The organism is Luteibacter sp. CQ10, assembly GCF_040900725.1.
In the GTDB taxonomy this organism is placed as follows: Bacteria; Pseudomonadota; Gammaproteobacteria; order Xanthomonadales; family Rhodanobacteraceae; genus Luteibacter.
In genome coordinates this window covers 342,232-571,777 of the sequence record NZ_JAEUYM010000002.1, presented here as the reverse complement: position 1 = coordinate 571,777, position 229,546 = coordinate 342,232, and the positions used below count along the sequence as shown (strand labels likewise).

The window sequence follows — 229,546 nt, the reverse complement described above, 5'->3', positions numbered from 1 at the left end:
ACGACGGTGGACACCACGAAGGCCACGCCGAGTCCGGCCCAGTCCTCTCCCGCCGCGCCGCCATGGCTGAACGTCTTCAGCAGTTCGTAGCCGGTGGCCGCGTACATGGTGGGAATACCCACGAGGAAGGCGAATTCCGTCGCCGCCGCGCGGTTGTTGGTGCCGGCGAGCATGGCGACGAAGATCGTCGACGCCGACCGCGAGGTACCCGGGAAAATACCCGCCACCATCTGCGCGAGGCCGACGAGGATCGCCACGCGCCACGTGATGGCGGTGCGTTCGGGATGCTTCCCGGCGAGCTTTTCGGCCGCCATCATCCACACGCCGCCGATGATCAGCGCCCAGGCGATCGGGGTGATCGTCTCGGGCAGCTTGAAGCCGAGCTTGGTCGCGATCAGGCCGAGCACCGCGGTGATGAGGAAGGCCACGGCCAGCTTGGCGACGTAGTCGCGCGTTTCCGGGCGGCGCCAGTTCAGCACGAAGCTCCACAGCGTGCGCCAATAGATGAAGGTGACCGCCAGGATCGCACCCGCCTGGATCGCGACGTTGAACAGGTCCGATCGCGCGCCGAGCCAGCGCTCGGCGATCAACAGGTGGCCGGTGCTGGAGATGGGAAGGAACTCGGTGATGCCCTCGACGATGCCGAGCAGGATGGCGCTGATGAAGTCGTTCACGTGACTGGCTTTTTCGTTGGGGACGACGCCATAGCTTAGCGGCTTGCCGTCACATCGTGCCCACGCGATGCCTGCAAATGTGCACGGCGCCCACTTCGCACGAACTTGCAGACCGACATGGCGTTGCTTCCGTTCCGCATCCGTCGCCCGCGCGGCGGCCCTTGCCTGATCGCCCTCGCGGCGGCGTTCTCGCTCGCCGCCTGCGCACCGCCCGTACGGCCGCCCGCCTTCGTGCCACGCGAGGAGGTGCCGCTGGCCGGTCTTCCCACGGGCCGGGCCGGTTGGCCGCCGACCGAATGGTGGCGCCGCTACGGCGACGACCAGCTCGACCGCGTGATCGCGCTCGCCATGCGCGGCTCGCCGAACATGGAACAGGCCGAGGCCCGCTATCGAGCCGCCTTGCGCGCCGTGGATTCGGCGAAGGCCGAACTCAACCCGCAGGTGCGCGGGTTGCTGAGCGGCAACCACGGCTACAACGACGTCACGCTGCGTGGACAGGCGCCCGGCGCCACCGGTAGTGCTCAGGGATTCCAGCTCAGCCCGGGCAGCAGCTGGAGCAACAGCGGTGCCGCCGGCGCGCTGGCGACGTGGGATCTCGACCTGTGGGGCAAGCAGAAGGACGCCGTGGCCGCCGCGGTGGGACAGGCGCGCGCCGCCGAGGCCGAGCGCGCATCGGCGGCGACCTCGCTTCAATACAACGTGAGCAACACCTATTTCGACTGGCAGGCCCAGCAGGCCCGCCTCGCCGTGGCCCGGCACGCGGTACGCAGCGCGGAGGATTATCGCGAGCTGGTGCAACTGCGCGTGCATGGCGGCCTGGACGACCCCACCGCCCTCGACCAGGCCGATGCCCAGCTCGCCCAACAGCGCGGAGCCATCGCCCAACTCGAGGGTGCGGCGCGGCTTGACCTGGTGCAGCTCGCCGCCCTGGCGGGCGTCTCGCTGAACGAGCTCGGCGAGCTCGCCCCACGGTCGTTGCCCACGGCCGACACCGAGCTTCCGTCCGATGCGCGGCTGGGCCTCATCGCGCGCCGCCCCGACATCGCGGCGGCGCGCTGGCAGATCGAGGCCTCGGCGAAGAACATCGACCAGGCGCGCAAGGCGTACTACCCCGACGTGAGCCTCACCGCGCTCGGCGCGTACCTGCGGACCTATCCGGACCTGGGCTCGGGCACGCGTACCGACCTGACGCTGGGCGGGATCGGTCCGTCCATCCAGTTGCCGATCTTCAGCGGTGGGCGTCTGCGCGCGCAGTATGAAGGCGCGCAGGCACAACTGGACACCGCGGTGGCCCAATACGATGGCGCCGTGGTGCAGGCGGCGGGTGAGGTCGCCCAAGGCGTGGAAACCCTGCGCATGCTCGATGCGCGCGGCGTGCAGCAGGATCGCCAGCTCGAAGCCGCGCGTGCACAGCAGCGCCGTGCGGGCGACCGCCGCTCCAAGGGCCTCATCGACGACCGCGACTGGCTGCGTGCCGACATGCAGGTAGACCAGCAGCGCGACGCGCGCCTTCAGATCGACAGCCAGACGCTGTCGGCCAACCTTTCCCTGATCCATGCACTGGGTGGCGGCTACCGCGCCGACGACCTGCCCGATCTTCCGGCCGCGGCGGCCGGCAAGGAATCCACGCGATGACCACCGAGAACGACGAACCGCGCGACGAAGGCACGAACGCACCGCTGCCCTACAAGTACCGCTACAAGTATCTGCACAAGTACGGCGACGAGAGCGATCCCGAGCGTGACGACAAGGACGACGACAAGGACGAGAACAAGGACGGCGACGACGGGAAGGACGGCGACGACGGGAAGGACGGCGAAAACAAGGATGGCGACAAGAAGGACGGCGACAAGAAAGAGGACAAGGACGATCCGAAAGCCAAGCGCAAGAAGATCATCGTCCTGTCCATCATCGCCGCCGTCTTCCTGCTCGCCGGCCTGACCTGGCTGCTGCTTTACATCTTCGTGTTCACGCAGCGCGAGAAGACCGACGACGCCTACGTCAAGGGCGACATGGTGACGATCTCCTCGCGCGTGGCCGGCACCGTGGTCGAAGTGGCGGTGGAGGAAACCGAGCGCGTGCACGCGGGACAGGTGCTGGTGCGCCTGGACCCGGTCGACGCGAAGGTGGCGCTGATGAACGCCGAGGGCCAGCTCGCGCAGGCCGTGCGCGAGGCGCAGGCGCGCCAGCAGCAAGCCAACCAGGCCGATGCCGCCATTCCGCAGCGTCGCGCGCAGTACGAACAGGCCCGCGACGAATACAACCGTCGACACCCGCTGCTCGAGCGCCGCGCGGTCTCCGCCGAGGAAGTGGACACCGGCAAACGCCAGATGCAGCAGGCCTATGCGGCCTTACAGGCGGCCGAACGCGAAGCCGCCGCCGCGCACGCGCAGGTGGACGGTACCTCGGTGGAGAACTTCCCCGCCGTGATCCAGGCCCGTTCGCAATTCCGCAACGCATGGGTAAACAGCGGACGCAACGCCATCGTCTCGCCCATCGAAGGTTACGCCGCACGACGCCAGGTGCAGGTGGGCCAGCGCATCCAGCCGGGGCAGGACCTGCTCACCGTGGTGCCGCTACAAGACCTCTGGGTGGACGCCAACTTCAAGGAAACCCAGCTGGAGCACATCCGCATCGGCCAGCCGGTGAAAATCACCACGGACATGTATTCCGACTTCGAATACCACGGCAAGGTCGTGGGCCTGAACGCCGGTACCGGCAGCGCGTTCTCGTTGCTCCCGGCCGAAAACGCCACCGGCAACTGGATCAAGGTGGTGCAGCGACTGCCCGTGCGCGTGGCGATCGACGCGGAAGACCTGCGCAAGCATCCGCTGCGGGTGGGCCTGTCCACCTACGTCACGGTGGACACGCACGATCGCGACGGCAAGGTGCTGGCCGAGACGCCGCGCAGCAAGCCGCTGGCGAGCACCAACGTCTACGAGCAGGAAATGGGCGAAGCCGACGAGCGCGCGCAGGAGATCATCCGCGAGAACACGGTCGCCGTGCCCACCCCGGTTCCGGCCAAGCGCGGCTGACGCATGGCCGGCGCGAAAGGCCAGGGCGCTACGCCGCCCCCGATGCATGGCGGGCAGCTCGCGCTGCTCACGGCGGGCGTGGCGTTGGCGACGTTCATGGAAGTGCTCGACATTTCCATCGTCAACGTCTCGGTGCGTACCATCGCCGGCAACCTCGGCGTCAGCAGCAACGAAGGCACCATGGCGATCAGCGCCTACTCCATGGCGAGCGCCGTGATGCAGCCGCTGACGGGTTGGGTGGCGAAACGATTCGGTGAGGTGCGCACCTTCAGCGTGTCGGTGTTGCTGTTCGTGATCTTCTCGGCGATGTGCGGACTGTCGCAGAGCATGCCGATGCTGATCGTGTTCCGCCTCCTGCAGGGCGCGGTCTCCGGCCCCATGGTGCCGTTGTCGCAGACGCTGCTGCTCAATAACTACCCGCCCGCGCGGCGGCCGATCGCGCTGGCGCTATGGGCGATGACGGTGGTGGTCGCACCCGTGTTCGGCCCCATCCTCGGCGGCTGGATCACGGACAACTACCACTGGTCGTGGATCTTCTTCATCAACATCCCCGTCGGCCTGTTCGCGCTCATCATCACCATCACGCTGCTGCGTGGCCGCGAATCGAAGGTGGTGAAGATTCCCGTCGACGCGGTCGGCCTGTTCCTGCTGGCGGTCGGCGTGGGCTGCCTGCAATTCATGCTCGACAACGGCAACGACGACGACTGGTTCAGCTCCAACCTCATCACGGTGCTGGCGATCGTGGCGCTGGTGTGCCTCACCTTCCTCGTGGCCTGGGAGCTGATGCACAAGAACCCGGTGGTGGAACTGCGCCTGCTGGGCAAACGCAACTTCCTCGTCGGCGTGTTGTGCCTGTCGTTGGGCATGTTCGCCTTCTTCGGCGGCACGGTGGTGATGCCGCAATGGGTGCAGGAGGTGCTCGGCTACAACGCCACCTGGGCGGGCTTCGTGGTCGCGCCCATCGGGCTATTGGCGATCTTCATGTCGCCCCTCGTCGGCGCGTTCCAGAGCCGCTTCGACCTGCGCGTGCTCAACACCGTGGGCTTCGCGATCTTCGCCGCGGCGTCCTTCTGGATGTCCACGCTGAGCACGAACGCTCCTTACCACGAACTGGCCGAGCCCCGTTTCATGATGGGCGCGGGCGTGGCGTTGTTCTTCGTGCCGGTGAACCAGATCATTCTCTCGGGCATTCCCGACGAGCAGGTGGCGAGCGCCTCGGGCCTGTCGAACTTCTTCCGAACCCTGGCGGGCAGCATCGCCACGGCGGTGAGCACCACGATGTACTCGCATCGCACCACGTTCCACCATGCGGTACTGACCGAGCACGTCGTATCCGGGGACCGCACGACGATGGAGTACCTCGATCGTTTCCAGGCGGGCGGTATTCAAGGCCCGGTGGCCAACGCCGCCTTGAACCGCATCGTGGACATGCAGGCGGCGACGTTGGCGGTGAACGATGTCTTCTGGATCTTCGGGCTGATGTTCGGACTGGCGATGATCGCCATCTGGTTTGCGAAGCCGCCGTTTGCGTCGGGCGGCACACCTGCGCACTGAAGTCTGCGGTAGGCAGCTTCTTGATCATCGCGCGCGTTACCTCTCCGGAAGCTCTTTTATGTTGTCGGAGATTGGTTGCGAAGGATCAAGTCCCTTTAGCAGGTCGGCGCTTGGTATTTTCTCAATGATACGTTCACTTCCCCCCGGTGCTTGCCCAGTCTGCGGCGGCACATAGCGCTCTTGCCCATAACTCGGTTTCGCATAGGCTCGCTCCGAGTCGGATACGGTTTCCTTTCGTGCAAGTATGTCCGGCAAGGCGGCTTGCAGCTTCTTGATATCCCGAACTTCCAGTTCGCTTGCCAGCTTGAGGACGTCTTCGTATGCGGTAGCCATGAGATCGACACTCCTTTGTGTGAGTCACCGGAATACGCTTCTCGACACAAAGCATCCATAGGATCAACGAAGTAGGCTGAAATCCGATCTCGTGGCTTATTCAGACCCCAAGGGCGTTCCATGCCATTTCCGCATGGAAGATGCCGGTACGGACGTGCCGCGGGAGCCGGCTTCATCGGCTCCCGCGGAAAACGTCACGCCTCGGAGAAGTCCAGCGTCTCGGTCAAATCGCCCGGTGCAGGCCCACCCGCCGCGACCATCGCGTCCTCGCGCATCTTCAAACCGGGCAGCTTTTCCAGCTTGAACCGCCGCGTGAGGAAACGCGCGATCGAACCGGTGTCGTACACCGTGTGCTCCACGTGCCCCTTCTTCGCGAACGGCGATACCACCAGCGCCGGAATGCGCGTGCCCGGCCCCCAGCGATCGCCCTTGGGCGGCGCCACGTGATCCCACCAGCCGCCGTTCTCGTCGAAGGTGACGATCACCAGCATGTTCTTCCACTGCGGGCTCTTGCGCAGTTCGTGCACGATGGCACCGATGTGGCGGTCGCCCGCTTCCACGTCGGAATAGCCGGCGTGCATGTTGAGGTCGCCCTGCGGCTTGTAGAACGTGACCGTGGGCAGCTTGCCCGCCGCCACGTCGGCGAGGAAATGGTTCGTCTTTGCCGTCTCGCCGAGACCGCCGTCGCGCAGATGGCGCTTGCGCGCTTCGGTGCCGGGCGCGAGCCCCTCGAAATAATTCAGCGGCTGGTGATGCGCCTGGAAGTTCGGCGTGGACGGAAAGCTGCCGTCGTCGCTGTCGCCATGCCCGTCGAGCGCGGCCTGGAAGCCGCCGGCGTACCAGGCCCAGTCCACGTTCTTCGCCGAGAGCATGTCGCCGATGTGCTTGTGCTTCTGCGGCACGAGGTTGTTCGGGCTGCTCATGTCGGCCAGCAGGGGATGCTTGCGGTCGACGTTGAAGCCCGGCGAATACGGCGGGCCCATCGTACCCACCGCGAAGAAGTCCGGCGTGAGCGTGGCATGGTGGGCGAACTTCGGCTTGCCCTGCATCGCGCTGGCCGGGGACTCGTCGGACAGCTTCAGGCGGGGATCGTCTGCCTTGCCGCTCTGGGTGACGGCGATGCTGAACTGCGCAGGGCTCTTGTCCGCGTCCGGATAGATCGGCGGCTGTGCGGCCACGAGGTACTGGTGGTTGAGGAACGAGCCGCCGAAGGCGCCCATGAAAAAGCGGTCGCACAGCGTGAACTGCTCGGCCAGGCGCCACAGGCGCAGGTGCACCGGCGTCTCGGCGTAATGGCCCATCACCAGCGCGCCGCTGTCGCCCCAGGCAACGAAGCCGTCGTTCTTGCCGCCGTTGATCTGCGCCTGGTTGTTGTAGAAGGCGTGCACGAGGTCGCGCGTGATCACGCCGTGCGGCAGAGGCGTGCCGTCGGGCATGCGCAGCGCCCACGGCGCGTTGGGCAGGCCCGTCAGGTCCTTCTCGGCCACCTTGTACGTGCGGTGGGCCACGCTCTGCTCATGCGGCACCATGCCGCCCCAGATGGGAGGCAACGTATCGAAGGGCTTGCCGTCGCGGTCGATCTGCCGCGTGCGTTCCGGCGGCAGCGACGACAGCGGTTCCTTCACGCCGGGGAAGTCGCCGAACAGATTGTTGAAGCTGCGATTCTCGGCGTAGATCACCACCACGTGGTCGATATGCTTTTCGAGCAGGGCGTCGAGCTCGGCTCCGGCCGGGGCGGTCGATGCGGCCTTGCCCGCGGCACCGGCCACCTCGTTCACGCCACCCAGCGCGAGCAGGGCGCCGGTGGAGGCCATGCCGCCCAGCAGGCGGCGGCGCCCGGCGTCGGGCGTGTCGTCTTCGTGTTTTTTCGTCATCGGTCGAAACTTGGGGAAGAGGTAGCGGCCGCCGGCCGCCGGATGATTTACGGACCGTAGACAAAAACCATGTCGGGCTGATGGCGTCAACCCTTTCCGATTGGTGCATACGCTGCCGAATTGCACCGATATGGTGCAATTCGGCAATCCGTTCGGGGCCGGTCTATGATGCCTGGGCTCGGCCCAGGGCGCCCCGTCGATGGCGGAGCCGCTGGCACAGCGATTGCTAAACGCATTCCGCCCCCTACCCAATTCGAGGTCCGTATGTCCGCCGCTTCCAAAGTGCTGAACCTCATCCAGGAAGAGAACATCGAGTTCGTCGACCTGCGCTTCGCCGACATGCTCGGCAAGCACCACCACGTGACCTTCCCGGCCCACGCCATCGATGAGGGCACCTTCGAAGACGGCAAGATGTTCGACGGCTCGTCGATCCCCGGCTGGAAGGGCATCAACGAATCGGACATGGTGCTCCTGCCCGATCCGGAAACCGCGCACCTGGATCCGTTCAGCGCCCACAAGCAGCTGATCCTGCATTGCGACGTGCTCGAGCCGAGCACCATGCAGGCCTACGGCCGCGACCCGCGCTCGATCGCCAAGCGCGCCGAGGCGTTCCTGAAGTCCACCGGCATCGCCGACACGGCGTTCTTCGGTCCGGAGCCCGAGTTCTTCATCTTCGACTCGATCCGCTGGCAGAACGACATGGGCCGCGTGTTCTACGAGATCAACTCCGAAGAGGCCGCCTGGTCGTCGCGCTACAAGTACGACGGCACCAACACCGGCCATCGCCCGGGCGTGAAGGGCGGTTACTTCCCGGTGAGCCCGGTGGACAGCCTGGGCGACCTGCGCGCCGACATGTGCAAGGTGCTCGAATCGCTGGGCCAGGTGGTGGAAGTGCACCACCACGAAGTGGCCAACGCCGGCCAGTGCGAGATCGGCACCCGTTTCAACACGCTGGTGAGGAAGGCCGACGAACTGATGACGATGAAGTACGTCATCAAGAACGTGGCCCACCAGCAGGGCAAGACCGTCACCTTCATGCCCAAGCCGATCGTCGGCGACAACGGCTCGGGCATGCACGTGCACCAGTCGCTGTCGAAGAACGGCGAAAACCTCTTCGCGGGCGACCTCTACGGCGGCCTGTCGCAGACGGCGCTGTGGTACATCGGCGGCATCTTCAAGCATGCCAAGGCCATCAACGCCTTCGCCAACTCCACCACCAACAGCTACAAGCGCCTCGTGCCGGGCTTCGAAGCGCCGGTGATGCTCGCCTACTCGGCGCGCAACCGTTCGGCGTCGTGCCGCATCCCGTACGTGTCCAGCCCGAAGGGCCGTCGCATCGAAATCCGTTTCCCGGACCCGATGCAGTCGGGCTATCTCACCTTCACGGTGCTCATGATGGCCGGTCTCGACGGCATCCTGAACAAGATCGACCCGGGTGCGCCGGCCGACAAGGATCTCTACGACCTGCCGCCGGAAGAAGAGAAGAACATCCCGCAGGTCTGCGCCAGCCTCGACGAGGCACTGAGCGCGCTCGACAAGGATCGCGAATTCCTCAAGGCGGGCGGCGTGTTCACCGACGACTTCATCGACGGCTACATCGCGCTGAAGATGCAGGAAGTCACGCGTTACCGCGCGAGCACCCACCCGCTCGAGTTCCAGATGTACTACGCGATCTGATCGCTTGCTCGAATGAGAACGAAGGGGCGCTCCGGCGCCCCTTTTGTTTTTGCGTGGTTTCCTGCCAGGGGTGAGTTCCCTACGGAAGGGTGGGAGGATTCAGTTCATTCGCCAGCGGCTGTGCCGCGAGAACCGGCTCACGTCGACATGGATGACCTCGTGCGTTTCCTGCCGGATGGATAACTAGAGTTCGTCGTGAGGTGGCGACGTCGGCTTCGGCGGCGTGCCTATCGGCACCGGATCGACGATGGGTCGCGGCGTGCCGGGCAATGCATCGAAAGGGTTGTCGACGACGCTGTCGCAGGCGAACACCCGGGAAGACGCCGTGGGCATCGCACCGGTGAGGAGATAACGGGCGGCCGCGCGCTCGATGCAGGGCGAGACGGTGAAGTTGAACACGCCATGCAGCGTGGAACTCCGTACCAGCAGCATGCGTGCGTTGGGGAAGCCGTGAACGATCGACGTCGCGCCGGGCAGGGGCGTGGTCACGTCCTTGTCGGACTGGATCAGCAGGAAGGGCTCGGCGCGCTTCAGCGGCGAGAGGTCCGGCACGCGCGAGGTAGGCCCGCCCCACTGGGAGCAGATGGCTTCCTCGAAGATATCCGATCCATTGGCATGGAGATCGGTCGCCGCGATGCGTTTCGCGGCTTCGCGTATGTCCCGTTCGCTGCGATCCCAGCGTTGATCGTTGCAGGACGTGATGGTGCGAACCGAGTCGCCCGACGATCCCTCGCGCGGGAAGGCGCCGACGGGCGGCTTCACGTAAAGCACCTCGGACAACAGGCTCGCGTCCCAGCGCATGCGGCTGTCGATGAGCGGGTCGTTGCTGAAGCGCGCTCGTTGGACGAGCCGGCGCATGAGTTCATGGGACGGCCGCGGCTCCTGCCGCCACCACTGGGCAACCCGTAGCGCGGTAGCGAGTTTCGCGGGGGTATCGATATTCCGCACCCAGCGTTCGCGCGGGAGGTCGGGGAAGTCATCGATCTCGCGGGCGATGGTGTCACGGTCGCCGACGAGCCCGTGGCGAGCGAGATCGTTGAAGAGCGGCGTCACGACGTCGTCCTGAAACGCCCTGCGTCGCGCCTGTCGGGCCAGGGCGAGCGCCCCGGCGTAACCGTGGGTGAAATCCATGCTCGAGTCGAGAAGGAGACGGCCGATGCGTTGCGGATAGATGGACGCGTACCACGCTCCGACCATCCCGCCGTAGGAAATGCCGTAGAAATGGATCGTGTCGTCGCCCAGCATGTCCCGCACGAAGTCCATGTCGTGCACGTGCTGCTCGGTGTTGATGAACGGCTCGCGCGATTGAGCCATGCAGGCCGCGGCCGTGGCGCGCGCCTCGTCCATCATGCGCGCCCAGTTTTCGTCGTCCAGGTGCGTGGGAAGGAAGGCGAACCGGTGCGGCAGGGGCGGTACGCACGTGAGCGGCTCGCTGCCGACGAGCCCACGCGGAATGACGGCGACCAGGTCGAAACGTTCCGCCAGGCGACGCTTGTCGCCATCGACCGGGTCGGTGAGGCGGGCACTGCTCCAACGCTCGGCGAGGTTGCGCAGCAGTTTGCCCGGATGGGCGCCCGGACCACCGGGATGGAAGAAGATGGCGCCCTCGCGGGCGAAGGGCAGTGCGGCCCGGATACGGATCACGCCGACGCTCATCGAGCGACCGTCGGGCTGGACGTGATCGTACGGCGCGTTCACCGTGGCGCATTGAAGGCGGTCGCCGAGCGTGGAGGATGGCGTTCCCGTCCAGCCGGCCGGGCATGGCCCCCAGGCGAGCGCGGGTACGGGCGCTGCGGAGGCGGCGGAAGCGGCGGCGAGCGCGAAGACGAATCCGGCGATCCTTCGCATGTTCAACGGCGTGGCTCCTTGCATGGCGTCGGTGGATCAGAGTTCGTCGTGCGGGGCTGGGGCCGGTCGATCGGCCGGCACAGGCGCGGTCGTCGGCGGACGGGATGGGCCCGGCAACGCGTGGATCGGGTGGATGAAACGATCGTCACAGGCGAGGACGCGCGACGAGGTGGCGGGCAGTTCGCCCGTCAGCAGGTAATGGGATGCCGTCCGCTCGATGCAGGACGACGTGGTGAAATTGAACAGCGCATGCTGCGCGGAATCTTTCACCAGCAGCATGTGCGCGTTCGCGAAGCGGTCGAGGATGAACGATGCGCCCTGCAGGGGCGTCACGCTGTCTTTCTCCGATTGCAGGAGCAGGAAAGGCGCGGCGCGTTCCAGGACGGCCAGATCCGGCTGGCGTGCGCTGGCGCCTCCCCAGCGTGAGCAAGTCACTTCCTCTAGGGTCTCCAGGCCGGTGAACGCGACATAACGCGTGGCATCGCTCAAGGCGGTCCAGCGGATGTCGCTCTCGTCGCGAAGCCACGGCACGTCGTTGCAGGCCGTGATCACCCGCACCGAATCGCCTTCGGGTCCCAGCACGAAACCAGGCCGCGTCGGCGGCGGGGTGTAGAGCGCGGCGACCGCCTGGATGGCCTCCCAGCGGATGCGCCGGTGAAGCGACGGGTCCGGGCTGAACGTCGCCGCTTCGAGGAGGCGGGACATGCCGGACACCGTCTCCTGCGGATGGTCGCGCCACCACTTGGTGACGCGAAGGGCCGCCGCCAGACGAACGGGATCGGTCAATCGACCCGCCCATTTCTCGCGGAGCGTATCCGGAAGACCGGCGATCGCGTATTCGACCGCATCGGCATCGTTGCCCAGGCCGAAACGCGAGGGATCATCCAGTAGCGGACCGACGGTGTCGTTCACGAAGGACGCCTGCCGCGCCGCCAGGGACATGCGCACGGCCGCTCGGTAGTCGTGCGTGAAATCCATGCTCGAATCGAGCAGCAGGCGGCCGGCATGCGCGGGATACATCGACGCGTACCATGCGGCCACCCTGCCACCGTAGGAAATGCCATAGATATGGATGCGGTCATCGCCGAGCGCCCGTCGCACCCAGTCCATGTCGTGCGCATGTTGTTCGGTATTGACGTAGCGCGCCTGGTAAGGCGCGGAACAGGCGTCGGCGATCGCCTGGCCTTCTTCCATGACGAGGCGCCAGTTCGCGTCGTCCAGGTGGGTGGGAAGGTACGCGAAGCGGGGCGGCAGTCCCGTGACACAGCGGATCGCGCCGGCACCGCGCAGGCCACGCGGCACGACGGCGATGAGGTCGAAGCGCTCGGCCAGGCGTCGTTTGTCGCCGTGGGCCGGGTCGTCGGCATCCGTCGTCGACCAGCTTTCGGCCAGCGAGCGAAGCAGTTTTCCCGAAAGTGCGCCCGGTCCTCCGCGATTGAAGGCGATGACGCCTTCGCGCTCCGCGGCGTGGGCGGCACGTATGCGGACGACTTCCACGTCGATGGTGCGGCCATCGGGTGCGACATGGTCCAGTGGTGCGTTCATGACGCCGCACTGGAGGCGGTCGCCGAGCACGCCGGACGGGGTGCCGACGAGGCTTTCCTCGCACGGTCCCCAGCGGATGTCGGGAGCCTGGGAGGCGATGGACGGTGAAGAAAGCGCCAGCGCGCACAGCGTGCCCGCGATGGTGGTATGCCTGAAGCGACGGAACATGCACGGACCCATGTGGTGAAGCAGGGCAGGCATGCTATGTGGGCTCGCCCTCGTCACCTATCGGGGCGAGCCCTCGGCGGAAACGCCGTTTTGCCGGGATGCGCGTAGGCGTGCGCCGGCACGCGGCTACTGCATGTGCCATCCATGGCTCACGAGCAACGATTGCCCGGTGAGCGCGTTCGATCCGAAGCCGGCGAGGAAGAGCGCGGTGTCGGCGATGTCCTCGAGCGTGGTGAACTCCGCATCGACCGTGTCGCGCAGCATCACGTCGCGCACGACCTGCGCTTCGGGGATGCCCAGTTCCCTGGCCTGCTCGGGAATCTGCTTTTCCACCAGGGGCGTGCGCACGAAGCCGGGGCAGATGACGTTCGCGCGGATGCGATGCTCCGCGCCTTCCTTCGCGATGACGCGTGCGAGGCCGAGCAGTCCGTGCTTCGCCGCGACATACGGCGCCTTGAACTTGGATGCGACGTGCGAATGCGCGGAACCCATGAGGATGATCGACCCGCCGCGACCCGCGGCCATCATCTGGCGCATCGCCGCGCGCGAGGTGAGGAATGCGCCATCCATGTGGATGGCCAGCATGCGCTTCCAGTCGGCGAACGAGAGATCGACCAGCGGCGAGATGATCTGTATGCCCGCGTTGCTTACCAGGATGTCGACGGGGCCTCGTTCGCGCTCGACGCGCGCGAAACCCTCGTCCACGTGGGATTCGTCGGCGACATCCATGGCGATGCCCAGCGCGCCGTTCCCCAGGGCATCCGCGGTGTCACGGGCCTTGTCCGCGGCGATGTCCGCGACGACGACGTTCGCGCCGGCGTTGGCGTAGGCCTCGGCGATGGCGCGGCCGATGCCGCTGGCCGCGCCGGTAACGAGGGCGATCTTGCCTTTGAGGTCGTGCATGGGGGGGGGCTCCGATGAGGAAAAGCCCTCATACGGTAGCGCGAAGACCGTCCGCTCGGTGCCTACCGCAAAGCGTCCGGTGTCAGCCCTCGGCTTCCAGCACGAAGGAGGCGGGCTCGCCCTGCGCGGACGACGCCGCGATCCACACGTCGAATCGACCCGGCTCGGCCTCGAACGTGCGGCCATCCACGTGCGTGAAGGCCAGGTCCGCTCGCGTGAGCTCGAACACCACGTCCTCGGCGGCGCCCGGCGCGAGCAGGATCTTGCGGAACGCCTTCAGTTCGCGCACCGGCCGTACGCGGCTGGCGACGCGATCGTGCACGTAGAGCTGCACGGTTTCCTCGCCGGCCACCGCGCCGGTGTTCATCACCGTGGCACTGACCACGATGGTTTCGTTCCAGCGCACGCTCGCCTTCACCGTCGGTGCCGTGTAGGCGAACGTGGTGTAGCTCAGTCCATGGCCGAAGGGATACAGCGCCTCGAAGGTCACCTCGCGATAGCGCGCCTTGAACGCCGGCGGCTGGTCGGCCAATTCGGGGCGGCCCGTGCGCGGGTGGTTGTAGAAGAACGGCTGCTGGCCCGGATCCTGCGGGAAGCTCACCGGCAGGCGCGCGGAAGGGTTGTAGTCGCCGAAGACGACGTCGGCGATGGCCGGCCCGGTCTGCGTGCCGAGGAACCAGGTGACGAGGATGGCATGGGCCTCGCGAACGGCACCCTGGAGCGCGAGCGCGCGCCCGTTCTTCAACAGCACCACCACCGGCGTGCCCGTGGCGATCACGGCCTCCGCCAGCGCCTGCTGCGCGGCGGGCACCACGATCTGCGTGCGCGCCTGCGCTTCGCCGGAATAGTTCTGCGGTTCGCCGATGGCCAGCAGCACCACCTCGGCGCGGCGTGCCGCGGCCACCGCGGCGTCGATGCCACCTTCCAGCGGGGCTTCGATGCCCGAGCCGTCCACCACCTCGAGGGAAGCGTCACCGGCGAGCGCGTCGCGGATGCCGGCTTCGATGTCGACGTAACGGGTCTTGTCGCCGAACAGCGTCCAGCAACCCTCGATGTTGTCGCGGTCGCGCGCGAACGGTCCGATCAACGCGATCCGCGCATGCTTGCGCAACGGCAACGTCCCGTCGTTCTTCAGCATCACGATGGAGCGGCGCGCGGCATCGCGGGCCAGCGCCGTATGCGCGGGGAGGGTGGATACGTCGGACTCGGCCTTCGGATCGAGCGATCGGTAGGGATCGTCGAGCAGGCCGATGGCCTGTTTCACGCAAAGCACCCGGCGCACGCCCTCGTCGAGTACATCCATGGGCACGTCGCCCTTTTCCACGAGGTCGGCCAGGTGCGCGCCGTAGAACCCGCTCTGCATGCTCATGTCCACGCCGGCGACGAAGGCCAGCCGCGTCGCATCGCGTTCGTCTTCGGCGAAGCCGTGTGCGATGAGCTCCATGTCGGCGGTGTAATCGGAGACGACGAAACCACGGAAGCCCCACTCGTCACGCAGGATGCCGGTCATCAGCTCGCGGTTGGCCGAGGCCGGTACGCCGTTGATGTCGTTGAAGGCGCTCATGATCGTCAACGCGCCCGCGTCGATGGCGGCCTTGAACGGCGGCAGGTGCACGTCGCGCAAGGTCTGCGGGGCGATGTCCACCGTGTTGTATTCCATGCCGCCGGCCACCGCGCCGTAGGCGGCGAAATGCTTCGGCGTGGCCAGCAGGGAATCGCGCGCGGTGAGGTCGTCGCCCTGGAAACCGCGCACGCGCGCCGCGGCGAACGCGGCGCCCAGCACCACGTCTTCACCGGCGCCTTCGGCGACGCGGCCCCAGCGTTGGTCGCGGGCGATATCCATCGCCGGCGCGAAGGTCCAGTGCACGCCCGCGGCCGTCGCCTCCACGGCGGTGGCCCGCGCCGTGCGTTCGGCGAGGCCCGGCTCGAAGCTGGCCGCCTCGCCCAGGGGGATCGGAAAGACCGTGCGCATGCCGTGGATCACGTCGGAGCCGAACAGCAACGGGATACCGAGCCGGCTCTCTTCGACCGCCACGCGTTGCGCCTCCCGGCCTTCCGCCGCGCCGACGCCGTTGAACAGCGCGCCGACCCTGCCCGCGCGGATCTGGTCGAGCACCTCGGCCGCACCGCGCGCATTCACCTCGGGATTGATGTCGGGGGCGAAGGGGCGAACGGCATCGGCGAACACACCGAGCTGGCCGACCTTCTCCTCGAGGGTCATGCGGTCGATCAGGGCTTCGATGCGGGGATGTCGGTTCATGGCGGTCATTTGGGGACGGTAGGGCGGGCCGGCAGCGGGCTAGCATACCGGCACGGGCCCGGCGAGTGGGCACGTAAATGCCGTTACTCGTAAACGATTACGTCGTTGGGCGCCATCGTCTTCACGGCGGTGAACGCTTAAAGGGAGGCTTGCTCCACCACGGCGACCACGGTTCGCCACATGTCGCAGTCGCCGTCGCTGAGCATATCGACGAGGTAGGCCACCAGCGCGATGCTGGCGAAACCCCTGCGCATGGCTCCCACCGCCGTTCCCATCGCGGCCGCCTTGCGTCCGAGGAAGCGTCCCGCGCGCTCCAGGAAGCCGAGGCGCCGGGCGATGCGATGCACTTCCCGGGCCACCTGCGGTTCGACGTTGAGGGCTTCCCCGCGGATCAGGTCGCCCAAGGCATCCGTGCGGCCGGTGAAATAGGGCCCCACGCCCGTGGTGAAAAGCACCCAGTCGCGGGCCTGGGCTTGGGCGAGGGTCATGATCTCGCTGGGATCTTCCTCGAAGTCGATGAACCCCACGCCCCGTTCGTCCACCGTGATGTTGCGGGCGAAAGCCTGGCCAAGGTACCCGCCATGGCGGTGCAGTTCGCCGATGGCCCGCGCCGTCTGCCTGACGAGGATGTCCGCGTCGTTGGCGCTCTTCAGGCGCTTGAGCCGATGGGCAAGCGTTGGCCCCATGTCGCTGAGGATGAGGCTGCGCGGACCCTCGCCGAGCACGCGTGGCACCGGAGCGCCGCATGCGCGCAGTGCCTCGATGCGGCGCAGTTCGATTTCCTTGGCTTTCTCGCCGGCATGCCGTGGCGGGGAGCGCAGCGCGGCGAGGTCGAGACGTGCCGCCAGGCCATTCCACACACGGACCATGGCCGGGCGGATCAAGGTGTCGGGGTCGTAGCGCTTCAGCCAGGCGATGCGGCCGCCCAATGAAAATTTCTGAACCATGGGGAGAATCTCCATACGTGCCGGGCCGCGTTGCATGGATGCCCTGCGCGATCCGAAAAAACACCGCGACGTTCCCAGGGCCGCGTTCCATCCCCTTAAGCTCATTATAAGCTTAGTTTTTGCTTAATAAAATCGATTCAATCCTTGCGTGAGCACTTGTGAGGAATTCGTTAGTTCCAACGCATCGTCAAGCGTTTCCGGCAAACGCGCCATACCTTTCTTGCCTTCCCCGCGCAGACACGACAATCGTCCCGTGCGGGCGCAGCATCCCAAAAAATAAGCGGCGCCTGGCCCCCAGCAGCGAGGTCGAACCGTGTCCGTGGAGTCAACCAGCGCGATCGTCCAGATGCGCGGCATCGGCAAGGTGTTTCGGGCCGGCGCCATGGAAAACAACGTACTGACGGATATCCACTTGGACATCCGTTCCGGTGAATTCATCTCCATCGCCGGTCCATCGGGGTGCGGAAAAACCACGTTGCTGTCCCTCATGGGGCTGCTCGACACGCCGAGCCATGGCGAACTCCGGGTGGCGGGCCATTCGGTGACCCACCTGGGACGCAAGGAGCGGGCGATACTGCGCAACCGGCACATCGGCTTCGTTTTCCAGTCGTTCAACCTCATCGACGACCTCACCGTGGCCGATAACGTGGCCTTGCCGCTGACCTTCCGAACGGGCGTGCGGCGAAACGAACGGGCCGAGCGGGCAGCGGATGCGCTCAGCAACGTGGGCATGGCGCATTGCAGGAATCTGTACCCTGGGCAGTTGTCCGGCGGCCAGCAGCAGCGGGTGGCGGTGGCGCGCGCCCTCGTCGGCGACCCGGCCATCCTCCTGGCCGACGAACCCACGGGCAACCTCGACCTGCGCCACGGCGAAATCGTCATGGCGTTGCTCAGCCGCCTACACGGATCGGGCCGCACCATCTGCATGGTGACCCACGACGAGCGTTTCGGATTCGTGGCCGACCGCCTCATTCACATGCTCGATGGACAGGTGGTGGACGAGAGCACTTACCTGCAGCTCAAGCACGAAGCGGAATGCGGCCTCGACGAACGACGCACGATGGAATCGTCTCGTTGATGGCCGCCATGCGCGAACTGTTCCGCGTTCGGCGGGGTGCGATGCGTCGAGCCGGCTCGCTGGCCCTGGCCTCGCTGAACCTTGCGCTCGGCGTGGCGGCGACCGTGGGAGCGTTCGCCCTGGTCGACAGCCTGATCCTGCATCGGCCGCCGTTTCCCGATCACGACCGCGTCGTGCTCTATGGCGAACGGCCCCCCAACGGACAGGTGCGCTACGCCTCGCCGATGCTATACCAGGACGTGGGCCAGCCCGACACGGTCGAATCGCGTGGAATCGCGCGCACGCCCGAATCGGTGAACGTAAGCGCGAACGGCACCGTCTCCCTGGCGACGGCACAGCGAGTGGATGCAGGATTCCTGCCCACGCTGGGGGTTCGCCCGGCGCTGGGCGAAGGGCTGTCGGGACGAGGCGACGAGGTGCTCCTTTCCCATGGTTTCTGGGTGCGCCGATGGCATGCGGACCCGCATGCCATCGGCAAGACACTCATCGTCAATGGCCGGCCCACCCCGATCCGAGGCGTTCTCCCGGAGAATTACCGGCTTTTTACCGAAGTGGACCTGTTCCTGCCGCTCGACCTCGCCCGGCATGTCGGTGACAACGCCGCAAACATGACGGCGGTGGCCCGGCTCAAGCCTGGCGTGGATGCCTCGGTCTTCTCGCGAAAGGTCTTTGACGTCACTCGTGCGAACGCGGCCACGCTCCGGGTCGGTCCGACGCGGCTGCCGCTGCATGGCGCCACGCCCCTGGACGCCCAGGTGACGGGCGAAGCCAAGCCGCCGTTATTGCTGTTTTTCGCGTGCTCCTGCGCCGTGCTGGCCATCGCGGGGCTGAATCTGTCGAACCTGCTGCTGGTGCGCGCCGTCGCGCGGTCGCGCGAGGTCGCGGTGCGCGTCGCCCTGGGCGCGCACGGCTGGCGGCCGTGGCTTCCCGCGATCGGCGAAACCTTGCTGATCGCCCTTCTCGCGACGTTGGTGGGTGTACCCCTGGGACGGATCGTGGCGAACGTGTTCGGCGGCTTCGTTCCCGACGAATGGCTGATTTCCCCGCAAGCCATTCAGTTCGATTGGCATAGCTGCCTGTTCGGTATCGCCGTCACCGCGCTCACGGTAGGCATCGCCGTCGTCGCCGGATTGCCGCATGGCAACTTCGAAGGGTTGCCACGTGGCCGGATTCTTCCCATGCGCCGGTTCGTGGGTGGCTACGCCGGACGCGGGACGCGTTGGGGAACGAACGTATTGCAGACGGCGCTGGCCGTCGTGCTGCTCCTGCTTAGCGTGACCGCGACGGTAAGGCTGTGGGCGCTCGGTCGCGTGCCGATGGGTTTCGATGTCGACGCTGCGCAGGCATTCGAGATCAAGGCCGATAGCACGCAGTTTCCCCGCGTGGGCGACGTGGCCACGCTGTTCGATGCGATTGCGGCAAAATTGTCGGGCATTCCCGGCATCGATGCCGTCGGCGTGTCGAACCACTTGCCGGCCAGCGGAAGCTTCGTCATGCCCTTCGCCGCGCCGGACGGTTCGGTGCGCTACGTGCAATACGCGCTCGCCACGCCTGGGGCGTTGCAGGCCATGGGGCTGCATCTGCGATCGGGGCGCTATCTCGACGCCACCGACACCGGTGGGACGCCGCGCGTCGCCGTGGTAAACGAGGCCTACATGAAGGCCTTCGCGGTCAAAGGTGTGGGCGACACCGTCGTGCCTGCGTCGAAACTTTCGCCGAACGCACCGCTGCGCATCGTCGGCGTGGTGGGCGATACCCGCCACGCGGGTCCGGCGCAGCCCCCGGAACCGACCGTTTTCATCCCCCTGGCCCAGGCATGGGAGAGTTCGTTCGATTTCATTCGTCGATACTTGCCTACGTACATCGTTGTGCGCGGAACCGCCGCCGAGAGCCTGGGCACCAACGAAGTGTACGAGGCGGTCCACGGCGTCGCGCCCTACGTCGCGGTCGCGGCGGGGCGGACCCTGCGAGCCGATGTGAACGCGGTAATCGCCGGCTACCGGAGGGATGCGGTGGTTTCCGTCACCTTCGCGCTCCTCGCCTTGCTTCTGGCATGCACGGGGTTGTACTCGAGCCAGTCCGTGGAGGTCATGCTGAGGCGTCACGACTTCGCGTTGCGCTGCGCGCTGGGCGCCACGCCCATGGACCTCGCGGGCGTGGTCGTATCCCGCAACGTGCGCACGACCATGGTGGGCGCGACCCTGGGCCTGGGCGTTTCGCTGCTGGCGCATCAGGGTGTCTTTGGCACCTCGTACGCGTTGGAGGGCAAGATCGACATGGCGGTGGCCGCTTCGGCCTGCGCGGCGATGCTGCTTGCGGCCGTCGCCGCCAGCGGTCCACCCGCCTTGCGTGCGGCGCGAATCGACGCCATACATGTCATAAGGGAAGGATGAAGCGATGGATACCCTCTTCCGGCCCGCCGAAGGAGTTGCCATGAATCGCCCGGACACGCGACCACCCGTTCTCGTCGTCGACGACCATCCTGACGTACGCCTGGCGATGCGCGTGCTGCTGCGCACGGAGAACATCCCGTCGCTCGAGGTGGACTCGCCCGGCGCGGCGCTGGACGCCGTATCGCGAAGCGAGTTCTCGTGCGCGGTGCTCGACCTCAATTACAGTGCGGACACCACCTCGGGCAACGAAGGCCTCGCGCTGGTGGGACGATTGCGCGAAGAAGTGCCCGAGCTGCCCCTGGTCGTCATGACGGCATGGGGAAGCATCGACCTGGCCGTGAAGGCGATGCGCCTGGGCGCCGCCGACTTCATCGAAAAGCCATGGAGCAATGCGCGCATGATGCACACCGTGCGCGCCCAGCTGGCGCTGCGCGAGATGCGCGAGGAAAACCTGCGGCTGCGCCGCGAAGCGTCGCTGTCGCGGGAGTCGTCGGACGTGCTGAGGATCTGCGAATCCTCTTCGATGCGGCGCGTGGTCGAGTTGGTCTCGCGGGTCGCCAGGACCCATGCGAACGTACTCCTCCTGGGCGAAAACGGCACCGGCAAGTCACTTTTCGCACGTGAGCTGCACGCGCTCTCGCCACGCGTGGAGGAGCCGCTCATCCGCGTGGACATGGGAAGCCTTCCCGAATCCCGCTTCGTCGACGAAATGCTGGGCGAAGAGCGCCCTTTGCCCAGGCCCGGGCGGTTCGAACTGGCCCATCGCGGTACGCTCATCCTCGAGGAAGTGGGCAACATCGCCCTGTCCAACCAGGTGAAGCTGCTGCGTGTGATCGAAGAGGGCGAGCTGGAACGGAGCGGGTCCACCCGTACCCGCCGTGTGGACGTGCGGGTTATTTCCACCAGCAATGCCGACCTGGAAGCGGCCATACGCGCGAGCCGCTTTCGCCGCGATTTGCTCTATCGCCTCAACGCCATGCAGGTTCGGTTGCCGCCCCTGCGCGAGCGCGTCGAAGACATCGTTCCGTTGGCCCGGCATTTCCTGCTTCGCGAATGCCGCCGGCTAGGTCGCGATGCGATGGTATTCGCGCCGTCCGCCGAACGCTCCATGCGGACGTACGCCTGGCCAGGCAACGTGCGAGAGCTGGAGCATGCCGTCGAACGCGCGATGCTGCTGGCTACGGGCAAGGAACTCGATGCCGCCGACCTGGCGCTGAGCCGCTCGACCGACATACCGCTGGTGCTCGACAGCCTCACCTTGCCGGATGCGGAAGAAATGCTGATCCGCAACGCGCTCGAGCGAAACGACCACAACCTCCAACGTGCCGCCGAGGCCTTGGGCATTTCACGCCAGGCGCTCTACCGTCGCCTGGACAAGCATCGTTCGAAGAGCCATTCCGAACAGGTGGATTAGGAACGGGGCCCGGGCCATGAAGGCTTTCCTGACGCAATCCGACTCGTGGGCCGATCCGGTGCGGATGCGCCAACGTGCCATCCTCTGGGCGTTCGGCTTCGCCTGGCCGGGCCTTCTGGCGATCGTGCTGCTGCTCACCCTGGAACGTCTTCCGGTGAACGCGCGGGTAGCGATCGGCGTGGGCGGCGTCGCGGGCATGGCCCTGATGGGCTGGTGGCTCGGCAAGCGCCTGCTGTTCACGCTGGAAACCGCGCTCGCCTTACTGACCTCGTTGCGTGAGGGCGACTACGGCCTTCGTGGGCACGAGCCCAGCGGGGGCGGCCCCCTGCGGGGACTGGTTTGCCAAGTGAACCTGCTGTCCGACGAACTGCGTATCGGTCGACGCAAGCGCACCGAGGCGTCGCATCTGTTGGGCAAGTTGCTCGTGTCGCTCAACAGCGCCGTCTTCGTCGTGGACGACGAGAGGCGCCTGCGACTGATCAATCCCGCCGGGCGACGCCTCATGGGCGCCGACCGCACGGGGGTCATCGGACGACCCGCGACCGAACTGGGGATGGATCCCTTGATGGCGGCCACGGACGACACGATCCTGCACCAGCCGTTCCAGGCCGTCGCCGGACGATGGGCCGTGCGGCGGTCGGCCTGGCACAGCGACGGGCGGGAACACACGCTCATCATGCTCCACGACCTCAGCGTGGCCTTGAGCGAGGAGGAGCGCCGCGCTTGGCAACGCCTGCTGCGGGTGCTGAGCCATGAATTGAACAACTCGCTGACACCGATCGGTTCGCTCTCGGGAAGCCTGTCGACCATGCTCGACGTGGATGCCCAGGACACGAAGGAGGTGCTTCGCGAAGGCCTCGATGCCATCGGGCGACGCGCCGAATCGCTGGCCCGGTTTCTTTCCGGCTACGGTCGCCTGGCCGGGTTGCCGCCACTGCAGCGACGGGTTTTCCGTCTGGACGAATCGCTCCTGCGCCTGGTGCGCCTGGAGGATCGTCGGCCGATCCGGGTACTGGGACGCACGCCGGTGACGATCTGCGGTGACGAAGACCAACTCGGCCAGGCGTTCATCAACCTCATGCGCAATGCGGTGGAGGCGACGCTGAAGATCGGCGGTGACGTACGCCTGAACTGGTGGGTGGAGATCGCCGACATCGTGGTGCGCATCGAGGACGACGGCGTCGGCCTGCCCGCGAGCGATGGCCTCTTCGTGCCGTTCTTCACTACCAAGCCCGAGGGTTCCGGCATCGGACTGAGCCTGACCCGGTTGATCGTGGAGGCCCACGGGGGCCGGGTGCACCTCGCCTCGGGCGCCACGGGGCGCGGGGCCGTCGCCACCGTGCACCTGCCGCGTGGCAGCCTGGATCGTCCGTCCACGGACAACGGTGTCCGCATCCGGACGACGACATGACCGGAATCGATGCGTGACCGAAAAAAAGCCGTGCAACACGGTATTTTCCGGCAAATGAGGGGTCGCGTCCGTTGCGGCGTCCCGGTGCCGATTCCAGAATCGCGCCGCACTCCGCACTCCCGCGGGGTGCACGGTCATCACGGAAGGATAGGGACATGAACCATGTACTTGGCTTGCAATTGCTGCAACAGGACACGGAAGCGGGTGCGATCACGGACGTCACCAACCCCAGTGCGTGCAGTCTGACGAGTTGCTGTTTCGGCAACGTCGACGCGTTCAACGAGTGAGTCGGGCATGTCCTGACGAAACGTGACCGGGCGAAGGTCCCCTGCGCAGAGTCGCGGTGGATGTCGCCGCAGAAATCAAGGGAGACGAAGGTGTGTGGAGCGACGTCCGGGTCGCTCCACACACTGGGTTCTGTTGAAACGGCAAAGGGACGGCGCGTCATGGAACCTCGAATGGATCTGCTTCCGTACACGGGCGTGGACCGTGACTTTTTCGATACCCATGGCAGCCGCCCCATCGATGAGGGCGACTTCGTCGACGCCGTCCGCCGCATCGTGCGCAGGCACGACAGTCACAAACAAAGATGCCGAAGCTGGAACCTCGAGCGCAGCGGGATCTGGGTGCAGTGCATGCCTTCCGACGCCGCGTTGCCCATGCAGGGTTGGAAGATCCACGTGTCGTCGGTCGTCGCCACCGCGCGGATCGTGCTGTCGATCGCCGCGGCGGTGCTCGTCGAAAACGGCGTCGCATTCAAGTTCGCCGCTGACGCGGCCATGCTCGGGCACGTCAACGGCAAGCGCTGGCCGCGCGGTGGATCCGGCAAATTCATGACGATCTATCCGCGCGATACGGATCAATTCAGGCGCGTGCTGGAGGACCTGCATGCATCCCTTTCGGGCTACGTGGGGCCCTATGTACTGACCGATCGTCGCTACCGCGATTCCCACGTGTTGTACTACCGCTACGGCGGTATCCGTGGCGAACCGAGCATCGGTATCGACGGACGGGCGCAATGGATGCTGGTACGCCCTGACGGTTCCCGCGAAATCGACTCGCGGCAGCCGGGCTTTCGCCTGCCAGAATGGCTGCGCGATCCGTTCCCGTCCGACGGCGAGGGAACGGCGGGTCCCGTGTCGATCGGTGGTGGCCGGTTTCGCATGCACCGCGCGTTGTCGTTTTCGTCGGCCGGCGGCATCTACCTCGCCGACGACCTGGACGAGGGGCGGCGGGTGATCGTCAAGGAAGCGCGCCCCTACATCGGTGGCGCCGATGCCGCCACGGGAACGTTGCGCAAGGAGTTCCGCCTTCTTCGCCTCCTGGCTCCCATGGGCGTCGCCCCTCGACCCGTGGCGCATTTCCGGGAGTGGGAACATACCTTTCTCGTCGAGGAGTACCTCGAGGGCGAAACGTTGCGCCGCTGGCTTGGGCGCCGATACCCGTGGCTGAAGACCCGCGCTACCCGTGCCGATGTCGCGGTGTTCCTGGGCGACCTGTGCAAGGTATTCACGAACCTGGCAACCGTCATCGATCGCGTGCATGGAATCGGCGTCTCGCTGGGCGACCTCTCATTCCACAACTGCATCGTCGACGGCGAGGGCGGGGTGCGAATCATCGACCTGGAAGCTTGCGCCGAAGACGGCCTCGACGTGTCGCCCGATCTGCTCACGCCGGGCTTCGCCCCCGCCGTGCCGCGACGAAGAGATCATGCGGCAGCGTGTGCCGACGACCACTACGCGTTCGGTGCCAACCTGCTCGCGGCGATGATGCCGGTCAACGCGATGCTGCCGCTGGACCGCGGCGCCGCGCTGCGTTTCACGTCGCGAATGGTGAGGGACATGGGTTATCCCGCGGAGATCGCCGATGCGATCGTCGGCCTGCTTGCCGACGATCCCAAGCGCCGGCCGCGTCCGCTGGATGCGATGGCGCGGATCAGGGGTGCCGTCGAACACCTCGACGGCGGCAATCCGCCGGTTCCCCATCGCGGGATGCCCCATCCGCTCGCCTGCGATCCTTCCGCGGAACTGTTTCGCTTCATCGAGGATCGCGCCGCCCATGCCAGGCCCGACCGTTACGTGCCGGCGGGCGCCGAAATCTTCCAGACGCATCCGTGGGGCGTGGCCCACGGCGCCTCGGGCGTCCTGCACGCCTTCCTGAGGGGACGGCGCACGCCGCCGTCCGGACTCGTCGACTACGTGCTCGACGGCACGCGGAGTTCGCGCTCGCGAGGCGTGGACCTGGCCAACGGTGACAGTGGCATCGCCTGGGTGCTTTACGACGCGGGGCAGGGCGACACCGCCACGGCACTGCTGCGACGATCGTCGGATACGCCCATCGAATGGAGTGCCCATGGGCTGCATGCGGGTCAGTCCGGGTGGGGGCTGGCGCGGCTGAAGGCGTGGTACGAAACGGCAGACGGCGTCTTTCTTCGCGAAGCCATCATGGCGGGCGACGCGTTGCTTGCCGCCGCGGTCGACGACGACCATGGCCTGCACTGGCCGGAGAACGATGCGAAGCCGGTGGGCTTGGCCCATGGCGCATCGGGTGTCGCGCTGTTTCTGCTGCACCTGCACCTGGTCACGGGTGAAACACGCTTCATCGTCGGGGCGCGGCGCGCGTTGGCTTACGACTTCGCGCAGCGATGCCTCAATGTCGACGGCGACCCGACCTGGCCGCTGCAGGTCGGACACGGCACCGTCACGCCGTACCTTCGTCACGGCACGGCGGGCGTAGTCGCGGTGGCCGCGCGCATGCTGGCCGCCACTGGCGACCCCGGCTACCGCGATATGGTGATGGCGGCCGAGGCTGACCTGTTCCGCCCGCATGCCGTTTGCCCCGGGCGACAGGACGGACTGGCGGGTATCGGCGAAACCCTGCTCGACCTGGCCGCCTATCTACCCGACCGTGCGGCGATCTATCGACGCGAGGCCCATCGCGTGGCGAGCGGTATCGAGCCTTTCCTGGTGCGACGCCAGGGTGGACTGGCCGTGCCGGGCAGGGAACTGGTTCGCCTCAGTTGCGACTTCGCCACCGGCAGCGCGGGCGTCGCCGCCTTCTTCGATCGCCTGTGGCGCGGCGGTGCGGCGTCGTTCATGCTCGACGAGCACATGCCGTCGGTGGCGCATGCGTCCACCGAAGCGGCGTGACATCGCTCGCGCGACCTAGAGCCTGAACTTCGCCTCCGCCAGGAAGGTGCGCGACGGATACGGGTAATAGACGTAATAGCGGCGATCGGTGAGGTTGTCGACGCCCACGCCCAGTTCCAGGTGGTCGCTCGCCTTCCAGGTCACCTTCGCGTCGAAGGTGAGGAAGTCGCTCGCGCCGCCGAAGGTGTCCGGATCGATGTCGCTATGGTCCAGCGTGTTGTACTGGCGCCCCGAGTAACGCCCGGCCAGGCTCAGCGTCGTGCGCGCGTCGGCGTGGAGCGTCGCCACCACGTTGGCCCGCCAGCGCGGGATGCGATAGAACTGCTTGCCCACCGATGCCGGGTTGCGCGGGTTGCTCACGGTGGTGGCCTGCGTATAGGCGGCATTGGCCGTGAGGTCGAGCCACGACCAGGCCACGCCGGTGCCGTCGTAGCTGGCCTCCGCGCCGCGAGTGCGCACCAGCGCCACGTTCTGCACGCGGGTGACGTTGGGAAACACGGTGACGTCGGTCTGGCTGAACAGGGTGTTGCGCGTATCGCTGCGGAACACGGTGAAGCGCGTGACACCGTTGCCGCGATACCACTCGGCGGACAACTCCCGCGAGAGGTCGTTTTCCGGTTTCAGGTTCGGATCGTTGTTGATGAGCGAGATGCCGTTGAAGGTGCCCTGGAACAGTTCGCTCACCGTGGGGAAGCGGTAGGCCCGGGCGCCCGACAGCCGCAGGGTGAGTTCGTCGCTAGCCGCGTACGCCAGCGACAGCTTGGGCGAGGTATGCGATTCCTTGCGTTGCGGGTAGCCGGTGCGAGCGGCCGCGGTGGCCCGCCATCCGCCGAAGGCCCGCCATTGCTCGTAGCGCGCTCCGGCGGTGAGGCGCCAGCGTTCGTCGAGCTGCCAGGCGTCCTGCAGGTAGACGGCCTGCGTCTGCGTACTGCCGCCGTTGCCGCCCGTGAAGCCGCCCGCGGCACCGTCGCGCCAGTCGTCCAGCGCAAGGTTCGCGTTGCGCAGGCGATAGCCGTCAAAGTGGTAGCCGAAGCTCACGGCATGGGTGTTCGCGCCGCCGCTATCGGGGGTGCGGCTGGCGCGCAGGTCGAAGGTGCGCCAGCGGCTGCCGTCGCCTGCGGTGAGCAGGCCGGGGCCATCGTCGTCGAACGCGGAAGCGACGCGGTCGCGATTGCGGTCCATGTCGAAATACGACGCATCGCCCGCCACGTTCCAGCCGCTGTCCCGGTGGGTCCCCAGCGAGATGCCGTAGAGTTCGTTGCGACTCTGGCGGGTGCTCGGCGCGAAGAAGTTGGCCGGCAGCACGTAGCGGCGGCCGTCGATCGTCACCGGCCCCGAATACACCGTCCGTCCGGCGGCGTCGCGCAGGAAACTCTCCGTGCGATGGGAAAGATCCTGTTTCCAGTAGCCTGCCGTCACGCCGCCGGTAAGGTCCGGCGTGATGTCATAGGTGAGTCGCAGGTGCGCCTCGTCCTGGCTCGTCGCTTCCTGGCCCTCGCTGTTGATGCCCAACACTTCGCGCGGCAGGCCGTTGGGGCCGGTATCGCCGATGGCGCCGCTCACGACGGGCGCGGCGCCCGTCGCCGTCGAGCGGTTCTGCGTGGCGTACACCAGCGGCTGGCCGTTGGATTGCAGGTGCGACACGCCGACCAGGAACGCGAACCTGCCGCTGCGGTCGCCCAGCGTGGCGCTCTGGCGGCTGCCGCCATAGTCGCGGGCCACGCCATAGGTATCCACGTGCTGGGTGAAGCCCTGCACGTCGGCGGTGACTTCGAGCTTGTCGGGCATGCGCGTGGTCATCAGCACGGTGGCGCCGATGGCGTTGCCTGGATAGAGCGCCGAATAGGCGCCGTAGATCACCTCGACGCGGGCGAGGTTCTCGGGAAAGGCCATCGACCAGCGCGGCGGATTGGCCCAGTTGTTGCCCAGCAGGTTGGAAAGCAGCATGCCGTCGAGGTAGACGAGGCCGCGCGCGCTCTGCTGGTTGCTGGTGCCGCGCACGGAGAACGTCGCGTTCTCGTCGCCGATGAAGCGCTTGCGGATGCCGAAGGCGGGCAGGTACTTCAGCGCATCTTCGGTATTGACGACGTTGAGGCGGTCGAGTTGTTCGGCCGTGACCGTTTCGACGGCCGATGGCATGTCAGGGTCGACGGCGCTGGCTTGCCGGGCGGCGGAGACGCGCACCTCGCGCAGCGCGGTGGCGTGTTGCGGATCGTCGGCGGCGTGCGCCGACAGGGTGCCCGCGCCGAGGGCGCAGGCGATGGCGCGCGCAAGCGCGCGGCCATCGGGCGAAAGGATGGGCATGGCTAAGGGTCCGTGTCGTTGTCGGATCGAAGGCGATCAGGATCGAACGACGTCGGGTGGGCCACGCGAGGGGGGAAGGAGAAATGCCACGCGATGGAAACCGCGCGTGACGGGGCGGAGCGACGGCGGCGGCGCCACCACGAAGGCCACGCCATGCACGAAGAACGTACCGCCGAGGGTCGGCGTGCTGGCGAAGAGCGTGCAATACCCGCAGGCCTCGTCGCCTTCGTCGTGCCGACCGCCGCCGTGATGATGGTGTTCGTGCCCGGCGGCGACGTGACCGCACATCGCGGTCAACTCGGGAAAGACGCAGGCCTCGGCGGTACGCGAGATCGTGGGCGCGAGCACGGCGATCCAGACGGCGAATGCCGCCATCCACGACCACCAGCGATGTCCGGCCACGCGACGCACGTCGACGTCCCCTCTTCACGACCCTGGACCAGGGTCCAGGGATGATGGCATGGCGCGGCGTGAACGCGATGCGACACGGTGTCGCGTCGCTCGTCGCGCCGGCGCAGGCCGGTGCCTAAGGTTGCGTGGAGCGCGATATAGTTTCGTCACTTTCATTCTGGACTCTCCCCATGCGGCTGCGCCCCCTCGTCGCGCTCCTCCTGCTGTCCGTGCCCACGCTGGCGAGCGCCGACGACCTCGTGGTGTCCGCCGCCGCCAGCCTCACCGACGCATTCCATGCGATGGGCAAGGCCTTCGAGGCGAAGCATCCGGGGACCCACGTGGTGCTCAATGTCGCCGCCTCCGACGTGCTGCTGCGGCAGATCGCCAACGGTGCGCCGGCCGACGTGTTCGCGTCGGCCGACGAGGAGGCCATGGACAAGGCCGTGGCGGCGAAAGCCGTGGAGGCCGCCACGCGCGAGGACTTCGCCCGCAACGCGCTGGTGCTGATCGTGCCGAAGGAGGGCCGCGGCCCCATCGGCAAGGTGGACGATCTCAAGGACGCTTCGGTCAGGCGCGTGGCCTACGGCGACCCCGCGTCGGTGCCGGCGGGACGCTACACCCGGGCCGCGCTGGAAAAGCTCGGCCTGTGGGAGGCGGTGTTGGCCAAGGGCGTGCTGGCGCAGAACGTGCGACAGGGCCTCGACTACGTGGCGCGCGGCGAGGTGGACGCCGGCTTCGTTTTCGCCACCGACGCCGCCGTCGCAAAAGATAAGGTCACGGTCGCCGCCACCGTACCCACGCCTACGCCTATCCGCTATCCCATCGCGGTGGTCGCGGGATCGAAGCAGGCCGGCGAGGCGAAGGCGTTCCAGGCGTTCGTGCGTTCTCCCGAGGGCACGGCGATCCTCCGTGGCTTCGGCTTCGGCGAGCCCTGAGGCCACGTGGACGGCATCTGGGAACCGCTGCTCCTGTCGCTCAAGGTCGCCGGTTGGGCGACGGCGATCAACCTCGTGCTGGGCACGGCGGTGGCCTGGGGGCTGTCGCGATGGCGATCGCCCGCACGCGAGCTGGTCGATTCCATCCTCACCTTGCCGTTGGTGCTGCCGCCGACGGTGATGGGTTACTACCTGCTCGTGCTGTTCGGTCGGCGCGGAACGTTCGGCTCATGGCTCGACGGCCTGGGCATCCATCTGGTGTTCACCTGGCAGGGGGCGGTCGTCGCTTCCACGCTGGTGGCGTTTCCACTGGTGCAGAAAGCCGCCCGTGCGGCCTTCGAGGCGGTGGACCCGCAAATGGAAAGCGCTGCTCGCGTGCTCGGCCTTCGCGAGGCGGCGGTGTTCTTTCGCGTGTCGTTGCCTTTGGCCGCGCGCGGGATCACCGCGGGCGCCTTGCTCGCCTTCGCGCGCGCCATGGGTGAATTCGGCGCCACCTTGATGATCGCGGGCAACCTGCCGGGACGCACGCAGACGCTTTCCGTGGCGATCTACGCGGCCGTGCAGGCGGGCGACGATGCCGGCGCGGCGACGATGGTGGCGGTGACGTCGGCGACGTGCGTGGCCGCCCTGCTGCTGGCTGGATGGCTGGCGCCGCAACACGCGAAGAGGCCGCGCGCATGAGCGTCGACGTCGACATCCGCCTGGCGCTCGGCGACGCGGGCAAGCGCTTCGAACTGGACGTGGCGTTCACCTCGTCGCATCGGCGCATCGTGCTCTACGGCCCGTCGGGGGCTGGCAAGAGCGTTGCGCTGCGCACCATCGCGGGCCTGCTCAAACCCGATGCCGGCCACGTGCGCGTGGACGGTCGCACGCTTTTCGACACCGGCATCGACGTGCCGCCGCGCGATCGCGGCGTGGCCTACGTTTTCCAGGACTACGCGCTCTTTCCGCACCTGACGGTGGCCCAGAACGTCGGCTTCGCCATCGCGCGCGGTTGGATCAACCCTCGGCGTCATGCACGAAACGATCGCGTGGCGCACTGGCTTGACCTGTTCGAGCTGGGCGCCGTCGCCGACCATTACCCGGCGCAGGTATCCGGCGGCCAACGCCAGCGCACCGCGTTGGCCCGCGCGCTGATCGCCGAGCCTCGCATCGTTCTGCTCGACGAACCGTTTTCCGCGCTCGATCCCGCGTTGCGCGGTCGCATGCGCGACGAACTGCGTGCGCTCCAGGCGAGGCTCGACCTCCAGCTCATGGTGATCACGCACGATCCGGCCGACGTCGAGGCGCTCGACGGGCACACCATCGGGATTCGCGACGGGCGGGTCGAGAGCCGAGGGTGACTTGTGGCGGAAGGGATCGCGGGGGATCATGCCCGCCTTCGACCTTCCCACGAGCGACGCGGTGACCCCGACGCACGACAACACGACCGGCAAGCCGCTGGCGAGCCGCGCGGCGAAATACGCCTTCACCCTCGCCTTCGTGGGCGTCGCGGTGTTCCTGCTGCATCGCTATATCGAGCGCATGGCCTGGCACGACGTGCGCGACGCCATCGACCGCATCCCGCGCTGGCACGTGATCGCCTCGGTCGCCAGCACGCTCGTCAGCTGGAGCTGCCTGGCCATCTACGACGCGATGGCCGTGGAGACGGTGGTGCCGGGCAAGGTGTCGCTGAAGATGAAGATCTTCTCCGGTTTCGTGGTGCACGCCATCACCAACGCCCTGGGCTTCCACGCCATCACGGGTACCGCGGTGCGCTACCGGATGCTCTCGCGGCTGGGCCTGAGCACGCCCGACGTCGCCCGCGTGGTGGGCCTGGTGGGCTTCGCCGTCGGCATGGGTTTCGCCGCGACGATCTGCCTGGCGCTCATGCTCGAACCGTCCATCGCCAATGGCTGGGGTCGCTGGCTGGGCACGGCGATCATCGTGCTCTTCGTGTTTTTGCTGCGCTGGCTGGCCGGCATGCACGACGAACTGCGGATATGGAAGTTCACCACGCCGGTGCCGTCCGCCCGCTCGGCGGGTGCGCAGATGGCGCTGGGCGTGGTCGAGATGACCGGCGCGACCGCGGCCATGTACTTCCTGGTGCCCCCGGACATCGCCGGTCACTTCCTCGACTTCGCGCCGATCTACGTGGGCGCCATCATCGCCGGCATCATCAGCAACACGCCCGGCGGCATCGGTGCCTTCGAGGCGCTGACGCTCGCCGCCTTCCCGCAGGAGCAACGCGCTCAGGTGCTTGCCGCGCTGCTGGCCTACCGCGTCATCTACGGCCTCGGTCCCGCCTTGTTGTCGTCGCTGGCGCTGTGCATCTTCGAGCTCGCGCGGCGCCGGAGCGCGGCATGAGATTCTCGGCACGTCTTGCGATCGTCTTCGCCGTCCTGCTGCTGGCCGCCTGTGCCACGCCGCATGCGCGCCGCACCGACGTGCTGTTCTGGAACCAGGGCGAGCGGGAAGTGGCTTTCCGCGCCATGGAAACACGCTACGCGAGCAACGTGGTGCGGCATGGCACGGCGCACCCCCTGCCGCCGGGCGAGCCGTTGCGGCCGCGTTTCGACGACGGCCTCTCGCTCGACGACTACATGCGCGAACACCACGTGGCCGGCATCATGGTGTTGCAGGACGGCCGCGTCCGGCTCGAGCGCTATGGCCTGGGCGCCACGCCGGACACGCGCTGGACCTCCTTCTCCGTCGCCAAGTCGTTTACCTCGACGCTGGTCGGTGCCGCCTTGCGCGACGGCAGCATTCACGGTCTCGACGACAAGGTGACGCGCTATATCCCCGAGCTGGCCACGGGCGCCTATCGCGACGTGACGGTGCGCCAGTTGCTCACGATGACCTCGGGCGTACGCTGGAACGAGGATTACGCCGATCCGCGCTCCGACGTGGCACGCATGTACGAAGGCGAGCGCCAGCCGGGCGTGCCCCTGCTCGTGACCTACATGTCGAAACTGCCGCGCGAATTCGCGCCGGGCGAGCATTGGGTCTACAAGACCGGCGAGACCGACCTGGTCGGCATCCTCGTCGAGCGCGCCACCGGACGCACGCTGGCCGATTACCTTTCCGACACGGTCTGGAAGCCGTACGGCATGGCCGCGGACGCGCGCTGGCTGAAGGATGACGTCGACGGCACCGAAGCGGGCGGCTCGGGCGTCTCCGCCACGTTGGCCGACTATGCCCGCATGGGCCAGTTCCTCCTCGATGGCGGCGTGGCGGCCGGCCGGCCCGTGCTGGCCGATGGCTGGATCGAGGACGCCACGCGGCGACACGCCGACATCGGCGTGCCGGGCCGAGGCTACGGCTACCAATGGTGGACCTACGACGACGGCTCCTATGCCGGCATCGGCATCTTCGGCCAGCTGCTGCACGTCGACCCGAAGCGCCACCTGGTGATCGTGCAGCTCGCCGCGTGGCCCGTGGCCACCGACGACGCGCAGGCGAAGGATCGCGCGGCTTTCGTCCAAGCCGTGATCCGGGCGCTGGGGGAGTAGACTAGGCCATCCCCGCCGTCCCGCACCCGCTCATGGAACTCTCCTGGAACGACCTCACCTGCACGCCTGACAAGGCGGCCATCGAAGCCCTCGCCGACGCGTGGCGCTGGCGCATCGGCGACGCGTTCACGCCGCTGGTGTTCACCGCCCTCGGCGACATGTTCTACGAAGCCGACGAAGGCGGCGTGTACTGGCTCAACACCGGCACCGCCGAGGTGGAGCGCGTGGCCGACGACGTCGACGACTTCAACGCCCGCCTGCGCGAGGACGTGGCCGAGGACTGGCTGCTGCCGCCCCTGATCGAGGCGCTGATCGAGGCCGGAAAAACCCGCGAAGCCGGCGAGTGCTACACGTACGTCACGTTGCCGATCTTCGCCGAGGGCGAATACGCCGTCGACAACCTCAATCCGGTGTCGGCACGCGAGCACTTCGAGCTGACCGGATCGATCCTGCAGCAACTGCAGGACGTGCCGGATGGCACGAAGGTGAACATCGACGTGACGCACTGACCGAAATCGCGCATCGCCCAGAGCGCCGCATCGTTCACCGCCGCTCGCGAAACGAGCTCACGTCGTTCCTGCGCACGCAGGAACCCACGGCGGCGCGTTCGGACGAGCGTCGCCTTTCAGGCGATCAGGCACGCATCCGCCCGGTGCGTCAGCAGGGTCTTCTCCCGCTCGTTGCGCGTCATCGAGGCGGCACGCAGAAAGGCCTCCCGCGCATCGCCCAGCCGCCCCAGTCGGTAAAGCAGATCCCCCTGCACGCTGGGCAGGAGGTGGTAGTCCTTCAAAACCGGGTCGTCGAGCAACGACTCCACGATGACGAGTGCCGACGAAGGACCGTCCGCCATCGACACGGCGACCGCGCGATTGAGTTCCACCACGGGGGATGGCATGACTTCCACGAGTTCGGCATAGAGCGCGGCGATGCGCGGCCAATCGGTGTCGTCCGCCCGCGCGGCCCTTGCATGGCACGCGGCGATGGCCGCCTGCAGGGCATAGGGCCCGCGCGCGCCACCGAGGCGCTCCGCGCGTTCGAGCGCCTTCAGGCCACGGCCGATCAGCAGGCGATCCCAGCGACCGCGATCCTGGTCGAGCAACAGCACGGGTTCGCCGTCGCTGCCGGTGCGCGCGCCGGTACGCGACGCCTGGATCTCCATCAGCGCGACGAGGCCGTGGACTTCCGGTTCGCCGGGCATCAGTTCCGCCAGCACGCGGCCGAGCCGCAAGGCCTCGTCGCAGAGGGCCGGACGCATCCAGTCGCCGCCGGCGGTCGCCGCGTAGCCCTCGTTGAACACGAGGTACACCACGCGCAGCACGGCAGAGAGCCGTTCACCCAGCGCGTCGCCGCGCGGCACCTCATAAGCGACCGCCGAATCGGCCAGGCTGCGCTTGGCCCGCACGATGCGCTGGGCCACGGTCGCCTCGGGCACGAGGAAGGCGCGGGCGATCTCGTCGGTGGACAGCCCGCCGAGCAGCCGAAGCGTGAGGGCCACCCGCGCTTCGATCGAAATCACCGGATGGCAGGCGGTGAAGATCAATCGCAGCATGTCGTCGCCGATATCGTCGTCGAGTGCGTCGATCAGGGCGTCGTCGGCGGATTCAAGGAGGCCTTCCATGTCCTGGCCCAAGGCCTCGAGCTTGCGCCCGGCCATGCGTTCGCGGCGAATGCGATCCACCGCGCGATGCTTCGCCGTCTGCGTGAGCCAGGCACCGGGGTTCTTCGGCACGCCTTCGCCGGGCCAGCGTTCGAGTGCGGCCACCAGGGCATCCTGCGCCAGCTCCTCGGCGAGGTCGATGTCGCGCACCATCCGGGCGATGGTGGCGACGATGCGTGGCGACTCGATCTTCCAGATCGCGTCGATGGCGCGGTGGGTATCGTGCGTCGTCATAGGCCACGCATGACAGCATTCGCCGTCATGCGTGGCAAGCCGCATCGCGTCATGGCGGCATGAGTTCTTCCATGCGGTACAGCTCGCGGATTTCCAGGCGGGCATCGTCCCCGTCGGGGAACGGGTAGGTCTTCGCCCAGGCGATGACGTCGTCGAGGGTATCCACCCGAAGGACCCAGAAGCCCGCGACCATTTCCTTGATCTCGGCGAACGGGCCGTCGACGACCGTCGCGTGGCCTTTGGAAAAACTCACGCGCTTCGCGTGCCGGCTGGACGACAGGCCCTGGCCGCCGATGAGGAAGCCGGCCTCCTGTCCCGCACGGTTGGCTTCGGCCATGCGGCCGAGGATGTCGGGGCCGGGGTTCCAGTCGGTTTCGCTGCGCTCGTTCGCCTTGAGCATCACGACGTAACGCGGCGTCTCGTCATTGCCCTCGGCGATGTCGTTGAAACAGCTCAACCCGCCGGGGCAACCGATCGGCCGGATCTCCACGGTCGCTTCGCCGTGCGCGTCTTCGGCAGGCCATCCCCTCACCCAATCGACGGCCTCGTCGATCGAGGCGGCCTCGATGATGCTGAAGCCGGCCACCAACTCCCGGGCTTCGGCGAACGGACCATCGACGACGATGGCCTCGCGTCCCGGCCCGAAACGAACGCGCACGCCGTCGCGGCTGGGCTTGAGCCCCTCGCCGGCGAGGAAGCGCCCTTCCGCCGCCAATACGTCCACGTGGTCGGCCATCGCCTCGATGAGTTCGCGATGGGGCGCCACGCCGGCCTCGCTGTCGGGATCCGCTTTACGGACGATCAGGAACTGCATGGTTCAGGGCCTCTTGGATCCGTCATCGACGTTGATCATCCAGGACACGCCGAAGCGGTCATCGAACATGGCGAAGCCTTTCGACCAGAAGGTTTCCTGGAAGGGCATCTCCACCTTGCCGCCCCTGGACAAGGCCTCGAACACCTTCTTGCCTTGCTCCACCTCGGTGAAGTTGAGGTTGATCTTGAAGCCCTGCACCGTGCCGTCTTCCATGCCGTCCGATCCCATGATCGACTGGCCGTCGATCTCGAGGTTCACGTGCATCACCTTGTCGCCCATGGCGGCGAGTTGCTCGGGCGACGGTCCGCACCCTTCTCCGCCCGTGCTTTCGTGGCCTTCCTGTGGAGGCATGTCCTTGAAGTGGTGCAGTTCGACGATCTTTCCGCCGAGCACCTCCTCATAGAACCGGAAGGCCTGTTCGCAGTTTTTCGGAAAAATGTAAGGCTGGATCTTCATGTCCGTCTCCTTCGTCGATGGTGGGCTTAGCGGCGTGAAGCGATGTCGGCACGCAGGCGCTCTTCCTGCTCGCGGGCCTCGGGCGTGAATTCGGTGCCGAAGTCCTCGGCTTCGAAGACCTGGCGGATCTCGATCTCGCTGGTGCCGTCCTCGAACGGGTTGGGGCAACGCTTGACCCACTCGATGCACTCGTCGAGCGAGCGTGTCTGGAACAGCCAGAAGCCGGCGATCAGTTCGCGGGTTTCGGCGAAGGGGCCGTCGATCACCTCCCGACGATCGCCCGAGAAGCGGATCCGCGCTCCCTTGGCGCTGGGTTGCAGGCCTTCCCCGGCCAGCATCACCCCGGCCTTGACCAGCTCCTCGTTGTAGTTGCCCATCGCCGTGAGCAAGGCCTCGCTGGGCATGTCGCCGGCTTCGGAGGATCGGGTGGCACGTACCATCACCATGAAACGCATGGGGTTTCTCCTTTGTTGCGGGCCGGGACGTTCCCTGCCTTCATGGGTACGTCGATTGTGCGCCGCGTGAATCGACACGGGCGAACATCTTTTTCGCCGTGCATCTTGGGCTGGTTTTCCGGGTCATTTCCATGGCCATGTCAGGTGCCTCCAAAACGCCCGAACGGTGGCGGGGCTGTGTCAGAATCGGTCACGGCCGCGACGGGAGACGCGGCCAGACTATGAAATACGGGGACCTCACACGACCGCCGCCACCACCTCCGCGGAGGGCGCCGCCGTGTGCCGGTCCCGGCCACCAACCCTTAAGGATCGGAAGGGAACCATGGACCTGCTGCGTTTCATCCTCATGCTGCCCGTGCGCCTCGTGCGCGGATTGTTCTGGCTGCTCGGCCGGCTACTCCGGCCCATCGTCGGCGGCATGGCGTGGTCGGCTCCCGCGTGGGTGCCCGCGACGGGACGAGTCGCGCGCCACCATCCCCTCAAATTCGCAGGCACCGTCGCGGGCGTGCTGGTGCTCGCGGCCGCGGCCTGGTTCGGCTGGCACTGGTGGCAGAACCGGCCGCGACCCGTGGAGCCCAACCGCGTCACGTTCGAGGCGCCTGCGCCGGAAGTGACCGACTACTCGCGTACGCCGGCGGTCATCCATCCCCTGACCATCACCTTTTCGGCCTCGGCGGCCCGGCTGGAGTCGCTGGGCAAGCCGGTGACCGACGGGATCGCCATGGACCCGAAGCTGGCGGGCCAGTGGACCTGGGAAAACGACCGCACGTTGAAGTTCGTGCCGGCGAACGACTGGCCGGTGGGTCGAAAGATCGACATCCGCTTCGACACGGCGAAGATGTTCGCGCCCCACGTGCTGATGGCCGACGACCACCTGGCCGTCGCCACCGCGCCGTTCACGGCGAAGCTGGTCAACGGTGAGTTCTATCAGGACCCGCAGGACCCCACCCGCAAGAAGACGATCATGCAGATCGGCTTCAACTATCCGGTGGATGCCGCCCAGTTCGAAAAGCGCGTGGCCCTCGACCTGCGCGGCCACGACGAAAAGCACGGCTCGCCGCTTCGCTTCAGCGTCACCTACGACGAGCATCGCCTCAACGCGTTCATCCATTCCCAGCCCCTGCAACTGCCCCGAGACGACGGGGCGGTGGGCCTGAAGCTCGACGACGGCGTAGTCAGCAGCCGCGGCGGTGACGGCACGGACAAGCCGCTGGAAACCGCGGTGAAGGTGCCCGGCCTCTACAGCCTCACCCTCGACGAGATGTCGGCCACTCTGGTCGACAATGAGCGCTACGAGCCCGAGCAGGTCGTGGTGATGAACTTCGGCGGCGCCGTGAGCGACGCTGCGCTGGCGAAACACGTGCACGCGTGGATCGTGCCGCCCGGCGACAAGTATGCGGGCGTCGAGAACATCGGCGACGCCGACCTGAAGACGTTCACCGTCGTGAAGCCGGAGATGGTGCCCACCGAGAACGACTGGGCGCAGGCGCAGAGCTTCCGCTACCACGCGCAGCCGGGCCAGCGCATCTACGTGCGCGTGGACAAGGGCATCACCTCGTTCGGCGGCTACGTGATGGCCAAGGCGCGCGCCGAAATCCTCACCGTGCCGGATTACCCGCGCCTGCTCCGCTTCATGGCCGACGGTTCGCTGCTGTCGCTCTCCGGCGACAAGCGCATCTCGGTGGTGTCGCGCAACATGCCCGGCATGCGCATGGAAGTCGGTCGCGTGCTGCCCGACCAGCTGCAGCATCTGGTCACGCTCAACAACGGCTCCTATACGAAGCCGGAAATGTACGGCTTTTCGGCCGACCATATCGTCGACCGTTTCGTGAAGAAGGTGTCCTTCCCCGACGAAGGACCGGGCAGGGCGCATTACGAGGGCATGGACCTCGGCCCCTACCTCGCCAGCGGCAAGCGCGGCGTGTTCCTGCTGAAGCTTTCCGGTTACGACGCCAAGGCGGAGCGGGACGCGCGCGAGCGCAGGCAGAAGGCGGCTCGCGAAGCCGCGGCCCGCGAGGCGGGTGGCGACCCCGACGCCGCGGCGGCCGCCGTGGCCGATACCGACGACGACAACGGGTACGTACCCTACGATTTCCCGAAGGACGAGCGGCTCGTGGTCATCACCGACCTGGGCGTGATCGCCAAGCGTTCGGCCGACGGCAGCCAGGATATCTTCGTGCAGTCGATCCGTTCGGGCTCCCCGGTGGGCGGCGCCTCGGTCGCGGTGATCGCGAAGAACGGCAGCACCCTGTTCACCCAGACCACGGGTGCCGATGGCCGCGCGCACTTCACCGATCTGAAAGGCTTCACGCAGGAGAAGGCACCCGCGATGTACGTGGTGCGCCAGGGCGAGGATCTCTCCTTCCTCCCGGTGAGCGCCTACGACCGCACGCTCGATTTCTCCCGTTTCGACATCGGCGGCGAGCCGAACGCGCACAGCCAGGGCCAGCTGTCGGGCTACCTCTTTTCCGACCGGGGCATCTACCGGCCGGGCGACCTGTTCCATATCGGCATGATCGTGCGCGCCAACAGCTGGACGCGCAGCGTGGCGGGCATGCCGCTGATCGCCGAAGTGGTGGACCCGCGCGGTACCACGGTGAGCCAGCGCAACGTGTCGATGGATACGGCGGGGTTCGCCGAACTGGACCACACCACGGCCGAGACCTCGCCCACCGGCAACTGGACGGTCAATCTCTACATCGCCCGCGACGGCAAGCCGTACTCGCAGATCGGCAGCACCACGGTGCAGGTGAAGGAGTTCCAGCCCGATCGCATGAAGGTGTCGGCGAAGCTTTCCACCGCCGTGGCCGAGGGCTGGGTGAAGCCGGACGACCTCAAGGCGCTGGTCGACGCGCAGAACCTGTTCGGCACGCCGGCGGCGGACCGTCGCGTGGAAGGCTTGCTCACCCTGCGGCCGGCCTTCCCGTCGTTCCCGAGCTATCGCGACTACCACTTCTACGACATCCGCCGCGCGAAGGAAGGTTTCGAGGAAAAGCTCGCCGACGCGAAGACCGACGATAAGGGCCATGCGGAGTTCAAGCTCGACCTGTCGAAGTACGCCGACGCCACCTACCAGCTCTATTTCCTCGCCAAGGCCTACGAGGCCGAGGGCGGCCGCAGCGTGGCCGCCGCCACGCAGGGCATGGTCTCGTCCAACGCATGGCTGGTGGGATACAAGGCCGTGGACAACCTGGACTACGTGAGCCGTGACGCCGTTCGCAAGGTGAATCTCGTCGCCATCGATCCCAGCGCCAAGCGCATCGATCTCGGTGGCCTCAAGCAGGCCATCGTCGAGACGCGTTACGTGTCGGTGCTCACCAAGCAGGACTCGGGTGTCTACAAGTACGAGTCGAAGGCTCGCGAAACCACGCTGTCGGAAACGCCGCTGACCATCCCGGCCTCGGGCACGGACGTAGCCCTTCCGACGGACAAGCCAGGCAATTTCGCCCTCGTGGTGAAGAACGCGGACGGCAAGGAGGTCAATCGCGTGGCCTGGTCGGTGGCGGGCGAGGGCAACGTCTCGCGTTCGCTCGAGCGCAACGCGGAACTCCAGCTCTCGTTGTCGAAGAAAGACTATGCGCCGGGCGAGACCGTGGACGTGGCCATTCGAGCGCCTTACGCCGGTAGCGGCCTCATCACCATCGAGCGCGACAAGGTCTACGCGCACGCCTGGTTCCACGCCGACACCACCAGCTCGGTGCAGCACATCAGCGTGCCCGCCGACTTCGAGGGCAACGGTTACATCAACGTGCAGTACGTGCGCGACCCGTCGTCGGACGAGATATTCATGAGCCCGCTCTCGTTCGGCGTGGTGCCCTTCTCGGTCAACATGGACGCCCGCCGCAACGCCATCGCGGTGGAATCGCCGTCGCTGGTGAAACCCGGCGAAACGGTCACCTTCCACGTCACGTCGCCGACGCCCACCCGCGCGGTGGTGTTCGCGGTGGACGAAGGCATCCTGCAGGTGGCCCGCTACAAGCTGGGCGATCCGCTGCAGTATTTCTTCCGCAAGCGGATGCTCGAGGTAACCACGTCGCAGATCCTCGACCTCATCATTCCCGACTTCCAGAAGCTGATGTCGATGGCCGCGCCCGGCGGCGATGCCGACGGGGCCATCGGGCGGCAGCTCAATCCGTTCCGTCGCAAGCGCGACAAGCCGGTGGCCTACTGGTCGGGCATCGTCGACGTGGACGGCTCGCGCGACCTCACCTACACCGTGCCCGACTACTTCAACGGCAAGCTCCGGGTGATGGCCGTAAGCGTATCGCCGGACAAGATCGGCACGTTCGAAGGCGCCACCACGGTGCGCGGCGATTTCGTTCTCTCGCCGAACGTGCCCACCACGCTCGCCCCCGGCGACGAGGCCGAGATCAGCGTCGGTGTGGCCAACAACCTCACCGGCCTGGGCGGCAAGGCGATACCGGTCGCGGTGAACCTCGCCGTCGGTCCCCAACTGCAGGTGGTGGGCGATGCCTCGAAAACCCTGAGCCTGGGCGAGATGCGCGAAGGCGTGGCCGTCTTCCGCGTGCGCGCCACGGACACGCTGGGTTCGGGCCACCTGGGCTTCACTGCGAGCGCCGGCGGAAAATCGGCGAAGCAGGGCATCGACCTGTCGATACGCCCGGCGTCGCCGATGCGCACCGAGCTGGCGTTCGGGCGCATCGATGCGCACGCTCGTGGTGACGTCACCGGTTTGCGCGACATGCACGAGGAATACGCCCGTCGCGACGCGGCGTTCTCCAGCGTGCCGGTCGTGCTGGCGCGCGGCCTGGCCGCTTACCTCGTCGATTTCCCTCACTACTGCACCGAACAGGTGATCAGCGCGGCGATGCCCGCGCTCATCCTCGGCCAGCGTCCCGAATTCGGTGACGTGAAGCCCGCGCGGATGATCGGGGACGACACGCCACCCGCCGACCCGGTAGCGGCCCTGTTCGACGTACTGCACGCACGACAGAACGGGCAGGGCGGTTTCGGCCTGTGGACCGCGACGCCTGACACGAATATCTTCGCCACCGATTACGCGGTGCACTATCTCGTCGAAGCGGCCGATCGTGGCGTGGCCGTGCCGCGGGACATGCTCGCCTCGGCGAACAACGCCCTGAAGCAGATCGCCGCCGACGACAGCGACGACTCGCTCGCGGGCATGCGCCAGCGTGCCTATGCGATCTACCTGCTGACCCGCCAGGGCAATGTCACCACCAACGACCTGGCTTCGTTGCAGCGTCGACTGCAGGAAGCGCATGCGAAGGCGTGGAAGGACGACCTCGCCGCGGCCTGGCTTGCCGCGTCGTATCAGCTCTTGCACCAGGAAAAGCTGGCCGCGCAGCTCATCGCCGGTCCGCGGCAGCTGCTGGTGCGCAAGCCCACCGACGAAGCCTACGCGTACGCGTCCTACTACGACCCGGTGACCCGCGACGCCTCGGTGCTCTACCTGCTGGCGAAGCACTTCCCCGAGCAGGCGCGTTCGCTGCCGCCGGAGATCGTGGACAACCTCGTGCGGCCGCTCGGCAAGGGCCACTACAACACCTTGTCGTCCGGCATGATCATCCTTGCGCTCGATGCCTGGGCGAAGGACGCCGGCGGCGACGTCGGCAAGCTGTCGATTGGCGCGGTGGACGCCACCGGCCGCGTCACGCCCGCCGGCACCGTGAAGGGTTCGCTGGTGGATGCGCATTGGAAGGCGGGTACCCAGCGTTTGCGACTGGTCAACGACGCGGACGTGGCGGCGTGGTATGCGGTCTCGCAGGCGGGCTTCGACCGGAAGCCCTCCACGGTGACGCGCAAGGACGGGCTGGAGATCACGCGCAGTTACACCGATGCCAAGGGCAAGGCCATCGATACGCTGGCCACGGGCGACGAGGTCGACGTGCACGTACGCATCCGCTCGACGACCCATGAAGGCGTAAGCGATGTCGCCATCGTCGATCTGTTGCCCGGTGGCTTCGAACCGGTGCTGGATACATCACCGACCGCCGACGCGGAACCCGCGACGCAGGCCGAGCCGGAAGAGGCGCCGGGCGACGCGTCGATGGAAGGCGAGGGCGACGAAGGCGGCGATGCGGACGACGCGCCGGCCTGGCACTCGCCCATCGGCAATCCCGAATCCACATGGAAGCCGGACTACGCCGACGTTCGCGAGGACCGCGTGGTGGTCTACGGCTACGCGGATCCCGACGTGAAGGAGTTCGTCTATCGCATCAAGGCCACGAACGCGGGCACGTTCGTCATCCCGCCCGTCTTCGCCGAGTCGCTCTACGACCGCGGCGTGCAGGCGATGGCGCCCGGCGGTGGCAGCTTGAAGGTGGAACGCAAACCTTAACGATTCGCTACGTCCCATCCCGGACAGGGTCCGCGATGGGACGTAGCGATGAATCCGCCGATGAGACAGATCCTCCGCACCCACTGGCACAATTTCCTTGCCGCGCTGCTGCTCATCGGTGCCGTGCTCGTCGGCTTTCGCCTGTGGCCGCATGACCCGTTGCGCGCCTGGTTTCCCTCATCGACGGCGATCTACGACGCTGACGGCCATCTGCTCCGGCTCACCCTCGCCAGCGACGACCGCTATCGCCTCTGGGTGCCGCTGGAAGATATCTCGCCTTCGCTCGTCGACGGCGTGCTGCTGCATGAAGACCGCTGGTTTCGATGGCATCCCGGCGTGTCGGCCTGGGGCCTGCTACGCGGCGCGTGGGTCACCTATATGCGCCACGGCAGTCCGCAGGGCGGGTCGACGATCACGATGCAGCTGGCCCGCCTGATCTGGCGCCTGGACACGCGCCATCCCGCGGGCAAGTTGATACAGGCGGCGCGCGCCGTGCAGTTGGAGCTCCTGTATTCCAAGCACGACATCCTCGAGGCCTATCTCAACGCCGCGCCCTACGGCCGCAACGTCGAGGGTGTGGGCGCGGCGAGCCTCGCCTACTTCGGCAAGCCGCCGTCCCGGCTCAGCCTGCCCGAAGCCTTGACGCTCGCGGTGATCCCCCAGGAACCCGCGCGTGGCGTGCCGGGACGCATCAACGGCAGCACGGTGATCGCCGCCAACCTGAAGGCCTCGCGCGACCGGCTGTTCGAACGCTGGGCGGCAGGGCACCCCGTCGACGAATCCGCCAGGCCGCTCTTCGACCTGCCGCTGCGTTTGCGTTCGTTGTCGCGCCTGCCGTTCGAAGCGCCGCATTTCGTCGAACAGGTGCTGGCCGAACGCCGGCTCGACGGCGGCGACGACATGCGCGTGACGACCACGCTCGACCTCGGCCTGCAGCGCAGCCTCGAACGTCAGGTGCGCCAGTACGTGGAGCACGCCGGCGACCGAGGCATCCGCAATGCCGCCGCCCTGCTCATCGATACGCGCGACATGGGCGTGAAGGCGATGGTCGGTTCGGCGGATTACTTCGATGCGTCGATCTTCGGCCAGGTCAACGGTACGCTGGCGAAACGATCGCCCGGCTCCACCCTGAAGCCCTTCATCTACGCCCTCGGTTTCGACCAGGGCCTGTTGCATCCGGAAACCGTCTTGCGCGACGTGCCGTCCGCTTTCGGGCCCTATACGCCGGAGAATTTCGACGGACATTTCCTCGGGCCCGTCACCGCGACGCAGGCCCTCGTACGCAGCCGCAACATCCCCGCGGTACAGGTGGCCTCGCGACTAGGGCATCCCAACCTCTATGAGTTCCTTCGCGACGCCGGCATCTCGCGCATGGCGAGCGAGCAGCATTACGGTCTCGCGCTGGTACTGGGGGGCGGCGAAGTCACCATGCAGGAGCTGGGCGGTCTGTACGCGATGCTGGCCAACCGTGGCGAATGGCGTCCGTTGCGCATGCTTGCCGACGCGCCCCGTACGAAGGGCACGCGCCTGCTGAGCGAAGAGGCGGCCTTCATGGTGATGGACATGCTGCGGCAGAACCCGCGTCCGGACGACGTGGTGGCCGCGCAGCCGTCGCGACTGCCGCTGTACTGGAAGACGGGAACCTCGTGGAGCTTTCGCGATGCGTGGACGGCGGGGAGTTTCGGTCCTTACGTGCTGGTGGTGTGGGTCGGCAATTTCGACGGGTCGGGCAACCCGGCCTTCATCGGCGTGGAAGCCGCCGCACCGCTCTTTTTTCGCATCGCCGATGCACTTCGCGCCGAACGGCCGGGGCTGGTCGAGCCCGTGCGACGCAACCCGCCGAACCTGCGCCGCGTGCCCATCTGCATCGCCAGCGGTGATTTGCCCAATGCATGGTGCCCCCAGGTGGGCAGCACGTGGTTCATTCCCGGCAAGTCACCCATTCGCGTAAGCACCGTGCACCGACCGGTCGTCGTCGACACGCATACGGGCAAGCCGGCCTGTCCTCCCTATGATCCGTCGCGCACGCGCACCGAGGTGTACGAGTACTGGCCATCCGACCTGGCGCGCGTCTTCGCGCAGGCCGGCATGCCGCGCCGCGCGCCGCCGCCGTTGCCCGATTGCCAGGGCGGCGGGCAGGTGGCGGGCGATCCCCCGAGCATCACCTCCCCGCTGAAGGGCAGCACCTACCAGATTCGCGTATCGCGACTGGGCAGCGAGAAGATCGCCTTCTCCGCGACCAGCGACGCGAGTGCCCGTATGCTCTACTGGTTCGTGGACGATGCCTATCTCGGCAGCGCGGCTCCCGGGCAAGCGTTGATGTGGGCGCCCGATCGCAGCGGGCGCTTCCTGATCCGCGCGGTGGACGATCGTGGGCGTCGCGATTCGCGCGAGTTGCGGGTCGGCGTGATGGAATAAGGCAAGTCGTGCGCATATTCGGCAGGTGCCATTCAGTGGCGTCTGCCGAGGGTCGATAAGGAAGGCCGGCATCGGTTCAGAGGGATTCCCACATGGCTCACGCGCTTCTCAAGGGTATCCGTTCCCTTTTTCCGGGCACGGCGGACGATGTCCGCGGCAAGCTCGATGCGATCAATCGCACCCAGGCGGTGATCGAATTCGCACTCGACGGCACCATCGTTGCCGCCAATCGGAACTTCCTCGATGCCATGGGCTACGAGGAGGGCGACATCCTCGGCCATCATCACCGTGTCTTCGTCGATCCGCAGGAAGCGGCATCGGCGGAATACGCCGCGTTCTGGGAGCGTTTGCGCACGGGGCGGCCCGACGTGGGCCTCTATCGACGCCTGGGCGCCGGAGGGCGCGAGGTGTGGATCCAGGCCAGCTACAACCCGGTACTCGACCGCTGGGGCCGTCCGGTCAAGGTGGTGAAGTTCGCCACCGACGTCACCGAGCAGCGCCTGCGTACCGCCGACATGGAGGGCCGCCTGGCGGCCATCGACAAGGCACAGGCCGTGGTGAGCTTCACGCTCGACGGTATCATCCTCGAGGCCAACGACAATTTCCTCGCCACCATGGGCTACGCCCGTGAGGACGTGGTCGGCCAGCACCACCGCATGTTCGTGGATGCCGCGGATCGTGAAAGTTCGGAATACCGCCACTTCTGGGAGAAGCTCGGGCGTGGCGAATACGACGCGTCGCTCTATCGACGGGTGGATAGCCGCGGCCGTGAAGTGTGGATCCAGGGCACCTATAACCCGATATTCGACATGGCGGGCCGACCGTTCAAGGTGGTGAAGTACGCTACCGACGTCACGGCGCAGACGCGGGCCACGCGCACCCTTCACACCTCGCTCGCCGAGCTCGCCGACACCGTGCCGGCCATCGCCGAACAGGCGAGGATCACCAATGCCCTGGCGACCGAGGCCAGCCGCTCGGCGAGCGACGGCAGCGCGATGGTGGATGCGGTGATCGCTACGATGTCCGCCATCCAGGATGGCGCACGCGACATCGCCGAGATCGTCGGCCTGATCGATTCCATCGCTTTCCAGACCAATATCCTCGCCCTCAACGCCGCCATCGAGGCCGCCCGTTCGGGAGGCCAGGGACGCGGCTTCGCCGTGGTAGCGCATGAAGTGCGCATGTTGTCGCAACGCAGTTCGGAGTCGGCCCGGGACATCCGCGAGCTCATCGAGCGTACGCTGGAGCGGGTGCGGGAGGGCAACGAACGCAGCGGCGAAGCCGGCGAAGCCATGCGCGCCATCCTGACCTGCGTGTCGTCGCTGTTCGATCGGGTATCCGACGTGGCTCGCGCCACCCAGTTCCAGGCCGGCGGCATCGACACCGTGCGCAGGGCAGTGGCGGAGCTGGCCTGAGCGACGTATCGTCGGGCCGATTCCGACCGGAGCCAGCGCCATGCCCAGCACCGTCATTCCCTGCCTGCGATACCGCGACGCCCTCGGCGCCATCGATTTTCTCTGCAAGGCGTTCGGTTTCGAAAGGCACGCCGTTTACGTCAATGAGAACGACGGGCGCCTCGTCGATCATGCGCAGCTCACCTACGGGGACGGCATGGTCATGCTGGGTTCGGTGCGTGACGATACGCCATTCGCCCGGCACATGGTGCAGCCCGATGAAGTCATGGGCCGCGAAACGCAATGCGCCTGCGTGACGGTGAGGGGCGACTTGCGGACGCACTACGAGCGCGCGAGGAACGCGGGTGCCGTCATCGTCGACGACTACGAAGAAAAGGACTACGGCGGTGCGGGCTATTCGGCGCGCGACCCGGAAGGCCACCTTTGGTACTTCGGAACCTACGATCCCTGGACTATCGCCTGACGGCGGCCTCGTGACGGTACATGTAGGCCGACGGAAGGAACCGGCGCAAGACATGACGACAACGAAGCGATCACGGTCCCGGTTCGCGAGGTGGTGGTGGGCTCTGGTATACCTGTGCGCCCACCCCCCACGGAGCCTCCGATGTCCTCGTTCGCCACCTATCCCAGCCTGCTCGACCGTACCGTGCTCATCACCGGCGGTGCCAGCGGCATCGGCGAATCCTTCGTCGCGCACTTCGCCGCGCAGGGCGCGAAGGTGGCCTTCCTCGACATCGCCGAGGATGCCGGCACGGCCCTGGCTGCACGCCTGGCCGATAGCCGCCACGCCCCCCTGTTCATCCGTTGCGACCTGACCGACGTGGATGCCCTGCGCGATGCGGTGGCACGGGTGCGCGACGCGTTCGGCCCGGTCGGGGTGCTGGTCAACAACGCGGCCAACGACGTGCGCCATGAGATCGCCGACACCAGCGTGGACGATTTCGATCGCAGCATCGCCACCAACCTGCGCCACCAATACTTCGCGACCCAGGCGGTCATGCCCGACATGCGCCTGGCGGGGGAGGGTTCCATCATCTGCCTGGGGTCGACCGGCTGGATGAAGAAAAACGCCGGATACCCGATGTACGCCACCGCGAAGGCGGCCATCGTCGGCTTCGTATACGGCATGGCACGTGAGCTCGGTCACGACCGCATCCGCATCAATTGCCTGGTGCCGGGCTGGGTCATCACCGACAAACAGCGCGAACTGTGGCTGGACGACGAGGGCGAAGCCGAAATCCGCCGGGTGCAGTGCCTTCCCGGTCATCTCATGCCGGAGGATCTTGCGAGGATGGCGCTGTTTCTTGCCGCCGACGACAGCCGCATGTGCACGGGACAGAACTTCATCGTGGACGGCGGCTGGGTCTGAACGATCACGGCGGACAGACACGGCCGCGACGGGATCCATACATCACGCGGCATCCAATGCCATGAATCCTTTCCTTCTCCAAGGGTTCACGACTTATGGACGTCGCCATCAAACAACAGGCCGAGGCCGCCCACCCCAAGGCGGCCGTGGTCACCACGTGCATACTCGCCGCACTGGCCGGCCTCATGTTCGGGTTGGACATCGGCGTCATCTCGGGCGCGCAGCAGTTCATCCAGGCCGAATTCAAGATCGACGATCACATGATCGAATGGATCGTCAGTGCGATGATGGCCGGTGCGGCCGTCGGTGCGCTGGGTGCCGGCTGGATGTCCGCCTCGCTGGGTCGCAAGCGGTCGCTCCTTCTGGGCGGCGTGCTGTTCATCGCGGGATCGTTGTTCTGTGCCTCGGCATGGAGCCCCGAGATCCTCATCGTCGCGCGCTTCATCCTGGGCCTCGCGATCGGCATCGCCACCTTCACCGCACCGCTCTATCTCGCCGAAGTCGCGCCCGAGCGCATCCGTGGTGCGATGATCTCCACCTACCAGTTGATGATCACCACCGGCATCCTGCTGGCCTTCCTCTCCGATACCGCGTTCAGCGCGTCGGGCAATTGGCGCTGGATGCTGGGCATCATCGCCGCCCCGGGCGTGCTTTTCCTCGTAGGCCTTTTCTTTCTCCCCGACAGTCCGCGTTGGCTCCTTCTGAAAGGGAGGCGCGAGGATGCGCAGATCGTGCTGGCGAAGCTTCGCGGTGACCAGGGCGTGGTGGAAAAAGAAGTGGCCGACATCGAGGAGCAGCTGAAGACGCCCCAGCACGGGTGGAGCATGTTCCGCGAAAACCCCAACTTCCGCCGGTCCGTAGGCCTTGGCGTGTTATTGCAGGCCATGCAGCAGTTCACGGGCATGAACGTGGTGATGTACTACGCGCCGCGCATCTTCAAGGACATGGGGTACGACACCCATGCGCAGATGTGGTTCACCGCCGCTGTGGGACTTACCAACGTGCTGGCCACCCTCATCGCGTTCGGCCTGGTGGATCGCCTCGGACGGAAGCCCATCCTGTACGCGGGTTTCGCCATCATGGCCGTTGGCCTGGGCGTGGTCGGCACGATGATGGGCATGGGTATCCATTCGCGGGGTGAGCAATTCTTTACCGTGGGGATGTTGCTGCTCTTCATCGTCGGATTCGCCATGTCGGCCGGTCCGCTCATCTGGACCCTGTGTTCCGAGGTGCAGCCGCTGAAGGGACGTGACTTCGGCATCGCCTGCTCGACCTTCACCAACTGGGTGACCAACATGATCGTGGGCGCCACGTTCCTCAGCCTGCTCAGCGGCTTCGGCAATGCACAGACGTTCTGGCTATATGCCGCGCTCAACGCCGTGTTCATCATCTTCACGTTCTGGCTCGTGCCGGAAACCAAGGGCGTGACGCTGGAGCAGATCGAACGCAACTTGATGAAGGGCAAGCCGCTGCGTCAGATCGGCCGGTGAAACGCCATGTGCGCGCATAGCACATTCGACTAGGCGTATGTCTGAGAAAAACGGTGAAACATCCGTTTCAACGCGTCGGCGAATCGGCAAAAAAACCTGATTTTTGAGAATCTTTCTATATGTAACCCTGTTTGATTCCGACAAACTTTCCACGTGGTTGCGGTACGCCTACGCACCGTCACCACGTGGGGCCGCGTCACGCCGTCCCGTTGCCGGGGCAAGCCGGCTCGGCCAGTCGAAATCAGTACAAGGTCAATTGGATGAACCTCAAGGCAATCACTTCCGCCCTGCTCCTGGCAGGGTTCGCCGCCTCGCCCGCCTTTGCGGAAAGCGGAACGATCAACTTCACCGGGTCGATCGCGAACGTCACCTGCACCATCAATGGCGGCAGCAACGCGCCCCTCGTGGCCGACATCGGCAGTATCAGCGCTGGCGACCTTTCCAACGTAGGCGATCGTCAAGGCAAGGCGTCCATCGTCATCACCGTGGGCGCCCCGGGCGAAACCTCGTGCCCGAACGGCACCCGCGTGTGGGCCCGCTTCGATGAAGATCCGACCCTCGTCGATCTCGTTACCGGCATGGTCAAGGTCACCCAGGGCCCCAACGCGGCGGCTGGCGTCCAGATTCGTCTGTTCAACGAAAACAACGAACCGATGCACCTCAAGGACGACCAGAAGATCTTCAAGAAGACGGTCCAGGACAACCAGGCGACCATCATTCACACCGCTTCCTATGAGGCGATCGGTCCGGTCACGGCTGGCACGGCGAATGGACTGGTTCGTTACACGGTCAATTACGAGCCGGCGGGTTAAGTCAATCAGGGAAAAGCTGCCGGCCTATGGCCGGCGGCTTCATCAAGGATATCGATCATGGCTAGAACGACGGGTTCGAAAAGACCGTGGGCCGCTCTCATGGGGTTCGTATTTTTGACGGTCTCCATGTCATCGGGTGCCAGTGTGGTCATGAATGCCACGCGTTACGTCTACCGTTTCATTTTCGCGTGGCGGCATGCCCCGTTCCGTCGGGGCTCATCGCACGGTTCACCTTTGGCGTGAAGGGCGACGGCGCATCGTCGAATCCGGAGTGGTTCTCGCTTCCTGGAGGACCGGCGCAGGTCGCGATGCAACTGGGTACGTCCAACTTCCAGAACATTGCCCCGGCGTCGCCGCTGTCGCTGTCCGCCCTGGGCAGTGGGCAGCAGTACACGTTTCACGCCCGCCTCAGGCAGACCGGGGTCGGCGTAAGGGGCGGTCGGTTTTCCCGCAATCTACGTTTAATGGTGGAATATCTATGAATCATCGAATGGGCGGCATCGTCCTGCTGGCGGCATTGGCCGGAGGATGCTCTCCCGTGACGGGCATCGGCACGCGCGAGGGCGGTGTCGATACGCCGGTGAGACGCATCGACGTGGTGTCCCTCTTGCCGCTGCATCCGGCGGCGGATGCGCGTCTTCGGAAGGATGCCGCGACGTTTGCCGGTACGCTGGCCCGTCGCCTGCGCGCATCCCGCTTCGATGCGGTGCCCCTCGACGTCTCCGGGATGGTGCGGCGGGATGACCTGCCCGTGGAAGTACGCCTTCGCGACGACGGCATCGTGCGGCATGTGGATGGCGTGCTTCCCGAGAGAGCCTTGCTGGCCCTCCCGGCGGAACGCGAGGGCCATCGGCTGGTGCTGTTCCCGGCGCGGCTGGCGACCGACCGTCCCACCGGCGTCACCGTGGGAACGCTGCAATGGCGATTGGAAGCCACGAGCGGCGGCGCCCCGTTGGCGAGGGGCGTCCTGCGTTACACGGTCGATGCCAGGGGCTTTCCCGGTCAGACGTTGGCGGGCGAGCTGGTGGCCGAACTGGAGCGCCTGGGCGTGCGCGGTGGCGATGCCGCGCTAGACTAGGGCGCTTTCCCGCTATCAGATGTCCGCCATGCGTAATCCCCTGCAGGAACAACTCCTCAAGGCCGGGCTGGTCAAGAAAGACAAAGTGGCCAAGGTCGTGCGAGACCAGGCGAAGCAGCGCCAGGGCAAGGCGCCGGCTGCTCCGGCCGAGGAAAAGGTCGACGCGCAGCGCCTGCAGGCGGAACGCGCCGAGCGCGACCGGGCGCTGGCCGCCGAACGGAATGCCGAGGCCCGGGCGAGAGAGATCCGGGCCCAGGTACGCCAGATCGTCGAGTCGTCCCGGCTCAAGCGCCACGGCGACATCGCTTACCGTTTCACCGACGGCGACCGCATCTCCAGTGTGCTGGTCGACGACGGGCAGCGCACCCAGCTCGCCGCGGGCACGCTGGCCATCGTTCGCCACGGCGAAGGGTTCGAGCTGGTGCCGCGCGCGGCGGCGGACAAGATCCACCTCAGGGCGCCGGAACTGATCGCGCTCGACCACGGTCGCGTAGAGGGCGATCCGCCGCCTCCGGGCGACGACGATGACGAGTACTACAAGCAGTTCGTGGTACCCGACGATCTCACCTGGTGATGCCGTGACGATCCTCGTCACCGGCAGCGCGGGCCACCTCGGCGAAGCGATCGTTCGTCGCTTGCGTGCCGAAGGCCGCGATGCGAGGGGACTGGATATCAAACCCTCGCCGTTCACCGACGTGGTGGGCTCCATCGCCGACGAGGGATTCGTTCGCGACGCGATGTCCGGCGCGAACGCGGTGATCCACTGCGCCACCTTGCACAAGCCGCACGTCGCCACGCACGGCAAGCGCCAGTTCGTGGACACCAACGTGGCCGGCACGCTGGCCTTGCTCGAGGCCGCGGTCGCACATGGCGTGCGCTCGTTCGTGTTCACCAGCACCACCAGCGCGTTCGGCGCGGCACTCTCGCCCGCGCAAGGCGAACCGGCCGCATGGATCGACGAAACCGTGCAGCCCGTGCCGAAGAACATCTACGGCGCCACCAAGATCGCCGCCGAGGGATTGTGCGAACTGGTCGCACGCAACGAACGCCTGCCCGTACTGGTATTGCGCACCTCGCGTTTCTTTCCCGAAGACGACGACAATGCCACCGTGCGCGCGGGGTACGACACGCTCAACATGCAGGCCAATGAGCTGCTCTATCGTCGCGCGGACATCGCAGACATGGTCGATGCGCACCTGCTCGCCGTCGGACGCGCGCCCACGATGCGCTTCGGCCGGTACATCGTATCGGCGCCAACGCCTTTCGGGCGTGGCGACGTCGCCGACTTGCGCCTCGACGCCGCCGCGGTCGTGCGCAGGTATTTTCCCGGCGTCGATGCGCTTTATGCCGCGCGTGGCTGGAAACTCCTGCCGTCGATCGATCGTGTCTACGACAGTGCCCGTGCCGTCCGTGACCTGGGCTGGAAGCCGACGCGCGATTTCGCCTTCGTGCTGGATTGCCTGCGCGAAGGGAAGGACTTCCGTAGCGAAGAAGCCCTGTCCGTCGGCAGGAAGGGCTACCACGACGAGGTATTCGTCGAAGGACCTTATCCCGTCGCGGATTGATCCGCGACGCCACGGCGACTAGCCGCGTGCCTCAGTCGCGCCATCTCGAGGAAGCCCAGTCCCAGGTGGCGCTTGAAGGTGCGGCGTACCGTCGAGGGCTCGTAACCCAGGGCCATGAGGTCGTCTTCGGACCAGATCCGCGCCGGCTCATCCTCGAGTCGGCGCAGCAGGGCGGACACCATGGGCTCGCGCTGGCCGAAGGGCTCCAGGGGCCGGCAACGCAGGCAGGGCCGGAAGCCGGCCTCGAAGCAGGCGGCCACCGAATCGTGGAAGCGCACGTTTTCCAGGGTGGGTTTCGGAGCCGGGCAGGTGAGTCGGCAGAATGTGCCGGTGCCGGTCATGCCCGCATAGATGAGCCCGTCGTAGGCCGGGTCGCGGTCGAGCAGGGCACGGTAAAGGGTGTCGTGGTCGGGCGGATCGAAAAGCATGGGTACAGGGTACCCGACGAGGTCGGGGCGGCGGGGATCGGAACGTTGTCCGATCCCCGCGCCGTCGTCAGGCGGCCGGTTTGGGCCGCTCGGTCTCCAGCGCCTTGTTGATGCGCAGGGCCACCAGGGTGCAGACCACGCCCGACAGCAGGTAACCGCTCACCGCGACGAGACCGAACCGCTCCGACAGGCCCAGGGCCACCAGCGGGGCGAAGGCCGCGCCGAACAGCCAGGCGAAGTCGGTGGTGAGGGCGGCGCCGGTGTAACGGTAGCGGCGGGCGAAATTGGCCGTGACCGTGCCGGCCGCCTGGCCGTAGGACAGGCCGAGCAGGGCGAAACCGATCACCAGGAACAGATCCTGCGCCACCTTGCCGCCGTCGAGCAGGAACGGCGAGGCGATGGCGAACAGGCCGATCAGCACGGCCATGGTGCCCAGGGTGTTGCGGCGACCGATCTTGTCCGCGATGACGCCCGAGGCCACCGTGGCCAGGATCGCCACGCACGCGCCCACCAGCTGCACGATCAACACGTTATTGATGTCCTGCGAGCGCGACAGGGCGATCCAGGAGAGGGGGAACACCGTCACGATGTGGAACAGCGCGTAGCTGGCCAGGGCGGCGAAGGCGCCGATGAACAGGTTGTAGCCCTGGGCCTGGAACATCTCGATGGTGCCGATGGGCTCCAGCTCGCGCTCTTCCAGCAGCTGGGTGTATTCCTCGGTCACCACCAGGCGCAGGCGGGCGAAGAGGGCCACCACGTTGATGGCGAAGGCCACGAAGAACGGGTAGCGCCAGCCCCAGCCGAGGAAATCCTCGCGCGACAGCTGGGTGTTCAGGAAGAGGAACAGGGCGCCGGCGATCAGGAAGCCCATCGGCGCGCCGAGCTGGCCCAGCATCGAGTACCAGCCGCGGCGGCCCTTGGGGGCGTTCAGCGCCAGCAGGGAGGGCAGGCCGTCCCAGGAGCCGCCCAGGGCGATGCCCTGGATGAAGCGCAGCACCGCCAGCACGACGATGACCCCGTACCCGCCGGACGTGTTGGTCGGCAGGAAGGCGATGCATACCGTCGAGGTGCCCAGCAGGAACAGCGAGGCCGTGAGCTTGGTGCTACGGCTCCAATGGCGCTGGATCGCCATGAACAGCGTGGTGCCGATGGGCCGGGCGATGAAGGCCAGCGAGAAGATGGCGAAAGCCAGCAGGATGCCGTCCAGCTGGCTCAGGAACGGAAAGAACACCGACGGGAACACAAGCACCGAGGCGATGCCGTAGGTGAAGAAGTCGAAATATTCCGAGGCGCGGCCGATGACCACGCCCACGGCGATCTCGCCGGGAGCGACCGCCGCATGGGCGGCGCCGCCATGGTGGTGAGCCAGGTCCTTCTGGGCCTGGACGCCGGGATCCACGTGATGGGCATGTGAAAGGCTTGACATCGTGTTACTACCCTGTTTCATGGCGTTGGGGACAGCATAGCGAAGATCGGGCGGGAAGGATTCCCCCTCCCCGCATGGGGCATGGGACAATGTGTCCTATGGCCGTGACAGGTGGAACGGCGTACCTTTTTGTGTCCCCACGATCTACTCCCATCATGCGAATGTCCATGAAGCTGTTGCGCGGATTGCTGATCCCCGCCCTGGCCCTGCTCTTGTCGGGCTGCGATGCCGTGCTGCTCTCGCCATCCGGCGACATCGCCCGCCAGCAGCGCGACCTTATCGCCATCTCCGTGGTGCTGATGTTGATCATCATCATCCCGGTCATCGCGCTGACCCTGCTCTTCGCCTGGAAGTACCGGGAGTCGAACAAGGCCGCCCACGGGGAGTACGACCCGGACTGGAACCACTCCACCGTGCTGGAGCTGATCGTCTGGTCGGCCCCGCTGATGATCATCATCGCCCTGGGCGCGATCACCTGGACGAGCACCCACAAGCTCGACCCCTACCGCCCCATCGACCAGCTCGACGCGTCGCGGTCGGTCGCCGCCGGCACCAAGCCCCTGGTGGTGGAGGTGGTGGCCCTCGACTGGAAGTGGCTGTTCCTCTATCCGGAACAGGGCATCGCCACGGTCAACGAGATGGCCGCCCCGGTCGATCGTCCCATCGAATTCCACATCACGGCCTCCAACGTGATGAACGCCTTCTTCGTGCCCTCGCTGGCCGGCATGATCTACGCGATGCCGGGCATGGAGACGCAGCTGCATGCGGTGATGAACAAAACCGGCGATTTCGCCGGCCTGTCGGCCAATTACAGCGGTGCCGGCTTCTCCGACATGACCTTCCGCTTCCACAGCCTGTCCAACGCCGATTTCGACGGCTGGGTGGCCAAGGCCCGCGCCAGCGGCGCCGAGCTGGGCCGCGACGATTACCTCAAGCTCGAGCAGCCCAGCGAGCGCGAGCCGGTGCGCTATTACGCCAGCGTCAGCAAGGGTCTGTACAACGCCATCCTCAACCGCTGCGTCGAGTCCAACCGCATGTGCCAGAGCGACATGATGGCGCTCGACAAGCAGGGCGGCCAGGGCATCGTCGGCGCCTACAACCTCGCCTCCAGCGTCGGCCTCCGTTCGCGCCTGGGCCTCACCGAGGCCGAGAAGCGCTACGTCGGCGCGCTCTGCCTGACCCGCGACGCCGACGTGGCGGCCGCCCCTGCCGGGCGCTCGCGCTGAGCGCGCCCCATCGAATTCAAGCCTAGCCGAGCCCGGTAATGAACACGCCCGATCTAGTAAAACTGATCTTCGGCCGCCTCTCCCTGGAGGCGATCCCTTATCACGAGCCGATTCTCATCGGCACCTTCGCCATGGTCGCCATCGGCGGCATCGCCGTCCTGGGTCTCATCACCAAGGCGAAGCTGTGGGGCTACCTCTGGAAGGAGTGGTTCACCAGCATCGATCACAAGAAGATCGGCATCATGTACATGGTGCTGGGCATCGTGATGCTGCTGCGCGGCTTCGCCGACGCGCTGATGATGCGCGCCCAGCAGGCCATCGCCTTCAACGGCAACCCCGGCTTCCTGCCGCCGCACCACTACGACCAGATCTTCACCGCCCACGGCGTGATCATGATCTTCTTCGTGGCGATGCCGCTGGTCACGGGCCTGATGAACTACGTGGTGCCGCTGCAGATCGGCGCGCGCGACGTGGCGTTCCCGTTCCTCAACAACTTCAGCTTCTGGATGACCGTGTCCGGCGCGATGCTGGTGATGGCGTCGCTGTTCGTCGGTGAATTCGCGCGTACCGGCTGGCTGGCCTATCCGCCGCTGTCCGGCCTCGCGCAGAGCCCCGACGTAGGCGTCGACTACTACATATGGTCGCTACAGGTGGCCGGCGTGGGCACCACGTTGTCGGGCATCAACCTGATCGCCACCATCGTCAAGATGCGCGCGCCGGGCATGACCATGATGCGGATGCCCGTGTTCACCTGGACCTCGCTCTGCACCAACGTGCTGATCGTCGCCGCCTTCCCGGTGCTCACCGCAGTGCTGGTGCTGCTCTCGCTCGACCGCTACGCGGGCACCAACTTCTTCACGAACGACTTCGGCGGCAACCCGATGATGTACGTGAACCTGATCTGGATCTGGGGCCATCCCGAGGTCTACATCCTGATCCTGCCGCTGTTCGGTGCCTTCTCCGAGATCGTGCCCACCTACAGCCGCAAGCGCCTGTTCGGCTACGCCTCGATGGTGTACGCCACCGTGGTGATCACCGTGCTGTCGTACCTGGTGTGGCTGCACCACTTCTTCACCATGGGTTCGGGCGCGAGCGTCAACTCGTTCTTCGGCATCACCACGATGATCATCTCGATCCCGACGGGCGCGAAGATCTTCAACTGGCTGTTCACGATGTATCGTGGCCGCATCAAGTTCGAAGTGCCGATGCTGTGGACGATCGGTTTCATGATCACCTTCGTCATCGGCGGCATGACCGGCGTGATGCTCGCGGTGCCCCCGGCCGACTTCCTGCTGCACAACAGCCTGTTCCTGATCGCGCACTTCCACAACGTGATCATCGGCGGCGTGGTGTTCGGCGTGTTCGCCGCCATCAACTACTGGTTCCCCAAGGCCTTCGGTTACAAGCTCGATCCGTTCTGGGGCAAGTGCTCGTTCTGGTTCTGGTTCATCGGGTTCTACGTGGCCTTCATGCCGCTGTACGTGCTGGGCTTCATGGGCGTCACGCGCCGCATGAACCACTTCGAGGATCCCTCGCTGCAGATTTGGTTCCAGATCGCCGCGTTCGGTGCCGTCCTCATCGCGCTGGGCATCGGCTCGTTCCTGATGCAGCTGTTCGTCAGCTGGAAGCGTCGCGAGCAACTGCGCGACGTCAGCGGCGATCCGTGGGGCGGCCGCACGCTGGAGTGGTCCACCTCCTCGCCGCCGCCGGTCTACAACTTCGCCTTCACCCCGGTGGTGCACGACCTCGACGCCTGGGCGCAGATGAAGGATCACCACGCCGAGCGTCGCACCGAGGGTTACCTGCCGATCCACATGCCCAAGAACACGGGCGCGGGCATCATCATCGCGGGCTTCGCCTTCGTGCTGGGCTTCGCCATGATCTGGCACATGTTCCTCGTGGCGGGTCTCGCCTTCCTGGGCCTGCTGGTGACGGCCATCGGCCATACGTTCAACTACAAGCGTGACTACTACATCCCGGCGGACGTGGTCGAACGCACCGAGACCGCCCGTACGGAAGAGCTCGCCGCCCATGTCTGATATGCATGCCACGTCTTCCGCGGGCACCGCGGACTCCAAGCTCCAGTTCTGGATGAAGGAAGACCATCACCCGGCCAACGGCACGTTGCTCGGGTTCTGGATCTACCTGATGAGCGACTGCCTCATCTTCGCCTGCCTGTTCGCCACCTACGGCGTGCTCGGCCGCAGCTACGCGGGTGGCCCCTCGGGTGCCGATCTCTTCGAGCTGCCGCTGGTCGCCGTCAACACCAGCATGCTGCTGCTGTCTTCCATCACCTACGGCTTCGCCGTGCTGGAGATGCAGAAGAACCGCAAGGGCACGATGATGGCCTGGCTCATCGTCACCGGCCTGTTCGGCGCGGCGTTCCTCGGCATCGAGCTCTACGAGTTCGCCCACCTCATCCACGAGGGCGCGGGCCCGCAGCGCAGCGCGTTCCTGTCGTCGTTCTTCACGCTGGTGGGCACCCACGGCCTGCACGTCACCTTCGGCATCATCTGGCTCATCACGCTGCTGTTCCAGGTGGGCAAGCTCGGCCTCACGCCGGCCAACAAGCGCCGCATCATGTGCCTGTCGATGTTCTGGCATTTCCTCGACGTCGTGTGGATCGGCGTCTTCACCTTCGTTTACCTGATGGGAGTGCTGCAGTGAGCACGCACGTCGATTCGCACGATCACCACGACGATCACGGTCATCACGAGGACGACGCGCCGCACAGCACCCTCAAGGGGTACATGACGGGTTTCTTCCTGGCGGTGGTGCTCACGGCCATTCCGTTCTGGCTGGTGATGGGCAAGGTCATCCCCAACGCACAGACGCTGGCGGTGGTGCTGCTCATCTTCGGCGCCATCCAGATCGTCGTGCACATGATCTACTTCCTGCACATGGACACCAAGGCGCAGGGCGGCTGGAACATGCTGGCGCTGATCTTCACGCTGGTGCTGGTGGTGATCACGCTGTCCGGCTCGATCTGGGTGATGTACCACCTCAACGCCAACATGATGCCGGGCATGACGCACGACATGACCCAGCAGGTGAAGAACCTGCCTTGAGCGCACCGGCCTCCCATGACGCGAAGACGCCGCGCCGATCGCGCGGCGTCTTCGTTCTGGGCCTGCTGGCGCTGTTCGGCGTGGTGCTGTTCGCGGGCTTCGTCGCCCTGGGCACATGGCAGGTGCACCGTCGCGCGTGGAAGCACGAGCTCATCGCGCGTGTCGATGCGCGCGTGCATGCCGAACCGGTGGACGCGCCCGGTCGCGGCCAATGGCCGCGGGTCGATGCCGCCAACGACGAATACCGTCGCGTGAAGCTCAGCGGCACCTTCCTCGAGGACAAGAGCGTGCGCGTGCGCGCCAGCACCGAGCTGGGCCTGGGCTCGTGGCTGCTCACGCCCATGCGCCGGGCGAACGGCGAGGTGGTGATCGTCAACCGCGGTTTCGTTTCGCCCACGTGGTGCGCGGGCAAGGCCGATTGCCTGCTGGGCCCGTCTGGCGACACCACGGTAACGGGGCTGTTGCGTATCAGCGAACCCAAGGGCGCCTTCCTGCAGGACAACCAGCCGGCGGCCGATCGTTGGTTCTCGCGCGACGTCGCCGCCATCGCGAAAGCCAAGGGCCTGGGCGACACGGCCCCTTATTTCATCGACGCCGACGCGGCTTCTTCGCCCGCCGGGGGCGACGGCGGCGATGGCCCGGTGGGCGGGCTCACGGTGATCGCCTTCCCCGACAACCACCTTCAATACGCCATCACGTGGTATGCCCTGGCCGGGTTGACCCTGGTGGGGGCGTGGATCGTCTGGCGCGACGAGGGGCGCAAGCGCGGACGCTGAGCCCCCAAGTGGCATCCTCCTGCTCGGTAGGAGCCGCTTCAGCGGCGATCGCACGTCACGACATTGTTAGGAATCGCCGATAAATCGGCTCCTACCGAGCAAACGCCGTTTCAATTCCCGGGGCCTGGGACGTCTAAGGGATATGCAGTCCCGCTATCACGCCCCCCGCGCCTTGCACGATCTGCCCCTGGGCTGGAGCCAGCCTTCCGGACAGAATGGTTTCCGGCTCATGCTGGAGCACCTGCGCCGTCGCGCCGCGCTCCGCCGACGCCAGCCGTTGCCCGAAAGCCGCCTGCGTTACCTGCTGGGTAGCTTGTCGGGCTGGCCGCGGCAGGCCGCGTGGCTGCGATTGATTGCGGCGTCGCGTGACGTGCGGGCGGCGGCGGAGTTCAATCCCCGTCTTTACGAGCGCTGGCGCTCGCACTACATCTCACGAGGGCTCGATCCGGCAACCCGTGGCCGGATCGTCGAGGCGCATTACCGCTTCATCAACCGCGAATTTCCCGAACGCCTGCGCGATCGCCTGCTCAAAGGCCATGACGTGCGCCTGGCCACCTTGCCGCTGGGCGAGGGACGGATGGCGTACCTCCATGCGCGCGCCCCCGAGGACGAGCGCAGCGGTGAGCTGGGCCTGTATCTGCTCAACGGCGACAAGGAAGTGGTGTCGTCCTGCGCGATCACCTTCGCCGGCGCGGAGGGGCTGCTCATCGGCGCGGTACGAGGTTCCTGGGCCTACCTGGGACGCGGCGCGATGGCCGGTTTCACCCGTGCCAGCGGCGGAATGCGGCCGCGCGACCTGCTGTTGTCCGTGGTCCGCGCACTGGCCACCTACTATGGCATCGAGCGCATTCGCGGCGTCTCGGACGACGCGCGGCCCGTCGAGCGCCGTGCGGATGGCGCGTCGACCGCCCACGATCCGTTCTGGCGTCGTCATGGCGGTACGCCAGGAGACGACGGCTTTTACGAGATCCCCTGCCTGCCCCTGGTGCAGGGCCGCGCCCACGTGGAAGCGTTCAGGCGGGAGGCCTGCGAGGTCACGCTGCGCGCCTTCGCGCGGCAGGCCTAGAAATCGTAGCTGCCCGTGAGCAGCACCACGCGGCCCTGCCGGATCGGTACGAAGGTCTCGTCGAAGTTCACCGCATAGAGCGTGCGATCCAGCAGGTTTTTAACCCCCAGGGTGACGCGCCAGTTCTCCCCATAGCGCGATACGTTCGCTTCCACGCTGGCCTGGCCCGGGATGCCGAAGTACTGGCCATCGGTGCTGGTCCGGCCGAGGCTGCGGCTGCGCGCGAGGATGCCGGCGGCCACGCCCCACGGCTTCGACGCGCCGTTGCCGAAACGGTAGCTCGCCCAGGCCGCGGCCTGGTGCCGGGGCGCGCCGGTGGCGCGCGTGTCGTCGTGATTGCGGATGCGCGTCTCGGTGAGGCTGGCGAGCACGTCGAGGTTGGGTGCCACGCGACCGGCGAATTCCACCTCGAGGCCGCGATTGGTCTGGCCCGGCCCGGGGGTGGCGAAGAACGGCGGTTCGGGCGAGACCAGGCTGACGCTGTGGTCGACGCGGATGCGGTAGAGCGCGGCGGTCAGGCGGGCGCGCTGGTCGAAGAGGTCGAACTTGCCGCCCACTTCCACCTGGCGTGAGGTGGCCGCCGGCAAGGGCTGTCCATCCTTGCCCAACAGCGGATTCGGCTGGAAGCCGGTGGAGGTGTCGGCGTAGAGCGACACGTCCGGGGTGAGCTTGTAGACGACGCCGAGCTTCGGAATCCAGCGCGATTTATCCACCCGGCGCGGGCCGCCGTCCGCATAGCGCGTCTGAAGGCGATAGTCGGTGCGACGCATCGCGGCCAGCACGTTCCAGCGATCGCCGATGGCGATCTGGTCCTGCAGGTAGATACCGGAGTTGGTCTGCCATGAACCGGCCAGTGGCTGCACCTTGGTACCGCCCGACGCCAGCGACTTCAGGCTGGCGAAGCCCGCATTCAGGCTGAGGTCTTCGCCGGTGCGCAGGTCGAAGGCCACTGGGCGGGTGATCACGAAGGAGTCGCCGCCCTGGGTCGTTTCACTGATGTCGTCCTGCTGGACGTTGGAGGCGCCGCTGTCGCCCGAGTGCGTGCGGGCCAGATCCACGCCCAGCAGCACATCGTGGGTGACGTCGCCATGGCGGAAGCGCGCCGAGAGGTCGTTCTGCCAGGTCCAGTAGTCGGCCGAATAGCGAAAGCGGCGGGCCACGGGCGAGAGCATGCCGAAGAGGGGATTGGCGTCGTACGACCAGTTGCGTCCGTCGCTGCGCTGGCGAACGTATTGACCTCGGCTATGGAAGGTCCAGTCGTCCGCGAAGGCGTGGTCCACCTCGAACACCGCGCGCGTGGTACGGAACGAGGCCACGTCGCTGGGCGTATCGGGCAGGTCGCGATAAGGCGAGGCCGACGACAGCGAAGGACCGAGCAGCACGGTGTGCTCCGGCCCGGGGATACGGTTGTCGACGAATTCCCACCCTCCCATGACTCGGGTAACGCCGTCGCTCCAGGCCAGAGACGGCGCGAGGTAGCTGCCGCGCCCGCCACCGTCGCCCTGCGGCGTCCTGGCGCCACGCTGTCCGGCGGCCACGAGGCGATACGTGACCCGGCCGTCCCGTGACGCGCTACCGGCCAGGTCGATGCCTAACCGAGCGCCGTCGTATTCGCCCACGGAGTAGGTGAGCTGGCGCACTGTGTCCGCCTGCGGGCGCTTCATCACCACGTTGATGGAGCCGCCGAAATTGTTGTTCTGCGAGGTGTCGCCGAGGATCGCTTCCGGTCCGCGCAGCACTTCCACGCGCTCGATGCCGATCAGCGGGGGAAGGTCTTCCGTGCGCGCGACGCCGTTGGGCATCCCGTCGGTCATGCCGTGGCCGGCGTCGAAGCCGCGGATGAGAAAGAGCGGCGAGCTGCCGTAACCGTCGACGTACTGCACGCCGGCGACGTAGCGCGCCACGTCGCCCAGCGCGACGGCCTGCTGCGATTCGATGACCTCGCGATTGACCACGCTGACCGACTGCGGCACGTCGGCCAGCGAGGTGTCGGTGCGTGTCGCCGAGCGGGTGGTATCGGTCTTGAACCCACCGTCGGTGATCAGCCCGCGCACGTCGACCGTCGCCAGCGGCACCACGCTTCCGGTATCGAGGGTCACGTCGGGGTCCAGCGGGGTGGCGTCGCCCTGCTTCTGCTTCTGGCGCACCACCACCGTATGCGGATCGTACGACTCGCGTTCGAGGTCGGTGCCTTCGAGCAATTCGTCGAGCGCGGCGTTCGGCGTCAGCACGCCCTGGGCACCGCTCGAACGCCAGTTGGCGATCGAGCCCGACGCGGTGAGCACCTGCACGTTGGTCTGCTTGCCCCAGGCGAGCAAGGCCGTGGCCAGGGGCTGGGGAGCGATAGCGAAGGAGATCGCCGCGCCCGGCACGCCGACGGCGGGGTCAGGTGCCGGCCCGTTCGCCGCGCCCGCGGGCAGCGCGAGAACCAGCGCGAATGCGCCGGTGGTGATGCGCCGACGCCCGCGAACCGAGTACTGCAAGACTGACGGCCCCAAACGGAATGTGTTTCAGCGCGGCTTGGCACTCCGCGTGGTCGAAGTCTGGTGGGCGAGCTCGAGCCGGTCGGCGTGAGACTCCACCCTCACGGGAAACACGCGGGGAAGCGCGGCAACCCAACTGTCGATGGTATCGACCTGGACCGTGCCGGTAAACGTCAGCTTGCCCAGGTCGGGATCGGCCAGCCGAATCGGTCGCTTGCTGTAGCGGCTGACGTTGGCCAGCACCGAATCCAGCGGCTCGTTCACGAATTCCAGCCGGTTGCCGCGCCAGGCCAGGGCGCTGTCCGGGTTCACGTCGAGGATCCGCATGGCCTGGGTCGCGGGATCGAACGACACCTGGCGCCCGGCGCCCAGTTCGACCGGGCCGAGGTCGCCGCCCTCCTGCGCCGGGGACACGCGTACGCGCCCCTCGGTGACCGTCACGGTCACCCGGTCGCCGGTACGGCGCACGTTGAACGCCGTGCCCAGGTCACGAATACGCAGCGGACCGGCGTTGACCACGAACGGTCGCTCGGCGTGTGCCACGCGGAAGAAAGCCTCGCCGGCGTCGAGGTCGACGGCGCGGACCTCCCGGCCGTAATGGGCGGTCACCGAACTGGCGCCGCCCAGCTCGATGCTGGAACCGTCGGGCAGGGAAATATCGCGGTGGCCGCCCAGTGCGCTCGCGTACTGGCGGGGAGCCTGGGCGGACGGGCTGCGCCAGGCGAGGAACAGCCCGGCGGCCGCGACGGCCACCGCCACGCCGGCCGCGATGCCGAACGCCAGCCGAGGCCGCTGCGCACGGGCGCGAGGGGCCGGGGAAAAACGGGCGACGAAGGCGCTGCGCTCGGCGGCACCCATGGTGCCCAGGCTCTCGGCGAGCGCGGCGACCCGGTCGAAGGCCGGGGCATGGCGCGGATCGGCCTCGAGCCAGTCGCTCCACTGGAGCCAGGCCTGCTCGGGCAGGGCGGGGTCGCGAAGTCGCGCCCACCAGTCCGCCGCCGTATGGTCGATGTGCCGGTCAGGACCGGAAGAAAGGGTGTTCATCGGGGACTCTCCGCACGGTCGCGGCGTTCGCGGCAATGCGCCAGGGCATTGCCGACGTGGTAGCGCACCATGCGCTCGCTGAGGTTCATGTCGCGGGCGATCGAGGCGAAATCCCGCCCGTCGATCACGTGCATCACGAAGGCCCGGCTGGTTTTCGCCGGCAGTTCGTCCAGCGCTTCGCGCAGGTCGCGCCATTGCTCCACCGCCGAGGCGTGCTGCTCCGGGATCGGCGTGACGTGCCAGTCGTCGTGTTCGGGATCGACCGGTGCCGCGGCACGCACGTTGCGCATGCGCAGCTTGTCGACCGCCAGGTTGGCCGCGGCGCGGAACAGGAAGGCGCGCGGCGAGTCGATGGCCGTGCCAGGCCCCAGGGTCAGCAGCTTCAGGTAGACCTCCTGCGCCACTTCCTGGGCGTCGGCGAGCGAGTTCAGCCGGGCCCGGAGGAAGGCCACGAGTGCCGCATTGTGTTCGCGAAACAGGGCCACGACCTGGGTCGCCCGCGTGTCGCTGGCCGACGGACCCGCCGGCTCGGTTGGATCCATGGTTTGCCTGACCGCGTTCATGGGGCTGGGTGATTCTAAGAGGTTCGCACGGTGGGAAATCGGCGCCCGTACGGGCAGGAACGAACGCCGATTTCCGCACCGGCGAAACCCCTAGACGTGCGAGCCGGCGAAAATTGAAATCGCCACGTCGCATGGGCGGTTGGGAGGTGCGACGTTTAAGATAAACCTCATGGTGATCCGCGGGGGCTTGGCGCCCGATCGCTCGTGTCGGGACGGACGACGTCCTTCCACGCCCACCTTGCCGAAAATCGATAAGGAGTTTGTAAGGGTCTCGACAGGGGTGTCCGCTAGCATGGTGGCAGACCCGACCAGCCACGGCCTGCATGCTCTCCCACGACGAACGTTCTTCTCGCCGCGAATTCGGCTGGTTCATGCTCATCGCCCTGGTGGTGCTGGCCGCCGGCATCGGCATGCGTGGCCCGTGGCCGCCCGACGAGCCCCGTTTCGCGCTGGTGGCCCGGCAGATGCTCGAATCCGGCCAGTGGCTGTTCCCCCACCGCGGCATGGAACTCTACGCCGACAAGCCGCCGGTGCTGATGTGGACCGAAGCCTTCTGGATGTGGCTCACCGGCGGCTGGCGCGGCGCGTTCCTGCTCACCTCGCTGTTCTCGGGCCTGGGCACGCTCGCGGTGCTGTGGTACCTCGGCCGCCGCCTGTGGGATGCCCGCACCGGCCTGTACGCCGCCGCCATCGTGCTGGCGTCGATGCAGTTCGTCGAAGTGGTCAAGCACGCGCAGATCGACCCGCTGAACCTGTTCTGGATCACCCTGGGCAACGCCGGCATCCTCGTCCATTGCCTGCGCGGGCCGAACTGGCGCATGTACTGGCTGGGCTGCTTCGCGGCCGGCCTGGGGGTGATCACCAAGGGCGTGGGCGTCATCGCCCTGCTGATGCTGCTGCCCTACGTGGGAATGCGCATGCGCCGCTGGCCGGGCGTCACGCTCACGCAGGGCGACGGCTGGCGCTGGGCCGGTGGTGCGCTGGCCTTCCTTCTCGCCATCGCGCTGTGGCTGGTGCCGATGCTGGCCACGGCCTACGGCAAGGGCACGCCGGAATACCTCGCCTACGTGCAGGACATCCTCTTCCACCAGACCGCCGATCGCTACGCGAACTCGTGGATGCACGAGGAGAAGCCCTGGTTCTTCCTTCTGGTGATCCTGCGCACGTGGATACCCACGTGGATCCTCGCCGTCTTCATCGTGCCGCGTTGGCGCGACGCCTGGCGCCTGCGCGATCCGCGCGTGTGGATGCCGCTGCTCTGGTTCGTACTGGTGCTGGTGTTCTTCTCCATTCCGCGCGGCAAGCGCGAGATCTACCTGGTGCCCGCGCTGCCGATGGTCGCGCTGGCGATGGCGCCCTACGTCGGCGAACTGCTGAAGACCCGCTGGCTGCAGCGGCTCGGGTTCTGGCTGGCGATCGCGTGTGCGGCGGTGTTCGGCGGGGCGGGGCTGTGGGCATGGAAGACCGCGCCGAAGATCGCGCGGCGCCTCGCCGAAGGGTATGAGTTGCCGGACCACGGCGCCGCGCTGTGGATCTGCGTGGCCCTGGTCGGTGCCGGTTTCCTCGTTTCGGCAGGGATCTTCCGGCCACGTCGTGGCGTAGCCGCGCTGCTGGGCGGCATCGCGCTGGGCTGGATCATCTGGCCGCTGGGCAGTTATCCCCTGCTCGACGGCAACCAGTCGACGAGCCAGCTGATGACCGAGGCCGACGAGGCCATCGGCCCGGACGGCCAACTGGGGCTGGTGTCCTGGCGCGAGGAAATCCTCCTGCAGGCACGCCGCCCGGTGGCCGAATTCGGTTTCGCGCGCGACGCTACCGAGCAGCTGCGCGACGCACGCGCATGGCAGGCGGCCGATCCCGCGCACCGCTGGATTCTCATCAACGACCAGGCGATCGACCGCTGCGTGATCGACGGGAAGGTGCGGCACCTGGGCAATGCCAATCGCATGAGCATGTCGTTGCTTCCCGGTGACGCCTTCCGTGCCGGTTGCGTGGATGCGCCAGTGTCGGCCCGTTCGACCGACTGATCGCGGGACGCCGGAAGGTCAGATACCGGCGTACCACTCGTAACCGCGGTCTTCCCAGTACCCGCCCTCGCCGCCGAAGAGCGCGGCGTAACTGTCGACCACTTCGATGCGCATGAGGTACTTGGCCTGCTTGTAGCCCAGTTGGCGTTCCACGCGCAGGCGCAAGGGCGCGCCGTGCGCGACGGGCAGGTCCTTGCCGTTCATGCCATAGGCAAGGATCGTCTGCGGATGGTAGGCGTCCACCAGGTCGATGCTTTCGTAGTAACGCCCGCTACCGTCGAGTGTCTTTTCCAGCTCGTCGGCGCAATGGAACACGACGAAGCGTGCGCCCGGCTTCAGGCCCGCGACGTCCAGCACGTGTTTCAGCGGGACACCTTGCCACTTTCCGATCGCGCTCCATCCCTCCACGCAATCGTGGCGGGTGATCTGCGTGCGCGAGGGAAAGCGCTTGAGTTCCGCCAGCGACAGCCGCTGCGGCCGTTGCACCAGCCCGTCGACCTGTAGCCGCCAGTCGGCGAAACCGTGTTCGAGGAGCTGGGCGTACTCGTCCGAGTCGGGCATCTGCGAGCCGTTCGCGCGAAACACCGGCGAGAGATCGGCCTCGGTGTATTCGGGAGCGAGCGCGTGCCGACCTTGCAGCAACCGTTGGGCGCCCAGGGTCAGCTTCTCGGTCTGACCCAGCACGGCGTCACCGCTTGCGCTCTCCGTGATGCGGTCGCAGCCGGCGAGGGCGAGGGCTCCTGTGCCCAGGGCGATGCCGCGGAGAAAACGTCGACGCGACGGATCGAGGCTCACGATTCGGTTCCTTCATCATCAATGGCGTAACGGCCGGTCACCATCGAACGCAGGTTGTTCCACACGCCCGATACCAGCACCATGACCACGTGGACCACCACGAACGCCACCAGCAGCGTCGCGGTGATGAAATGCAGCGACCGCGCGGACGGCCGTCCGCCGAACAGGCCGGGAAGAAACGGGAACGCGGCATCGAGTCCCGGTGACATGGTCAGGCCGGTCAGCACCATGAGTGGAATCAGCACGAAGATGACCGCCAGGTAGCTGATCTTCTGCAAGGCGTTGTAACGACGCGCTTCCGCGCCATGGGCGAAACGCAGGCGCGCATGGTCGCGTATCTCGCGCCACAGGTGGCGTGGGGCCAACTGATCGCGGTCGGGCAGGAGGTCGCGGCGAAAATGGCGGCGCAAGACGCCATGGACGAGATAGACCAGGCCGTTGGTCACCAGCAGCCAGGCGAAGAAGAAGTGCCAATGACGTCCCGCGCCGAGGTCGTGATACGACGGCACCGTAAGCCAGGTGGGAAAGGCGCGGGCGGTCGGGGTGCCGTCTTCGCCGGACACGCCGAGCACGCCGGTGGTCTCGATGCGCAGGCTGCCGAGCTGGAGATAACCGTGCAGCTCGTTCCCCGTACTCGTGCTGCCGATCGACAGGAACGCGTGGTCGGGGTCGGCGCCGAACTTGCCCCAGTACAGGCGAGGGTGGGCGTTGAAGATCTGCAGGCCGCTGAGCAGCAGGCACGACAGGCACAGCACGTTGAGCCAGTGGGTGATGCGCACCGTCAGCGAGTGCCGCCGCAGGTAGCGGCGTGTCGGTGGTGCCACGGCGTCGGTCGGGACGGAAGCGGACATGCGGCGGTCCTCCTGCACGGGCCAGCCGGACGGCCGGCCCGTGCGTTGGATGTTACATGGGGGGAACGACGCCGTTCTTGCCCACGACCACCTGGCCGGTGACCACGCTGCCGTCGGCGTTCTTGTCGGCCGAGATGAACACCACCGCGCCCGGCGTGAGGTCGGCCGGGGTGGCCGGCGCCAGCGTCACCACCGGCGTGCCGTTGGGCACCGAGATCTTCTTTTCCTTGCCCTGATAGGTCATCGTGACCGTGCTGCCGTCGACCGACTTCACCAGGTCGCCCACGGTCGCGTTGGTCATGGTGCTGTTGGGCTTGAGATCCCAACCGTAGCTGCCCTCGCCCAGGCCCTTGAGCTGCGGCGGCAGGATCAGCACCTCGAGCGCGCCGTCACCGCCTTCCGACTTCGGCAGCGAAGCGATGCCCACGTAGTCGCCGGTCTTGATGTCGCTGACTTGCGCCTTGGCCACGGCGGAAATCTTCCAGCCGTCCTTCAGCGTCACGGTGACGGGCTTGCCTTCACGCGACTGTACCTGGAGCTGATTACCCGAGAGCGAGGTGACGGTGCCGCGCACGCGCACCTTGTCGGCAGCGCCGGCGGCAGATGCCGTGGAAGCGCCGACGAGAAGCAGGGCGGTGGTGACGCAAAGGGCGAGAAACCTGGAACGGTGGATGTGCATGCGGATCTCCTTGGTGGGACGGCGGGGGAGCCGGCCCGACGGGTCTATCGGGGGAAGGTCGAAACACGTGCGGCGTATGGCCACGGACCGTATCTTCTACCGACTAGTAGGTAGAGTCAACAGGTCAGGCGCGGCTACCCTGGCGCATCGGAAGGCGCGCCTCGGGACGGTGACGGATAGGCCCCCGCCGGGCGGCGTTCGTACGGTTAGCGCTTGGGCGCCTCGGCCCGTGTACGCGCCAGCATGCGTTCGTACTTTTTCTTCGTGCGCGACGCATTGTGCGAACGGCTCATCGAGCAGTGCGGGATCAGGTTCTTCTCGCCGAAGCCATCGATCATGATCAGCCGCGGGCCGCCGCGCGAATCCTCGCCGTAGACCACGTTCCACGCGTGCAGGTCGGCCGCGATCACGTCGTGGGCCAGCAAGCGGGCGTAGAACTCCTCCAGCGCGGCCTGCGTGCGGTCGGTGAACCCCTCGGCCTGCACCCAGGCGTGCAGGGTGGGGGCGAGCCGTCCGTCTTGCGTGCGCACCTTTTCCACCACCTGTCCCAGGCCGATGTCGGTCATCTCGATGCCCACCACGCGGGCCAGCGGCGAGGTGGCGTAGTCGCCCTTGTGGATGCTGGTGACGTATTCACGGAATTCGCGCACGAAATCCTTATAGGGGCCGCTGCGGGCGAGGCGGCGAATCCAGGGGCCGTTGTCCCAGCGCTCGGCGATGGACGCGGTGGAAATGACCTTGATCAGCAGATCCGGATCGTCCGGGTGCTGGTAAACCTCGCGCACGTGTCCCGTGGCGATCGGTTCGGCCTGGGCCAGTCTGAACATCGTCGATCCTCGTGAGGCGCCCGAAAGGCTGCCGTAAGTTGCTGACAGGGCATGGAGTGTAGAGTCACGAGCCCGTACCATGGGATTTTTCCCAATCCGCGCGGTGGCCACCGCGCCCACCTGCCGGATTCGAGCCTTGCGCAAGCTTACATGGCGTTTCCTCGCCGCCGTCCTGGTTTTCCTCACGCTGTCACGCCTCGGCCTTTCGCTGTGGCAATGGTCGCGCGTCCACGATGCCGGCGGCCTCTGGCCGGTACTGTTCGGCGGCTGGCGCATCGATCTTTCGCTGGTGGCGATGGTGGTGGCCCTGCCGGCGCTGCTCTCGCCCTGGCTCGGCCATCGCGCGTGGCCCACGCGCATCGCCGCATGGTGGTACCGCGTGTGGTGGTTGCTGTTCGCGCTGTTGGAGGTGTCCACGCCCCAGTTCATCGTCGAATACGACACGCGCCCCAATCGCCTGTATTTCGAGTACCTCACCAGCCCGAACGAAGTGGCCGCCATGCTCTGGCACGGCTACAAGCTCTCGGTGGGCGCCGGTCTCGTGGCGCTCGTGCTGATCGGCTGGATCGGTTTCCGCCTGTTGCCCACGCGCTCGCCGGACCGTCGTCCCATGCGCTTCGTGTGGCGGCCGGTGGTTACCGCGCTCACCTTCGCCGTGCTGTTCCTGGCCGGCCGCGGCACCTTGCAGCACCGCCCGCTCAACGCGTCGCAGGTGGCCTTCACCAACGACGCGATGGTCAACACCCTGCCTCTGAACTCGCTCTATAACGTGCTCAACGCGGCCATTGCGCTGGGTAACGAGCGGTCGGCCTCGGCGGTGTACGGCAAGCTGGACGAGACCGAGATGAACGACATCGTGCGAGCGACGGCGGGCCTCGACGGCCAGCCGCTCGATCCGCGGTATCCGAGCCTGCACAGGCAGGAGGCCACCCGCCAGGGCGACAAGCCGCTCAATCTCGTGATCATCCTCGAGGAAAGCCTCGGCGCGCAGTTCGTCGGAAGCCTCGGCGGCGCGGGTTACACGCCCGAGCTGGACAAGCTCTCGCACGACGGCTGGTGGCTCACCCGCACCTACGCCACGGGCACGCGCTCGGCGCGCGGCCTGGAGGCGGTCACCACCGGCTTCCTGCCCACCCCCGCCGAAGCCGTGCTGAAGCTGCCGCGCAGCCAGCGCGATTTCTTCACGCTCGGCGCGTTGCTCGACACCTTCGGCTACCACACGCGCTTCCTCTACGGCGGCGAGGCGCATTTCGACAACATGCGTTCGTTCTTCTACGGCAATGGTTTCAACGAAGTGGTCGACAGCGCCAATTTCGAAACCAAGCCGGGCTTCGTGGGCTCGTGGGGCGCCTCCGACGAAGACATGTTCAAGGAACTGCACCAGCGGTTGCTCGACGACGGCGACAAGCCCACGTTGACCGTCGCCTTCTCGGTATCCAACCACACGCCGTGGGAATACCCCGCCGGTCGCATCCAGCCGCAGGGTGATCCGGCGAGCAACGCCAATGCCGTGCGCTACGCCGACTGGTCCATCGGCCGCTTCTTCGAGAAGGCGAAACAATCGCCGTACTGGAACCACACCGTGTTCCTCATCGTGGCCGACCACGATGCGCGCGTGTTCGGCGCGAGCCTGGTGCCGGTGCGACATTTCCACATTCCGGCGTTGATCCTCGGCGCGGGCGTGCCGGTGAAGAAAGACGACCACATCGTCAGCCAGGTCGACCTTGCGCCCACCTTGCTCTCGCTCATCGGCATCAGCAGCGAGCATCCGATGCTCGGCGCGGACCTCACCAAGCGCTATCCCGACCGCGCGATCATGCAGTACGGCGACAACTACGGCTATCTGAAGGACGACACGCTCGTCGTGCTGCGTCCCAACCAGCCGGCCACGCAGTATCGCTACGTCGTGGACGGCGAGAAGCTGGAGCCGGAGGCGGTCGACCCGCAGCTGGAAAAGACCGTGCTGGCGCATGCGCTGTGGCCGAGCTGGGCCTACGGCAAGCAGCGCTATCGGTTGGCGCCGAAGGAAACGGCCACCCGGTAAGGCCTTCGCAACCCCTTCGGTAGCGGACTGACTACCGAAGGGGTGGGAGCCGATCGTATCGGCGAAGGCAGGCCGGGCGGTATCTCCACCCATCAGTCACGGTTGACCCGTTCCGTGCACCCATGCTGTACTGCATGAACTAGTACACATGGTGCACCAAGATGGCCCGTACCCAGGCATTGCCCATCCAGATCGCCACGGGCGATTCCCGCCCCATCGGCCGGCAGATCGTCGACGCCGTACGCATGCGCATCGCCACCGGGGAGCTTCGCCCGGGGGCGCAACTGCCCAGCGTCCGGGGCCTGGCCCAGCAGCTCACCATCAACCCGAACACGGTCGCCAAGGCCTACGCCGAACTCACCGCCGAAGGCTGGCTGGAGTCGCGGCAGGGGCTGGGGCTCTACGTTGCCGAGCCGCGACAGAGATGGAGCGGCGTCGAGCGCGACCGGCGCATGGACGATGCCGTGCAGGCCTTCGTGCACGAAGTGGTGGCACTGGATTACCCGCCCGACCGGGCGCTCGGGCGCCTGGAAAAAGCGCTGGCGATCCTGGCGAAGAAAACGGCCTGAAAAAGGGGAAGGGGGAATTCGCATGAACGACGAACCGGTCATCCGCACCCGAGCGCTGTGCAAGCGTTACGGCCGCAAGGTGGCGATCGATCACCTCGATCTCGTCATCGAGCGCGGCAACATCCACGCCATCGTCGGCGCGAACGGCGCGGGCAAGTCCACGTTGTTTCGCATCCTCCTGGGCTTCATGCCGGCCACGTCGGGCGAGGCGTTCATCCTCGGCCGCGACTGCCGCTCGCTGACGCCCGCCGACCGCGAGCGCATCGGCTTCGTCAACGAGGAACACACCTTGCCGGGCTGGATGACGGTCGACGCGGTCACCGCCATGCAGCGGCGCCTGTACCGGCACTGGAGCCAGGATGCCTTCGACGAAACCATCGGACACTACAACGTGCTTGGCGGCCAGAAGGTTTCGCAGCTGTCGCGCGGCGAGCGTGCGGGGTTCAACCTCGCCTTGACGCTCGCGCAGCAGCCCGAACTGCTCGTATTCGACGAGCCCACGCTCGGCCTGGACGTGGTCGCCAAGCGCGCCTTCCTGGAAACGCTGCTCTACTCCAACGCCACGCGCGATTGCACGGTGGTGTACTGCTCGCACCAGATGGAGGAAATCGAGCGGGTGGCCGACAACCTCATCATCATGGAGCGTGGCGCACTGCGAAACATGTCGCCACCCGACGATTTCCGCGCCCGCGTGTCCTGCTGGGTGGCGGACATCCCCTTTCGCGGCCCCGATCCGCGGCTCGTGCCAGGCCTTCTCGAGGCGCAGCGCATCGATGGACTGCATCACTACCTCGTACTCGACCAGGGCGACGACTTCGCGGAATTCCTGCGCAGTTGCGGCGCGCGCGACGTGCATGCCATGCCGGTGAGCCTCGACCGCGCGGTCAACGGCTTTCTTGCCAAGCACCACGCGATGCCCACCGCGGCCTGAGGAGAAAGACATGCTCGACATCGCCCGTTCCGAATGGATGCGCTACCGCTGGTGGTTTCTCGCCTGTGCGCTCGCTCACGTCCTCGTCCTGGTGTTCTTCAACCGTCTCGTCGACCTGGGGCAGCAGCCACTCAACGTGTACCGCCTCTTCGCCGGCGTCTATGCGCTCGCGGGGCTGCTGCTGGGGCTGCACCAGATGGGCACCTGGCGCAGGCCCAACCAGTGGCTCAACCTCCTGCATCGCCCCTTGGCACCCAGGCGCATCGCGATCGCGCTGCTCGCGACGGCGGGTGCGGGGCTGGCCGTGTCCGTCGCCCTGCCGACGCTGGCGACCGTGGCCTGGCAGGCTTGGGGCACGGCACGCGTGGTCGATCCACGCCACGTGATGCTTCCCCTCGGCGGATGGCTGATTGCCCTATGCGGATACGCTGCGGGCGCGTACGGCATGCTGGCCAACCGGCGTTATGCGGCGAGCGCGCTGGTGCTGCTGTGCTGGGTCGGTGCGGCGCACGCCACGGGCATCGGTGCCATCGGTGTGCAACTGCTGGCTTGCGCGTGCGGCATCGCGATGGTGCTGGTCGCTTTCCGGCCGGATCTCGGCGCACCGCCGCGCGGCTTCCTTTCCACGGTGCTCGTGGCGTTGCCGGTGCAGGTCGGCGTCTATGTCGGCATCCTCGTGCTGGCGTTTCTCGCCGAACTGCTCTGGATCATGCTCGGCACGCATCCGGCGAACATGGTGACGCCGCCGCGCGGCGGATACACCGAAACCGAGCGCATGGCGCCGCGTGAGCGCATGCTGGCGGGGCTCGCGGGCGCCACCCTCGCCGACGCACCGTTGTGGCGCGAACAGGTCGCCTTGTCCGAGGTCCATGCGATGGGCCGCCTCTTCGTCGACCTGCCCGTGCGCGGGGCGATGAGCAACGGTGTCGATGCCGAATTCGACGACGCCGACGCACGCGTTCGCTGGACCTTCAGCCATGCCGCCATGCGCTACCAGGGAAGGAACATGGCCGACGGCCGCGCGGCGGGGACGCTCGGGATCGGCGCCGACGGCCAAGCGTTTGCCGCGATTCCCACGGTGACGGATCCGCTGCCGGGCATGGGGCATGGCGATATGACGATCGTCGCGGGGAACACGCTCTATCGTTACGTCGCGTCCGTGCGTCGCGTCGTGCCGCGCATCGCGCTACCCGAGGGCGAATACCTGCTCGGCATCACGTCCGTCGGCGGCAGCCTGGTGGCGCAGGGCGACAAGGCGGTCTACGTCTTCGACGGTCGCCACCTCGTCGACGGCGACGGCCTGCTCGCGCCTCGCCAGCGCATCGCGATACCCGGCGCGCCGGGCGACCTGACTCGCGCCGAGCTGGTGGAGGCGGTCGACGGTTACCTGCTCTCGTTCACGTTTACCTGGCACGCCTCCGACATGCGCGGTGTAGCGCCCTACCAGACGGTGCTGTGGGTCAGCGACGCGGGCAAGGTCGTTCCCGTCGCCACGCGCACGATGGGCTCGGACTATCCCTTGCTCCACCGGTACCGGAGCTGGTGGCCCTCTCCCGCGCTGTACGTCGTACGCGAGGTCGCCACGCATCTCTTCGCCCGTGCCGATCCGATCCAGCGTACCGATGCGCCGCCCGTTCCCGTGCAGGTACGGCTGTGGGCGGCGATGGGAATGCTGGCGAGCCTGGTGGCGGGCGCATGGATGGTGCGCAGGCGCCGCCTGTCCCTTCCCGCCGCCGTCGCCTGGACGGCGGCATGCGGACTGATCGGACCGCCCGCCGTCGTCAGCCTGGGGCTGATCGTGCCCGCCGCCGAGCGCGACACCGCAAGCGTCCCCGCCATCGCCTGATCGACCACCGGAGATACCCGTCATGATCACGTTCCGGCCCTGGCTGGGAGCGCTCTTCGCGCTCGTCTTCTCGATGCCGATCCTGGGTAACGATTTCCAGCACGACGTACGGATCGAAGCGGCCCGTGCGGTCGCGACGCGATTCCCTCGCGAGGCGTTTCTCCAGAAGCCGTCCATCGTCGCGACGGCGATGGCGCCCGATGGCGGGAGCGTGGCGTTCCTGCGCGGCGGCGACGATGCACGGAGCGTCTGGATCCTCGATGTCGCCACGGGCGGGGAGCGCATGCTGCTGGCGCATACCGAAGCCACACGGGTCGCGTGGACGCGCGACAGCCGGTGGTTGGTCGTCGCCTCGCCGGGCAGGCTGTCCGTCCTGTCGGCCATCGGCCGGGGCGCGCGAGTGCTCACGACGCTGAGTGGCCCGGAAGCGCGTGAATTCCTCGACCCCGATCCGTCCCGAGCGGCGGTCCTCGTGCGCGAGCGGACGCTCGATTCGCTGGGGCGTCCGGCGGGCTGGCGCCTGTCGCGAATCGACGTGAGTGGTGCGTCGACGGTGCTCGACGAAAGCCCGCAACGCATCACTGGTTACGCCTTCGCCGGCGAACGGCTCGCCTACGTGCAGCACATGCGCGATACGTCGATCGTCACCGTGCGTATCGACGCGTCGGGAAGGCGTACCGACGTCCTGCGTTGCGAGGTACTGCGTCGATGCACCTTGTGGCCCGTGGTGGGCGAGGGCGACCGGGTTTTCCTGCTCGGCGACGTGGGCGGCCATCTTCGCCGGTTGCAACGCCTGCGTGCCGACGGAACGCTCCAGGAGATCGCCGCCGATCCCGATGGCGAGGCCGACATCGACGACGTCTCGGCACGTCCGGAGGATGGGCTGCCCGCGATCCTCACCTTTCGCGGCGCCGTCGCCGGCAGCACGGCGCTGGACGACGTGACCGGCGAACGTTTGCGTTCGATCGAACGTCTTCTTCCGCGGCATGCGCTGTCCTTCGACACGGGCCGCTCGCATTGGCTCGTGGTAGAGCGAGGCGGCGCGATGCAAGGAACGCGCTATCACCTGTTCGACACGTCGACGGGACGCCTGACCGACATACTCGCGGATGCGCCGCGCCATGCCCGCGATGGCCGCCCGGGTCGGTGGCTTCCCGAAGACGCGATGGCACGGCAGCTTCCGTTCGAGTGGACGGCGTCGGACGGCATGCGCCTGTACGGCTTCGTCCGCATTCCGCCCGGTGAGGACGCGAGCCGTCTTCCGGTCGCCGTGCTGGTGCATGGCGGCCCATGGAACCATGTCGATCCCGACGAATTCGGCGCGGGCTATTCGGCGTTTCTCGCCAACCGTGGCTATGTCGTGTTCGAGCCCAACTTCCGGGGCTCCACGGGGTTCGGCAGGGACTACCTCCTGGCACCCCACGGTGATTTCGGCAACGGCCGCGTACAGCGTGACATCGAGGAAGGCGTGCACGCTCTCCTCGATGCGGGTGTAGGCGATGCCGATCGCGTCGCCATGGTGGGCGCCTCGTTCGGTGGATACGCGACGCTGCTGGCCTTGACCTGGCAATCGGACCTGTTCAAGGCGGGCGTCGCCTTCGTGCCACCGGCGGATTTCGCCTGGGACCTGACCTGGATCGGTCGCACCTCGGAAGCGAACCGGCTCTCGCGCGAATTGCCCTATGAACGCTGGATGGCGGCGATGTCGCTGGACCTCGCCGACCCGGCCGCCATGCGGCGGCTGCACGCGCAATCGCCGTTGTCGAACGCGTGGCGCATGAAGCGTCCGTTGCTCATGATCGCCGGCGGCCGCGACCAGCGCGTCGCATTGCGCGGGGTGCTGGGTTATGCGGCGAACCTGCATCGGCTCGGTCGCGAGGTGACGCTCGTGGTCGATCCCGACGCGGGGCACGTCAACGAGCGCGCCGTGGCGAGCGAGGTGGGGTTTTACCTGATGGCCGACATGTTGCACCGTCATATCGGCGGACTGGCCGACGATGCGCCGGATGCGGAGATGGCGGGTTACATCGAGAGCAACACGCTCTTGCGGCGAGCTATCGCGACGAAGTGACGTGCCCGTCCAGCGTCCGATGCACGATCTCCGCCAACGCCGCCTGCGAATAGGGCTTGGCCAGTCGCGGAATCTCCAGCTGCGTGCCCATGGGCAGTTCCGCATAGCCGGTCGCCATGATCACCGGTAGGGTCGGCCAGCGCTCCTGGAGGCGGAGCACCAGTTGCGCGCCCGTCATGCGCGGCATGGCGTGGTCGGTGATCACCAGGTCCACGGGCGTGCGTTCGAGTACGCGCAAGGCCTCTTCCGCCGACGATGTCGATAAGACGCGATAACCGAGATCTTCGAGCATCTCGACGGTGGTGGATCGCACGAGGTCGTCGTCGTCGACGCTGAGCACGGTGCGCAGGTTGCCGTCACCCGTCCGCAACACGGGTATCGCGTCGTCCAGCGTGCGCAGCGCGGATGCCGGGCCGTCGACGGCAGGCAGCCAGATTTCCGCCGTGGTGCCTTCCCCGGGCACGCTGTGCAACAGGAGCGCACCGCCCGACTGTTCGGCCAGGCCGTGCACCATCGACAGTCCGAGTCCCGTTCCCTTGCCGACCCCCTTGGTGGTGAAGAACGGTTCGGTCGCCCGCTTGAGCGTCGGCTCGTCCATGCCGCTGCCGGAGTCGGAGAGGGCCAGGCGCACGTAGTGGCCCGGGGCGAGTTGCGCCATGGCGTCCTGAAGCCATACCTCGTCGGTGGCGATCACCAGCCGGCCGGCGCCGTCCATCGCGTCGCGCGCGTTCACCGCCAGATTGAGCAGGGCGGTTTCGATCTGGTTCGCGTCCACCTCCACGGCCGGCAGATGCGGGCCGAAATGGGCCTCGACGGTCACCGTGGAGCCCAGCGATCGCTGCATCAGATCGGCCATGCCGTCGACCAGCATGCGCAGGTCGACGCGCTCGGTTTTCAGTTCCTGTCGCCGCGCGAAAGCCAGCATGCGACCGGTGAGCGAGCTGCCGCGTTCGGCGCCGGCGCGCGCGTTGTCGAGCAGGCGAAGGAGCAGGGGCTCTTGCGGCATGCGCTCGCGAAGCAATTCGAGGCTGCCCTGGACGGCCATCAGGAGGTTGTTGAAGTCGTGCGCGATGCCGCCCGTGAGGCTGCCGAGCGCTTCCATTTTCTGCACCTGCATCAGCGCCTGTTCCGCCTTGATGCGGGCGGTCTTCTCCACCGCTTCGGGCACCATGGCGGTGACGTCGCCACGCTCGTTCACCACCGGGCGAAGCGAAAAATCGAAAGCCCGTACGCCCGTGGGCAGGTTGAGGGTCATGCTGATGTTCTCGGTGGCCCCGCCAGCCACGCGGCGCACGGCCGTTTCCACGGTTTCGGGCATGCCGGGCGTATCGGTGAACCATGGCGTGAGCCAGAACGGCAGCCCGGCCACGTCCTCCAGCGTGACGCCGATGCCGGCCAGTGCCGTGCCGTTGATGTAGAGCAGCGTGCCGTCCGCCGACATCAGTCCCTGGTAGAGGTGCGAGGTTTCGAAGATGGTGCGGATGTTCGCTTCGCTGCGCTCCAGGGCGGCGGTGCGTTCGGCCACCTGGGCTTCCAGCTCCTCGCGGAATCGCCGCTCGCCGTCGCGCGTGACGGCTTCTGCGCGTGCACGCTCGATGTGCGCCCAGCAACGTTCGGAGACTTCGGCAAGCAGCGCGAGTTCGCGCGGCGTCCAGGATCGGGGCGACGCGTCATGGATGGCCATGAGCGCGGTGAGGCGGCCCTCCTTGATGAGGGGCACGCAAATCGTCGCGGCCAGCCCGATCGACAGAAACGTCGCGGCTTCGTCGGGGGACAGTTCGGCGGCATTGTCATGCAGCACGAGCGGCAGGCCGGCGTGCAGGTCGCGCACGGCGCGCTTGCCGAAAGCACTGAGCCGGTAATGGCCGACGATGCTCGTCGCGCCGGCTGTCGCCCAATCGCCACGAATGGTGAAACCGTCCTCGTCCGCATCCATGTCGGCATAGGCGCAGACCGATACGCCGAGATACTCGCCGAGCATGCGTGCGGTGATCGCCATGATCCGGTCGGCGTCGGTCGTTTCGGCCGTGCGCTTGCCCAGCTCGTCGAGGAAGCGCAGGCGCTCTTCGCTTTCGCGTACCCGTTGTTCCGCGCGGACGCGTTCGGTGGTTTCCACCACGATGGCGATCACGCCACCCGGCTGTCCGGTCTCGTCGAGCACCGGCGAGTAGTCGAGGTTCATCCACACCGGCTCGGGCTTGCCGTGCCGTTCGAGCGTGAGTTCCTGGTCGCGGTAGGCCAGCGTGCCGCCGGCCAGGCCGACCCGCATCACGTTGTCGTTGAAGTCGGCGATCTCCGCCCAGCCCTTGCGGACTTCCGAGCCCAGAAGGCGCGGATGTCGGCTGCCCGCGAAGACGGAATAGGCGTCGTTGTAGATCATGATGCCGCGCTCGCCCCACAGCAGCACGATCGGTACCGGCGAGAGCAGCAACAGGGCCGTGGCCGTGCGCAGGCTCTGCGGCCACTGTCCGATGTGGCCGAGCCCGGTGGTGCTCCAGTCGAAGGCGCGTATGAGCGCGCCGGTCTCGCCCCCGGCATCCAGCCAGGAAAGATCGCTATCCGGTCCCTGCTTGGGGGGCGACTCGCTCATCGACGACAACGTTCCATAGGCTTGTCGTACCGAATATATGCATAGCGGATGTGAGGGATTTCGCAAGAGCCGCCGGGGAACGCTTCTCCTGGCCGTGACGTCAGGTCGACACGGCGCTGCCGCAGTTTCCGCAGAACCGGTCGCCCATGCCGACCGGCGTCGCGCAGGAGGGGCAGCCCAGCGCCGCGATCGCCGCTACGTGGGCTGGGCCGACGGTGGCGGCGAGGCTGCCGGCCGCGGGCGCGACCGGATGGTTCAGGCTACCGAGCAAGGCCGCTTTCTGCAGGTCCGTTTTCGACGTGGGCGCCACGATGACGCTCTGCTCCTGGGCGAAGGCGGTCAGGTGATCCACCAGTTGCCTGGCGAGCACGGGAAGCCCGCGCAGGCCGGTGACGAGGCGCGCGGAATCCTTTCCGAAAATGACGCTGTCCAGTTCGGCTGCCCAGACTCGCAGTGTCATGGTCTCGATGTTGATGACCTGCTTTTCCGTCTTCACGCGGTCGTTGAACGTGTTGCCCACGTCCATGCGGGCCGACTGGTAATTGCCCTGCATCTCGATCCAGACGACGCGCGAGGTGAAGTCGAAGCGCTGCCAGAGCACGTGACCGGCGCGTACGCAATACGAACCCAGGGTCAGCATCGCCAACCCGAACGTCAGCAGCGAGAACAGGCGCGGCTCCAGCGTGGCCGGATCGAAACGTACGCCGAAGACGAGGATCCAGGCCGTGGCGAGGGCGGTGAAGCTCAGTCCGGCGACGTCGAGCCAGGCTATCCAGCGGAAGCGCGGAAGACGGAATGCGCTGGCGATGTCGAGCCTGCGTTGCTCCGCGGCCGGGAGAGGCTGGGTTTCTTCCACCAGTTCGGCCTGGAACGTGCCCACGCCGCCGCCCACCAGCGGAAGGATGCGGGCATAACGTCGGTTGGGTATGCGTTCCACCCAGTCGTCCTGCAGCGTACGGTCGAGTTCATCCATCAATTGCTTGGGATGGCAATTCATCGACAGGCTGGTCTGCTCCCGCGCCATGTTGGTGGCGGGCGGCCCGCTCATCTGGTTCATCAGGGCGAGGAAGTACATGCCGACGCTCGCGAGCGCCGCCAGTAGCAGGAAAAGCGTTTGCGTTTCCAGCGAAAGCCATCCGATGTCGGGAAGCGCGTGCGAGACCATCGGCAAGAGCACCGGGCCGAAGATGGCCATGAGCACCAGCACGATGAGACCGCGTAGCCCGACATCGGCCTTCGCCGCCGCACCGGCTTCGAGCGGGCGCAGCAGCAGCGCGACGCTGAAGCCGAAATAGAACAGGCCGATCCATGCCGACGCCTGCCGGTCGGACAAGCCGAGCCATGCAATCAGGAAGGAAACGAGCGTCACCACGATGACGATGCCGGTCTGGAATTGCCGTTGCGCGATGTGCTGGACGGGACGCGGCGCGAAGATCAGTTCGCGGATCCACGCATACAGCAATCCATTGAGCGGGCCGCCGGGCTCGGGGTAGGTCAGTGCGTTCTGACGTAGCGTCTCCTTGATCTCGTCCGAGTGCGTGGTCTTGCCCACGGCATCCGGGGCAAGCTCCGGCGCGAGTCCCGCGGGCAGGCCGCGTCCGAAGAAAAAGCGGAGTTGCAGGAATAGGCGTCGACCTTTCCTCAGTCCCGTGACGAGCAGCCCCAGGCCGATCAGCAGCGGCAGCATGCTTTGCATGCCGTGTCCATGCGACATGCTTCCCCGGCTGACGATGAGAAGCGTGAGGCCTCCCAGTGTCAGCAACGCGCTCGTGCCGGCGAGGAACCAGTTTTCCACGTAGAGCGGATTGGGAAAATCCATCCGCTGGCTATCGGCATTGTATTCGTACGACATGGATCGACGTTCCTTCGAATGGAATATTCCGGGGCGCGCAAACACGATGCCGCGATGATGCTCGCGTATGAATGCCTTGCACGCTTCCCCTGAGATTTGTAAGCATAGACGTACGTCGTGGCGATGTCATGGCGTGACGGGAGCGCAACGCATCAGGAATGACCAGGGGAATCGGATACGCATTTTCGGAAGCGACCTGCATGCAGGCGTCGCTCATACGGCGTTCCCGCAGGCTTTCAACAGCGTGTCGCGAATTTGTCGCGCGTCATTATGTCGTCGCGAAAAGACATGTCGCGCGGTGGATTCTGCATGTCGATCGCGCGTCGTCCATCGAAGGAGAATAAAGCCATGAAGTGCATGCAATGCGGGCAGGCGCACGAAGGGGATACCCGGTTCTGTCGGGCCTGTGGAACGCGCATCGAGGCGGTCGCCGAGCCGGTGGCTTGCGCCGGATGCGGATCGGCGCTGGCGCCGGGAGCGCGATTCTGCAAGCAGTGCGGAACACCGTCCGTACCGGCGACCGCCGCGAACGCTTCGCCGGTTACCGGACTCGTCGAACCCGAATCCACGCGATCCGCTGTCGTGGAAGATCGGCCCGACGACGCGCCGCATACCGTCGAACCGACGGTCGTCGACGAATCCGGCGCCGGGGCCGCCGCTCCCGGACCGATCGAGAGCCGTCCCCGCATGCGCGGGCCGCTTATCGCCGCGGCGGTCATCGGCGCGGTCGTCATCGCCGGTGGCGTCGTCACCTGGATGTTCCTGCGCGGCGACGCCGGGCAGCGGTCCGTTGACGCCCCCGTCGCGTCCGCGTCCGCGCCCGCGCCGGTCCGTGTCGAAACGCCGGCCGCGCCTGCCGCCGCGCCCGTGGCCGCGCCCGTCGTCGAGGCACCGAAGCCCCCGGAGGACACGCGGCAGTCCGAGCAGCCTGCGCCGCCGGTGGCGGAGGCTCCGCGCCAGGAGGCGGCGAAGGTGGCCGACGTGGACGCCAAGTCCCCCGAGGTCGATCGCGCGCGTCGCGTCGGGCGTACCCGTGCGCGCCCTGTCACCGGGGACGACGGAACGCCGGTGAAGGAGGCTCCCATGAGGGACGTCGCCTTGAACCTCGTGCGCGAGGGCGAGCGTGCGTATTCCCGGCAGGATTATTCCACCGCTATCGCCAATGCACGGGCCGCGCTGGGCGTGAGCCCAGGGTTCGACCGCGCCAGGAAATTGCTCGACGAGTCCCAGCGGGCGCAACAGCAAGCCATGAACAGCATTTCCATCCAGTGAAGGAAGACGTCGCCTTGAACGCCATTCATCGTTCCATCCGCCTCTGTGGCGCGCTTACCGTCAGCGCCGTGCTCGGTGTCGTCGCGGGATGCGCGCAGGTGCCGCCATCATCCGGCAACGTCCGTCCAGGGCAGCCGGTCGCACGGCCGCAGGCGTCGTCCGGCTGCGACACCGGCACCGCCGCCGTCGTCGGTGCCCTCGCCGGGGCTTTCTTCGGCAAGGGCAAAGGGCACCTCGTCGGTGCCGCCGTCGGTGCCGGCGTGGGCGCGATCGCCTGCACCGCTTACAACTATCACGCCCGGCAGATTCGCGATCACGCCGCCGTGGAAGCGGACTATCGGCGCGAGCGCGGTTCGCTTCCCGAGATGAACACGGTGTCGTCGTATCGCAGCAGCTTGCAGCCGTCGGAGACGGTACGCGCAGGTAGCCCGGTCGCCCTGGAATCCAGCATCGTCGTGGTCAACGGCACCCATGACCAGGTACCGAAGCTGGCCGAAACGTTGACCCTGTATTCGCCCGACGGAAAGCCGTTGTCCACGGTGACGAAACAGGCGACCGACATCGGCGGCACGGGCGAATACCAGACCAACTTCAGTTTCAACCTGCCCAAGGGCATCCAGGGCGGGCGCTATACGGTGCGTTCGTCGTTGTCGATGAACGACAAGGTGGTAAAGACCAACGAGATGCCCATGCTGGTGGTGGGCTGATGAACACCACGGATGGATCCGCCCACACCCCTCGCATCGGTCTGTTGGTCCGCTGTTACGAAGGCCTTCGCAACGGGCGCGCCTTCGCGATGCTGGCCATCGGTATCGTCGCGGCAGGAGCGCTCATGGCGCTGGCCGGTTCACTGACCATGCGGGTCGGCTTCCTCGTGGGTGTCCTGCCGATGATCGCCGCCGTGGCGGTGTGCCTGGCGGGCATCAACGGCGCCGGGCTGCTTCTCCTCGACCAGGCGGACGGTGCGCCGTCGCGCAGCTTCGGGGCGGCGTTCTTCGGCGGCCTGCACAGCACATGGACCGCGCTGCTGGCATTCCTGCTGCTAGGCCTCGGCCTGTGCGGCGTACTCCTGCTGATGTACCTGCTTTCGCTCCTGGCACGGATTCCCGGCGTCGGTCCGCTGTTCGCGTTTGTCCTCACGGGCCCCGGCGCCATCGTGCTGGCGTTCTGCTACGGGATGCTCGCGCTGGGCATTCCGCTGGTACTCGTCGCGGTATGGCGCGGTGCCGGCGTGTTTGCCGCGCTCGGTCGCGCGGTGGACATCGTGGTGAAGCGTCCGCTGGATACCCTTCTGCACTTCGTGCTTCTGGCGCTTCTCATCGCGCCGGTGGCGGCATTCGTCGGTTGCCTGCTCGGCCTCACCTCCACGCTGAGCGTGACGATGTTCGGTGGTGGCGGCTCGTTGTTCATGCCGCGCCAGCGTATCTACGGCGGATTCGGCGGAAGTCCCCTCGACGGTGCGTTCGACCAGCTCCAGTCGGCCGGTGCGGCAGGAGCCTCGGTGGGGATGATCATGCTGGTGGTGGTGGCGCTCTTCGTGCTGGTGGGCTTGCTGGGTTACATCATGATCCACGACTCGCTGGCGACCGGGCTGGAGGGCACCTCGGAAGATCGCCTGCAAGCCGGGATGTCCACGGTCCGGCGCGCGCTGGAGACGCATCGCCCCCAGGCCACGACGAAAGGACCGGCGTCCCCCGTCAATCCGGTTCGCGATTGCGCGGGATGCGGTGCCCGTATGACGGAAGGCGATCGCTTTTGCGGAGAATGCGGACAGGCCGGCTGATGCCAGCGGCACGCGCGGAGCTCAACGCATTGCGCGTGTCCGCGCCGCATCCATCGCCCGGCACAGCGCCTCGACGCTGGGCAGTATCGACGGTGACGGCGAGGCCAGGGTGGGGGCGTCCACCACGAATACGTTGCCGTGCTTGACCGCGGGAAGGAACGTGCTGCGCTTCCAGCCGTCCAGTGAGTCGCCGTCGTTGCCGCCCGTGACGATGACCTCGGGCGCGCGGGCGAGCACGGCTTCGCGCGTGACCGTGGGCGCGGCCTGGTTCAGGTCGGCGAAGAGGTTGTCGCCGCCGCACAGGTCGAGGGCATCGTCGATGATCTGCGCGTGGCCGACGGTCATCAGCGGGCGGTCCCAGATCTGGTAGAACACCTTCAGTCGCTTCTTGCCCGCATAGGTGGCGCGCAGCGCCGCCAGCGAGGCCTCGAAGGCGGCGGCGTGCTTCGCGGCGACGTCGTCGGTGCCGGCCAGCACGCCGAAACGTCGCGTCGCGGGCGCGATGTCGGCCAGGCGGGTGGTTTCCGCATAAAAGATCGGCATGCCGAGGCGGGACAGTTTCTCCACCTGCACCGCGGGTGTGCCGCTCTTCCAGACGAGAACGATGTCGGGCTTGAGCGCGACGATGCGCTCGAGGTCGATCGTCGTGGCATCGCTCACCACGGGAATGCGCCTGGCCGCTTCCGGGTGCTCGCTGTATCGCGACGTGCCGACGACGTAGGCCCCCGCGCCGGCCGCGAAGAGCGCGTCGGTGATGTTCGGCGCGAGGCTGACGATGCGGTGCGCCGGCGCCGGTAGCGTCACGGTGCGGCCGGCGTCGTCGGTGACGCTGACGGCGGCTCGTGCCGATGCGCTGATCGCGAGCAGGGCGATAAGGAGCGGTCGGATCATAGGTGGGTATCCGTGAGGCGGCCCGCGCGGAAGAATCGCTCGCCGCCGAGTTCGATGCCCTGGATGGGATGGTGGAACGCGGCGCTCAGGTGTTCGCTGGTGATCACTTCGTCGGCAGGACCGGCCAGGGCATGACCGCGGCCGTCGAGGAGGATGGCATGCGTGGCGTGCTGCGCAGCCAGGTTGATGTCGTGCACGGTGTAGACCACGGAACGTCCCTCGTGCGTCGCCGCCCGCATCAACTCGTGGAGCGTCTTCATCTGGTGGTGCAGGTCGAGCGACGAGAGCGGTTCGTCGAGCAGCATCACGTCGACCTCCTGGGTGAACAGCGCGGCGATGTTCACGCGCTGGCGTTCGCCGCCGGAGAGCGTGGTGATGTCGCGTTCGGCGAGTTCGTCCAGTTCGAAGGTGGCGAGAGCACGGCGCACCGGCGTGTCGTCTTCATCGCCCCAGGCCCAGAAAGGCAGGCGAGGATGGCGCGCAGCGGCCACCGCTTCCATCACCGTAAGGCTGAAGGCGTCCACGATCGACTGGGGCAGGAAACCGCGTCGGCGGGCCAGTTCCATCGGCGTGTAATCGCCGACCTCGCGGCCGTCGAGACGCACGCTGCCGCCGTCGGGATCGCGCAGGCCGGCCAGTGTACGCAACAGGGTGGACTTGCCCGCGCCGTTGGGGCCCAGCACGCAGTGCACCTGACCGGGTTCGATGTGCAGGTCGAGGCACTCGACCAGAACGCGCCCTCGTACCGCCAGTTGAAGGCGTTGGGCCGTCAGCATGGGCGATGGGAGTGGCGGACGCGCGGCGAGCTTGACTTATTCACGTTGATTACTTAATTATGTCCAAAGTCCATGGACAGTGGACGGGCTTGGAGTGATCCATATGAAAAGTCAAGATCTCTTGCTCCTGCTCAAAATCGCCAGCCTGACCCGCCCCGAGACGCCATTCGCACTGCGTACGGAGGGATGGCAGGACTGGGAGCGCCTTTATGATCCGGACGATTCCCATGCCGAAGCTCCCGCCGCGACTTCCTTGCCCAGCGATGCGCCCGTGGACTTCAGCGTGCGGGGCTTGGCGCTTTCCACGGGAATCAGCAAGTCGCAGGTAAGTATATCGATGCGTCATTGCATCGACATAGGCTTGATGATCGCGGCGCGCGAGGGCGCGCCTTCCGTCAACCGTCGCGGCCTGTTCGAATTCCTCGTCTATGGCGCGAGATATGTCTTTCCCGTCAGGCCGGGTGCACCGACGCGTGGCATCGCCACCGGCGTATCCGCTCCCGTTTTCCAGGGAAAGCTATATACGGCGGCAGATTCGATGGCGGCCCAGGTCTGGCCGGACCCACGCGGGAATACGATGGGACAGGCCGTGACCCCATTGAGCGCATCCGTACCTTTCGCCGTTCGTCAGGACCCGACGTTGTATGCGCTGCTTGCGTTGCTCGACGCGATACGGCTCGGCGCCGCGAGGGAACGTGGTATCGCGGAGCGCGAACTGCGCCGGTTGCTGTCCATAAGGGAATGAAGCGTGTCCATAGCGAATAAGCGAATGATCGCCGAGGTGGCCCGTCGTCTCGGCCCCATCCTCGACGAAGTGGTGCTCGTGGGCGGCTGCTCGACCGGCCTGCTGCTTACCGACGAACTCTTTCTCGGGGATATCCGCCATACGGAAGACGTCGACCTCATCGTACACGTGGTGGGCATGGTCCAGTGGTACAACCTGCAAACGCGCCTGCGAAAGCAGGGATTCACCGACGACATGGACGACGGCTCGCCCATGTGCGCCATGAAGTGCGGAGAAATACGTGTCGACTTCATGCCCGACGACGAGACTGTCCTTGGATTCTCCAACCGCTGGTACGCGGCCGCCCTGGCGAGCGCATCGCCGATGGACGTGGACGGTTTCGTGGTCAGGCTCGTATCGCCGGCCTGTTTCGTGGCGACCAAGCTTGAAGCCTATGCGGGACGAGGCAACGGTGATCCGATGACGAGCCGGGATGTCGAGGATTTGCTGACGTTGTTCGGAGGTCGTCGCGAGATCATCGGGGAAATCGGGTCTGCCGAAGAAGCGATGCGCGCCTACATGGTGCACGGTCTATCGGCCCTGCTCGACGAAAACGGATTCGACTACGCGGTACAGGACGTCGTACGGGGCGATCCGGTGAAGCAGGAGATCATCATGCATCGCCTCCGTCGCGTGATCGTTGGCGAACGCGATGAATAGACCCGGCTATTCATGGACGAGTCGTCGTGGCGTCACGCAGCAGGTCAACCTGGATGCGGGGGCCGTTGTCTTGGGGCGTGGTTTCACGCTGGCGTTCGTCGTGGACACCGCGAGTCCATCGCCCAGTCATGGATCATTCGCCCGGGATTTCGCGGGTGGGATAGCACGTGCCGCGGCCTCACATGACAACCCTTCGTTCGACCTATGCACGAAGCTGTGCGAAGAAGAACGGAACCGGCGACGCGGAAGCTTCCCCGGAGAAAGGTTCTGCTTCGCGATGCTGCACATCGACCATGCAAGCCATATCGGGTGGACGCTCAGCAGCGGGGATTGCAGGATCGGACGCTATCGTGGGACACGCGAGGCCGACTGGCTCACACCGGTGCATTGCGCCGCCACCCTCTACGGGGAAACCTTCACCCGGGAACATCTCAACCATCCGGATCATCGCGCCGTCACCCGGATCGTGAGCGCGCGACGATACGCTCCGCAATCGTCGGGCCCCTTCCACGCCGCCGATGGCGACTGGATCCTGGCCACGGACGGTTATTGGACGAGGGACATTTCAGGCCACGAAAGCGATGCTGCACCTGACGACGATTGCAGCGCGCTGATTTTGATGGAGCGATCCCTTGAGCGGCGGGTCGACAGCGATGTCGAGAATTTCCTCGACGTCAGTGCCGCTTGACCAGCAGGAAAAGGAAGGTCGGTACGCCGATCACCGCCATCACCGCGCCCACCGGGAGCTGGATGGGGTCGGCGACCACGCGTGAGATCGTGTCGGCGACCACCACGAGGATGCCGCCGCCGATGGCGCTGGCCGGTACCAGCACGCGCTGATCGTTGCCCACCAGCCGGCGCAGCGCGTGCGGCACCACCAGGCCGACGAAACCCACCGTACCGGCGGTGGTGACGGCGACGGCGGTGGCGATGGAGGCGAAGGCGAAGATGGCCGACTTCACCACGTTGGGCCGCACGCCCAGCGCGCTGGCCGATTCCTCGCCACGGGCGAGCAGGTTGAGCTGGCGGCCGAGCGGGACGATCGCCAGCAGGCAGGCGAGGAGGCAGGCGAACGGCAGCAGCCAATACGCCACGCCGCTGAGGTCACCCATCATCCAGAACAGCATGCCGCGCAGGTTACGGTCGGGAGCCAGCACCAGCATCATGCTGACGATGGCGCCGAAACCGGCGGCCAGCATCACGCCGATGAGGATGAGGTCGGTGGCGTCGTCGCGATGCGTGGCGCGCTGGCGCGACAGCAGGTCGCGATGGGCCAGCACGAACACCGCCACGCAGGCAAACAACGCGCCCGTCGCCGCGCCCGCGGCGACCAGCATGGCACCCGCCCCGGCCAGCATGGCGCCGAGCGCCCCCACGGCGGCGCCGCCCGAAAGGCCCAGCGTGTAAGGGTCCGCCAGTGGATTGCGGACCAGCACCTGCATGAGGCAACCGGACATCGCCAGCAACCCGCCCACGCCGAAGGCCGCCACGGCACGGGGCACGCGCAACTCCCAGACGATGGCGTGCATCGGCGTGTCGCCGCTCGTGGTCAGCGCCGTCCAGGCGTCGGCGAATCGCGTATCGACGCCACCCAGGAGGATCGAGGCCAGCAACACCGCCGCGGCGACCACGCCCATGGCGCCCCACAGACGCACGGCCGCACCGAAAGTGGCGATGCGAGGCGCTTGGCGGGAAAGGGAAGGGCGTGGCACGTCGTCGATGGGCCTTGTCGTGAACCCGTCAGGATAAAGGAACGGCGCGACCAGGGCAGCGAGTCGGCAACGATGGCAAGCCCAAGCGCGTCGATCGGGCGGGTTTCGACCGTCGGCCCATGCACCGCGAAGCGGCGTTCGCCGTCGCTGCGGCGGAAGGCGCGCATACGGTTTCCCTTCTCCACCTTCTGGGCGGTCGGTGAGACGCAAGAGCCAAATGATGCGCTTCTGGAGGCTTAAGGAACTCGTTCGGGTGGCGGAGACTATGCGTCACCGGGAGGCCGAACGGCCGGGCTCCCCTCCAGAGGATCACTGTCATGTTGGACTGGCTCGACTACCGCAAGAAGCTGACCAAGCGTATCGGCGAACTGGGTGCCCTCAGCCCCGATACCCTCAAGGGTTACCAGACGCTATCGGGCGCCGGTGCCAAGGCCGACCTGCTCGGCCCCAAGGTGCGCGAACTGATCGCGCTGGCGGTCTCGGTGACCACCCGTTGCGACGGCTGTATCACGGTGCATTCCGCCGAAGCGTTGAAGCACGGCGCGACCAAGGAGGAGATCGCCGAAGCACTGGGCGTGGCCGTGGCGTTGAACGCCGGAGCGACCATGGTTTACTCGGCACGCGTCATGGACGCCGTGCAAGCCCACGGTGAGAAGTGAGCAACGTCATGAAACAGGCATTCGAGAGGGCGCTTGGCGCCCTCGCAAAAACGGATCGCGTGGGCATCACGCTCATGCGCCTGGCGATCGCCATCGTGTTCATGTGGATCGGCGCGCTGAAGTTCGTTCCCTACGAAGCGGACAGCATTACGCCGTTCGTAGCCAACAGTCCGGTGATGTCGTTCTTCTACGAGCATCCGACGGAGTACAAGGCGCACCTCACCCATGAGGGCGAACTCGATCCGGCGAAACGCGAGTGGCAGACGGCGAACAACACGTACGGCTTCTCCACCGGGCTGGGCGTGGTCGAGTGGGTCATCGCGTTGCTCGTGCTGGCTTACCCGGTGTCGAAGCGGCTTGGTCTGCTCGGTGCGTTTCTTTCCTTCGCGACGACGTTGGTCACGCTATCGTTCCTGGTAACGACACCCGAAGCATGGGTGGGTGCGCTCGGTGACGCCCAGCACGGTTTCCCGTATCTGTCGGGTGCCGGTCGCCTGGTGCTCAAGGACACGATGATGCTGGCCGGTGCGTGGATCATCGGTGTGGATGCCGCCAGGGGCATCCTGGCCGAGCGGAAGGAAAAGGCGGCCATCGCCGTGAATGGCGCGCGCGTGGCGCTGCGCTGAACGTGCGGATGTGAAAAGGCCCCGGCTTCGTGAGCCGGGGCCTTCGTTTTGCCGGGGAATCAGTTCAGCGGCCTGACCCAGATGTTGCGGAAGCTGATGGGCTGCGAATGGTCGCCATGGGCCTGAAGCTTGATCGGCGCGTCGGCATAGGGCTTGTACTTGGGCTTGCCGATGTAGAAGGTTTCACCCGTGAGTTCGGTGTGGTTCTGCACCAGCACGCCATTGTGGAACAGCGTGACGTAGGCCGGCGACTTGACCGTGCCGTCGGCGGCGAACACCGGCGCCGTCCAGACGATGTCATAGGTCTGCCATTCGCCCGGCGGACGCATCGCGTTGACCAGCGGCGCGGCCTGCTTGTAGACGCTGCCCGCCTGCCCGTTGACATAGGTGGGGTTCTTCCACGAGTCCATGATCTGGACCTCGTAGCCCTCGTCGCCGGGACCGGTCGACGCGAGGAACACGCCGCTGTTGCCGCGGCCCTGGCCTTCGCCGGTGATGTCCTTGGGCACCTGCCATTCCAGGTGGAGCTGGTAGTTCTTGAACTTCTGCTTCGTCTGGATGTTGCCCGAGGTCTTGTCGACCGTCAGCACGCCATCGTGCACCTTCCAGTGCGCGGGCGAATGATCCTTCGATGCTTCCCAGGCGGCGACGTCGAGGCCATCGAACAACACGACGGCATCGGAGGGCGGCGCACCGGCGGTCTTGCCGGGCGACACGACCTTGGGTACGGGCTCCCACTGCTCGGTGGCCTTGGGGTCGTCCTGTGCGGACGCCGAACCGGCGGCCAGAACGAGGAAAAGCGCAGCGCTCGTGCGCAGGACAGTCATACCGTGCATATCTTGAAGGCCTCGGCAAACGATTCGAAGGGGTCGGGTCCCGCGGGCATGAATTCATGCGCGATGTAACCCTGGTAGTTCAGGTCGGCGATCGCCTTGGCGATGGCGTGGTAGTTGAGTTCCTGGGTGCCGTCGATCTCGTGACGGCCCGGTACGCCGCCCGTGTGGAAATGACCGATCCACTGGATGTTGTCGCGGATGGTGCGGATCACGTCGCCTTCCATGATCTGCATGTGATAGATGTCGTAGAGCAGCTTGACGTTGGGCGAGCCGATGCCCTTCATCACCTCGGCACCGAACCTCGTGCTGTCGCCCTGGTAGCCGTGGTGGTCGACCTTGCTGTTGAGCAGTTCGACGCAAAGGGTGACGCTGTTCTCGGCGGCGAAAGGGGCGATCTTCGACAGTCCGGCCACGCAGTTGTCGAGGGCCTTGCGATCGTCGATGCCCGCCTTGCGATTACCGAACATGGTGATCACGTTCTTCACGCCCGCCTTCTTCGCGAGGGGAATCGTGGTCTCCAGTTCCTTCAGCAGCTGGGCGTGGTTGGCCGGGTCGTTGAAACCCATCTCGATGAAGTTGTCGCGCTTGGCGGGATACCCCATCGTCACGGCCAGGCCGCTGTCGATCACCGTCGACCATTCGTCGACGTAGAGCAGGTCGACGCCGGCGAAGCCCAGGGCCTTGAGGCGTCTGCACAACTCGGGCAGCGGTGCCTTCGAGGTCCAGCGGCTCAACGATTGCTTGAGTCGTCCGGGCCCCGGTTTGGCCGAAACGGCCTTGCCGGACACGGTGTCGGCGGAGGCTAGCAGCGGCGCGGCGCCGAATGCGGCAGCGGCGGTGGCGAGATGCCCCAGCGCCGCGCGGCGGCCGATGTCGGGGGAGTGGTCCGATGTGGTCATTCGAGTCCCAGGATGGTTCGGTTGAATGCCCGGTCGCTGCCGCTCGAGGCGAAGTCGTCGAAGGCGCGCTCGGTGACCTTGATGATGTGCTGGCGGATGAAGGGTGCGCCTTCCTTCGCGCCTTGCTGGCCGTCCTTGATGCAGCATTCCCACTCGAGCACGGCCCAGCCGGGATAGTCGTACTGGGCGAGCTTGCTGAAGATGGCGCCGAAGTCGATCTGTCCGTCGCCCAGCGAGCGGAAGCGGCCGGGGCGGTCGATCCAGGACTGGTAGCCGCCGTAGACCCCCGAGCGCCCGTTCGGACGGAATTCGGCGTCCTTCACGTGGAAAGCGCGAATCCGCTCGTGGTAGTTGTCGATGAACTGCAGGTAGTCCATCTGCTGCAGCACCATGTGGCTCGGATCGAAAAGGATGTTCGCTCGCGGGTGATGATCCACGGCATCGAGGAACCGCTCGAAGGTCGCGCCGTCGTGCAGGTCTTCGCCCGGGTGCAGCTCGTAGCAGACATCGACGCCGACGTCGTCGAAGGCGTCGAGGATCGGCTTCCAGCGCCGGCCGAGTTCGGCGAAGGCTTCCTCGACCAGGCCCGCGGGACGTTGCGGCCACGGATAGAACAATTGCCAGGCCAGCGCGCCGGAGAACGTCGCATGCGCCGTCAGGCCGAGGTGATGGCTGGCCTTCGCCGCGAGCTTGAGCTGTCGCACCGCCCATTCCTGGCGCTGCTGCGGATGGCCGCGCAGCTCGGGCGGGGCGAAGCCGTCGAACAGGCGATCGTAGGCGGGGTGCGACGCCACCAGCTGACCTTGCAGGTGCGTGGACAGTTCGGTCACCGCCAGGCCGTGCTCGGCGAGCATGCCGGTGATGTCGTCACAGTACCCCTTGCTGGACGCCGCCTTCTCCAGGTCGAACAGGCGGGCGTCGTTGGAGGGGATCTGCACGCCCACGAAGCCGAGCGACGCCGCCCAGCGGGCGATGTCGGGCAAGGTGTTGAACGGCGCCTCGTCGGATGCGAACTGGGCGAGGAAGATGCCCGGGCCCTTGAGTGTCTTCATGTCAGATCTTCAGTGAGGTCTCTTCGGCCCAGGCCTTGCCGTTACCCGCCTGGGACAGCGGGATATCGCCCTTCCAGGCGCCGGGCACGGGATCGTACTGAAGCACCTGCGTGCAACCGGGTTGCGACAGGAAGAAGCCCAGCATCGCCAGCTTCTTGCTCATGAGCACGAAATCCGCCGCGGGAGCCGGCTTGCCGCCCTTGGGAACGGCGAGGCCTTCGGCATGCAGCTTCGTCACCAGCGCCTTGCGCTGGGCGTCGTCGAGCTGGAGGAACGGCTTGCCGCCCGCCTTGTCGAACGCGGCCATCGCGGTGAGGTAACGCTGTTGCTCGGTCTTGGTGTAGACGGCCTTGAACATCTGGTCGGCGAACAACGGCACGCCCGCGTCGACGGCGCCCGGCGTATCGGTGCGCGGGATCACGATGTCCGATACGGCGCCGACCAGGCCGTACTGGGCCGGCGTGAAGAATTCGGGCTTCGCGCCCGGCTTCTGCGACGCGGCGTGCGCGTCGAAGACGGCCAGCAACGACGGCCCCGCGATCGCGCCCACGGCGAGCGCGGACATGCTTTTCAACCATTCGCGACGATTCATGGTGTCGGTCCTCAGATGTTGCCGCGCTTGAGTTCTTCCACGGCGTGGTTGGCCGCGCGCGCGGTCATCGCCATGTAAGTCAGGGACGGGTTCTGGCAGGCGGACGACGCCATCGCCGAGCCGTCGGTCACGTAGACGTTCTTGCAGGCGTGCATCTGGTTCCAGCCGTTGAGCACCGAGGTCTTCGGATCGCGGCCCATGCGCGCGGTACCCATCTCGTGGATACCCGCGCCCACGTTGGCCTTGATCTTGAACGAGTTCACGTCGCGGTAGCCGGCGGAGGTGAGCATTTCCATCGCGTCGTCGATGATCGCCTTGCCGATCATGAGCTCGTTTTCCTGGTGCGCGGCGTCGAAGTTGAGCACGGGCAGGCCGTACTTGTCCTTGTGGTTGCGATCCAGGGTCACGAAGTTCTTGTGGTTCGGCAGCATCTCGCCGAAGCCCATCATCGACACGTACCACGGGCCGGGCTCCTGCGCGGCGCGCTTGAGGTCTTCGCCCAGGGCCTGCTGGTCCACGAGGCGCGTCCAGTCCTGGCGGCCCGCGCCGCCCTGGAAGCCGAAGCCGCGCAGGTACTTCTGCTTGTCGTTGCCCACGTTGCGGTAGCGCGGGATGTAGAAGCCGTTGGGACGGCGTCCGGAGTAGTAGCGGTCTTCATGGCCTTCGACCATGGCGCGCGCGCCGGTGCCGAACAGGTGGTCCATGATGTTGTGGCCGAGTTCGCCGCTGTCGTTGCCGAAGCCGTTGGGGAAACGGCTCGAGGTCGAGTTCATCAGGATGTGCGCCGTGCCGAAGGTGGAGGCGCACATGAAGATCACCTTCGCGAAGTATTCGGTCTGGTGGCCGGTCTCGGCATCGAGCACGCGCACGCCGGTGGCCTTGCCCTTGTCGTTGTCGTAGATGAGTTCGTAGACGATGGCGTTGGTCACCATGGTCATGTTGCCGGTGCGCTCGGCCGAGGGCAGGGTCGACGAATTGCTGCTGAAGTAGCCGCCGAACGGACAGCCGCGCATGCACAGGTTGCGGTACTGACAGGTGCCGCGCTGCGGGCTCTGGTCGTGCTTGAGCGGTTCGGAGAGATTGGCGGTGCGGCCGATGATGAGCTTGCGATGGAATTTGTCGTTGAGCTTGCCCTGGAAATCCTTCTCGACGCAGTTGAGTTCCATCGGCTTGAGGAACTTGCCGTCCGGCAACTGGGCCAGTCCGTCGGTGTTGCCGCTGACGCCGATGAAGTGCTCGACGTAGTCGTACCACGGCGCGAGGTCCGCATAGCGGATGGGCCAGTCAACGCCCACGCCTTCCTTGCCGTTCGCTTCGAAATCCAGGTCGCCCAGGCGATAGCTCTGGCGTCCCCACATCAACGAGCGGCCGCCCACGTGGTAGCCGCGGAACCAGTCGAAGGGCTTGGTTTCCTCGTAGGGATTGTCGATGTCGTCGACGAACCAGTGCTTGGTGGACTGGGTGATGCCGTAGAACGACGGACGGGTGTGCTTGGGCCAGCGGGCGATGTCTGCCTGCGTCGGCTCGTCGCCGTACGGGAGTTCCCAGGGCGCCTTCATCGCCGTCGGGTAATCGAGGTGCTTGACCATCGGGCCGCGCTCGAGCACGAGCGTCTTCAGGCCCTTCTCGGTGAGTTCCTTGGCGGCCCAGCCGCCGCTGACGCCGGTACCGACGACGATGGCGTCGAATGTGTTCTTTTCCATGCGGGTTCCTCAGCGCAGCGGGCGCAGGTAATCGAAGTCGACACGCGCGGCGTCGAGCGAGCTCATGCGGGCGAACGGGCCTTCCTGTTCGACGAAGCAATGCTTCAGGCCGGCGGCGTCGGCCGCCGCCATGATCGGCTTGTAGTCGAGCGTGCCGCGGCCCAGTTCCGCACCCGGGTAATCCTTGGCGTTGCCGGGCAGGAAATCCTTTGCGTGCATCAACGGGATGCGACCGGGGTTGGCCTTGAAGTAGTCGGCGGGATTCTTGCCGCCCGCGTGCACCCAGCCGCAGTCGAGTTCGAACTTGACGAGGGCATGGTCGGTTTCCGCGAGCAGCACGTCGTAATACACCTTGCCGCCGCCCACGTCGGTGAACTCGGCATGGTGGTTGTGATACGCGTACTGCAGCCCGGCCGCCTTGGCCTTCTCGCCGAGCCGGTTGGCGTATTCGGCGGTGCGCTTGGCGTCGTCGAGCGTGTAGGTCGGATCGCCACCGCCCTTTTCCTTCTGCATCATCGAGGGCAGCATGCTGCTGACGATGTATTGGCAACCGAGCACGTGCGCCGCGTCGACGCTCTTGTCGAAGCCCAGGCTGTCGCAGTGCAGGCTGGGGCAGGCCAGCCCGGCTTCCTTGAGCTGGTCGCGCAGGGTCTGGGCGGTGCTGGTGATGATCGCCTCGATCTCCGAGTAGCCGATCGACTTCAGCGTCTTGAGGGTACCCACGGGGTCTTTCTGGTAAGCATCGAGCACCATGTAGAGCTGGATGCCCATGGTCTTGCCCTTGGAAGCGGCGGCGAGAAGTCGTCCGGGCGCGCCGAGGCCGAGCCCCAGCGCCGTGCCGCACAGCGCGGATCGCGCCAGGAATTGCCTGCGAGTCAACATGAAACGTGCTCCTCCAATCAATGGGCTTGGGTCGCGGGCGCGGGCGCCGCCACCTTGCGATCCTTGAACATCACGACGAACAAGACGAAAACGAAGGCGGCAAAGGCGCCGGCGATCAGCCAGATCGAGGTCCAGTCGTGCGCCGCGTCGCCCCGGGTATAGGTCTGCACCACCACGCCGGACAACCACGAGCCGACGAACATGCCCAGGCCATACGTCAGGAAGGTGATGAGGCCCTGCGTGGCCGCGCGCAACGCGGGTGGCGCCTCGCGATCGATGTAGATCTGGCCGACGACGAAGAAGAAGTCGAAGCAGATGCCGTGGAGCACGATGCCGAGCCAGAACATCCACATCATGCTGCCGGCGTCGCCGTAGGCGAACAGCACGTAGCGGACCACCCAGGCCAGCATGCCCACGGCGAGCATCCACTTCACGCCCAGGCGGCGGAAGAACCACGGGATGAGCAGCATGCAGAACAGTTCGGACATCTGCCCGCCGGTCATCTTGCCGGCGGCGTTGACCACGCCCGCTTCGTTGAGGAAGAGGTTGGTGAAGGCATAATAGAACTGCAGGGGAATGCAGATCAGGAACGACGCCAGCGCGAACACCGCCATCGAGCGCTCGCGGAGCAGGTGCAACGATTCCAGCGGCAGCGCATGGCGCATCTCGAAGCGCGTATGGCGCGCGAGCGGCGGCGTCGGCGGCAGGGTGAAGCAGTAGACCGCCATCACGACGGAGAGGCCGGCGGCCAGGAGCAGCGGAGAGGCCGTGGCTTCCACGCCCCACGCACCCACGGCCAGTCCCACCAGGATCCAGCCGATGCTGCCGAACACGCGGATCGCACCGAATTCCTCCTGCGGATCCTTGATGTGCCGCATGGCGAGCGAGGCGGTCAGCGCCAGCGTCGGCATGTAGCAGAGGCTGTAGGCCAGCAGGGGGGCGTAGACCATCGCGAACGAGGTCTGCTGCGCGGCGACCACCAGCAGCACCGCACCGAGCAGGTGGAGCAGGGTGAGCACGCGGCGCGTATCGAAGAGTCGATCGGCGAGCAGGCCGACGAACAACGGCGAGATGATGGCGCCGATGGCGGTCGTGCCCGCGACGGCGCCGATTTCCGTACCGGTGAAATGCAGCGTCTTGCCCAGCCACGTACCGACCGTGACGTACCACGCGCCCCAGATCGCGAATTCGAACAGCATCATCACTCTAAGGCGCCACTTCATCCGCGTTTCCTCGTTGTACGTGGGGTTTCGAGAGGGTCTTCGACCGCCTGCCAGACACCGCCGGAAGCATGGCTTCGGAGCATCGCATCGACCACCAGGCTGTTGCGGTAGCCGTCGGCGAAGGTAGGCAGGGCGAGGGGTTTCGTATCGGACGTGGCACCGCGACGGATCCACGCGTAGGCATCGGCGATCACGTTGCGGAAGGCATCCGCCCAGGCTTCCGGATGGCCCGCGGGCAGATGCGCGTAACCGCGCGCGGCGGGATCGAGCAGGGACGGGTCGCGCGTGAGCACCGTGTTGGGCTTCGCGTGGTGGCCGATCCACAGTTCGTTGGGTTGTTCCTGCCGCCAGGCCAGCGAGGCTTCACGGCCGTTCACTTCCAGACGCAGGTCGTTCTTGTGGCCGGGAAGCACCTGGCCGACGGTGACGCAGCCGCGCGCGCCGTTGTCGAAACGCAGCAGCACGGTGGCGAGGTCTTCGCTGGTGATCTTGCGCTTTTGCGCGGGTTTCTTCGTCGCGCCCGCGAAGGCCTTGGCCGATGCGGCGGGTACTTCGCGCACGGGCACGACGGTGTGCAGGTCGGCGAGCACGGCGCTGATGCGCGCGCCGGTCACGTGCTCGGCCAGGTCGCACCAATGCGAGCCGATGTCACCGAGCGCGGAACTGGCGCCGCCGAGCTTCGGATCGAGCCGCCATGAGTAGGTGCGCTCGTCGGTCAGCCAATCCTGCAGGTAGGCACCGTGCACGAACACCGCCGGACCGACCTTGCCCTTGGCGATCATCGACCGCGCCTGCTGCACCAGCGGGTAGCCGCGATAGTTGAAGGTGACGACGTGGGCGAGGCCGGACGCGCGTGCCGCCTCGTACAGCTCGCGTGCTTCCTGCATGCTGCCGGCGAGCGGCTTGTCGGAAATCACGTGCTTGCCGGCGCGCAGCGCCGCCAGCGACACCTCGCGATGCAGGTGGTTGGGCGTGGTGTTGTGGATCACCTGCACGGCCGGGTCGGCCAGCAAGTCCTCGTATCGCCCGTAGGCCTGTCCCACGCCCAGCTCGCGCGCCCGTTTTCGTGCCGATTCGAGGCTGGAGCCGGCGATGCCGACGATCTGGACGTTGCCCAGGCGGCGCACGGCATCGAGGTGATGCGCGGCGATGAAGCCGGGGCCGATCAGCCCCATGCCGAGTTGTTTCATCGGTTTGCCGTCCTGGCGCTTGTCGCGATCGACTGGCCTGCCATTTTTCCCCCGATGTACCTCCGCCCCCGAATGTATTCGATTACATTTTCAGGGCATCGGCGGTGTGTCGTGTGATCTGTGTGGAAAGGTGTCGCCCCATGGGCCGCAACGTCTCAGCGCGGCCCGAACATGCCAAGATATGTAGCAGATGGATAAACGCCTATGCAACGATTTCATGTAATCCATTACATTGCGCTGCACAAAAAGGGGCCGGGACGCGTGAGTTCAGACGAGGGCAAGCGTAAGGGGAAGGGGGCGTCGGCTCATGCTGCACCGCAGCCCGTGCGCGTGCGTACGGTCAAGGAGATCGCCGCCATCGCCAACGTGTCGGTAGCCACGGTATCGCGGGCGTTGCAGCGGCCGGAGATCGTCAGCGAAGAAACCCGCCTGCGCATCCACGAGGTGGTCAAGCGGCTGGGGTATACGCCGAACGCGCTCGCCCGCAACCTGCGCACGGCGCGCACGCGGCTCATCGTCGCGCTGGTGCCCGACATCTCCAACCCGTTCTTCTCCGAGGTGATCCGCGGTATCGAGCAGGTGGCCTACGAGACGGGCTACTCGGTGCTGCTGGGCGAGACGCAGAGCAACCTGGTGCGCGAACAGGCCTACGCCGAGATGGTGGCCGCGCGCCAGGCCGACGGCATCATCACCATGTTCCATCGCATTCCGTCGATTCCCGTGGGTGGGCGCCTGCCGCTGGTCAACGCCTGCGAGTACGTCAGGGACAGCGAGATCTCCAGCGTCTACATCGACAACGTCGCCGCGGCACGCGCCGCCGTCGACTACCTCGTGACGTTGGGGCATCGCGAGATCGCCTTCATCGCGGGCCCCTCGTCGAGCCCGATCTGCGTCGACCGCGAAGAGGGGTACCACCAGGCCCTGGAGCGGGCGGGCATCGTTTTCAACGAGACGCTGACCGCCGTCGGCGACTTCTCGATCGAGGCGGGGGAGCGCGCCATCGAGCTGTTCCTGTCGCAGGGCCATGCCTTCAGCGCGGTGTTCTGCTCCAACGACGAGATGGCGATCGGCGCGATGCGCGCCCTGATCTCGCGCGGTCTGCGTGTGCCGGAAGACGTGTCCGTCGTCGGTTTCGACGACATTCGCTTCTCGCGCTATACGTCGCCGTCGTTGACCACGGTCGCCCAGCCGAAGAATGCGCTGGGTCGCGAGGCGATGACCATGCTGATCGAACTGCTCAACGATCCCGAGGTGCCGCCGCGCAAGCGAGTGCTCTCGGCCGATCTGGTGGTGCGTGGTTCCACCGGGCCTCGCGGTGGAACGCAGGGACCCGCGGGTTGATGCGGGCCATGGGGGACGACCCGATCCCGTGACGACGATGCAGGTCGGGGCGTAGATAGGCCGCGGTAAGCGATTCCGGCAGATTTTTTTCCAGGGGTTCCTCGGGCGGCATGCCAGCCATCGGCGTGCGACCGTGTCTGGCGTCCTGATGGGGCCATTCGCGGTCACCCGTGGCAGGATGCCTTCGGGCGATCGATCGATGGGGGCGTCTATGGGATCCGGTTCGAGGGCGGGTCGCTACCTGGGCTACGGAGCGCTCCTGCTCGTGCCTGCCGTCGTTCAGTTCGGCTTGCCCCGGCTCGCCGGAAGCGAGATGCCCGAGCTTTCCTACTACCTCATGCTTTTCGCCGCGCTCGCGGCGGCCGTGACAGCCCTGGGCTACTCGCGCACGCCGTTCTTCGAGCGGCGCCCGATCATCTGCCTCGCGCTGGGACTTGGCTTGTGGGTGGTCGGCATGGGGAATGCGATCGCGAATTCGGACACCGAGAGGAACCTTATCTCGACGTACGTCTATTTCGTGAGCTATGGCCTCCCGTTGCTTTATGCCGCGGTCGTCACCCCGGACGAACCCACGACGGCGTCACGCCGCCTGGTGGATGTCGTATTGCTGGCGCTGCTCGCCATCCTTTGTTACCTGGGCGTGCGCGATCTCAAGGATGAGCACGGCTTCCTGATGAGCGCCTACGAACCCTGGGTAGCCCTCGCGTTCGATGCGGAGAACGCGATCCTGTTCCTGGTCTTTCTCGTTCGGACGCTTGCGGCAACGGACGAGCGGGAATACCGGTCCTTCAAGGTGGTGACGGTGTTCCTCGGTATCTACGCGTTGACCGCCGCCTTGCACAACCATGTCGATCCCGGCGAGGCATCCCGAGCCATTGCCGCCGTCATGGATACGCTCCCGGTCTTGAGCTTCAGTAGCCTGATCTGTCTTCTTCATGGACATCGGCGGCCCGCCGCATTCGACCCGGCCCGGCGCCTCGGGATGCGTCACCTGGCCGCCGGCTTCGCACCGGGTGTCCTCCTGGCCGCGATATTCGCGTTCAGCGTCGGCATTCGTGGATCGAAGAGCCTGGCGGGACAGCTCGTGCTGGCACTGGCCATGCTGATGTACGTGATCCGCGTGGTGCAAACCCAGTTCTGGCTTGCGGCGACGCGCGACCGTCTCGTCAAGGCGCTCGCCACCGTGGAACGCATGTCCCTTCTCGACGTGTTGACGGGCATCCCGAACCGTCGCGCGTTCGAGCTTGCCTTGGGAGAGCGGCTTCGTGAGTCCGTGCGGGATGGTAAGCCGGTCAGTGCGCTCATGATCGACGTCGACCTGTTCAAGCGCTTCAACGACAGTCGTGGTCACCTGGATGGCGACGAGGCCTTGGCGGCGGTGGCCAGGCTTCTGGCGGGATCGTTGCGCCGCCCGGCGGACTTCATCGCTCGATACGGTGGAGAAGAGTTCGTGGTGCTTCTGCCCCATACGGCGGACGACGGGGCGCAGGTCGTCGCGCGGCGCATGAATCGATCGGTGTATGACGCGGCGCTCACGTTCGAACTGGGGATCGACCAACGAGTGACGGTGAGCATCGGTATCGCCACCACCGATGAACTCGACGGGGAGGACCTGATGAGACGGGCCGACGTGGCGCTGTATCGAGCCAAGGCCGAGGGCCGGAATGGCTGCAGGGCAGATGCCGGGCGGCCCGTCGCCCCGTTGCCTTAGGCCGGCCGGCCGGGGAGGCGGCCCGCTCTGTATCCGAATGTATCAGGACGATCGAGGCCTACATTCGGAGACAAAACCGGGGGCGGCGCGACACGACGCCGATACCGGGCGGGACGAGGATGTAACCCAACGAGGCGCACCGCGCATCGTCCCCTCCCGCCGCTTTCGAGGATCCGCCATGTCCGCCAACACCGTTTCGCTCCCCTCCGCCGTTCGCCGCACCCTCCGTTCGAGCGCATGGCTGTTCGCCGCGGGCATGCTGCTGAGCGGTGCCGCATCGGCCGCGCCGGCCGGCACCTCGCCCGAACTGGTCGCGAACAAGCACGTCCACGCCGGCGACCTGAACGTCGGCTACGCCGACATCGGTCCGGCCGACGGCGAGGTCGTCATCCTGCTGCACGGCTGGCCCTACGACATCAACAGCTACGCCGAGGTAGCGCCGAAGCTGGCCGCCAAGGGCTATCGCGTGATCGTTCCGAACCTGCGCGGCTACGGCAATACGCGTTTCCTCTCCGACAAGACGCCGCGCAACGCCGAACCGGCCGCCCTGGCATCGGACGTGGTCGCGCTGATGGACGCCCTGAAGATCAAGAAGGCGACTTTGGCGGGGTTCGACTGGGGCGCGCGTTCCGCGGACATCGTCGCCGCCTTGTGGCCCGAGCGCGTGAAAGCCCTGGTCTCCGTCAGCGGCTACCTCATCGGCAGCCAGGAATCCGGCCGCCAGCCGCTGCCGCCGTCGGCCGAGCTGCAGTGGTGGTACCAGTACTACTTCGCCACGGCGCGCGGCCGGGACGGCTACGCCCGGTACACCCACGATTTCGCCAAGCAGATCTGGAAGCTCGCCTCCCCGCAGTGGAAGTTCGACGACGCCACGTTCGATCGCAGCGCGGCGAACCTGGATAACCCGGACCACGTCGCGATCACGATCCACAACTACCGCTGGCGCCTGGGCCTGGCCGAAGGCGAGCCCAAGTACGCCGCGCTGGAACAACGCCTCGCGCAGGCGCCGGTGATCACGGTACCCACGATCACCATCGAGGGCGACGCCAACGGTGCGCCGCACCCGAAACCGGAGGACTATGCGAAGAAGTTCGTGGGCAAGTACGAGCACCGCACCTTCACCGGCGGCATCGGCCACGACGCGCCGCAGGAAGACCCGGCCGAGTTCACCCAGGCCGTGATCGACGCCACGCACCTGTAACGCCAGCCGGAGGGAACGCGCCATGAAGATCGTCTACGTCATCGCATCGCTCGCGACCGTCGCCGCCGTGGCGCTGGGCATCGCCGCCACCGTCCATGCCAGGGAGGGCGACCATGGACCGGCATCCCCCATCTACGGCGTGCAGCTTCCCGAGGGCTACCGCGATTGGCCGTTCATCGCCCCCGCCCAGGAAGCGGCGCCTTTGAACGAGTTGCGCGTGGTCGTCGGCAACCCGACGGCCATGCGCGCGTACCGCGAGAACATCCGGCCGTTTCCCGACGGCACCGTGCTGGTGAAGCTGGCCTGGAAGCACGAGCCGTCGCCGGATTTCGCGCCGGCGTCCATCCCGGGCGCGGCGACCACCGTGCAGGTGATGGTCAAGGATTCCCGTAAATACGCCAGCACCGGCGGCTGGGGCTACGGGCGCTTCGTCGACGGCAAGCCGGTGGACGAAGCGCAGCACCGCACGTGCCACGCCTGCCACGCCGCACGCGTCAGCGACCGCGATTTCGTGTTCACCCGGTACGCGAAGTGATCGGGTTCGGGCGTGAGCCTTCGATGGGGCCCATGGCTGCGGGAGGAACCAGTGCGATGACGGTCCAGCCAGGCTTCGGTTCGAGGGGATGTCGCTCCGTGGCGACACGCAGTTCCCCTCGCGTTCCGATCCCGAACAGCAGCAGAGTGTCCGCCCCATATTGGGCCATGAAGCTTGATGCGTCGAACGCCTCGCTCAGGCGGGTGGTCTTGATTCGCCAGCCCTCGCGCAGCAGGTCGTCGAACCGTGCGTGGGTCATGTCGTCGGAGAACAGGGCGGGCGCGAGGAGACTGCCCGCCAGCGAGGCGCGCTGGTGGCTTTCCTCGGGCGACAGGTTGCGCAGGCGGAACACCTTGTCGCGTCCGAACTCTTCCCGGTAGTGGACGCTGACCAGCGAATTCAGTTCGCGGTGCGTGGACATGGCCAGCAGGTGGCCGATACCGGCCAGGTCGAGGTGGCGGTCGGCCGCCTGCGAAGCGGGATTGCCGAAGAACGTGGGCACGCCTTCCATGCGCGCCGTGCGGATGCCGTGCCAGTCGTCGTCCGCGACGATCACGCGCAACCCTTCGATGGCGTTCAGTGCGCGCGCCACTTCCAGCGCGACGGCGTTGGCGCCGTAGAGCAGGACACCGCGCGGTTCGGGCTCGGCGACGCGAAGCCAGCGCGCGAGCGGTCGCGCGGTGGCGCTCTGGAAGACCACGGTGCCGATGATCATGAGAAAGACCAGCGGCACGAGCTTGTCCGCCCCGGCCATGCCGGTGTGCTCGAGACGGATCGCGAACAACGCGGAGACCGAGGCGGCCACGATGCCGCGCGGCGCGACCCATCCCACGAGCGCGCGCTCCCGCCAGGTCAGTCCGCTGCCGAGGCTGGACACGAAGACGGAGAGGGGCCTGATCACGCATTGCGCCACGGCGAAGATGGCCAGCCCCGCGTAGAGCGAGCCATCGGGGAGCGGCCAGTCGAGGCGCGCGGCGAGCAGGATGAAGAGCGACGACACGAGGAGGGTCGTGAGATGCTCCTTGAAATCCATGATGTCGTCGATGTGCACGTCGCGCATGTTGCCCAGTGCGATGCCCATGATGGTCACGGCGAGCAGGCCCGACTCGTGGGCCGCCGCGTTCGACACGCTGAAGGTCATCAGCACGGCGGCCAGCGTGCCGAAGTTCTGGAGGTACTCCGGTATCCAGTGCCGCCGCAGGAGATTGCCGTGGATGAATGCGGCCAGTGCGCCCACCACCGCGCCGCAGGCCACCGTGCCGAGGAACACCTGCACCGAGTGCCCCTCGCGGTGCGAGGCGATCGCCTCGTAGACCAGCACCGCGAACAAGGCACCGATCGGATCGATGACGATGCCTTCCCAGCGCAACACGCTCGCGATGCGCGCGTTGGGCCGGACGGTGCGTAGCATCGGCGCGATCACCGTGGGGCCGGTAACGCAGGTGAGCGCCCCGAACAGGAACGACAGATCCCACCCAAGCCCGCCGATGTAATGGGCCGCGCCGGCCAGCAGGGCCAGCGCCAACAAGGCGCCATAGGTGACCAGCCCCCGCACGGCATGGCCGATGCCCTTCAGTTCGTGCACGCGCAGCGTGAGACTGCCTTCGAAAAGGATCACGGCCACCGCCAGGGACACGACCGGAAAGAGCAGGTCGCCCATCACCTTGTCGGGCCGCAGCAACCCGGTGACCGGTCCGGCCACGATGCCGGCCAGGAGCAGGAACAGGATGGCCGGCAGGCGCACCCGCCAGGCCAGCCACTGGCAGAAGAACCCGATGACGAGCATCAGGGTCAGCAGCATTCCGAGTTCGATCGCCATGGGGGCCCTGGGCTGAGGAGGGTAGAGTTCGCGCCGAGCGCGGCCGTCGCGGCGCAGCCTACGAAGGGCTATGTGAAACGGTTGGGATGCCGTCCCTTGCGCAGCGGATCGAGAAGACCCTTCAGGCCGTTGTGGTCGAGCTCCAGGGCCAGTGCCAGCAGCGTGCCCAACTGGCCGGGCGGGAAGCCCTTGCGGGCGTACCAGGCAAGGTACGCGCCCGGCAGGTCGGCGATGAGCCGGCCCTGGTATTTCCCGTAGGGCATGGTGACCGTCACCAGGTGCTGGAGGTCTTCGGCGTTCAATGGCGGCTCCATGGGTTCGATCCAGGTATCCTCCGGACTCCCTTCACGGAAGGAACGGTTATGACATGCCTGCCGAAAGCCCTTGCCCTGGCGTTCGTCGTGCTGGCTTCGCCGCCCATTCTAGCGGCAGCGCCGGCGCAGCCGTTGCTGGGCGACTGGGCGCTGGATACCTCCCGCATGCCCATGCCGCCGGATCAGCGCCCGAAGAGCGTCCGGTTCGCGTTCGCGGACGCGGGTGCAGGCAAGCTGTCGGTGCACGTCGACATCGTGTATGCGCCGGGTTCGGAGGTCCATTCGGTCGCGACGGTGGCGCTCGACGGACGTCCGGCGATCGTCGAGAACAGCCCGGAAGCGGATCACGTCTCCGTCAAGCGGCCCACGCCCGGCGTCGTGGTCATGGCCTTGCAGAAGGAGGGAATCCTCGTTTCGACGCGAATCTATGCCGTGACGCCCGACGGCCGTGGCCTCGTCGAAACGGCCGTCTATCCTGGCGATAAAGATGTTCCCGTCATGCGGACGAACTACTTCACGCGGGTTCGCTAGGTCGCGAGGCGGCGTATATCGCTTCCGTCGCGAGATAAGCCTCGGCGATCCTTTCACCGGCTCGCCTGAGGTTCGCTTCGGTTACCCCGGCATAGCTGAGCACCAGCGTGACGTGATCGGGAGGCGCTTGATGGAGTCGCTCGGCGGTTTCCCGGCACGCATGGTGCTGGTCGACAACGCCACGACCCACGGCGTGATGTTCGACGACAATCCCTGTACGACCGATGTCGAGTTCGGCTACCTGAATGCGGGAGTGATGCCGGCGTGGGACGTGGTCTGCCAGGCTAAGCCAATGCACTCCTTTGTACGACAAGCCATGGCCGACGCCCTCGAAAGCATCCAAATCGATGGGCGGAGGGTTCCAGCCCGCACGATGGGTTACCGTGACTTTACGGCCCATATCGCCCTACATCTGCGGGTCGAACATGAACATCCGTAGCTCCTGCGCGCATCGGCAAGCCTTTGCGATGCGCGCAGCCCAGGCTACGGCTTCTTCGCGCGACGCCAGCTCGAGCACCGCAAAGCCTCCATCCAGCGGGGGCGCCCACGGATAGCCTCCGCCGGCTACCGCGCCGTCCCCGGCGACGAGAACGGGCGGCACGCTTTCATCGATGCCGCCGGCGAATACGTAGACGCCGGCGGCTTTCGCCTCTTCGATCACGGCGTGTGCATCCCGTCCCACGGCTCCCAGCTCGCCGTCGGGCACGACCATCGCGGCACTGGGGAAGGAGATCAGGTACTTGGCCATGTCGTCTTCTCTGCCATGTGGAACGTCGGCGGCTACAGCGTCCAGCCCTGGCGATACTCGCGGCTGAGGAACTGGTTGGCTTCCGGCCGGTTGGTGATGCGCATGTTCTGCGCGTCGTATTCGATGCGCCCGCCCGCGCGCAACGAGACGACGCCCAGGAGCATGACTTCGGTCAGCTGCGCGGCATACGAGAACGGCGACGACGCCTGCGTCTTGCCCTTGCAGGCGTCCACCCAGTTCATCTCGTGTGAGGTCTTGATGCGTGCGTACTTCTGCGGGGGCGTACCCACCGAGTCGTGCAGCGACTGCGGCAGGAGGCGCGGGTTGTCGCCGTAGGTCTCGTGCACCAGCTTGCCCTTGTCGCCGACGTAGAGCACGCCGCCGTCCCTCATCTGCCCGGCACCCAGCGCTTCCAGGCCCGGCGGGAGCAAGGCGCCGTCGTACCAGGTGAGTCGCACCGGCGGCCTGTCGCCGCGGGCCGGGAAGTCGTAATACGTCATCGTCGCCATGGGATACGACGCGTTGTCGAACGGCGTCGAGACGGTTTCCACGGCGGTCGGGAAACCCAGGTCCAGCGACCAGAACGGCGAATCGATCAGGTGCGCGCCCATGTCGCCGATGGCACCCACGCCCCAGTCCACCCAGCCGCGCCAGTTGAACGGGTGATACACGGGGTGGTAATCGACGACGGGGCCGGGGCCGAGGAAGAGGTCCCAGGCGAGTCCCTGCGGCAGCGGGTAGTTGCCGGCCATGGCGTTGGCGAGCCGGTCGGTCACCGCATCCATGTCCCACTTCGAGGCGTCCGGCTGCGGCCTGGGTATCGGGCGTGGAATGCCTTGCGGCCAGTAGGCCAGCGGACGGTTCGTCCACGCATGCACCTCGCGCACGGTGCCGATCGCATCGGCGGCGATGTATTCGTTGATCAGGCGGGCGTCGTCGGACGAATGCCCCTGGTTGCCCATCTGCGTGACGAGCTTCGGGTTGTCCTTCGCCTTGCGGGCCAGCTCGCGGGCTTCGTGGATCGACCACGTCAGCGGTTTCTGCACGTACACGTGCTTGCCAAGACTCATCGCCGTGCTGGCGAGCGTCGCATGCAGGTGATCCGGAGTGGCGATCACCACCGCGTCGATGTCCTTCTGCTGGTCGAACATCCGGCGGAAATCGGTGTAGCGCTTGATGGAGCCGTACTTCTGCGAAAGCAGCTTCGTGTGCTCGATCTCGTCTTGCAGCTTCAGGCGTTTCGCCGGCGTTTCGGCCTTGGCGAGGCGGGCCTGCATGTCGCCCACCTCGCCGAACATGTCGCGGAACGACTTGTCCGTGTAGTTCCAGTCCACGTCGCACAAGGCGACGATGTTCTCACCGGCGAGTGCGCGGATATTGTTCTTGCCCATGCCGCCGACGCCGATGCCGGCGATGTTCAATCGATCGCTGGGCGCCGTGTGAAGGGGACCGCCCAGGACATGGCGGGGCACGATCATCAAGCCGGTGGCAGCGAGTGCCGTGCCGGTAAGAAAGCTTCGGCGTGACACGTTCACGTCGGCGTGTGCGTTTGCGGTGGTGTCCCCAGGGCGTTGGCCTTGCTGCTCGTTCTCGACGTTCGATTCATCCGTCATGGGCGCTGCAATCTCCGTTGGGAAATCGGTGGGATGGAAAGCGGTCCGGAAGGCATCCGGATCCATCAAGGAAGATCGATTTCTTAACGCAGATTGCGTTCAGATGCCAGTAATCATCGAGGGAACCGCCGACTGGCACCGAAAAATGCGTGACGTTGCACCGCAATCACGGGGAAATACGCCTCACCGCATCACCCAGGCGATGGCCGCGCTGGCAGGTAGCACCAGGAAAAACAGAACCACGCCCAGGCATCCGCCCGCTCGCCCTCCAGGCATGCTCCTATCGGGAAGGCGGCGCGGTTGGGTAGCGAGCCATGCGCGATGGCACGTGCCGCAGAAGAAACGTGTCTTGCCGGCGCGCCACGCGTCGATCGTGCCTCGGTTGTGCGGAGACACTTTGCGGCAGCGCCCGCACGTGAACATGGTAGTCGGCGGTCGTCGCGACGTTTTAAGGAACCGGGCGACAAGGAAGGCGACGATGACGACGATCGCCAACAAGGATGTGATTCGGTCCATGGCGTCCGGGATCCCCTCTTCGCTCAAACCACCGATGTCGGAACGTCCTGACGAACGATCATAGCGGCCCCTCTGGCGACATGCTGCTGCGGCACGTCTTGACACCGGTGTCAGTCCCGTTACACCCTGATGTGGAATCCGGTGCGGGGGCACCTGGATGGCGGGATTCGCCCATGGGGTTCGACGGGGTGGGGAAATCGGGGATGCAATTTCTTGCGGGCGATATCGGCGGCACGAATGGCCACGTCGCGCTCATGCGCGCCGCCGACGACGGCTCGGGCGTCATCGAGACGCTCGCCTATCGCGTGTTCTCCTGTGCCGCCTTCCCCTCGCTCGCCGACCTCGTCCAGGCATTCGTCGATGCCGAGGTGCGCACGCCGGTGTCCCACTGCGTGCTGGCCTGCGCCGGGCAGGTGGTGGGCGACGAGGTGGTCAACGATAACCTCGCCTGGGCCGTCCGGCCCGACACGTTGCGCGCCAGGCTCGGCCTGGCCGAGGTCGCGCTGCTGAACGATTTCGAGGCCATGGGCTACGCCATCGACGGTCCGCTGGCCGCGAGCGGCCGGCACCTGTGCGGTCCGCGCGGGCGTGGCCCGGGGGCGTCATTGGTGGTCGGCCCGGGCACGGGACTGGGCGCGGCCGTATCCGTGCCCGGCGTGCCCCATGCGACGGTCCTCACGACGGAAGCCGGCCAGATGGACTTCGCCCCCCATTCGCTGCGCGAGCGCGAGGTGCTGGCATGGCTGGCGCCCGATGGCGGTTACGTACCGGTCGAAACCATCGTGTCGGGGCCAGGGCTGCTGACCGTCTACTCGGCGCTATGCGCGCTCGATGGCGAAGCGCCCGCGCTGGCGACACCGAAAGCCGTCACGGCGGCGGCCGCCGCCCAAGCCGACCGGCACGCGGTCGAGGCGGTGGCACTGTTCTGCGCCGCGCTGGGCGGTTTCATCGGCAGCCTTGCGATGACGTACATCCCGACGGGCGGTGTTTTCCTGGCCGGCGGCTTCCTCTCGTCGATGTTCGACCTGCTCAAGCGCAGCGCGTTCGAAGAGCGCTTCCTGCATGGACGTAGCGTGCGGGCCTTGCTGGCGCAAGTGCCGGTGTGGGTCACCGAGCACGGTTCTCACGGCGTGCAGGGCGCGGCTCGCTGGTACATGCGCCATCGCGAGCCGTACGGCGCCCTGGCGACGGAAGGCGCCGCCGCATGAGGTCGGGCGCGCCGACGACACGCCACCGCCGCTTCGTCGCGGCATGCGTGGCCGTCTTCGTCGGTGCGGTATCCATGCATGCATCCGCCGCGCCGACCTGGTCGCTGGTGCCGCTGCCCGCCATCATGACGCCGGCCGGCAATGGCACGGTCGACATCGGCGACGGTACGGGAATCGACGTGCGCGGGAACGATGCCGCCATGGCGACCGTCGTCGAAAACTTCATGCAGCGCGTCGCACGCGTGCGCGGGTTGACGCTGCGCAAGCCGGCGCGGGAGGGGGCACCGGTGGCGATCACCTTCGACGTTCGGCCGAATGCCGCCGTCACGGGTGACGAAGGCTATGCGATCGACATCGGCGAGCACGGCATCGTGGTTACAGCGCGTACCGCGCGCGGTGCGTTCTACGGAAGCGTTACCGTGTGGCAACTGCTGACCCAGCCGGGCTGGACGCGTGGTGCCGTCGCCCACGTACCTTACGGCAAGATCGAAGACCATCCCCGTTTCGCATGGCGTGCGCTGCTGCTCGATTCCAGTCGGCACTACCAGAGCGCCGAGGAGATCAAGCGGCTGATCGACGGCATGTCGCTCGACAAGCTCAACGTGCTCGTGTGGCACATCACCGACGACCAGGGCTGGCGCCTGCCAGTGCCGAAGTATCCGGAACTGTCCACGGTCGGCGGCTGTCGCGAGGCCGTGGGTAACGACGCCGAGGTATCGGGCGCCCGATCGACGCCCTATTGCAAGGTCTACACGGCCGACGAGATACGCGGCATCGTGCGTTACGCGGCCGAGCGTTACATCGAGATCGTGCCGGAGATCGATCTCCCCGGACATTCGCAGGCCGCCATTGCCGCCTATCCTTGGCTCGGCGTGACGGGCAAGCGTCCGCCGGTGTGGACGGATTGGGGCGTGAGTCCCTGGTTGCTCGCCCCGAACGCGAAGACCCTGCGCTTCGTCGACGACGTGATGGACGAGGTGATGCGCCTGTTTCCGTCACGCTACGTTTCCATCGGCGGTGACGAGGCGGACAAGCAGCAATGGAATGCTTCGCCCGAGGCCAACGCGCAGATGAAGGCGCTGAAGCTCGCCAGCATGGACGAGCTGCAAGGCTGGTTCATGCAACAGGTCGCCACCTATCTCGTCGCCCATGGTCGCACGCCCGTGGGCTGGGACGATGAAGTGGCCGCCGGCGTCGCCTTGCCTCGCGAGCAGGTGGTGATGTCCTGGCACGGCGATCACGACGAGCGCGTGGCCGTGGCCGCGCTGCGCCAGGGTCACGACGTGGTGATGACACCGCAGGAATCGCTGTACTTCGACCACCGGCAATCCGGGCATCCGGACGAATGGGCCGGGCCGCCGCCCGAGGTGACGCTGCGCCAGTCTTACGACACACCACTGGTGCCCCCGGGTACGACCGCGGAGGACGCCACGCATATCATCGGCGTGCAGGGCGGCCTCTGGGCCGAGCAGATGCTGACGTTCGCGCACATACAGCACGCCGCGTTCCCGCGCATCGCCGCGCTGGCGGAGCTGGGCTGGTCGCCGGCCGCCTCCCATGACTGGAACGGCTTCCTGGTACGACTCCCCGCCGAGATGGCGCGTTATCGCGCCTTGGGGATCGACGTCGCGGATAGCGCGTTCGCGCCGACGTTCGCTGTATCGCGTGCGTCGGGTGGGGGCTTTCGCGTCGTTCTCGCCAACCAGACCGATAGCGATGGCATGCGCTATACCACCGATGGCACCGAACCCGTCGCCACGTCCGCGACGTATGCGCGGCCGCTCACGTTGCCCGCGGGCACGACCGTGCGGGTGGCGACGTTCGCGCCGGACGGCAAGGTGCTCGCCGCGGCCCGGTCGGTACGGCTGGAGGAGAGCACCGTGTTGACCCGTGATGGCGCCGCGCTGGACACCTGCTCGGGCGAGCCACCCTCGCGCTTGCAAGGGGCTCGGCCCGCGCATGGCCCGAGCCCGGTGTACGCGGTCGAAATCGGCAACGCGTGCTGGGTCTGGCCGAAGGCGGACGTGCAGCGTGCCACGCACGTCGGCGTGACGGCGGAAAAGCTGCCGTGGCGCTATGGCGATGAAGCCCGCGGCGCGGTGGTGCGTGGCACCCGTGGTGAGGATAGCGTCATCGAGGTGCACGCGAACGCCTGCGACGGCCCGCGACTGGCCATGTTGCCGCTGGGCCACGCGGCGGCACCGGGTAAGCAGGTGCGTGTGGAGGCGAGCCTCGCCGCGCCGATAGCGGCGGACGTGCATGGCGTGTGCGTATTTGCGACGGGCGATCCACGCGAGGGGCAGTGGGCGCTGGGAAAGATTGCGTTCTCGAAGTAGGGCGGCGCGCGGGGGCGCGCCGTGGGTTGGGGAAAACATAAAAACATCGGCACCACGACGGCGTGCGCTTTCGGGCACGTCCGGTCATGACGCGTTTCCGACAGGCACCAGTCACGAGGTCACGGCACATGTCCACCGCACTTCGCAAGCATCCCTTGTCGTTCGCCATCACGGTCACGCTGTTGGCCGTCGCGTCCACGGCGGCAGGCGCATCCACCTTCTTCGATGCGCAGCAGGACGGGCAACCCGCCCAGGCCGCCTCCACGCCTTCCCCGCCGCCGCCGGGCGCGGCGAAAAAGGGCGACGGCCAGGAGGATACGGCGAAGCCTCCCGTCGAGCTGTCGGGCGTCACGGTCACCGGCGTGCGCGCCTCGCAGATGAAGGCGATCGACGTGAAGCGCGATGCCGACAAGATCCAGGACAGCATCACCGCCGAAAACATCGGCGCGCTGCCCGATACGACCATCACCGATTCGCTCCAGCGCATCACCGGCGTGCAGATCAATCGAGACGCGGGCGTGGGCACCTCGGTGGACGTGCGCGGCCTACCCCAGGTGGGCACCATGCTCAACGGCGAGGTGTTCATCACCGCGGACCAGATCGATTCCCAGCAGCCCGATTTCAGCATGCTGCCGTCCACGCTGTTCCATGGCGCGGACGTGGTCAAATCGGCCACCGCCAACGAAACCGACGCGGGTATCAGTGGTGCGATCGACTTGCATACCTATCGCCCCTGGGATCTTCCTTCCGGCTTCACGTACAGCTACTCGGCCAATGGGGAGCGGGGGTCGACCACGAAGCACACGGGGCCGGAGGCCAATGGTCTGTTCTCTTACAACGACAACGGCCGTTGGGGTTTCCTGCTGTCGGGCGACTACTCCGATACCCGGCGCATGAACTCCAGCGAGGGCCTGGACCAGTACGGCGCCGTGCTCAACGGCGAGAACGCGGCGAGCGCCGGCGGCTACAACGGCTTCCTCACGCCATGGAACGGCGCGCCGATTCCGTCGCAGATCGTGCAGAACGCCGACGGCAGCGTGGACGTGAACGGCGACGGCAAATCCAACGGCGTGTTCCTGGGCAGCCAGAACTTCGGCATCAACCAGATCATCACCCAGCGCAAGCGCAAGTCGGGCAACGCATCGTTTCAGTTCGACATCGGCAATGGCTTCAGCCTGACGAGCGATTACTTCTACTCGTCGCAGCACGAGTTCGACCGGAACGTGGGCGTGCAGTTCAACTCCACCAACTGGCAGGGCGCGACGTACGTGCCGCTGCAGTCGCAGGATACCGGCCGTCCGGCACTGGGGTCGTACGGCACGCCCGAGCCTGGCTGGGAAGGGTCGAACATCTACACCACGCAGGTGTACCAGAAGTGGCCGGGCGACGTGGAGTCGTATTCGTCGATGATCCGCAAGTTCTCCCAGGCGAAGAACCTCAACCTGCAATTGGATTACGACAACGGCGGCCCGTTCACCGCGACGCTGCGCGGCATCCACGACACGGCGTCGCAGTCGCTGCAGGAAACCGACGTCAACATTTCCGATTCGGACGGCGCCCTGTGGCCCAACGTGCTGGCGGACGGCGTGCCGGACGACGCCGTGCCGCCCGGGACGATGGTCTATCCCGCGGAACTGGGCGGCAACCGGGTATTCAACGCCACCGGCATCCCGCAGAACACGATTCCCATCGTGGCCGACTTCCGCGGCCGCTACCTGAAGATCGACACGCCCGCCGAGCTGGCCGCCGCGTTCGCCAATCCCGCCGCGTGGACGATGAAGACGCTCGAATCGTCGGGCAACTACGACCGCAAGGTGGCCCTCAACGCCTTGCGGTTCGACGGCAAGTTCGACTTCAACGACGGTTTCAAGCTCGAGTTCGGCCTGCGCAACAGCATCCGCGACGCGGACAACAAGGGCTACACGTTCGAGACGCCGGTCTATGCCGGCATGGGCGCGAGCGATCCGAACGGCTGCCTGGTGCGATACGTCGGTGCCGACGTGGTGCTGAACAGCGGATCGTGTACGGCCGGAAACGAGCAGGGCTACTTCCGTGCTGGGCCCTTGTCGGCCATCTCCATGCCGAACACCGCCACGCCGCTGTCCAGCAACTTCAAGGCCTACAACAACCTGCTCGGCTCCGGCATCGACTTCTGGGCGCTCGATCCCGATTCCATGAAGAATCCGGAGGCGTTCTGGAAGTCGCTCTATCCCGGGACCGTGCGGGTCGGTGAGCCGGGCACCACGTGGGGCGTGCGTCTGAAGGAGCTGACCGGCTACCTCCAGGGCGACTTCAACGGCACGATCGGCGACATGACCTACAGTGGCAACGTGGGCGTGCGCATCATCCACAGCAAGCTCGACGTGACGCAGCACCTGAGCGGCGACCCGGGCGCCTACGGCGACGAACCCGAAGATGTGGGCACGGACGTCACCAAACGGTCGTATCGCGACGTGCTGCCGTCGGCGAACTTCGCGCTGGACGTGACCGACAGCCTGAAGTTCCGCCTGGCGTATTCGAAGAACATGATGCCGCTGAACCTCAGCACCTGGGCCGGCGGCCTGCAGCTGAACTACTCGCTGTCCGAAACGCCTGACGGCCCCGTGTTCCGCGTAGCCAACGGCACGTCCACCGGCAACCCGAATCTCAATCCCTGGCGTTCCACCAACTTCGGGGCCTCGGCGGAGTACTACATCAACCCCACGAGCATGGTGAGCCTCGCGCTGTTCCGCATCAACGTGGACAGTTTCATCAAGAACGGCAGCGTCACCAACTGCACGCTGCCCGACGAGGACGGCGTGGTGCGTAACCACTGCATCGTCATCACCCAGCCCGTGCAGGGCACGGGCAACAGCATCAAGGGCGCGGAGTTCGACTACCGCCAGGGCTTCACCTTCCTGCCGGGCATCCTGTCGAAGACGGGCATGGAAGTGAATGCCACCTACGCGCCAAGCAACTCCGGCGAGCGGGACCTCGCCGGCAAGAAGATCCCGTTCCAGGACAACTCCACCAAGTCGGGCAACTTCATCCTGTGGTACCAGGACGACCGTTTCCAGGCCCGCGTGGCCTACAACTACCGTTCGCGGCGCGCCGTGGCCGATAGCGTCGGCGGCATCACGGGGCTGGAGATGTACGAGGCGCCGCAGAAGTACATCGACGCGTCGGTCTCGTACAAGTTCGCCAAGCAGCTGGAAGTGTTCCTCAACGGCACCAACCTGACCAACGAGTACCAGCGCTACTATCTCACGTGGTCGAACCAGCCCGGGCACTCGACGTTCTCCGAGCGCATGTTCATGCTCGGCATCCGCGGCCAGTGGTAAGGGAACCCATGAACGAACGACAGTTCCATCGATCGATCGGCGTTTTCTCGGGCACCGCCATCAACATGACCCAGATGTGCGGCATCGGTCCGTTCATCACCATCCCGCTGATGGTGGCGGCGATGGGCGGACCCCAGGCCATCGTGGGCTGGATCGTGGGCGCGTTGCTGGCGATGGCCGACGGACTGGTATGGGCGGAGCTGGGCGCGGCCATGCCCGGTTCCGGCGGTACCTACGTGTACCTGCGCAGGGCCTTCCAGGCGCGCAGCGGCAAACTCATGCCGTTCCTCTTCATCTGGACGATGCTGCTGGCCATCCCCTTGCTGATGTCCACCGGCATCATCGGCATGGTGGAGTACCTTCAGTTCTTCTTTCCGAACATGGGCTGGTGGACGTCGCACCTCGTCGGCGTGGCGGCGACGGGGCTGGTGACATGGATGCTCTACCGCCGCATCGAATCGGTGCGCGTCATCACGATCGCCCTGTGGGTGATCATGCTCGTCTCGATCGTCGGCGTGGCGGCCGCCGGGTTCTCGCACTTCGATGCGAAACTGGCCTTCGGTTTTCCGCCGGATGCGTTCGGTCCGCGTTTCTTCGCCGGGCTAGGAGCGGGCCTCATCATCGGCGTTTACGACTACCTGGGCTACAACACCACGGCCTACATCGGCGATGAGCTGCGCGATCCCGGGCGTACCATGCCGCGCACCATCATCATCTCGATCACGGCGATGATGGTGGTCTATCTCCTGCTCAACATCAGCGTGCTGGGCGTGGCGCCATGGAAGGAGATCGCCGCGTCCAAATCCGTCGCCTCGCTCGTGGTCGAGCGAAGCTGGGGCCATGCGGCCGCCGCGGTGATGACGGTGCTCATCATCGTCACGGCACTGGCGTCGGTGTTCACCGGTCTGCTCGGCGGCTCGCGCGTGCCGTTCGAGGCGGCGCGCGACAAGGTGTTCCTTTCGACGTTCGGCCGGCTCCATGCGAAGGAAGGCTTTCCCCACGTCGCCTTGCTGACCATGGGTGCGGTCACGGCCATCGGTACCTTCTTCGACCTGACCGAAGTCATCAACATGCTGCTGACGGCAATCATCCTGGTACAGTCCATCGCCCAGGTGGTCGCGTTGATCCTGCTGCGCCGGCGCGAGCCCGAGCTTCACCGGCCCTATCGGCAATGGCTTTATCCGGTGCCCTGCCTCATCGCGCTGGTGGGTTGGGTTTACGTCTACGTATCCGCCTCGACGTTGTCTCTGATGCTGTCGGGCGCGTGGATCGTCGCCGGCCTGGTGGTCTTCATGGTGTGGGCGCGGGTGAACGCCGCGTGGCCCTTCGCACCGATCGAGGTCCAACGCACGGCAGCCGGGGAGCATTGACGCCATGCAGAACGCAGTACGAGCGGTGGCCGCCGCCGCCATCGTGACGGGCCTGGCCTTCGGTTCGGTGGCGACAGCGCGTACCACCTACGCCGATACGCGCGTCGCGGGGCAGGCCGGTACCGTGAGCCCCATCGGCCGTTGGCAGATCCAGGACATCGCACGAGCGCCGCAGGACGGCGTGGCGGTTTCCGCCAACAGCTTCGCCGCCAAGACATGGTATCCGGTCACGGGCCGCGCGACGGTCATGGCCGGATTGCTGGAAAACGACGCCTTCGCCTTCGACGTGTTCCATGGCGACAACCTGCGCGCCGTGCAGGTGCCCGAGGCCAGCGGCAACCTGTTCGTGACGCCGTGGTGGTACCGCGCCGGCTTCGAGTTGCCGAAAACGCCCGGAAACCGGCACACCCTGCTGCGCACCCACGGGATCATCTCGGCGGCGGATGCGTGGGTGAACGGGCAGAAGGTCGCCGATCGCGCGGACCTCTCCGGTGCCTATCCCGAGCACGACATCGACGTGACGCGATGGGTGCACGCGGGTGCCAACGCCGTGGCCTTCAAGGTGTATCCGGGCGATCCGCGCATGAGCCTGTCCATCGGCTGGGTCGACTGGAACCCCACGCCACCGGACAACAACATGGGTCCCTGGCGCGGCGTGGACATCGTCCAGACCGGGCCCGTGGCGCTGAGCGCACCGTACGTGGCCACGACGTTGTCGGCGGACTTGAAGCAGGCGACGCTGGCCGTGAGCGTCACGGCGACGAACCTGGATACGGTGGCCCACGACGCCACCATCTCGGGCACCGCCGCCGACAAGCCCGTGGAGCAGACCGTCCGTCTCGCCCCGGGCGAGGTGAAGCGCGTGGCGCTCGCCGCCGGATCGACCCCTGCCGTGAGATTGGACGACCCCAAGGTATGGTGGCCCATCGGCATGGGCGAGCATCCGCTTTACCGGATGGCCGTGACCGCGACGGTCGACGGTGCCACGTCGGATCGCGCGACGACGACGTTCGGCGTGCGACGCGTCGAGTCCAGGCTCACCAAGCAGGGCTACCGCCAGTTCATCGTCAATGGGCAGCCTCTGCTGATACGCGGCGGCGGCTGGGCACCCGACATGTTCCTGCGCGACGATCCCGCGCGCATGGAGGCGGAGTTCAGCTACGTGGTGAACCTCGGCATCAACACCATCCGCAGCGAAGGCAAGCTGGAGAACGACCGGTTCTACGATCTGGCCGACCGCCATGGCATCCTCGTGCTGGCCGGCTGGGAATGTTGCGACAAGTGGGAAGCCGCCGCGAAGACGGGCGGTGAGCCATGGACCGATGCCGACATGCGCGTGGCCCAGGCCTCGATGGCCACCGAAGCCCGCCTGTTGCGCAACCACCCCTCGGTGATCGGCTTCTACATCGGCAGCGACCACCCGCCGCCGCCGGCGCTGTCGAAGATGTACACGGATACGCTTCGCGCCGAAGGCTGGACCCTTCCCGTCATCTCCGCCGCCGTGGACGACACCACCGAGGAAGCCGGTCCGTCCGGGATGAAGATGGCCGGTCCCTACGACTGGATACCGCCGTCGTACTGGTATGGGGACAAGCTGGGCGCGGCGTTCGGTTTCGATTCGGAAGTGAGTGCGGGGGCGGACATCCCCCGCCTGGAAGACGTGCAGCGCATGCTGTCGGTGCAGGAGCAGGAAGCCCTGTGGAAGTACCCGGAGGCCCGGCAGTACCATGCCTCGGCCGATTGGTCGACGTTCGCCGTGCTGACGCCGTTCGACACGGCACTGGCGAAGCGCTACGGCGCCTTCAGCGGCCTCGCCGATTACGTGGCGAAGGCCCAGCTCGACAACTACGACAACGTGCGTGCGCAATTCGAAGCCTTCAACGCGCGCATGGGCGCCGACAATCCGGCCACCGGCGTCATCTACTGGATGCTCAACAATGCGTGGCCGTCGCTGCACTGGCATCTCTACGACTACTACATGAATCCGGCCGGCGCGTACTACGGCGCCAAGAAAGCCAATGAACCCGTGCACATCCAGTACGCGTACGACTCGCGCTCCATCGTGGTGGTGAATCACACGCTGGACGTGCGCCATGGTTTGCAGGCTTCAGTGAAGGTCCGCAACCTCGACGGCAGCGTGCGTTACGGGAAGCAGGTGCAGGGCATCGAGCTGCCGGGCAACCATGCGCAATCGGTGCTCGACCTGCCGTCGATCGCGGGACTGTCCACCACCTATTTCGTGGAACTGGAACTGGCCGACGCCGATGGCAAGGCCGTGAGCCGCAACGTCTATTGGCTGTCCACGCGGGCAGACACCCTCGATTGGGCGAAGTCGAACTGGTATCTCACCCCGGTGACGCAGTACGGCGATTTCACCGCCTTGGCGTCGATGCCGAAGGCCACCCGCGAGGTGCGCGCCTCGACCGTGCGCGAAGGCGACGAGGAGGTCACCACCGTGACGCTGTCGGTGCCCGCGTCGTCGCCGTCGGCCGCCGTGCAGGAGCACCTGGCGATCCGTCGCGGCACCAAGGGCGACCTTGCGCTGCCCGTGAGGTGGACTGACAATGACGTCACGCTCTGGCCCGGCGAATCCGTCGTGCTCACGGCGCGTTACCCGGCGCAGGGCACGGCCGGCGCGGTGGTCGAGGTATCCGGTTGGAACACGCCCGTGGGCCAGGTGGCCGCGGAAGTCACCCAGGGAACGAAGCATTGAAGAGGCCTTCATGTCGCGCGTGACCATCAACGATGTGGCTCGTGCGTCCGATACGTCGAAGAAGACCGTCTCCCGCGTGCTCAACCAGGAACCGGGCGTGCGCAAGGAAGTGCGCGACCGCGTGATGGTCGCCGTCGCCGAGCTCAACTATCGCCCGCTCGCGTCGGCGCGCAGCCTGGCGTCCAATCGTTCCTTCATGATCGGGCTGCTCTACGACAATCTCTCGCCCAGCTACGTCATGGAGGTGCAGGCGGGCGTGCAGGAGGCCTGCGAAGCGCACCAGTACAGCATGATGGTGCAGCCCCTCGACTCCAAGGCGCGGGACTTCATGGAGCGCGTCGAAGGCATCCTGTGGCGGCACCGCCCGGACGGCCTGATCCTCACGCCACCCATCACCGACCATCCGGCGCTGTTGCGGCACCTGCGCGCCACCGGGCTGCCGTTCGCGTCGATCGCGCCGCACAAGTCCAAGGGCATCGTCGGCGTCATCCTGCAGGAGCGTAAGGCCGCCGCGGCGATGGTGGATCACCTGGTGGCCCTGGGGCACCGTCGCATCGCGCACATCATCGGCGACCCGAAACACGGCGCGGGCGTATGGCGCCTTGCGGGATACCGCGACGGGCTCAAGCGGGCCGGGATCGATGAGCGTGCCGACTACATGGTGCAGGGCCAGTTCTCGTTCGAATCCGGCGTGAAGGCGGCCCGTCAGCTACTGCGCCTGAAGCAGCGGCCCACGGCGATCTTCGCAGCCGACGACGACATGGCCGTCGGTGCCATCTGGGCCGCCGCCGAGGCAGGCGTGCAGGTGCCCGGCGAGGTATCCATCTGCGGTTTCGACGACACCTCCATCGCTACCCGCGTGTGGCCGCTGCTCACCACGGTGCACCAGCCGGTGCGCGACATGGGCAAACGCGCCACGGAAGAACTCCTGCTGGGCCTGCTCGGCAAGGGCGAGCCCCGTATGGTCGAAGTCGATTACCAAATGCGCCTGCGTGCATCCACGGCGCCCGCACCCCGATAGAGGAAGCACCGCATGTCCGAGCGCCGGTTCCATTTCATCTCCGGCCTGCCGCGCGCGGGCACCACGCTGCTCGCCGCCATCCTCAACCAGAACCCGCGCTTCCGCGCCGGCATGACCAGTCCCCTGGCCGACATCATGGGCGTGGTGGTGGCCGAGGCCAGCAGTAAGAACGATTTCGCCTTCGACGTCACCGACGCACAGCGCGTGGCCGTGTTGCGTGGGTTGGTGGAGAACTTCTACTCAGTCGATACGCGCCCCGAGGCGGTGTTCGACATGAGTCGCCTATGGTGCAGTCGCATGGGACTGCTCGATGCGCTCTTCCCCGGCGTGAAGGTGATCGCCTGCGTACGCCAGTTGGCTTGGGTACTAGACAGCATGGAGCGGCTGGTGCAGAAGCAGCCGGTGAGCGTCAGCAAGGTGTTTCGCTTCGACACGAATACGACGGTGTATTCGCGCGTGGAGGCGTTGACCGATCCGCGCGGCATGGTCGGATTCGCGTACCAGGCGACGAAGGAGGCGTTCTACGGTGAATACGCGAAAGACCACCTGCTGCTGCTTACCTACGAGAGCCTGGTGCGCGATCCGGAAGCCGCCATGCGTGCGGTCTATAAATTCCTGGGTGAGCCCTGGTTCGATCACGACTTCGACAACATCCAATACAGCGCAGACGAATTCGACGCGCGCGTGGGCATGCCCGGGCTGCACGTCGTCCGTGCCAAGGTCGAGGCCGTCGAGCGGACGCCGGTGCTGCCGCGCGAGGTCTTCGGGCGTTTCGCCAACGAGGCGTTCTGGGCGGATCCGAAGAACAACGTCAACCAGGTGACCATCGTCTGAGTATGCCGATCGCGCCGCATGGGGGTGTGCTCAAGGAGCTGTACCTGCCGGAAAGGGAGGCGCTCGAAGCGAGGCGCGCATGCGGGGCGCTGCCCAGCGTGGTGCTGGATCATCGACAGCTCTGCGATCTGGAGTTGTTGCTCGACGGGGCGTTCTCGCCGCTCGAAGGATTCATGGGGCAGGGGGATTACGACGCCGTCGTCGACACCCTCCGCCTGGCCGATGGCACCCTTTGGCCGATGCCGATCACGCTCGATGTCGCCGAAGACGTCGCGGCGTCGCTGTCGGTCGGGCAGGATGTCGTGCTGCGAGATGTCCAAGGCACCGCGTACGCGTTGCTTACCCTGAGCGATATCTTTCGTCCGGATAAAGAGCGCGAAGCGTCCAGGGTGTACGGCACGCTGGATCGCCAGCATCCAGGCGTCACGGACTTACTGCGGCGGGGCCGTGTCTGCCTCGGCGGCTGCGTTCGCGGCCTGCAACGTATGGCCCATTACGACTTCACGGACCTGCGAACCACTCCCCGGGAGATGCGCGCCTATCTCGCCGAACGCGGCTGGGATCGCATCGTCGCCTTCCAGACACGCAATCCATTGCACCGCGCGCATGTGGAACTGACGCGGCGAGCCATGGAAGCGGTGGATGGCAAGCTCCTGTTGCATCCTGTCGTGGGTCGCACCAAGGACGGCGACATCGACACGTACACACGCGTCCGCTGCTATCGGGCCTTGCTTGCGCATTATCCTGCAGACTCGGTCAAGCTGTCGGTCCTCCCGCTGGCCATGCGCATGGCGGGCCCGCGCGAAGCGCTTTGGCACGCCATCATCCGGAAGAACTTCGGAGCGAACCACTTCATCGTCGGGCGTGATCACGCGGGGCCGGGAAAGGACGCATCGGGACGGCCGTTCTATGAGCCGCTGGCCGCGCAGGCCTTGGTCCAGGCTTACGCCGACGAGTTGGGCATCACGGTGCTTCCCTTCGCGCCCATGGTCTATTCACCCGCCCGGCACGCTTACGTCTCCACCGACGAGTTGCAGCCCGGCGAAGCCATGAACGACGTGTCGGGAACCGAACTGCGCAGGCACCTGCGCGAAGGCAGTCCCATCCCGGAATGGTTTACCTACCCGGAAGTGGAAGCCATTCTCCGCCGGCGCTTCCCGCGTCCGGAGAGTCGGGGATGCGCCATCTTCTTCACCGGACTGTCCGGGGCGGGCAAGTCGACCATCGCGCAGGCGCTTAGGGCCGCCATTCTCAAAAATACGGGGCGGCAGGTCACCCTGCTCGACGGCGACGAGGTACGGAAGACGCTCTCGGCAGGCCTGGGCTTTTCACGCGCGGACCGCTCCGCCAACATTCTCAGGATCGCGTACGTCGCCTCGGAAATCGTGCGTCACGGTGGTTTCGCCATTTGCGCGCCGATTGCGCCGTATGCCGCCGACCGGGAAGCGGCCCGTGCGCTGGTCGAGGCCCATGGCGATTTCATCGAGGTGCACGTCAGCACGAGCCTCGAGGTCTGCGAAGCACGCGACACCAAGGGGCTGTATGCGCAGGCGCGTTCGGGCGCGCTCAAGCACTTCACGGGCGTCAGCGATCCCTATGAGGCGCCCGAAGCTCCTGATCTCCGCCTGGACGGCGCGGAAGACACCCCTGCGGATCTCGCCGCCCGAATCGTCGTCGCGCTTCGCGGGCGACAGCTGATCGTCTAGACCGATTCACGGCCGAGTTTCCCGCAAAAAGTTACGCATGGCCGATGGCCTGAACTGAAACGTCCTTGTCACTCGGGCGACCTACGGTGGGCTGCTCGACAGGTCATCAGCGATCGTTCCCATGGACCATTCCCGACGCCGTTTCCTGGGCGTCGCCGGCGGATTCGCCGGCGCGTGCGTTCTCGTCGATCCGTGGCGCGTGTCCCGGGCAATGGATATGCCGATGAAGCAACGGATGGCCATGCCGGCCCTGGCGGCGCCGAACGTGCCGCTGGTGAACCCGGTGACCATGGCGAAGTTCGTCGATGCGTTGCCGGTGCCGCCGGTCGCCTCGCCAACGGGCAAGCGTACCCATGCCGGTTTCGGCGACCGGCAGCTGCCGTTCTACCGGATGCCGATGCGGGCGTTCAGCGCCAGGGTGCATCGGGATCTGCCGCCGACGCCGCAATGGGGCTACGCGGGGTCGACGCCAGGCCCCACGATCGTGACCCGACGTGGCGAGCCGGTGTTGGTGGAATGGGCCAACGAGCTTCCGATCCGGCATTTCCTGCCGATCGATCATGGTATTCACGGCGCGGAGAAATCCAAGCCCGACGTACGCACCATCACCCACGTGCACGGCGCGCGTGTTTCCGCACCGAACGACGGCTGGCCCGAAGACTGGTACGTGCCGGGTGAATCGGTGACCGCCCTTTATCCGGGAGACCAGGACGCCGCCACCTTGTGGTACCACGATCACGCCATGGGCATCACGCGCCTGAATATCTACGCGGGCCTGTTCGGCAGTTTCCATGTGCATGACGACGACGAGCAGGCCCTGGGACTGCCCTCGGGCGAATTCGACATTCCGTTGATGCTCTACGATCGCCTGCTCGCCAGGAGCGGGAAGCTCTACTACCCGGTGTCGGACGATCCCGAGGCGCCCTGGGTGCCCGAATGCCGCGGCGACGCGGTGCTCTGCAACGGCAAGCTGTATCCGTATCTCGAGGTGGAACCGCGCCGCTACCGCTTCCGGCTGATCAATACGGCCAACACCCGCTTCTTCAACCTGTCGCTGTCGCACGGCAAGCCGTTTCAGCAGATCGGCAGCGACCAGGGGCTGCTCGCGGCGCCCACCGATCGCTTGGCCATCGAACTCTATCCCGCCGAACGTGCTGAGGTGATCGTCGATTTCAGCGCATATGCGGGCCAGTCGGTGCAGCTGCGCCACCAGGCCGACGGCATCGTCGAGTTTCGCGTTCGCGCCAAGGGTCGCCGCGATACCTCGGTGGTACCGGCCGCGTTGCGCCCGGTCGAGCGAATCGATCCCTCCACGGCGGTGCAGGATCGCGTGCTTGCGCTGGGCGAACAGGACGACTCCGGCGGCAATCCGATGACGATGCTGCTCGACGGGAAGATGTGGAGCGATCCCATCAGCGAAAAGCCGAAGAAGGGCACGGTCGAAACCTGGACCTTCGTCAACGTGACGGGCGACGCGCATCCCATCCACCTTCACCTCGTGCGCTTCCAGATACTGGAACGCCGCCCCTTCGACCTCTTCGCGTGGAACGCCCGCAAGGAGCTGACGTTCACCGGGCCGTCGTTACCACCGGCCGCGCACGAGGCCGGCTGGAAGGACACCGTGCGCTGCGATCCCGGGACGGTCACGCGCATCATCGCCCGCTTCGACGGCGAGCCGGGCAAATACGTGTGGCATTGCCATTACCTCGAACACGAGGACAACGAAATGATGCGTCCTTACGAACTCGTCTGAGCGCGTTCGATGCCACGCCGCGGAACTCACGATTGTCCGCAATATCTTGCGTTGACGCGTGGCCGTCATCACGCTCTCGTGCATTGTCTCCCGCGCGACAACGATTCGTCACATGCGGGGCCGATGCTCGCGGACGTCGACGGGCCATCCAGAACCTGGTCGACAGGCATCAGGGGGACGACTTCCTTAGGGAGAGATTCACGATGTTTACTTGGTTGCGCCGCACACGGCTTTCGCCGTTGTTGATGGGTGCGCTTTCCGTCGGCCTTGCCGGCATCGTCAGCGCACAGGACACCACCCCACCCGATCACGATGCGACGTTCCGCCAGAACGTGCCCGTGGCTCCCTTCAAGAATCCGGTCGGCCTTCCCGGCGGCATCGTCGTGCTGCACAAGCCGCACCCGGGTCAGGACAACAGCGACGACACCGCCACACCGATCAAGCACGTGATCCTGCTGATCGGCGAAAACCGCACGTTCGACCACGTGTACGGAACCTACACCGCACCGAAGGGACAGTCGGTGGATAACCTTCTGTCGAAGGGCATCGTCAACGCCGACGGTACGCCGGGCCCGAACGTGGATCGTGCCGCGCAGTTCATGGCTTCGAGCACCGGCAAGTTCGACATGTCGCCGAAGAAGGCGGGCCGGTACAAGACGCTTCCGCAAATGAACACCGGTGGCGCCCCCACCACGGCACCCTTTGCGTCCGCGGCGCAGGCGCGGGCCGTCGAGCCGGCCCTGCCCGACGATACCTACGACATGCTGGCCTCCGGCGGCACGGGATTGCCCAACCGCGTCGTGGATACCCGTTTCCCGGCCAAGCTCGCCAACGCGCCGGTCGACATGCATGCGTCGATCAGCTACGACGCCTACGCCAACAGCCCCGTGCACCGCTTCTTCCAGATGTGGCAACAGCTCGATTGCGACACCAGGGCCGCCACGCCGGACAACCCCAGCGGTTGTCGTAACGACCTGTTCCCCTGGGTCGAGACCACCATCGGCGCAGGAAGCAACGGCAAGGCGCTGCCCGCGAACTTCACCGACCAGACCACCGGTGAAGGCGCCACGGCCATGCAGTTCCTCAACATGGCCCAGGGCGATGCGCCTTACTTCAAGGAGCTGGCGCAGACCTACGCCTTGAGCGACAACTTCCACCAGTCGGTCATGGGCGGCACGGGTGCCAACCACATCATGCTGGGCTTCGGCACCCTGATCTACTACGCCGACGCCAGCGGGCACCCGGCCACCCCGCCGGAAAACCAGATCGAAAACCCGGACGCGCAGTTCGGTACCAACAACTGGTGGGTGCAGGACGGCTACAGTGGTGGTTCGTACGTCAATTGCTCCGACGAAAGCCAGCCGGGCGTGAAGCAGATCAGGAACTACCTGCGCTCGCTGCCGTACGAAACGTTCAAGGGCACGGACTGCAAGGCCAAGGCCTACTACCTGGTGAACAACTACAACCCAGGCTACCTCGGTGACGGCACGCCGGCTCCGTTGGGCGATGACCAGTTCACCATTCCGCCGACCACGCAGGAGAACCTGGCGCTGCTGCTGGAGAAGCACCACGTGTCCTGGAAGTACTACGGCGAAGGCTTCGATGACGGCAAGGAAGACGGTGAGGGCGGCACCTTCTGCAACATCTGCGATCCTTTCCTGTACTCCACCCAGGTGATGACCAATCCGGAACTCCGTGCCAAGAACCAGGACCTCAACGACCTGTACGACGACATCAGGAACGGTACGCTGCCGGCGGTGTCCATCGCCAAGCCGGACGGCATCCTGGACGGTCACCCGGCTTCGTCGAAGCTCGACCTGTTCGAAGGCTACGTGCGCAAGATCGTCGAGATGGCCAAGGCCAACCCGAAGGTGTGGGACGACACCGTGATCATGGTGACCTTCGACGAAGGCGGCGGCTACTACGACTCCGGCTACATCCAGCCGATCGACTTCTTCGGCGACGGCACGCGCATTCCGCTGCTGGTGGTGTCGAAATACTCCCAGGGCGGCAAGGTGGTGCATACCTATTACGACCATGTCTCGTTCGACAAATTCGTCGAGGCCAACTGGAAGCTAAAGGACCAGATCTCGGCGCGTAGCCGAGACAACCTGCCCAATCCGGTGACGTTCAGGAAGAACCCCTATGTGCCGGTGAACGCACCGGCCATCGGTAACCTCATGGACATGTTCAACTTCACGCGGAAGGACGTCAGCGACGTCACCGCGATCGCGGACTGATCGCCGGCCGCTCGCGAGATACCGACCCTGCCCGCGGAAGCGGGCGGGGTCTTGGTGAGGCAAGGAGTCGAATGATGATGACGTTTTACCCGGCCAGGCGGCGGGTTGCCGCCATGCGCCTGACTCGGCGGGTTGCCGCCGCCGCGTGTGCCTTCGCGCTGACCACGATCGCAACGGTCCACGCCGATCCCGGCGACTTTGGCGCCATGCCCGGTTTGTGGAAGATCCTCGTCCGCCACGTGAGCAACGGCAAGGCCGGCGCGCCGGAGGTGCAATGGCATTGCGTGGATGAAGGCGCCGATCCCTGGACCACGTTCGCCGCCTGGACACCGGCGGAGGGCGAGTGCGCCGCCACGGACCAGCAACGCCGCAGTACCTCGCTGGCGTGGAAGCTCACCTGCAAGGGGGCTCCGGCGGCTTCGGCGCGCGTGGACTTCGACAGCGCCAAGCACTACACCGGCAGCGTCACGGTCGAAGGCCGCGGCGAGGTCACGCAGGTGGAAGGTCAGCGTTATGCCGCCTGCACCAGTCCACAGGACTAGCGCGGCGGCCACGACGACGCCCGTGTGTCGGGCGCGCCGGGACGCCGAACGGTAGGTCCGGCGCGCAGGTACCTCGCTTCCGCGGCGTTAGCCCTTACAGTCGGAACGACCCGACCACGGCCTTGAGCGTCACGGTCTGGTCCTCCATGGCCTTCGCCGCCGCGGCGGCCTCTTCGACCAGGGCCGCGTTCTGCTGGGTCATGTCGTCCAGCTGGGTGACCGTGCGGCTGACCTGGTCGATGCCTTGGCTCTGTTCCTGGCTGGCGGCCATGATCTCGTCCATGTACGCCGCCACGTGGCGTACGTGCGTGGTGAGATCCCGGATCGTCGTGCCGGCGTGCGACACCAGCTCCGCACCACGCGCCACATCGTCGGACGCACCCGCGATAAGCTGCTTGATGTCGCGCGCGGCTTTCGCCGAACTCTGCGCGAGGTTACGCACCTCGCCCGCCACGACGGCGAACCCGCGGCCTTGCTCGCCGGCACGTGCGGCTTCCACCGATGCGTTCAAGGCGAGCAGGTTGGTCTGGAAGGCGATGCCATCGATCACGCCCACGATCTCGTTGATGCGCGCCGACGAGGCGCTGATCGCATCCATGGTCTCGACCACCTGGTCGACCACCTCACCGCCGCGCTGCGCCGCACCGGCGGCGTCGCGGGCCAGGGTATTGGCCTGCTTCGCGTTATCGGCGTTCTGGCGCACGGTGGCGGTCAGCTCTTCCATCGACGCCGCGGTCTCTTCCAGGGAACTGGCCTGTTCTTCGGTACGCTGGGAAAGGTCCATGTTGCCGCTGGCGATCTGGGTGGCGGCCGATGCGATGGCGGTGGTGCTGCCGTGGATCTGCCGCATCATGCCTTGCAAACGTTCAACGAACGCGTTGAAGCTGGCGACCACGGCGTTGTACTCGCTGCCGCTGCCTTCCGGCAGGCGCCGGGTTAGGTCGGCATCGCCGGAGTTGAGCGTATCGATGTTGGTACGCAGCACGCCCAGCTGCTTCATCAGCAGGCGGATACCCACGATGAGCGCGGCCACCAACAGCAACGCCATCGGCAACTGCACCTCGGCCAGCCGTAGCAGGATCTGCGAGCTTTGCTGCGTGATCAGCGCCGTAGGCAGGCTCGTCGCGATGAACCACGGCGTGCCGGCAATCGGCTGCATGAATAACGTGCGCGCACCCTTGTCGTCGTAATCGGTTTCAAAGGGCGCGTGTTTCAGGTTCGGCATGACGCGGGCGACTTCCGCCGCCATGGGCGACGAGCCGGCGACATCGGCGAGCTTCTTCAGGACGATATCGTCCTTGATGTAGGTGCTGTTGCTGACGATGGTGCCGTTGGCTTCGACGATCAGGATCTGACCGTTGACACGCTTTTCCATGTCGGCGACGAGGTGATTGAAGAAGCCCAGGGTAACGTCGATGGTGGCGACGCCGAAGACATCGTTACCCTTGTAGATGGCCATGGCGCAGTTGGTGCGCGGCTGGGCGCTGGCGTCGTCCTTGTAGGCATTGGCCCAAAGGCAATGTCCTTTCGGCGCATCCAGTCCGTTCTTGTACCAGCTCTGTTCCCAATACTTGAGGGCCGTGGGCTCGTTCCAGTGCGTGTTCACCTGAAGGTGGTTGGAAGCGTCGCGCGCGTAGAACGTGCTGTCGCGCTCCTTGGCCGGGTCGCGCTTGAAGGGCAGGGGCCAGATGCCGCCGCCGAATACGTCCGGATCGCCGTACTGGTCGACCAGGCCGGGCTGCAGGCGGTCGATCGCGGCGCTATCCATGAGCGGCACGGCCTGGGTGATGCTGCGCTGCTGCGCCTCCACCTGGTGCAGCTTGGTGGTGATCACCACGCCGATCTCGTTCACGTTACGGCTGACCAGGGCCGCCTCGGACCGGCGCAGCTCCGGGGTGATGAACGTATGGATCATCACGAGGGTCAGCGCGACGAGCAGGATGAAATAGCCAGCGAGCAGAGCGATACCGCGCGACTGGGTGGAGCGGAAGGCATTCATGGAGGAAGGTGATCACGGCAAGCTGGGACAGCCTTCATCGGCCGATCCTTCCCGCGCTTGAGGCGTTTATGTGTCCGTTTCACGAATCTCATGCGGTGGTGATTCGCGAAGACATCGGCGTCCGAAAGGCGCGTTGTCCAGCGCCCGTGCAAGGTTCGATCAATCCCGGTCGATGCGGAACCGCATGGACCGGAAATCCAGGGTGAAACCCGCCGCATTCGCCCAAAGATCCTGCCCGAAATTACCGAACATGGGCGGACCGCCCGGCCCGGGACGGCTCGCCGTCTGGATGCGCACGTTCTTGAGGGTGAGTTCTTCCTTGCCGAGCATGAACGTCCATTCGGGTTGGGTGACCGTATCGAATTCCCGCGCGCCGCCGATGCCCGCCGACGACTGCCGGGAGCGCGGCCAAGTGGCCGCGCGATCCTTGACCGTCGCCCAGTAGGCGGAGGACAGGCCCGTGGTGCTCGCACCCGTATCCAACGCCAGTGGCACCATATCGCCCCCGGTGGAGGCCATGACGACCGGTGTCAGGCCGTCCATATAGATCCGCACGCCATCTTCGATGGGGGCGGATGGGGATCCGATCGAGATCGCCTTGTCACCATGAAAGCGGATCTGGCCGAGCGCCTGGAACACGGGGTAGCCGAACGCGGCTGAAATCTGGTGTTCCGTGGTGGGCAGCTTGATGTGCAGGAGATCGTCGCGAGCCACCAATACGGCCACGTTGCGGAGCGTGACGCTACCCAGGTGAATCTCTTTCACGATCGCCACCCTGCTTTGTACCGTGGCGCCGGTACTGGAGGCGACGCCGCCGCCCGCGCCCTTGACGGTCAGGCCGAGCCGCTTGGCGAAGCTTTCGCTGACCACCGAATAATTCGCACCCAGGTCCAACATCCACGATCCCTGGACGCCGTTCGCCACGGCGTCGACGTCCAGCGTGCCGAGGGGATTGCGCCGTATGGGCAGTCGGGACTCGCCCGAAAAACTCACGGTCTGGGGCGGTAGACCGCTGAGGCCACTGGCCAGGGACAAGACGTCTCTTATGCCCTGCACCTCGTCGGGAGCGATGTCTTTCGCATGGTGTTCGAGGGCTTCGCGCAGGGCATGGGCCTGGTCCGCGTACGACGAGGTTTTCTGGTAATCGTCGGACAGGATGAGCAGGGCGTTGGCCGATAGCGTCGAACGTCGTTGCTCCAATTCGGGCAGGGCCCGCTGAAGGGCACGCCTCGACCCTGCGATGTCGTTCATTCGATTGGCGACGAGGCCCCTTACGTAGTCGCCCTCGGCCGTATCGGGCAACGTGGGCAAGAGCGCCGTCACCTCATTCATCCGCCAGGCGTCGAGTGCCGCCACGGTCTGGGCTACGGGATCGGGCTGCGTTGCCGTGGCGGCGGGCACGCCGGCGCAGGCGAGCATGGCCAGCAGATACTGGAAAGGACGTGTGTTCACGAGCGGGGCCTTCGGGGGAGGTGAGGGACGCGCCGCGTGAGCGGCGCTAGCGCTGTCGATGAAGTCGGCTTGGGCGGCCCGGCACGGCGAACCGTCGGGTTCATGGTTGCGCCATGACCTCATCATCGGTACTATTCGTAAATTAGATATTACTTTCTGTTTTACAGAAAACTATAGCCATCCCATGATGAAAACACAACGCTTGCAACGGCATGCCCGACGATTGCGTTTCGCGACGCTGGCGGCCGGTGCGTTGCTCGTGCTGATGGTGCTGGGTGGCATCGTCCTGCCGGACAACGGAGTCATCCGGGTGAGCGGGGCGGAGCTGCCCCACGCCTGGAACGTCATGATCAGCGCCATCGTGATCGGGCTGGCCGTGCTCAGCCTCGTCTCGCTGGCGAGGATGTTGGGCGCGGTGGAGGCGGGCGGCCTGTTCGCCAGGCCGGTGACGCGCGGGTTTCGTCGCTTCGCGCTGCTGTACCTGCTGTCCATCGTCGCGGACCTGTCGTTGCCACCGATGGTGCAGCTGGGCTTACTGCTGGCGAACGGAGGTCACGGTCTGGTGACGGTCGGCTTCGACAATGCGCGCGTGCTTTCGCTGGCCGTCGCGGCGCTTCTCTTCTTCATCGCGCGCCTGTTCGACGAGGCGCAGCGCTTCGAAGAAGACAGCCGCGGCATCGTCTAAGGCCGCCCATGGGAATCGTCGTCCGCCTCGACCTCATGTTGGCCTTGCGCAAGGTGCGGTCGCGCGACCTGGCGGCGCACGTGGGCATCACGGAAAGCAATCTGTCGCTGTTGAAATCCGGCAAGGTGCGCGGCATCCGTTTCGCCACGCTCGCGGCGATTTGCGAGTACCTGGACTGCCAGCCCGGCGATCTATTGGTTTACGACCCGGAAGAGCCCGACGCGCTGTAGACGCATCCGGCGCGACGGACGGTGTTTCACTCGGTCGTCGCGAGCATGGCGTCAGCCAGTTCGATCAATGCGCGCAGCCTGTCCATCCGCTTGAGGTCCTGGTGGTATCCGACCCATATATCCCTGCCTGGCGGCGATCCGCCGGCATCGATGCGCAGCAAGCCCGCCGTCGCGTCGCCCAAGGGACGGGGCAGCACCGCCAGCCCCGCGCCTCGCAGGCACATCTGCGCCTGCACCGATCGGCTGGTGCTGGAAAACGTGCGACGCGCCTCGGGGAATCGCTCCCGCATCCACGCGACATCGGGGAAATGCGACTGCGCTTCGTTCATGAAGATGAGTCCGACGGATGCGGGGTCGTCGGTCATCCGTTCTATCGTGGTGGACGATCCATAGAGCCCGTAGTGCATTCGCATCAGGCGACGCTGGACGATGTCCGGCTCGGTAAACGGCACGAGACGGAACGCGACGTCCACATCGCGACGAGCGAGATCCGACAGGCGATATCCCGCGATCACCTCGGGCACGACGGCGGGATGCTGTCTGGCCAGTTCCATGAACACGGGTGCGAGTACGTAGCCCGCGAACCACTCGGCGCATCCAATGCGAAGAACACCCTCCAGGCGTTCGTGGTTTCCCGAGAGCCGACGCTCCACCGAAAGCGCGGACTGCTCCATCGCTTCGGCAGCCGCCACGATACCGTCGCCGGCGTCGGTCAGGACGAGCCCGTCGGACGTTCGTCGAAACAGGGCCTGGCCCGCCTCGTCCTCGAGCACCTTGATGCGCCGTCCCACGGTCGGATGGCTTACCCCCAGGCGACGTGCCGCTTCACCGTAGGATCCGCTCCTGAGCACGGCAAGGAAGATGCGGACGTCGCTCCATTCCATGCACACGCCTTAGTCGGGAAGTGGGGGAAATATGCAACAGCCGGGCTCGGTGGGCAAGCTGGACAGGGCGCCCTTACGCAGCTTCAGGAAGAGTCGTCGCGTGCATAAGTGTAAGCCGAACCTGCATCCATGACAGTCCTCAGGCGCCCACGAACGGCTCATCATGGTGGCAGTGAGTTCGATGGCCGGTACCACGGCCGAAACCCTGAACCTGATCTGCCGCTTGCCATGGGGCTGAGTACCAAGGCGATGGCATGGAGATCCCTTGATGTCGGATAACGATATGCGCGTGTCGGTCTACGTGACCTACGTTGGCGTCCCGAGTGATCGCTTCGATCGCGCCTACTATGAAGAAACCCATCTTCCCCTCGTGATGCGTGCATGGGAGAAATATGGTTTGCTGGGCGCGTCGGCCTTCTTCCCGTCGGTCGGCCACGCCGGAACCTTGGCGATATGCGAATGCCTCTTTCGTGACGAGGCCGCCATCCAGGCGGCCTTCACGTCGGAAGAAGCCGCGTCCGTCATGGCGGACGTGGTCATGTTCACCGACCTGTCTCCCGCACGCGTTCGAGTGGCACCCCTCTGACCCTCACCTTCAGGACACGCGAATGCCATCCCGGATGCTTGCCGCCCTGGCGCTACTTCTCTTCTTCCACGCCACGGAAGCGCAGGTAGCATAGGTCAGCGCCGTCCAGGTCGGCAGTGACATTCCCAAGGATTGGCGACAACCCGCCGTCGACCAGGACTTCGTCAAGCGCGAGGTGATGATCCCGATGCGCGATGGCGTGAAGCTGCACACGGTGATCGTGGTTCCGCGAGGATCGAACGGGGCACCGATGGTGCTCGAGCGGACGCCCTACGACGCCAACTCGTTCTTGTCGACCGATGGCGCCAGACTCCGCGACCGGCTTTTCCCGGGCGACCGCGTATGGGCGGATCATGGCTACATCCTCGTCGCCCAGGATATCCGCGGCAAGTACGGTTCCGAAGGCACGTACGTGATGACCCGGCCGCCGATCGGTCCGCTCAATCCGACGAGGACCGACGATACGACGGACGCCTACGACACCATCGACTGGCTCGTGAAGCACGTCCCGGAAAGCAATGGCCGCGTCGGCATGATCGGCTCGTCCTACGACGGATGGGCCGTGGTCATGGCGCTGCTGCATCCGCATCCGGCGATGAAGGTGGCTGCGCCCGAAAGCCCGATGATCGACGGCTGAATGGGGGACGACTGGTTCCAGTACGGCGCGTTCCGGCAAAAAATGTTCGATTATTTCGCCGAGCAGACCGGCGCGAAAGGAAAGGGCAACCCCATTTTCCGAGCGGGCCGCGACGACTATCAGGACATGCTCGATGCCGGCTCGGCGGGCGCGTATGCCGCGGCGCACGGCATCGACCGCCTTCCGTGGTGGCAACGCCTGTCGACACACCCTTCTTACGATGCGCTATGGCAGGGACAGGCGCTCGACAAGCTCATCGCCGCGCATCCCTCCAACGTTCCGACGATGTGGTTGCAAGGCTTATGGGATCAAGAGGACATCTACGGGGCCATCCACGCCTGGGAAGCACTGAAGGCGAAGGGCATGGCGGCGACCAATCACCTTGCCATGGGGCCCTGGTATCACAGCCAGGTCAACGGTCGTGCCGATGCGCTGGGTCCGTTGAAGTGGAGTGGCGACACGGCCGCCTACTTTCGGCGCGAGGTGTTGCTGCCGTTCTTCGACACGTATCTGCGCGACCGGAAACCCTCGCGGCCCACGCCACACGTGATCATCTACAACCCGGCGGAGGATCGATGGGAACGGTTCGCCGATTGGCCCGGCGCGGGCCCCGACGAACTCACGCCCATGTATCTCCAGCCGAAGGGCGGCCTCGCGCGAAATCGTCCAGCCACGGGTCACGACAGCTACGTCTCCGATCCCGGCAAGCCGGTACCGTTCGAGCCGCTTCCGGTCAGGATGGGCGACCACGCAAGCTGGGCGACGTGGCTGGTGCAGGATCAGCGCTTCGTTTCTACCCGGCCTGACGTGCTGAGCTACCAGACACCGGTGCTCGACGCGCCCGTGCGTGTGGAGGGGGCGCCGGTCGCCGATATGTTTTTGAGTACGACCGGTAGCGACACCGATGTCGTCTTCAAGGTCATCGACGTGTATCCCCCAAGCAACGCGGACGCACCCGAACTCTCCGGCTATCAGCTACCGATAAGCCTCGCGATTTTCCGGGGGCGATATCGGGAAAGCTTCGAACATCCGAGCGCCATTCCCGAGGGTGTGGTGCAGGAATACACCTTCCGCCTACCGACGGTGAACTACACGTTCCTGCCAGGGCATCGGATCATGGTGCAGGTGCAGTCGTCGCTTTTCCCGCTGTACGACCGGAATCCGCAGACCTACGTACCCAACATCTTCTTTGCCAGGCCCGACGACTATCGGCCGGCTACCGTGTCGATCGAACACGGGGCGCAAGGGGCGAGCGCCGTGCTCTTGCCTATCGTTCCATCGTCGACCGCCATCAGCCCGTAAGGAACGTCCGCGGCCGAACGAATTTGCACGTCGAGCTTTCCTGTTTGTCAGTTCCCGATCATTTGTGTTCTTGATAATTTGAATCCATCGGCACGATGTGCCGACCGCGTTGGTGTCGACATCGATACCAGGCTTCCCTCCCGCGAAGCAGCGCCCATCGACCGATCGACGAGCCGGAAGCCATTGGGTTTCGCTTCCGCTTGCCCGCTCGTTCACACATGCGACGGAGACGGATATGCAGATTGGATTCATAGGTCTTGGCAGCATGGGTACCGCCATGGCCCTCAACCTGGTCAAGGCTGGACACGAGGTGCTTGCCTGGAATCGCAGTGAGGTCTCCCCGGACACGATACCGGGGGTCCGGCTGCTCGGCAGTCCGCAGGAGGCGTTTCAGGCGGAGGTCGTTTTCACCATGCTGTCGGACGATGCGGCGATTCGGGAGGTGGTGGTCGACGCCGGCCTGATACGGGGTGCTCGTCGAGGACTCATCCACGTCGTCACTTCCACGATCTCCGTCGCGTTCGCAAGGGAGCTGGCGAGCCTGCACGAGGAGGCAGGGCTTGGTTACGTTTCCGCACCGGTGCTCGGACGGCCGAACGTCGCGGCAAGCGGACAGCTCAACATCCTGGCCGCCGGCAAGCCCGATACGGTGGCCGCCATCGAGCCCGTGCTGGCGCCGCTCAGCAAAAAGGTGTGGAAGCTCGGCGTCGAACCGGCCCAGGCCAACGCCGCCAAACTCGCGGCCAACATGATGATCGCCATGGCGATCGAAGCCATGGTCGAGGGCATCGCACTGACCGAAAGCGTGGGTCTCGACCGCACCGATTTCTTCGAGCTCATCCTCGGCACGCTGTTCGCCGGCCGCGCTTATGAAAGCTATAGCGCACAGTTGACCGAGCGCAGGTTCGAGCCGGGGTTCAAGGCAAAACTCGCGCTCAAGGACATGCGCCTCGCGAGTGCGCTGAGCGAGGAAGCGGGTCATACGCTGCCGATGCTCGCCGTCGTTCGTGAACGGTTGGTCAGCGTCGTATCGGCGGGCCTCGGAGAGAAAGACTGGTCGGTCATGGCGGAAGTCCCGCATCGCGGCGATGAAGCGCCATCGTCGCACCCTGGGAGCGTGGAGCACGACGCATGAAGACCTGGCTCATTACCGGCTGTTCGAGCGGATTCGGTCGGCGACTCGCGCTTGCCGCGGCAGAGCGTGGCGACCGGGTGGTCGCCACTGCGCGGAACGTCGACGACCTTCGCGACATGACTCTCCCCTTCGAGGGACGCATGATCGCGTTACCGCTCGACGTGACCGATGCGGCATCGGTGCGTGCCGCCGTGGCGAAGGCCTTGGAAACGTTCGGTGGCATCGACGTCCTCGTCAACAACGCTGGCTATGGGTTGTTCGGCGCGATCGAAGAGGGTACGCCCGACGAATACCGTCCGCTGTTCGAGGTGAACGTCTTCGGCCTGATCGAGACGACGAGAGCCGTCCTGCCGACGCTGCGGCGCCATGGCGGAACGATCGTCAACATGTCCTCCGGAGCCGGCATCGCGGGCAGCGGCGGGGGTGGCTATTACAACGCCACCAAGTTTGCCGTCGAAGGGTTATCCGAAGCGTTGGCGGGTGAGCTCAGCCCGTTCGGCGTGCGGGTGATCCTGGCCGAGCCGGGACCGTTCCGAACCGAGTTCCTGGGCCGCTCGATCACCATGGCGGCGAACGAGATGCCGGAATACGCGGCCAGTTCCCGGCGCCATTACCGCGAGACGAACGACGGCCGTCAAGCCGGCGATCCCGATAAGGCCGTTGCCGTGATCCTGCAGGCCGTCGATGCCGAGGAGCCACCGTTGCATCTTCCGCTCGGTCCCGTCGCCCACGGGATCGCCGAGCGCAAGCTCGCCGCTTTCCGCAAGGACATCGATGCATGGCGCGACGTATCGATCGATACCGATTTCGACCGGTCCTGAGCGCGGACGCCACGGCGCTTCGTATGCCACGTTTTGATGGAGTGCGAACATGTATCCAACGTTGAAAGGTTTTAGCCAACAACTGATTCCGGTGAACGGCATCAAGATCAATGCCGTTACCGGCGGCAAGGGGCCGCCCATCCTCCTGCTCCACGGCTGGCCCGAAACCTGGTGGGAATGGCATCACGTGATGCCGCGGCTCGCCGAGCATTTCAGCGTGGTCGCCATCGACCTGCGCGGTGCCGGCTTCTCCGATTGCCCGCTCGACGGTTACGACAAGGCAACGATGGCCAGCGACGCGCACGAAGTCATGCGCTCGCTGGGCCATGATCGCTACGCCGTGTGCGGACACGACATCGGCGGCATGGTCGCGTTGCCCCAGGCGGCCTTGTTTCGCGACTCGGTCACCCATCTGGCGGTACTCGACGTTCCGCTGCCGGGCTGGAGCGGATGGGAGGAGACCATCGCAAAGCTCTGGCACTTCTCGTTCCATATGAGCCGCGACGTGCCGGAGCGAATGATCCACGGACGCGAGTACGACTATATCTCGGCGTTCATGGCCGAGCGGTTCTACGACCACGGCAGCTTCGACACGGCCGACATCGATATCTTCGCGAAAGCCATGGCGCTCCCCGGGCGGACACGTGGCGGCATGGAGTGGTATCGGACGCTCGCCGCCGATCACGCGGCCGCGCTGGAGTACAAGAAACGCCCCATCGAGATACCCGTCCTCGCCCTGGGCGGAGAACAACGATTCGGCCCGCGGATGGTGCCGATGCTGCGTGAGTTCGCGAACGACGTATCGGGCGGCTCGATCCCGCGGTGCGGTCACTACGTCGCGGACGAGCGGCCTGACGAGGTGGCCGCTGCGCTGATCGAGTTCATCACAGCCAAGTGATTCGAGACGATGCGTTCGCAAGCCTTCGAACGCACAACGCTCCGATCAAGACTTTTCTAAACGTTTAAATCGAAACGGAGACCATCATGTCTGCACCCGAGATCCGTGGCGTCAACCACATCGGCATCACTGTCCCCGACATCGAGGCGGCAAAAGCCTTCCTCATCGAAGCCTTCGGCGGCCAGCTCCTGTACCAGTCCTTCGGTCCGCAGGATCCGCCGCGACAGGGCCCCGAGTTCGAACGCGCGGTCGGCGCCTACCCCGGTACCGTCGTGCGCGCCCAGGCGATGGTGAAGCTCGGAACCGGCCCCGACATCGAACTGTTCGAGATGCACGGACCGCAACAGGCTCAGCCCATCCGCGCGAGCGACTTCGGCATCACGCACTTCGCGCTCTACACCGACGATATCGATGCGTCCGTCGCGCGCTTCGAGAAGGCGGGCGGCAAGCCCCTCACGGCGCCGCGTGCCATCCCCTATGCGACAGAGAAGGGCCCGGGCAACAAGGTTTGCTATTGCCAGATGCCTTGGGGCACGACGATGGAATTCATCACCACGCCGGATCGCATGCCGTATCACGATCAGACCGAGCTGCGCAGGTGGCAGGATGAGGGTTGAATATACCCAACGATCTTCTCATGGAATGGACATTCAGACTTTCGCACGGAGGGCTGCAAGATCGCCTTATCGCTCAAGATAAATCCACAGCCTGAGCAGGTCGCTAACCGAAGATCCCTTGCCGTCCTTCGCAAGTTCCAGCGCCGTCTTCCCTCCCAATACCGTAATCGGCACCTCCGCCATCCACGCCAGCACGGCCCGACGGTCGGACTCCAGGCTGCCGGCGAGTTCGGCAATTTCGTCGACGACCTTAGATGGAACGAGCGTCATGAAACCTCCAATGTCCTGCCTGGAAATAGCGCTTGGACCACTTATAGCGGACTCACCCGCAAATAAATCCAAAGGTGAACTGGTCCAGGTGAGCATCCCCTTCGCCAAGGGCGGGATCACTACTCGGGCGCTCGGATCAATGGTGGGCTCAAGCGCTGTCCGTGAGTGCAGACCGTCGTTTGTATGAAGATCACCGGTTCGAAAAGCGAAACGGATCGGGATGAGTCCCCTCGGGATCGGTGCATGTCATGCAAAGCGATCGAAAGGCGTTCACGGCCCGTCGCCAGGGGACACGCTGACCGAATTGACACCATCGCGCACGGACTGCGTGGCGACGATGCAGCTTCCTGACTTCGGTTGACTGATCGTCGGAACGTCTCCGCGATAAATGGTGCCTGCGGCAAGTCCGGATGGTGCGCCATAGCCGACCCGCGCGCTTTGCGAGCAGCCATCCTTGCGATAGGGCTCGATGAACCCACCACTACCACCGGTCGCTTTCGTCGCGAAGTTTCCGCCACTGGTATGAAGAAGGCTGAAGCTCCCGATATGGGCAACTTTCGCGCCAGTCAGGTCGTTGTAGATGTCGCCGGAATAATAGTCCCTGCCATCACCCGCGCCAGCCTTCACGGTGAGCCGGTTGCTGTAGAACGTACCGAGCTTGAGGTCGACCCTCACGCTGCAACTCACGCCTTCCTTGGCCCCATCGGCGCCTCCGAAGCAGTTTGCATCGTCGGATTGCGCCGACGCGCTGAAAGAACTGAAGACAGCCTGGAACGTATGCACGCCCTCCGAGGAGCGCGCTTTGGGCTGCAATCCCGTGTAGGGACGACTACCTCCGATCAGCGGAACATAGAAGGCGAAGTAGAGACCGGTCGCATCGGGGGTGACGTCGAACCGCAGCGGGAACCTGATTTCGGTCACGCCGGATTTGGGGGCGTCTCCCATATCCCAGCTGACCGTCGGCGTGGACGCCGCGGCATGGGACGCCCAGGCGAGGGAAGCGATGGTAGCCGCGATACAAGCGAATTTCGGTGTCGTCGTGAACATGGTTTGCTCCTAACAAAGAAGCTCGGATGCGGGTCCGACGTGCGCGCGGGTCGAGCAGTTTCAAATGCGCGTTATCGATGAAGTGAATTCATCGTCCAAATAGAGCGCGTGTGACTCCAGAACGTCGCCAACGAACGAGGTAGGCGAAACGTACCACGTAGACGCCGAGTGCCCGCGCACGGGATCGTAAGGGACTCGTCGCGATTGCGAAAAAAACGAAGAGCCACCATCCGGATCGTCGAGATATCGAAAATTAACCGCCAAGGTCCTTGCCAATGCGACGCCGACCGCTTAGCTTCGATACGGCATCGGCAACGCTCGTACGCTGGATGGGTGGGTCGGAAGGTAAGGAGCTTGACGGCCCCCTTCCTCGTTCCGGTTACCCGGCATGCTCTTTCCATGACGTCTCATGCCAGCGTTGGGCGTGTGGCAGTACACCTGGATTGCGTCATGGATGACCGAGCGTTGCCGATGTCACCCAATCGAGCAATCCTGTTGACCCGCGTCGAGGCCGGCGTCCAGCAGCCGTGTTGCAGGCAGTATCAGTACCACTACCAAGCCACCTCCCAGGCGGTTGATCGCTTCGAGCGAGCCGCCGTGGCTGACGACGGCGCGGCGCGCGATGGAGAGTCCCAGTCCGTATCCCCCGTAGCTCTCGGACAGCCTGACGAACGGCTCGAACATCGCCTGCAACTTCGCCTTGGATACGCCGGGTCCACGGTCGGCCACCTTCAACACCAGATGTCGTTCGCCGTCGTCGTCGCGCCGAAGCGTCACATCGACGCACTGTCCCGCCGACGAAACCTGCACGGCATTGCGTATGACGTTTTCCAGGGCACGCCTGATCAGCTCCGCGCTTCCCCTTACGATAAGCGGATGAACCGGCAAGGCGGCCATGTTCAGGCCGATCGACCGGGAATCCGCTTCGAAGCGCACATCCTCGATGACCGCCATGAGGAGCGCGCCCATGTCGAAGTACCCCTCGGGCTCCACCTCGCCGCCCTCGCGCCTGGACAACGTCAGCAGCTGTCCCACGAGGCCGTCGAGCCGTGCCACTTCATGGTCGATGCGCTGAAGCCAAGAGCAATCCTCGCCGGGATACTGCTGGCGCATCAGCGCGACGGAGAGGGAAAGGCGTGCCAAGGGTGAGCGAAACTCGTGACTGACATCATGCAGGATCTGTTCGCGGGTCTCGACGAGATACTCCAGCCGCTCGGCCATGTTGTCGAAGTCGCCCGCGAGATCGGCGAGCTCGTCGCGCGTTCGACCCAACCTGGGGCGTAGACGTGTCGTCAGTTCCCCATTGGCCAGGTCATGGAATCCACGCCGCATGCGGCGGATGGCGCGGGTCAGGTACCAGGCCAGTACGGTGCTGAAACCCAATCCCGCGAGGAACGCGGGAATTATCCAATCCGTCGGCATGTAGCGCCAGAAATTCGAGAGGCTGTTTCGGTTCTCTTCCGCCAGCGGCGGCAGTTCATAGGCAACCGTCAGCGAGTGGCCGTTGGGATCTCGTGCGATCACGAGTCGCTCATCGACGGACGTGGGCCGTGCATTCGCACCGTCCTCGATCCTTAGCCTGAGACGTTCCGTCGGGGACCACCTCGACGTTTCGCGTTCCAGGGCGGCTCGGCCACCCGACTCGATCGCCAGGCGCGCCACTGAAAGTTGATAGGGCGAGGTCTCCTCCGCCACGCTACGCGCGTAGGACGATTGCGTCCCCCAGAGGATGTTGTAGGCCACCCAGATCAGCTGCAACTCGCACAGCACGGTCAGAATATAGCCCGCCAGGATCTTCCAGAACAGGCGACTCCTCACGGCTCATCGCTCACTCGGTAACCTACGCCGCGAACGGTTTCGATGAACACCGGCGCCACGCCATGGTTGGCGAGCTTCTGGCGGATATTGCTCACGTGAACGTCGAGGCTTCGATCGTAGGCTTCCCTGCGTCGGCCGAGGGCTTCCCTGGATAGCTCGTCCTTGGATTTGACCGCGCCCCCGGCGCGCAGGAGCGCTTCCATCACATTGAATTCGGACGCGGTAAGCTCGATAGGGACGCCCTGCCAGCGAAGCTGCCGGGTAGCGGCGTCAAGGTCGAGTTGACCCCGGCTGAGAACCGCGCTTCGGTGGCGTGCGCTCAGTTCGGGTCGACGGCGCAATACGGCACGGATCCGCGCGAGCAGTTCCCGAGGATCATACGGTTTGGAAACGTAGTCGTCTGCTCCCATCTCTAGGCCGATCACGCGATCCATTCGGTCGCCGCGCCCGGTAAGCATGATGATCGGGATATCGCTTTCGCGGCGGATGGATCGAAGCACGTCGATGCCGTTGATCTGGGGCATCATGATGTCCAGCACGGCAACGTCGAATTCCGAGCCGGTTGCCGCGACGATGCCCTTGCGGCCGTCGTGCACGATGCCCACGTCGAATCCTTCGGCACGCAGATAGTCGCTAAGCATCTCGCAAAGTGAAATGTCGTCGTCGATAAGAAGAACGCGCACGGCAGGAGCCTCCATGGGTTCGATATAGCTTAATCCGTCGTCCGAAGGCCCGAGAAGGGCTTTTCGCGATCCTTGCAAAGGGCGACGGGGCGGCTTGGCCGGGTCTCATGCCGCCAGGCCAGGGGAGAACCTTTGGAAAGCGGCGCGAGCGACGTGCCTTTACGCATTGCTTACGCATGCCAGACGCCAGGCACGGATTCCATGGCGTCTAATGCTTCGGTCACTTACGCGACGGCCGGCGGGCGCGCCCGGCCCGGCTTCGCTTGATCGAGGTACGGTAATGCATGACCCATGGATCACCGCCATGGCGACGAGCCTAACGGTCGTGGGATCCGCGGCGCTATATGCCGCTTCGCCCAATCAATCGCTGTTTCCGCGGAGGAAGCCGGTCGGGTGTGTTGTCGCGGGCCTGCTGCTTTTCCTGGGTGGCTCCGCCCTGTTCGCGCTCGGGTGGGGCGGCCAGGTGGCTTGGCTCGTGACGCTTTCTCTGTGGATGACCGTAAGCGTGGCTTTGCCCTACCTTGCGGCGTGGCGGCAACGATGAGCTACGGTCCTCAAACCCTCGCGGGCATCGTGCTGGGTACGCCGCTGACCTTCCTGATCGTTGGTCTCTACGCGCAATGGGGGCCGTCGGATCCTTCGACGAACTTCATCGCCGCCCTCTATTTCAGCGTGCCCGTCTGGCTCACCATCATGATCTGGGCGCTGAAGCGCTCATCTGCGCGCACCGCGTGGTTAACGCTGCTGGCCGCCGACCTGGTGCTGGTATTCCTGGTGTTCACCATGCGACTTCGATGGCCCGCGGTCTGACCATGGCCGGGAAGCTCTTCTCGTCGCATACCATCCGGCGCTTCACATCCGTCCATAGCTGGATCGGCATCGCTTGCGGTGTCGCGCTCTTCATCGCGTTCTATGGTGGCGCGCTGACGATGTACGAAAGGGACATCGACCGCTGGGCCAATCCGGCGACTCGTCACGCGTCCGGTACCCTTGCGCAGATCGACGCGTTCGTGACGGAGCTTGCAGGCAAGCGGGAGGTGTCGGGCGACCTCGATATCGATCTTGGTGACGACGGAAACGGTCCCCTTCGCGCCACGATCTTCGCCATGGGCGATGGCCAGTTCAGCGAGTCGATCGTTGCGATGAGCGCCGACGGACACGCCAGTACCCAGGCCAAGCCGTCATCCGTCGGTCGCCTGATCAATGAGATCCATTTCAGCCTCGGTATTCCGGGAACCGCCGGTTACACGTTTCTGGGACTGGTCAGCGTGGCCTATGGGCTTGCTCTGGTGACGGGCCTGATCATCCATCTTCCCCACCTGGTAAGGGATCTTTTCAGCCTCAAGCGATCGGCGAGCCTCAAGAAGATGTGGACGGACGCGCACAACGTGATAGGCGTCCTTTCGCTGCCGTTCCATCTCATGTTCGCTTTCACCGCAACCCTTCTTTGTATCCTTCCTGTCATGAGCGAGGCGACGGTGCACGTCATGGCGACGGACGCGCCGTATGAGCAGTACCAGCGGCACTCGGACGAGGGTGGACACGGGCGAGGAGGAAGGGCCGACGGCAAAGGACAGCCGACGAGCGCGGTCATGCTATCTCCGGCCAGACTCCTGTTCCTGGCAACCAATGCCGCACCGGAGCTTCGCATGACGCGGCTGACCTATCAGGGTTACGGAACGTCGGCCGCGGTCGCTACGGTGCAGGGCGTCCGGTTTGGCTCACCGATGCCCAACGGTGCGGTCACGCTCTCGGCGGAGACCGGCGAGGTCCACTCGGTCAGGGTTCCCGGCCTTTGGCAGGGGACTGATGCCTTGAATGAACTCTACGTCCACTTGCACGAAGGCGATTTCGGCGGCGAAGTGCTCAGGGCGACCTATTTCATTCTCGGCCTCGCGGGCTCGTTTCTTTTCTACTCCGGCAATCTGTTGTGGATCGAGACCCGGCGCAAACGACGCGTGGATGCCCAGCCGACGCGAACGCGCCTCATCGCGCAAGTGACCGTCGGAGCTTGCCTCGGATGCTGCCTCGGCGTCGGTGGCGCGCTCCTGGCCGCCAGGGCCACCGACTTGCCGGGCGTTACCGAAGCTTGGGAAGGGCGCGCGTACTTCGTCATCTTTTTCGCCTCCATTGCCTGGTGCCTGTTGCGGCATCCCGTGCGCGGCGCCGTCGATATCCTTCGACTGAGCGCAGCGACGTATTTACTGCTTCCTGTCGCGGATATGACGTTGACCGGATGGCGTCGTGGGCTCGGGGGCGTCCCCGCGGATCTCGTCGCGGTGAAGATGGACATCATCTTCCTGGCGATCGGCATGAGTTTCCTTGCGACGGCCCGGGCCACGCGGCGGAGGGGGATGACCGGACAGCCCAATAGCGTGTGGTACATCGCGGACCCGTCCGCAAAGCCGGGAGCACGTCATGCGTCGTCCAGGTAGCCCGGCAGTGAAAGCCAACGAATTCGGCAGGCTATCCAACCGCGATGGCGAAGAACGGCTTAAAGCACCAGGGGCTTACGAATCCCTGACGAAAGGCGAGCGGAGAGCGAGCAAGCAAACCCCTATCCTAGATGCGAACGCTTCGCATTTGGAGCGTGCAACGTCCTACGACTTCGCATTCTCGGCCTCTGGGGCATCCATGCATAAAATCACGATCGCCACATCGCTGGTGCTTATCGCCTCGTCCCACGCGAGCGCGCAGTCGCTCTCGCCGGAGGATGCTCAGATACTTGTACCTATCCGGGTGCAGGGCACGGCACCTCCCGACGCGACCGGTGACACCGTAGGTACCTATCACGCGCCCGTGACCTCGATCGCAACCAAGTCGGCGAGTTCGCCCTTGGCGGTCCCGCAGTCGATCTCCGTCATCACCCAGCAGCGCATCCGCGACCAGAACATCCGAACCACTGGCGAGGCACTGCAGCAGATACCCGGTGTCGGAAATGCGGCGAATGCCGAGGGTGGCTTCAATATTCGCGGGTTCAGCCCGTTGACCGCTGTCGACGGTGTCCCGAGCCCCGGTCTCGTCGGGCGGACCGCGCCAGACATCGCGGTATTCGATCGCATCGAGGTCTTAAAGGGCCCCGGTGGGCTGTTCGCCGGTGGGGGGGCGCCGGGCGGTGTCGTCAATTATGTGCTGAAGCACCCGCTCGACCATCCCTATCTGGAGATGACCGGCGGCGCAGGTACCGATTGGTCGAAAGTAGCGGGAATAGACGCCAGTGGTCCGCTCAGCGAGGACCGGCGAGTGCGCGGCCGATGGGTCGCCTATGGCGACTACCGCGACGAATACGTCGACGTCGAGCGCCATCGCCGAATGTCGCTTTATGGCGTGACGGATGTCGATCTCACACCCTCTACCGGTTTATCGCTCGGCTATTACCAGCAGACCAACCACGCGGTGCAATCGTTTCGACAAGGCCTTCCCACGTATCAGGATGGTGGATTGCTCGACGTATCCAATCGCACCTCCTTGACCCAAGACTGGTCGCGATTCCACTTCAAGGCGCACTGGGCATTGGCTGATGTCACTCAACAGCTAGGTGACCGGTGGGCAGCGAAGGCCTCGTTCAGGGATGGGGGGAACCGTGCGCCATCGTGGTATTCGTCGGTGCCGTATCGACTGTCTCCGGTAAGCGCATGTGGCGATCAGCGTTTCGACGGCGTCGTCAGGGGAGATCCAGGCGGAGGCAGGGAGTGCATGACGACGTCGTTCTATAACGACGTCAACAAGTATACGAACGTCGACGCCTACCTGGCGGGCCACGTCAGCTTCGGCGCCCAGGAGCACGACGTGGTCGTCGGTGGGACTTGGCAACGCTATACCTTCGCACGGCAGCTCGCTGACGCAGATCCCGCCTATGACTTCCTTCAGGATGTCCTTCACCCTGATCCGCACGTCATCGACGCGCCCCCGAGGGTGCCGATCGATCCGCCTTCGATCAGCGTCACACGGAACAAGGGGCTGTACGGGCGCGTGACGCTTAACGTGGCTTCCTGGTTGCAGATCCCTCTAGGTGGCCGCTTGAGTTGGGTAAGGGAGGCGTCGACCGGTACCTTGGCCAATCGCAAGTTCACTCCCTACATCGGCCTCGTCGGTGACATCGATGGCCATTGGAAGCCCTACGTAAGTTACACGACGATCTTCGACACCGAGGATTTGTCGCGCCGATGGTCACCGGAGGATGCCAATGGCGTCTTGCTTCCGCTGCAGTCCGGTCACCAGTACGAAGCCGGCCTCAAGACCGCTTGGTTCGACGGCGCCCTCATGGCCACGGTGGCGGCGTATTCGTTGTCACTTGACAATACCACCCGCGAGGACACCGCCCACGCGGGCTTTTCGGTGGCTACCGGCCGGCAACGAACGCGCGGCGCCGAGACGGAAGTGCAAGGCGCCCTAAGCGAGCATTGGGACCTGGGCGTTGCGTACGCCGTCGTCGATGCCCGCTACGTCAAAGCGGACGTGGGGCAGGGGGATCGTGTAGCAAATACGCCGAGACAGTCGTTCAACCTGTTCACTAACTACCGATGGACGCGGGGCCCGCTGGCGGGCGTCAGTCTCGGCGGCGGAATCCGGGTGACATCCTTCATCGAAGGAGAGGTACCGCGGGGCGAGGGTGCCCCGCGTGTGCGCGCTCCGGGATACGCCTCCCTGTCGCTCCGTGCGGGCTACCGCGTTAACGAATCGCTCGACGTGACGATCAATGTCGACAACGTTTCGGATCGACGTTACTGGACTGAACTCGGCTCCGTCACGAGCGGCAATTACCTCGGCCCAGGGCGAACCGCCATGGCGACCGTGCGATACCGGCTATGAGGATCGAAAATCCTCCGAACCCATGACTTCGACGAAGACCGTGGCACCCGCCACGGCGTCGACCTTACAGGCGCCTGTCACGATGATCAGATCACTCGACAACTGGGAGCGTGAGGACTTGCTCGAATACCTCGCGTCACACATGGACCGAAGCTCCGCCCCTGGCGATCTCTGGCGCCGCACGTCCCTTGCGCAGCCCGAGTTCTATCTCGCCTTCAAGGGGTCGTTCGGTATGTCGCCCAGTGCGTTGCTGCAACGGTTGCGCATCCACCACGCCGAAAAGCTCCTGCTCATGGGGAAGTCGGTCGAGCAGGTGGCCTCGGCGTTAGGCTACCGCGACAGTCGAAGTCTGGTTAGGGCGTTCCGCCAGCTTACCGGGGTCACGCCGGACGCATGGCTGAAGCGGCGGTCGTGAGCGAGGCCACCTATGGCTTATCGATAGCTAAACATGAATGCGATGACCTCGCTGAGGATTGCCCATGCAACTGAAGACATTCCTGATGATTGCCGCATGCGCCACCATCGGCGTGACGGAAGTCGTCGACGCCAGTGAGGGAGGATGGATACGGACGAACGGATCGGCATCCCGCCGCCCCGATGCGAAAGTCCTGGGCCAAGCAGCGCCGGATCTTCCTGTATCTATCGTGGTCGTGTTGAAGCTCAGGCACGAGACGGCAGGTGTCGAGACCAGCCGACGACACGCGCTACCCGACGGTGACTTGCCCGGGGACGGCGAGGCCGGCGTGTCGCAGGGCACGCGCGTGGCGGCCCCCAGCGCGGCCGATGCCCGAGGGGTCATGGATTACCTTCGCTCCGAAGGCTTCACCGATATCGAAGACGCGCCCAATCATCTCGTGGTCTCGGCAAACGGCACGGTGGGGATCGCGCAGCGCGCGTTCCACACGACGATCGTACGCCTTTCCCATTCGGACGGCTCTGAGATCACGAACCTGACGGTTCCCATGGTCCCGTCGTATCTGACCCAAGTCGATCAGGTGCTTGGGTTGGACAGTTCCCAGCGGGCGCACACGTTGACGCATCACTAGGTCGTCGCGCTGATCGCCGTCTTCGGCTTCGTGCGTGCATTGTGTGACGCAGTACGCGCTTTGTCTTCGCTGAAAGCAGCGAGTGAGATTCACCTCCATCATCGTGCGGAAAGGATTCGTAAGCGCGGCGAAAAGTTCGCGCTCGATGCATTGTTGGATTGAAACCGATGGCATAGCGTTGTTGTCGTGATCCCGCACTCAGGCGGACGACGGTCGAAGGCTCGAACGAGAATCGCGTGATCGATGTAACGGTCTCGATGCCTCTCCACCTTCTGTGGGTCACCACGCGTCGGCGGACATCTCCATCGTCAGCGCCTGACTTGTGTGTTGCGATCGATGTCGAACCGGCGCCGTTCCCGATAAGGGACTCTCGCTCGATCTCGAAGGAATGCCATCAACGAGTGTGGTTACGCCGTGAAGCCTGGCCACCCTTTCATGCTCCACATCGTCAGATCCCTTGGTCTACCCCACGGAAAAGGAGTATCACGAATGAGTTCTTCCACGCACTCCCGCAATCGTCTCAAGAGATCGCTTCTGTCTCTTGCCACTCTTGCGGCGCTAGGCGCCGGCACGGCACACGCATCCTCGCCAGCCCAGCATCGGTGGATCAGCACCCGCACGTCGGTGTCCCAGCACCTCGATGCCCACTTCGATGGTTACGCCCCGGATGATCGTCCGGTGTCCATCGTGGTTAGCCTCAAGCTCAGGAACCAGGATGCCCTGAATGAATACACCCGGGAGGTGAGTCGCCCCGGAAGCCTGGTATACCGTCGATATCTCAGCCGCGACGAAGCCAAGGCGACTTTCGCGCCGACCGATGAGCAAGCCCAGAAGGTTGCTGCGTATTTGCGCGAGCACGGGTTCACCGACGTGCAAGTGTCCTCCAACAATCTGCTGGTGACTGCGAAGGGTAACGTCGGATCGTCACGACAGGCATTCCAAACGAGCGTGGCGGAGTACGTCCGTGGTGGCGTCCGCGCGATTGCGAACGCGTCGGAGGTGAAAGTGCCCGAGGAACTGTCCCAGGTCGACCGGGTGCTGGGCTTGGATACGGTGGACCAACTGCAGACATATTCCCGGCCACCGTCGGAAGCGAGGCCCGATTACACCGTGACGGCAAGCGGCGCGCACTCCTACGACCCAGAGGAGTTCGCAAAGGTTTACCACGCGGTGGATACCGGGCCCGCCCTCAACACCACCGTCGCGGTCATCGGTTGGGGAAATATGACCAACCCGCAGAAGGACTTGGCGAAACTCATCGCGGACAAGGGCCTCCCGAATGTTCCGACATCGATTTACTCCGTCACGCAGACGAGTAACGATGATAGTGATCAGGTAGAGTGGGCGATGGACGCTCAGGCCATTGTCGGAATAAGCGGCGGCGTCAAGAAGCTAATCTTTTATACGTCAGGGGGGCAGTATACGAGGGTTAACGACCAAGGAAGTTCGTCAGGCGCGAATACGGCGGAAATATTGAAGGCGATTAACCGGGCAGTGAGCGATAACGAAGCGAAGGTTCTGAACATGTCGTGGGGTATTCGCGAGTGTGGATCAAGCACGGGCTCTGGCTTTGCTGATAGTGCCTTTCAGCTGGGCGTCGCCCAAGGCCAGACATTCGTGGCATCGTCGGGCGACAACGGCGCGTACCCTTGCGCGCTTCCTTTTAGGAATTTGCCCGCAAATGGCACCTACGGCGACAGGTCCAATCCGCAAGTGAGTTATCCGGCGAGTTCGGAATTCGTCGTAGCGGTAGGCGGCACCACGCTGACGACGACACCGCAGGACGCCTACATCAGTGAAAAGTCCTGGCCATACAGTGGCGGTGGAACCAGCACGCTCCGCGCCCGACCTGCTTGGCAGCCAACGGCTGGAAAAGGGCGCCAAGTTCCGGATGTTGCTTTCGACGCAGACTGGGACAACTCCCCCATTCGTTTCTACGTCACCGCGAGCTCGAATTCGGGTGTATCCGCCAGCAGATACGTCACCAACGGCGGAACGAGCCTTTCTGCGCCATTGTTTGCCGGCGCCTGGGCTCGTCTGGAGACCGCGAACGGAAACAGACTGGGATTCGGGGCGCCGGCGATCTGGAAGTATGCGGCATCCAACCAGGCAAAGCTCCCGCTTCGCGACGTAACGACCGGCGACAATGGTGGATACAGCGCGGCGGCGGGATGGGACGCGGCTACCGGTTGGGGTAATTTCGACATCGACGCGGTCGCGCGTTTCATCGCCAGCAATCCAGGTTTCATCGACGCGACGAATGCCTCGACGAAGCCTTGATCGGTGAGGGATGGGTGCTGGCCCTCACCGGCACCCGTCGCAGGGCGGCGTGCTCATGCACGCCGCCCCTTTCTTCGAAAGCGTCCTTCCTGGCGGCAGGCATGCGGTTCGGTCACCGTGACAGCCCTGCTGGCTCGCGAATGCACGCTGCCCGCCAGCCGATGATGGAAATACGGTTTCGATACTGCAACTGAAGCGGAATGTCCTTTGGGTGCTCGAGGTCTCAAGCCGCCCAATGCACTACGCAGACTCGCTGGGCTGGTGCACTTATCGATGCCAAAGATCCCGTGCGTCGTGCTGGTTAACCGTGATTTACGAAAACCTTACGCAAAGATGGCGAGCGACTGCATTTGGAAGTAGGAATGGCGCCCTATATTCCAGACATAGTGATTAACCAATCGGTGAGGTTCGGATGAGCAAGAGGTTTGAAGGTAAGGTAGTAGTCGTTACGGGCGGGAGTGACGGCATCGGTTTGGCGACCGCCAAGCGATTCGTGGCCGAAGGAGCGAAAGTCTACATCACGGGTCGTAATTCGGAACGGCTCGAAAAGGCCTTGGTTGAGATCGGAGACGGCGCCATCGGCGTGCAAGGTGATGCCGCGAACGCGGCCGACCTCGACCGACTATATGACCGCGTACGGAGCGAGCAAGGCAAGCTGGATGTCGTGTTTGCCAACGCCGGTGCCGGCGAAGACGAACCGAGACCGCTGGGGAACATCGATGAAGACGGCTTCAACCGTGTTTTCGGTCTAAATGTTCGTGGCGTGCTTTTCACCGTGCAGAAAGCCCTTCCGCTTCTGGAAGCGGGTGGCGCCGTCGTCCTCAATGGATCCATCGTCGGCAGCAAAGGCTTTCCTAACCAATCGCTTTACAACGCGAGCAAGGCAGCAGTGCGCTCGTTCGCGCGAAGCTGGACAGGTGAGCTGGGGCAGCGAGGCATACGCGTGAACGTGGTCTCCCCCGGCTCAACGGAGACGCCTCCCGTGCGCCGTTATTTTGATGAGCATCCGGGGTTCGAAGACATGCTGATGCAGTCGGTGCCTCTCGGTCGTCTCGGACAGCCTGACGAAGTCGCTAGCGCCGTTTTGTTCCTGGCGTCCAGCGAGAGCAGCTACATCGCTGGTGTGGAGCTTTTCGTAGACGGCGGATCCGTCGCCATTTGAATCCCTTTCCCCGCGTGCGCCGCTCGCCTCAAGCCTGAGCGAGCGGCGCCAATTGACGCAGGGAAAGGGTGTCGCATCGGTCATGGCTTGCAAGGAAGCGGGGGAATACGGAGGCCCCTGTTAGCTCATTAGGTATCCGAGACCGTCGCTCGCGAGCGGGCGATCCCATCAAGGTATGGGCGGATCACGCCGGGTGGTATAACCACGCACCAAACCGGCACCGACGTCTAACTGTTCGCGTTGCACGGGCCGCAACAGGAGCAGCCCGGCCGTGCGAGCGACTTCGGCATCACTCACGTCGCGCTCTATACCGACGATATCGAGGCGTCCGTCGCGCGTTTCGAGAAGGCGGGCGGCAAGGCCCTCACGGCGCCGCGTGCCATTCCGTATGCGACGGAAAAGGGTCCGGGCAACAAGGTTTGTTATTGCCAGATGCCTTGGGGCGCGCCGATGGAATTTATCACCACGCCGGATCGCATGCCGTATCACGATCATACAGAGCTGCGCAGGTGGCAGGACGAGGGCTGAGGGGAGCGGGGCCGAAAGATGGCGTAGCAGCATTCCGCAGGGCAAGGCGTGGCCTGAACGCACCGAGACCCGTGCCGGAATGGCATCTGGCCTGTTGCTATCCTAGGGCGGGCCGCGATCCGGCGGCCATGGAAGGAGTCGCGATGTACCGGCAACGCTTGCGTCCCCCTGGCATGTCCGGTCATTCCGCGCGGGTGGCCCTTGCCACTTTACTGGTCGCCTCGGCCCCGCTAACGCACGCCACCGATGTGAAGGAGACACCCCGCATGAACGCGTCTACCGCTCACGTGACCGCCGAGCAGGCGATGCATGGCATGCTCGAACTGATCCGCGCCACGCCATCAGTGGCGGAACTCACGCCGGAAGCGATGGGCGAGCGCCTGGGCCTGCCCATCAAGCGCCTGAGTACGGGTCATTTCGGCTACGCGCAGCCGCTGAGCGGTGGTTGGGCCTTCAGTGTCGAGCGGCAGCAGGTGGGTTCCCTGGGGCCGCGTGTCGACCTGATATTTTCCCCGATCGGTGAAGACCGCCCGGCGGCGACACCGATCTGCACGCCTGACTTCGGCCACTTCACCAAGGAACTGGAGCGCATGGGCTTCAAACGACAGCGCGCACACGGGGAGCATGGCCGCTGGACCTACGACGCCTTCGACCGACCTGGCCAGCATGTCGAGGTTTACCCCTTGGTCACCGAGGGCGCGGATGCCGCGTCGGCCTGCGTGCAGATGGTCCTTGTGCGCTAGAGGGAGCCGGCCGTGCCATTGAATGCGAAAGCCGAAGCGGTCCTCCAGGCGTTCGGTAAAGAGCCTGGTGTCACCCCCGACCAACTGAAAAACCTGACCAGTACGATCAATGCATCACCAGCGCTGGTCGATGAGGTCAATCGTGCCGTCGATGCGGCCACCTGCAACGCATCGTCGCATTGAACAACCCGCACGCCGGCGGCGAGTACAACGCCAGCGCACACGAAATGCGCCTGCCTCTCACCTCGATATCGACACCAGCGGGCGGCCAGTACGACGCCTATGAGACTACGTTTGTACTTGGCCATGAATTGCAGCACGGGTTCAACGCGGCTGATATCGCGAAGGCCAATACGCAATTCAGCCGCGACCTTCAGGCCGTGGCGCAATCGAAGACGATGCTTCACGATTACACGAAGCCCGTGGGCGACGTGATCGCTGCGAGTCGCCGTGACGAGGCCGGTGCGGAAATCTCCGGATGGAACGCGACGGTCAGTGCCGCGCGACTAGACGCGATGACGAACCATGCGGTTGCTCCCACGCTCGAAGACATCTACAAGCGTAACCCCGGGCGCATGGGCGATTTCATCCACGTCGATCGTAGCCACTTTCCCGCGACGTACAGCCTGCGTTCCAATCTCACCGTGAACGCCGACCTGACCATGCCCTCCACGCCGGCCAATATCGAAGGCATGGGCAAGAACTACTTCGACCGGTCAGCGACGCTTGGGCATAACGGCAACTCGTCATACGCGAACTATTACGGCGCCTGGGCCGTGGGCGTGGCCGACGGACGTACCGCCTTCGACCTAGAGCAACGCGAACGCGATCTGCTCTTCGGTGAACTTCGATTTCTTCATGGCAAAACCAAGTCTGGGATTGGGTTAGTTTCGCCGAATTTCTCTACTTTGGGATGGCTCAAAAAGCCGGGAGGCGGTCACGACGGCGACAGTTTTTTGCTCTTGGTCGACGGCAAAGTACAGCGGAAGGAACGGACTTTATCACGGCCGCTGTTAACCTGCGGGCGCAGCTCGGGCACCAAGACCACGCTCCTTGTCATCGTTTGCAGACAGTCAGGTTTCTTTAAAACTAAACTTCGACGCGATGTACTTGGCCGAATTCTCGATGTATGGGAATACCGTGCTCTCGTTGATGTTTAACTGATCCAGCTGCCTGAGAATATGCTGCTTATTCGACACGCTGATACGTTGGATTGAGATCTCCGGACTTCCATTTTCCTCCAGGGTCGCGTCTTGGCCAAAGAGCAAAAACGCGCCAGATTGAAAAGCAATCCTGCTATTGGTGTGCTTTCCCTTGACGCAGATAACAGACTGAAGGTGGCGCGGGTCCAATCTGCTCTCGAAGAAGGGTTTTTCTTCCTTGACGAAATGCAGCAGGCGCTTGACCGCCGACTGCTTATTGAACTTGCGCACATCATTACTGCTGTAGTCAATCGACTTCTTTGAATCCTGTGGCAGCCTGGTCAAGTTCGCGATGCAGCTGGCCGTATCGGAGTCGAAGTATTTAACCTGGGCTCGATCCATGGCGAATACGATCACTTCGCCTTCGTCGTTTGGATTGCTCTTGCAGGCAAAGTACAACGCAATGAGGGGATTCGACGAAATGTCGAGGAGGCGCGTAGGAAGAGAGTAGTGCTGCATCCTGACAAGTCGGTCGAGGGTGTACACATCACCATGGAAATCAATGGAGTTCGAGACGAGGAGCTCCCGGTACATCCGGTCTTCGGCGTCGCGGTAGATGAAGTTACCGCGTTCGTCCTTGCGACGAATGGACGGTTCGAGCCTGTATTTTAAGCGGTTAGAGTGCCCGCGATAAAACACCTCACTTCCGTGGTGGACCATGTCCAGCACGTGCGAAATAAACGTGCCGACACTGTCGGCCTGAAATTCGGGGGGCGGAGCGGGAGGGAGATCTTCCTTCTCAACCTTTGGACTTGTCGCGTTGCCGGGAACGATGCCAGCATGTATGAGTACTTCGAATAGGTCTTCATCCTTAATCGCCCAGTGAGTTCGGTTGAGCTCCCAGTCGCGGATGTCCAGGGCCATCCGGAGCGGCTCGATTCGCTCGAACGGAATCGGTGGAATCCGAGGATCGAGCTCCGGCTGGATATAGAGCAGGCTTCCACTGTTGCGCGGCTTGACCGTCTTCAGTCGCCCGACGCGCATCGGTTCGTCGGTCCCTTCGTAGGCAAAGAGGCATGGCAGCTCCACGAGCGCCTTGAGCTGTAACTCTTTCAGCTCCCGGAAGCTAGTGGCGATCTCTTCGCTTGTGTACTCGAGGAACCGGCCACGGGGGTACTCATAGCCGATCCGGTCCCACGCGCCGTCGCTAGCTGTGACGAGAAAGTTGAACATGTGCTTAGAGGGTCGCCCGGTCCGAATCTATGGTTAAAGGTAGCAGCGCCGCCACCCTGCTACTCAAGTTGCTCAGCGGCACGCTGGTCACGCTCGCTCAATGATTGATGGCCCGCGCCCGTCCACCCCGGCATTATCGTCACCGTTGAACCCTCCAGTCTCTGTCGAAGAGAACGGCTTCGTTTGTGAGAAATACTACTGCGCGGTCTTTAAGGATGCTTGCCGCCGCTGGGCCGTACTTCGAAATCTCATCGATTGCAATGAATGTTTGCTTCCCGGAGAGTGGGTACTCGGAAATCAACCGAGCGACCGCGCCATTCTCTATGTTTTTGAATAGAACTGAGTCGTGAGACAGTGTCGGTAGTTGGCTAACTTTGAGCACAGTCAGGTCCAATGCCACAAGGGCCGCATACGCGGTACCAGTGCCTGAGTCCTCATACACTTCGTAAGAATAACCACGATCAGTCAAGCTCAGATGGGGGCTTTTCCTTTCTTCGCCGTAGACACTTGTCATAGCTCGGCGTAATCCATCGTTTATTGCAGACTGAACAATTTGCGTGGCAGCCAATTTTGCTTCTTCCAACGTCTTTTTTAGATCCTTTACGCCGCTAGCTAGCTGCACGGCAAGTTCGAAAGCGCTATTTTCTTCCGTTGCTTTTGTAAGAGCCGTGGCAAGCTCGAAGACCCTGTCGACGATCACGGTTGGTTGATCAACAGAGACAAGCGCATCGGAGATCTTACTGTCGATCAATTTAAGCTCGGCTGACACCTCTGCCAAGCTACGTTCTGTGCTGGCCTCTGCCTCTTTCAACTGGGCTCTGAGAAGTCGCGAGATTTCGCTGTGGAACGTTTCGACCTGAGCCAGCCGTTCCTCATTAACGTTCGGAAAGTATGCCCTGACGCCGTCGAAGTTCTTGCTTCGAATGAAGCGGTTGCCGTCTAGGTTCTGCCGAATCCTCGAAAGCTTCCCTTCCAACTTTAGCTTCAACGGAAGGAGCAAGTCCTTGGAGCTTTTTAGCTCAACAACTTTCCGATTCACAATTTCTGCAATGTTCGTAGCGAATCGCGCGAGGTTGTCCCTTATCTCGCTGAGTTCGTTTTTTGCTTTGTCGATTGCATCGATATTTTTGTTGTAGTCTCGCTTGCCAATCTTCGGTACGAGCTTCGCATTCATTGCAGTCCGCAAGGCCTTCTTTTCTGTGTCTTTGGCGCGCAATCTCTCATGGGCGTCTCGAATGCCCGCATACCGATCAAATGCTTTTAGAAGATTGTCGACGCACTCGGCCCCGGACTCTGCGCGGAAAGCATGAAGAGGCTTATGAACGTCGAGGTTCTCCTTTCCCCAGATTCGAAAGTAAAGGTTGACTAAGGAGCGGAATGTCTGGCCGCCCCTGATCGAATACTGGCTGTTCAACCATGATGTGTATTCGACAAGGGATAGGAATGATCCTGTGCTCTCGCGTGTAGAAGTGCAAATGTGAACAACTGCGTTCTCATAGGTCCCGCGGCGAAAATGGTAGTCGGTACCGTCGAATGTAAAGGTTATGAAGTAGTCGTGGTCGCCTAGTTCGGAGACTACATCTTTGTTGTGAAGCAATAGCGACATCCCGCCGAAGGCGAAGTCGATGATCATCAGTAGGGTAGATTTACCGATGGAGTTGGTGGCGTTTTCGTCGCCTAGGACGACGTTCAATCCTTCCCCGAATCGCACTGCGCCTCGTCTAAAACGATCGCAGAAGACTTCAGCCAACATAACTTATCCTGTCGCTCGCATCGGAGAGGTCTATCCGGTTTAGGACGTAAAGGAGATCTAGGGTCAGAAGGAATTGATCAATGCTTTCAAACTTTTGTTCCACGCGCTCGAAGAGGGCTTGGGGCGAGATGGGGTCAGGGCCCTGCGCGAGTATGATCGGTGCAAGACCCAGGGCCGATTCATTCAAACTCACAACCTTGTTTGGGACAATCATTCAAAGACCTCGCAGTTCTGCACAAAGTAAGCGGCAACAATTTCGGCGGCCTCGATGGCTGAAGGTTTTGTCTTCGCGTCTATCCACTCGACCATGCCTTCGTAGATTGTGCTTTGCGGAAATTTCATGGATTTGAGCTTAAGGTAATACGTGCGCACCTGAGAGTAGATAAGGTCCGATGAGTGCGGGCTCTCCTTTTCCATTTCGTCGAACTTCCCTCGGATGAGTCCGTAGTAGTCAGTCACGTTGTGCTTAATTTTTCGGCGCACGATTAGTGGCACGGATGCCCCAATCTTGTCGTCCACCCTCTTCGGGTGATATTGCAAAGCGACCGATCTGCCTGGCTCGTTCTCGTCAAAGAGTGCTGATATCACAAGTTGTATGTTCGACTCGATTTGGTACTGAGTGTGAAGCGCAGTGCGCGCATCGCTGGCTATAAGAGTCTTCTTGATGCCGACGAGTTGCCGGTATCCCTCAACCGTTCGAGGCTTGTCAAACTTTGTATGACAATCGGTGCATAAGGGGATCAAGTTGTCGGGATGATTGACATCTTCCGAGAGCCGTTCTTCATCCTTCAGTAATGCGAATTCATCAACAGTCGGATTCAATGGATAAATGTGCGCAAGCTCATATAACTTTTGCTTCGAAGACTGCTTCGTATAGAAGATGTCACGGTCGCACTTTGGGCAACGCAACCCTACCTGCGAGACGAGAGCAATTTGCGTCGCACTGCCGTATGTTTTTCGCGGGCTATTCACCGGCGGAGCTCCTTCGTCTCGATAATCTTGAACATTTATCGAGCGCTTCGCGGATATTTCGCACCAGATCGAGGCCGTCCTGATCCGAATTGGCGAGGGCTCGGAGATGGTCGTTCACCGCAATGTCTCCATCGCCGTAGCTTCTACGTAGACATCTTCAGCTTCATCTGCCTCCCTGACGGAAGGCGAAAAACTGAGTTTGGCGAAGTCGAAATTGAGGGGGGCACTCAACAACCGAGCTCCGTGCGGAGTCGGCAACTGAGAGCCGATCGCGATGTTCCATTCCGGTGGGGGCTTCGTAAGCACGCCGAAGAGAGCCGCTATAGGTATCCGATGCTCACGCAGGCAGTGGCTGATCCGTTCAGTTAGCGGAGCGACGATGCCGCAGCCAAACGCAACGATTCGCGCTAGCTCGAGAACATCTTTGATGTCGTCCGCAGTATTCATGCCACTCCATGTGCTTTTTTATGTCCACGACCGAGGCGGACACACCCGTAGAAACATCTGTCGGCGTGATGTGACAGAACTTTAGCGCTAGCGGCGCCTCTAGACTTTGCCCATGCGTCCCGCGTTTTCGAGGTGCAGGCTAGCGACAGCGGCTGCGCAGCCGAATTTCTGCACCTTCGACGCTAGAGAATCAGGACACGGCCCATCTCACATCTGTTTGTATAGTCCATATTATGCTGATAAATCAATAGCTTAACTTGACTTCACGAGCACGTGGTGCGACGTTCGAAAGTGGCGGTTTCTGCCGCTTTCGAGGTCTGAAGGTCGGTCTCGCCGAGCTGACCGACGCCTTCTCAACCACAGTGACATCGGAGGCCTATCGCGTGAAGCATGCCATAAAGTTAGCGATATCAACTAGTTAGGCAAGGAAAGGCCCCCCGAGGTGCGAACCCGAGAGGCTTAAAAGAACGACTTGGAAACCATGCTTCTTTGACCAACTGCTTTCTGCGGCCAACTTTTTGTGATGCATCATCATAAGTTGGCAGCGCCGGACGACTTATGATGATGCGGTCAAAGAGGGTGGCATTCGAGCAATCTGCCGCACGCCTGATTTCCAGCGGTGCGCCAGAAGACAAACTTGAGATACGTCCATCAAGGTTTGGCCGAATCGGCCAAACTATGAGAGATCGCGCACATATGCCCTAAAGCCCTGAAGTTATGGTGGGCCCACCAGGATTCGAACCTGGAACCAAGGGATTATGAGTCCCCTGCTCTAACCGTTGAGCTATAGGCCCTTGCGGGGCGGGAAGTGTACCGAAAGGGGCCAGTCTCAAGCCATTGCGATCTTTCCCATGCATCGGTCCCGGCAGGGTGCCCGTTGAGGTAAACTGGTCGTTTTTCAGACAGATAGCATGGTGCAGGCCTCCTTACGGGCATCGGTTCGCGGTTCGACCTTTGTCCGACTCCTTGCGCGACTGAGCGACGCCGAGCCCGTCCCGGCGGGCGGGTCGGTGGCCGACCGGTTGGGCCTGTGGCTCGACTGGACGCAGGCCATCGGCCTGTCGTCGGCGCTGGAGGGCAAGCTGCCCGAGGCATCCGAGGCGGTGGTCGCGTTCAATGACGGCGAAGCTGCGACGGCGCGTACCGCGCTCGTGGAAGCCATCGTGACGGAGCGGGAGAGGGACATGGGCGCGGCACCGGACTTCGCGGCCTTCCGCGCGCGTTACCTCCGCCACCAGCGGGCGATGCAGGCCGCGACCGGCAACCTGCGGGGGCGCTTGCGCGACGTGCTGGCGGCGGTATCGCCCGAGGCGGCGCGGCTGGCGGAGGTGGATGCCTTCATGGAGTCGGTGCTGAGCCCCCGTGAACACCGCCTGCTGGCAGGCGTGCCGACCCTGCTCGGCGACCGTTTCGAGCGCCTTCGTAGCGCCGCCGCGCCGGGCGACGGCACCTGGCTCGATCTCTTCCGTCGCGACATGCAGGACGTGCTGCTCGCCGAACTGGACATGCGTTTTCAACCGATCGAGGGGCTGCTCGCCGCCCTTCGCGGCATCACTGGGTAAGTCATGGTCAGAAACCTCCTTCTTCTCGTCGTTCTCCTTCTCGGCCTCGCGGCCGTGGGTTGGGTCGGTGCCGGATACGTCGGCTCCAACCCCCTGGGCGCGGCCGTGGCGGCGCTCATCGGCGTCTGTTACCTGGCCGGTGCGTGGGAGCTGTATCGCTACCGGCGCGCCACCCATACCCTCGACCGCGCCGTCCGGGAACTGGACGAGGGCACCCCGAGCCTCGCCAGCTGGCTGCAGCGCCTGCATCCCAGCCTGCGCAACGCCGTGCGCCTGCGCGTGGAAGGCGAGCGCGTGGCACTGCCCGCGCCCACGCTGACGCCTTACCTCGTCGGCCTGCTCGTGCTGCTGGGCATGCTGGGTACGCTGCTCGGCATGATGGCGACGCTGCGCGGCACGGGCATCGCGCTGGAAAGCGCCACCGACCTGCAGGCCATTCGCGGATCGCTCGCCGCGCCGGTGAAGGGGCTGGGTTTCGCCTTCGGCACGTCGATCGCCGGCGTCGCCAGCTCCGCGATGCTGGGCCTGCTCTCCGCGCTCTGCCGACGGGATCGCCTGGACGTGGTGCAGGAGCTGGACGTGAACATCGCGACCCGGCTGCGCGTGCACTCGCAGGCGCACCAGCGCGAGGAATCCTTCCGCCTGCTGAAAAACCAGGCCAACCTGATGCCCATGCTGATCGAGCGCATGGAGTCGATGATGGCGGCGCTGGAGCAGCAGAGCCGTACCTCGGGCGAGCGCCTGATCGCCAACCAGGAAAGCTTCCACGCCACCACGGAGGTGATCTACACGCGCCTGGCGTCCTCCGTGGAGCAGTCGATGAAGAAAGGCATCGCCGAGAGCGCGCGCATCGCCAGCGACGTGCTGCAGCCCGTGGCGGAATCCACGATGGCCGCGCTGGCGCGGGAAACCGCGTCGTTGCACGAGAAGGTGTCGCAGGTGGTCGGGCGCCAGTTCGACGAGCTGACGGACGGCTGGAAGCAAACGGGCACCGCCGTGACCGCCGCCTGGAACGATGCGCTGGCCGAACAGCGCAAGGCCAACGAGCGGCTCACGCAAGACGTGGGTCGCTCGCTGGACGCCTTCGCCAGTCGTTTCGACGAGCGTTCGGCGAGCCTCGTCGATCACCTCGCCGCGCGCCTGGATACGTCCGCGAACCATGCCGCCAACGCATGGAACGATGCGTTGACCCGTCAGTCCGCCGCGAATGACGACCTGGCCGAGCGACAGCAAAAGGCGCTCGCATCCGTCACGGCGACGTGGGAAGCGCAGGCGGCTTCGCTCGCCGACGCCATGCGCCGGTCTCAGCTGGAATTGCAGCAGGCGCTCGCCACGCGCGACGAAGATCGCCTGAAAGCCTGGGCGGATACCCTCGCCGCGACGACGGCCACGCTCACCCAGCAATGGGAGCGCGCGGGCGACCACGCCGCGAGCCGTCAGCAGGCCATCGGCGACGCGCTCGAGCGCACCGCCCAGGAGATCGCGACGCAGACGCAGGCGCATGCCAGCGCCACTATCGCCGAGATATCGCGTCTGGTCGATACGGCCTCGGAAGCGCCGAAGGCAGCAGCCGACGTGATCGCCGGACTGAACCAGTCGCAGGCGGCGTTGCAGCAGGCGCTCGCCACGCGTGACGAAGAACGCCTGAAGGCCTGGACGGACACCCTGGCCGCTACCACCACCGCACTCACGCAGCAGTGGGAGCGCGCGGGCGAACATGCCACGAGTCGCCAGCAGGCCATCGTCGACACGCTCGAACGCACCGCGCAGGACATCGCCGCGCACATGCAGAGCCATGCGAGCGCGACCATCGCTGAGATGTCGCGCCTCGTCGATGCGGCGTCGGAAGCACCGAAGGCCGCGGCGGAGGTGATCGCCGAGCTGCGTCAGAAACTCTCCGACAGCATGGTGCGCGACACGGCGATGCTCGAGGAGCGCACCCGTCTTCTCGAGACGCTGGAAACCCTGCTCGACGCGGTGAACCATGCGTCCACCGAACAGCGCACGGCCGTCGACGCGCTCATCGGCACCTCGGCCGACCTGCTCGAGCGCGTCGGCACGCGCTTCACCGATCACGTCGAAGCCGAGACCGGCAAGCTCGGCGTGGTGGCCGAACAGCTCACCGCCAGCGCCGCCGGCGTGGCGAGCCTGGGCGAGGCCTTCGGTGGGGCGGTGCAGCAGTTCGGGCAGTCGAATGAGGCGCTCATGGAGCGCCTGCGCGAGATCGCCGAGGCGCTGGGTACCTCGCTCGTGCGCAGCGACGAGCAGTTGGCGTACTACGTCGCGCAGGCGCGTGAAGTGGTCGACCTCAGCGTGCTGTCGCAGAAGCAGATCATCGAAGAGATGCAGCACCTCGCCAAGACCCGCGCCGCCGGGAAGGCCAAGGCATGAGCCACGACATCGACGCCGACAACGAATCGGTCGCGCCGATCTGGGCCGCCTTCGGCGACCTGATGTCGGTGCTGCTGGGCGCGTTCGTGCTGATCCTGGTCGGCGTGATCGGCATGCAGTTGCAGTTGTCGAGCAAGCTCGACGAGGCCGTGAAGCAGCGCCAGGCGGAAGAGCAGCGTCGCGTCACGCTGGAGCAGGCATTGGCGGCGCCGTTGGCCTCGGGGCGCGTCACGCTGGTGAACGGTCGCATCGGGATCAGCGGCAACGTGCTCTTCGCACTCAACTCCGATGAGCTGCAGCCCGAAGGTCGCGAGTTGCTGAAGAGCCTCGCCGCCCCGCTCAGGAGTTATCTCGCCTCGCGCGACGAGATCCTGATGGTCAGCGGCTTCACCGACGACCGTCCGGTGCACGACGGCAACCGTCGTTTCGCCGACAACCTCGAACTGTCCGCCGAGCGCTCGCTCACCGTGACGCGTGCGCTGATCGCCGAGGGCGTGCCGTCCTCTTCGATATTTGCTGCGGCGTTCGGCGCCGAGCAGCCGGTCGGTTCCAACGAGGACGAAGCCGGTCGCGCGAAGAACCGTCGTGTGGAAATCGCGCCCGTGCCGAAGCTTTCGACGGTCGACAAGCATGAGCCACGATAAACCGCGCGGACTCTTGGGAGGGCTTGTCGACGACATGGCGTCGAAGCCGTCGACGTATCCTGAGTTGCCCGCCATCGAGGACTTCCGCCGCATCTGGACGAGCGTGCGTTCCGAGAGCCAGCTTCGCCTCGCGCACGAGCCCGTGCCCACCGACGCGGGCCCGCTCAATTCCGCCGCCCTCGTGCATCGCGCGATTACGCTGATGCGAGAGCTGTCGCCGGAGTACCTGCGGCATTTCCTTTCGTACGTCGACGACCTGTCGTGGCTGGAACAGGTGCATGCCGCGAAGGCGCCGGCGGCCAGGGACACGCCACGCGCTGCCGTCGTCGCGAAGAAACGCGCACGCAAGCCGAAAGCGGCAACGGCTCGCAAGGGCTAAAATCGTCGTCGGCCTAAGTTGCCTTGGCGGGGTGCTCTCCGGAGCCATGATTCTCCCCGGCGTCGATAATGGCGTCAGGTTTGTAGCTCGCCTGCAAAGTCGCCGAAGATCTCTCTGAAGAAATCCAGCCTGTCATCCCGGTTCCATCGGTCGTTGTATGCGTCAAGGGCGAGCCGGTGCAGGTTTTCTTGTGTTACCACTTTTCGCACTTCCGTCAACGTCGTTACGCTGCATAAGCGCCGGACATCGCGTCCGAGCAGTCTGGCGCTTCCTCGCACGTAGTCGTGATCCACTCCATCCAGCAACGATGGTTCGTCGTACATGCGATTACCGTTACCGAGTTCTGAGTAATTGCGTAGCAAGATTGCAAGATCATTGGCATCCTTTCGAGTAGCTGAGTGACGGTCGTTCCATGCAAATAACTTGAGCAAGGCTAATCCAGGAACGCTAGGTACCTCGATCGTGGCGTCGCCCACGTCGACGATGCTTGCCGCCTCGGCGGCATCCGGATAGCCCTCTACGTTCATTTCGATGTCGGGATCCTGGGGCCATCGGAATCTCGGGCCTCCTACCCCAGGACCGAAGGGCACGATATCCACGAAAACCTCATGGCTCGTCGGGCTGGCTTTGTAATACAGGCGGTGGGTCAGGCCAGGTCTGCCCGTAAAGCGGGGCGTATCGAGCAGGCGCGATATCATCATATCGAACGTATCCCAGCCATGAATGGCGACGGCGAAATCCACGTCGTTGGTGGCACGGTGCTGGGGCAGGTCGTAGACGTGACTCATGATGATGTCCCTGGCACTCGCGCCTACGAGCATGATCCTTACGCCGACATCTTTCGCTGCAAGAGTTACCTCGTGAATGATTGCCCGGCTGGTTGCATCCAGTGGAGCGCTATTCCTTAGCTTGAGCATTCAGGTATTCCTTGCGTAAACGCGCTGCGGTTTCGTTGGCGCGTGAATCTTGCAGGGTAAGGAGGTCCGCGTAGATCAGTAGCGGATTGACAACGCCTTTCGTGTGCTCGAAAGCGTCGCTGAAGTGCCAGAAGCGTTCAACGATTTCGATCGGTCCATGCGGGTCGGCTCGTAGACGATGATTTCTCAGCAGGGAAGGCATCGCATCGGCATCGTCCGCAAGGTATATCGTTTGTGTCACCGGCGTCAGGTAGTGGGTGAGCCGGTAGGCGGCTACCTCGCTCCCCCATAGTGCCTTGGGGCCGATATCGGCTTCGCGCCACCACTCCTGGCTTGGTGCCGTGAAGCGGCGATGCTTCAGACGAGGTCGAAGTCGGTTGGGGTAGTTGGTAGCCCATTCGTTCTGCGTACGCTCTATGTCGAGAAGATGCCGCCCCTTTTCCCGGCCGCGCTGGGAGAGGAGGCCCCGGTGCTCAAGGTCGGCAAAGACTGGCGGTATGACCCCAAGCGATACCCCCGCCGCCGCGGCAACCTCACGGTACGGCGCAGCGAGAAGTTCGGGACGGCAGAGAAGGGCGTAAATCACTCGTAACGATGCATAGCTCGTGCCTCCTTTGAGAGGAGGGGATGAGATGATGGACGTCGAAGGCCTGTTTCCCCGAACCAACACCCAAAGCGGACGGGCCCTGAGAAGGCAGTTGCCGCCGGAGTCGATGAAATCCAGATCGATTTCCCTGCAGTGGTCGATCTGCTTTGCCGTCAGGTGGTGAGTGACCAGCAGCGGACGCATCTCGTTCTCTCGCATGGCAAGTTGCTGGCGAATAAGGCTTAAATGAGCTTCGCCTGTGATGTGCGATTTGTGCTCGGACAGATAACTCACTTGTCCGCTGGGGAATGCCACGACGACCACGGTGTCGGGGCCGTAGGACAGCGGCATCGAGGTGATCTTGAGTCCCGTCGCGGCCTCGACGGCTTGGGCGGCACCTTGTAGTAGGGCTAGCTCGTCCACGCGGCCACCTTGTTCAATATATTGCGTTGTTCATTTTTATAAAACATATTGAACAACTGAACAAGAGGCGAAAAAATCTCATGCACTCATGAGAATTTAGGCGCTGGTTGTTTTCAGCGATCTCTTGACCCACCAGAACGCCCGCCGCACCAGTCCCGCCGCCTTGTCCGGATTCCACATGAAAGTGGCCACGCTTTGCGGCGGCATCGTGTAGTTGAAGCGGGTCAGGCCTTCGCCGACGGAAATCGAGCGGGCGCTCTTGTGGCTGTTGGCCACCACCAGCACGATGGAGCCGTCGGTGGCGTTCCAGAACGCCACGTTGGGAATGCCCTTGTCGGCGTCGGTGTCGGTGGATTGCACGCGGCTGGCTTCGGGCAGTACGAAACGGCTGAAGTGCGCCAGGGCGTAGTACTCGTCGTTGCGGCTGACCTGGCCGGTGCGGGAATCGATCTGTACCACGCCCTTGCACAGGCCGCAGCCGCCGAAATGCGGCCCGTGGTTTTCGTCCAGCGCGAGGTTCCAGTAGATCACCCCGCGGGCCCATTGGCGGATGCTGGTGATCAGGAGGTTGCGGGTGAACCACAGCAGCTCGCCACCGGCGGCGGATGGCCAGTCGCCGCCGGAGCATTCGGTCATGTAGACATCCTTGTCGGGGTAGGCCCGATGCACCTTGCCCTGGTTGTAGGGATTGCCTTCGTAGCAATGCCAGGCCACGCCGTCGATGTAGCGGGCCGCGTCGGGGTGGGAGAGCACCTCCAACGGTTGCTCGGGATGGCTCCAGTTATGGTCCCACTCCAGGATCTGCGTACGCGGATAGCGCTTGGCCAGCTTCGGGCCGAGGTACTGGGCGACGATGCGTGCGCGCGTCGCCGCGGGTAGGCGCATGCCGGGATAGGACAACGGCTGGAAGGCGGGCTCGTTCTGCAGGCTCAACGCGAAGATCGGAATGCCCTGGCCGCGGTACGCGTCGAGGTACTTGATGAGGTAGTCCGCATAGACGCTCTCGTAGCGTTCGTCCAGCTCGCCGCCGAGCACGTTGGCGTTGGCCTTCATCCAGGCCGGGGCCGTCCACGGCGACGCCATGATCTGCAGGCCCGGATTGATCGCGAGCGCTTCCTTCACGGCCGGGATCAGGTCTTCCCGGTTGGAGGCGATGTTGAAGTGCTCGAGGTCCGGGTCCGACTGGCCGAAGAAGACGTCGTCCAGCGTGTAGACGTTCAACGAGAAGTCCGACGAGCCTACGGTCAGGCGCATCATGTTGAAGTTGAGGTGGGGCGGCGGGCCGTACAGTTCGTTCAACAGCGCCTTGCGCTGCGCGGCGTTCAGCTTGTTCCTGAGCAGCCAGGCCGACGAATCGGTCATCGCCGCCCCGAAGCCGACCATGGTCTGATAGCTCTTGCGCAGGTCGATGGCGATGTCGACGGGGCGCGACCCGCGCGGCGTCGCGGCGATGTCGGGCTGCTGGGCCAGCTTCAGCTTGCGATCGGCGGTGCTGAGCCACAGTTCGACGATGGGCAGGGTGGTCGGGACTTGCGGCGCGGCCCCGGCCTTCGACGCGCTGTGTTCCACGCGCCATATCGCCCGGGGCGCGGCCACGGCGAGCGCGGAGACCAGGACGATCAGGGCGATGAAGACCGCCGTGACGCGACCGGAGTCGGCGCTCTGCTCATCCATGGCGCACGGCTCCGCGTTTATCGTTGTCGCCCGATGGGATCACGAAGCCCCGCGCCATTCGTTTGGTCCACCCTCAAGATACAAAAAAACGCCCGCTTGCGCGGGCGTTTTCGTCATGTCGCGCCTCGATCAATCGATATCGAGGAACGAGCGCAGGGTTTCCGATCGGCTCGGGTGGCGCAGCTTGCGCAGGGCCTTGGCTTCGATCTGGCGGATGCGCTCGCGGGTGACGTCGAACTGCTTACCGACTTCTTCCAGCGTGTGATCCGTGTTCATGTCGATGCCGAAGCGCATGCGCAGCACCTTGGCTTCCCGCGGGGTGAGGCCGGCGAGCACGTCGCGGACGGTTTCCATGAGGCCGGTTTCCGTGGCCGACTCGATGGGCGAGCTGGCGTTGGTGTCCTCGATGAAATCGCCAAGGTGGGAATCCTCGTCGTCGCCGATCGGGGTTTCCATGGAGATCGGTTCCTTCGCGATCTTCAGCACCTTGCGGATCTTGTCCTCGGGCATTTCCATTTCTTTGGCCAGCTCTTCCGGCGTCGGCTCGCGGCCGAACTGCTGGAGCATCTGGCGGGAAATGCGGTTCAGTTTGTTGATCGTCTCGATCATGTGCACCGGGATGCGGATGGTGCGTGCCTGGTCGGCGATCGAGCGAGTGATGGCCTGGCGGATCCACCACGTGGCGTACGTGGAGAACTTGTATCCGCGGCGGTATTCGAACTTATCCACCGCCTTCATCAGGCCGATGTTGCCTTCCTGGATGAGGTCGAGGAACTGCAGGCCGCGGTTGGTGTACTTCTTGGCGATGGAGATGACCAGGCGCAGGTTGGCCTCGACCATTTCCTTCTTGGCGCGGCGCGCCTTGGCCTCGCCCACCGACATGGCGCGGTTGATTTCCTTGATGTCGGTCAGCGGCAGGTACAGCGTGCGCTCGATCTGGGCCAGCTTTTCCTGCTCGGCGTCGATGGCTTCGCGGAAGTTCTTGATGTTCGGCGACCACTTCTGGCGCTTGCGCGACAGCTCGGCGGCCCACTCGAGGTTGCCCTCGTTGGACGGGAAGCTCTTGAGGAACTCGGCGCGCGGCATCTTCACCTGCTTGACGAAGATGTCCATGAGGATGCGCTCGTGGTGACGGATGTCGTTCACCACCTCGCGCAGCTTGCGCACGAAGCTGTCGATGAGGGCCGAGGGCAGCTTGAGGTTCAGGAACGCCTCGGACATCTGCTCGCGGATCTTCGCGACCTTCTTGTCGGCGATCTCGGCCTTGGGCGCGGACTTCTGGAACTTGGCGTGCAGCGAACGCAGTTCTTCCATGCGGCGCTTCACTTCTTCCGGATCCGGACCGCTCGGGCCTTCGTCCTCGTCGGTGGTCGTGGAATCGTCGTTATCGTCGTCGTCGTCGGAGTCGCCATCGACTTCCGGCAGCTCGGCGGCGGCGGCCTGGGCCTGGTCTTCGGCGGCCTCGAGGTCGGCGAAGCCGGCCAGGATCTCGCTCAGGCGGCGCTTGCCTTCCAGGTGCTGGTCGTACTCTTCCAGCAGCAGCTGAATGGTGAGCGGAAACGAGGCGAGCGCCGTCTGGACCTGGTTGAGGCCCTCTTCGATGCGCTTGGCGATGGCGATTTCGCCCTCGCGGGTCAGCAGCTCGACCGTGCCCATCTCGCGCATGTACATGCGCACGGGGTCGGTGGTGCGGCCCACCTCGGAATCGACGGCCGACAGCAGCGCCACGGCTTCTTCGGCCGCGGACTCGTCATCGGACGACGCGCCGGGGGCGGCGCCGTCGCTGATGGTGTCGGTGTCGGGGGCGGAATCGTGGACCTCGATGCCGACGCCCTTGAGCACCGCCATGATGTCTTCGATCTGCTCCGGGTCGACGATGTCGTCGGGGAGGTGATCGTTGATTTCCGCGTAAGTCAGGTAGCCCTGCTCGAGGCCCTTGGAAATGAGTTGCTTGATTTCCGATTGTTGCTCGTGAGCTTTGTTAGTCATGCCGACCGCCGCGGGTTACTGGAACCGATCAGTATAGTCATTTGATGATTTTTTGACCAGTTTTCAAGTGGATCGGCCTCATCGTCGATACGCAAAAATCGCGCCAGATCGGGCCTTCCAGGCCGGAGAACGCATCGAGTGAGGGGGGAGTGGGGCTACGGGCCCCGGGCAGAGGCCTAGCGCACCTCCAGGCGGAAGGTGACCGGGCCGTCGTTGATCAGGTGAACCTTCATATGGGCACCGAAGCGGCCGGTTTCCACCCCCGGATGGGCGTTTCGGGCCAGTAATACCAGGTGATCGAACCACCGGCGGGCCTCGTCGGGGGCCGCGGCGGCGGTGAAGCTGGGGCGCATGCCCTTACGGGTGTCGGCGGCCAGGGTGAACTGGCTCACCAGCAACAGGCCGCCACCGGTCTCGGCCAGGCCCAGGTTCATCCGGCCCTCGGCATCGGAAAACACCCGGTAGCCCAACAGGCGCTCGAGCATGCGGCGGCACTGGGCCTCGCCGTCGCCGGGCTCCACGGCCACGAGGGCGAGCAGGCCCGCGCCGATGGCGCCCACGGTCGTCCCGTCGACCTCGACACGCGCGGATTCGACACGCTGGATCAGTGCAATCATGGATTCGTTAGCGGCTGGCGGGGACCAAGCTTAATGGAGCCGTTACCATTCAGGCATGCGTCCCGATATCTACCTCCTCTACCTCCTGCTGCGCCTGGTCAGCTTCTTCCCCCTGCGTATCGTGCACGCCGTCGGCGCCTGGATCGGCCGCCGTTCGTTGCGCAACCGCTCGCGCAGCGCGCGCTACACGGCGGTGAACCTGCGCCTGACCCGTCCCGAACTCCCTGGCGATGCCCGCGCGGCCCTGCTGCGCGAGACGATGGAGGAGTCGGGCAAGTCGGTCACCGAGGTGGCCGCGATCTGGGGAGGGGGTGCCGAAAAGGCGCTGGGGCTGGTGCGCGAGGTGGTCGGCGGCGAGCTGTTCGAGGCAGCGTTGGCCTCGGGCAAGGGTGTGATCGTCGCCGCGCCGCACCTGGGGTGCTGGGAGCTGCTCAACTACTGGCTGTGCAGCAAGACCCCCATGGCCATCCTCTACCGCCCGCCGCGCATCCAGGCCATCGAGGCCCTGCTGCGCAAGGTGCGCGGCAAGCTGGCGCCGGAACAGGTCCGGGCCGAGGGTGCCGGCGTGCGCGCGCTGTTCAAGCGCCTGGGCGCGGGTGGCACCGTGGGCATCCTGCCCGATCAGAAGCCGCGCGAGGGGGAAGGGGAGTTCGCACCGTTCTTCGGCGTGGACGCGCTCACCGGCGTACTGCTTTCCCGCCTGGCGGCGCGCACCGGCGCGACGGTGCTTTTCAGCTTCGCCGAGCGCCTGCCCCATGGAGCGGGTTTCCGCATCCACGTCATCCCCGCGCCCGACGGCATCGACAGCACCGATCTGAAGACCGCCTGCACGGCGCTCAATCGCGGCGTGGAGCAGTGCGTGGAACGGGCTTTCTCGCAGTACCAGTGGCACTACAAGCGCTATACGGCCCACGACCGCGCCGATCCCTACAAGACGATCAACCCGTTCGAGGGAGGCGGTTGAGGAACACGGTCATTTCCTTTTCGGCCTGCTTGTCGCCGCGTTCCAACGCGGCCTCGATGCCGTTGCGCCAGGCCTCCGCCGCGCCGCTTTCGTCATCGCTCGCCAGCAACGACTTACCCAGCAACTTCCACGCGGCCGAGTAGTGCTTGTCGAACGCGAGCGCTTCGCGGAAGGCCGTCGCGGCACCGGCGTAATCGCCGTCGCCCAACAGCGCACTGCCGATGGAGAAGCGCAGCAGTGCGCCATCGCGGGGACCGCCGACCTGCGCGCGCAGGCGCTCGACGAGGGGTTGGCTCATCGCATCGCCGTCCGCGTGCGCCAGTAGTCCTGCGGATAGAGCAGCGTGGGCTGGGCGGGCTCGGCCGGCACGCGCCCCGATTGCAGGGCGTTGAGCGTCGGCGCGTCCCAGATCATCAGCCAGCCCGTGCGCGACGGCTGGATCAGCCGTGCGAAACGGAAGGCCTCGGCCGGCGGATGCCTGGCATAGGAGACGATGAGGCCGTTGGGATGATGCGTGGCGAAGTCGTCCAGCGAATCGCCGTCGTGCACCGCGTCGTCGTCTTCGTCGTCAGGCGCGGGGGCCATGCCGGGAAGGACGTTGATCCGTGCGATGGGATGCATCAACCGGCCGGCGAAGTGGTATTGGCCGTTGTACTCGGTGCCGAGATTGCCGATGGGCCGTCCGGCGGCGTCGGCCTGGCCGAGGAAGGCCGATGCGGGCGCAAGATCGTAGCGGTACCACAGGCCCATGGTGAACAGCGCATTGAGCGCCACGGTGCCGATCAGGCCGGCGAAGGCCAGACGGCGCATCTCGCCGCGCCCGCGCAGGAGCAGCAGGGCGCCGAGCACCAGGAAGATCACCGCGAAGAAGCGCGCGTAAGGCGCCATGCCCGTGAGCCAGATGTTGTCGGCGAAGCGCGTGGGCACCACGGCGGGCATCGCGAAGAGGGCGACGGCCAGGAGAAAGGCGCCCAGCGAGAGCGGCCACGTGCCCAGCGCGTAATGCGTCGCCAGGCCCTTGTGGCGCTCGCGCAGGTCGGCCACGCAGGCGGCCACCAGCATGGTCACGCCGGCCAGTTCCGGCAGCAGGTAATACAGCTGCTTGCCGCCGATGAGCGAAAACGTGAGCAGCGCGGGCAGCAGCCAGGCCACGAGGAAACGCAGGCCCGCCTCGAGCGGCTGGCGCATCAGCGCGACGAACAGCGGCACGAAGACCAGCACCGCCAGTCCCTTGCCGACGATGGACGGCAGCGACGGAACCGCGGCCGACACCAGCAACAGCACCAGCGCCACGACGGTGACGCCCACCGCCGCGCCGGTGCCCGGCCGCCACGGCTTGCGCAGCAGTGTCGCGGGCAAGGCCACGATGCCGCGCAGCCAGCCGCTGAGCGGGAAGACGATCACCGGAAGGAACACGAGGTAGTACCAGGCGGGGCGGGCGTGGCTCTGCAGCCCCTGCGTGTGCTTTTCGACCACGCGACCGGCGGTCTGCGTGAAGAACAGGCGCTGGCGATAGGCCTCGCCGCCCGACTCGCCCGCGGGTATCGCCCATGCCAGCAGGATGGCGAACCCCGCGAGCAGGGCGAGGAGGCCGTAGCCGTACCAGCGTGCCTTGTTCTCCCGCGCCCAGTCGTTCCACAACGGGCCGAAGAGCAGCGGAAACAGCACGTGCACCGCCATCACCGGCCCTTTGGTGAGCAGGCCCGCGCCCACCATCAGGGCGAACAGCCACCAGCGCGGCTGCGCCCGGGTGACCGTTGGAACCAGGCAGAGCAGGGCACCCAGCACCCAGACCACGAGGAGCACCTCGTACATGATCTGCAGGCCGAACAGGAACGCATACGACAGGGCCATGAGCAGCCACGGCGTGGCCTTGGCCACCCACGGACGACCCGGGAACAGGCGGCTGGCGAGTACCGAGGCCAGCACCAGCTGCGTGCCGCCGAAGATCACCTCGAGCACGCGCGGCCACACGTCGCTCACGCCGAACACGGCCCAGCCCGCGTGGATCAACCAGAACAGCAACGGCACCTTTTCGCTGTACGGATCGCCGTTGATGTGCGGCACGAGCCAGTGGCCGTGCGCCCACATCTCCCAGGCGACGGCGAGCGTGCGCGTGGAGAACATCGGCATCGGACCGTGCGAGAAGATGGCCAGCAGGGCCATCGCCGCCCACAGCGGCAGCCAGGGCCACAGGGCGCGAAGGTGTTCCGAGCGGGTATAGGCGCTGATGGACAAGGGCGTCGTCACCGTTGAAGGAGCGTGGATTCTAAACGCATGGGCCCGGCAAAGGCTGACTTAACTCCTACCCCTGGGGAAGTCGCCACGACGTCTAGGGCTCCGGGTCAGGCCGGTCCCCAGTAGCCGATCCGCCGCCGGATCTTCAGTTTGCGCCAGAGGTTGAGCGGCTTGCGGCGCCGGTTACGCGCCCCTTCGGCGATGAAGGCGTCGATCGCGTCGAGCACGCGCTCGCTCGACCGGCCGTCGCGGTAGGGGTGGATGGCGTTGGCGTAGTCGTCGATGGCCTGCATGAGTTCGGGCGGGCGCGACAGCGCGCGCTCGATGGCGGGCGCGAACTGTTCCGGATCGTCGATATCGATCAGTTGCGGACCGGGGCGTCGATTCTTGAACGTCACCACCGGCTTGCCCGTGAGCAGGAACTCGTTGAGCGCCGACGAGGTGTCCGAGCACATCATGTCGGCCTCGCCGAACAGCTCCAGGATGTTGTCGTTTTCGGCAAAGCGCAGGTGATCGTTCTGGAGCGCCTTGAATTTCGCCGTGGTTTCCGGGTTCATCTTCGGGTGGAAGGTGACCACGAAACGGTAGCGGCCGTCGCGCGAGAGTTCCTTCACCTTGTCGTAGAGGATCTCGGCGGCGCTCCACGAGGGCGAGAACGTGGAGTGGTAGAGGATCACGGGCGGACGCTTCACCGGAGGCAGCGGGCGGCGGCCGATCTCGCCCATGTACGGGTCGAGCTTCGGCCAGCCGGTTTCCTTCACGGCGAAGTGGCCGAGCTTCGCGGCGATCTCGTCGAAGGCCTGGGTGTCGCGCGGTCCGGTGGTGCAGTAGAGGTCGAAAAAGCCGCGGATGTAGATGTGCCGCGGCTTGCCCGCGTCGAAACCGTGGAAGGTTTCCACCTTCACGCCCGGGAAGAAGTGCGGCACCGCGTTCGACGAGGTGACCACGGCGATGGGCTTGTAGCTGCGCACTTCCTCGGTGGTGCGCAGCCAGGTCTCGCCCTCGACGAGGTCTTCGCCGCCGGGGCCGTCGAAGAACCATGCCGCCTCGTGGCCGCGTTCGCGGATGGCTTTCTGCAACGGACGCAGGATGGCCAGCGCGTAACGCTCGGAGCCGTAAAGGAGGTAGTGCTTCTTCATGTCGTGGTGTCCGAGCCGCGGTCGAGGCCGTGGCGGTGCAGGGCGGTGGCGGCCGACTCGCGCGAGGCCGGGTTGTGCCGCATTTCGTAGTAGCGCATGCGCTTGTACACGGCGTAGCTCGCCGCCGTCTGCGCGATGATGAAACCGCGCCAGCCGTCGAGGACGGCGAGGCGGAAGAGGTAATCCTTGACGAAGGCGAGCAGGAACACGAACGGCGTCTGCCACATGCGCGTCGACTTGCCCTTGTCGTACCAGTCGCGGCACTTCAGCTCGGAATAGCGCAGCACCTTGAGCTGTTTCTCGACCAGGCTGGGGTTGTTCACGTGGTCGAAGGGCGCGCGCAACGTCCGCGAGGTGCCGTCGAAGCGGAGGGATTCATGCACCCGGGCGTCGGTCCAACGCGCGCGGTCGCGGTGCCACAGGCGGGCCATCTTCTCGCCCACCGAGGGGCGGTACCAGCGCATCGGCCGGCCCATGTAGATGGTGCGCCGGCGCAGATACACGGCCGCGTCGTTACCCGCCTGGATGGCGGGCAGGGCGGCCTCCAGTTCGGCGGCCAGTTCGGGCGAGAGGAACTCGTCGGCGTCCAGGGCGAGCAGCCAGTCGTGGCTGGCCTGGGTGGTGGCGAAATTTCGCTGCGGCCCGAAGCCCAGCCAGTCCTGGTGCACCACCCGGGCGCCGTGCGCCCGGGCGATGGCGACCGTGTCGTCGGTGCTGCCGCTGTCCACCACCACCTTCTCGGCGGCGAAGGGCACGCTGTCCAGGCAGCGGGCGATCGTATGCGCCTCGTTATAGGTGATCACTACAAGGGTCAGGGGGAGGCTCGCCATCGCGAAAGTCTACCCGATGGAAGCCGGACCGCCGCCGTTTAGCCTGAACCGGCTATGCTTCGCCGCCATGCGCATCACCGTCGCCATCATCACCTACAACTGGCCCGCCGCCCTCGAGCGCGTGCTCGAGGCACTGGCCCGGCAGACCCGCCTGCCCGACGAGGTCATCGTCACCGACGACGGCTCGCGCGCCGACACCCGCGAGGTGATCGAGCGGGTGGCGGCCACCTTCCCGGTGCGCCTCGTGCATCTGTGGCAGCCCGACGACGGCGCGCGCATGAGCCGCGCCCGCAACCGCGCCATCGCGGCCGCCACCGGCGACTACGTCATCCTCATCGACGGCGACATGGTGGCCGAGCCGCACTTCGTGGCCGACCACGAGGCCTTCGCGATGAAAGGTTGCTACGTGCAGGGCTCGCGCGTGCTCAGTGACGAGAACCTCACCCGGCGCATGCTCGCCGACGGCTCGGTGCGTGCTACGTTCTTCACGCCGGGCATCGAGCGTCGCCGCCATACCCTGCGCCTGCCATGGCTGGCGCGCCGGTACGCGAAGCCCGGGCGGAAGACGCGCGGCATCAAGAGCTGCAACTGGGGTTTCTGGCGCGACGATCTCATCGCCATCAACGGCTTCAACGAGGCCATGACCGGCTGGGGCCGCGAGGACACCGAACTGGTCCATCGCGCCTATCACCATGGCCTCTACCGCCGCGAGATGCGCTTCAGCGGGCTGGCCACGCACCTCTACCACCGCACACGCAAGAACATCGTCGACAACCCCAACGACCGCATCCTCGACGACACCCGCCAGCGCAAGCTCGTGCGTTGCGAGTTGGGCCTGGACCAGCACCTCGCCGAATTCGCCGTGGCGCCGCCAGACGTGCGGCCGGGATCAGCGGGGAACGTCTAGCGCGTCCAGCGCGGCGCCGAGCCGGGCGGGAAAGGCGATCTGGTTGGCGAGGTACCACGAGCGAGCGTTGTGGCCCAGCGACGTCCGCTCCGCATCGTCCATGGCGATGGCGCGCTCCACCGCCTGTTCCAGCGCGGCGTCGTCCACGTGCCATGTGCGCGCCAGGTGATACGGCTCGCCTTCGCGCGCCGCCACCGGGATCCCGCGGGTCGCGTCGATCATCTGGTTCATCGGCGCGCCGTCGCAGGCGATCACCACGGCGCCGCAACTCATCGCCTCGACGAGGTAGTGGCCCCAGCCCTCGGTCTGCGACAAGCACAGGTGGAACGTGCTGGCGTTCTGCAGGCGGCGCACGTCCTCGTCGGAAAGGCGCTCCCTCACGATGCGCAGGTTGGCGGCCCCGCCGTCGTCCTCGGTGGCCGCGCCCGCGCGAAGCACGGTGAGCAGGGGCCATTCCGGGTGGCGCTTCCACACCTCGACCAGCGTCGACGTGCCCTTGAGATGGCTCGAGCCGGCGGCATGGAGAAAGGACCGCGGCTGGCGCGGCACGGTGGGATCGTAACGGTCGGGACTGCGGAAGCCGACCTCGATCGCGCGCAGGCCGCGCGCCTCGAAGAGGCGGGTGGCCTCTTGGGTTTTCGTCAGCAGCGCGTCGTAACGCGGCAGGTAGCGCAGGCTGCGCGACGAGACCCATTCCGGGTTGGGCATCAGCAGGTCGACATCGGCCAGGCCGAAGGCGGCGGGGCGCACGTGTTCGAGCGACAGGTTGACGTCGAAGCGCGCGGGCTGGCGGCCGAGGCTCAGCCACGACGCCACGCGCATGCGCAGCCGCATGCCGCGCAACCGCCAGGCGCCATCGTGGCGGCGCGAACCCAGGCGGGTGATCGTCACCTCGTGGCCCAGTTCGCGCAGCGCCCCTTCGACGACGGCGATGTCGTGCGAGAGCCCGCGCCGGTTGTCCCACGCGAGCAGGTGGATGCGTGCCATCAGCCCGTCGCCTCCCGCCTCCCGGCGTGGGCCACGCGCGTGGGCAGCGCCGTGGCGAGCGCGAGCCCGAAGACGAGGTACATGTAGAACGAGTGCGGCATCGCGCGATAGAACACGTTGTCGGTGAACGCCGAGAGCGCGTACATCACCACCAGCGCGAGGCCGGCGGTGGCGAGCATGGCCGTCCACTCGTCGGGATGGCCCAGGCGGCGCAGGAAGTGCACGGCGGGCAGGACGAACACCAGCAGGGTGATGATCAGCAGCGGCACACCGCCGGTGGCCGCCGCCTCCAGGTATTCGTTATGCGGATGGTCGTAGCGGGCGATGATCGGGCTGGCATCGCCGCGCGTGGCGAGTTCGCGGGTGAAACTGCCGAACTGGTCGATGCCGACGCCGTCCAGCGGATGCTCGCGGAAGGCCTGCCCCGCCACCTCCCACATGGCCAGGCGCTCGCGCACGGGGCCCGCGACATTGTGTTCGTTGAAGCTGGAGATCTCGCCGTGCACCTCGCCGAAGCGGTGCATCACCTGGTGGTTGAGCGCCGTCGTGGCGGTGATCACGCCAGCCACCAGCACGCCCACGCAGAGCGCGGCACCGTGCCAGCGCCCGGTGCGACGCACGTGCACCGCGACCACCACCAGGAGCGAGGGAACGAAGGCCAGCATCGGGCCCCGGCTCTGCGTGAGGATGGCGCCGTACGCACCGATGGCGATCGCCAGCGCGTGCAGGAGCCGTTCGCCGCGCGACACGCCGGGCTGGATCAGCCGGAGGATCGAAAACAGCACCATGCACAGGGTGACCATGGTGAATTCGATGGCGCTCCAGTCGCCGCCGTTGGTGCCGTAGGCGCGCTCGACGCCCAGCAGGTGGTGCTGCACGATGCACGAGCCGCCGAGCACGCAGGTGGTGAGGGCGAAGATCGTCCAGATCAGCCGCCAGTCGAGCACGGCGGTGAAGGCCGCGGCGGTGCAGAGGAAGATCAGCGTCTGCGCCGGCAGGTCGAGTTCGCCCCAACCCAGGCCGTGCCACGCGATGCTGAAGACGGCATAGGCGAAGCGCAGCAATCCCACGATCACGATCGCCCGCACGATGCGATAGCGCGTGCGGGTGTCCGCCTGGCGGAACATCATGATGATGCCGACCACCACGAGGGCGAGCATCGGCAGGGCCTTGGCCTTCCAGGACACGGAGACGGCGATGGGGATGATCGCCACGAGCGCGCTGAGCAGAACGGTACGCCAGGTGTACCTAGGATCGGCGGCCGTTACGGCTGCGGTCATGCGTGTTTTCCATCGACGCCCGTCGGGAACGCCGTAGCCGAGCGAGCGTCAGCAACGGTACGGAGCCGCCTTTCGGGGGCGGATAACGGCGATGGTACAACAGGCAAGGGGGCGGCCGGGCCCGGACGAACGGCGTACCGTTCAGCGCGGCGACGCCTTCTTGCGCAGCAGCGCGTAGTACATGCCGTCGAGATCGCCGTCGCCGGGAAGCACCTGCCAGCCTGCCAGGGTGGCCTGGCCCGCGGGCAGCGATAGCGGCACGGCTTCGGCGTCGCCGTGGGCCTCGATGAAGGGGCCGACCACGCCGTCGTTTTCGCGCCGGAGGATGGAGCAGGTGACATAAAGAAGCAGGCCGCCAGGGACGAGGGTTTGCCAACAGGCGGCAAGAATGCGCTCCTGCTGCGTCACGAGCGCGTCGATGTCCGCCTCGCGGCGATGCAGGCGCACGTCGGGACGGCGGCGGATGACGCCGGTGGCTGAGCACGGGGCGTCGATCATGACGCGGTCGAACGGCGTGCCGTCCCACCAGGCGGACGGGTCGCCGGCATCGGCGATCGTGACCTCGGCGGCGAGCCCGAGCCGGTCGAGGTTTTGCCGGATGCGCGGGGCCCGGCGCGGCTCGGCCTCGACCGCGAGCAGGCGCACGTCGGCGCGCTCCAGCGCGTGGCAGGCCTTGCCCCCTGGCGCGGCGCACGCATCGAGGACGCGCTGGCCGTCGGCGAGGTCGAGCAGGTCGGCCGGCACCTGGGCGGCACCGTCCTGCACGGCGAAACGGCCCTCGGCGAAACCGGGCAGGCGGGTGACGTCGGTGCTGTGCGGAAGCACGAGGCCGTCGCTGAGCCAGTCATGCGCGGCGACCTCGTAGCCGGCCTCGCGCAGCGCCACGGCCACCGGTTCGCGTTCGGCCCGGCGGCGATTCACGCGCAGCATCAGCGGCGGTTCGCGATTGGCCGCCGTCAGCACGCCCTCGGCCCGCGCCGGCCAGTCGCGCTCGATCGCACGTACCAGCCAGGGGGGATGGGCATGGCGTGTCGCCGGCTGGGCGTCCAGCGCGGCGAGGAGGGTGTCGCGCTCGCGCAGCCAGCGGCGAAGGACGGCGTTGACGAGCCCGGCCAGGCGGGGGCGCCGCAGTTCGCGCACGGCTTCGACCGTGGCGGCGACGGCCGCGTAGGCGGGCAACTCGAGGATTTCCAGCTGGACCAGCGCGGTGACCAGCAGCGCGTGCACGACGGGCTCGTTGCGGCGGATCGGCTTGTCGAGCAGGCGGTCGACCGCCGCGTCGAAGCGTGGCCACCAGCGAGCCCCTTCGTTGAGCAGCGCGGTGAGGAGGGCGCGATCGCGCGTGTCGGCCAGCCGGGGCAGGCTGCGATCGGCCACGTCCCGTAGGGAGTGACCCGAGAGGGCCACGTCGGCGAGCGCCTGGGCGGCGATCGCGCGCACGGATGCCGGTTTGCTCACGAGGTGGACCGCCGCAGCTCCGGGCGGGCATTGAGGTAATCGGCGGCGCCGATGCGGCGACCGCCGTCGCGCTGTACGGCGAGCAGGCGCAGCGCGCCCTCGGCGCAGGCCACGTCGATGCCCTCGCGCGACGCGGCGATCACCTCGCCGGGCGCGGCGTCCACGGCGCGCGGCACGGCGCGCGCCGACCAGATCCGAAGGCGTTCGCCCGCCACCTCGGCCTCGGCCACCGGCCAGGGATCGAAGGCGCGGACCTTGCGTTCCAGCGCGATGGCGGGCAGCGCGAAGTCGAGCCTTGCCTCGGCCTTGTCGAGCTTGTGGGCGTATTCCACGCCCTCGACGGCCTGGGCGCGCGCGACCAGCGTTTCTCCCGCGAGCGTGCGGCGCAGGCCTTCGGCCAGGGCGTCCGCGCCGAGCATCGAGAGACGGTCGTGCAGGCTGCCGCCGGTGTCGTCGTCGGCGATGGGCGTGCGGCGCTCGACCAGCACCGGGCCGGTGTCGAGGCCGGCTTCCATCTGCATGAGGTCGACGCCGCTCTCGGCGTCGCCGGCGAGGATCGCGCGCTGGATCGGCGCCGCGCCACGCCAGCGGGGCAGCAGCGAGGCGTGGACGTTCCAGCAGCCCAGGCGCGGGATGGCAAGCACCTTGCGCGGCAGGATGAGGCCGTAAGCCACCACCACCATCAGGTCGGGCGCGTACGAAGCCAGCCGTTCGCGATCGGCCTCGGCCTTGAACGAATCGGGCTGTTCGACGGCGATGCCGGCCGCGAGGGCGGCTTCCTTCACCGGACTGGCCGCGAGCTTGCGGCCGCGCCCGGCCGGGCGGTCGGGTTGGGTGTAGACCGCCACGACCTCCGCGCCGGAGTCGCGACAGGCTTCGAGGCAGGGCACGGCGAAATCGGGCGTTCCGGCGAACACCACGCGCAGGGAACGGCCCGCCATGCTCAGGCGCTGGCCTTGCGCTGTTTTTCCATCCGCTTGAGCAGCATGCTGCGCTTGAGCGGCGAGAGGTAGTCGACGAAGACCTTGCCGGCCAGGTGGTCCATCTCGTGCTGGATGCACACGGCCAGCGGGCCCTCGGCCTCCACCACGATCTCGTTGCCGTCGACGTCGTTGGCTTTGACCTTCACCTTCAGGGCGCGGGTCACGTCGGCGTAGATGCCGGGGAACGACAGGCAGCCTTCCTGGTAGACCTGCTGGCCGTCCTTCTCGAGGATCTCGGCGTTGATCAGCGTGAGCGGCTCGTTGCGGTCTTCGCTCATGTCGGCGACCAGCACGCGCTTGTGCACGTTCACCTGGGTGGCCGCCAGGCCGACGCCGTTGGCCGAGTACATGGTTTCGTACATGTCGGCCACGAACTGCTTGAGTTCGGCGTCGAAGACGGTGACGGGCGCGGCGACGGTGCGCAGGCGCGGATCGGGAAACTCGAGGATGGTGAGGGTGGACACGGTGTCACCTTGATGCGTTGCGTGGGCCGAAAGCGGCGCCGTGCCTGCGAAATGCGGGCAAGTCGGCGAAATCCAAGCAAACGGACCTTGTAGGATGGCCCCCTATTCTACGCTGGCCCCGTGGGACCGGCGAGCGGCGTCCGCCTTGTACGTATTAACGATTCAGTTACACTCGCCACAGCACTAGGGGAAGGGGGAAATCCCATCATGATCAAGAAGTTCGTCATGCTGCTGGGCGGCATGTTCTTCACCGTGGCCGTGTACGCGGCCGCGTCCCAGTTGCGTCCCGGTCACCCCGATACCTACACCGTGCGCAAGGGCGACACCCTGTGGGCGATTTCGTCGCGCTTCCTGTCCAAGCCCTGGCTCTGGCCGGAGATCTGGCAGGCCAACCCGCAGGTGCGCAATCCCCACCTGATCTATCCGGGCGACGTACTCAACCTCTCGCTCGACGGCACCGGCGCCACCCACATCGGCCTCGAACCGCGCGTGCGCGAAGAGGGCGAGCCGATCACCGCCATTCCCCTGGGCGAGGTGCGCACCTTCCTGAAGGAAATGCGCGTGATGAATTCCGATGAGGTCGAGCAGTCGCCCTACGTCGTCGGTTTCGAGGAAAGCCGCCTGCGTGGTACACCGGGCGCGAAGATCTACGCCCGCGACCTGGATTCGGCGCAGCCCGGCCAGCGTTGGGCCATCGTTCGTCCCACCCAGCGTTTCCGCCAGCATGCCGGCGACGGCCACACTCCCGACGAACTGACCCGTCCGGGCCAGGGCTCGTTCGTGGCCGACGAGCTGGATTCGGACGTCTCGATGACCGCCTCGCCGTGGCATGAGGACAGCCGCCACGACACGCATTACTGGGGCAAGGGCAGCGATCGCGGTACCGAAGTGACGGTGATCGGCACGGCCGAGGTGCTCGTGCACAACGATGACGTCACGACGCTCGTGGGCGTCGACTCGACGCTGGAGATCCGCAAGGGCGACCGCCTGATGCCCGTCGACGACAAGCCGTACGACCCGTACTTCTATCCGCACGCGCCGAAGTCGATGCCCGCCGATCCGCGCGTGATCGCCTTCACCGATGCCCGCAACACCGTCGGCGCGCACCAGGTGGTCGCCATCTCGGCGGGCAGCGCCCAGGGCGTCGACAACGGCACCACGTTCACCGTGATGGCGCAAGGCGACCGCATCTCCGACGACGTTTCCGGCAATTCGGACATCCGAGGTTCGCAGCGGACGGTGCAACTGCCCGACGAATTCGCCGGTCACCTGATGGTGTTCCGCACGTTCGAGAACGTGAGCTACGCGCTGCTGATGGACGCCACCCGCCCGGTTCACCGCGGCGACCGCCTCGTCCTTCCGGAATAAGGGGGTCGGCCCGTTCCCGCGCCGCGTGGGCACGGGCCGCACTCGCGACGCAGGCGTCGGCCTTCGCGTGGCGGAGGCTCGCCCCCGCCGCTTCCCGCCACCCGCCCCTCTACACTGGGCGGATGACCGATTCCGACGACATCCGTGACTGGCTGATCCTGCTGCGTACGCCGGGACTGGGCGCGCGCAAGTTGCGCGAGGGCCTGGCCGTGCGCGGCGGCGCCCGTGCGCTGCTGGCCTGGCTGGGCCGCCATGGCGACGCGTTGGGCGCCGAAGGCCGCGCCTGGCTCGAGCACCCCGACGAAACCGCGCTCGCCGCCGACATGGCCTGGCTGGAGGGCGACGGGCATCGGCTGCTCCGCTGCCTCGACGAGGATTTTCCGCCCCAGCTGGAGGCGATGCCCGATCCGCCGGCCGCCCTCTTCGTGAAGGGCGACGCGGGTTTGCTGCTGCGCCCCCAGGTCGCCATCGTCGGGGTGCGGCAGGCCCAGCCGCCCGCCCTGGCCAATGCCGCCCGTTTCGCCGCCGAACTGGCGACCGGCGGCCTGCTGGTCACCAGCGGCCTCGCCGACGGCGTGGATGGCGCGGCCCACGCCGCCGCGCTCGACGCCGGCCAGCCCACGGTGGCGGTCATCGGCACGGGCCCCGACCGGGTCTACCCGCGCAAGCACCACGCGCTGGCACGGCGCATCGCCGAATCGGGCGTCATCGTCAGCGAATACCCGCCGGGCACCCATGCGCAGGTCTACCACTTTCCCGAACGCAACCGAATCATCGCCGGGCTTTCGCTGGGCGTGCTGGTGATCGAGGCGGGCGTGAAGTCCGGCTCGCTGATCACCGCCCGCCAGGCGGGGGAGCAGGGGCGGGAGGTGTTCGCCCTGCCGGGCTCGATCCACAATCCCCTGGCGCAGGGATGCCATGCGCTGATCGGTGACGGCGCACGGCTGGTCCAGCGGCCCGATGAGATTCTCGCGGTGCTGGCGCCGGCCGCGATGGAACTCGGCGCCGAGCTGCGCGCCCGCCTGGAGCGGGCCCCGGCCAAGGCGTCGCAGGGCCGCCGGGCGGGTGTCGACTGGCGAGAGGATGAGGAATATCGCCGCCTTCTCGACGCCATGGGTTACGATCCAGCTCCCCTGGATGCCCTGGTGGGCACGACCGGACTATCCCCCGGGGCCCTCTCGTCGATGCTCCTGATGCTCGAGCTCGAAGGCGAGGTCGCCTCGTTGCCCGGCAACCGCTACCAGCGCGTCGTCTGAAGACGCGGCGCTTGACAGCCATCACGGCGGTGTGTTTCCAACTAAATATATACATACGCGTGGGCCCGCCCGGGCCAGGCGCACTTCGGAATCGATCAACGCATGGCAAAGAACCTCCTCATCGTCGAATCGCCGGCCAAGGCCAAGACGATCAACAAGTACCTGGGCACCGACTTCCAGGTGCTGGCGTCGTACGGTCACGTGCGTGACCTGCGGCCGAAGGAGGGCGCGGTCGACCCCGATCACGGCTTCGCCATGGCCTACGAAGTGATCGACCGCAACGAGAAGCACGTCGACGCCATCGCCAAGGCGGCCAGCAAGGCCAGCAGCATCTACCTCGCCACCGACTTGGATCGCGAAGGCGAGGCCATTTCCTGGCACATCAGCGAGATCCTCCGGGAGCGCGGCCTGCTCGAGGGCAAGGACGTCCAGCGCGTGGTCTTCAGCGAGATCACGCCCAAGGCCATCAAGGAAGCCGTGGCCAACCCGCGCAAGCTCTCCCACGATCTCGTCGACGCCCAGCAGGCGCGCCGGGCCCTCGATTACCTCGTGGGCTTCAACCTGTCGCCGGTGCTCTGGCGCAAGGTGCAGCGGGGCCTCTCGGCCGGCCGCGTGCAGTCGCCGGCGCTGCGCATGATCGTCGAGCGCGAGCTGGAGATCGAAGCCTTCAAGGCCCGCGAGTACTGGACCATCCAGGCCAGCCTCGCCCACCCCGAGGGTGCCTTCGAGGCGCGCCTGGTCAAGCTCCACGGCAAGAAGTTCGAGCAGTTCGACCTCACCAACGAGGCCGATGCCCAGGCCGCGCGCACGGCGCTGGAGAAAGCGGCCGCCGGCCGCTTCACCGTCGGCGAGGTCAGCAGCCGCGAACGCAAGCGCCGCCCCGCACCGCCGTTCACCACGTCCACGCTGCAGCAGGAAGCCGCGCGCAAGCTCGGTTTCTCCACCAGCCGCACGATGCGCGTGGCGCAGGGCCTCTACGAAGGCGTGGCGCTGGGCAGCGAGGGCAACGTCGGCCTCATCACCTATATGCGTACCGACTCGGTGGCGCTCTCCGACGACGCCGTGGCCGAGCTGCGCGACCTGATCGGCCGCGACTACGGCCGGACGGCGCTGCCCGACGGCCCGCAGGTGTACAAGTCCAAGTCGAAGAACGCGCAGGAAGCCCACGAAGCGGTGCGCCCGACCTCGGCCATGCGGACCCCGCGCAGCGTCGCGTCGTTCCTCAACGACGACCAGCGCAAGCTTTACGAGCTGATCTGGAAGCGCACGGTCGCCTGCCAGATGGTCCACGCCACGCTCAACACGGTATCGGTCGAATTCCCGGTCGCCGACTCGGCGTTCCGTTCCACCGGCACGACGGTGGTCGACCCCGGCTTCCTCGCCGTCTACGAGGAAGGCAAGGACCAGAAAAACGAGGACGACGACGAGCAGCGCCGCCTGCCCCGCCTGACGCAAGGCGATGTGGTGCCGGTGTCCGCCATCGATGCCGACCAGCACTTCACCGAGCCGCCGCCGCGCTACTCCGAAGCCAGCCTGGTGAAGACGCTCGAGGAATACGGCATCGGCCGCCCGTCGACCTACGCCAGCATCATTCAGGTGCTCATCAGCCGCGAGTACGTGCTGCTGGAAAGCCGTCGTTTCCGTCCGACCGACGTCGGCCGCGCGGTGAGCCAGTTCCTTTCCGGGCATTTCGCGCAATACGTCGATTACGACTTCACTGCGCGCCTGGAAGACGAACTCGATGCGGTCAGCCGCGGTGAAGAACAGTGGGTTCCGTTGCTCGAGCGATTCTGGCAGCCGTTCAAGACCCTGGTCGACGACAAGACCGAGAGCGTGGACCGCAGCGAAGCCACCGGCGCGCGCGAGCTGGGCAACGACCCCAAGAGCGGCAAGCCGGTCTCGGTGCGCCTGGGCCGTTACGGCGCCTACGCGCAGATCGGCAGCAAGGACGACGACGACAAGCCCACCTACGCCAGCCTGCGCCCCGGCCAGAGCATGCATACCATCACCCTCGATGAGGCGATGGAGCTGTTCAAGCTGCCGCGCAACCTCGGCCAGGCCGAGAACGGCGACGAGGTGACCGTCGGCATCGGCCGCTTCGGGCCCTTCGTGAAGCAGGGCAGCACCTATGCCTCGCTCAAGCCCGAGGACGACCCCTACGTCATCGAGCTGCCGCGCGCGTTGCAGCTGGTGCAGGAGAAGCTCGAGGCCATCGCCAATCGCATCATCCAGGACTTCGGCAACGACGTGCAGGTGCTCAACGGGCGCTACGGCCCGTACATCACCGACGGCGAAAAGAACGCGCGCATCCCGAAGGATCGCGATCCCAAGACGCTCACCGAGGCCGAGTGCATCGAGTTGCTCGCGGCCGCGCCGGTGAAGAAGCCGCGTGGCGGCAAGGCGGCCAAGAAGACCGCCGCCAAGAAGGCCGCGTCGAAGAAGACGGCGGCCGCCAAGGACGCTCCGGCGAAGAAGGCCGCGGTGAAGAAGACGGTCACCAAGAAGACGGCGGCGAAGAAAGCCACGGCCAGGAAGACCGCGGCCAAGAAGACCGCGACGAAGAAAACGGCCGTGAAGAAGGCCGCGGCCACGAAGACCGCCGCCAAGACGGCGCGCGTCGCGGACTGACATGCGTCGCTTCGACGATCGCGCCGTTGGCGAGGCCGCCGCGCTGTTGCGCGCCGGCGGCGTACTCGCCTATCCCACCGAAGCGGTCTATGGCCTGGGGTGCGATCCGCACGATCAGGCCGCCTTCGCGCGCCTGTTCGCGCTGAAAGAGCGGCCCGCCACGCAGGGCGTACTGCTCATCGCGGCGGACTTCGAACAGGTGCAGCCCTATATCGATCTCGCCGCCGTGCCCGACGCGGTGCTGGCGCAGGCGCGAGCCTCCTGGCCCGGTCCCAACACCTGGGTGTTTCCGCGCAGTGCGAGGGTGCCCGACTGGGTGGCCGGCGCGCATGCGGGCATCGCCCTGCGGGTGACGGCGCACGAGCCCGCCGCCTTGCTCTGCCGGGCCTTCGGCGCGCCCTTGGTGTCTACCAGCGCCAACCCCCATGGCGAGCCACCCGCGCGCGACGTCGCCACGCTCGAACGTTATTTCGGCGACCGCCTCGACGGCGCCATGGACGCCCCCCTGGGCGGCCTCGACCGGCCGACGGTCATCCGCGACGCGCTGTCCGGCGCTATCATCCGGGCCTGAAAGGGGGAGTCACGCTTTGTCCATCGTCCAAGGGTTCCTGGGGCGCGTCGCCGCGCCATCGTTGCCGCTGCTCGCGGGTTCGCCGTCGCGCGTGGTCGCCTGGCGTGACGGCGCCGCCGTCAGCGCGGGCGAATTCCTCGCCCACGTACGGCTCGTGGCGGAGGCGCTGCCGGACGCCGTCGGCGCGGTCAACCTCTGCGAAGACCGCTACGCCTTCCTGGTCGCCTTCGCCGCGCTGGCCTTGCGCGGCCAGTTCAACCTGCTGCCGCCGTCGCGTGCGCCGCACGCGGTCGACGAGGTGATGGGCCATCATCCGGGCGCTTACGCCATCGGCGAGCAGGCGCTCGATCCGGCGCCCGCCGGCTACCTGCGCATGCCGGCGCTCGCGCGCACGGCGCCGGCCTACGGCGACGTGCCCATGATCGCGGCCGACCATGTCGTGGCGATCGGCTACACTTCCGGATCCACCGGCAAGCCCAAGCCCAACGTGAAAACCTGGGGTTCGTTCGTGGCCAGCAATGCGGGCAACGCGCACATGCTCTCGGTCGTGCTGGGCGACACCTTCCACACCGTCGCCACCGTGCCGCCGCAGCACATGTACGGGCTGGAGATGTCCGTGGTGATGCCGTTGCTGTCCGACGTGGGCATCCATGCGGGGCGGCCGTTCTTCCCGGCCGACGTGGCCACGGCACTCGCTTCGTTGCCCGAGCCCCGTGTGCTCGTCATTACCCCGGTGCACCTGCGCGCGCTCGTCGAATCCGGCGTGACGTTGCCGCCGCTCGGTGCCGTCGTGTCCGCGACGGCACCGATGCCAGTCGATCTCGCCACCGTGGCGGAAGCGCGTTTCGGTGCGCCGTTGTGCGAGGTGTTCGGCTCGACGGAAACCTGCGTGTTCGCCAGCCGTCGCACCTCTACCGAAGAAGACTGGACGCTATACGACGGCGTGGCGCTGCATCCGCAGCCCGACGGCACGCTCGTGGACGCGCCGCAGCTGTCCGAACCGGTGGTGCTTGCCGACATCGTCACGTTGCACGACGAGGGGCGCCGTTTCCGTCTTCGCGGCCGCAATACCGATCTGCTGGAAATCGCCGGCAAGCGCGCCTCGCTGGGCGACCTCAACCGTCGCCTCTTGGCGATCGAGGGCGTGCGTGACGGCGTGCTCTTCCAGCTCGACGAGGCCGATGCATCGGGCGTGCGTCGCATTGCCGGGCTCGTCGTGGCGCCGGGGCTTTCGGAGCAGCAGGTGCTGGCGGCGTTGCGCGTGGCGATGGACCCGGTGTTCCTCCCGCGGCCCTTGCGTGTCGTCGAGCAGTTGCCTCGCAACGAGACCGGCAAACTGCCGCGCACGGAATTGATGGCGCTGATCCGCCCGGCCCTGTAGCCACGCCGTTCGCTGATACGATCGGCTCCCACCCCTTCGGTAGCGAGTGTCCTACGAAAGGGTAAAGGGTGGGAGCCGATCGTATCGGTGATGTCATGGCTTGCCGAACGCACCCATCCCCGCCAGCAGTTTCCTCGCCAGTTCCACGCGCTGGTTCCCGTCTTCCGGCGTCACGATGTCGATGTTCAGCGCGAAGAACCAGCGCTTGCCGCCGTGTTCCACCCAGCCGACGTCCCAACCGAGGTCGTGCGCCTTGTTCGCGTTCGGATCGTCCTGCGCGACATGTTCGCCCCAGCCGGTCTTCGCGTGCAGGATGAAATCGCTGCCCGCCTCATACACGGTGATCCGGCGGGCGATCTCCTGCGCGCGTTGCGAGAACGGCAGCGTGCCGTCGGCGAGGCGGCGCAGGAACGCCACCTGCTGTTCGGCCGAGATGCGCAGGCCACCGCCTAGCCAGAAGGCGTCGATGCCGCCCGAGATGTCGCGGTTGCCGTAACCAGCCTTGTCGATCCACGCCTGCATGCGTTGCTGTCCCGCGCGGCGCGCCATCTCCTGGTAGAACCACACGGTGGAATAGCGCATGCCGCTGGCCAGGCTGTTGGCGCGGTTCCATTCGGCGATCGGCCGTTTCTTGCCGTCCCAGGCGATGGTTTCGAACTCGTCCTTCACGGCGCCCGTGTCGATGGCGACCATGGCATTGAACACCTTGAAGGTGGAAGCGGGTACGTAGGGGTGGCGAGCGCGCTCGGCGTTCCACACGTGCATCGTGCCGTCGCCTTCGGCGTAGACCAGCATCGTGCCCTTGACGTGGGCTTCGGCGAAGGCCTGGCCCCATTCGGGATGTTCCCGCCATTCGCCCGCGTGGACCGCGGTGGCGAAGAACGCGAGCAGGGCGAGGAGAAAGGATGGCAATCGGACCATGCGTCGTACTCCATGTCGGAAAGGTAAGGCCAGCGTGGCCAGGGCGCGGGCCCGCGCCGGGGCCGGACTGGGGCCATTTCCGGGCGAGCGGGGGCCGTGCCGGGTAGAATGCGCGATTCCCGGCATGGTTGGAGTCTCGGCATGAAAGTCCTCGTCATCGGCAGCGGCGGTCGCGAACACGCGCTGGCCTGGAAGCTCGCGCAGTCGCCGCGCGTGGACGAGGTGATCGTGGCGCCGGGCAATGCCGGCACGGCGATCGAGCCGAAGCTGCGCAACGCGGCCGTGGCCGTGACCGATATCGACGGCCTCCTGGCGCTGGCCAGGCAGGAAGGCATCGGCCTGACCGTGGTCGGCCCCGAGGTGCCGCTCGTCGCCGGGGTGGTCGACCGTTTCATGGCCGAAGGCCTGCGCTGCTTCGGTCCCCGCGCGGCGGCCGCGCAACTGGAAGGCAGCAAGGCCTTCGCCAAGGATTTCCTCGCCCGCCACGGCATTCCCACGGCGCATTACGCCGTATTCACCGACCTGGCTCCCGCGCTGGCGCACGTGCGCGAGAAGGGCGCGCCCATCGTCATCAAGGCCGACGGCCTCGCGGCCGGCAAGGGCGTGGTGGTGGCGATGACGCTGGCCGAAGCCGAAGCGGCGCTCACCGACATGCTCGGTGGGAAGGCGTTCGGCGACGCCTCCTCGCGCGTGGTCATCGAGGAATTCCTCGACGGCGAGGAAGCCAGCTTCATCGTCATCGCCGACGGCACGCACGCGTTGCCGATGGCCACCAGCCAGGACCACAAGCGTCGCGACGAAGGCGACAAGGGTCCGAACACCGGCGGCATGGGCGCGTACTCGCCGGCCCCGGTGGTGACCGACGAGGTCTCCGCGCGCGTCATGCGCGACATCATCGAGCCCACGCTGGCCGGCATGGTGAAGGACGGCGCGCCGTTCACCGGTTTTCTCTATGCGGGCCTGATGATCGATGCGCGCGGCGCGCCGAAGGTCATCGAATTCAATGTGCGTTTCGGCGATCCGGAAACGCAGCCGATCATGCTCCGCCTGCGTTCCGACCTGGTGGATCTCGTCGAAGCGGCGCTGGATGGCGACGTGGGCCGCGTGAGGGCCGAATGGGATCCGCGTCCGTCGTTGGGGGTAGTGATCGCCGCGGGCGGCTATCCTGGCAAGGTGCGCGGCGGCGACGTCATCACCGGTGCCGATGCGAATTTCGGGCCGGACGTGAAGGTGTTTCACGCGGGAACGGCCACCGATGCCGAAGGCCGTCCGGTGACCGCCGGCGGTCGCGTGCTCACGGTGTGCGCCCTGGGGGCCGATTTGGGCGAGGCGCGCGAGAAGGCCTACGCCGCGGTACGCGGCATCGATTTTGCCGACGCCTTCCATCGTTCGGACATCGCGCACAGGGCCTTCGCGCGCGGTTGAGAAAGGAGCGGGCGCAGGCCCGCTCCTTCGCTTCGTTTACAGCCCGTGCGTGACCGGCAACACCTGCCAGCGCTCGTCCACGCCGACGGCGTCGTACTGGAGGAAGCTCTCGGGCACGCGCGGCGAAGCACCCCGTGGATTGGGAATGACGTCACCCGGCGTCGGCTTTGCCGGGTACGACGACCACGGCCGCAGCAGGTCGTGGTAGTGGTTCGATACCATGCGCTGGTGGCGGGTCGGATCGAACATCCCGTTCGGTACGCCGTCGCGCAGGTGCAGGCGCCAACTGTCGCTACCCATGAATTTCGAATGGATGCGGTCGGCCGACCATTGCCACTGCTGGTCCAGCGACGCTCCCACGCAATCGGCCGCGCGGAGGGTGCCGTCGGTGCCGTCGACGGTGAGGCACTGGCCGCTGGCCCGATTGCGGTAGGTGTGGTCCACGTCGAGGTACCACTGCTGCTCACGCCCGCCGTCGCCTTTCTCGCACGCCGCCATGACGATGCCCGGATACGCCGCATGCGGCTGGGTCAGGCATTTGCCGGTACCCGACAGCGATTGGATGCGTACGGTGGGCTGACGGGTGAGCCGTGGCGAACCGAGGTCGATGCGCGCGGTGAAGGCGATATCGGACAGCTCGTCGTCGAAGTCGTCGATCACGTAGTCGGGTTGCGAAGGCTGGCTACCGAAGACGCGGTTGATCACGTCGGCGCGCGTGGCGATGTCCAGCCCCCCTTCCCATGCTCCCGGAAGACGCCAGATCGATAGCGTCTCCATCGAGGCCGAGCGCATCATCGGCGTGAAGCTCGCGTCCGAATACAGGGGGTATCCGGTTTTGCTGTTGCCGGATTGAAACCGCTCCCGGTCGTTGGCGAGATCGCGCGCGAGGTCGAAGCTCCATTGCACGCCGCGCATGTCGTCGTCCGCGTCGCGCGTTCGCACGTCCACCTCGTAATCGTCGACCACCATGGATATCGATCGCTCTTCAGTGCGCTCGACGCCCGCGTTGAACTTCACCGGCAGTTTTCCCAAGGGGTCGGAGTCCATGCCCTTGATGAATTCAAACATATCCGCATCGAGGCTCAGGCCGAGCGTATGCTTCGCCGTGACTTTCTCGTCGATACGGCGTTCCTTCGGCTTGCCGCCGACCGGTAGTGCGCGTTCAAGCACGATGGGCTTCGGCAGTGGTTGGTTTCCGGCTGGCGTGACGGAAGTAAGCACGCGGTAGTTGAGCGGCAGCGCAAGGGTCAGCGCTTTTCCATCGGGTTGGGGCGTGCCGTAGGGGAGCGGGCCGTTGTATTCGGGGCGCTGGAATATCTCGGTTTTCACCAGCACCACCTTCTCGTCGCGCGAGGGCGTGACGTCGCGCTGTACCGTGATGTCGTAGGCGATGCGTCGACCGCCCTCGAACGCCTTGTCCTGCCGGATGCGCAAGGAGGGCGCGTAAGCCGACATGTCGGCCGCATCGGAGGCGGACGCGCGTTTGGTCCGTTGCAAGGGGACGTGCGACGGCTGCAGCCATTCGGCGAGGAAGCGCGCGGCGGCGGGAGCGGTCATGCGGTCGTCGACGCTGCCGACTTCGAGTTCTCCGCCCTGGGTCCGTCGATAGACGGCACGTGACGTACCGGGATGGAAACCGAACGCGCTGAAGGATTCAGCGTTCGCCGATGTCGATCCCGTCACCAGGACGGGTAGTCCCTGCTCCAGGGCATCCATCGCTTCGCGCCGGATCGTCGGGTCACGCAGGTCGGCGTCGTCGACCCAATGAAGCCGGTCGGCCAGCGCATCTCGCACCCATGCGGGGGCCTCGGCCGGGCGGACATGCGGCGCCAGTGCGGGCGAAAGAATGGGGCCGTCGAGGCCGGAAAAGGTCTCGGCGCGGGTGTCGGTGGCGGCCAGCGCCGAGATAGCGGCCAGTACCGCCGCGGGGAGGTATCGATGAGTCATCTGCCATGTCCTTGGCTGAGTGGGGGAGCGCATAGATTGATGGCCGCGCCCTCGCACGACCGTAGGACATAGCGGATATGCTTGTAGGCTAAGGACGAAACTCGACGCGTCGCGATGTGCGAGGGTCAACCGGATCCACGTTTTCGAAAGGATGTTCTTGCATGTCCCAGTTCTCGCTTCTCGGCAAGCGCCGCTTCGCGCCGTTCTTCTGGACGCAGGCGCTGGGCGCCTTCAACGACAACGCCTTCCGCAACGCCATGGTCATGCTGGTGGCCTTCCAGATGGCGCTGCCCGATGCGCAGGTATCGCTCTACACCAACCTCGCGCCGGCACTGTTCATCCTGCCGTATTTCCTTTTCTCGGCCACCGCGGGCCAGCTTGCCGAGAAATTCGAGAAGACGCGGATCATCCGCTTCGTGAAGCTCTTCGAGATTGCCGCGATGGCGATCGCGGCCGTCGGTTTCCTCACCCATCACGTATCGCTCCTGCTGGTGGTGCTGTTCCTGATGGGCGTGCATTCGACCGTGTTCGGCCCGATCAAATACTCCATCCTTCCCCAGGCGCTCGAACGCGGTGAGCTGGTGGGCGGCAACGCACTGGTGGAGACGGGTACCCAGCTCGCCATGCTGGTCGGCATGATTCTGGGCAATTCGCTGATGCTGATCGCCGGCTACGGTACCGTGGCCGCGTCGCTGGCGACGATCGTCATCGCGATGACGGGCTACGTCGCGTCGCGGGCGATTCCCGTCGCGCCGGCGACGGCGCCCGACCTGACATTCAACTGGAATCCGTTGAGCGAAACCTGGCGGGTGCTGAAGATCACCCACGACGATCGCGCGGTATGGAACGCGGTGCTGGGTATCTCGTGGTTCTGGTTCTTCGGCACGGTGATGATCGCCCAATTGCCCAACTACACCCGCCACGTGCTGCACGGCGACGGCACGGTGAATACGCTGGCGCTCACGCTGTTCTCGCTGGGCACGGGCGCGGGTTCGCTGTTGTGCGAGCGGCTGTCGAACCGCCGCGTGGAAATCGGCCTGGTGCCCATGGGAGCCTTCGGCCTGACCGTGTTCGCCGCCGACCTGTTCTTCGCCCGGCCGTCCATCGACGCGGGTGCGGCGTTGGACGCGCTGGCGTTTCTCTCCGCGCCCGGCGCATGGCGCGTGGCGCTCGACCTCACCATGATCGGTGCCTTCGCCGGCTTCTACGTGGTGCCGTTGTTCGCCTTCGTGCAGAGCCGCGCGCCGCGCGACAAGCTGTCGCGCGTGATCGCGGGCAACAACATCGTCAACGCGTTGCTGATCTGCATCGCCTCGGGCTTCGGCATCGGCCTGACGATGATGGGGCTGGATACGCCGACGATCTTCCTGATCACCGCCGTCGTCAATATCGCCGTGGCGGTGTACATCTTCACGCTCGTACCCGAATTCATGATGCGGTTCATCACCTGGGTGCTGGTGAACACGCTCTACCGCGTACGAGTCGACGGCCTGAAGAACGTACCCGACGAGGGGGCGGCCCTGGTGGTGTGCAACCACGTGAGCTTCATGGATCCGCTGATCCTGATGGCCAGCGTGCGTCGCCCGATGCGCTTCGTGATGTACCACAAGATCTTCAACATCCCGGTGCTGAAGTTCGTATTCCGCACGGCGAAGGCCATTCCCATCGCGGGCCGCAACGAGGATGCCGCGCTCATGGAGGAGGCCTTCGATCGTATCGACGAAGCCCTCGCGGCCGGCGAGGTGGTGTGCATCTTCCCCGAAGGCGGGTTGACGCGCGACGGTGGCATCGCACCGTTCCGTCCCGGGGTCGATCGCATCCTGGCGCGCCGTCCGGTACCGGTGGTGCCGCTGGCCCTGCGTGGCATGTGGGGCAGCATCTTCAGCCGGCGCGACAGCGCCCTGAGGCGCGCGCGATTACCGCGGCGGTTCTGGTCGCGGATCGAGCTGGTGGGTGGGGAGGCCTTGCCGGTGGGTACCGCCAATGCGGCGGTGCTTGAAGCGCGCGTGGGCGAACTACGCGGCGACAAGGCCTAGAAGGCGCGACGAACGAAGTGCCGGTGTGACGCTCAGGCGAACCACGCGCCGAGCACGATCACTGCCACCACGGCCAGCCACACCACCAGCACGCGACGAATCACCCGGCGCGCATCCTCCAGTTCGGCGAGGGGGTCGCTCACGTCCTGCACATAGCCGTCGCCGGCCTCCACGTCGGCGTCGACGCCCGCGCGGGCCACGGCACCGAGGAAATCGGGCTCCAGCCGCGAGCGTGGGCTGCCCGATTGGCGGTGCCAGTGCTTCCACGCGCCGACCACGGCATCGAAATCGGACACCAGCGCCATGGCGAATACCATCAGGTGCGCGGGGATCCAGTCGAGCGCGTCGGCCAGGCGTCGTGCGGCCGTACGGGTGTCGCCGTCGAGCGCCAGCGATGCCTGGCGGCCCAGCCACTGGGCCAGGCGGTAGCCGAAGGCACCGACCGGGCCGAAGACGAAGAACCAGAAAAGTACGCCGAAACGGCGGCGCAGCGCCGCGTAGAACGCAGCCTCGACCAGCGCGGGCGCGAACCAGGGCAGGGGCTCTTCGTCGTGCTGCAGGCGTACGACGGCCTCGTCACGGCGCAGGGTATCGGAGGCCCGAAGGATGCCGTCGATATCGGCCTCGACCTCGCGCGGCCCGAGCGTGTAGACGAGCACGATCACCGCGAAGACGAACCAGGCGATGTCGAACAAGGGCAGGGCCTGCAGGATGCCGGCGACGAGCGCGCAGGCGGCCAGCGGCACGAGCCATGCCACGGCGACGCGACCCGGGCCGGACAGGTCGCCCAGGCGATTCACCCACCCTCGGAACCAGCGATCGTCGCGCCAGCGGGAAAGTTGCGGAACGCTCCAGCAGATGACCAGGGCGACGAAAACGGCAAGAAGGCGTAGGGCCATGACGTAAGGGAAATCCGCGTGTCGTTGACCCGATTGTAGGGGATGGACCTAAACTTGTTCAGGCTATTCGTTCACGCCTTTCCGGCGGTCTCGGCGACCAACTCGTCGAGGCTGACGCCGCGAAGCGCGAGCCAGTGTTCGATGAGCCGGTAGGAGACGGACAGGGGCGGTGGAACGCCCAGCGTACCCTCGGTCATGCCGCGCACGATGTCGTCGACCGTGAACCAGCGCGCATCTTCCAGCTCATCGTCACGCAGGCGGATCTCCCGGGTTTTCGCGGTGGCGGTAAAGCCCACCATCAGCGATGCGGGCAACGGCCACGGTTGCGACGAGTGGTACGTGGCATGGAGCACTTCCACGCCGGACTCCTCGCGCACCTCACGGCGCACGGCATCTTCGAGCGATTCGCCCGGTTCGATGAATCCGGCGAGCGTGGAATAGCGGCCTTGCGGCCAGCCGCGCTGGCGACCCAGCAGGCAGGCGTCGCCGTCTTCGACGATGACGATGATCGCGGCGTCCGTGCGCGGAAAGTGCAGGTGGGGGCCATCCGGGTTGGTGCACTGCGCCCGGTGGCCACTGGATACGAGCAGCGTGGGCGCACCGCACAGGCTGCAGAAGCGGGTCTGCCGTTGCCAGTGGGTGATGCCCTTGGCGTAGGCGAACAGGCCGGCGTCGAACGCGTCGAACAGCAGGCCCGCCTCGCGCAACGACATGCGACGGGCGCGGGTCAGCGTGGCATAGACCTCGGCATGCGCCTCGTCGAGCACGAGGGTAAACCAGGCGTTTCCGCCCGCGAGGCCAAGCAGGGTCGACGGTACGTCGCCGAATCGCTCGGCGCGCATGCTCGGCGTCATCCAGCAGGGCCGGTCGACCTCCGCCTGGACGAACGTCCGGCCTTCCGTATCGAGTACGAGGAAGTGCGCATCGGCCCGTCGTTCGGTGTCTTCCACCCAAAGACGGTCGTCGCGGCGTTCGGCCATGCGGTCGATGTCGACGCCGCCGAACACGTTCTCGCGGGCACGCGTCGCCATCGCCTTGTCGCGTTCGGCCTCGACGCTCACGCGGGGCAGCTCACGCGCTGAAGGACGAGCCGCAGCCGCAGGTCGTCTTCGCGTTGGGGTTGCGGATGACGAATTGCGAACCGCTGAACGATTCGGTGTAGTCGATTTCGGCGCCGGTGAGGTACTGCAGCGAAAGTGGGTCGACCAGCAGGGTGACGCCGTCACGGGAAATGGCGAGGTCGTCCTCGGCCTGTTCCTCGTCGAAGGTGAAGCCGTACTGGAAGCCCGAGCAGCCGCCGCCGCTGATGTACACGCGCAGCTTGAGCGAGGCGTTGCCTTCCTCCTCGATCAGCTCGTGCACCTTGCGGGCGGCTGCCTCGGTGAAGACCAGTGGCGCGCCGGCCGAACGGTAGTCCGGCGCCGGGGCGGTGGGAGCCATGGGGAAAGGATTGTTCATACCGTCCATGATGGCGCCGATCCGTGTCAGGTCAAGCCTCGGTCAGGGCGCGGGTGGGGCCGGTGGCGTTTTCGGCCAGCTGGCGCACGGTCAGTGGGGCGCTGTGGATCATCTTGCCGTTCACGCGGGCACCGGCCGCCATTTCCAGCACCTGATAGCGCACGTCACCCTCGATCAAGGCCATCGCCGCCAGTTCCAGCCGTTCGGCGACGTCCACGTCGCCCTTCACGCTGCCGTTGATGACGGCATGCGGCGCCTCGATACGACCGATGACCCGTCCGGTCTCGCTGATGGTGAGAACGCTGTCGCTGCCCGGTTCGGCGTGGATGGAGCCTTCCACCATGCCGTCCAGGTGAAGCGCGCCGCTGAACTCGATGTCGCCGCGAAGGGTGACGCCACGCGCGATGAGGCTGGTGGCCGCGGCGCTCACGGCGGGGGCCTGGTTCTTCCGGTTAGCGTTGAACATCGTCGATCTCCTCGTTGCGGGTGGCATCGGCCCAGGGAATGGTGGCGGCGACCTTGTCGTTATCGGCCGTGGAGGCGGTCAGCCGCAGGCGGGTCGGCTGGAATCCTTCCGGAAGGGTGAACGTCCCCTGGACCTGCTGGAAGTACTTGAACGAAAAAGGCAGGTCGTGGTCTCCGCCGCCCTGGCCCAGGGCGGCGCCTTCGAGCGTGGCGACCTTGTCGCCCTGGATGCCCTCGACGCCCAGGTGCACCTTGCCCTTCACCAGATCGCCGCGCCGGGCGTTCTGGGTGAGGGTGACGGTGAGGTTCCAGGCCTGGGGCGAATCCTTCACCGGCGTGGTACGCGCGCCCTGGATGCGCAGGCTTTCCCGCTGGCCGTTGCTGCCGACCAGGCGCGAGTAGAAGGCGAGGTCGGTGCGGAGCCCGCTGATTTCCTCGTCGCGCTCGGCGAGGTTGCGTTTGAGTTCCCGCGTGGCGACGTCGCCTACCTGGGCGGCGCGCTGGAGATTCGCGATGTGCTGGCGCAGCTCGTCGTCATCGGCGCCGAGCTGGCGGGGAACGGCGCGATCGGCGGAAGCGGGCGGATGGCTTCGAGCCCCCAGCCACGCGCCCAGGACGGCCGCGATGGCGACGCTCGCCACCCAGGCGCCGCCCAGGATCAGGCGCCGGCGCCGCTCATGTGCCGCGTCGCCGAGCGTCCGCACGACGAACCGTGGCGGTTGGCGTGGTGGCATGGGAATTCCGTGCACGAAACGTGAAAGGATCGATGATATATCCCTTGTGTTTCGAAACGGTCAAGGACGCGGGTCGCGCATCCGCGGTGCGGGGCGCGCCGTCGCGGCCGGTGCCTGCGACGGAGCGCCCGCGGGTCGCGCGTCACACCGGCGCCGCAGGCGCCGAAGGGACGTGAGATCAATCGTGGTTGATCGACCCGATCTTGCTGAGCATGTAGCGCTCGGGGCCGATGTCCTTGATGACGCTGAACTGGGTTTCCAGCCAGTCGACGTGTTCTTCCTCCTGGCCGAGGATGAACTTGAAGAGATCACGGCTCACGAAGTCGTGGATGCCTTCGCTGTAGGCGATGGCTTCGCGCAGGTCCGTCATGGCGATCATTTCGAGGTCGAGGTCGCCCTGCAGGCATTCGACCACGTTTTCGCCGATGCGCAGCTTGCCCAGATGCTGGAGGTTCGGCAGGCCGTCGAGGAAGAGGATGCGCTCGATCAGCTTGTCGGCGTGCTTCATCTCTTCGATGGACTCCTCGTACTCGTGCTTGGCGAGCTCGTTGTAGCCCCAGTCCTTGAACATCCGGTAATGGAGGAAGTACTGGTTGATGGCGGCCAGCTCGTTGTAGAGCACCTTGTTGAGGTATTCGATGACCTTCGCGTCGCCCTTCATCGTGGGATCTCCCTGGTAAGCAGGGTGCGACTATACGTCGCCCGAAAAGGCGATGACGTAACGCGAATGAAGACGGTTTGCGTCCGCGCGGCGCGCGGGGGCGTCAGGCCGGGGTCGGCAGGAAGCCGAGGCCCGCATGCGTCGCGACGGCATCACGCAGGCACTGGCGGGCCTCCGTTTCGCAGGCGCCGCAGCAGTCGGAACAGCCGGTGCGGGCCTGGATCTCGGCGAACGAGTTCACGCCCTCGGCCGCGGCGCGGCGGATGGCGTGGTCGGTGACGGCATTGCACATGCAGATGTACATGGCGCGCATTCGAACGCGAATGCGAACGATTGTCAACTGCGCAAATGTGAACACGGGTGTCAGCCGCTCTCGGCGGCCCGGCGCAAGGCCTCGCCCTGCTGCGGACAGAGGCCCACCTCGACCCGGCAGACCGTCTCCACGGTGGGCGCGAACTGGCGCAGGGCGCGCTCGTAGACCTGGCGCTTGAAATTCACCACGTGGTGGGCGGGGTACCAGAAATCGACCCAGCGCCAGAGGTCGAACTCGGGCTTCTCGCAGGCGTCGAGCCTCAAGGCCTCTTCGGTGCAGACCATGCGCAGCAGGAACCAGACCTGCTTCTGGCCGATGCAGGTGGGGCGCTGGTGATGGCGCACGAAGCGGCTGGGCAGGCGGTAGCGCAGCCAGCCCCGGGTCTCGGCCAGCACCTCGACATGATGGGCCTTGAGGCCCGTTTCCTCTTCCAGCTCGCGATACATGGCCTCGAGCGGGGTCTCGTCGCTGCGCATGCCTCCCTGTGGGAACTGCCAGCCGTCGCGGTTGACGCGGCGCGCCCAGAACAGGCGCCCGTCCCCGTTGAGGAGGACGATACCCACGTTCGGTCGATAGCCATCTGCGTCGATCATCCGCCCTCCGTAAACCCTGCCACGCAAAACGAAAAACCTTGCGCGGGTGGGCTGATTCAACCACAGCGCCGGAAGGAGGGGCAAGGCGAGGCTTGAACGGAAGGTCAACCGCGATTAAACTGCCCGGCCTTGCGCTCCCCACCGGGGCGCAACGACCAGGTTTTCGGCTAGGTAGCTCAGCTGGTCAGAGCGCGGCACTCATAATGCTGAGGTCGGCGGTTCGAGCCCGCCTCTAGCCACCATGTCATTGAAGAAGCCGCATCCCCCGGGGTGCGGCTTTTTTTCATCCCGTTTCGGGAAGCGGCTCGTCGGTGCGCGCGAACGCCGATGCGTCGAACACGGCGCGTGCCAGTTCCACGACGTTGTTGACGCGCAGCTTGGCCATCAGGTTGGCCCGGTGCAGTTCCACCGTCTTGGGGCTGATGTTCAGTTCCCCGGCGATCACCTTGTTGAGCTTGCCGCTCATGATGCCGTCGAGTACCTGGGATTCCCGGCGGGTGAGGCTCAGGTCGGGCCGGAGCGCGGCGAAACCGTTCGCCACGGGCTCCTCGGCGGCGGGCTCGTCCTCGACGATGGGCGCCAGGAAGATGGCCTGGTAGGCGTTCGGGGGCAGGTCGATCGTCTGCCTCGTGACCCGGTATCGGCGGGCATCGTCCAGGCGAAGCTCCTCGCCGGACGGGCCCTGCACGAGGTGCGCGGCGAGCCAGTCGGGCAAGTCGGATTGCAGGTCGGCGGCGAATTCGCGACGAAAGGCCTCGTTGGACATGACGGCCGGGCAGCCGTCGCGTGGACAGACGATGCAGGGCCACGGCAGGGTGGCGAACACTTCTTCGGCCAGTCCACGTGTGGGCGGACCGTCGAGCGACTCACGACCAAGGCACATCGATGGCCTCCTGGTGGACGCGGTTGGTTTGCCTGGGCGGCCCCCTTGCCGCCGCGGAAGTTTCCACTGCAACCTTTTCTCGCGAAAAAGTCCACCGCGACGCATGAAATTGCGAACCAGGTCGTGAAGAAAGCCGCGTCGGCTACAATCGGCGGATGCGTATCTTCAAGACCTTCAACATCGAAGCGGCCCACCGCTTGCCGAATGTGCCCGAAGGGCACAAATGCTCGCGCTTGCACGGACACTCCTTCCGCGTCGAACTCCATGTGGAGGGCCCCGTCGACCCCGTCCTTGGCTGGGTGATGGACTTCGGCGACCTCAAGGCGCGGTTCAAGCCGCTCTACGAGCGGCTCGACCACCACTACCTCAACGATATCGAGGGCCTGGACAACCCCACCAGCGAGAGCCTCGCCCGCTGGATCTTCGAGCGGTTGCGGCCCGACGTGCCGCTGCTGTGCAAGGTGGTGGTGCACGAGACGTGCACCTCGGGGGCGGAATACACGGCCTGATACGTCTCGCCGGGACGGCGACCTAGGCCGATTTTCGGCAAGACGATAGCTGCCATCGCAACAAATTAAGGTTGCTGCCTTGCAGCACCGGGGTCTACACTCCGGCACCTCCCCGTTCCCCGGCGGTTGATCTCGATGTCCCACGCAAACGGTTACGCCGATTTCGCCCGTTTCGTCGAGCAGGCCGCCGCGGCCCAGGCGCTTGCCTGGCGCGGGATGGAGCGTGTCGCCGACCTGCAACTGCAGGCGATGGAAGGCCACGCCCGCGCGGCCACCGGCCTCATGGCCGATGCGATGCTCGCACCCAATGCCGACACCTTGCGCGCCGTGCTCGCGCGCGGTGAACACCTGCAACGTGAAGGCGTCGAGCGTGCCGCGACGGCGGCGGAAGACATATTCGACGTGGCCGTGGAAACGGCCACGTCGCTCGGTGAACTGGTGGGTCGGCCCGCCCGGGCCTGATTCCCCGTCGCCGCGGCATCCCAACGACGCGACGCTGCCGTCGCGCCGGCGAGTGGTATTGCCCTTTCCTCGCTTGTCCAGTCGTTTACGCCGCTGGTATACTTTTCCGGATTAAACCGTGGCCCGTTGATCCAAAGCTGGTGCCGCCTCGAGCGAAACCACGGGAGCCTCGCGTTGCTCAACAGCCTTGCAGCCGGTCGTCATCTCGCCAAGCGCATCGTCATCGCGCAATTGGTGGTAGCCGTGGTCGTAGGGCTCGCTTTCATGCTTCAAGGGCGGCCGGCGGGTCTGGCTGCTTTTGGGGGCGCCCTGATCGTCGCCATCGCCACCGCGCTGCTTGCCGCGCGAGCGTTCGGTGCGCTGGGTGGGGCGGGAGCAACGTTTGCGCGGTTCCTCGTGGGCATGATCCTTCGCTGGATCATCCTCATCGGTGGACTGGCTCTCATCCTGGTTCAATGGAAGCTGCCACCCTTACCCGCCTTGGTGGGCCTGGTGGCGGGCTACGCGGTCAACGTATTTGCATTCAGATTCAAGGGTTGAGGCATGGCGAGCGAACCGCAGGGCGGTCTGACCGAATACATCCAGCACCACCTGAACCACATGACGGTGAATTTCAGCGCCGATCATTTCTGGTTCTGGAACCTCCGTGCCGACTCCATCATCATCTCGTTCGGCCTCGGCGTGGTCTTCTGCCTGTGGTTCTGGCTGTTCGCGCGCAAGGCCACCTCGGGCGTGCCGTCCAAGGGCCAGGCGCTGGTCGAGCTGGCCGTCGAGTTCGTCGACACCCAGGTGAAGGACACCTTCCACGGCGACCGTCGCACGGTCACGCCGCTGGCGCTGTCGATCTTCATGTGGGTGTTCTTCATGAACGCGATGGATCTCCTGCCGGTGGATCTCGCCGGCTGGCTGGTGCAGACCTTCGCCGGCCATGAGGTGGCCCACCACACGTACTTCCGCCTGGTGCCCACCGCCGACATCAACACCACGGTAGGCCTGTCGGTGGCCGTGCTGCTCATCGTCATCGGCCACGGCATCAAGGCCAAGGGCGGCTTCGGCTTCACCAAGGAGCTGATGACCGCGCCCTTCCACGCGGAAAACCCGATCGCCAAGCTCGTGCTGGTGATCCCGAACTTCCTTCTCAACGTCGTCGAAACCCTGTCGAAGCCCGTGTCGCTGGCCATGCGACTGTTCGGCAACATGTACGGCGGCGAACTGGTGTTCATGCTGATTGCCGGTCTGATGGTGAGCTGGATCAGCTTCGTGCCTGGCGTCGTGTTCAACACGGCCTGGGCGATCTTCCACATCCTGATCATCGCCCTCCAGGCGTTCATCTTCATGATGCTGACGATCGTCTACATCGCCACGGCGCGGGAACACCACTAACTCACCGCACCGACGTTCCACCCCTTTTCAGTTCGTTTTCTTTTCAACCTTTCGCTCTAGATATCCCAGGAGATCACCATGGAACTCGCCTCGCTTCTCGCCCACGTGCAGGGCATGACCGCCATCGCCATCGGCATCATCATCGGCCTCGGCGCCCTGGGTGCCTGTCTCGGTATCGCCGTCATGGGCTCGAAGTTCCTCGAGTCGGCCGCCCGTCAGCCCGAGCTGGTTCCGCTGCTGCAGGGCCGCATGTTCCTGCTCGCCGGTCTGATCGACGCGGCGTTCATCATCGGCCTCGCCGTGGCGCTGCTCTTCGCGTTCTCGAACCCGCTGACCGGCGTGATCCGCGCTGCCGTCGGCGGCTAAGAAACCGTTCGTTCCGCCGCCGTGACGCCAGGCGTCACGGCGGTCGTCTGTACACAAGCGTTCGGAGTCTTTCGGAGAGATCATGGAAATCAACATGACCTTCCTGGGCCAGATGATCTCTTTTGCGATCCTGGTCTGGTTCACCACCAAATTCATCTGGCCCCAGCTCAACGGTGCCATCGAAGAGCGCCAGAAGAAGGTGGCCGAGGGTCTGGCCGCCGCCGAGCGCGCGCGTGCCGAGCTCAAGGATGCCGACGCCAAGGTCGCCACCGAGATCAAGCAGGCTCGCCAGCAGTCCACCGAGATCATCGATCGTGCGCAGGCCCAGGCCAACGCCATCATCGAGAAGGCTCGCGTGGAAGCCACCGAGGAAATCAACCGTCTGAAGGCGCAAGCCCAGGACGAGATCGCCTCCATGGCCCAGCGCGCGCGTGAACAGCTGCGTGAGCAGGTGGGCAAGCTCGCCGTGCAGGGCGCCGAGAAGATCGTGCAGCGTGAAATCGATCCGGCGGCCCACAAGGCGCTGCTCGACCAGCTCGCCGCCGAGATCTGATCATGGCCCAGGCGCTCACCCTCGCCCGTCCCTACGCGCGCGCCGCCTTCGAGGTGGCGCACGCGTCGGGTGCGCTCGCCGACTGGTCGGCGGCGCTCAACTTCGCCGCCGCGATCGCCGTCGACCCCCAGGTCGCCGGCCTCGGCAACGATCCGCGCGTGCTGCCGTCGCAGCTCGTGGCGATCCATCTTCCGCAAGGCATGGCCGCCGACGCACCGTTCGCCCGCTTCCTCGAGGAAGTGGCCGAGAACGGCCGCATGGCGCTCCTGCCTGACATCGCCGCGCTCTACGACCAGTACAAGCTGGAGTCGGAGTCGACCCTGAAGGTCAAGGTCACGAGCGCGCTCGATCTCGACGCCGCCCAGGCGGAGCAGCTTCGCGCCTCGCTGAAGCGCCGCTTCAAGCGCGAGATCGAACTGGATACGCACGTCGATCCGACGTTGCTCGGCGGTGTCGTCATCGACACGGGCGAGCAGGTCATCGACGGTTCGGCGCGAGGCCGCCTGCAACGGCTGGCCGGCGCGCTGACGCACTGATACGAGATTCTCATACCACCGGGTGCCGCTAGCGGCGCAACCCAAGGAACCGACCATGTCCAGCACCACTCTCAATCCGTCCGAGATCAGCGAGCTGATCAAGACCCGCATCGAGCAGTTCAAGCTCGGCGCCGAGGCACGCAACGAAGGCACGATCATCAGCGTGTCCGACGGCATCGTGCGCATCCACGGCCTGGCCGACGTGATGCAGGGCGAAATGATCGAGCTGCCGAACAACACCTACGCCCTCGCGCTGAACCTCGAGCGCGATTCGGTCGGCGCGGTGGTGCTCGGTGAGTACCAGCACCTGCGCGAAGGCGATACCGCCAAGACCACCGGCCGCATCCTCGAAGTGCCGGTCGGCCCGGGCCTGCTCGGCCGCGTCGTCGACGCGCTGGGCAACCCCATCGACGGCAAGGGTCCGATCGACGCCGCCGGCAGCAGCCCCATCGAAAAGGTGGCTCCGGGCGTGATCTGGCGCCAGTCGGTCGACCAGCCGATGCAGACCGGCTACAAGTCCATCGACTCGATGATCCCGATCGGCCGCGGCCAGCGCGAGCTGATCATCGGCGACCGCCAGACCGGCAAGACCGCCGTGGCGATCGACGCGATCATCAACCAGAAGAACTCGGGCATTAAGTGCATCTACGTCGCCATCGGCCAGAAGCGCAGCTCGATCGCCAACGTCGTGCGCAAGCTCGAAGAGAACGGCGCGCTGGCGAACACCATCGTGGTGGTGGCCTCGGCGTCTGAAGCCGCCGCCCTGCAGTACGTCGCGCCGTATTCCGGCTGCGCCATGGGCGAGTACTTCCGCGATCGCGGCGAAGATGCCCTGATCGTCTACGACGACCTCTCCAAGCAGGCCGTCGCCTACCGCCAGATCTCGCTGCTGCTCAAGCGTCCGCCGGGCCGCGAAGCCTACCCGGGCGACGTCTTCTACCTGCACTCGCGCCTGCTCGAGCGCGCCTCGCGCGTGAGCGCCGAGTACGTCGAGAAGATGACCAACGGCGAAGTGAAGGGCAAGACCGGCTCGCTCACCGCGCTGCCGATCATCGAGACCCAGGCGGGTGACGTCTCGGCCTTCGTGCCGACCAACGTGATCTCGATCACCGACGGCCAGATCTTCCTGGAAACCGACCTCTTCAACGCGGGTATCCGCCCGCCGGTGAATGCCGGTATCTCGGTGTCGCGCGTCGGTGGCGCCGCCCAGACCAAGATCGTCAAGAAGCTCTCCGGCGGCGTGAAGCTGGCCCTCGCGCAGTACCGTGAGCTGGCCGCGTTCGCCCAGTTCGCGTCCGACCTCGACGCCGCCACGCGCGCGCAGCTCGACCGCGGCCAGCGCGTTACCGAGCTGATGAAGCAGGCGCAGTATTCGCCGCTGTCGCTCGCCGAGCTGGGCCTGTCGGTGTTCGCCGCCGAGAAGGGCTACCTCGACGACTTGCCGGTGAACAAGGTGCTGCCGTTCGAGAAGGGCCTGCACGCGTTCTTCCGCCAGAACCACGGCGATCTCATGACCAAGATCGACGCCACCGGCGATTGGGACAAGGACATCGAAGCCACCTTCAAGGCCGGTGCCGACGAGTTCAAGAAGACCGGTAGCTGGTAAGCGATACCCACGCGGGGCGGCGCCGCCGCCCCGCAGCGTCACCCTTTACAGACGAGTAAGCCATGGCAAGCGGCCGCGAAATCAAAACCAAGATCAAGAGCACGCAGAACATGCGCAAGGTGACGCGTGCGCTCGAAATGGTCTCGGCGTCGAAGATCCGCAAGGCGCAAGACCTCATGAAGGCCTCGCGCCCGTATGCGCGCCTCATGCGCAAGGTCATCGCGCACGTCGCCCAGGCCAGCACCGACTTCACCCATCCGTTCCTCACCGAGCGTGAAAACGTCTCGCGCGTGGCGTTCATCGTGGTCTCCACCGACCGCGGTCTCGCCGGCGGCCTCAACTCCAACCTGTTCCGCCGCGCGCTGGCCAACATCCGCGAGTGGCAGGGCAAGGGCGTGGAGATCGACGTGGTGGCGATCGGCCAGAAGGCCGTGCAGTTCTTCCGCCGCATCAAGGGCGTGAACCTCATCGGCACGGCCACCCACCTGGGCGAGAAACCGAAGCTCGAAGACCTGATCGGCGTGATCAAGGTCGTGCTCGACGCCTACGGCGCGAACAAGCTCGATCGCGTGTTCCTCAGCTACAACGACTTCGTGAACACCATCGTGCAGAAGCCGCGCATCGACGCGCTGCTGCCGCTGTCGCTGGTCGCCAACGAGCTGGAGAACGCCGACGGCGCCGCGTCCGAGGGCGTGAAGGTCGAGCAGACGCACGACTGGGACTACATCTACGAACCGGACGCCCGCACGGTGCTCGAGCACCTGATGACGCGTTACATCGAGTCGGTGGTGTACCAGGCGGCCCTCGAGAACCTCGCCAGCGAACATGCCGCGCGCATGGTCGCCATGAAGGCGGCGTCCGATAACGCCACCAAGGTCATCGGCGAACTGACGCTCAGCTACAACAAGGCGCGTCAGGCCGCGATCACCCAGGAAATCTCGGAAATCGTCGGCGGCGCCGCCGCGGTTTAAACGAACAAGCCAAGGCGACGCGGAAGCGGCGCCGCTACCGAAAACCTTAAGAAGATTCATCCGGAGCACATCCATGAGCCAGGGTAAAGTTGTCCAGATCATCGGCGCGGTCGTCGACGTCGAATTTCCGCGCGACCAGGTGCCGCAGGTCTACGACGCACTGAAGGTCGAAGGCACCGACATCACCCTCGAGGTGCAGCAGCAGCTGGGCGACGGCGTCGTGCGCACGATCGCGCTCGGTTCCACCGACGGCCTGCGCCGCAACCTCGTCGCCAGGAACACCGGCGAAGGCATCAAGGTGCCGGTCGGCAAGGCCACCCTCGGCCGCATCATGGACGTGCTCGGCAACCCCATCGACGAAGCCGGCCCGATCGGCGAGCAGGAGCAGTGGGTCATCCACCGCGAAGCCCCGTCGTACGACGACCAGGCCGCCGCCAGCGAACTGCTCGAGACCGGCATCAAGGTCATCGATCTGATCTGCCCGTTCGCCAAGGGCGGCAAGGTCGGCCTGTTCGGCGGCGCCGGCGTGGGCAAGACCGTGAACATGATGGAGCTCATCAACAACATCGCGAAGGCGCACTCGGGTCTGTCCGTGTTCGCCGGCGTGGGCGAGCGTACCCGCGAGGGCAACGACTTCTACCACGAGATGAAAGACTCCAACGTGCTCGACAAGGTCGCGATGGTGTACGGCCAGATGAACGAGCCGCCGGGCAACCGCCTGCGCGTGGCGCTCACGGGTCTCACCATGGCCGAGTACTTCCGCGACGAGAAGGACGAGACCGGCAAGGGCAAGGACGTGCTGCTCTTCGTCGACAACATCTACCGCTACACGCTGGCCGGTACCGAAGTGTCCGCGCTGCTCGGCCGCATGCCGTCGGCCGTGGGTTACCAGCCGACGCTGGCCGAGGAAATGGGCGTGCTCCAGGAGCGCATCACCTCGACCAAGACCGGTTCGATCACCTCGATCCAGGCCGTGTACGTGCCCGCGGACGATCTGACCGATCCGTCGCCGGCCACCACCTTCGCGCATCTCGATGCCACGGTGACCCTGAGCCGTAACATCGCCTCGCTGGGTATCTATCCGGCCGTGGATCCGCTGGACTCCACCAGCCGCCAGCTCGATCCGGGCGTGATCGGCCAGGAGCACTACGACGTGGCCCGCCGCGTGCAGCAGACCCTGCAGCGCTACAAGGAACTCAAGGACATCATCGCCATCCTCGGCATGGACGAGCTGTCGCAGGAAGACAAGGAAGCCGTGTCGCGCGCGCGCAAGATCGAGCGTTTCTTCTCGCAGCCGTTCCACGTGGCCGAAGTGTTTACCGGCTCGCCGGGCAAGTACGTGCCGCTGAAGGACACCATCCGCGGCTTCAAGATGATCGTCGACGGCGACGTGGACTACCTGCCGGAGCAGGCCTTCTACATGGTCGGCGGCATCGACGAGGCCATCAAGAAGGGCGAGGAGATGGGTGCGAAGAAGGCCGCGTAAGCGCCTTTTTCGTCCCTTCCCTTACTTCACGGAACCAAGCCCATGACCCATACCATCCGCGTCGACATCGTCAGCGCCGAAGCCGAGATCTTCTCCGGCGAAGCCACGCTCGTGGTCGCCACCGGTGAGCTTGGCGAGCTGGGCATCGCGCCGCGTCATGCTCCGCTGATCACCCGCCTGAAGCCCGGCCACGTCGACGTGGTGGGCAGCAACGGCGACCGCCAGCAGTTCTACGTCTCCGGCGGCATCCTCGAGGTGCAGCCGCAGGTGGTCACCATCCTCGCCGACACGGCCGCCCGCGCGGCCGACCTCGACGAGGCGGCCGCCCTGAAGGCGAAGGAAGAAGCCGAGGCCGCCCTGGCCAACCGCGGCGAACAGCTCGACGTCGCCGAGGCCCAGGCCAAGCTGGCCGAGGCCCTCGCCCAGCTCCAGGCCCTGGAGCGCATGCGAAAGACGCTCAAGCACTAAGCCCTTCGAAAACCCCGCTCCGGCGGGGTTTTTCATGTCCGGGCCGCCGGATTCCACCCGCTTTCATCTATTCATGATCCGGCTGCCTTCACACTGCCGGGCATGCATCGTCGTTACCGCCGCAGCCTGTGGATTCTCCTGATCGTCGCCGCCGTGCTGGTGGCGGCGCGTGTAGCGCTGCCTTACGTGGTGCTCGACCAGCTCAACGGCCGCCTCGCTCGCATGGGTTCCTACACCGGGCATATCGACGACATCGACATCCACCTGTGGCGTGGTGCCTATTCGCTGGATGCGCTGAAGATCGTCAAGGTCGACGGCAAGGTGCCCGTTCCGCTCTTCGAGGCGCCGCGTACCGACATCGCGTTGAGCTGGCGTGCCCTGGCCAAGGGGCGCCTGCGCGGCAAGGTCGATTTCTTCCATCCGGTGCTGAACTTCGTCGACGGCCGAGGTGAAGGTGACACGCAGACTGGTAAAGGCGTGGACTGGCGTGAACAACTGCGTGCCATCGTGCCGACCCGCATCGACGAATTGAACGTCGTCGGCGGCACGGTCACCTTCCACAATTTCGTCTCCAGTCCCAAGGTGGACCTGAAGATGACCGATGTCGACGGGCAGGTCACCAACCTCACCAACGTGCAGCGGGAAGGCGGTTCGCGCGTGGCGCACCTGCGCGTCACGGCCAAGGTGCTGGGCGACGCGCCGCTCCAGGCGCGCGCCGAATTCGATCCGCTCGAGAGGCTCGGCGATTTCCGCTATGAACTCACCGTGCGCAACATCAAGCTGGTGAAGGCCAACGACCTGGTGAGGGCCTATTCCGGGCTCGATTTCGCTGGCGGCGAAGGCGATTTCATCATGGAACTGCAGGCCAAGGACCGGCGTCTCGACGGTTACGCCAAGCCCCTGTTCCATGGCTTGAAGATCTTCAGCTGGAAGCAGGATGTCGAACAGGACAAGAAAGGCCCGCTCAAGATCGCTTACGAAGCCGTCGCCGAAGGTGTGTCGAAGCTCTTCAAGAACCAGGAAAAAAACCAGTTCGCCACGCGCGTTCCCATCTCCGGCAGCATCGACGACCGCAACATGTCCGCGAGCGAAGCCATTCTCGGCGTGCTGCGCAATGCCTTCGTGAAGGCCTACAAGCCCAACCTCGAACACCTGACCGAACGGCCGAAGGACGAGTGACCTGTCCGTCGGTCGACTTGGCATCGGCCCCCGAAACGCGCGACAGTTCGCCCCACGTTTTTCCACGGCCCGATCTCCATGACCGCTGAACCGTTGCACGTCCTGATCCTCGCCGCCGGCGAGGGCAAGCGCATGAAGTCGTCCCGCGCCAAGGTGCTGATGCCCCTGGCCGGGCGTCCCTTGCTGGCCCATGTGATCGCCGCGGCCCGCCAGCTGGGCCCGGCGGGTATCCATGTGGTCTACGGCCACCATGGCCAGCAGGTGCGCGACACCTTCGCCGAAGACGCCTCGCTGGGCTGGATCGAACAGACCGAGCGCCTGGGTACCGGCCATGCCGTGCGCACGGCCCTGGAAGCCATGCAGGCTCGTGGGCAGCTCGAGGGGCGCGTCCTGGTGCTCTATGGTGACGTGCCGCTGATTCGCGCGGAAACCCTCGGCCGGCTGGTCCAGGGGGCCGACACGCTCGCCGTGCTGGCCACCCGCGTGGACAATCCCACGGGCTATGGCCGCGTCGTGCTCGATGCCGCGGGCAAGGTGCGCCAGATCGTCGAGGAAAAGGACGCCAGCGCGGCGGAAAAGGCCATCGACCTCGTCAACACGGGCATCGTCTGCGGCCAGGCCGGGCAACTGCTGGCCTGGACGAGCCGCCTCGGCAACGCGAACGCGCAGGGGGAGTATTACCTCACCGATGTCTTCGCCATGGCGGCCAGCGAAGGCGCTCCCGCCGCCTGCGTCGATGGGGATCCGGTGGAGGCGTCCGGTGCCAACGACCCCTGGCAGCTCGCCGAACTGGAAGCCTTCCATCGCCAGCGCATGGCGCGCGAGCTCGCCCTGGCCGGCGTGCGCATGGCCGATCCCGCGCGACTGGACGTGCGGGGAGCGGTGACGACGGGACGCGACGTCGAGCTCGACGTCGACGTGATCCTCGAGGGCGACGTCGCGCTCGGTGACGAGGTGCGCATCGGGCCGTTCACGCGCGTGCGCAACGCGTCGCTCGCCGCGGGCACCGTGGTGCTCGCGCACTGCGACCTCGACGGCGTGGTCACGCATGGCCCGTGCGTCATCGGCCCGTTCGCGCGCCTGCGTCCCGGCACCGACCTGGCCGAGGGCGTGCACATCGGCAACTTCGTCGAAACCAAGAACGCGCGCATCGCCGAGGGCTCCAAGGCCAACCACCTGTCCTATCTCGGCGACGCCGTGATCGGTCGCAAGGTGAACATCGGCGCGGGCACGATCACCTGCAATTACGACGGGGTGAACAAGAGCCGCACCACCATCGGCGACGACGTATTCGTCGGTTCCAACAGCTCGCTGGTCGCGCCGGTGACGCTGCACGACGGCTCCACCATCGGCGCGGGTTCGGTGATCACGCGCGATGCGCCGACGGGTGCGTTGACGCTGGCTCGGGCGCGGCAGGCCACGGTGGTAGGCTGGCATCGGCCGACGAAGAAGTCCTGACGAAGCGCCGTAAGCACCGGCGCAGGCCGGTGCTTACGGCCTCGGTTCATGGGACGGCGATGACGCGGCGCCGGTGCGGCGCCTCTTTACCGGTACCGCCAGCCGTCGATCTCCACCACCAATTCGGATCGGCAGATATCGCCGTGCACCATGATCAAGGGTGCCTCCGGCCATCGTGCGGCCGCGAACGCGCGCACCGCGTCGGCATGTTCCGGATGGCGCACGTAGGCCTTCAGTGGCGCCCTCGCGTCGAAACCCGGCGGCAAGCCGCCCGCGTCCAGTAGCGCATCGAGGTTGCGCGCGGTTTCCTCCAGCTGCGCCACGATGTCGCCCACGTGCGCCGACGCATGCCCGACGACGGCGGCGGTGCCGGAGATCGCCAGCACGTCATCCTCGGGCAGTAGCGTGGCCCGGGCGAAACTGGGCGGCGTGCGGCCGTACTGACGGGGATAGCGCCAGGCGCTCACCTGGCGAGGGTTTTCCACGCGCGTACCGGGCCGGTCGGTGGCCAGAAGATAAACCTGGAGCCATCCGTCGGGGCCATGGTGGCCGATGGCGGTGGCCGCCGGGAATCCCTGCGCGAAGATCTCCCCCATGCCACGGATGCGCCCGGTGCAGAAGTGTTTGTAGCGTTCGTCGTCGCCCTCGCCGTCGTTGATCGCGCCCAGGTAATTCCAGATGCGTTGCACGTGGCATTCGGCGGAGGCCGCGACCAGGCGCGACAAGGCCTCGTAGGCGTGGGCGGCGGCGTGTTCGAGACCGCCGTGGTCGTCCTCGCGAACGTCGATGGCCGCGAACAGCCAACCGCCGCCACGCGACCAGCGAAGCCCGCCGTCCCGGCCGTGGTGGACGGCCCCGTCGACGAGCCAGACCTCGTCCAGCAGCGTGTCGAGGCCGGCGAACGGCACATGGAGCACGCGGGCATCGTCGGGCGACGGTGAGGTCGAAAACCGGAACAGGGCCAGCGTGCCGTTCCCGGGGGCGGCGCCCGTGGGCCGGTAGCCGATCCGGGGCGAGGGCGGGGCGGAGGTGGGCGCGGGCTCGCGCATGTCACGACCTGATGGCATCGTGGGTTCCCTGACGGTACGAAGCCACATGATAGCTTTCCCGTGTCAGCGTCACGTGGGCATCCGTGTGGGCGCTTCACGTGCCTGAATGCCCCGCGACCGGGGCGTCCAGGCGCCTGTGTTACACTCCGCGGCCGCTGCCATCCGGGGGGAGGCAGGCATATCCAGCACCTGGAAATACCGATGGCAACGCAGACCGCAGCACAGAACGAACTCGCACAACTTATCGTCACCAGCCTCAACCTCGAAACGGTCAAGCCCGAAGACATCGAGCCGGACGCGCCGTTGTTCGGTGGCGACCTCGGCCTGGATTCGATCGACGCGCTGGAGATCGCCCTGGCCGTCTCCAAGCGTTACGGCTTCCAGCTGAAGTCGGACAACCCCGACAACCGCACGATCTTCACGAACCTTCGGACGCTGTCCGAGCACATCGAACAGCACCGCGCGGCGGCCTGATCGCCGTTCACGTCGCATTGCACGGGGCGTGGTTTGCTTTCCGGCAAACCCTGTCGCGAAGCCCCGCGTCCTGAGCCCGCCGATGACCGATCCCACGCCCTTCGTCAGTGCCCTGCGCTTCGACGCCGCGCATCCCAGCTTCGCCGGGCATTTTCCCGGCCGCCCCATCGTCGCCGGGGTGCTGCTGCTCGAGGCGGCGGCCGAGGCGTTGCGCGAATGGCGTGGCCGGGGCGTGGCACAGGTGGCCGACGCCAAGTTCCTCGCTCCCTTGCTGCCCGGCGAAGACGCCTCGCTGGAGCTGGACATGGCCGACGACTCCCGCTGCCGCTTCGTCGTGCGGCGCGACGGCGAAGTGCTGGCCCGCGGCACGCTGGAGGCCGCATGAGCCACTGGCGGCAGCGTGAGGGCGGCGGCTGGTTCGCCATCTGGCTGATTCGTTGCATCGCGCTGCGCTTCGGGCGTCGGGTCGCGCGCCTGCTGCTGTATCCCATCGCGGGGTACTTCTTTCTGCGCCGTGCCGACGAGCGGCTTGCTTCGCGGCTGTATCTCGAGCGCGTGCTCGACCGCCCGGTGACCTCGCGCGACGTGTTCCACCACATTCATCTGTTCGCCGCCACGCTGCTCGATCGCCTGTTTTTCCTTGCCCGCGGCGAGCGCGACTTCGTCGTCGAGGTCGAGGGTCTCGCCGAACTCGACCGGCATCTCGACGCCGGCAAGGGCGTGTTCCTGATCGGCTCGCACCAAGGCAGTTTCGAGGCCCTGCGCGCACTCAGCGCACGCCGGCCCGACGTGGCCTTGCGCGTGGTGCTCGACAAGCAGAAAACCCCGGCACTCACCGCCGTGCTCGAAGCCCTGGCGCCCGATGTGGGCGATGCGGTGATCGATGCCTCGCGGGGCGGCACCTCGGTGGCCCTGGCCATGGCCGAGGGCGCGTCCCAGGGCGCCATGCTGGCCCTCCTCGCCGACCGCGGGCATCCCGGTGAATCCTCGCGCATCGTGTCGTTCCTCGGCACCCCGGCACCGTTCCCGGTGGGGCCCTGGCTGCTCGCTTCGGCCCTGAAGATCCCGGTGATGGTATGCATGGGCCTGTACCTGGGCGGCAACCGCTACAAGCTGGTCTTCGAGCCTTTCGCCGAGAGCATCGACATACCCCGGGTCGGTCGGGCCGAGGCGCTCGATGCCGTGGTGACGCGTTACGCGTCCCGGGTGGAGCACTATTGCCGCACGTATCCCTTCAACTGGTTCAATTTCTATGACTTCTGGCAAGAAATGGGCGCTGCTGACGGGCCTGCTGTTTCCGCTCACGTGCCTCGCCACTCCGACGCCTGACGCCGACGACGCCCACGCGCTGGTCGCCACGTTGCGTCGCCCCGCGCCCGCGCGCACGGCCTTCGCCGAAGCGCGCTTCATGCGGGTGCTCGACAAGCCGCTGGTGGTATCCGGCGAACTGTCGTGGCTCGGCGGCGACCGCCTGGAACGTCGCGTCGACAAGCCCGCGAAGGAAACGGCGACCATCGCCGACGGCGAAGTCACGCAAGCGCGCGAAGGCCGCAAGCCGCGCAGTTTTTCGCTCAAACGCGCGCCGCAACTGAAATTGTTGCTCGACAGCTTCGTGGCCTTGCTCGGCGGCGATGCGTCGCGTCTGGGCGATGCCTTCGACGTATCGCTGGGACGCGACGCGGATCGATGGGCACTCACGCTCACGCCTCGCGACACGCGGCTGGCCAAGCAGGTGGCCAGCCTCCAGGTCTACGGTAGCGGCGACACGCCGCGATGCCTGCGCATGAACGAGCCCGACGGCGACCTCTCCATCGACCTTTTGGGTGACCTCGCCGCGCACATGCCTGCCGAGCCGACCCGCGAGGGACTGATCGCCCAGTGCGGCGGCGCGATGTGAGCAGGGGGCGGCTGGCGCTACTCGTTCTGTGGTTGGCGGCGTTGGCCGCGCTGGGCTGGTTCGCGGCGACGCGGCTGCACGTCGGTACCGACCTGCGCAGCTTCATGCCCGCCCCGACCACGCCCGACCAGAAGCTGCTCATGGAGCAAGTGGGTGAGGGCCCCGGCTCCCGCCTGTTGCTCGTCGCCATCGACGGAGGCGACGAGGCGAACAAGGCGGCACTGAGCCGAGGCCTCGCCGGTGCCCTGCGCAAGGATCCGGCCTTCACGCAGGTGGTAAACGGCGACTTCGATCTCGGCATGCTCGACGCCACGTTGCTGCCTTACCGCTACCTGCTCTCGCCCACGTTGGACGACACCGCCTTCGACGAGGGTTTCCTCGCCGACCAGTTGGAACAACGTCTCGACGATCTCGGCTCGCCCGCCGCCTCCCTGCTTAAGGGATTGCTGCCGCGCGATCCCACGCTGGAAACGCTGAAGCTCGCCGAACGCTGGACGCCGCCGCACTCGCCCGACGTGCGCGACGGTGTCTGGTTTTCCTCCAAAGGCGAGGCCTTGCTGCTGGCGCAGACGCGCGGGGCGGGCTTCGATCCGGGAGCGCAGGGCGAGGCGATCGACCACCTGCGCAAGGCCTTCGCGGCGCTGCCGGGGAGCGGGAAGTCACGACTGACCCTGAGCGGACCGGGTTATTTCACCGTGGTGGTGAACGCGCAGACCCGCGATCAGGCCGATTGGATCGGACGCATTTCGACGATCGGTTTCGTCGTGCTCATGCTGCTGGCCTATCGCAGCGTGCGCAGCCTGCTGCTCGGAGCCCTGCCGGTGGCGACCGGTGCGCTCGCCGGCATCGTGGCCCTGCTGGCGATGTTCCCCGAGGTGCACGGCATCACGCTGGCCTTCGGCTTCACCTTGCTCGGCGTGGCGCAGGAATATCCCATTCGCGTGCTCAGCCATCGACGCGCCGGGGAATCGGCAGTGGCGAGTGCGCGTGGCTTGTGGCCGCTGCTCCTGACGGCCATCGCCTCGGCCTGCATCGCCTATCTGGCGTTTTACGCTTCCGGGGTCGGCGGCCTGAAGCAGCTGGCCGTGTTCACCATTGCGGGCCTGCTCGCCGCGGGCTTCAGCACGCGCTACCTGCTTCCCCACCTGCTGCCGGAACAGGCTCGCGACGTGGCCGATACCCCGGGACTGGCCCGTTTTCGCGCGTGGCTCGATGGCTTGCCGCGCCCTCGCTGGCTGCCGTTGCCCATCGCCATCGCCGTGGCCGCGATGCTCGTCTTCGCGCCCGGACCGTTCTGGCAGAACGATCTTTCCGCGCTCACGCCGCTGCCGCGCGACCTGCTCATGACCGACGCGCGCTTGCGCGGCGAACTCGGCGCGCCGGACGTGCGCTACCTGCTGATCGTGGAAGCGCCGACGGCCGACGGCGTGCTCGTCGCATCGAAGAAGCTCGAGGCACCGTTGCGCAAGCTCGTGGATGGAAAGGCCCTCGACGGTTACGAATTGCCGTCGGTCTTTTTGCCCGATCTTTCCACGCAACGTGCCAGGCAGGCGAAGCTGCCCGATCGCGCCACCCTCGACAAGGCGTTGTCGGCGGCGCTCGCCGGCATGCCGTTCCGCAAGGACCTCTTCGCGCCTTTCGAGGGCGACGTGGCGGCCGCGCGTGCGTTGCCGCCGCTCACGCCGGAAGCCTTCTCGCGTTCGCCCCTCGGTCAGCGCCTCGCCGCGATGCTGGTGCCGCGAGCCGGTCACTGGGTGGGGCTCTCCACCCTGAGCGGCGTGCGCGATCCGTCCGCCATCGCCGCCGCGCTGCGCGACGCCGGTGGCCAGGCGAGGCTGCTCGACCTGAAGGACGCTTCCGAATCGCTCGTGGCCGCCTATCGCACCCGCATATTGCATGCGGTGCTCGCGGCCACGGCCTTGCTGTTCGTCACCATCACGCTCGCCCTGCGCAGCCTGCGCCGCGCCTGGCACGTGCTGGCGCCGATGACCCTCGCCACGTTCCTGGTGCTCGCCGTGGAGCGCGTGGCGGGCATTCCCGTGTCGCTGTTCCACCTGGTGGCGCTGATCCTCGCCGCCGGGCTGGGCCTGCACTATGCGTTGTTCTTCGAACGCGACACGGGTGATCCCGCCGAGCAGCGGCGCACCCTGCACGCCACGGTGGTGTGCGTGCTGTCCGCGTTGCTGGTGTTCGGCATGCTGGCCTGGTCGAGCATTCCCGTGCTGCGCGCCATCGGTCTCACCGTGGCGCTGGGTGTAGCCTTCCACTTCTGTCTATCGATCCTCATGGCGCCGCATGCTCGCGAAGACCGACTTCCTTGATCTCGTGCCCCACGCGGGCGACATGTGCTTGCTGGATGGAGTGCTGTCGTTCGACGACGCGGGCATCCACGCGTTCAGCACGAGCCACGTTTCGCCTACGCATCCGCTGCGTGGCGCACGCGGGTTGCACGCGGTGCACCTGGCCGAGTATGGCGCGCAGGCGATGGCCGTGCATGGCGCGCTGAAGGCGAGGGAAGGCGGTGCCACGGCGCCGCGCCCGGGCATGCTGGTGAGCCTTCGAGGCGTGAAGCTGGCCGTGGAACGCATCGACGACCTGTCCGGCCGTCTCGACGTGCACGCGCAGTGCCTCATCGCCGACGAGTCGGGCGCGCAATACACGTTCCGTATCGAACACGAGGGGCGGGAGATCGCTTCGGGGCGCGCGGCGGTGATTCACCCGCGCGTCTGATCATCGACCCGGAGGGGTTGCGTGAAAGGGTGACTGATGAGGAGCCTGACCGGCCCCTTCCGGGTCGATGGGGAAAGTTTGCACGGCCCTCGTCTCATGGCCTGAGACCCTGTCGCCCGAGTACGCCTCTCGCCGTGGGCACCGGTCTGAGCCGATGCGACGTGAGGGACGGATACCTCGACGTGAGATGAAGCGTCGCACCGGCGCAGGCCGGTGCCTACGGCGAGGCGCGATGGTTTTCGCGAAAGCTCAGGCCACCCATTCCTCGTACATCGCCCGCCCCGCGTCCTCTCCGACCAGATCCTCCATGCCCTCGAACAATTCCGGGTGATCCGCGCCGGCCCGTTCGACGGTGCATGCCGCCAGCGAACGCATCATCGCCACGTTGTCGTGCAGTCGTTCCGCGAGGGACGCGTCGTCGAGCTGATCGTGCAGCGTGCGGTTCATGTCGGCGAACCAGGTGAGGTCGCGCTGGTCGAGCATCTGGCGGGGGTTGCGGCGATCGGAGCACGCGTGCCAGCGCTGGAAGAACGCCTGCATCCTCGTATTGAGCTCCGAAGCGGCGACCAGGTCGTCGCCCATGCGGGCGATGAACGCGCCGTCGCCGAGGCGATTCTGGAACACGATCTGGCAGAGCACGCCCCAGTAATACGCGTAGTCCCAGATCACTTTGATCGGCAGCACTTCCGGGTCGCCGAAAAGGTTGTACTGCCCGCGGTACATGCGCAACGTGCTCTCGTAGAACGTGAGGAACAGCCGTTCGTACTGTCGCGCATGCGGGGCGATGGACACGCCCTGGCGGTCGTAACCGACCAGCAGCGTGATGTAGGTGTTGGCGATGGCGATGAAGTCGCTGCCCGGCGAATAGAACGGATCGAGGAAGGCGCCGGCCTCGCCCGTGAGCGCCCAGCGATGCGCCGAGAACATGCGCGAGCAACCGTAGGAGTAGTTGCGGAAAAAGGCGAAGTCCAGCAGCTTGTCCTGGTGTTTCTCGACCTCGCGGGCGACGACCGGCTGGTGCTTGCGCAGCCAGTCGAGGGCGAGGTCGAACGTCTTCATGGTGTCCAGCGGATGCATGGCCGCGTCGGCCACGATGCCCACCGAATGCGCACCGGACGACAGGGGAATCAGCCACACCCAATACCCGGGCCCCACGAGGTGATTGGTGGAACGCCAGCGCTCGGGCGGGTGGCAACGGCCCTGCCACTCGGCGTCGTCGCACCAGCCGTCGATGGCGAGGCGTTCGTCGATGCGGAACCACACGGCGTTGGCGTGATGGCCGTTGTCGAGCGTGAGGTCGAGCTTGCGCCGGATGAGGCCCGCGCGGCCGGACGCGTCGATGAGCCAGCGTGCCCGCAATACGTGTTCGCCGTCGGCATCGGCGTAGCGCACGGCGTGCAACGCGTCGTCGGTGGCGATATCGAAGCCGCGCACCGTCACGCCCTCGCGAAAATCGATGCCCCGCCGGCGGGCTTCCTCACCCATGTAGTTTTCAAGGATGCCGCGGTCGATCTGGTAGCTCGGCGTAGGCAGCACCGCGCTGACGCCCAGTTCGGTGACGTTGGCTAAATCGTCGCGCCCCTCCGAGAAGAAGAACCGGAAGCCGAACTTGCGGATGTGCGCCTGCTCGAGGTGGTCGCGCAGGCCCAGCGTGTCCGTGAAGTAGTGCGCGGCAATCTCCACCGTGGATTCGCCGACCTTGTGGGCCGCGTCGGGCAGGGGGCGCTTCTGGCGTTCGAGCACCACGACGTCGATGTCGGGGTATTCGCGCTTGAGTTGCATGGCGAGCGACAGGCCGGCGAGCCCTCCGCCCATGATGATGGCCTCGTGCGTCGTGCTTTCCATGCGTGCGTTCCCCCGGCGTGGATGGTCAATGCGCGATGATGGTGGGCGCGGCGCGCGAGCGCCGATAGCTGGCTAGGATGCTGCCGTAGCGGATCAGTCGGCCAATGGTATACGTGGTGATGCGGGTCACGTCACGCACCGGCTTGAAATGACTCAGGCGGAAATTGCCCTGGTAGCGCGAAGCGATGGGCACGGAGACCACGTCGATCCCCCGTTCGCGGCAGGCCGTGATGAGCAGGGCCGCCTCGAAGACGAAGTGCTCGGCGGGCAGGTCGACCAGGTCGAGCACGGCGCGCGGATACAGGCGCTGGCCGCTTTGCGTATCGGCGATAGGGCAGGCGCAGGCCCATGAAATGCCCCAGTCGGCCACCGCGTTGGCCCGGCGCCGTCCCGTGGGTTGCTGCTCGCGGTTGAGCAGGCGTGCGCCGATCACGATGCGGCCGGGGTAAAGGCGGCTGGCCTCGAGGATGGCTGGGATATCCGACGCCAGATGCTGCCCGTCGCCGTCCATCGTCACCACGCTGTCGTAACCGATGCGCAGCGCTTCGCGGAAACCCGTGCGCAGCGCTTCACCCTTGCCGCGGCGGTGGGCATGGCGCAGCAGCGTGACCGGCAGGGCGGCCACGATCTCCGGCGTGCGGTCGTCGGAGCCGTCGTCCACCACGATGACGGGCAGGCCGAGTGCCAGTGCATCGGCCACCACTCCGCCTATCGCCCGCTCCTCGTTGAGGCAGGGAATCAGCACGCAGCACGAACCGTGGACCGGGCTCATGCGGCGAAGGCCAGGTCGACGTGGAGATCGAGTCCGCGCGCCGCGCCGATGCGCAGCGCAGTGGATCGGGTACGGGCCAGCGCGGCCATCAGCGGCAACCCATGGGCGCTGGGGTTGCTCGCCACGATGGCGTCGAACCATTCGTCGCCGCTGGCTTCCATACCGCTGTTGCCGGGTTCCGGCGAGATGCGCAGGCAGGCAGCCGCGCCCTCGGGACGCGGCGACAGCACCAGTGCCGACGCGAAGGGGCCGGTGCTGCTGGTCATCTCGCCGAGCGGGCCGGTGCCGGCGATGTCGTAGCTCGCCAGCAGCACGTCGCACTCGTCGGCGACGGCGAGCGCGGCGGCTTCCAGCAGCGCGGCGCCGAACGAGGTTTCGCCGCCGGATATGGCACTGGACGACGCATGGCACCGCGTGGCGATGGTCCAGTAGCCCGCGGGCGCGTTGTGTACGGAATTGTGGAACCGCGTGGGCGACAGTTCGGTGGGCGCCGTCGCGAGCGTTTCGCACATGTAGTCGGTGATCGCCTGGTCGCCATGTGCCGAAGCGAACACACAGGGCAGGGTGGCGGCATCGAGACCGCTCATGCGCACGGCCTGGCCCGCGGCGGCGGCGGCCAGCAGGACGCTCTCGGGTGCGCGGCGGCGTTCGTTCGGCGGCAGCACGTCGGCGACCGGCCGCTCCGTCGAACCGGGTGAGGCGGCATCGCGCGCGATGTCGACGAAGGCGTGCCAGTCGGCGGCACCCGGTGCCCACAAGCCGATGCCTTTCACCCAAACGGTCAGCGCGGGGCTCACGAGGCGGCTCCTGCGTGGGCGAACGCCAGGCAGGCGTTGTTTCCGCCGAAGCCGAACGAGTTGCTCAATGCGATGCGAACGTCGGCATGTTCGGCTTGCCAGGCGAATTGCGGTCCGCAGCCCGGATCGGGCGACACGGCGCCGAGGTTGGCGGGCACCAGCGAATCGCGCATGGCCAGCAGCGTGATCGCGGCTTCCAGGATGCCGGCGGCACCCAGCGTGTGCCCGGTGAACCCCTTCGTGGAACTGGCCCGCGTCGATGCAGGGAACGTCCGCGCGACCAGGGCGGCCTCCACCTCGTCGTTCTTCTGGCTCGCGGTACCGTGGAGGTTGATGTAATCCACGTCTTCCGGCGCGAGTCCCGCGCGCGCCAGCGCATCGCGCAGCGCGAGTTCGGCGCCGAGCCCTTCCGGGTGCGGGGTGGACATGTGGTGCGCGTCGCTGGCCTCGCCGTAACCGACGAACAGCGGCGCGTCGTCGCCTTCGCGCACGCGCTCGAGCAAGGCGAAGCCGGCGGCCTCGCCGAGCGAGATGCCCTGGCGCCCGGCATCGAAGGGGCGGCACGGTTCGGGCGAGACCAGTTCCAGCGAATTGAAACCGAACAGCACGCTGTCGCAGAGCGTATCGGTACCGCCGACGATCGCGGCGTCGACCAGGCCCAGGCGGATCATCCGCTCGGCGTTGGCGAACACCTTCGCGCTCGACGAGCATGCCGTGGCGACGGTGAGGCACGGGCCTTCGAGATCGAAGTACGCCGCGACGAAGCCGGCGAGCGAATGCGGCGAGTGCAGTGCCGGACGGTGCAGGTCGGCCGGCATGCGCCCCTGCTCCAGCCGGCGATAGCCTTCTTCGGTGGCACCGATGCTCGAGGTGGACGTACCCAGGAGCACGGCCACGCGCGCCGCGCCGTAACGTGCGCGCGCGTCACGCACGGCATCGGCGAATCCGTCCTGCTGCAGGGCGATCCAGGCGAGGCGATTATTGCGACAGTCCCACTCGGTCCATTCGCCGGGCAGGGGGGAATCTTCCAGCCCGCTCACGCGACCGACCCAGCAGGCCAGCGGTTTGCTGCTGACGTCGTTGGGCGTGAGGCCGCCGCGTGAGGCGGCGAGGGCGTCGGCATGGGCGGCGAGGCCGCGACCGAGCGTCGAGGTAGCGGTGTAGGCCCGGACGGCCAAGGGAGGCATGGGATGAGGCATGCAGCGAGCCTATCCTTTTTGCTGGCTTGCGTGGCGTGAATGGTGGTTCCCGGTTCAGCGATTGCATGGCGTCGCGCAGCGCGACAGACTCGGGTTTTCATGCACACCTGCGAACGGACGATGTCGGGCCTGCTCAAACCCCTGCGCCGGGGCGTGTGGCGATACCTCGGCGACCGCGACATCCTCGCCGCCGCCCTCGTCACGCTGCTTGCCGTGATCGGTACCCTCGGGCTTCTCTACGTCGTCCATCTCGTGCGCACCTGGCGCCTGGCCCGGCATGCGCCCGCGCAGGCCGGGCATCGCGGCACGCTGCTCGTCTTTGGGCGGCGGCTGGTCGAGGGACGGCCCGAAGCGGATTTCATCGCCCGCCTCGAACGGGCGCGACGCGATGCCCTCGACGGCCGGGCCGATCGCGTTTTCCTGCTGGGCGGTTCCGCCGACGGCGGACCCAGCGAAGCCGAAGCAGGCCAGCACTGGTTGCGGCAGGGCGACTGGCCGTCCGGCGTGCCGGTGACGCTGGAACAGTTGTCCGTCGACTCGCTGGAGAACCTGCGCCATGCGCGCGAGTTGTTGCGCGACGACGGCGGCCCGCTGCCCCCGGTCTGGCTGGTGACCAGTCGCTACCACCTGGCCCGCTGCATGTATCTCGCCACGCGCCTGGGCTTCGACGCGAGCCCGTTGGCGGCGGAAGACCGCCTGCGGATCACCCGCCGCTACATCGTGCGCCTCGCGATGGAAGCCGGTTACATCATGTGGATCGACACCGGCCTGCGCTGGGCCGCCTTGACGGGCAACCGGCGCGTGGTCGCGCGCGTGACCTGATCAGCGATGCGCGGTCGCATGCCGCAGGGGCGACGGGCCGGCTCTTGCTAAGCTTCGCGCAATCCCGCCGAGAGCTTCCCATGTCCGAACAAGCCGATCTCGCCGAATCCTTCCTGCGCGGCCTCCAGGATCGCATCTGCCAAGCCATCGAAGCGATCGACGGCCAGGCGCGCTTCGAGGAGGATGCCTGGACGCGTCCCGCCGGAGGGGGCGGCCGTACGCGGGTGCTGCGCGAGGGCGCGGTGTTCGAGCAGGCGGGGGTGAATTTTTCCCGCGTATCGGGCACGCAGTTGCCGCCCAGCGCCACGGCGCATCGGCCCGACCTCGTCGGTGGCAGCTTCGTGGCGACGGGCGTGTCGCTGGTGCTCCACCCACGCAACCCGTACGTTCCCACCACGCATGCCAACGTGCGCTATTTCGAAGCCTCGAAAGACGGCGTGCCACCGGTCTGGTGGTTCGGCGGCGGCTTCGACCTCACGCCGTACTACCCGTTCGACGAAGACGTGCGCCACTGGCATGCCGTGGCGCGCGACCTGTGCGAGCCCTATGGCGACGACGTCTACGATCGCTACAAGCGCTGGTGCGACGAGTATTTCTTCCTCAAGCACCGTGGCGAAACGCGAGGGGTCGGCGGGCTCTTCTACGACGACCTCAACGAGGGCGGTTTCGACCGCTGCATGGACTTCACGCGGGACGTGGGCAACGGTTTCCTCGACGCCTACCTGCCCATCGTCGAGCGGCGAAGGGACACGCCCTACGGCGAGCGCGAACGCGAATTCCAGCTCTACCGGCGCGGGCGCTACGTGGAATTCAACCTGGTCTACGACCGTGGCACGTTGTTCGGTCTGCAATCGGGCGGGCGCACGGAGTCGATCCTGATGAGCCTGCCGCCGCGCGTGCGGTTCGAGTACGCGTATGCGCCGGAGCCGGGGAGCGCCGAGGCGAGGCTCTCCGAATACCTCAAGCCACGCGACTGGATCTAGGGGGAGCGGCGGGGGCCGGCTTCGTCGGCGGGAGGTCTCGCGAGCCTCGTATCGCCAGCAAAGCCGGCTCCCACGGGTGCCTTGTTACGGGGCACTACCCGAGAACTTCTTCGCCGTCGCTCCTTCGATCTTGCCGACGGTGGCCGAATCGCTCACGTAGAGATCCACCTCGCGCTCGAACGTCATCGTGCCTTGCACCACCGAATGCGGTCCGATCACGATCTTCGGGTTGCGGTCGTTGCTGGCGTGCCAGCCCATCCGGGGCTTCTTCACCAGGATGCCGCCCTCGATCTTCGAGTTGTTGATGTCCATGTCGGCGTTCACCGACTCGATGCCGCCGCCGACGTGGGCGCCGTCGAGTTCGATGGAACCGTTGACGTTGGAGAGCTTGCCCCTCACGTCGGCACCGCTGTCGAGCGAGATGCGGCCGTTGACGGTCTCCACCTCGTCCGCCACGCGCGCATTGCGGTGCAGGGTAATCGTGCCGTTGACGGTCTTGACGTCGCTGGCGGCCGCCGACTCGCCCAGCTCGACGGCGCCGTTGACGGTGCCGGCCTTCTCCACGACCGCACGGTCGCCGATGCGCACCGAGCCGTTGACCGAATGGACGTCACCGGCCTTGCCGCCGGCCTCGACGGTAGCGCTGCCGTTGACCTTGCTGATGTCGTCGGCGGCGAGGGCGGCACCGGAGACGGCCAGGGCGACCAGGAGAGACATCAGGGTACGACGCATGGGGTAGCTCCACTGTTGGACGAGAACCGTAGGATGCGCCCTGGCACCGCAAGGTTTAGCGTGACTTACGGCAGGGTGTGGCGTGAGTTGACCTCCCCGGGGCGAGGTTTCACCATCATCCCTTTCCCTCCCAGCGTTGGACGCCATGTACAAGCTCGTCATGATCCGCCACGGCCAGTCGGCCTGGAACCTCGAAAACCGCTTCAGCGGTTGGGCCGATGTCGACCTCAGCGAGCAGGGCGTGGCCGAGGCCCGCGAAGCCGGCCGCCTGCTCAAGGAGGCCGGTTTCACCTTCGACCTGGCCCACACCTCGTACCTGAAGCGCGCCGTGCGCACCCTGTGGCACGTGCAGGACGAAATGGACCTCATGTGGATCCCGGTGGTCACCGACTGGCGCCTCAACGAGCGCCATTACGGCGCGCTCACCGGTCTCAACAAGTCGGAAACCGCCGCGAAGTACGGCGAAGACCAGGTCAAGATCTGGCGCCGCAGCTACGACACGCCGCCGCCGGCACTGAAGCCGGGCGAGATGTCGTTCGCCGCCGACGGCCGCTACGAAGGCATCGCCGAGCTGCCGCTCACCGAGTGCCTGAAGGACACCGTGGCCCGCGTGTTGCCTTATTGGCACGAGGTGCTGGCGCCCTCGATCAAGGCCGGCCAGAACGTGCTGATGGCCGCCCATGGCAACTCCATGCGCGCGCTGGTGAAGTATTTCGACGGCATCTCCGACGACGACATCGCCGAGCTCAACATCCCCAACGGCATCCCGCTGGTGTACGAATTCGATGCCGACCTGAAGCCGGTCAAGCATTATTACCTGGGCGACCAGGCCGAGATCGAGGCGAAGATGGCCGCCGTCGCCAACCAGGGCAAGGCCAAGGCCTGATCCGCGCCGCCTGACAGTCGTCACCCGTAACGGGTGGCGACCGGCCCTCGCGGGGACGGACGCCGCCCGCTACCTTGGCCTCCACCCCGACACGCGAGAGTTTCGCCATGCTTGCCCAGGCCATCCCGTCGCCCGCTTCCCTCTACACCCCGATCGCCGTCGGCGCCCTGATGCTGTTCGTCATCTACCGACGCGTGCGCCGCAGTTTCGGTCGCCAACCGATCCATACAAGGCGGATGACCGTGCGGGTGGCGATCTTCGCCGTGGTGCTGGCCCTGTCCATGCTGTCGGGGCTCCAGGACGTGCGCCTGGCCGAAGGCGTACTGGCCGGTGGCGTGGCGGGCGCCGCGCTGGCCTTGCTGGTGGGCCTGAAGTTCACCCGCTTCGAGATCGGTGGCGAGGGGCAGGACGTCTACATCCCCAACCCCTGGGTGGGCGCGGCACTGACGGCCTTGCTGCTCGGCCGCCTGGCCTGGCGTTTCCTCGTGCTGGCGCCCATGTTCGGCGGCGGTGCCGCTGCTGCCGCCCATGTCCCTGCGCCGGGCAACAGCCCGCTGACGATGACCGTGGTGGGCCTCACGCTCGGCTATTACATGGTCTATTACGCAGGCATCCTGGTGCACCATCGCCGCTTCAAGCGGCAGGCGCATCTGGCGTAAGCCCCGTCAGAGGGCGTCGTTGTCCAGCTCGCCCGTGCGGATGCGGATCACCTGGTCAAGCGGGCTGACGAAGATCTTGCCGTCGCCGATCTTGCCCGTGCGGGCCGCCTGCTGGATGGCCTCGATCACCCGTTCGACCTGGTCGTCGGCCACGGCCACCTCCAGCTTGATCTTGGGCAGGAAGTCGACCACGTATTCGGCGCCCCGGTAGAGCTCGGTATGCCCCTTCTGGCGGCCGAACCCCTTCACCTCCGTCACCGTGACCCCCTGGACGCCCACGTCGGCGAGGGCCTCACGGACGTCGTCGAGCTTGAACGGCTTGATGATGGCGACCACCAGCTTCATGTAGGGCTCCTTCGGGCGCGGCGGGCATCGTCGCGCGGGTCGACCATTGTGCCACCAGGGCCGGCGGCCGTCTGCAAGCCAGTGGTCTTCAAGTGGTTGTAGGAAAAACCCTACAAGCTCTGTGGGCGTGCGCCTATAGCGCCTACAATTGCATCACTTAGAATTCATTCCACGACATCGAGGTGCGCAAGATGGATGTGCAGGGTATCGATCAACTCGCACAGAGATTGGCATCGTTGGTTCCGCCAGGGTTGGCGCAAGCGCGTGAGGATTTGCACGCCAACTTCAAAGACATTCTGGCGCAAGGACTACGCCGCCTCGATCTCGTAACCCGCGAGGAATTCGACGTCCAAAGCCAGCTTCTGGCCCGGACGCGCGAAAGACTCGAAAGTTTGGAAAAGCGCATCGCCGACCTCGAAGTCAGCGCTGCGCACCGCGGCCAATAGGACGGCCGCACGTCCCGGGACCGTCCCCGATCCGTCACCCTCACCCCGAGAGCGGTCGGGGGCGGTTATTTTTTGCAGCCGGCGCAAGGAGCGCGTATGCGAACAGGATCCTGGCAGGATCGCCGACGTTCGCTCAACGGCGACATCCGTTACCGGTTACGATATCGCCTCCCATGAGTCTCGCGGTCACTCTCTCGCGAGCCCAGGAAGGTGTCGCTGCGCCTCAGGTCGTGGTCGA

The 229,546-nt window shown here is 65.9% G+C and carries 203 protein-coding genes, 2 tRNA genes and 2 pseudogenes (2 of these 207 running past the window's edge); 121 read left to right on the top strand and 86 right to left on the bottom strand.

Annotation, left to right across the window (positions count from 1 at the left end; all coding sequences use genetic code 11):
* Positions 1-674 carry the 5' portion of an undecaprenyl-diphosphate phosphatase gene (locus JNG39_RS11395; protein ID WP_368311496.1) on the bottom strand. It extends 121 nt beyond the left edge of the window, so only the first 674 of its 795 coding nucleotides appear in the window; it begins with the start codon at positions 672-674; the stop codon falls past the left edge of the window.
* Positions 675-791: 117 nt separating this feature from the next.
* Between JNG39_RS11395 and JNG39_RS11390 the strand changes: the two genes are divergently transcribed.
* The 3 genes from JNG39_RS11390 to JNG39_RS11380 are packed head-to-tail and all read left to right on the top strand — an operon-like array spanning position 792 to position 5,263.
* The gene (locus tag JNG39_RS11390; protein WP_368311495.1) at positions 792-2,309 is read left to right on the top strand and encodes an efflux transporter outer membrane subunit; all 1,518 of its coding nucleotides are present in this window, start codon (positions 792-794) and stop codon (positions 2,307-2,309) included.
* Positions 2,306-3,709 carry an efflux RND transporter periplasmic adaptor subunit gene (locus JNG39_RS11385; RefSeq protein ID WP_368311494.1) on the top strand — a complete coding sequence of 468 codons (1,404 nt, stop codon included), beginning with the start codon at positions 2,306-2,308 and terminating at the stop codon, positions 3,707-3,709. The genes JNG39_RS11390 and JNG39_RS11385 overlap by 4 nt, the downstream gene beginning before the upstream one ends.
* 3 nt (positions 3,710-3,712) lie before the next feature.
* Positions 3,713-5,263 (top strand): DHA2 family efflux MFS transporter permease subunit, encoded by a 1,551-nt coding sequence (locus tag JNG39_RS11380; RefSeq protein ID WP_368311493.1) that lies wholly within the window; start codon positions 3,713-3,715, stop codon positions 5,261-5,263.
* Positions 5,264-5,299: 36 nt separating this feature from the next.
* On the opposite strand, the gene JNG39_RS11375 is transcribed toward JNG39_RS11380, so the two are convergent.
* Together JNG39_RS11375 and acpA are read right to left on the bottom strand one after the other, a co-directional pair.
* Complete coding sequence (locus tag JNG39_RS11375) at positions 5,300-5,596, bottom strand: hypothetical protein (protein WP_368311492.1); 297 nt, start codon at positions 5,594-5,596, stop codon at positions 5,300-5,302.
* Positions 5,597-5,790: 194 nt separating this feature from the next.
* On the bottom strand, positions 5,791-7,470 hold the full coding sequence (acpA, locus tag JNG39_RS11370; protein ID WP_368311491.1) for an acid phosphatase: 1,680 nt from the start codon (positions 7,468-7,470) through the stop codon (positions 5,791-5,793).
* Between the two features lie 264 nt (positions 7,471-7,734).
* On the opposite strand from acpA, the gene glnA reads away from it, so the two are divergent.
* Positions 7,735-9,147 (top strand): type I glutamate--ammonia ligase, encoded by a 1,413-nt coding sequence (gene glnA, locus JNG39_RS11365; RefSeq protein WP_368311490.1) that lies wholly within the window; start codon positions 7,735-7,737, stop codon positions 9,145-9,147.
* 183 nt (positions 9,148-9,330) lie between these two features.
* Here the strand turns inward: glnA and JNG39_RS11360 are convergent, their stop codons facing one another.
* The 5 genes from JNG39_RS11360 to JNG39_RS11340 form a co-directional block, all read right to left on the bottom strand.
* Positions 9,331-10,995: an alpha/beta fold hydrolase gene (locus tag JNG39_RS11360; RefSeq protein ID WP_368311489.1), complete on the bottom strand. Its 1,665-nt coding sequence runs from the start codon at positions 10,993-10,995 to the stop codon at positions 9,331-9,333.
* A 36-nt stretch (positions 10,996-11,031) separates the two neighbouring features.
* Positions 11,032-12,708: an alpha/beta fold hydrolase gene (locus tag JNG39_RS11355; RefSeq protein WP_368311488.1), complete on the bottom strand. Its 1,677-nt coding sequence runs from the start codon at positions 12,706-12,708 to the stop codon at positions 11,032-11,034.
* Positions 12,709-12,834: 126 nt separating this feature from the next.
* Positions 12,835-13,611: a 3-hydroxybutyrate dehydrogenase gene (locus JNG39_RS11350; protein ID WP_368311487.1), complete on the bottom strand. Its 777-nt coding sequence runs from the start codon at positions 13,609-13,611 to the stop codon at positions 12,835-12,837.
* An 82-nt stretch (positions 13,612-13,693) separates the two neighbouring features.
* On the bottom strand, positions 13,694-15,871 hold the full coding sequence (locus JNG39_RS11345; RefSeq protein WP_368311486.1) for a glycoside hydrolase family 3 N-terminal domain-containing protein: 2,178 nt from the start codon (positions 15,869-15,871) through the stop codon (positions 13,694-13,696).
* 137 nt (positions 15,872-16,008) lie between these two features.
* Positions 16,009-16,818, bottom strand: coding sequence for a serine/threonine protein phosphatase (locus JNG39_RS11340; RefSeq protein WP_368311485.1), 810 nt, complete (start codon positions 16,816-16,818; stop codon positions 16,009-16,011).
* A 313-nt stretch (positions 16,819-17,131) separates the two neighbouring features.
* Here JNG39_RS11340 and JNG39_RS11335 point away from each other — a divergent pair, with 313 nt between their 5' ends.
* From JNG39_RS11335 to lanKC, 6 genes are all read left to right on the top strand, one after another.
* Positions 17,132-17,896 (top strand): ABC transporter ATP-binding protein, encoded by a 765-nt coding sequence (locus tag JNG39_RS11335; protein ID WP_368311484.1) that lies wholly within the window; start codon positions 17,132-17,134, stop codon positions 17,894-17,896.
* On the top strand, positions 17,896-20,289 hold the full coding sequence (locus JNG39_RS11330) for an ABC transporter permease (RefSeq protein WP_368311483.1): 2,394 nt from the start codon (positions 17,896-17,898) through the stop codon (positions 20,287-20,289). Before JNG39_RS11335 ends, JNG39_RS11330 begins: the two co-directional genes overlap by 1 nt.
* 40 nt (positions 20,290-20,329) lie before the next feature.
* The gene (locus JNG39_RS11325; protein WP_368311482.1) at positions 20,330-21,703 is read left to right on the top strand and encodes a sigma-54-dependent transcriptional regulator; all 1,374 of its coding nucleotides are present in this window, start codon (positions 20,330-20,332) and stop codon (positions 21,701-21,703) included.
* Between the two features lie 16 nt (positions 21,704-21,719).
* The gene (locus JNG39_RS11320; protein WP_368311481.1) at positions 21,720-23,114 is read left to right on the top strand and encodes a PAS domain-containing sensor histidine kinase; all 1,395 of its coding nucleotides are present in this window, start codon (positions 21,720-21,722) and stop codon (positions 23,112-23,114) included.
* A 155-nt stretch (positions 23,115-23,269) separates the two neighbouring features.
* Positions 23,270-23,401: a hypothetical protein gene (locus JNG39_RS11315; RefSeq protein ID WP_368311480.1), complete on the top strand. Its 132-nt coding sequence runs from the start codon at positions 23,270-23,272 to the stop codon at positions 23,399-23,401.
* A gap of 171 nt (positions 23,402-23,572) precedes the next feature.
* Positions 23,573-26,263 carry a class III lanthionine synthetase LanKC gene (lanKC, locus tag JNG39_RS11310; protein ID WP_368311479.1) on the top strand — a complete coding sequence of 897 codons (2,691 nt, stop codon included), beginning with the start codon at positions 23,573-23,575 and terminating at the stop codon, positions 26,261-26,263.
* 15 nt (positions 26,264-26,278) lie between these two features.
* On the opposite strand, the gene JNG39_RS11305 is transcribed toward lanKC, so the two are convergent.
* Together JNG39_RS11305 and JNG39_RS11300 are read right to left on the bottom strand one after the other, a co-directional pair.
* The gene (locus JNG39_RS11305; RefSeq protein WP_368311478.1) at positions 26,279-28,567 is read right to left on the bottom strand and encodes a TonB-dependent receptor; all 2,289 of its coding nucleotides are present in this window, start codon (positions 28,565-28,567) and stop codon (positions 26,279-26,281) included.
* A gap of 36 nt (positions 28,568-28,603) precedes the next feature.
* A complete protein-coding gene (locus JNG39_RS11300) occupies positions 28,604-28,978 on the bottom strand; it encodes a DUF2946 family protein (protein WP_368311477.1) in 375 nt (124 codons plus the stop codon).
* A gap of 170 nt (positions 28,979-29,148) precedes the next feature.
* On the opposite strand from JNG39_RS11300, the gene modA reads away from it, so the two are divergent.
* From modA to JNG39_RS11270, 6 genes are read left to right on the top strand one after another with little or no spacing between them, the layout of a single operon-like run.
* On the top strand, positions 29,149-29,895 hold the full coding sequence (gene modA / locus JNG39_RS11295; RefSeq protein ID WP_368311476.1) for a molybdate ABC transporter substrate-binding protein: 747 nt from the start codon (positions 29,149-29,151) through the stop codon (positions 29,893-29,895).
* 6 nt (positions 29,896-29,901) lie between these two features.
* Positions 29,902-30,576 (top strand): molybdate ABC transporter permease subunit, encoded by a 675-nt coding sequence (gene modB, locus JNG39_RS11290; RefSeq protein WP_368311475.1) that lies wholly within the window; start codon positions 29,902-29,904, stop codon positions 30,574-30,576.
* Complete coding sequence (locus JNG39_RS11285; protein ID WP_368311474.1) at positions 30,573-31,238, top strand: ABC transporter ATP-binding protein; 666 nt, start codon at positions 30,573-30,575, stop codon at positions 31,236-31,238. Before modB ends, JNG39_RS11285 begins: the two co-directional genes overlap by 4 nt.
* A gap of 28 nt (positions 31,239-31,266) precedes the next feature.
* Positions 31,267-32,241 (top strand): YbhN family protein, encoded by a 975-nt coding sequence (locus JNG39_RS11280; RefSeq protein ID WP_368311473.1) that lies wholly within the window; start codon positions 31,267-31,269, stop codon positions 32,239-32,241.
* A complete protein-coding gene (locus tag JNG39_RS11275; RefSeq protein WP_368311472.1) occupies positions 32,238-33,386 on the top strand; it encodes a serine hydrolase domain-containing protein in 1,149 nt (382 codons plus the stop codon). Before JNG39_RS11280 ends, JNG39_RS11275 begins: the two co-directional genes overlap by 4 nt.
* A gap of 32 nt (positions 33,387-33,418) precedes the next feature.
* Positions 33,419-33,895 carry a T6SS immunity protein Tdi1 domain-containing protein gene (locus JNG39_RS11270; RefSeq protein ID WP_368311471.1) on the top strand — a complete coding sequence of 159 codons (477 nt, stop codon included), beginning with the start codon at positions 33,419-33,421 and terminating at the stop codon, positions 33,893-33,895.
* Positions 33,896-34,011: 116 nt separating this feature from the next.
* Here the strand turns inward: JNG39_RS11270 and JNG39_RS11265 are convergent, their stop codons facing one another.
* Genes JNG39_RS11265 through JNG39_RS11250 form a run of 4 tightly spaced genes read right to left on the bottom strand, consistent with a single transcriptional unit; the run spans position 34,012 to position 37,002 of the window.
* A complete protein-coding gene (locus JNG39_RS11265; RefSeq protein ID WP_368311470.1) occupies positions 34,012-35,277 on the bottom strand; it encodes an RNA polymerase sigma factor in 1,266 nt (421 codons plus the stop codon).
* A 49-nt stretch (positions 35,278-35,326) separates the two neighbouring features.
* On the bottom strand, positions 35,327-36,091 hold the full coding sequence (locus JNG39_RS11260; RefSeq protein WP_368311469.1) for a YciI family protein: 765 nt from the start codon (positions 36,089-36,091) through the stop codon (positions 35,327-35,329).
* 3 nt (positions 36,092-36,094) lie between these two features.
* Positions 36,095-36,547 carry a VOC family protein gene (locus JNG39_RS11255; RefSeq protein WP_368311468.1) on the bottom strand — a complete coding sequence of 151 codons (453 nt, stop codon included), beginning with the start codon at positions 36,545-36,547 and terminating at the stop codon, positions 36,095-36,097.
* A gap of 26 nt (positions 36,548-36,573) precedes the next feature.
* Positions 36,574-37,002: a YciI family protein gene (locus tag JNG39_RS11250; RefSeq protein ID WP_368311467.1), complete on the bottom strand. Its 429-nt coding sequence runs from the start codon at positions 37,000-37,002 to the stop codon at positions 36,574-36,576.
* A 322-nt stretch (positions 37,003-37,324) separates the two neighbouring features.
* Between JNG39_RS11250 and JNG39_RS11245 the strand changes: the two genes are divergently transcribed.
* The 10 genes from JNG39_RS11245 (at position 37,325) to JNG39_RS11200 (ending at position 53,468) form a co-directional block, all read left to right on the top strand.
* Positions 37,325-43,321: an alpha-2-macroglobulin gene (locus tag JNG39_RS11245; RefSeq protein ID WP_368311466.1), complete on the top strand. Its 5,997-nt coding sequence runs from the start codon at positions 37,325-37,327 to the stop codon at positions 43,319-43,321.
* Positions 43,322-43,381: 60 nt separating this feature from the next.
* A complete protein-coding gene (gene pbpC, locus JNG39_RS11240) occupies positions 43,382-45,739 on the top strand; it encodes a penicillin-binding protein 1C (protein WP_368311465.1) in 2,358 nt (785 codons plus the stop codon).
* Positions 45,740-45,831: 92 nt separating this feature from the next.
* Positions 45,832-47,154, top strand: a complete 1,323-nt coding sequence (locus tag JNG39_RS11235) for a methyl-accepting chemotaxis protein (RefSeq protein WP_368311464.1) — start codon at positions 45,832-45,834, stop codon at positions 47,152-47,154.
* Between the two features lie 40 nt (positions 47,155-47,194).
* A complete protein-coding gene (locus JNG39_RS11230; RefSeq protein ID WP_368311463.1) occupies positions 47,195-47,617 on the top strand; it encodes a VOC family protein in 423 nt (140 codons plus the stop codon).
* A 141-nt stretch (positions 47,618-47,758) separates the two neighbouring features.
* Positions 47,759-48,523: an SDR family NAD(P)-dependent oxidoreductase gene (locus JNG39_RS11225; RefSeq protein WP_368311462.1), complete on the top strand. Its 765-nt coding sequence runs from the start codon at positions 47,759-47,761 to the stop codon at positions 48,521-48,523.
* Positions 48,524-48,618: 95 nt separating this feature from the next.
* Positions 48,619-50,013, top strand: coding sequence for a sugar porter family MFS transporter (locus JNG39_RS11220; RefSeq protein WP_368311461.1), 1,395 nt, complete (start codon positions 48,619-48,621; stop codon positions 50,011-50,013).
* A gap of 260 nt (positions 50,014-50,273) precedes the next feature.
* Entirely contained in the window at positions 50,274-50,825 is a 552-nt protein-coding gene (locus JNG39_RS11215; protein ID WP_368311460.1) for a fimbrial protein, read from the top strand.
* Between the two features lie 478 nt (positions 50,826-51,303).
* Positions 51,304-51,903: a hypothetical protein gene (locus tag JNG39_RS11210; protein WP_368311459.1), complete on the top strand. Its 600-nt coding sequence runs from the start codon at positions 51,304-51,306 to the stop codon at positions 51,901-51,903.
* A gap of 28 nt (positions 51,904-51,931) precedes the next feature.
* Positions 51,932-52,477, top strand: coding sequence for a DUF2058 domain-containing protein (locus JNG39_RS11205; protein WP_368311458.1), 546 nt, complete (start codon positions 51,932-51,934; stop codon positions 52,475-52,477).
* Positions 52,478-52,481: 4 nt separating this feature from the next.
* Positions 52,482-53,468: an NAD-dependent epimerase/dehydratase family protein gene (locus JNG39_RS11200; protein ID WP_368311457.1), complete on the top strand. Its 987-nt coding sequence runs from the start codon at positions 52,482-52,484 to the stop codon at positions 53,466-53,468.
* On the opposite strand, the gene JNG39_RS11195 is transcribed toward JNG39_RS11200, so the two are convergent.
* The gene (locus tag JNG39_RS11195; protein ID WP_368311456.1) at positions 53,450-53,896 is read right to left on the bottom strand and encodes an Ada metal-binding domain-containing protein; all 447 of its coding nucleotides are present in this window, start codon (positions 53,894-53,896) and stop codon (positions 53,450-53,452) included. The two genes, JNG39_RS11200 and JNG39_RS11195, sit on opposite strands and share 19 nt — an antisense overlap.
* Positions 53,897-53,963: 67 nt before the next feature.
* Complete coding sequence (locus JNG39_RS11190; RefSeq protein ID WP_368311455.1) at positions 53,964-55,322, bottom strand: MFS transporter; 1,359 nt, start codon at positions 55,320-55,322, stop codon at positions 53,964-53,966.
* A 167-nt stretch (positions 55,323-55,489) separates the two neighbouring features.
* Here JNG39_RS11190 and cyoA point away from each other — a divergent pair, with 167 nt between their 5' ends.
* The 6 genes from cyoA to JNG39_RS11160 all read left to right on the top strand — a co-directional run bounded on the left by cyoA (position 55,490) and on the right by JNG39_RS11160 (position 61,458).
* Positions 55,490-56,548: a ubiquinol oxidase subunit II gene (gene cyoA / locus JNG39_RS11185; protein WP_368311454.1), complete on the top strand. Its 1,059-nt coding sequence runs from the start codon at positions 55,490-55,492 to the stop codon at positions 56,546-56,548.
* Between the two features lie 65 nt (positions 56,549-56,613).
* Positions 56,614-58,587, top strand: coding sequence for a cytochrome o ubiquinol oxidase subunit I (gene cyoB, locus JNG39_RS11180; RefSeq protein ID WP_368311924.1), 1,974 nt, complete (start codon positions 56,614-56,616; stop codon positions 58,585-58,587).
* Positions 58,588-58,639: 52 nt separating this feature from the next.
* Positions 58,640-59,215 carry a cytochrome o ubiquinol oxidase subunit III gene (gene cyoC / locus JNG39_RS11175; RefSeq protein ID WP_205118206.1) on the top strand — a complete coding sequence of 192 codons (576 nt, stop codon included), beginning with the start codon at positions 58,640-58,642 and terminating at the stop codon, positions 59,213-59,215.
* Positions 59,212-59,616 (top strand): cytochrome o ubiquinol oxidase subunit IV, encoded by a 405-nt coding sequence (gene cyoD, locus JNG39_RS11170; protein ID WP_368311453.1) that lies wholly within the window; start codon positions 59,212-59,214, stop codon positions 59,614-59,616. The genes cyoC and cyoD overlap by 4 nt, the downstream gene beginning before the upstream one ends.
* The gene (locus tag JNG39_RS11165; RefSeq protein WP_368311452.1) at positions 59,613-60,392 is read left to right on the top strand and encodes an SURF1 family protein; all 780 of its coding nucleotides are present in this window, start codon (positions 59,613-59,615) and stop codon (positions 60,390-60,392) included. Before cyoD ends, JNG39_RS11165 begins: the two co-directional genes overlap by 4 nt.
* A gap of 142 nt (positions 60,393-60,534) precedes the next feature.
* The gene (locus JNG39_RS11160) at positions 60,535-61,458 is read left to right on the top strand and encodes a DUF535 family protein (RefSeq protein WP_368311451.1); all 924 of its coding nucleotides are present in this window, start codon (positions 60,535-60,537) and stop codon (positions 61,456-61,458) included.
* On the opposite strand, the gene JNG39_RS11155 is transcribed toward JNG39_RS11160, so the two are convergent.
* From JNG39_RS11155 to JNG39_RS11145, 3 genes are read right to left on the bottom strand one after another with little or no spacing between them, the layout of a single operon-like run.
* A complete protein-coding gene (locus JNG39_RS11155; protein WP_368311450.1) occupies positions 61,455-63,941 on the bottom strand; it encodes a TonB-dependent siderophore receptor in 2,487 nt (828 codons plus the stop codon). The genes JNG39_RS11160 and JNG39_RS11155 overlap by 4 nt on opposite strands.
* A gap of 27 nt (positions 63,942-63,968) precedes the next feature.
* On the bottom strand, positions 63,969-64,985 hold the full coding sequence (locus JNG39_RS11150; RefSeq protein WP_368311449.1) for a FecR domain-containing protein: 1,017 nt from the start codon (positions 64,983-64,985) through the stop codon (positions 63,969-63,971).
* On the bottom strand, positions 64,982-65,527 hold the full coding sequence (locus JNG39_RS11145) for an RNA polymerase sigma factor (RefSeq protein ID WP_368311448.1): 546 nt from the start codon (positions 65,525-65,527) through the stop codon (positions 64,982-64,984). Before JNG39_RS11145 ends, JNG39_RS11150 begins: the two co-directional genes overlap by 4 nt.
* A 344-nt stretch (positions 65,528-65,871) precedes the next feature.
* Here JNG39_RS11145 and JNG39_RS11140 point away from each other — a divergent pair, with 344 nt between their 5' ends.
* Entirely contained in the window at positions 65,872-67,575 is a 1,704-nt protein-coding gene (locus JNG39_RS11140; RefSeq protein ID WP_368311447.1) for an ArnT family glycosyltransferase, read from the top strand.
* Positions 67,576-67,593: 18 nt separating this feature from the next.
* Here the strand turns inward: JNG39_RS11140 and JNG39_RS11135 are convergent, their stop codons facing one another.
* The 4 genes from JNG39_RS11135 to JNG39_RS11120 form a co-directional block, all read right to left on the bottom strand.
* Positions 67,594-68,370, bottom strand: a complete 777-nt coding sequence (locus JNG39_RS11135) for a molybdopterin-binding protein (protein WP_144911711.1) — start codon at positions 68,368-68,370, stop codon at positions 67,594-67,596.
* Complete coding sequence (locus JNG39_RS11130) at positions 68,367-69,221, bottom strand: cytochrome b/b6 domain-containing protein (protein ID WP_368311446.1); 855 nt, start codon at positions 69,219-69,221, stop codon at positions 68,367-68,369. The genes JNG39_RS11135 and JNG39_RS11130 overlap by 4 nt, the downstream gene beginning before the upstream one ends.
* A gap of 52 nt (positions 69,222-69,273) precedes the next feature.
* Positions 69,274-69,900, bottom strand: a complete 627-nt coding sequence (locus JNG39_RS11125; RefSeq protein WP_368311445.1) for a hypothetical protein — start codon at positions 69,898-69,900, stop codon at positions 69,274-69,276.
* Between the two features lie 206 nt (positions 69,901-70,106).
* The gene (locus JNG39_RS11120; RefSeq protein ID WP_368311444.1) at positions 70,107-70,727 is read right to left on the bottom strand and encodes a YrbL family protein; all 621 of its coding nucleotides are present in this window, start codon (positions 70,725-70,727) and stop codon (positions 70,107-70,109) included.
* Between the two features lie 136 nt (positions 70,728-70,863).
* Between JNG39_RS11120 and JNG39_RS11115 the strand changes: the two genes are divergently transcribed.
* The 5 genes from JNG39_RS11115 (at position 70,864) to JNG39_RS11095 (ending at position 78,188) form a co-directional block, all read left to right on the top strand.
* Positions 70,864-72,771, top strand: a complete 1,908-nt coding sequence (locus JNG39_RS11115) for an LTA synthase family protein (RefSeq protein WP_368311443.1) — start codon at positions 70,864-70,866, stop codon at positions 72,769-72,771.
* A 161-nt stretch (positions 72,772-72,932) separates the two neighbouring features.
* Positions 72,933-73,340, top strand: coding sequence for a GntR family transcriptional regulator (locus JNG39_RS11110; RefSeq protein WP_368311442.1), 408 nt, complete (start codon positions 72,933-72,935; stop codon positions 73,338-73,340).
* 22 nt (positions 73,341-73,362) lie between these two features.
* The gene (locus JNG39_RS11105; protein ID WP_368311441.1) at positions 73,363-74,271 is read left to right on the top strand and encodes an ABC transporter ATP-binding protein; all 909 of its coding nucleotides are present in this window, start codon (positions 73,363-73,365) and stop codon (positions 74,269-74,271) included.
* 10 nt (positions 74,272-74,281) lie between these two features.
* Positions 74,282-76,117 carry a hypothetical protein gene (locus JNG39_RS11100; RefSeq protein WP_368311440.1) on the top strand — a complete coding sequence of 612 codons (1,836 nt, stop codon included), beginning with the start codon at positions 74,282-74,284 and terminating at the stop codon, positions 76,115-76,117.
* 22 nt (positions 76,118-76,139) lie between these two features.
* The gene (locus JNG39_RS11095) at positions 76,140-78,188 is read left to right on the top strand and encodes a prolyl oligopeptidase family serine peptidase (RefSeq protein ID WP_368311439.1); all 2,049 of its coding nucleotides are present in this window, start codon (positions 76,140-76,142) and stop codon (positions 78,186-78,188) included.
* Here JNG39_RS11095 and JNG39_RS11090 read toward each other — a convergent pair.
* Both JNG39_RS11090 and JNG39_RS11085 read right to left on the bottom strand, forming a co-directional pair.
* Positions 78,172-80,778: a response regulator gene (locus JNG39_RS11090; RefSeq protein ID WP_368311438.1), complete on the bottom strand. Its 2,607-nt coding sequence runs from the start codon at positions 80,776-80,778 to the stop codon at positions 78,172-78,174. The genes JNG39_RS11095 and JNG39_RS11090 overlap by 17 nt on opposite strands.
* Positions 80,779-80,878: 100 nt before the next feature.
* Complete coding sequence (locus JNG39_RS11085; protein WP_368311437.1) at positions 80,879-82,630, bottom strand: hypothetical protein; 1,752 nt, start codon at positions 82,628-82,630, stop codon at positions 80,879-80,881.
* A gap of 348 nt (positions 82,631-82,978) precedes the next feature.
* Here JNG39_RS11085 and JNG39_RS11080 point away from each other — a divergent pair, with 348 nt between their 5' ends.
* Genes JNG39_RS11080 through JNG39_RS11070 form a run of 3 tightly spaced genes read left to right on the top strand, consistent with a single transcriptional unit; the run spans position 82,979 to position 85,685 of the window.
* Positions 82,979-83,902 (top strand): zinc ribbon domain-containing protein, encoded by a 924-nt coding sequence (locus JNG39_RS11080; RefSeq protein WP_368311436.1) that lies wholly within the window; start codon positions 82,979-82,981, stop codon positions 83,900-83,902.
* 14 nt (positions 83,903-83,916) lie between these two features.
* Positions 83,917-84,609: a glycine zipper domain-containing protein gene (locus tag JNG39_RS11075; RefSeq protein WP_368311435.1), complete on the top strand. Its 693-nt coding sequence runs from the start codon at positions 83,917-83,919 to the stop codon at positions 84,607-84,609.
* Complete coding sequence (locus JNG39_RS11070) at positions 84,609-85,685, top strand: hypothetical protein (RefSeq protein WP_368311434.1); 1,077 nt, start codon at positions 84,609-84,611, stop codon at positions 85,683-85,685. The genes JNG39_RS11075 and JNG39_RS11070 overlap by 1 nt, the downstream gene beginning before the upstream one ends.
* A 21-nt stretch (positions 85,686-85,706) precedes the next feature.
* Here the strand turns inward: JNG39_RS11070 and JNG39_RS11065 are convergent, their stop codons facing one another.
* Both JNG39_RS11065 and JNG39_RS11060 read right to left on the bottom strand, forming a co-directional pair.
* Positions 85,707-86,576 carry a cobalamin-binding protein gene (locus JNG39_RS11065; RefSeq protein ID WP_368311433.1) on the bottom strand — a complete coding sequence of 290 codons (870 nt, stop codon included), beginning with the start codon at positions 86,574-86,576 and terminating at the stop codon, positions 85,707-85,709.
* A complete protein-coding gene (locus tag JNG39_RS11060; protein ID WP_368311432.1) occupies positions 86,573-87,352 on the bottom strand; it encodes an ABC transporter ATP-binding protein in 780 nt (259 codons plus the stop codon). The genes JNG39_RS11065 and JNG39_RS11060 overlap by 4 nt, the downstream gene beginning before the upstream one ends.
* Before the next feature lie 103 nt (positions 87,353-87,455).
* Here JNG39_RS11060 and JNG39_RS11055 point away from each other — a divergent pair, with 103 nt between their 5' ends.
* From JNG39_RS11055 to JNG39_RS11045, 3 genes are all read left to right on the top strand, one after another.
* The gene (locus JNG39_RS11055; RefSeq protein WP_368311431.1) at positions 87,456-88,097 is read left to right on the top strand and encodes a transcriptional regulator; all 642 of its coding nucleotides are present in this window, start codon (positions 87,456-87,458) and stop codon (positions 88,095-88,097) included.
* Positions 88,098-88,100: 3 nt separating this feature from the next.
* Positions 88,101-88,796, top strand: a complete 696-nt coding sequence (locus tag JNG39_RS11050) for a hypothetical protein (protein ID WP_368311430.1) — start codon at positions 88,101-88,103, stop codon at positions 88,794-88,796.
* Between the two features lie 277 nt (positions 88,797-89,073).
* Positions 89,074-89,484, top strand: a complete 411-nt coding sequence (locus JNG39_RS11045) for a hypothetical protein (RefSeq protein WP_368311429.1) — start codon at positions 89,074-89,076, stop codon at positions 89,482-89,484.
* Here JNG39_RS11045 and JNG39_RS11040 read toward each other — a convergent pair.
* Positions 89,471-90,451: a FecCD family ABC transporter permease gene (locus tag JNG39_RS11040; protein ID WP_368311428.1), complete on the bottom strand. Its 981-nt coding sequence runs from the start codon at positions 90,449-90,451 to the stop codon at positions 89,471-89,473. The two genes, JNG39_RS11045 and JNG39_RS11040, sit on opposite strands and share 14 nt — an antisense overlap.
* 374 nt (positions 90,452-90,825) lie before the next feature.
* Here JNG39_RS11040 and JNG39_RS11035 point away from each other — a divergent pair, with 374 nt between their 5' ends.
* Positions 90,826-91,167 (top strand): carboxymuconolactone decarboxylase family protein, encoded by a 342-nt coding sequence (locus JNG39_RS11035; protein WP_247372336.1) that lies wholly within the window; start codon positions 90,826-90,828, stop codon positions 91,165-91,167.
* Positions 91,168-91,175: 8 nt separating this feature from the next.
* Entirely contained in the window at positions 91,176-91,793 is a 618-nt protein-coding gene (gene rclC / locus JNG39_RS11030) for a reactive chlorine resistance membrane protein RclC (protein ID WP_368311427.1), read from the top strand.
* Between the two features lie 59 nt (positions 91,794-91,852).
* Here rclC and JNG39_RS11025 read toward each other — a convergent pair whose 3' ends face one another.
* From JNG39_RS11025 to JNG39_RS10990, 8 genes are read right to left on the bottom strand one after another with little or no spacing between them, the layout of a single operon-like run.
* Positions 91,853-92,620 carry a DUF1080 domain-containing protein gene (locus JNG39_RS11025; protein ID WP_368311426.1) on the bottom strand — a complete coding sequence of 256 codons (768 nt, stop codon included), beginning with the start codon at positions 92,618-92,620 and terminating at the stop codon, positions 91,853-91,855.
* Complete coding sequence (locus tag JNG39_RS11020) at positions 92,617-93,528, bottom strand: hydroxypyruvate isomerase family protein (RefSeq protein WP_368311425.1); 912 nt, start codon at positions 93,526-93,528, stop codon at positions 92,617-92,619. Before JNG39_RS11020 ends, JNG39_RS11025 begins: the two co-directional genes overlap by 4 nt.
* A complete protein-coding gene (locus JNG39_RS11015; protein ID WP_368311424.1) occupies positions 93,525-94,580 on the bottom strand; it encodes a sugar phosphate isomerase/epimerase family protein in 1,056 nt (351 codons plus the stop codon). The genes JNG39_RS11020 and JNG39_RS11015 overlap by 4 nt, the downstream gene beginning before the upstream one ends.
* 1 nt (position 94,581) lies before the next feature.
* On the bottom strand, positions 94,582-95,172 hold the full coding sequence (locus JNG39_RS11010; protein ID WP_368311423.1) for a gluconate 2-dehydrogenase subunit 3 family protein: 591 nt from the start codon (positions 95,170-95,172) through the stop codon (positions 94,582-94,584).
* Between the two features lie 11 nt (positions 95,173-95,183).
* Positions 95,184-96,875, bottom strand: a complete 1,692-nt coding sequence (locus JNG39_RS11005; protein ID WP_368311422.1) for a GMC oxidoreductase — start codon at positions 96,873-96,875, stop codon at positions 95,184-95,186.
* Between the two features lie 9 nt (positions 96,876-96,884).
* A complete protein-coding gene (locus tag JNG39_RS11000) occupies positions 96,885-97,757 on the bottom strand; it encodes a sugar phosphate isomerase/epimerase family protein (protein WP_368311421.1) in 873 nt (290 codons plus the stop codon).
* 17 nt (positions 97,758-97,774) lie between these two features.
* A complete protein-coding gene (locus tag JNG39_RS10995; RefSeq protein ID WP_368311420.1) occupies positions 97,775-98,980 on the bottom strand; it encodes an MFS transporter in 1,206 nt (401 codons plus the stop codon).
* Positions 98,977-100,170, bottom strand: coding sequence for a Gfo/Idh/MocA family protein (locus tag JNG39_RS10990; protein WP_368311419.1), 1,194 nt, complete (start codon positions 100,168-100,170; stop codon positions 98,977-98,979). Before JNG39_RS10990 ends, JNG39_RS10995 begins: the two co-directional genes overlap by 4 nt.
* 330 nt (positions 100,171-100,500) lie before the next feature.
* Between JNG39_RS10990 and JNG39_RS10985 the strand changes: the two genes are divergently transcribed.
* The 4 genes from JNG39_RS10985 to JNG39_RS10970 all read left to right on the top strand — a co-directional run bounded on the left by JNG39_RS10985 (position 100,501) and on the right by JNG39_RS10970 (position 104,958).
* The gene (locus tag JNG39_RS10985; protein WP_368311418.1) at positions 100,501-101,511 is read left to right on the top strand and encodes a LacI family DNA-binding transcriptional regulator; all 1,011 of its coding nucleotides are present in this window, start codon (positions 100,501-100,503) and stop codon (positions 101,509-101,511) included.
* A 265-nt stretch (positions 101,512-101,776) separates the two neighbouring features.
* The gene (locus JNG39_RS10980; protein ID WP_368311417.1) at positions 101,777-103,222 is read left to right on the top strand and encodes a diguanylate cyclase; all 1,446 of its coding nucleotides are present in this window, start codon (positions 101,777-101,779) and stop codon (positions 103,220-103,222) included.
* Between the two features lie 178 nt (positions 103,223-103,400).
* Positions 103,401-104,423, top strand: a complete 1,023-nt coding sequence (locus tag JNG39_RS10975; RefSeq protein WP_368311416.1) for an alpha/beta fold hydrolase — start codon at positions 103,401-103,403, stop codon at positions 104,421-104,423.
* A 22-nt stretch (positions 104,424-104,445) separates the two neighbouring features.
* On the top strand, positions 104,446-104,958 hold the full coding sequence (locus tag JNG39_RS10970; RefSeq protein ID WP_368311415.1) for a cytochrome P460 family protein: 513 nt from the start codon (positions 104,446-104,448) through the stop codon (positions 104,956-104,958).
* Here the strand turns inward: JNG39_RS10970 and JNG39_RS10965 are convergent.
* On the bottom strand, positions 104,939-106,777 hold the full coding sequence (locus JNG39_RS10965; RefSeq protein ID WP_368311414.1) for a cation:proton antiporter: 1,839 nt from the start codon (positions 106,775-106,777) through the stop codon (positions 104,939-104,941). The genes JNG39_RS10970 and JNG39_RS10965 overlap by 20 nt on opposite strands.
* A 68-nt stretch (positions 106,778-106,845) precedes the next feature.
* The gene (locus JNG39_RS10960) at positions 106,846-107,079 is read right to left on the bottom strand and encodes a DUF3820 family protein (RefSeq protein WP_368311922.1); all 234 of its coding nucleotides are present in this window, start codon (positions 107,077-107,079) and stop codon (positions 106,846-106,848) included.
* A gap of 60 nt (positions 107,080-107,139) precedes the next feature.
* On the opposite strand from JNG39_RS10960, the gene JNG39_RS10955 reads away from it, so the two are divergent.
* Together JNG39_RS10955 and JNG39_RS10950 are read left to right on the top strand one after the other, a co-directional pair.
* Entirely contained in the window at positions 107,140-107,622 is a 483-nt protein-coding gene (locus JNG39_RS10955; protein WP_368311413.1) for a hypothetical protein, read from the top strand.
* 130 nt (positions 107,623-107,752) lie between these two features.
* The gene (locus tag JNG39_RS10950) at positions 107,753-108,061 is read left to right on the top strand and encodes a hypothetical protein (protein ID WP_368311412.1); all 309 of its coding nucleotides are present in this window, start codon (positions 107,753-107,755) and stop codon (positions 108,059-108,061) included.
* Here JNG39_RS10950 and JNG39_RS10945 read toward each other — a convergent pair.
* A complete protein-coding gene (locus JNG39_RS10945; RefSeq protein ID WP_368311411.1) occupies positions 108,029-108,370 on the bottom strand; it encodes a YciI family protein in 342 nt (113 codons plus the stop codon). The genes JNG39_RS10950 and JNG39_RS10945 overlap by 33 nt on opposite strands.
* Positions 108,371-108,402: 32 nt before the next feature.
* On the bottom strand, positions 108,403-109,983 hold the full coding sequence (locus JNG39_RS10940; RefSeq protein ID WP_368311410.1) for a Gfo/Idh/MocA family protein: 1,581 nt from the start codon (positions 109,981-109,983) through the stop codon (positions 108,403-108,405).
* A 719-nt stretch (positions 109,984-110,702) separates the two neighbouring features.
* On the opposite strand from JNG39_RS10940, the gene JNG39_RS10935 reads away from it, so the two are divergent.
* From JNG39_RS10935 to JNG39_RS10885, 11 genes are all read left to right on the top strand, one after another.
* Positions 110,703-111,707, top strand: a complete 1,005-nt coding sequence (locus tag JNG39_RS10935; protein WP_368311409.1) for a glucokinase — start codon at positions 110,703-110,705, stop codon at positions 111,705-111,707.
* On the top strand, positions 111,704-114,043 hold the full coding sequence (locus JNG39_RS10930) for a beta-N-acetylhexosaminidase (RefSeq protein WP_368311408.1): 2,340 nt from the start codon (positions 111,704-111,706) through the stop codon (positions 114,041-114,043). Before JNG39_RS10935 ends, JNG39_RS10930 begins: the two co-directional genes overlap by 4 nt.
* Positions 114,044-114,171: 128 nt before the next feature.
* On the top strand, positions 114,172-117,363 hold the full coding sequence (locus tag JNG39_RS10925; RefSeq protein ID WP_368311407.1) for a TonB-dependent receptor: 3,192 nt from the start codon (positions 114,172-114,174) through the stop codon (positions 117,361-117,363).
* Between the two features lie 8 nt (positions 117,364-117,371).
* Positions 117,372-118,733 (top strand): APC family permease, encoded by a 1,362-nt coding sequence (locus JNG39_RS10920; protein ID WP_368311406.1) that lies wholly within the window; start codon positions 117,372-117,374, stop codon positions 118,731-118,733.
* Positions 118,734-118,737: 4 nt separating this feature from the next.
* Entirely contained in the window at positions 118,738-121,446 is a 2,709-nt protein-coding gene (locus JNG39_RS10915) for a sugar-binding domain-containing protein (RefSeq protein WP_368311405.1), read from the top strand.
* Between the two features lie 10 nt (positions 121,447-121,456).
* Positions 121,457-122,467 (top strand): LacI family DNA-binding transcriptional regulator, encoded by a 1,011-nt coding sequence (locus tag JNG39_RS10910; RefSeq protein WP_368311404.1) that lies wholly within the window; start codon positions 121,457-121,459, stop codon positions 122,465-122,467.
* A gap of 12 nt (positions 122,468-122,479) precedes the next feature.
* Positions 122,480-123,301: a sulfotransferase gene (locus tag JNG39_RS10905; protein ID WP_368311403.1), complete on the top strand. Its 822-nt coding sequence runs from the start codon at positions 122,480-122,482 to the stop codon at positions 123,299-123,301.
* Positions 123,302-123,303: 2 nt separating this feature from the next.
* A complete protein-coding gene (locus JNG39_RS10900) occupies positions 123,304-125,007 on the top strand; it encodes a bifunctional sulfate adenylyltransferase/adenylylsulfate kinase (protein ID WP_368311402.1) in 1,704 nt (567 codons plus the stop codon).
* A gap of 121 nt (positions 125,008-125,128) precedes the next feature.
* Positions 125,129-126,760, top strand: a complete 1,632-nt coding sequence (locus JNG39_RS10895) for a multicopper oxidase family protein (protein ID WP_368311401.1) — start codon at positions 125,129-125,131, stop codon at positions 126,758-126,760.
* Positions 126,761-126,963: 203 nt separating this feature from the next.
* The gene (locus JNG39_RS10890) at positions 126,964-129,000 is read left to right on the top strand and encodes an alkaline phosphatase family protein (protein WP_368311400.1); all 2,037 of its coding nucleotides are present in this window, start codon (positions 126,964-126,966) and stop codon (positions 128,998-129,000) included.
* 74 nt (positions 129,001-129,074) lie between these two features.
* Entirely contained in the window at positions 129,075-129,542 is a 468-nt protein-coding gene (locus tag JNG39_RS10885) for a DUF3617 domain-containing protein (protein WP_368311399.1), read from the top strand.
* Between the two features lie 94 nt (positions 129,543-129,636).
* Here JNG39_RS10885 and JNG39_RS10880 read toward each other — a convergent pair whose 3' ends face one another.
* The 3 genes and pseudogenes from JNG39_RS10880 to JNG39_RS10870 form a co-directional block, all read right to left on the bottom strand.
* Positions 129,637-130,542, bottom strand: coding sequence for a methyl-accepting chemotaxis protein (locus JNG39_RS10880; RefSeq protein ID WP_368311920.1), 906 nt, complete (start codon positions 130,540-130,542; stop codon positions 129,637-129,639).
* A gap of 132 nt (positions 130,543-130,674) precedes the next feature.
* Positions 130,675-131,310: pseudogene (locus JNG39_RS10875) on the bottom strand (cache domain-containing protein); the annotation flags it as partial.
* Between the two features lie 390 nt (positions 131,311-131,700).
* On the bottom strand, positions 131,701-132,993 hold the full coding sequence (locus JNG39_RS10870; RefSeq protein WP_368311398.1) for a TIGR02281 family clan AA aspartic protease: 1,293 nt from the start codon (positions 132,991-132,993) through the stop codon (positions 131,701-131,703).
* Positions 132,994-133,099: 106 nt separating this feature from the next.
* On the opposite strand from JNG39_RS10870, the gene JNG39_RS10865 reads away from it, so the two are divergent.
* Together JNG39_RS10865 and JNG39_RS10860 are read left to right on the top strand one after the other, a co-directional pair.
* Complete coding sequence (locus JNG39_RS10865; protein ID WP_368311397.1) at positions 133,100-133,678, top strand: hypothetical protein; 579 nt, start codon at positions 133,100-133,102, stop codon at positions 133,676-133,678.
* Between the two features lie 8 nt (positions 133,679-133,686).
* Positions 133,687-133,908 carry a helix-turn-helix transcriptional regulator gene (locus tag JNG39_RS10860; protein ID WP_144912513.1) on the top strand — a complete coding sequence of 74 codons (222 nt, stop codon included), beginning with the start codon at positions 133,687-133,689 and terminating at the stop codon, positions 133,906-133,908.
* Positions 133,909-133,934: 26 nt separating this feature from the next.
* Here JNG39_RS10860 and JNG39_RS10855 read toward each other — a convergent pair whose 3' ends face one another.
* Positions 133,935-134,792, bottom strand: a complete 858-nt coding sequence (locus JNG39_RS10855) for a LysR family transcriptional regulator (protein ID WP_368311396.1) — start codon at positions 134,790-134,792, stop codon at positions 133,935-133,937.
* 268 nt (positions 134,793-135,060) lie between these two features.
* Between JNG39_RS10855 and JNG39_RS10850 the strand changes: the two genes are divergently transcribed.
* The 6 genes and pseudogenes from JNG39_RS10850 (at position 135,061) to JNG39_RS10825 (ending at position 140,788) form a co-directional block, all read left to right on the top strand.
* Positions 135,061-135,378 (top strand): EthD family reductase, encoded by a 318-nt coding sequence (locus JNG39_RS10850; protein WP_368311395.1) that lies wholly within the window; start codon positions 135,061-135,063, stop codon positions 135,376-135,378.
* Positions 135,379-135,556: 178 nt separating this feature from the next.
* Positions 135,557-137,317: pseudogene (locus JNG39_RS10845) on the top strand (CocE/NonD family hydrolase).
* 235 nt (positions 137,318-137,552) lie between these two features.
* Positions 137,553-138,452 carry an NAD(P)-dependent oxidoreductase gene (locus JNG39_RS10840; RefSeq protein WP_368311394.1) on the top strand — a complete coding sequence of 300 codons (900 nt, stop codon included), beginning with the start codon at positions 137,553-137,555 and terminating at the stop codon, positions 138,450-138,452.
* A complete protein-coding gene (locus JNG39_RS10835; protein ID WP_368311393.1) occupies positions 138,449-139,273 on the top strand; it encodes an oxidoreductase in 825 nt (274 codons plus the stop codon). The genes JNG39_RS10840 and JNG39_RS10835 overlap by 4 nt, the downstream gene beginning before the upstream one ends.
* Before the next feature lie 49 nt (positions 139,274-139,322).
* The gene (locus tag JNG39_RS10830) at positions 139,323-140,171 is read left to right on the top strand and encodes an alpha/beta fold hydrolase (RefSeq protein ID WP_368311392.1); all 849 of its coding nucleotides are present in this window, start codon (positions 139,323-139,325) and stop codon (positions 140,169-140,171) included.
* Between the two features lie 86 nt (positions 140,172-140,257).
* A complete protein-coding gene (locus tag JNG39_RS10825) occupies positions 140,258-140,788 on the top strand; it encodes a VOC family protein (protein ID WP_368311391.1) in 531 nt (176 codons plus the stop codon).
* A 66-nt stretch (positions 140,789-140,854) separates the two neighbouring features.
* Here JNG39_RS10825 and JNG39_RS10820 read toward each other — a convergent pair whose 3' ends face one another.
* The 4 genes from JNG39_RS10820 to JNG39_RS10805 form a co-directional block, all read right to left on the bottom strand.
* The gene (locus tag JNG39_RS10820; protein ID WP_368311390.1) at positions 140,855-141,058 is read right to left on the bottom strand and encodes a hypothetical protein; all 204 of its coding nucleotides are present in this window, start codon (positions 141,056-141,058) and stop codon (positions 140,855-140,857) included.
* Between the two features lie 270 nt (positions 141,059-141,328).
* Positions 141,329-142,105: a hypothetical protein gene (locus JNG39_RS10815; protein ID WP_368311389.1), complete on the bottom strand. Its 777-nt coding sequence runs from the start codon at positions 142,103-142,105 to the stop codon at positions 141,329-141,331.
* A 474-nt stretch (positions 142,106-142,579) separates the two neighbouring features.
* On the bottom strand, positions 142,580-143,923 hold the full coding sequence (locus JNG39_RS10810; protein WP_368311388.1) for a sensor histidine kinase: 1,344 nt from the start codon (positions 143,921-143,923) through the stop codon (positions 142,580-142,582).
* Complete coding sequence (locus JNG39_RS10805) at positions 143,920-144,606, bottom strand: response regulator transcription factor (RefSeq protein ID WP_368311387.1); 687 nt, start codon at positions 144,604-144,606, stop codon at positions 143,920-143,922. Before JNG39_RS10805 ends, JNG39_RS10810 begins: the two co-directional genes overlap by 4 nt.
* A gap of 540 nt (positions 144,607-145,146) precedes the next feature.
* On the opposite strand from JNG39_RS10805, the gene JNG39_RS10800 reads away from it, so the two are divergent.
* The 11 genes from JNG39_RS10800 (at position 145,147) to JNG39_RS10750 (ending at position 156,337) form a co-directional block, all read left to right on the top strand.
* Positions 145,147-145,416, top strand: a complete 270-nt coding sequence (locus tag JNG39_RS10800; RefSeq protein WP_368311386.1) for a hypothetical protein — start codon at positions 145,147-145,149, stop codon at positions 145,414-145,416.
* Positions 145,417-145,418: 2 nt separating this feature from the next.
* Positions 145,419-147,041 (top strand): PepSY-associated TM helix domain-containing protein, encoded by a 1,623-nt coding sequence (locus JNG39_RS10795; protein ID WP_368311385.1) that lies wholly within the window; start codon positions 145,419-145,421, stop codon positions 147,039-147,041.
* Positions 147,025-149,418 (top strand): TonB-dependent siderophore receptor, encoded by a 2,394-nt coding sequence (locus JNG39_RS10790; RefSeq protein WP_368311384.1) that lies wholly within the window; start codon positions 147,025-147,027, stop codon positions 149,416-149,418. Before JNG39_RS10795 ends, JNG39_RS10790 begins: the two co-directional genes overlap by 17 nt.
* 82 nt (positions 149,419-149,500) lie before the next feature.
* Entirely contained in the window at positions 149,501-149,833 is a 333-nt protein-coding gene (locus JNG39_RS10785) for a helix-turn-helix domain-containing protein (protein WP_368311383.1), read from the top strand.
* Between the two features lie 64 nt (positions 149,834-149,897).
* Entirely contained in the window at positions 149,898-150,464 is a 567-nt protein-coding gene (locus JNG39_RS10780; RefSeq protein WP_368311382.1) for a protease pro-enzyme activation domain-containing protein, read from the top strand.
* Positions 150,465-150,953: 489 nt separating this feature from the next.
* A complete protein-coding gene (locus tag JNG39_RS10775; protein WP_368311381.1) occupies positions 150,954-152,744 on the top strand; it encodes a protease pro-enzyme activation domain-containing protein in 1,791 nt (596 codons plus the stop codon).
* A 412-nt stretch (positions 152,745-153,156) separates the two neighbouring features.
* Complete coding sequence (locus tag JNG39_RS10770; protein WP_368311380.1) at positions 153,157-153,906, top strand: SDR family NAD(P)-dependent oxidoreductase; 750 nt, start codon at positions 153,157-153,159, stop codon at positions 153,904-153,906.
* Positions 153,907-154,146: 240 nt separating this feature from the next.
* On the top strand, positions 154,147-154,434 hold the full coding sequence (locus JNG39_RS10765) for a hypothetical protein (protein WP_368311379.1): 288 nt from the start codon (positions 154,147-154,149) through the stop codon (positions 154,432-154,434).
* A 266-nt stretch (positions 154,435-154,700) separates the two neighbouring features.
* A complete protein-coding gene (locus JNG39_RS10760; protein ID WP_368311378.1) occupies positions 154,701-155,177 on the top strand; it encodes a hypothetical protein in 477 nt (158 codons plus the stop codon).
* A 12-nt stretch (positions 155,178-155,189) separates the two neighbouring features.
* On the top strand, positions 155,190-155,360 hold the full coding sequence (locus JNG39_RS10755; RefSeq protein WP_368311377.1) for a hypothetical protein: 171 nt from the start codon (positions 155,190-155,192) through the stop codon (positions 155,358-155,360).
* Positions 155,357-156,337, top strand: a complete 981-nt coding sequence (locus JNG39_RS10750) for a hypothetical protein (RefSeq protein WP_368311376.1) — start codon at positions 155,357-155,359, stop codon at positions 156,335-156,337. Before JNG39_RS10755 ends, JNG39_RS10750 begins: the two co-directional genes overlap by 4 nt.
* Here the strand turns inward: JNG39_RS10750 and JNG39_RS10745 are convergent.
* From JNG39_RS10745 to JNG39_RS10720, 6 genes are all read right to left on the bottom strand, one after another.
* Positions 156,251-157,552: an FRG domain-containing protein gene (locus tag JNG39_RS10745; protein ID WP_368311375.1), complete on the bottom strand. Its 1,302-nt coding sequence runs from the start codon at positions 157,550-157,552 to the stop codon at positions 156,251-156,253. The two genes, JNG39_RS10750 and JNG39_RS10745, sit on opposite strands and share 87 nt — an antisense overlap.
* Positions 157,553-157,691: 139 nt before the next feature.
* The gene (locus tag JNG39_RS10740) at positions 157,692-159,305 is read right to left on the bottom strand and encodes a DUF2326 domain-containing protein (protein ID WP_368311374.1); all 1,614 of its coding nucleotides are present in this window, start codon (positions 159,303-159,305) and stop codon (positions 157,692-157,694) included.
* Entirely contained in the window at positions 159,295-159,519 is a 225-nt protein-coding gene (locus tag JNG39_RS10735) for an ABC-three component system middle component 7 (protein ID WP_368311373.1), read from the bottom strand. Before JNG39_RS10735 ends, JNG39_RS10740 begins: the two co-directional genes overlap by 11 nt.
* Positions 159,516-160,277, bottom strand: coding sequence for an ABC-three component system protein (locus JNG39_RS10730; RefSeq protein ID WP_368311372.1), 762 nt, complete (start codon positions 160,275-160,277; stop codon positions 159,516-159,518). The genes JNG39_RS10735 and JNG39_RS10730 overlap by 4 nt, the downstream gene beginning before the upstream one ends.
* A 114-nt stretch (positions 160,278-160,391) precedes the next feature.
* Positions 160,392-160,724 (bottom strand): hypothetical protein, encoded by a 333-nt coding sequence (locus JNG39_RS10725; protein ID WP_368311371.1) that lies wholly within the window; start codon positions 160,722-160,724, stop codon positions 160,392-160,394.
* A 718-nt stretch (positions 160,725-161,442) separates the two neighbouring features.
* Positions 161,443-161,518 (bottom strand) — tRNA-Ile (locus JNG39_RS10720).
* A gap of 117 nt (positions 161,519-161,635) precedes the next feature.
* Here JNG39_RS10720 and JNG39_RS10715 point away from each other — a divergent pair.
* From JNG39_RS10715 to JNG39_RS10700, 4 genes are read left to right on the top strand one after another with little or no spacing between them, the layout of a single operon-like run.
* On the top strand, positions 161,636-162,286 hold the full coding sequence (locus JNG39_RS10715) for a DUF3348 domain-containing protein (protein ID WP_368311370.1): 651 nt from the start codon (positions 161,636-161,638) through the stop codon (positions 162,284-162,286).
* Between the two features lie 3 nt (positions 162,287-162,289).
* Complete coding sequence (locus JNG39_RS10710; RefSeq protein ID WP_368311369.1) at positions 162,290-164,677, top strand: DUF802 domain-containing protein; 2,388 nt, start codon at positions 162,290-162,292, stop codon at positions 164,675-164,677.
* Positions 164,674-165,321 (top strand): OmpA family protein, encoded by a 648-nt coding sequence (locus tag JNG39_RS10705; protein WP_368311368.1) that lies wholly within the window; start codon positions 164,674-164,676, stop codon positions 165,319-165,321. The genes JNG39_RS10710 and JNG39_RS10705 overlap by 4 nt, the downstream gene beginning before the upstream one ends.
* Positions 165,322-165,355: 34 nt before the next feature.
* A complete protein-coding gene (locus JNG39_RS10700; protein ID WP_368311919.1) occupies positions 165,356-165,700 on the top strand; it encodes a DUF2894 domain-containing protein in 345 nt (114 codons plus the stop codon).
* A gap of 74 nt (positions 165,701-165,774) precedes the next feature.
* On the opposite strand, the gene JNG39_RS10695 is transcribed toward JNG39_RS10700, so the two are convergent.
* From JNG39_RS10695 to dtd, 5 genes are all read right to left on the bottom strand, one after another.
* Positions 165,775-166,617 carry a nucleotidyl transferase AbiEii/AbiGii toxin family protein gene (locus tag JNG39_RS10695; protein ID WP_368311367.1) on the bottom strand — a complete coding sequence of 281 codons (843 nt, stop codon included), beginning with the start codon at positions 166,615-166,617 and terminating at the stop codon, positions 165,775-165,777.
* Positions 166,598-167,626 carry a type IV toxin-antitoxin system AbiEi family antitoxin gene (locus JNG39_RS10690; RefSeq protein WP_368311366.1) on the bottom strand — a complete coding sequence of 343 codons (1,029 nt, stop codon included), beginning with the start codon at positions 167,624-167,626 and terminating at the stop codon, positions 166,598-166,600. The genes JNG39_RS10695 and JNG39_RS10690 overlap by 20 nt, the downstream gene beginning before the upstream one ends.
* A gap of 96 nt (positions 167,627-167,722) precedes the next feature.
* Positions 167,723-169,300 (bottom strand): glycoside hydrolase family 30 beta sandwich domain-containing protein, encoded by a 1,578-nt coding sequence (locus tag JNG39_RS10685; protein WP_368311364.1) that lies wholly within the window; start codon positions 169,298-169,300, stop codon positions 167,723-167,725.
* A 129-nt stretch (positions 169,301-169,429) separates the two neighbouring features.
* Entirely contained in the window at positions 169,430-171,289 is a 1,860-nt protein-coding gene (gene rpoD / locus JNG39_RS10680) for an RNA polymerase sigma factor RpoD (RefSeq protein WP_368311362.1), read from the bottom strand.
* 176 nt (positions 171,290-171,465) lie between these two features.
* Positions 171,466-171,906, bottom strand: a complete 441-nt coding sequence (dtd, locus tag JNG39_RS10675; RefSeq protein WP_368311360.1) for a D-aminoacyl-tRNA deacylase — start codon at positions 171,904-171,906, stop codon at positions 171,466-171,468.
* 55 nt (positions 171,907-171,961) lie between these two features.
* Between dtd and JNG39_RS10670 the strand changes: the two genes are divergently transcribed.
* Positions 171,962-172,870, top strand: coding sequence for a lipid A biosynthesis acyltransferase (locus JNG39_RS10670; protein WP_368311358.1), 909 nt, complete (start codon positions 171,962-171,964; stop codon positions 172,868-172,870).
* Here JNG39_RS10670 and JNG39_RS10665 read toward each other — a convergent pair.
* The 4 genes from JNG39_RS10665 to JNG39_RS10650 form a co-directional block, all read right to left on the bottom strand.
* Positions 172,845-173,168: a tetratricopeptide repeat protein gene (locus JNG39_RS10665; RefSeq protein WP_368311356.1), complete on the bottom strand. Its 324-nt coding sequence runs from the start codon at positions 173,166-173,168 to the stop codon at positions 172,845-172,847. The genes JNG39_RS10670 and JNG39_RS10665 overlap by 26 nt on opposite strands.
* Positions 173,165-175,108, bottom strand: coding sequence for an ArnT family glycosyltransferase (locus JNG39_RS10660; protein WP_368311354.1), 1,944 nt, complete (start codon positions 175,106-175,108; stop codon positions 173,165-173,167). Before JNG39_RS10660 ends, JNG39_RS10665 begins: the two co-directional genes overlap by 4 nt.
* A gap of 107 nt (positions 175,109-175,215) precedes the next feature.
* Positions 175,216-176,247: a CDP-glycerol glycerophosphotransferase family protein gene (locus JNG39_RS10655; protein ID WP_368311352.1), complete on the bottom strand. Its 1,032-nt coding sequence runs from the start codon at positions 176,245-176,247 to the stop codon at positions 175,216-175,218.
* Positions 176,244-177,077: a glycosyltransferase family 2 protein gene (locus tag JNG39_RS10650; protein ID WP_368311351.1), complete on the bottom strand. Its 834-nt coding sequence runs from the start codon at positions 177,075-177,077 to the stop codon at positions 176,244-176,246. The genes JNG39_RS10655 and JNG39_RS10650 overlap by 4 nt, the downstream gene beginning before the upstream one ends.
* 67 nt (positions 177,078-177,144) lie before the next feature.
* Between JNG39_RS10650 and JNG39_RS10645 the strand changes: the two genes are divergently transcribed.
* Complete coding sequence (locus tag JNG39_RS10645; protein WP_368311349.1) at positions 177,145-177,984, top strand: glycosyltransferase family 2 protein; 840 nt, start codon at positions 177,145-177,147, stop codon at positions 177,982-177,984.
* Here the strand turns inward: JNG39_RS10645 and JNG39_RS10640 are convergent.
* From JNG39_RS10640 to def, 5 genes are all read right to left on the bottom strand, one after another.
* A complete protein-coding gene (locus JNG39_RS10640; protein WP_368311348.1) occupies positions 177,967-178,971 on the bottom strand; it encodes a glycosyltransferase in 1,005 nt (334 codons plus the stop codon). The genes JNG39_RS10645 and JNG39_RS10640 overlap by 18 nt on opposite strands.
* Positions 178,971-180,251 carry an O-antigen ligase family protein gene (locus JNG39_RS10635; protein WP_368311346.1) on the bottom strand — a complete coding sequence of 427 codons (1,281 nt, stop codon included), beginning with the start codon at positions 180,249-180,251 and terminating at the stop codon, positions 178,971-178,973. The genes JNG39_RS10640 and JNG39_RS10635 overlap by 1 nt, the downstream gene beginning before the upstream one ends.
* Before the next feature lie 141 nt (positions 180,252-180,392).
* Entirely contained in the window at positions 180,393-181,709 is a 1,317-nt protein-coding gene (rsmB, locus tag JNG39_RS10630; RefSeq protein ID WP_368311344.1) for a 16S rRNA (cytosine(967)-C(5))-methyltransferase RsmB, read from the bottom strand.
* Positions 181,706-182,650 (bottom strand): methionyl-tRNA formyltransferase, encoded by a 945-nt coding sequence (gene fmt / locus JNG39_RS10625; protein WP_368311342.1) that lies wholly within the window; start codon positions 182,648-182,650, stop codon positions 181,706-181,708. The genes rsmB and fmt overlap by 4 nt, the downstream gene beginning before the upstream one ends.
* A 2-nt stretch (positions 182,651-182,652) precedes the next feature.
* Positions 182,653-183,156 (bottom strand): peptide deformylase, encoded by a 504-nt coding sequence (gene def / locus JNG39_RS10620; RefSeq protein WP_247372454.1) that lies wholly within the window; start codon positions 183,154-183,156, stop codon positions 182,653-182,655.
* A 207-nt stretch (positions 183,157-183,363) separates the two neighbouring features.
* Here def and JNG39_RS10615 point away from each other — a divergent pair, with 207 nt between their 5' ends.
* The 5 genes from JNG39_RS10615 to JNG39_RS10595 all read left to right on the top strand — a co-directional run bounded on the left by JNG39_RS10615 (position 183,364) and on the right by JNG39_RS10595 (position 190,360).
* On the top strand, positions 183,364-184,524 hold the full coding sequence (locus JNG39_RS10615; protein ID WP_368311340.1) for a LysM peptidoglycan-binding domain-containing protein: 1,161 nt from the start codon (positions 183,364-183,366) through the stop codon (positions 184,522-184,524).
* Between the two features lie 122 nt (positions 184,525-184,646).
* Entirely contained in the window at positions 184,647-185,780 is a 1,134-nt protein-coding gene (dprA, locus tag JNG39_RS10610) for a DNA-processing protein DprA (RefSeq protein ID WP_368311338.1), read from the top strand.
* A 102-nt stretch (positions 185,781-185,882) separates the two neighbouring features.
* Positions 185,883-188,408: a DNA topoisomerase I gene (locus tag JNG39_RS10605; protein ID WP_368311336.1), complete on the top strand. Its 2,526-nt coding sequence runs from the start codon at positions 185,883-185,885 to the stop codon at positions 188,406-188,408.
* Position 188,409: 1 nt separating this feature from the next.
* A complete protein-coding gene (locus tag JNG39_RS10600) occupies positions 188,410-188,979 on the top strand; it encodes an L-threonylcarbamoyladenylate synthase (RefSeq protein ID WP_368311334.1) in 570 nt (189 codons plus the stop codon).
* A 16-nt stretch (positions 188,980-188,995) separates the two neighbouring features.
* Positions 188,996-190,360 (top strand): AMP-binding protein, encoded by a 1,365-nt coding sequence (locus tag JNG39_RS10595; protein WP_368311333.1) that lies wholly within the window; start codon positions 188,996-188,998, stop codon positions 190,358-190,360.
* A 93-nt stretch (positions 190,361-190,453) separates the two neighbouring features.
* On the opposite strand, the gene blaOXA is transcribed toward JNG39_RS10595, so the two are convergent.
* On the bottom strand, positions 190,454-191,281 hold the full coding sequence (gene blaOXA / locus JNG39_RS10590; protein ID WP_368311331.1) for a class D beta-lactamase: 828 nt from the start codon (positions 191,279-191,281) through the stop codon (positions 190,454-190,456).
* A 141-nt stretch (positions 191,282-191,422) separates the two neighbouring features.
* Here blaOXA and purD point away from each other — a divergent pair, with 141 nt between their 5' ends.
* Positions 191,423-192,706, top strand: a complete 1,284-nt coding sequence (purD, locus tag JNG39_RS10585) for a phosphoribosylamine--glycine ligase (protein ID WP_368311329.1) — start codon at positions 191,423-191,425, stop codon at positions 192,704-192,706.
* Between the two features lie 36 nt (positions 192,707-192,742).
* Here purD and JNG39_RS10580 read toward each other — a convergent pair whose 3' ends face one another.
* Entirely contained in the window at positions 192,743-194,653 is a 1,911-nt protein-coding gene (locus JNG39_RS10580; protein WP_368311328.1) for a ricin-type beta-trefoil lectin domain protein, read from the bottom strand.
* 161 nt (positions 194,654-194,814) lie between these two features.
* Here JNG39_RS10580 and JNG39_RS10575 point away from each other — a divergent pair, with 161 nt between their 5' ends.
* Positions 194,815-196,689, top strand: coding sequence for an MFS transporter (locus JNG39_RS10575; protein ID WP_368311326.1), 1,875 nt, complete (start codon positions 194,815-194,817; stop codon positions 196,687-196,689).
* Between the two features lie 32 nt (positions 196,690-196,721).
* Here JNG39_RS10575 and JNG39_RS10570 read toward each other — a convergent pair whose 3' ends face one another.
* From JNG39_RS10570 to JNG39_RS10535, 8 genes are all read right to left on the bottom strand, one after another.
* The gene (locus tag JNG39_RS10570) at positions 196,722-197,588 is read right to left on the bottom strand and encodes a beta-lactamase induction protein (protein WP_368311324.1); all 867 of its coding nucleotides are present in this window, start codon (positions 197,586-197,588) and stop codon (positions 196,722-196,724) included.
* A gap of 71 nt (positions 197,589-197,659) precedes the next feature.
* On the bottom strand, positions 197,660-198,649 hold the full coding sequence (gene nudC, locus JNG39_RS10565) for an NAD(+) diphosphatase (RefSeq protein ID WP_368311322.1): 990 nt from the start codon (positions 198,647-198,649) through the stop codon (positions 197,660-197,662).
* A gap of 10 nt (positions 198,650-198,659) precedes the next feature.
* Complete coding sequence (erpA, locus tag JNG39_RS10560) at positions 198,660-199,028, bottom strand: iron-sulfur cluster insertion protein ErpA (RefSeq protein WP_368311320.1); 369 nt, start codon at positions 199,026-199,028, stop codon at positions 198,660-198,662.
* Between the two features lie 49 nt (positions 199,029-199,077).
* Positions 199,078-199,512 (bottom strand): polymer-forming cytoskeletal protein, encoded by a 435-nt coding sequence (locus tag JNG39_RS10555; protein WP_368311319.1) that lies wholly within the window; start codon positions 199,510-199,512, stop codon positions 199,078-199,080.
* Positions 199,499-200,245, bottom strand: coding sequence for a DUF6776 family protein (locus JNG39_RS10550; RefSeq protein WP_368311317.1), 747 nt, complete (start codon positions 200,243-200,245; stop codon positions 199,499-199,501). Before JNG39_RS10550 ends, JNG39_RS10555 begins: the two co-directional genes overlap by 14 nt.
* Before the next feature lie 178 nt (positions 200,246-200,423).
* Entirely contained in the window at positions 200,424-200,906 is a 483-nt protein-coding gene (gene bfr, locus JNG39_RS10545; RefSeq protein ID WP_368311315.1) for a bacterioferritin, read from the bottom strand.
* A gap of 103 nt (positions 200,907-201,009) precedes the next feature.
* The gene (locus JNG39_RS10540) at positions 201,010-201,219 is read right to left on the bottom strand and encodes a bacterioferritin-associated ferredoxin (protein ID WP_368311918.1); all 210 of its coding nucleotides are present in this window, start codon (positions 201,217-201,219) and stop codon (positions 201,010-201,012) included.
* A 50-nt stretch (positions 201,220-201,269) separates the two neighbouring features.
* On the bottom strand, positions 201,270-201,812 hold the full coding sequence (locus JNG39_RS10535; protein ID WP_144912740.1) for an RNA pyrophosphohydrolase: 543 nt from the start codon (positions 201,810-201,812) through the stop codon (positions 201,270-201,272).
* A gap of 165 nt (positions 201,813-201,977) precedes the next feature.
* Here JNG39_RS10535 and JNG39_RS10530 point away from each other — a divergent pair.
* A tRNA-Met gene (locus tag JNG39_RS10530) sits at positions 201,978-202,054 on the top strand.
* Between the two features lie 41 nt (positions 202,055-202,095).
* Here JNG39_RS10530 and JNG39_RS10525 read toward each other — a convergent pair.
* On the bottom strand, positions 202,096-202,695 hold the full coding sequence (locus JNG39_RS10525) for a response regulator transcription factor (protein ID WP_368311314.1): 600 nt from the start codon (positions 202,693-202,695) through the stop codon (positions 202,096-202,098).
* Between the two features lie 155 nt (positions 202,696-202,850).
* On the opposite strand from JNG39_RS10525, the gene queD reads away from it, so the two are divergent.
* The 13 genes from queD to glmU all read left to right on the top strand — a co-directional run bounded on the left by queD (position 202,851) and on the right by glmU (position 213,672).
* Complete coding sequence (gene queD, locus JNG39_RS10520; RefSeq protein ID WP_144912745.1) at positions 202,851-203,204, top strand: 6-carboxytetrahydropterin synthase QueD; 354 nt, start codon at positions 202,851-202,853, stop codon at positions 203,202-203,204.
* Positions 203,205-203,339: 135 nt separating this feature from the next.
* Positions 203,340-203,666: a phasin family protein gene (locus tag JNG39_RS10515; RefSeq protein WP_368311312.1), complete on the top strand. Its 327-nt coding sequence runs from the start codon at positions 203,340-203,342 to the stop codon at positions 203,664-203,666.
* A gap of 174 nt (positions 203,667-203,840) precedes the next feature.
* Positions 203,841-204,206, top strand: coding sequence for an ATP synthase subunit I (locus JNG39_RS10510; RefSeq protein ID WP_247372487.1), 366 nt, complete (start codon positions 203,841-203,843; stop codon positions 204,204-204,206).
* A gap of 3 nt (positions 204,207-204,209) precedes the next feature.
* A complete protein-coding gene (gene atpB / locus JNG39_RS10505; protein WP_144912752.1) occupies positions 204,210-205,049 on the top strand; it encodes a F0F1 ATP synthase subunit A in 840 nt (279 codons plus the stop codon).
* 78 nt (positions 205,050-205,127) lie between these two features.
* A complete protein-coding gene (atpE, locus tag JNG39_RS10500; protein ID WP_368311310.1) occupies positions 205,128-205,415 on the top strand; it encodes a F0F1 ATP synthase subunit C in 288 nt (95 codons plus the stop codon).
* Positions 205,416-205,497: 82 nt separating this feature from the next.
* On the top strand, positions 205,498-205,968 hold the full coding sequence (locus JNG39_RS10495) for a F0F1 ATP synthase subunit B (RefSeq protein WP_144912758.1): 471 nt from the start codon (positions 205,498-205,500) through the stop codon (positions 205,966-205,968).
* A 2-nt stretch (positions 205,969-205,970) separates the two neighbouring features.
* Positions 205,971-206,504, top strand: coding sequence for a F0F1 ATP synthase subunit delta (locus JNG39_RS10490; RefSeq protein ID WP_368311309.1), 534 nt, complete (start codon positions 205,971-205,973; stop codon positions 206,502-206,504).
* 55 nt (positions 206,505-206,559) lie between these two features.
* A complete protein-coding gene (atpA, locus tag JNG39_RS10485; RefSeq protein ID WP_368311307.1) occupies positions 206,560-208,110 on the top strand; it encodes a F0F1 ATP synthase subunit alpha in 1,551 nt (516 codons plus the stop codon).
* Between the two features lie 62 nt (positions 208,111-208,172).
* Positions 208,173-209,081 carry a F0F1 ATP synthase subunit gamma gene (gene atpG, locus JNG39_RS10480; RefSeq protein ID WP_368311305.1) on the top strand — a complete coding sequence of 303 codons (909 nt, stop codon included), beginning with the start codon at positions 208,173-208,175 and terminating at the stop codon, positions 209,079-209,081.
* A 73-nt stretch (positions 209,082-209,154) separates the two neighbouring features.
* Positions 209,155-210,567 carry a F0F1 ATP synthase subunit beta gene (gene atpD / locus JNG39_RS10475; protein WP_368311304.1) on the top strand — a complete coding sequence of 471 codons (1,413 nt, stop codon included), beginning with the start codon at positions 209,155-209,157 and terminating at the stop codon, positions 210,565-210,567.
* Between the two features lie 42 nt (positions 210,568-210,609).
* A complete protein-coding gene (locus JNG39_RS10470) occupies positions 210,610-211,035 on the top strand; it encodes a F0F1 ATP synthase subunit epsilon (RefSeq protein ID WP_144912770.1) in 426 nt (141 codons plus the stop codon).
* Between the two features lie 102 nt (positions 211,036-211,137).
* Complete coding sequence (locus JNG39_RS10465) at positions 211,138-212,214, top strand: DUF748 domain-containing protein (protein WP_368311302.1); 1,077 nt, start codon at positions 211,138-211,140, stop codon at positions 212,212-212,214.
* Between the two features lie 78 nt (positions 212,215-212,292).
* The gene (gene glmU, locus JNG39_RS10460; RefSeq protein ID WP_368311300.1) at positions 212,293-213,672 is read left to right on the top strand and encodes a bifunctional UDP-N-acetylglucosamine diphosphorylase/glucosamine-1-phosphate N-acetyltransferase GlmU; all 1,380 of its coding nucleotides are present in this window, start codon (positions 212,293-212,295) and stop codon (positions 213,670-213,672) included.
* Between the two features lie 86 nt (positions 213,673-213,758).
* Here the strand turns inward: glmU and JNG39_RS10455 are convergent, their stop codons facing one another.
* Positions 213,759-214,739, bottom strand: a complete 981-nt coding sequence (locus JNG39_RS10455; protein WP_368311298.1) for a pteridine-dependent deoxygenase — start codon at positions 214,737-214,739, stop codon at positions 213,759-213,761.
* Between the two features lie 183 nt (positions 214,740-214,922).
* On the opposite strand from JNG39_RS10455, the gene JNG39_RS10450 reads away from it, so the two are divergent.
* The 6 genes from JNG39_RS10450 to JNG39_RS10425 all read left to right on the top strand — a co-directional run bounded on the left by JNG39_RS10450 (position 214,923) and on the right by JNG39_RS10425 (position 219,822).
* Positions 214,923-215,195: a phosphopantetheine-binding protein gene (locus JNG39_RS10450; protein WP_368311296.1), complete on the top strand. Its 273-nt coding sequence runs from the start codon at positions 214,923-214,925 to the stop codon at positions 215,193-215,195.
* 82 nt (positions 215,196-215,277) lie between these two features.
* Positions 215,278-215,580, top strand: a complete 303-nt coding sequence (locus JNG39_RS10445; protein ID WP_368311294.1) for a hydroxymyristoyl-ACP dehydratase — start codon at positions 215,278-215,280, stop codon at positions 215,578-215,580.
* Entirely contained in the window at positions 215,577-216,524 is a 948-nt protein-coding gene (locus JNG39_RS10440; RefSeq protein ID WP_368311292.1) for an acyltransferase, read from the top strand. Before JNG39_RS10445 ends, JNG39_RS10440 begins: the two co-directional genes overlap by 4 nt.
* Positions 216,448-217,092, top strand: a complete 645-nt coding sequence (locus JNG39_RS10435) for a LolA-related protein (protein WP_368311291.1) — start codon at positions 216,448-216,450, stop codon at positions 217,090-217,092. The genes JNG39_RS10440 and JNG39_RS10435 overlap by 77 nt, the downstream gene beginning before the upstream one ends.
* Positions 217,089-219,413: an MMPL family transporter gene (locus JNG39_RS10430; protein ID WP_368311289.1), complete on the top strand. Its 2,325-nt coding sequence runs from the start codon at positions 217,089-217,091 to the stop codon at positions 219,411-219,413. Before JNG39_RS10435 ends, JNG39_RS10430 begins: the two co-directional genes overlap by 4 nt.
* Positions 219,388-219,822 (top strand): phosphotransferase, encoded by a 435-nt coding sequence (locus JNG39_RS10425; protein ID WP_368311288.1) that lies wholly within the window; start codon positions 219,388-219,390, stop codon positions 219,820-219,822. The genes JNG39_RS10430 and JNG39_RS10425 overlap by 26 nt, the downstream gene beginning before the upstream one ends.
* Before the next feature lie 249 nt (positions 219,823-220,071).
* Here JNG39_RS10425 and JNG39_RS10420 read toward each other — a convergent pair whose 3' ends face one another.
* From JNG39_RS10420 to JNG39_RS10405, 4 genes are read right to left on the bottom strand one after another with little or no spacing between them, the layout of a single operon-like run.
* Positions 220,072-221,667 carry an NAD(P)/FAD-dependent oxidoreductase gene (locus JNG39_RS10420; RefSeq protein ID WP_368311286.1) on the bottom strand — a complete coding sequence of 532 codons (1,596 nt, stop codon included), beginning with the start codon at positions 221,665-221,667 and terminating at the stop codon, positions 220,072-220,074.
* 25 nt (positions 221,668-221,692) lie between these two features.
* Positions 221,693-222,439: a glycosyltransferase family 2 protein gene (locus JNG39_RS10415; protein ID WP_368311284.1), complete on the bottom strand. Its 747-nt coding sequence runs from the start codon at positions 222,437-222,439 to the stop codon at positions 221,693-221,695.
* Entirely contained in the window at positions 222,436-223,236 is an 801-nt protein-coding gene (locus tag JNG39_RS10410) for a beta-ketoacyl synthase chain length factor (protein ID WP_368311283.1), read from the bottom strand. Before JNG39_RS10410 ends, JNG39_RS10415 begins: the two co-directional genes overlap by 4 nt.
* On the bottom strand, positions 223,233-224,423 hold the full coding sequence (locus JNG39_RS10405) for a beta-ketoacyl-[acyl-carrier-protein] synthase family protein (protein ID WP_368311917.1): 1,191 nt from the start codon (positions 224,421-224,423) through the stop codon (positions 223,233-223,235). Before JNG39_RS10405 ends, JNG39_RS10410 begins: the two co-directional genes overlap by 4 nt.
* Before the next feature lie 111 nt (positions 224,424-224,534).
* Between JNG39_RS10405 and JNG39_RS10400 the strand changes: the two genes are divergently transcribed.
* Both JNG39_RS10400 and hemF read left to right on the top strand, forming a co-directional pair.
* On the top strand, positions 224,535-225,257 hold the full coding sequence (locus JNG39_RS10400) for a YdcF family protein (RefSeq protein ID WP_368311281.1): 723 nt from the start codon (positions 224,535-224,537) through the stop codon (positions 225,255-225,257).
* Positions 225,258-225,337: 80 nt separating this feature from the next.
* Positions 225,338-226,240, top strand: a complete 903-nt coding sequence (gene hemF, locus JNG39_RS10395; protein WP_368311279.1) for an oxygen-dependent coproporphyrinogen oxidase — start codon at positions 225,338-225,340, stop codon at positions 226,238-226,240.
* An 84-nt stretch (positions 226,241-226,324) separates the two neighbouring features.
* On the opposite strand, the gene JNG39_RS10390 is transcribed toward hemF, so the two are convergent.
* Complete coding sequence (locus JNG39_RS10390) at positions 226,325-226,972, bottom strand: hypothetical protein (RefSeq protein WP_368311277.1); 648 nt, start codon at positions 226,970-226,972, stop codon at positions 226,325-226,327.
* 145 nt (positions 226,973-227,117) lie between these two features.
* On the opposite strand from JNG39_RS10390, the gene gpmA reads away from it, so the two are divergent.
* Together gpmA and JNG39_RS10380 are read left to right on the top strand one after the other, a co-directional pair.
* Entirely contained in the window at positions 227,118-227,858 is a 741-nt protein-coding gene (gpmA, locus tag JNG39_RS10385) for a 2,3-diphosphoglycerate-dependent phosphoglycerate mutase (RefSeq protein ID WP_368311275.1), read from the top strand.
* Between the two features lie 74 nt (positions 227,859-227,932).
* Positions 227,933-228,517 (top strand): DUF1453 domain-containing protein, encoded by a 585-nt coding sequence (locus tag JNG39_RS10380; RefSeq protein WP_368311273.1) that lies wholly within the window; start codon positions 227,933-227,935, stop codon positions 228,515-228,517.
* Positions 228,518-228,523: 6 nt separating this feature from the next.
* Here the strand turns inward: JNG39_RS10380 and glnK are convergent, their stop codons facing one another.
* A complete protein-coding gene (gene glnK, locus JNG39_RS10375; RefSeq protein WP_144912813.1) occupies positions 228,524-228,862 on the bottom strand; it encodes a P-II family nitrogen regulator in 339 nt (112 codons plus the stop codon).
* A gap of 191 nt (positions 228,863-229,053) precedes the next feature.
* Here glnK and JNG39_RS10370 point away from each other — a divergent pair, with 191 nt between their 5' ends.
* Together JNG39_RS10370 and JNG39_RS10365 are read left to right on the top strand one after the other, a co-directional pair.
* Positions 229,054-229,308: an accessory factor UbiK family protein gene (locus tag JNG39_RS10370; RefSeq protein ID WP_368311914.1), complete on the top strand. Its 255-nt coding sequence runs from the start codon at positions 229,054-229,056 to the stop codon at positions 229,306-229,308.
* Positions 229,309-229,481: 173 nt separating this feature from the next.
* Positions 229,482-229,546 carry the beginning of a YifB family Mg chelatase-like AAA ATPase gene (locus JNG39_RS10365; RefSeq protein WP_368311271.1) on the top strand. Its footprint extends 1,438 nt past the window's final position, so 65 of the gene's 1,503 nt are visible here — the first part of the coding sequence; it begins with the start codon at positions 229,482-229,484; its stop codon lies off the right edge, out of view.

Bases quoted from the DNA above. Each gene is read 5' to 3' on its own strand.
- JNG39_RS11390 (WP_368311495.1), top strand. From the start codon at position 792: ATGGCGTTGCTTCCGTTCCGCATCCGTCGCCCGCGCGGCGGCCCTTGC.
- JNG39_RS11385 (WP_368311494.1), top strand. From the start codon at position 2,306: ATGACCACCGAGAACGACGAACCGCGCGACGAAGGCACGAACGCACCG.
- JNG39_RS11380 (WP_368311493.1), top strand. From the start codon at position 3,713: ATGGCCGGCGCGAAAGGCCAGGGCGCTACGCCGCCCCCGATGCATGGC.
- JNG39_RS11375 (WP_368311492.1), bottom strand. From the start codon at position 5,596: ATGGCTACCGCATACGAAGACGTCCTCAAGCTGGCAAGCGAACTGGAA.
- acpA (WP_368311491.1), bottom strand. From the start codon at position 7,470: ATGACGAAAAAACACGAAGACGACACGCCCGACGCCGGGCGCCGCCGC.
- glnA (WP_368311490.1), top strand. From the start codon at position 7,735: ATGTCCGCCGCTTCCAAAGTGCTGAACCTCATCCAGGAAGAGAACATC.
- JNG39_RS11360 (WP_368311489.1), bottom strand. From the start codon at position 10,995: ATGCGAAGGATCGCCGGATTCGTCTTCGCGCTCGCCGCCGCTTCCGCC.
- JNG39_RS11355 (WP_368311488.1), bottom strand. From the start codon at position 12,708: ATGTTCCGTCGCTTCAGGCATACCACCATCGCGGGCACGCTGTGCGCG.
- JNG39_RS11350 (WP_368311487.1), bottom strand. From the start codon at position 13,611: ATGCACGACCTCAAAGGCAAGATCGCCCTCGTTACCGGCGCGGCCAGC.
- JNG39_RS11345 (WP_368311486.1), bottom strand. From the start codon at position 15,871: ATGAACCGACATCCCCGCATCGAAGCCCTGATCGACCGCATGACCCTC.
- JNG39_RS11340 (WP_368311485.1), bottom strand. From the start codon at position 16,818: ATGGTTCAGAAATTTTCATTGGGCGGCCGCATCGCCTGGCTGAAGCGC.
- JNG39_RS11330 (WP_368311483.1), top strand. From the start codon at position 17,896: ATGGCCGCCATGCGCGAACTGTTCCGCGTTCGGCGGGGTGCGATGCGT.
- JNG39_RS11325 (WP_368311482.1), top strand. From the start codon at position 20,330: ATGAATCGCCCGGACACGCGACCACCCGTTCTCGTCGTCGACGACCAT.
- JNG39_RS11320 (WP_368311481.1), top strand. From the start codon at position 21,720: ATGAAGGCTTTCCTGACGCAATCCGACTCGTGGGCCGATCCGGTGCGG.
- JNG39_RS11315 (WP_368311480.1), top strand. From the start codon at position 23,270: ATGAACCATGTACTTGGCTTGCAATTGCTGCAACAGGACACGGAAGCG.
- lanKC (WP_368311479.1), top strand. From the start codon at position 23,573: ATGGATCTGCTTCCGTACACGGGCGTGGACCGTGACTTTTTCGATACC.
- JNG39_RS11305 (WP_368311478.1), bottom strand. From the start codon at position 28,567: ATGCCCATCCTTTCGCCCGATGGCCGCGCGCTTGCGCGCGCCATCGCC.
- modA (WP_368311476.1), top strand. From the start codon at position 29,149: ATGCGGCTGCGCCCCCTCGTCGCGCTCCTCCTGCTGTCCGTGCCCACG.
- JNG39_RS11285 (WP_368311474.1), top strand. From the start codon at position 30,573: ATGAGCGTCGACGTCGACATCCGCCTGGCGCTCGGCGACGCGGGCAAG.
- JNG39_RS11280 (WP_368311473.1), top strand. From the start codon at position 31,267: ATGCCCGCCTTCGACCTTCCCACGAGCGACGCGGTGACCCCGACGCAC.
- JNG39_RS11275 (WP_368311472.1), top strand. From the start codon at position 32,238: ATGAGATTCTCGGCACGTCTTGCGATCGTCTTCGCCGTCCTGCTGCTG.
- JNG39_RS11270 (WP_368311471.1), top strand. From the start codon at position 33,419: ATGGAACTCTCCTGGAACGACCTCACCTGCACGCCTGACAAGGCGGCC.
- JNG39_RS11265 (WP_368311470.1), bottom strand. From the start codon at position 35,277: ATGACGACGCACGATACCCACCGCGCCATCGACGCGATCTGGAAGATC.
- JNG39_RS11260 (WP_368311469.1), bottom strand. From the start codon at position 36,091: ATGCAGTTCCTGATCGTCCGTAAAGCGGATCCCGACAGCGAGGCCGGC.
- JNG39_RS11255 (WP_368311468.1), bottom strand. From the start codon at position 36,547: ATGAAGATCCAGCCTTACATTTTTCCGAAAAACTGCGAACAGGCCTTC.
- JNG39_RS11250 (WP_368311467.1), bottom strand. From the start codon at position 37,002: ATGCGTTTCATGGTGATGGTACGTGCCACCCGATCCTCCGAAGCCGGC.
- JNG39_RS11245 (WP_368311466.1), top strand. From the start codon at position 37,325: ATGGACCTGCTGCGTTTCATCCTCATGCTGCCCGTGCGCCTCGTGCGC.
- pbpC (WP_368311465.1), top strand. From the start codon at position 43,382: ATGAGACAGATCCTCCGCACCCACTGGCACAATTTCCTTGCCGCGCTG.
- JNG39_RS11235 (WP_368311464.1), top strand. From the start codon at position 45,832: ATGGCTCACGCGCTTCTCAAGGGTATCCGTTCCCTTTTTCCGGGCACG.
- JNG39_RS11230 (WP_368311463.1), top strand. From the start codon at position 47,195: ATGCCCAGCACCGTCATTCCCTGCCTGCGATACCGCGACGCCCTCGGC.
- JNG39_RS11225 (WP_368311462.1), top strand. From the start codon at position 47,759: ATGTCCTCGTTCGCCACCTATCCCAGCCTGCTCGACCGTACCGTGCTC.
- JNG39_RS11220 (WP_368311461.1), top strand. From the start codon at position 48,619: ATGGACGTCGCCATCAAACAACAGGCCGAGGCCGCCCACCCCAAGGCG.
- JNG39_RS11215 (WP_368311460.1), top strand. From the start codon at position 50,274: ATGAACCTCAAGGCAATCACTTCCGCCCTGCTCCTGGCAGGGTTCGCC.
- JNG39_RS11210 (WP_368311459.1), top strand. From the start codon at position 51,304: ATGAATCATCGAATGGGCGGCATCGTCCTGCTGGCGGCATTGGCCGGA.
- JNG39_RS11205 (WP_368311458.1), top strand. From the start codon at position 51,932: ATGCGTAATCCCCTGCAGGAACAACTCCTCAAGGCCGGGCTGGTCAAG.
- JNG39_RS11195 (WP_368311456.1), bottom strand. From the start codon at position 53,896: ATGCTTTTCGATCCGCCCGACCACGACACCCTTTACCGTGCCCTGCTC.
- JNG39_RS11190 (WP_368311455.1), bottom strand. From the start codon at position 55,322: ATGTCAAGCCTTTCACATGCCCATCACGTGGATCCCGGCGTCCAGGCC.
- cyoA (WP_368311454.1), top strand. From the start codon at position 55,490: ATGAAGCTGTTGCGCGGATTGCTGATCCCCGCCCTGGCCCTGCTCTTG.
- cyoC (WP_205118206.1), top strand. From the start codon at position 58,640: ATGAAGGAAGACCATCACCCGGCCAACGGCACGTTGCTCGGGTTCTGG.
- JNG39_RS11160 (WP_368311451.1), top strand. From the start codon at position 60,535: ATGCAGTCCCGCTATCACGCCCCCCGCGCCTTGCACGATCTGCCCCTG.
- JNG39_RS11150 (WP_368311449.1), bottom strand. From the start codon at position 64,985: ATGAACACCCTTTCTTCCGGTCCTGACCGGCACATCGACCATACGGCG.
- JNG39_RS11145 (WP_368311448.1), bottom strand. From the start codon at position 65,527: ATGGATCCAACCGAGCCGGCGGGTCCGTCGGCCAGCGACACGCGGGCG.
- JNG39_RS11140 (WP_368311447.1), top strand. From the start codon at position 65,872: ATGCTCTCCCACGACGAACGTTCTTCTCGCCGCGAATTCGGCTGGTTC.
- JNG39_RS11130 (WP_368311446.1), bottom strand. From the start codon at position 69,221: ATGTCCGCTTCCGTCCCGACCGACGCCGTGGCACCACCGACACGCCGC.
- JNG39_RS11125 (WP_368311445.1), bottom strand. From the start codon at position 69,900: ATGCACATCCACCGTTCCAGGTTTCTCGCCCTTTGCGTCACCACCGCC.
- JNG39_RS11120 (WP_368311444.1), bottom strand. From the start codon at position 70,727: ATGTTCAGACTGGCCCAGGCCGAACCGATCGCCACGGGACACGTGCGC.
- JNG39_RS11110 (WP_368311442.1), top strand. From the start codon at position 72,933: ATGGCCCGTACCCAGGCATTGCCCATCCAGATCGCCACGGGCGATTCC.
- JNG39_RS11105 (WP_368311441.1), top strand. From the start codon at position 73,363: ATGAACGACGAACCGGTCATCCGCACCCGAGCGCTGTGCAAGCGTTAC.
- JNG39_RS11100 (WP_368311440.1), top strand. From the start codon at position 74,282: ATGCTCGACATCGCCCGTTCCGAATGGATGCGCTACCGCTGGTGGTTT.
- JNG39_RS11095 (WP_368311439.1), top strand. From the start codon at position 76,140: ATGATCACGTTCCGGCCCTGGCTGGGAGCGCTCTTCGCGCTCGTCTTC.
- JNG39_RS11090 (WP_368311438.1), bottom strand. From the start codon at position 80,778: ATGAGCGAGTCGCCCCCCAAGCAGGGACCGGATAGCGATCTTTCCTGG.
- JNG39_RS11085 (WP_368311437.1), bottom strand. From the start codon at position 82,630: ATGTCGTACGAATACAATGCCGATAGCCAGCGGATGGATTTTCCCAAT.
- JNG39_RS11080 (WP_368311436.1), top strand. From the start codon at position 82,979: ATGAAGTGCATGCAATGCGGGCAGGCGCACGAAGGGGATACCCGGTTC.
- JNG39_RS11070 (WP_368311434.1), top strand. From the start codon at position 84,609: ATGAACACCACGGATGGATCCGCCCACACCCCTCGCATCGGTCTGTTG.
- JNG39_RS11065 (WP_368311433.1), bottom strand. From the start codon at position 86,576: ATGATCCGACCGCTCCTTATCGCCCTGCTCGCGATCAGCGCATCGGCA.
- JNG39_RS11060 (WP_368311432.1), bottom strand. From the start codon at position 87,352: ATGCTGACGGCCCAACGCCTTCAACTGGCGGTACGAGGGCGCGTTCTG.
- JNG39_RS11055 (WP_368311431.1), top strand. From the start codon at position 87,456: ATGAAAAGTCAAGATCTCTTGCTCCTGCTCAAAATCGCCAGCCTGACC.
- JNG39_RS11045 (WP_368311429.1), top strand. From the start codon at position 89,074: ATGCTGCACATCGACCATGCAAGCCATATCGGGTGGACGCTCAGCAGC.
- JNG39_RS11035 (WP_247372336.1), top strand. From the start codon at position 90,826: ATGTTGGACTGGCTCGACTACCGCAAGAAGCTGACCAAGCGTATCGGC.
- rclC (WP_368311427.1), top strand. From the start codon at position 91,176: ATGAAACAGGCATTCGAGAGGGCGCTTGGCGCCCTCGCAAAAACGGAT.
- JNG39_RS11025 (WP_368311426.1), bottom strand. From the start codon at position 92,620: ATGACTGTCCTGCGCACGAGCGCTGCGCTTTTCCTCGTTCTGGCCGCC.
- JNG39_RS11020 (WP_368311425.1), bottom strand. From the start codon at position 93,528: ATGACCACATCGGACCACTCCCCCGACATCGGCCGCCGCGCGGCGCTG.
- JNG39_RS11015 (WP_368311424.1), bottom strand. From the start codon at position 94,580: ATGAAGACACTCAAGGGCCCGGGCATCTTCCTCGCCCAGTTCGCATCC.
- JNG39_RS11010 (WP_368311423.1), bottom strand. From the start codon at position 95,172: ATGAATCGTCGCGAATGGTTGAAAAGCATGTCCGCGCTCGCCGTGGGC.
- JNG39_RS11005 (WP_368311422.1), bottom strand. From the start codon at position 96,875: ATGGAAAAGAACACATTCGACGCCATCGTCGTCGGTACCGGCGTCAGC.
- JNG39_RS11000 (WP_368311421.1), bottom strand. From the start codon at position 97,757: ATGTTGACTCGCAGGCAATTCCTGGCGCGATCCGCGCTGTGCGGCACG.
- JNG39_RS10995 (WP_368311420.1), bottom strand. From the start codon at position 98,980: ATGAAGTGGCGCCTTAGAGTGATGATGCTGTTCGAATTCGCGATCTGG.
- JNG39_RS10990 (WP_368311419.1), bottom strand. From the start codon at position 100,170: ATGAAACAACTCGGCATGGGGCTGATCGGCCCCGGCTTCATCGCCGCG.
- JNG39_RS10975 (WP_368311416.1), top strand. From the start codon at position 103,401: ATGTCCGCCAACACCGTTTCGCTCCCCTCCGCCGTTCGCCGCACCCTC.
- JNG39_RS10970 (WP_368311415.1), top strand. From the start codon at position 104,446: ATGAAGATCGTCTACGTCATCGCATCGCTCGCGACCGTCGCCGCCGTG.
- JNG39_RS10965 (WP_368311414.1), bottom strand. From the start codon at position 106,777: ATGGCGATCGAACTCGGAATGCTGCTGACCCTGATGCTCGTCATCGGG.
- JNG39_RS10955 (WP_368311413.1), top strand. From the start codon at position 107,140: ATGACATGCCTGCCGAAAGCCCTTGCCCTGGCGTTCGTCGTGCTGGCT.
- JNG39_RS10950 (WP_368311412.1), top strand. From the start codon at position 107,753: ATGGAGTCGCTCGGCGGTTTCCCGGCACGCATGGTGCTGGTCGACAAC.
- JNG39_RS10945 (WP_368311411.1), bottom strand. From the start codon at position 108,370: ATGGCCAAGTACCTGATCTCCTTCCCCAGTGCCGCGATGGTCGTGCCC.
- JNG39_RS10940 (WP_368311410.1), bottom strand. From the start codon at position 109,983: ATGACGGATGAATCGAACGTCGAGAACGAGCAGCAAGGCCAACGCCCT.
- JNG39_RS10935 (WP_368311409.1), top strand. From the start codon at position 110,703: ATGCAATTTCTTGCGGGCGATATCGGCGGCACGAATGGCCACGTCGCG.
- JNG39_RS10930 (WP_368311408.1), top strand. From the start codon at position 111,704: ATGAGGTCGGGCGCGCCGACGACACGCCACCGCCGCTTCGTCGCGGCA.
- JNG39_RS10925 (WP_368311407.1), top strand. From the start codon at position 114,172: ATGTCCACCGCACTTCGCAAGCATCCCTTGTCGTTCGCCATCACGGTC.
- JNG39_RS10920 (WP_368311406.1), top strand. From the start codon at position 117,372: ATGAACGAACGACAGTTCCATCGATCGATCGGCGTTTTCTCGGGCACC.
- JNG39_RS10915 (WP_368311405.1), top strand. From the start codon at position 118,738: ATGCAGAACGCAGTACGAGCGGTGGCCGCCGCCGCCATCGTGACGGGC.
- JNG39_RS10910 (WP_368311404.1), top strand. From the start codon at position 121,457: ATGTCGCGCGTGACCATCAACGATGTGGCTCGTGCGTCCGATACGTCG.
- JNG39_RS10905 (WP_368311403.1), top strand. From the start codon at position 122,480: ATGTCCGAGCGCCGGTTCCATTTCATCTCCGGCCTGCCGCGCGCGGGC.
- JNG39_RS10900 (WP_368311402.1), top strand. From the start codon at position 123,304: ATGCCGATCGCGCCGCATGGGGGTGTGCTCAAGGAGCTGTACCTGCCG.
- JNG39_RS10895 (WP_368311401.1), top strand. From the start codon at position 125,129: ATGGACCATTCCCGACGCCGTTTCCTGGGCGTCGCCGGCGGATTCGCC.
- JNG39_RS10890 (WP_368311400.1), top strand. From the start codon at position 126,964: ATGTTTACTTGGTTGCGCCGCACACGGCTTTCGCCGTTGTTGATGGGT.
- JNG39_RS10885 (WP_368311399.1), top strand. From the start codon at position 129,075: ATGATGACGTTTTACCCGGCCAGGCGGCGGGTTGCCGCCATGCGCCTG.
- JNG39_RS10880 (WP_368311920.1), bottom strand. From the start codon at position 130,542: ATGAAGCAGCTGGGCGTGCTGCGTACCAACATCGATACGCTCAACTCC.
- JNG39_RS10860 (WP_144912513.1), top strand. From the start codon at position 133,687: ATGGGAATCGTCGTCCGCCTCGACCTCATGTTGGCCTTGCGCAAGGTG.
- JNG39_RS10855 (WP_368311396.1), bottom strand. From the start codon at position 134,792: ATGGAATGGAGCGACGTCCGCATCTTCCTTGCCGTGCTCAGGAGCGGA.
- JNG39_RS10850 (WP_368311395.1), top strand. From the start codon at position 135,061: ATGTCGGATAACGATATGCGCGTGTCGGTCTACGTGACCTACGTTGGC.
- JNG39_RS10840 (WP_368311394.1), top strand. From the start codon at position 137,553: ATGCAGATTGGATTCATAGGTCTTGGCAGCATGGGTACCGCCATGGCC.
- JNG39_RS10835 (WP_368311393.1), top strand. From the start codon at position 138,449: ATGAAGACCTGGCTCATTACCGGCTGTTCGAGCGGATTCGGTCGGCGA.
- JNG39_RS10830 (WP_368311392.1), top strand. From the start codon at position 139,323: ATGTATCCAACGTTGAAAGGTTTTAGCCAACAACTGATTCCGGTGAAC.
- JNG39_RS10825 (WP_368311391.1), top strand. From the start codon at position 140,258: ATGTCTGCACCCGAGATCCGTGGCGTCAACCACATCGGCATCACTGTC.
- JNG39_RS10820 (WP_368311390.1), bottom strand. From the start codon at position 141,058: ATGACGCTCGTTCCATCTAAGGTCGTCGACGAAATTGCCGAACTCGCC.
- JNG39_RS10815 (WP_368311389.1), bottom strand. From the start codon at position 142,105: ATGTTCACGACGACACCGAAATTCGCTTGTATCGCGGCTACCATCGCT.
- JNG39_RS10800 (WP_368311386.1), top strand. From the start codon at position 145,147: ATGAGCTACGGTCCTCAAACCCTCGCGGGCATCGTGCTGGGTACGCCG.
- JNG39_RS10795 (WP_368311385.1), top strand. From the start codon at position 145,419: ATGGCCGGGAAGCTCTTCTCGTCGCATACCATCCGGCGCTTCACATCC.
- JNG39_RS10790 (WP_368311384.1), top strand. From the start codon at position 147,025: ATGCGTCGTCCAGGTAGCCCGGCAGTGAAAGCCAACGAATTCGGCAGG.
- JNG39_RS10785 (WP_368311383.1), top strand. From the start codon at position 149,501: ATGATCAGATCACTCGACAACTGGGAGCGTGAGGACTTGCTCGAATAC.
- JNG39_RS10780 (WP_368311382.1), top strand. From the start codon at position 149,898: ATGCAACTGAAGACATTCCTGATGATTGCCGCATGCGCCACCATCGGC.
- JNG39_RS10775 (WP_368311381.1), top strand. From the start codon at position 150,954: ATGAGTTCTTCCACGCACTCCCGCAATCGTCTCAAGAGATCGCTTCTG.
- JNG39_RS10770 (WP_368311380.1), top strand. From the start codon at position 153,157: ATGAGCAAGAGGTTTGAAGGTAAGGTAGTAGTCGTTACGGGCGGGAGT.
- JNG39_RS10760 (WP_368311378.1), top strand. From the start codon at position 154,701: ATGAACGCGTCTACCGCTCACGTGACCGCCGAGCAGGCGATGCATGGC.
- JNG39_RS10745 (WP_368311375.1), bottom strand. From the start codon at position 157,552: ATGTTCAACTTTCTCGTCACAGCTAGCGACGGCGCGTGGGACCGGATC.
- JNG39_RS10740 (WP_368311374.1), bottom strand. From the start codon at position 159,305: ATGTTGGCTGAAGTCTTCTGCGATCGTTTTAGACGAGGCGCAGTGCGA.
- JNG39_RS10735 (WP_368311373.1), bottom strand. From the start codon at position 159,519: ATGATTGTCCCAAACAAGGTTGTGAGTTTGAATGAATCGGCCCTGGGT.
- JNG39_RS10725 (WP_368311371.1), bottom strand. From the start codon at position 160,724: ATGAATACTGCGGACGACATCAAAGATGTTCTCGAGCTAGCGCGAATC.
- JNG39_RS10715 (WP_368311370.1), top strand. From the start codon at position 161,636: ATGGTGCAGGCCTCCTTACGGGCATCGGTTCGCGGTTCGACCTTTGTC.
- JNG39_RS10710 (WP_368311369.1), top strand. From the start codon at position 162,290: ATGGTCAGAAACCTCCTTCTTCTCGTCGTTCTCCTTCTCGGCCTCGCG.
- JNG39_RS10705 (WP_368311368.1), top strand. From the start codon at position 164,674: ATGAGCCACGACATCGACGCCGACAACGAATCGGTCGCGCCGATCTGG.
- JNG39_RS10700 (WP_368311919.1), top strand. From the start codon at position 165,356: ATGGCGTCGAAGCCGTCGACGTATCCTGAGTTGCCCGCCATCGAGGAC.
- JNG39_RS10695 (WP_368311367.1), bottom strand. From the start codon at position 166,617: ATGCTCAAGCTAAGGAATAGCGCTCCACTGGATGCAACCAGCCGGGCA.
- JNG39_RS10685 (WP_368311364.1), bottom strand. From the start codon at position 169,300: ATGGATGAGCAGAGCGCCGACTCCGGTCGCGTCACGGCGGTCTTCATC.
- rpoD (WP_368311362.1), bottom strand. From the start codon at position 171,289: ATGACTAACAAAGCTCACGAGCAACAATCGGAAATCAAGCAACTCATT.
- dtd (WP_368311360.1), bottom strand. From the start codon at position 171,906: ATGATTGCACTGATCCAGCGTGTCGAATCCGCGCGTGTCGAGGTCGAC.
- JNG39_RS10670 (WP_368311358.1), top strand. From the start codon at position 171,962: ATGCGTCCCGATATCTACCTCCTCTACCTCCTGCTGCGCCTGGTCAGC.
- JNG39_RS10665 (WP_368311356.1), bottom strand. From the start codon at position 173,168: ATGAGCCAACCCCTCGTCGAGCGCCTGCGCGCGCAGGTCGGCGGTCCC.
- JNG39_RS10655 (WP_368311352.1), bottom strand. From the start codon at position 176,247: ATGAAGAAGCACTACCTCCTTTACGGCTCCGAGCGTTACGCGCTGGCC.
- JNG39_RS10650 (WP_368311351.1), bottom strand. From the start codon at position 177,077: ATGGCGAGCCTCCCCCTGACCCTTGTAGTGATCACCTATAACGAGGCG.
- JNG39_RS10645 (WP_368311349.1), top strand. From the start codon at position 177,145: ATGCGCATCACCGTCGCCATCATCACCTACAACTGGCCCGCCGCCCTC.
- JNG39_RS10640 (WP_368311348.1), bottom strand. From the start codon at position 178,971: ATGGCACGCATCCACCTGCTCGCGTGGGACAACCGGCGCGGGCTCTCG.
- JNG39_RS10635 (WP_368311346.1), bottom strand. From the start codon at position 180,251: ATGACCGCAGCCGTAACGGCCGCCGATCCTAGGTACACCTGGCGTACC.
- fmt (WP_368311342.1), bottom strand. From the start codon at position 182,650: ATGGCGGGCCGTTCCCTGCGCGTGGTGTTCGCCGGAACGCCCGATTTC.
- JNG39_RS10615 (WP_368311340.1), top strand. From the start codon at position 183,364: ATGATCAAGAAGTTCGTCATGCTGCTGGGCGGCATGTTCTTCACCGTG.
- dprA (WP_368311338.1), top strand. From the start codon at position 184,647: ATGACCGATTCCGACGACATCCGTGACTGGCTGATCCTGCTGCGTACG.
- JNG39_RS10605 (WP_368311336.1), top strand. From the start codon at position 185,883: ATGGCAAAGAACCTCCTCATCGTCGAATCGCCGGCCAAGGCCAAGACG.
- JNG39_RS10600 (WP_368311334.1), top strand. From the start codon at position 188,410: ATGCGTCGCTTCGACGATCGCGCCGTTGGCGAGGCCGCCGCGCTGTTG.
- blaOXA (WP_368311331.1), bottom strand. From the start codon at position 191,281: ATGGTCCGATTGCCATCCTTTCTCCTCGCCCTGCTCGCGTTCTTCGCC.
- purD (WP_368311329.1), top strand. From the start codon at position 191,423: ATGAAAGTCCTCGTCATCGGCAGCGGCGGTCGCGAACACGCGCTGGCC.
- JNG39_RS10580 (WP_368311328.1), bottom strand. From the start codon at position 194,653: ATGACTCATCGATACCTCCCCGCGGCGGTACTGGCCGCTATCTCGGCG.
- JNG39_RS10575 (WP_368311326.1), top strand. From the start codon at position 194,815: ATGTCCCAGTTCTCGCTTCTCGGCAAGCGCCGCTTCGCGCCGTTCTTC.
- JNG39_RS10570 (WP_368311324.1), bottom strand. From the start codon at position 197,588: ATGGCCCTACGCCTTCTTGCCGTTTTCGTCGCCCTGGTCATCTGCTGG.
- erpA (WP_368311320.1), bottom strand. From the start codon at position 199,028: ATGGCTCCCACCGCCCCGGCGCCGGACTACCGTTCGGCCGGCGCGCCA.
- JNG39_RS10555 (WP_368311319.1), bottom strand. From the start codon at position 199,512: ATGTTCAACGCTAACCGGAAGAACCAGGCCCCCGCCGTGAGCGCCGCG.
- JNG39_RS10550 (WP_368311317.1), bottom strand. From the start codon at position 200,245: ATGCCACCACGCCAACCGCCACGGTTCGTCGTGCGGACGCTCGGCGAC.
- bfr (WP_368311315.1), bottom strand. From the start codon at position 200,906: ATGAAGGGCGACGCGAAGGTCATCGAATACCTCAACAAGGTGCTCTAC.
- JNG39_RS10540 (WP_368311918.1), bottom strand. From the start codon at position 201,219: ATGCGCGCCATGTACATCTGCATGTGCAATGCCGTCACCGACCACGCC.
- JNG39_RS10535 (WP_144912740.1), bottom strand. From the start codon at position 201,812: ATGATCGACGCAGATGGCTATCGACCGAACGTGGGTATCGTCCTCCTC.
- JNG39_RS10525 (WP_368311314.1), bottom strand. From the start codon at position 202,695: ATGTGCCTTGGTCGTGAGTCGCTCGACGGTCCGCCCACACGTGGACTG.
- queD (WP_144912745.1), top strand. From the start codon at position 202,851: ATGCGTATCTTCAAGACCTTCAACATCGAAGCGGCCCACCGCTTGCCG.
- JNG39_RS10515 (WP_368311312.1), top strand. From the start codon at position 203,340: ATGTCCCACGCAAACGGTTACGCCGATTTCGCCCGTTTCGTCGAGCAG.
- atpB (WP_144912752.1), top strand. From the start codon at position 204,210: ATGGCGAGCGAACCGCAGGGCGGTCTGACCGAATACATCCAGCACCAC.
- atpE (WP_368311310.1), top strand. From the start codon at position 205,128: ATGGAACTCGCCTCGCTTCTCGCCCACGTGCAGGGCATGACCGCCATC.
- JNG39_RS10495 (WP_144912758.1), top strand. From the start codon at position 205,498: ATGGAAATCAACATGACCTTCCTGGGCCAGATGATCTCTTTTGCGATC.
- JNG39_RS10490 (WP_368311309.1), top strand. From the start codon at position 205,971: ATGGCCCAGGCGCTCACCCTCGCCCGTCCCTACGCGCGCGCCGCCTTC.
- atpA (WP_368311307.1), top strand. From the start codon at position 206,560: ATGTCCAGCACCACTCTCAATCCGTCCGAGATCAGCGAGCTGATCAAG.
- atpG (WP_368311305.1), top strand. From the start codon at position 208,173: ATGGCAAGCGGCCGCGAAATCAAAACCAAGATCAAGAGCACGCAGAAC.
- atpD (WP_368311304.1), top strand. From the start codon at position 209,155: ATGAGCCAGGGTAAAGTTGTCCAGATCATCGGCGCGGTCGTCGACGTC.
- JNG39_RS10470 (WP_144912770.1), top strand. From the start codon at position 210,610: ATGACCCATACCATCCGCGTCGACATCGTCAGCGCCGAAGCCGAGATC.
- JNG39_RS10465 (WP_368311302.1), top strand. From the start codon at position 211,138: ATGCATCGTCGTTACCGCCGCAGCCTGTGGATTCTCCTGATCGTCGCC.
- glmU (WP_368311300.1), top strand. From the start codon at position 212,293: ATGACCGCTGAACCGTTGCACGTCCTGATCCTCGCCGCCGGCGAGGGC.
- JNG39_RS10455 (WP_368311298.1), bottom strand. From the start codon at position 214,739: ATGCCATCAGGTCGTGACATGCGCGAGCCCGCGCCCACCTCCGCCCCG.
- JNG39_RS10450 (WP_368311296.1), top strand. From the start codon at position 214,923: ATGGCAACGCAGACCGCAGCACAGAACGAACTCGCACAACTTATCGTC.
- JNG39_RS10445 (WP_368311294.1), top strand. From the start codon at position 215,278: ATGACCGATCCCACGCCCTTCGTCAGTGCCCTGCGCTTCGACGCCGCG.
- JNG39_RS10440 (WP_368311292.1), top strand. From the start codon at position 215,577: ATGAGCCACTGGCGGCAGCGTGAGGGCGGCGGCTGGTTCGCCATCTGG.
- JNG39_RS10435 (WP_368311291.1), top strand. From the start codon at position 216,448: ATGACTTCTGGCAAGAAATGGGCGCTGCTGACGGGCCTGCTGTTTCCG.
- JNG39_RS10425 (WP_368311288.1), top strand. From the start codon at position 219,388: ATGCTCGCGAAGACCGACTTCCTTGATCTCGTGCCCCACGCGGGCGAC.
- JNG39_RS10420 (WP_368311286.1), bottom strand. From the start codon at position 221,667: ATGGAAAGCACGACGCACGAGGCCATCATCATGGGCGGAGGGCTCGCC.
- JNG39_RS10415 (WP_368311284.1), bottom strand. From the start codon at position 222,439: ATGAGCCCGGTCCACGGTTCGTGCTGCGTGCTGATTCCCTGCCTCAAC.
- JNG39_RS10405 (WP_368311917.1), bottom strand. From the start codon at position 224,423: ATGCCTCCCTTGGCCGTCCGGGCCTACACCGCTACCTCGACGCTCGGT.
- JNG39_RS10400 (WP_368311281.1), top strand. From the start codon at position 224,535: ATGCACACCTGCGAACGGACGATGTCGGGCCTGCTCAAACCCCTGCGC.
- hemF (WP_368311279.1), top strand. From the start codon at position 225,338: ATGTCCGAACAAGCCGATCTCGCCGAATCCTTCCTGCGCGGCCTCCAG.
- JNG39_RS10390 (WP_368311277.1), bottom strand. From the start codon at position 226,972: ATGCGTCGTACCCTGATGTCTCTCCTGGTCGCCCTGGCCGTCTCCGGT.
- gpmA (WP_368311275.1), top strand. From the start codon at position 227,118: ATGTACAAGCTCGTCATGATCCGCCACGGCCAGTCGGCCTGGAACCTC.
- glnK (WP_144912813.1), bottom strand. From the start codon at position 228,862: ATGAAGCTGGTGGTCGCCATCATCAAGCCGTTCAAGCTCGACGACGTC.
- JNG39_RS10370 (WP_368311914.1), top strand. From the start codon at position 229,054: ATGGATGTGCAGGGTATCGATCAACTCGCACAGAGATTGGCATCGTTG.